190 protein-coding genes, 1 tRNA gene and 26 pseudogenes (1 of these 217 running past the window's edge) are annotated in these 230,686 nt (G+C 69.8%); 98 read left to right on the top strand and 119 right to left on the bottom strand.

Going from position 1 to position 230,686, the window contains the following annotated elements; all coding sequences use genetic code 11:
* The first annotated feature begins 33 nt into the window (after positions 1–33).
* The 3 genes and pseudogenes from OG897_RS31275 to OG897_RS31265 all read left to right on the top strand — a co-directional run.
* Positions 34–372, top strand: a complete 339-nt coding sequence (locus tag OG897_RS31275) for a hypothetical protein (protein ID WP_266662064.1) — start codon at positions 34–36, stop codon at positions 370–372.
* 184 nt (positions 373–556) lie between these two features.
* A complete protein-coding gene (locus tag OG897_RS31270; protein ID WP_266662062.1) occupies positions 557–1,348 on the top strand; it encodes an MBL fold metallo-hydrolase in 792 nt (263 codons plus the stop codon).
* A 41-nt stretch (positions 1,349–1,389) separates the two neighbouring features.
* Positions 1,390–1,582: pseudogene (locus OG897_RS31265) on the top strand (pyridoxamine 5'-phosphate oxidase family protein); the annotation flags it as partial.
* A 693-nt stretch (positions 1,583–2,275) separates the two neighbouring features.
* Here OG897_RS31265 and OG897_RS31260 read toward each other — a convergent pair.
* Both OG897_RS31260 and OG897_RS31255 read right to left on the bottom strand, forming a co-directional pair.
* Positions 2,276–3,484 (bottom strand): IS701 family transposase, encoded by a 1,209-nt coding sequence (locus OG897_RS31260; protein ID WP_266662520.1) that lies wholly within the window; start codon positions 3,482–3,484, stop codon positions 2,276–2,278.
* Between the two features lie 271 nt (positions 3,485–3,755).
* Positions 3,756–3,890 carry a hypothetical protein gene (locus OG897_RS31255; protein WP_266662060.1) on the bottom strand — a complete coding sequence of 45 codons (135 nt, stop codon included), beginning with the start codon at positions 3,888–3,890 and terminating at the stop codon, positions 3,756–3,758.
* Between the two features lie 143 nt (positions 3,891–4,033).
* On the opposite strand from OG897_RS31255, the gene OG897_RS31250 reads away from it, so the two are divergent.
* Positions 4,034–4,492 carry an ATPase, T2SS/T4P/T4SS family gene (locus OG897_RS31250; protein WP_323188132.1) on the top strand — a complete coding sequence of 153 codons (459 nt, stop codon included), beginning with the start codon at positions 4,034–4,036 and terminating at the stop codon, positions 4,490–4,492.
* Here OG897_RS31250 and OG897_RS31245 read toward each other — a convergent pair.
* From OG897_RS31245 to OG897_RS31145, 21 genes are all read right to left on the bottom strand, one after another.
* Complete coding sequence (locus tag OG897_RS31245) at positions 4,489–5,040, bottom strand: hypothetical protein (RefSeq protein ID WP_266662058.1); 552 nt, start codon at positions 5,038–5,040, stop codon at positions 4,489–4,491. The genes OG897_RS31250 and OG897_RS31245 overlap by 4 nt on opposite strands.
* 657 nt (positions 5,041–5,697) lie before the next feature.
* Positions 5,698–6,852, bottom strand: a complete 1,155-nt coding sequence (locus OG897_RS31240) for a GDSL-type esterase/lipase family protein (RefSeq protein WP_266662056.1) — start codon at positions 6,850–6,852, stop codon at positions 5,698–5,700.
* An 890-nt stretch (positions 6,853–7,742) separates the two neighbouring features.
* Positions 7,743–7,868: a hypothetical protein gene (locus tag OG897_RS31235; RefSeq protein WP_266662054.1), complete on the bottom strand. Its 126-nt coding sequence runs from the start codon at positions 7,866–7,868 to the stop codon at positions 7,743–7,745.
* Between the two features lie 57 nt (positions 7,869–7,925).
* On the bottom strand, positions 7,926–8,933 hold the full coding sequence (locus tag OG897_RS31230; RefSeq protein WP_266662052.1) for a GNAT family N-acetyltransferase: 1,008 nt from the start codon (positions 8,931–8,933) through the stop codon (positions 7,926–7,928).
* Complete coding sequence (locus OG897_RS31225) at positions 8,930–10,957, bottom strand: CocE/NonD family hydrolase (protein ID WP_266662051.1); 2,028 nt, start codon at positions 10,955–10,957, stop codon at positions 8,930–8,932. Before OG897_RS31225 ends, OG897_RS31230 begins: the two co-directional genes overlap by 4 nt.
* Positions 10,954–12,174, bottom strand: coding sequence for an alpha-hydroxy-acid oxidizing protein (locus tag OG897_RS31220; RefSeq protein WP_266662050.1), 1,221 nt, complete (start codon positions 12,172–12,174; stop codon positions 10,954–10,956). Before OG897_RS31220 ends, OG897_RS31225 begins: the two co-directional genes overlap by 4 nt.
* Positions 12,175–12,281: 107 nt before the next feature.
* Entirely contained in the window at positions 12,282–15,545 is a 3,264-nt protein-coding gene (locus OG897_RS31215) for an AMP-binding protein (RefSeq protein ID WP_266662049.1), read from the bottom strand.
* A complete protein-coding gene (locus OG897_RS31210) occupies positions 15,545–16,951 on the bottom strand; it encodes an MFS transporter (RefSeq protein ID WP_266662048.1) in 1,407 nt (468 codons plus the stop codon). The genes OG897_RS31215 and OG897_RS31210 overlap by 1 nt, the downstream gene beginning before the upstream one ends.
* Positions 16,948–17,208, bottom strand: a complete 261-nt coding sequence (locus OG897_RS31205) for an acyl carrier protein (RefSeq protein ID WP_266662046.1) — start codon at positions 17,206–17,208, stop codon at positions 16,948–16,950. Before OG897_RS31205 ends, OG897_RS31210 begins: the two co-directional genes overlap by 4 nt.
* The gene (locus OG897_RS31200; RefSeq protein ID WP_266662044.1) at positions 17,196–18,194 is read right to left on the bottom strand and encodes an acyl carrier protein; all 999 of its coding nucleotides are present in this window, start codon (positions 18,192–18,194) and stop codon (positions 17,196–17,198) included. The genes OG897_RS31205 and OG897_RS31200 overlap by 13 nt, the downstream gene beginning before the upstream one ends.
* Complete coding sequence (locus OG897_RS31195; RefSeq protein WP_266662042.1) at positions 18,191–19,177, bottom strand: acyl carrier protein; 987 nt, start codon at positions 19,175–19,177, stop codon at positions 18,191–18,193. The genes OG897_RS31200 and OG897_RS31195 overlap by 4 nt, the downstream gene beginning before the upstream one ends.
* Positions 19,174–20,547 carry a condensation domain-containing protein gene (locus OG897_RS31190; protein ID WP_266662040.1) on the bottom strand — a complete coding sequence of 458 codons (1,374 nt, stop codon included), beginning with the start codon at positions 20,545–20,547 and terminating at the stop codon, positions 19,174–19,176. Before OG897_RS31190 ends, OG897_RS31195 begins: the two co-directional genes overlap by 4 nt.
* The gene (locus OG897_RS31185) at positions 20,544–21,575 is read right to left on the bottom strand and encodes a MupA/Atu3671 family FMN-dependent luciferase-like monooxygenase (RefSeq protein ID WP_266662038.1); all 1,032 of its coding nucleotides are present in this window, start codon (positions 21,573–21,575) and stop codon (positions 20,544–20,546) included. Before OG897_RS31185 ends, OG897_RS31190 begins: the two co-directional genes overlap by 4 nt.
* 2 nt (positions 21,576–21,577) lie before the next feature.
* Positions 21,578–26,503 carry a type I polyketide synthase gene (locus OG897_RS31180; protein ID WP_266662036.1) on the bottom strand — a complete coding sequence of 1,642 codons (4,926 nt, stop codon included), beginning with the start codon at positions 26,501–26,503 and terminating at the stop codon, positions 21,578–21,580.
* Entirely contained in the window at positions 26,496–28,466 is a 1,971-nt protein-coding gene (locus OG897_RS31175; protein WP_266662034.1) for a non-ribosomal peptide synthetase, read from the bottom strand. Before OG897_RS31175 ends, OG897_RS31180 begins: the two co-directional genes overlap by 8 nt.
* Positions 28,463–29,590, bottom strand: coding sequence for a 3-hydroxyacyl-CoA dehydrogenase NAD-binding domain-containing protein (locus OG897_RS31170; protein WP_266662032.1), 1,128 nt, complete (start codon positions 29,588–29,590; stop codon positions 28,463–28,465). Before OG897_RS31170 ends, OG897_RS31175 begins: the two co-directional genes overlap by 4 nt.
* Positions 29,583–30,878 carry a Coenzyme F420 hydrogenase/dehydrogenase, beta subunit C-terminal domain gene (locus OG897_RS31165; protein WP_266662030.1) on the bottom strand — a complete coding sequence of 432 codons (1,296 nt, stop codon included), beginning with the start codon at positions 30,876–30,878 and terminating at the stop codon, positions 29,583–29,585. Before OG897_RS31165 ends, OG897_RS31170 begins: the two co-directional genes overlap by 8 nt.
* Entirely contained in the window at positions 30,875–32,242 is a 1,368-nt protein-coding gene (locus tag OG897_RS31160) for an aspartate aminotransferase family protein (protein ID WP_266662028.1), read from the bottom strand. The genes OG897_RS31165 and OG897_RS31160 overlap by 4 nt, the downstream gene beginning before the upstream one ends.
* 17 nt (positions 32,243–32,259) lie before the next feature.
* On the bottom strand, positions 32,260–33,717 hold the full coding sequence (locus OG897_RS31155) for a 3-phosphoshikimate 1-carboxyvinyltransferase (RefSeq protein ID WP_266662026.1): 1,458 nt from the start codon (positions 33,715–33,717) through the stop codon (positions 32,260–32,262).
* 620 nt (positions 33,718–34,337) lie between these two features.
* Positions 34,338–35,018: a trypsin-like serine protease gene (locus OG897_RS31150; protein WP_266662024.1), complete on the bottom strand. Its 681-nt coding sequence runs from the start codon at positions 35,016–35,018 to the stop codon at positions 34,338–34,340.
* A gap of 230 nt (positions 35,019–35,248) precedes the next feature.
* Entirely contained in the window at positions 35,249–35,716 is a 468-nt protein-coding gene (locus OG897_RS31145; RefSeq protein ID WP_266662022.1) for a methyltransferase domain-containing protein, read from the bottom strand.
* A 284-nt stretch (positions 35,717–36,000) separates the two neighbouring features.
* On the opposite strand from OG897_RS31145, the gene OG897_RS31140 reads away from it, so the two are divergent.
* The 3 genes and pseudogenes from OG897_RS31140 to OG897_RS31130 all read left to right on the top strand — a co-directional run.
* Positions 36,001–37,686, top strand: coding sequence for an acetolactate synthase large subunit (locus OG897_RS31140; RefSeq protein WP_266662020.1), 1,686 nt, complete (start codon positions 36,001–36,003; stop codon positions 37,684–37,686).
* Positions 37,687–37,839: 153 nt separating this feature from the next.
* Complete coding sequence (locus OG897_RS31135; protein ID WP_266662018.1) at positions 37,840–39,354, top strand: FMN-binding glutamate synthase family protein; 1,515 nt, start codon at positions 37,840–37,842, stop codon at positions 39,352–39,354.
* Positions 39,355–39,941: 587 nt separating this feature from the next.
* Positions 39,942–40,826: pseudogene (locus OG897_RS31130) on the top strand (ISKra4 family transposase); the annotation flags it as partial.
* Between the two features lie 7 nt (positions 40,827–40,833).
* Here OG897_RS31130 and OG897_RS31125 read toward each other — a convergent pair.
* From OG897_RS31125 to OG897_RS31115, 3 genes are all read right to left on the bottom strand, one after another.
* Positions 40,834–41,385, bottom strand: a complete 552-nt coding sequence (locus OG897_RS31125) for a chloramphenicol phosphotransferase CPT family protein (protein WP_266662016.1) — start codon at positions 41,383–41,385, stop codon at positions 40,834–40,836.
* A 109-nt stretch (positions 41,386–41,494) separates the two neighbouring features.
* Positions 41,495–41,746, bottom strand: coding sequence for a hypothetical protein (locus OG897_RS31120; protein WP_266662014.1), 252 nt, complete (start codon positions 41,744–41,746; stop codon positions 41,495–41,497).
* A gap of 3 nt (positions 41,747–41,749) precedes the next feature.
* A complete protein-coding gene (locus OG897_RS31115) occupies positions 41,750–42,004 on the bottom strand; it encodes a hypothetical protein (RefSeq protein ID WP_266662012.1) in 255 nt (84 codons plus the stop codon).
* A 280-nt stretch (positions 42,005–42,284) separates the two neighbouring features.
* Here OG897_RS31115 and OG897_RS41085 point away from each other — a divergent pair, with 280 nt between their 5' ends.
* The 4 genes from OG897_RS41085 (at position 42,285) to OG897_RS31095 (ending at position 44,722) form a co-directional block, all read left to right on the top strand.
* A complete protein-coding gene (locus OG897_RS41085) occupies positions 42,285–42,743 on the top strand; it encodes a helix-turn-helix domain-containing protein (protein ID WP_353963763.1) in 459 nt (152 codons plus the stop codon).
* Entirely contained in the window at positions 42,650–42,844 is a 195-nt protein-coding gene (locus OG897_RS31105) for a hypothetical protein (protein WP_266662010.1), read from the top strand. Before OG897_RS41085 ends, OG897_RS31105 begins: the two co-directional genes overlap by 94 nt.
* On the top strand, positions 42,845–43,147 hold the full coding sequence (locus OG897_RS31100; RefSeq protein ID WP_266662009.1) for a hypothetical protein: 303 nt from the start codon (positions 42,845–42,847) through the stop codon (positions 43,145–43,147). It begins immediately after the preceding gene.
* Between the two features lie 102 nt (positions 43,148–43,249).
* Complete coding sequence (locus OG897_RS31095) at positions 43,250–44,722, top strand: WGR domain-containing protein (protein WP_266661985.1); 1,473 nt, start codon at positions 43,250–43,252, stop codon at positions 44,720–44,722.
* A 34-nt stretch (positions 44,723–44,756) separates the two neighbouring features.
* Here OG897_RS31095 and OG897_RS31090 read toward each other — a convergent pair.
* Positions 44,757–45,179, bottom strand: a pseudogene (locus OG897_RS31090) (uridine kinase); the annotation flags it as partial.
* A 905-nt stretch (positions 45,180–46,084) separates the two neighbouring features.
* On the opposite strand from OG897_RS31090, the gene OG897_RS31085 reads away from it, so the two are divergent.
* The 4 genes and pseudogenes from OG897_RS31085 (at position 46,085) to OG897_RS40875 (ending at position 48,742) form a co-directional block, all read left to right on the top strand.
* Positions 46,085–47,020: a hypothetical protein gene (locus tag OG897_RS31085; protein ID WP_266661980.1), complete on the top strand. Its 936-nt coding sequence runs from the start codon at positions 46,085–46,087 to the stop codon at positions 47,018–47,020.
* A 115-nt stretch (positions 47,021–47,135) separates the two neighbouring features.
* Positions 47,136–47,534 carry a hypothetical protein gene (locus tag OG897_RS31080; protein WP_266661978.1) on the top strand — a complete coding sequence of 133 codons (399 nt, stop codon included), beginning with the start codon at positions 47,136–47,138 and terminating at the stop codon, positions 47,532–47,534.
* A 540-nt stretch (positions 47,535–48,074) separates the two neighbouring features.
* Positions 48,075–48,212, top strand: a pseudogene (locus tag OG897_RS31075) (cellulose-binding protein); the annotation flags it as partial.
* 260 nt (positions 48,213–48,472) lie between these two features.
* On the top strand, positions 48,473–48,742 hold the full coding sequence (locus OG897_RS40875; RefSeq protein ID WP_323188121.1) for a hypothetical protein: 270 nt from the start codon (positions 48,473–48,475) through the stop codon (positions 48,740–48,742).
* On the opposite strand, the gene OG897_RS31065 is transcribed toward OG897_RS40875, so the two are convergent.
* Positions 48,732–50,147 carry a lamin tail domain-containing protein gene (locus tag OG897_RS31065; RefSeq protein WP_266661976.1) on the bottom strand — a complete coding sequence of 472 codons (1,416 nt, stop codon included), beginning with the start codon at positions 50,145–50,147 and terminating at the stop codon, positions 48,732–48,734. The two genes, OG897_RS40875 and OG897_RS31065, sit on opposite strands and share 11 nt — an antisense overlap.
* Before the next feature lie 269 nt (positions 50,148–50,416).
* Here OG897_RS31065 and OG897_RS31060 point away from each other — a divergent pair, with 269 nt between their 5' ends.
* The 3 genes and pseudogenes from OG897_RS31060 (at position 50,417) to OG897_RS31050 (ending at position 54,206) form a co-directional block, all read left to right on the top strand.
* Entirely contained in the window at positions 50,417–51,757 is a 1,341-nt protein-coding gene (locus OG897_RS31060; protein WP_266661974.1) for a M14 family metallopeptidase, read from the top strand.
* A gap of 185 nt (positions 51,758–51,942) precedes the next feature.
* A pseudogene (locus tag OG897_RS31055) lies at positions 51,943–52,110 on the top strand (SDR family NAD(P)-dependent oxidoreductase); the annotation flags it as partial.
* A gap of 662 nt (positions 52,111–52,772) precedes the next feature.
* Positions 52,773–54,206, top strand: coding sequence for a hypothetical protein (locus OG897_RS31050; RefSeq protein ID WP_266661972.1), 1,434 nt, complete (start codon positions 52,773–52,775; stop codon positions 54,204–54,206).
* Between the two features lie 223 nt (positions 54,207–54,429).
* Here OG897_RS31050 and OG897_RS31045 read toward each other — a convergent pair whose 3' ends face one another.
* Positions 54,430–55,608: a spore photoproduct lyase family protein gene (locus OG897_RS31045; protein ID WP_266661970.1), complete on the bottom strand. Its 1,179-nt coding sequence runs from the start codon at positions 55,606–55,608 to the stop codon at positions 54,430–54,432.
* A gap of 366 nt (positions 55,609–55,974) precedes the next feature.
* Between OG897_RS31045 and OG897_RS31040 the strand changes: the two genes are divergently transcribed.
* A complete protein-coding gene (locus OG897_RS31040) occupies positions 55,975–56,454 on the top strand; it encodes a nuclear transport factor 2 family protein (protein WP_266661968.1) in 480 nt (159 codons plus the stop codon).
* 28 nt (positions 56,455–56,482) lie between these two features.
* Here the strand turns inward: OG897_RS31040 and OG897_RS31035 are convergent, their stop codons facing one another.
* Complete coding sequence (locus tag OG897_RS31035) at positions 56,483–58,324, bottom strand: glycoside hydrolase family 3 protein (protein ID WP_266661966.1); 1,842 nt, start codon at positions 58,322–58,324, stop codon at positions 56,483–56,485.
* A 177-nt stretch (positions 58,325–58,501) separates the two neighbouring features.
* Between OG897_RS31035 and OG897_RS31030 the strand changes: the two genes are divergently transcribed.
* Both OG897_RS31030 and OG897_RS31025 read left to right on the top strand, forming a co-directional pair.
* Positions 58,502–59,893: an MFS transporter gene (locus OG897_RS31030; RefSeq protein ID WP_266661964.1), complete on the top strand. Its 1,392-nt coding sequence runs from the start codon at positions 58,502–58,504 to the stop codon at positions 59,891–59,893.
* Positions 59,890–60,657: a tyrosine-protein phosphatase gene (locus tag OG897_RS31025; protein WP_266661962.1), complete on the top strand. Its 768-nt coding sequence runs from the start codon at positions 59,890–59,892 to the stop codon at positions 60,655–60,657. Before OG897_RS31030 ends, OG897_RS31025 begins: the two co-directional genes overlap by 4 nt.
* On the opposite strand, the gene OG897_RS31020 is transcribed toward OG897_RS31025, so the two are convergent.
* The 3 genes from OG897_RS31020 to OG897_RS31010 form a co-directional block, all read right to left on the bottom strand.
* Positions 60,601–61,242, bottom strand: coding sequence for a TetR/AcrR family transcriptional regulator (locus OG897_RS31020; RefSeq protein ID WP_266661960.1), 642 nt, complete (start codon positions 61,240–61,242; stop codon positions 60,601–60,603). The two genes, OG897_RS31025 and OG897_RS31020, sit on opposite strands and share 57 nt — an antisense overlap.
* 467 nt (positions 61,243–61,709) lie before the next feature.
* Positions 61,710–62,642, bottom strand: a complete 933-nt coding sequence (locus OG897_RS31015) for a hypothetical protein (RefSeq protein WP_266661958.1) — start codon at positions 62,640–62,642, stop codon at positions 61,710–61,712.
* 133 nt (positions 62,643–62,775) lie between these two features.
* Positions 62,776–62,964 (bottom strand): hypothetical protein, encoded by a 189-nt coding sequence (locus tag OG897_RS31010; RefSeq protein WP_266661957.1) that lies wholly within the window; start codon positions 62,962–62,964, stop codon positions 62,776–62,778.
* Between OG897_RS31010 and OG897_RS31005 the strand changes: the two genes are divergently transcribed.
* The 3 genes from OG897_RS31005 to OG897_RS30995 all read left to right on the top strand — a co-directional run bounded on the left by OG897_RS31005 (position 62,945) and on the right by OG897_RS30995 (position 65,698).
* A complete protein-coding gene (locus OG897_RS31005) occupies positions 62,945–63,268 on the top strand; it encodes a hypothetical protein (RefSeq protein WP_266661955.1) in 324 nt (107 codons plus the stop codon). The two genes, OG897_RS31010 and OG897_RS31005, sit on opposite strands and share 20 nt — an antisense overlap.
* Before the next feature lie 462 nt (positions 63,269–63,730).
* Complete coding sequence (locus OG897_RS31000) at positions 63,731–65,344, top strand: UDP-N-acetylmuramoyl-L-alanyl-D-glutamate--2,6-diaminopimelate ligase (protein ID WP_266661953.1); 1,614 nt, start codon at positions 63,731–63,733, stop codon at positions 65,342–65,344.
* 84 nt (positions 65,345–65,428) lie between these two features.
* On the top strand, positions 65,429–65,698 hold the full coding sequence (locus tag OG897_RS30995) for a S24 family peptidase (RefSeq protein WP_323188120.1): 270 nt from the start codon (positions 65,429–65,431) through the stop codon (positions 65,696–65,698).
* A gap of 46 nt (positions 65,699–65,744) precedes the next feature.
* On the opposite strand, the pseudogene OG897_RS30990 reads toward OG897_RS30995, so the two are convergent.
* Together OG897_RS30990 and OG897_RS30985 are read right to left on the bottom strand one after the other, a co-directional pair.
* Positions 65,745–66,008 (bottom strand): annotated as a pseudogene (locus OG897_RS30990) (transposase); the annotation flags it as partial.
* 110 nt (positions 66,009–66,118) lie between these two features.
* Entirely contained in the window at positions 66,119–66,901 is a 783-nt protein-coding gene (locus OG897_RS30985) for an MBL fold metallo-hydrolase (RefSeq protein WP_266661951.1), read from the bottom strand.
* A gap of 92 nt (positions 66,902–66,993) precedes the next feature.
* Between OG897_RS30985 and OG897_RS30980 the strand changes: the two genes are divergently transcribed.
* The 3 genes from OG897_RS30980 (at position 66,994) to OG897_RS30970 (ending at position 70,600) form a co-directional block, all read left to right on the top strand.
* Positions 66,994–67,596 carry a TetR/AcrR family transcriptional regulator gene (locus OG897_RS30980; RefSeq protein WP_266661949.1) on the top strand — a complete coding sequence of 201 codons (603 nt, stop codon included), beginning with the start codon at positions 66,994–66,996 and terminating at the stop codon, positions 67,594–67,596.
* A 619-nt stretch (positions 67,597–68,215) separates the two neighbouring features.
* On the top strand, positions 68,216–68,581 hold the full coding sequence (locus OG897_RS30975; RefSeq protein ID WP_266661947.1) for a hypothetical protein: 366 nt from the start codon (positions 68,216–68,218) through the stop codon (positions 68,579–68,581).
* 501 nt (positions 68,582–69,082) lie between these two features.
* The gene (locus tag OG897_RS30970; protein WP_266662516.1) at positions 69,083–70,600 is read left to right on the top strand and encodes an amidase family protein; all 1,518 of its coding nucleotides are present in this window, start codon (positions 69,083–69,085) and stop codon (positions 70,598–70,600) included.
* An 850-nt stretch (positions 70,601–71,450) separates the two neighbouring features.
* Here the strand turns inward: OG897_RS30970 and OG897_RS30965 are convergent.
* From OG897_RS30965 to OG897_RS30955, 3 genes are all read right to left on the bottom strand, one after another.
* On the bottom strand, positions 71,451–73,046 hold the full coding sequence (locus tag OG897_RS30965; protein ID WP_266661945.1) for an ABC transporter substrate-binding protein: 1,596 nt from the start codon (positions 73,044–73,046) through the stop codon (positions 71,451–71,453).
* Between the two features lie 75 nt (positions 73,047–73,121).
* Entirely contained in the window at positions 73,122–75,182 is a 2,061-nt protein-coding gene (locus OG897_RS30960; protein ID WP_266661943.1) for a hypothetical protein, read from the bottom strand.
* Between the two features lie 261 nt (positions 75,183–75,443).
* Positions 75,444–75,617, bottom strand: a complete 174-nt coding sequence (locus tag OG897_RS30955; protein ID WP_266661941.1) for a CsbD family protein — start codon at positions 75,615–75,617, stop codon at positions 75,444–75,446.
* A gap of 303 nt (positions 75,618–75,920) precedes the next feature.
* On the opposite strand from OG897_RS30955, the pseudogene OG897_RS30950 reads away from it, so the two are divergent.
* A pseudogene (locus OG897_RS30950) lies at positions 75,921–76,049 on the top strand (IS5/IS1182 family transposase); the annotation flags it as partial.
* A gap of 44 nt (positions 76,050–76,093) precedes the next feature.
* On the opposite strand, the gene OG897_RS30945 reads toward OG897_RS30950, so the two are convergent.
* The 4 genes from OG897_RS30945 to OG897_RS30930 form a co-directional block, all read right to left on the bottom strand.
* Positions 76,094–76,978: an MFS transporter gene (locus OG897_RS30945; RefSeq protein ID WP_266661939.1), complete on the bottom strand. Its 885-nt coding sequence runs from the start codon at positions 76,976–76,978 to the stop codon at positions 76,094–76,096.
* Positions 76,962–77,312, bottom strand: a complete 351-nt coding sequence (locus tag OG897_RS30940) for an IS3 family transposase (protein WP_266661937.1) — start codon at positions 77,310–77,312, stop codon at positions 76,962–76,964. Before OG897_RS30940 ends, OG897_RS30945 begins: the two co-directional genes overlap by 17 nt.
* A 170-nt stretch (positions 77,313–77,482) precedes the next feature.
* Positions 77,483–77,611 (bottom strand): hypothetical protein, encoded by a 129-nt coding sequence (locus tag OG897_RS30935; RefSeq protein ID WP_266661935.1) that lies wholly within the window; start codon positions 77,609–77,611, stop codon positions 77,483–77,485.
* A 72-nt stretch (positions 77,612–77,683) separates the two neighbouring features.
* Positions 77,684–78,022 carry a group II intron maturase-specific domain-containing protein gene (locus OG897_RS30930; RefSeq protein ID WP_266662514.1) on the bottom strand — a complete coding sequence of 113 codons (339 nt, stop codon included), beginning with the start codon at positions 78,020–78,022 and terminating at the stop codon, positions 77,684–77,686.
* Positions 78,023–78,651: 629 nt separating this feature from the next.
* Here OG897_RS30930 and OG897_RS30925 point away from each other — a divergent pair.
* Positions 78,652–79,569 carry a phosphatidylinositol-specific phospholipase C gene (locus OG897_RS30925; RefSeq protein ID WP_266661933.1) on the top strand — a complete coding sequence of 306 codons (918 nt, stop codon included), beginning with the start codon at positions 78,652–78,654 and terminating at the stop codon, positions 79,567–79,569.
* 228 nt (positions 79,570–79,797) lie between these two features.
* Here the strand turns inward: OG897_RS30925 and OG897_RS30920 are convergent, their stop codons facing one another.
* Positions 79,798–80,331, bottom strand: coding sequence for a winged helix-turn-helix domain-containing protein (locus tag OG897_RS30920; RefSeq protein WP_266661931.1), 534 nt, complete (start codon positions 80,329–80,331; stop codon positions 79,798–79,800).
* Between the two features lie 405 nt (positions 80,332–80,736).
* On the opposite strand from OG897_RS30920, the gene OG897_RS30915 reads away from it, so the two are divergent.
* On the top strand, positions 80,737–81,639 hold the full coding sequence (locus OG897_RS30915) for a restriction endonuclease (protein WP_266661929.1): 903 nt from the start codon (positions 80,737–80,739) through the stop codon (positions 81,637–81,639).
* Positions 81,640–82,008: 369 nt separating this feature from the next.
* On the opposite strand, the gene OG897_RS30910 is transcribed toward OG897_RS30915, so the two are convergent.
* Positions 82,009–83,121 carry a protein-L-isoaspartate O-methyltransferase gene (locus tag OG897_RS30910; RefSeq protein WP_266661927.1) on the bottom strand — a complete coding sequence of 371 codons (1,113 nt, stop codon included), beginning with the start codon at positions 83,119–83,121 and terminating at the stop codon, positions 82,009–82,011.
* 433 nt (positions 83,122–83,554) lie between these two features.
* Between OG897_RS30910 and OG897_RS30905 the strand changes: the two genes are divergently transcribed.
* Entirely contained in the window at positions 83,555–84,028 is a 474-nt protein-coding gene (locus OG897_RS30905) for a hypothetical protein (protein ID WP_266661925.1), read from the top strand.
* 37 nt (positions 84,029–84,065) lie between these two features.
* Here the strand turns inward: OG897_RS30905 and OG897_RS30900 are convergent.
* A pseudogene (locus tag OG897_RS30900) lies at positions 84,066–85,089 on the bottom strand (ISKra4 family transposase); the annotation flags it as partial.
* A gap of 85 nt (positions 85,090–85,174) precedes the next feature.
* On the opposite strand from OG897_RS30900, the gene OG897_RS30895 reads away from it, so the two are divergent.
* Positions 85,175–85,813 (top strand): hypothetical protein, encoded by a 639-nt coding sequence (locus OG897_RS30895; RefSeq protein WP_266661923.1) that lies wholly within the window; start codon positions 85,175–85,177, stop codon positions 85,811–85,813.
* On the opposite strand, the gene OG897_RS30890 is transcribed toward OG897_RS30895, so the two are convergent.
* From OG897_RS30890 to OG897_RS30880, 3 genes are all read right to left on the bottom strand, one after another.
* Positions 85,764–86,948: an IS3 family transposase gene (locus OG897_RS30890; RefSeq protein ID WP_266661921.1), complete on the bottom strand. Its 1,185-nt coding sequence runs from the start codon at positions 86,946–86,948 to the stop codon at positions 85,764–85,766. The genes OG897_RS30895 and OG897_RS30890 overlap by 50 nt on opposite strands.
* 313 nt (positions 86,949–87,261) lie before the next feature.
* Positions 87,262–87,522 carry a hypothetical protein gene (locus OG897_RS30885; RefSeq protein ID WP_266661919.1) on the bottom strand — a complete coding sequence of 87 codons (261 nt, stop codon included), beginning with the start codon at positions 87,520–87,522 and terminating at the stop codon, positions 87,262–87,264.
* A gap of 18 nt (positions 87,523–87,540) precedes the next feature.
* Positions 87,541–87,816, bottom strand: coding sequence for a hypothetical protein (locus OG897_RS30880; protein WP_266661917.1), 276 nt, complete (start codon positions 87,814–87,816; stop codon positions 87,541–87,543).
* A 975-nt stretch (positions 87,817–88,791) separates the two neighbouring features.
* Here OG897_RS30880 and OG897_RS30875 point away from each other — a divergent pair.
* Positions 88,792–89,421: a DUF4386 domain-containing protein gene (locus OG897_RS30875; protein ID WP_266661915.1), complete on the top strand. Its 630-nt coding sequence runs from the start codon at positions 88,792–88,794 to the stop codon at positions 89,419–89,421.
* 103 nt (positions 89,422–89,524) lie between these two features.
* A complete protein-coding gene (locus OG897_RS41080) occupies positions 89,525–89,974 on the top strand; it encodes a DUF4386 domain-containing protein (RefSeq protein WP_353963766.1) in 450 nt (149 codons plus the stop codon).
* On the opposite strand, the gene OG897_RS30870 is transcribed toward OG897_RS41080, so the two are convergent.
* The 4 genes from OG897_RS30870 to OG897_RS30855 form a co-directional block, all read right to left on the bottom strand.
* Entirely contained in the window at positions 89,859–90,569 is a 711-nt protein-coding gene (locus tag OG897_RS30870) for a hypothetical protein (protein WP_266661913.1), read from the bottom strand. The two genes, OG897_RS41080 and OG897_RS30870, sit on opposite strands and share 116 nt — an antisense overlap.
* A 175-nt stretch (positions 90,570–90,744) precedes the next feature.
* Positions 90,745–91,509 carry a hypothetical protein gene (locus tag OG897_RS30865; protein ID WP_266661911.1) on the bottom strand — a complete coding sequence of 255 codons (765 nt, stop codon included), beginning with the start codon at positions 91,507–91,509 and terminating at the stop codon, positions 90,745–90,747.
* Positions 91,510–91,534: 25 nt separating this feature from the next.
* Complete coding sequence (locus OG897_RS30860; RefSeq protein ID WP_266661909.1) at positions 91,535–92,074, bottom strand: hypothetical protein; 540 nt, start codon at positions 92,072–92,074, stop codon at positions 91,535–91,537.
* 495 nt (positions 92,075–92,569) lie between these two features.
* A protein-coding gene (locus OG897_RS30855) for an IS3 family transposase (RefSeq protein ID WP_266657791.1) occupies positions 92,570–93,822 on the bottom strand; the annotation gives its coding sequence in 2 pieces (ribosomal slippage) (positions 92,570–93,540 and positions 93,540–93,822; 1,254 coding nt in all).
* Positions 93,823–94,461: 639 nt separating this feature from the next.
* On the opposite strand from OG897_RS30855, the gene OG897_RS30850 reads away from it, so the two are divergent.
* Positions 94,462–95,046 (top strand): hypothetical protein, encoded by a 585-nt coding sequence (locus OG897_RS30850; RefSeq protein ID WP_266661907.1) that lies wholly within the window; start codon positions 94,462–94,464, stop codon positions 95,044–95,046.
* A gap of 275 nt (positions 95,047–95,321) precedes the next feature.
* On the opposite strand, the gene OG897_RS30845 is transcribed toward OG897_RS30850, so the two are convergent.
* Both OG897_RS30845 and OG897_RS30840 read right to left on the bottom strand, forming a co-directional pair.
* A tRNA-Trp gene (locus tag OG897_RS30845) sits at positions 95,322–95,396 on the bottom strand.
* Positions 95,397–95,526: 130 nt separating this feature from the next.
* Complete coding sequence (locus OG897_RS30840; RefSeq protein WP_266661905.1) at positions 95,527–95,970, bottom strand: hypothetical protein; 444 nt, start codon at positions 95,968–95,970, stop codon at positions 95,527–95,529.
* A gap of 238 nt (positions 95,971–96,208) precedes the next feature.
* On the opposite strand from OG897_RS30840, the gene OG897_RS30835 reads away from it, so the two are divergent.
* The 4 genes from OG897_RS30835 (at position 96,209) to OG897_RS40870 (ending at position 101,186) form a co-directional block, all read left to right on the top strand.
* Positions 96,209–97,669 carry a pentapeptide repeat-containing protein gene (locus tag OG897_RS30835; RefSeq protein WP_266661903.1) on the top strand — a complete coding sequence of 487 codons (1,461 nt, stop codon included), beginning with the start codon at positions 96,209–96,211 and terminating at the stop codon, positions 97,667–97,669.
* Between the two features lie 737 nt (positions 97,670–98,406).
* Complete coding sequence (locus tag OG897_RS30830) at positions 98,407–98,796, top strand: glycine cleavage system protein H (protein WP_266661901.1); 390 nt, start codon at positions 98,407–98,409, stop codon at positions 98,794–98,796.
* A 1,007-nt stretch (positions 98,797–99,803) separates the two neighbouring features.
* Positions 99,804–100,574 carry a YidB family protein gene (locus OG897_RS30825; protein WP_266661899.1) on the top strand — a complete coding sequence of 257 codons (771 nt, stop codon included), beginning with the start codon at positions 99,804–99,806 and terminating at the stop codon, positions 100,572–100,574.
* A gap of 453 nt (positions 100,575–101,027) precedes the next feature.
* A complete protein-coding gene (locus OG897_RS40870; RefSeq protein ID WP_323188119.1) occupies positions 101,028–101,186 on the top strand; it encodes a hypothetical protein in 159 nt (52 codons plus the stop codon).
* A 473-nt stretch (positions 101,187–101,659) separates the two neighbouring features.
* Here the strand turns inward: OG897_RS40870 and OG897_RS30815 are convergent, their stop codons facing one another.
* A complete protein-coding gene (locus OG897_RS30815) occupies positions 101,660–103,306 on the bottom strand; it encodes an ISAzo13 family transposase (RefSeq protein WP_266661897.1) in 1,647 nt (548 codons plus the stop codon).
* A 79-nt stretch (positions 103,307–103,385) separates the two neighbouring features.
* On the opposite strand from OG897_RS30815, the pseudogene OG897_RS30810 reads away from it, so the two are divergent.
* Positions 103,386–103,982: pseudogene (locus OG897_RS30810) on the top strand (transposase); the annotation flags it as partial.
* An 843-nt stretch (positions 103,983–104,825) separates the two neighbouring features.
* Here the strand turns inward: OG897_RS30810 and OG897_RS40865 are convergent.
* Positions 104,826–105,599, bottom strand: a pseudogene (locus OG897_RS40865) (ISL3 family transposase); the annotation flags it as partial.
* A 79-nt stretch (positions 105,600–105,678) separates the two neighbouring features.
* On the opposite strand from OG897_RS40865, the pseudogene OG897_RS30800 reads away from it, so the two are divergent.
* A pseudogene (locus tag OG897_RS30800) lies at positions 105,679–105,786 on the top strand (transposase); the annotation flags it as partial.
* Here OG897_RS30800 and OG897_RS30795 read toward each other — a convergent pair.
* From OG897_RS30795 to OG897_RS30785, 3 genes are all read right to left on the bottom strand, one after another.
* Complete coding sequence (locus OG897_RS30795) at positions 105,752–105,982, bottom strand: hypothetical protein (protein WP_266661895.1); 231 nt, start codon at positions 105,980–105,982, stop codon at positions 105,752–105,754. The pseudogene OG897_RS30800 and the gene OG897_RS30795 overlap by 35 nt on opposite strands.
* A 289-nt stretch (positions 105,983–106,271) precedes the next feature.
* On the bottom strand, positions 106,272–107,378 hold the full coding sequence (locus OG897_RS30790) for a ricin-type beta-trefoil lectin domain protein (protein WP_266661893.1): 1,107 nt from the start codon (positions 107,376–107,378) through the stop codon (positions 106,272–106,274).
* 365 nt (positions 107,379–107,743) lie between these two features.
* Entirely contained in the window at positions 107,744–109,186 is a 1,443-nt protein-coding gene (locus OG897_RS30785) for a non-reducing end alpha-L-arabinofuranosidase family hydrolase (protein ID WP_266661891.1), read from the bottom strand.
* 286 nt (positions 109,187–109,472) lie between these two features.
* Between OG897_RS30785 and OG897_RS30780 the strand changes: the two are divergent.
* Positions 109,473–109,834 (top strand): annotated as a pseudogene (locus tag OG897_RS30780) (transposase); the annotation flags it as partial.
* A 19-nt stretch (positions 109,835–109,853) separates the two neighbouring features.
* A pseudogene (locus OG897_RS30775) lies at positions 109,854–110,021 on the top strand (IS3 family transposase); the annotation flags it as partial.
* 114 nt (positions 110,022–110,135) lie between these two features.
* On the opposite strand, the gene OG897_RS30770 reads toward OG897_RS30775, so the two are convergent.
* Entirely contained in the window at positions 110,136–110,345 is a 210-nt protein-coding gene (locus OG897_RS30770) for a hypothetical protein (protein WP_266661889.1), read from the bottom strand.
* Between the two features lie 5 nt (positions 110,346–110,350).
* On the bottom strand, positions 110,351–116,416 hold the full coding sequence (locus OG897_RS30765; RefSeq protein WP_266661887.1) for a DNRLRE domain-containing protein: 6,066 nt from the start codon (positions 116,414–116,416) through the stop codon (positions 110,351–110,353).
* Positions 116,417–117,008: 592 nt separating this feature from the next.
* Here OG897_RS30765 and OG897_RS30760 point away from each other — a divergent pair.
* Positions 117,009–117,122 (top strand): annotated as a pseudogene (locus OG897_RS30760) (IS5/IS1182 family transposase); the annotation flags it as partial.
* On the opposite strand, the pseudogene OG897_RS30755 reads toward OG897_RS30760, so the two are convergent.
* A pseudogene (locus tag OG897_RS30755) lies at positions 117,117–117,245 on the bottom strand (transposase); the annotation flags it as partial. The pseudogenes OG897_RS30760 and OG897_RS30755 sit on opposite strands and share 6 nt — an antisense overlap.
* A gap of 59 nt (positions 117,246–117,304) precedes the next feature.
* On the opposite strand from OG897_RS30755, the gene OG897_RS30750 reads away from it, so the two are divergent.
* On the top strand, positions 117,305–118,654 hold the full coding sequence (locus OG897_RS30750; protein WP_266661885.1) for an IS4 family transposase: 1,350 nt from the start codon (positions 117,305–117,307) through the stop codon (positions 118,652–118,654).
* Positions 118,655–118,683: 29 nt separating this feature from the next.
* Here OG897_RS30750 and OG897_RS30745 read toward each other — a convergent pair.
* Positions 118,684–118,815 (bottom strand): annotated as a pseudogene (locus tag OG897_RS30745) (transposase); the annotation flags it as partial.
* Positions 118,816–119,480: 665 nt separating this feature from the next.
* On the bottom strand, positions 119,481–120,719 hold the full coding sequence (locus tag OG897_RS30740; protein ID WP_266661883.1) for an NAD(P)/FAD-dependent oxidoreductase: 1,239 nt from the start codon (positions 120,717–120,719) through the stop codon (positions 119,481–119,483).
* A 94-nt stretch (positions 120,720–120,813) separates the two neighbouring features.
* Between OG897_RS30740 and OG897_RS30735 the strand changes: the two genes are divergently transcribed.
* Positions 120,814–121,830, top strand: a complete 1,017-nt coding sequence (locus OG897_RS30735) for a YafY family protein (RefSeq protein ID WP_266661881.1) — start codon at positions 120,814–120,816, stop codon at positions 121,828–121,830.
* A 570-nt stretch (positions 121,831–122,400) separates the two neighbouring features.
* Here the strand turns inward: OG897_RS30735 and OG897_RS30730 are convergent.
* Together OG897_RS30730 and OG897_RS30725 are read right to left on the bottom strand one after the other, a co-directional pair.
* Positions 122,401–123,225: pseudogene (locus OG897_RS30730) on the bottom strand (IS5 family transposase); the annotation flags it as partial.
* A gap of 259 nt (positions 123,226–123,484) precedes the next feature.
* The gene (locus OG897_RS30725) at positions 123,485–124,081 is read right to left on the bottom strand and encodes a DUF2165 domain-containing protein (protein WP_266661879.1); all 597 of its coding nucleotides are present in this window, start codon (positions 124,079–124,081) and stop codon (positions 123,485–123,487) included.
* 441 nt (positions 124,082–124,522) lie between these two features.
* Here OG897_RS30725 and OG897_RS30720 point away from each other — a divergent pair, with 441 nt between their 5' ends.
* On the top strand, positions 124,523–124,966 hold the full coding sequence (locus tag OG897_RS30720) for an NUDIX domain-containing protein (RefSeq protein WP_266661877.1): 444 nt from the start codon (positions 124,523–124,525) through the stop codon (positions 124,964–124,966).
* A gap of 880 nt (positions 124,967–125,846) precedes the next feature.
* Positions 125,847–126,071, top strand: coding sequence for a hypothetical protein (locus tag OG897_RS30715; protein ID WP_266661875.1), 225 nt, complete (start codon positions 125,847–125,849; stop codon positions 126,069–126,071).
* 562 nt (positions 126,072–126,633) lie between these two features.
* Here the strand turns inward: OG897_RS30715 and OG897_RS40860 are convergent.
* The 5 genes and pseudogenes from OG897_RS40860 to OG897_RS30700 form a co-directional block, all read right to left on the bottom strand.
* Positions 126,634–127,056 carry a peptidase dimerization domain-containing protein gene (locus OG897_RS40860; RefSeq protein ID WP_323188118.1) on the bottom strand — a complete coding sequence of 141 codons (423 nt, stop codon included), beginning with the start codon at positions 127,054–127,056 and terminating at the stop codon, positions 126,634–126,636.
* A 139-nt stretch (positions 127,057–127,195) separates the two neighbouring features.
* Positions 127,196–127,369, bottom strand: a pseudogene (locus tag OG897_RS40855) (M20 family peptidase); the annotation flags it as partial.
* A 180-nt stretch (positions 127,370–127,549) separates the two neighbouring features.
* A complete protein-coding gene (locus OG897_RS40850) occupies positions 127,550–127,684 on the bottom strand; it encodes a hypothetical protein (protein ID WP_323188117.1) in 135 nt (44 codons plus the stop codon).
* 16 nt (positions 127,685–127,700) lie between these two features.
* Positions 127,701–128,195, bottom strand: a complete 495-nt coding sequence (locus OG897_RS30705; protein WP_266661873.1) for a hypothetical protein — start codon at positions 128,193–128,195, stop codon at positions 127,701–127,703.
* 65 nt (positions 128,196–128,260) lie between these two features.
* Positions 128,261–128,470, bottom strand: coding sequence for a hypothetical protein (locus tag OG897_RS30700; RefSeq protein ID WP_266661871.1), 210 nt, complete (start codon positions 128,468–128,470; stop codon positions 128,261–128,263).
* Positions 128,471–128,641: 171 nt separating this feature from the next.
* On the opposite strand from OG897_RS30700, the gene OG897_RS30695 reads away from it, so the two are divergent.
* Positions 128,642–129,304 (top strand): HAD-IA family hydrolase, encoded by a 663-nt coding sequence (locus OG897_RS30695; RefSeq protein ID WP_266661869.1) that lies wholly within the window; start codon positions 128,642–128,644, stop codon positions 129,302–129,304.
* Positions 129,305–129,718: 414 nt separating this feature from the next.
* Here the strand turns inward: OG897_RS30695 and OG897_RS30690 are convergent, their stop codons facing one another.
* Positions 129,719–130,453: an alpha/beta hydrolase gene (locus OG897_RS30690; protein WP_266661867.1), complete on the bottom strand. Its 735-nt coding sequence runs from the start codon at positions 130,451–130,453 to the stop codon at positions 129,719–129,721.
* A gap of 275 nt (positions 130,454–130,728) precedes the next feature.
* Between OG897_RS30690 and OG897_RS30685 the strand changes: the two genes are divergently transcribed.
* On the top strand, positions 130,729–131,271 hold the full coding sequence (locus OG897_RS30685) for a uridine kinase (RefSeq protein ID WP_266661865.1): 543 nt from the start codon (positions 130,729–130,731) through the stop codon (positions 131,269–131,271).
* A 266-nt stretch (positions 131,272–131,537) separates the two neighbouring features.
* Here OG897_RS30685 and OG897_RS30680 read toward each other — a convergent pair.
* The 6 genes and pseudogenes from OG897_RS30680 to OG897_RS30655 form a co-directional block, all read right to left on the bottom strand.
* A pseudogene (locus OG897_RS30680) lies at positions 131,538–132,077 on the bottom strand (transposase); the annotation flags it as partial.
* Positions 132,074–132,612: pseudogene (locus tag OG897_RS30675) on the bottom strand (winged helix-turn-helix domain-containing protein). The pseudogenes OG897_RS30680 and OG897_RS30675, both read right to left, overlap by 4 nt.
* Positions 132,613–132,788: 176 nt before the next feature.
* Entirely contained in the window at positions 132,789–133,559 is a 771-nt protein-coding gene (locus OG897_RS30670) for an alpha/beta fold hydrolase (protein ID WP_266662512.1), read from the bottom strand.
* Between the two features lie 153 nt (positions 133,560–133,712).
* Positions 133,713–139,037, bottom strand: coding sequence for a DNA repair ATPase (locus OG897_RS30665; RefSeq protein WP_266661863.1), 5,325 nt, complete (start codon positions 139,035–139,037; stop codon positions 133,713–133,715).
* 189 nt (positions 139,038–139,226) lie between these two features.
* A complete protein-coding gene (locus OG897_RS30660; protein ID WP_266661861.1) occupies positions 139,227–141,305 on the bottom strand; it encodes a flotillin family protein in 2,079 nt (692 codons plus the stop codon).
* A gap of 87 nt (positions 141,306–141,392) precedes the next feature.
* A complete protein-coding gene (locus tag OG897_RS30655) occupies positions 141,393–142,028 on the bottom strand; it encodes a hypothetical protein (protein WP_266661859.1) in 636 nt (211 codons plus the stop codon).
* Positions 142,029–142,245: 217 nt separating this feature from the next.
* Here OG897_RS30655 and OG897_RS30650 point away from each other — a divergent pair, with 217 nt between their 5' ends.
* The gene (locus OG897_RS30650; RefSeq protein ID WP_266661857.1) at positions 142,246–143,310 is read left to right on the top strand and encodes a CdaR family transcriptional regulator; all 1,065 of its coding nucleotides are present in this window, start codon (positions 142,246–142,248) and stop codon (positions 143,308–143,310) included.
* Positions 143,311–143,613: 303 nt separating this feature from the next.
* On the opposite strand, the gene OG897_RS30645 is transcribed toward OG897_RS30650, so the two are convergent.
* The 3 genes from OG897_RS30645 to OG897_RS30635 form a co-directional block, all read right to left on the bottom strand.
* Positions 143,614–143,799 (bottom strand): hypothetical protein, encoded by a 186-nt coding sequence (locus OG897_RS30645; RefSeq protein ID WP_266661855.1) that lies wholly within the window; start codon positions 143,797–143,799, stop codon positions 143,614–143,616.
* Between the two features lie 86 nt (positions 143,800–143,885).
* Positions 143,886–144,758: a universal stress protein gene (locus OG897_RS30640; protein WP_266661853.1), complete on the bottom strand. Its 873-nt coding sequence runs from the start codon at positions 144,756–144,758 to the stop codon at positions 143,886–143,888.
* Positions 144,759–144,773: 15 nt separating this feature from the next.
* Entirely contained in the window at positions 144,774–145,433 is a 660-nt protein-coding gene (locus OG897_RS30635; protein WP_266661851.1) for a flavodoxin domain-containing protein, read from the bottom strand.
* Between the two features lie 239 nt (positions 145,434–145,672).
* Between OG897_RS30635 and OG897_RS30630 the strand changes: the two genes are divergently transcribed.
* Entirely contained in the window at positions 145,673–145,915 is a 243-nt protein-coding gene (locus OG897_RS30630; RefSeq protein WP_266661849.1) for a hypothetical protein, read from the top strand.
* 63 nt (positions 145,916–145,978) lie between these two features.
* On the opposite strand, the gene ppk2 is transcribed toward OG897_RS30630, so the two are convergent.
* The 4 genes and pseudogenes from ppk2 to OG897_RS30610 form a co-directional block, all read right to left on the bottom strand.
* Positions 145,979–146,818 carry a polyphosphate kinase 2 gene (ppk2, locus tag OG897_RS30625; RefSeq protein ID WP_266661847.1) on the bottom strand — a complete coding sequence of 280 codons (840 nt, stop codon included), beginning with the start codon at positions 146,816–146,818 and terminating at the stop codon, positions 145,979–145,981.
* A gap of 70 nt (positions 146,819–146,888) precedes the next feature.
* Positions 146,889–147,740, bottom strand: coding sequence for a universal stress protein (locus OG897_RS30620; protein ID WP_266661845.1), 852 nt, complete (start codon positions 147,738–147,740; stop codon positions 146,889–146,891).
* 35 nt (positions 147,741–147,775) lie between these two features.
* Positions 147,776–148,573: pseudogene (locus tag OG897_RS30615) on the bottom strand (phosphoketolase); the annotation flags it as partial.
* A 53-nt stretch (positions 148,574–148,626) separates the two neighbouring features.
* Positions 148,627–148,833 (bottom strand): annotated as a pseudogene (locus OG897_RS30610) (universal stress protein); the annotation flags it as partial.
* 236 nt (positions 148,834–149,069) lie between these two features.
* Here OG897_RS30610 and OG897_RS30605 point away from each other — a divergent pair.
* From OG897_RS30605 to OG897_RS30500, 22 genes and pseudogenes are all read left to right on the top strand, one after another.
* Positions 149,070–149,630: a hydrogenase maturation protease gene (locus OG897_RS30605; protein WP_266661843.1), complete on the top strand. Its 561-nt coding sequence runs from the start codon at positions 149,070–149,072 to the stop codon at positions 149,628–149,630.
* Complete coding sequence (gene hypF, locus OG897_RS30600) at positions 149,627–151,975, top strand: carbamoyltransferase HypF (RefSeq protein ID WP_266661841.1); 2,349 nt, start codon at positions 149,627–149,629, stop codon at positions 151,973–151,975. Before OG897_RS30605 ends, hypF begins: the two co-directional genes overlap by 4 nt.
* Before the next feature lie 6 nt (positions 151,976–151,981).
* Entirely contained in the window at positions 151,982–152,353 is a 372-nt protein-coding gene (locus OG897_RS30595; protein ID WP_266661839.1) for a HypC/HybG/HupF family hydrogenase formation chaperone, read from the top strand.
* Positions 152,350–155,046 (top strand): bifunctional GNAT family N-acetyltransferase/acetate--CoA ligase family protein, encoded by a 2,697-nt coding sequence (locus OG897_RS30590; protein ID WP_266661837.1) that lies wholly within the window; start codon positions 152,350–152,352, stop codon positions 155,044–155,046. The genes OG897_RS30595 and OG897_RS30590 overlap by 4 nt, the downstream gene beginning before the upstream one ends.
* Positions 155,047–155,088: 42 nt before the next feature.
* Complete coding sequence (locus OG897_RS30585) at positions 155,089–155,820, top strand: CBS domain-containing protein (RefSeq protein ID WP_266661835.1); 732 nt, start codon at positions 155,089–155,091, stop codon at positions 155,818–155,820.
* Between the two features lie 26 nt (positions 155,821–155,846).
* A complete protein-coding gene (locus OG897_RS30580) occupies positions 155,847–156,368 on the top strand; it encodes a flavodoxin domain-containing protein (protein ID WP_266661833.1) in 522 nt (173 codons plus the stop codon).
* A complete protein-coding gene (locus OG897_RS30575; RefSeq protein WP_266661832.1) occupies positions 156,365–156,952 on the top strand; it encodes a hypothetical protein in 588 nt (195 codons plus the stop codon). The genes OG897_RS30580 and OG897_RS30575 overlap by 4 nt, the downstream gene beginning before the upstream one ends.
* Positions 156,953–157,149: 197 nt before the next feature.
* A complete protein-coding gene (locus OG897_RS30570) occupies positions 157,150–158,337 on the top strand; it encodes a 4Fe-4S dicluster domain-containing protein (RefSeq protein ID WP_266661830.1) in 1,188 nt (395 codons plus the stop codon).
* Entirely contained in the window at positions 158,337–158,801 is a 465-nt protein-coding gene (locus OG897_RS30565) for a Crp/Fnr family transcriptional regulator (RefSeq protein WP_266662510.1), read from the top strand. Before OG897_RS30570 ends, OG897_RS30565 begins: the two co-directional genes overlap by 1 nt.
* A complete protein-coding gene (locus OG897_RS30560; RefSeq protein WP_266661828.1) occupies positions 158,798–159,604 on the top strand; it encodes an FAD/NAD(P)-binding protein in 807 nt (268 codons plus the stop codon). The genes OG897_RS30565 and OG897_RS30560 overlap by 4 nt, the downstream gene beginning before the upstream one ends.
* Before the next feature lies 1 nt (position 159,605).
* A complete protein-coding gene (locus OG897_RS30555; protein ID WP_266661826.1) occupies positions 159,606–160,451 on the top strand; it encodes an oxidoreductase in 846 nt (281 codons plus the stop codon).
* Entirely contained in the window at positions 160,448–161,797 is a 1,350-nt protein-coding gene (locus OG897_RS30550) for a Ni/Fe hydrogenase subunit alpha (RefSeq protein WP_266661824.1), read from the top strand. Before OG897_RS30555 ends, OG897_RS30550 begins: the two co-directional genes overlap by 4 nt.
* 21 nt (positions 161,798–161,818) lie before the next feature.
* Positions 161,819–162,517 (top strand): CBS domain-containing protein, encoded by a 699-nt coding sequence (locus OG897_RS30545; protein WP_266661822.1) that lies wholly within the window; start codon positions 161,819–161,821, stop codon positions 162,515–162,517.
* Entirely contained in the window at positions 162,517–163,617 is a 1,101-nt protein-coding gene (hypD, locus tag OG897_RS30540) for a hydrogenase formation protein HypD (RefSeq protein WP_266661820.1), read from the top strand. The genes OG897_RS30545 and hypD overlap by 1 nt, the downstream gene beginning before the upstream one ends.
* Complete coding sequence (gene hypE, locus OG897_RS30535) at positions 163,614–164,660, top strand: hydrogenase expression/formation protein HypE (RefSeq protein ID WP_266661818.1); 1,047 nt, start codon at positions 163,614–163,616, stop codon at positions 164,658–164,660. The genes hypD and hypE overlap by 4 nt, the downstream gene beginning before the upstream one ends.
* A 135-nt stretch (positions 164,661–164,795) precedes the next feature.
* Positions 164,796–164,891: pseudogene (locus tag OG897_RS30530) on the top strand (DNA-binding response regulator); the annotation flags it as partial.
* 256 nt (positions 164,892–165,147) lie between these two features.
* A complete protein-coding gene (locus OG897_RS30525) occupies positions 165,148–165,345 on the top strand; it encodes a DUF5988 family protein (RefSeq protein WP_266661816.1) in 198 nt (65 codons plus the stop codon).
* Between the two features lie 37 nt (positions 165,346–165,382).
* Entirely contained in the window at positions 165,383–170,662 is a 5,280-nt protein-coding gene (locus OG897_RS30520; RefSeq protein WP_266661814.1) for a type I polyketide synthase, read from the top strand.
* 46 nt (positions 170,663–170,708) lie between these two features.
* Positions 170,709–171,722 (top strand): spirocyclase AveC family protein, encoded by a 1,014-nt coding sequence (locus OG897_RS30515; RefSeq protein WP_266661812.1) that lies wholly within the window; start codon positions 170,709–170,711, stop codon positions 171,720–171,722.
* Complete coding sequence (locus OG897_RS30510; protein ID WP_266661810.1) at positions 171,719–172,711, top strand: spirocyclase AveC family protein; 993 nt, start codon at positions 171,719–171,721, stop codon at positions 172,709–172,711. Before OG897_RS30515 ends, OG897_RS30510 begins: the two co-directional genes overlap by 4 nt.
* Positions 172,708–174,057, top strand: a complete 1,350-nt coding sequence (locus OG897_RS30505) for an NAD(P)/FAD-dependent oxidoreductase (RefSeq protein WP_266661808.1) — start codon at positions 172,708–172,710, stop codon at positions 174,055–174,057. The genes OG897_RS30510 and OG897_RS30505 overlap by 4 nt, the downstream gene beginning before the upstream one ends.
* Before the next feature lie 752 nt (positions 174,058–174,809).
* Positions 174,810–175,088 (top strand): hypothetical protein, encoded by a 279-nt coding sequence (locus OG897_RS30500; RefSeq protein ID WP_266661806.1) that lies wholly within the window; start codon positions 174,810–174,812, stop codon positions 175,086–175,088.
* A 90-nt stretch (positions 175,089–175,178) separates the two neighbouring features.
* On the opposite strand, the gene OG897_RS30495 is transcribed toward OG897_RS30500, so the two are convergent.
* The 3 genes from OG897_RS30495 to OG897_RS30485 all read right to left on the bottom strand — a co-directional run bounded on the left by OG897_RS30495 (position 175,179) and on the right by OG897_RS30485 (position 177,176).
* A complete protein-coding gene (locus tag OG897_RS30495; protein ID WP_266661804.1) occupies positions 175,179–175,403 on the bottom strand; it encodes a hypothetical protein in 225 nt (74 codons plus the stop codon).
* Between the two features lie 403 nt (positions 175,404–175,806).
* Positions 175,807–175,953 carry a hypothetical protein gene (locus OG897_RS30490; protein WP_266661802.1) on the bottom strand — a complete coding sequence of 49 codons (147 nt, stop codon included), beginning with the start codon at positions 175,951–175,953 and terminating at the stop codon, positions 175,807–175,809.
* A gap of 317 nt (positions 175,954–176,270) precedes the next feature.
* Positions 176,271–177,176 carry a LysR family transcriptional regulator gene (locus tag OG897_RS30485; RefSeq protein WP_266661800.1) on the bottom strand — a complete coding sequence of 302 codons (906 nt, stop codon included), beginning with the start codon at positions 177,174–177,176 and terminating at the stop codon, positions 176,271–176,273.
* 138 nt (positions 177,177–177,314) lie between these two features.
* Here OG897_RS30485 and OG897_RS30480 point away from each other — a divergent pair, with 138 nt between their 5' ends.
* The 3 genes and pseudogenes from OG897_RS30480 to OG897_RS30470 all read left to right on the top strand — a co-directional run.
* Positions 177,315–178,133 (top strand): 3'(2'),5'-bisphosphate nucleotidase CysQ, encoded by an 819-nt coding sequence (locus tag OG897_RS30480; RefSeq protein WP_266661798.1) that lies wholly within the window; start codon positions 177,315–177,317, stop codon positions 178,131–178,133.
* Positions 178,134–178,174: 41 nt separating this feature from the next.
* Positions 178,175–178,771: an NADPH-dependent F420 reductase gene (locus OG897_RS30475; protein ID WP_266661796.1), complete on the top strand. Its 597-nt coding sequence runs from the start codon at positions 178,175–178,177 to the stop codon at positions 178,769–178,771.
* Between the two features lie 573 nt (positions 178,772–179,344).
* Positions 179,345–180,539 (top strand): annotated as a pseudogene (locus OG897_RS30470) (NF041680 family putative transposase); the annotation flags it as partial.
* 184 nt (positions 180,540–180,723) lie between these two features.
* On the opposite strand, the gene OG897_RS30465 reads toward OG897_RS30470, so the two are convergent.
* The 4 genes from OG897_RS30465 to OG897_RS30450 all read right to left on the bottom strand — a co-directional run bounded on the left by OG897_RS30465 (position 180,724) and on the right by OG897_RS30450 (position 183,180).
* The gene (locus tag OG897_RS30465; RefSeq protein ID WP_266661794.1) at positions 180,724–181,182 is read right to left on the bottom strand and encodes a hypothetical protein; all 459 of its coding nucleotides are present in this window, start codon (positions 181,180–181,182) and stop codon (positions 180,724–180,726) included.
* A gap of 136 nt (positions 181,183–181,318) precedes the next feature.
* Positions 181,319–182,005, bottom strand: a complete 687-nt coding sequence (locus OG897_RS30460; protein WP_266661792.1) for a hypothetical protein — start codon at positions 182,003–182,005, stop codon at positions 181,319–181,321.
* A 1-nt stretch (position 182,006) separates the two neighbouring features.
* Entirely contained in the window at positions 182,007–182,261 is a 255-nt protein-coding gene (locus OG897_RS30455; RefSeq protein ID WP_266661791.1) for a hypothetical protein, read from the bottom strand.
* A 229-nt stretch (positions 182,262–182,490) separates the two neighbouring features.
* Positions 182,491–183,180: a hypothetical protein gene (locus OG897_RS30450; protein WP_266661789.1), complete on the bottom strand. Its 690-nt coding sequence runs from the start codon at positions 183,178–183,180 to the stop codon at positions 182,491–182,493.
* Positions 183,181–183,878: 698 nt separating this feature from the next.
* Between OG897_RS30450 and OG897_RS30445 the strand changes: the two genes are divergently transcribed.
* Complete coding sequence (locus tag OG897_RS30445) at positions 183,879–184,439, top strand: hypothetical protein (protein ID WP_266661787.1); 561 nt, start codon at positions 183,879–183,881, stop codon at positions 184,437–184,439.
* Between the two features lie 16 nt (positions 184,440–184,455).
* Here the strand turns inward: OG897_RS30445 and OG897_RS30440 are convergent.
* The 4 genes and pseudogenes from OG897_RS30440 to OG897_RS30425 form a co-directional block, all read right to left on the bottom strand.
* Positions 184,456–184,641 (bottom strand): annotated as a pseudogene (locus OG897_RS30440) (hypothetical protein); the annotation flags it as partial.
* 324 nt (positions 184,642–184,965) lie between these two features.
* Positions 184,966–185,712: a GAF and ANTAR domain-containing protein gene (locus tag OG897_RS30435; protein WP_266661785.1), complete on the bottom strand. Its 747-nt coding sequence runs from the start codon at positions 185,710–185,712 to the stop codon at positions 184,966–184,968.
* On the bottom strand, positions 185,712–186,440 hold the full coding sequence (locus OG897_RS30430) for a GAF and ANTAR domain-containing protein (RefSeq protein ID WP_266661783.1): 729 nt from the start codon (positions 186,438–186,440) through the stop codon (positions 185,712–185,714). The genes OG897_RS30435 and OG897_RS30430 overlap by 1 nt, the downstream gene beginning before the upstream one ends.
* Positions 186,441–187,007: 567 nt before the next feature.
* A complete protein-coding gene (locus OG897_RS30425; protein ID WP_266662508.1) occupies positions 187,008–187,700 on the bottom strand; it encodes a GAF and ANTAR domain-containing protein in 693 nt (230 codons plus the stop codon).
* A gap of 367 nt (positions 187,701–188,067) precedes the next feature.
* Between OG897_RS30425 and OG897_RS30420 the strand changes: the two genes are divergently transcribed.
* The 3 genes from OG897_RS30420 (at position 188,068) to OG897_RS30410 (ending at position 190,396) form a co-directional block, all read left to right on the top strand.
* Positions 188,068–189,320, top strand: a protein-coding gene (locus tag OG897_RS30420; protein WP_266657791.1) for an IS3 family transposase whose coding sequence is annotated in 2 segments (ribosomal slippage) — positions 188,068–188,350 and positions 188,350–189,320 — 1,254 coding nt in all. Because the reading frame shifts where the segments join, the coding sequence is not laid out codon by codon here.
* A gap of 241 nt (positions 189,321–189,561) precedes the next feature.
* A complete protein-coding gene (locus OG897_RS30415) occupies positions 189,562–189,855 on the top strand; it encodes an ANTAR domain-containing protein (RefSeq protein ID WP_323188131.1) in 294 nt (97 codons plus the stop codon).
* A gap of 379 nt (positions 189,856–190,234) precedes the next feature.
* Positions 190,235–190,396: a hypothetical protein gene (locus OG897_RS30410; RefSeq protein ID WP_266661781.1), complete on the top strand. Its 162-nt coding sequence runs from the start codon at positions 190,235–190,237 to the stop codon at positions 190,394–190,396.
* Between the two features lie 462 nt (positions 190,397–190,858).
* Here the strand turns inward: OG897_RS30410 and OG897_RS30405 are convergent, their stop codons facing one another.
* On the bottom strand, positions 190,859–191,032 hold the full coding sequence (locus OG897_RS30405; protein WP_266661779.1) for a hypothetical protein: 174 nt from the start codon (positions 191,030–191,032) through the stop codon (positions 190,859–190,861).
* 164 nt (positions 191,033–191,196) lie between these two features.
* Between OG897_RS30405 and OG897_RS30400 the strand changes: the two genes are divergently transcribed.
* Positions 191,197–192,078: an alpha/beta fold hydrolase gene (locus OG897_RS30400; protein WP_266661777.1), complete on the top strand. Its 882-nt coding sequence runs from the start codon at positions 191,197–191,199 to the stop codon at positions 192,076–192,078.
* 4 nt (positions 192,079–192,082) lie between these two features.
* Here OG897_RS30400 and OG897_RS30395 read toward each other — a convergent pair whose 3' ends face one another.
* The 4 genes from OG897_RS30395 to OG897_RS30380 form a co-directional block, all read right to left on the bottom strand.
* Positions 192,083–192,538 (bottom strand): hypothetical protein, encoded by a 456-nt coding sequence (locus OG897_RS30395; RefSeq protein ID WP_266661775.1) that lies wholly within the window; start codon positions 192,536–192,538, stop codon positions 192,083–192,085.
* Entirely contained in the window at positions 192,535–193,068 is a 534-nt protein-coding gene (locus tag OG897_RS30390) for an RNA polymerase sigma factor (RefSeq protein ID WP_266661773.1), read from the bottom strand. The genes OG897_RS30395 and OG897_RS30390 overlap by 4 nt, the downstream gene beginning before the upstream one ends.
* A gap of 76 nt (positions 193,069–193,144) precedes the next feature.
* Positions 193,145–193,621 carry a hypothetical protein gene (locus OG897_RS30385; protein ID WP_266661771.1) on the bottom strand — a complete coding sequence of 159 codons (477 nt, stop codon included), beginning with the start codon at positions 193,619–193,621 and terminating at the stop codon, positions 193,145–193,147.
* Positions 193,622–194,471: 850 nt separating this feature from the next.
* Positions 194,472–194,717 (bottom strand): hypothetical protein, encoded by a 246-nt coding sequence (locus tag OG897_RS30380; protein ID WP_266661769.1) that lies wholly within the window; start codon positions 194,715–194,717, stop codon positions 194,472–194,474.
* 711 nt (positions 194,718–195,428) lie between these two features.
* Between OG897_RS30380 and OG897_RS30375 the strand changes: the two genes are divergently transcribed.
* Positions 195,429–195,761: a hypothetical protein gene (locus OG897_RS30375; RefSeq protein ID WP_266661767.1), complete on the top strand. Its 333-nt coding sequence runs from the start codon at positions 195,429–195,431 to the stop codon at positions 195,759–195,761.
* Between the two features lie 957 nt (positions 195,762–196,718).
* Here OG897_RS30375 and OG897_RS30370 read toward each other — a convergent pair.
* Positions 196,719–197,336, bottom strand: coding sequence for a TetR/AcrR family transcriptional regulator (locus OG897_RS30370; RefSeq protein WP_266661765.1), 618 nt, complete (start codon positions 197,334–197,336; stop codon positions 196,719–196,721).
* 68 nt (positions 197,337–197,404) lie between these two features.
* Here OG897_RS30370 and OG897_RS30365 point away from each other — a divergent pair, with 68 nt between their 5' ends.
* The gene (locus OG897_RS30365; protein ID WP_266661763.1) at positions 197,405–198,739 is read left to right on the top strand and encodes an alpha/beta fold hydrolase; all 1,335 of its coding nucleotides are present in this window, start codon (positions 197,405–197,407) and stop codon (positions 198,737–198,739) included.
* On the opposite strand, the gene OG897_RS30360 is transcribed toward OG897_RS30365, so the two are convergent.
* From OG897_RS30360 to OG897_RS30310, 11 genes are all read right to left on the bottom strand, one after another.
* A complete protein-coding gene (locus OG897_RS30360; protein WP_266661761.1) occupies positions 198,691–199,338 on the bottom strand; it encodes a transposase in 648 nt (215 codons plus the stop codon). The two genes, OG897_RS30365 and OG897_RS30360, sit on opposite strands and share 49 nt — an antisense overlap.
* Positions 199,335–199,490 carry a hypothetical protein gene (locus OG897_RS30355; RefSeq protein ID WP_266661759.1) on the bottom strand — a complete coding sequence of 52 codons (156 nt, stop codon included), beginning with the start codon at positions 199,488–199,490 and terminating at the stop codon, positions 199,335–199,337. The genes OG897_RS30360 and OG897_RS30355 overlap by 4 nt, the downstream gene beginning before the upstream one ends.
* Positions 199,491–200,105: 615 nt before the next feature.
* On the bottom strand, positions 200,106–201,293 hold the full coding sequence (locus tag OG897_RS30350) for a hydroxymethylglutaryl-CoA synthase (protein WP_266661757.1): 1,188 nt from the start codon (positions 201,291–201,293) through the stop codon (positions 200,106–200,108).
* Positions 201,283–202,389, bottom strand: a complete 1,107-nt coding sequence (locus tag OG897_RS30345; protein WP_266661755.1) for a hydroxymethylglutaryl-CoA reductase — start codon at positions 202,387–202,389, stop codon at positions 201,283–201,285. Before OG897_RS30345 ends, OG897_RS30350 begins: the two co-directional genes overlap by 11 nt.
* On the bottom strand, positions 202,386–203,486 hold the full coding sequence (fni, locus tag OG897_RS30340; protein ID WP_266661753.1) for a type 2 isopentenyl-diphosphate Delta-isomerase: 1,101 nt from the start codon (positions 203,484–203,486) through the stop codon (positions 202,386–202,388). Before fni ends, OG897_RS30345 begins: the two co-directional genes overlap by 4 nt.
* Positions 203,483–204,685 carry a phosphomevalonate kinase gene (locus OG897_RS30335; RefSeq protein ID WP_266661751.1) on the bottom strand — a complete coding sequence of 401 codons (1,203 nt, stop codon included), beginning with the start codon at positions 204,683–204,685 and terminating at the stop codon, positions 203,483–203,485. The genes fni and OG897_RS30335 overlap by 4 nt, the downstream gene beginning before the upstream one ends.
* Positions 204,682–205,692 (bottom strand): diphosphomevalonate decarboxylase, encoded by a 1,011-nt coding sequence (mvaD, locus tag OG897_RS30330; protein WP_266661749.1) that lies wholly within the window; start codon positions 205,690–205,692, stop codon positions 204,682–204,684. Before mvaD ends, OG897_RS30335 begins: the two co-directional genes overlap by 4 nt.
* A complete protein-coding gene (gene mvk, locus OG897_RS30325; protein WP_266661747.1) occupies positions 205,689–206,735 on the bottom strand; it encodes a mevalonate kinase in 1,047 nt (348 codons plus the stop codon). Before mvk ends, mvaD begins: the two co-directional genes overlap by 4 nt.
* A 324-nt stretch (positions 206,736–207,059) precedes the next feature.
* Positions 207,060–207,302, bottom strand: coding sequence for an acyl carrier protein (locus tag OG897_RS30320; protein ID WP_266661745.1), 243 nt, complete (start codon positions 207,300–207,302; stop codon positions 207,060–207,062).
* 88 nt (positions 207,303–207,390) lie between these two features.
* The gene (locus OG897_RS30315; protein WP_266661743.1) at positions 207,391–208,377 is read right to left on the bottom strand and encodes a beta-ketoacyl-ACP synthase III; all 987 of its coding nucleotides are present in this window, start codon (positions 208,375–208,377) and stop codon (positions 207,391–207,393) included.
* A gap of 834 nt (positions 208,378–209,211) precedes the next feature.
* Entirely contained in the window at positions 209,212–210,513 is a 1,302-nt protein-coding gene (locus OG897_RS30310; protein ID WP_266661741.1) for a lipopolysaccharide assembly protein LapB, read from the bottom strand.
* Positions 210,514–211,483: 970 nt separating this feature from the next.
* On the opposite strand from OG897_RS30310, the gene OG897_RS30305 reads away from it, so the two are divergent.
* From OG897_RS30305 to OG897_RS30285, 5 genes are all read left to right on the top strand, one after another.
* Entirely contained in the window at positions 211,484–212,899 is a 1,416-nt protein-coding gene (locus OG897_RS30305; RefSeq protein ID WP_266661739.1) for a family 2B encapsulin nanocompartment shell protein, read from the top strand.
* Positions 212,896–213,984, top strand: coding sequence for a 2-methylisoborneol synthase (locus OG897_RS30300; RefSeq protein WP_266661737.1), 1,089 nt, complete (start codon positions 212,896–212,898; stop codon positions 213,982–213,984). The genes OG897_RS30305 and OG897_RS30300 overlap by 4 nt, the downstream gene beginning before the upstream one ends.
* Positions 213,985–213,997: 13 nt before the next feature.
* Entirely contained in the window at positions 213,998–214,849 is an 852-nt protein-coding gene (locus OG897_RS30295; protein ID WP_266661735.1) for a cyclopropane-fatty-acyl-phospholipid synthase family protein, read from the top strand.
* A gap of 107 nt (positions 214,850–214,956) precedes the next feature.
* Positions 214,957–216,033 (top strand): polyprenyl synthetase family protein, encoded by a 1,077-nt coding sequence (locus tag OG897_RS30290; RefSeq protein ID WP_266661733.1) that lies wholly within the window; start codon positions 214,957–214,959, stop codon positions 216,031–216,033.
* A 313-nt stretch (positions 216,034–216,346) separates the two neighbouring features.
* On the top strand, positions 216,347–216,793 hold the full coding sequence (locus OG897_RS30285; RefSeq protein WP_266661731.1) for a helix-turn-helix domain-containing protein: 447 nt from the start codon (positions 216,347–216,349) through the stop codon (positions 216,791–216,793).
* A gap of 299 nt (positions 216,794–217,092) precedes the next feature.
* Here the strand turns inward: OG897_RS30285 and OG897_RS30280 are convergent, their stop codons facing one another.
* On the bottom strand, positions 217,093–218,016 hold the full coding sequence (locus OG897_RS30280; RefSeq protein WP_266661729.1) for an alpha/beta fold hydrolase: 924 nt from the start codon (positions 218,014–218,016) through the stop codon (positions 217,093–217,095).
* A gap of 392 nt (positions 218,017–218,408) precedes the next feature.
* On the opposite strand from OG897_RS30280, the gene OG897_RS30275 reads away from it, so the two are divergent.
* The 3 genes from OG897_RS30275 to OG897_RS30265 are packed head-to-tail and all read left to right on the top strand — an operon-like array spanning position 218,409 to position 221,244.
* A complete protein-coding gene (locus tag OG897_RS30275; RefSeq protein ID WP_266661727.1) occupies positions 218,409–218,726 on the top strand; it encodes an acyl carrier protein in 318 nt (105 codons plus the stop codon).
* Complete coding sequence (locus OG897_RS30270; RefSeq protein ID WP_266661726.1) at positions 218,723–219,946, top strand: beta-ketoacyl synthase; 1,224 nt, start codon at positions 218,723–218,725, stop codon at positions 219,944–219,946. The genes OG897_RS30275 and OG897_RS30270 overlap by 4 nt, the downstream gene beginning before the upstream one ends.
* A gap of 29 nt (positions 219,947–219,975) precedes the next feature.
* Entirely contained in the window at positions 219,976–221,244 is a 1,269-nt protein-coding gene (locus OG897_RS30265) for a cytochrome P450 (RefSeq protein WP_266661725.1), read from the top strand.
* A 163-nt stretch (positions 221,245–221,407) separates the two neighbouring features.
* On the opposite strand, the gene OG897_RS30260 is transcribed toward OG897_RS30265, so the two are convergent.
* The 3 genes from OG897_RS30260 to OG897_RS30250 all read right to left on the bottom strand — a co-directional run bounded on the left by OG897_RS30260 (position 221,408) and on the right by OG897_RS30250 (position 223,010).
* Positions 221,408–221,905: a hypothetical protein gene (locus tag OG897_RS30260; RefSeq protein ID WP_266661723.1), complete on the bottom strand. Its 498-nt coding sequence runs from the start codon at positions 221,903–221,905 to the stop codon at positions 221,408–221,410.
* Between the two features lie 200 nt (positions 221,906–222,105).
* Entirely contained in the window at positions 222,106–222,474 is a 369-nt protein-coding gene (locus OG897_RS30255) for a DUF6114 domain-containing protein (RefSeq protein ID WP_266661721.1), read from the bottom strand.
* Positions 222,465–223,010, bottom strand: coding sequence for a DUF6230 family protein (locus OG897_RS30250; protein ID WP_266661719.1), 546 nt, complete (start codon positions 223,008–223,010; stop codon positions 222,465–222,467). The genes OG897_RS30255 and OG897_RS30250 overlap by 10 nt, the downstream gene beginning before the upstream one ends.
* 765 nt (positions 223,011–223,775) lie before the next feature.
* Between OG897_RS30250 and OG897_RS30245 the strand changes: the two genes are divergently transcribed.
* A complete protein-coding gene (locus OG897_RS30245) occupies positions 223,776–223,901 on the top strand; it encodes a hypothetical protein (protein ID WP_266661717.1) in 126 nt (41 codons plus the stop codon).
* Positions 223,902–224,022: 121 nt separating this feature from the next.
* On the opposite strand, the gene OG897_RS30240 is transcribed toward OG897_RS30245, so the two are convergent.
* Positions 224,023–224,613 carry a hypothetical protein gene (locus OG897_RS30240; protein WP_266661715.1) on the bottom strand — a complete coding sequence of 197 codons (591 nt, stop codon included), beginning with the start codon at positions 224,611–224,613 and terminating at the stop codon, positions 224,023–224,025.
* A gap of 147 nt (positions 224,614–224,760) precedes the next feature.
* Between OG897_RS30240 and OG897_RS30235 the strand changes: the two are divergent.
* Positions 224,761–225,764, top strand: a pseudogene (locus tag OG897_RS30235) (IS5 family transposase).
* Between the two features lie 288 nt (positions 225,765–226,052).
* On the opposite strand, the gene OG897_RS30230 reads toward OG897_RS30235, so the two are convergent.
* Entirely contained in the window at positions 226,053–227,384 is a 1,332-nt protein-coding gene (locus OG897_RS30230) for a tetratricopeptide repeat protein (RefSeq protein ID WP_266661713.1), read from the bottom strand.
* A 162-nt stretch (positions 227,385–227,546) separates the two neighbouring features.
* Here OG897_RS30230 and OG897_RS30225 point away from each other — a divergent pair, with 162 nt between their 5' ends.
* From OG897_RS30225 to OG897_RS30210, 4 genes are all read left to right on the top strand, one after another.
* Positions 227,547–227,813 carry a hypothetical protein gene (locus OG897_RS30225; RefSeq protein WP_266661712.1) on the top strand — a complete coding sequence of 89 codons (267 nt, stop codon included), beginning with the start codon at positions 227,547–227,549 and terminating at the stop codon, positions 227,811–227,813.
* Positions 227,814–227,996: 183 nt separating this feature from the next.
* Complete coding sequence (locus OG897_RS30220) at positions 227,997–229,154, top strand: hypothetical protein (protein ID WP_266661710.1); 1,158 nt, start codon at positions 227,997–227,999, stop codon at positions 229,152–229,154.
* Positions 229,151–230,071: an NAD(P)-binding domain-containing protein gene (locus tag OG897_RS30215; protein ID WP_266661708.1), complete on the top strand. Its 921-nt coding sequence runs from the start codon at positions 229,151–229,153 to the stop codon at positions 230,069–230,071. The genes OG897_RS30220 and OG897_RS30215 overlap by 4 nt, the downstream gene beginning before the upstream one ends.
* On the top strand, positions 230,068–230,686 hold the 5' portion of the coding sequence (locus tag OG897_RS30210) for a hypothetical protein (RefSeq protein WP_266661706.1). Its footprint extends 503 nt past the window's final position; the window shows 619 of its 1,122 coding nt (coding positions 1–619); it begins with the start codon at positions 230,068–230,070; its stop codon lies off the right edge, out of view. The genes OG897_RS30215 and OG897_RS30210 overlap by 4 nt, the downstream gene beginning before the upstream one ends.

The raw sequence follows: 230,686 nt of genomic DNA, 5'->3' as shown, positions 1-230,686 counted from the left end.
AGCAGCTTCGATCCGTGTGGGAGCGAGCAGCGCGTGCCCCCAGCTATGGCGGCGATGCGTACGAGGATTCCCCGGGCCGTCGCGCTGCTCCGCGCTCTGCACCATGCCCGGCCCTCGCACCCCCACTGGTACCTGGCCATGCTCGGCGCCGACCCGCTGGCCCGCGGACGCGGCGTCTCCTCCGCCCTATTTGGACCCCGTCTGGCCGAGTGTGACGCGACCGCGACCGCAGCGCACCTGGAGACGGGCAACGCCTCCAACGTGCTCCTCTACGAACGGTACGGGTTCACACTGACCACGGTGCTGTCCACCGCGGGCCCGAGCGTGCGGGTCATGGACCGCGCCCCCGCTGGGACCCGCGTGAGGTCGTGATCATCCGGTCATAAGTATGACGTCGTTGACGCAGAGACGGCGGGCCAGGGGCCGGACTCCTCGGTCACCCCTCGACACTGACGGCCACCACGTCGGCGTGTTCTCCTTTCCGGCCGGCTGACAGCGCCCGCACCCCGTTGTACCCCGACCCGTTCCCTACGCCCCACCGGCAGGAGCAGCACCCATGTCCAGTAGCACCAGCGAGCAGATCCCCGTCCGCGTCTTCGGCGGCCCGACCGTCCTGGTCGAGTACGGCGGGCTGCGGTTCGTCACCGACCCCACCTTCGACCCGCCCGGCGAGTACCCCACCCCCATCGGCGACTACCACCTGATCAAGACCGAAGGGTCCCCGGTCACCGCCGTCGGCCTCGGCCACGTGGACGCTGTCCTCCTCTCCCACGATGAACACCCGGACAACGCCGACACCGCGGGCAAGGCATTCCTGGCAGAGGTCCCGGTGGTCTTCACCACCGAGTCCGGCGCCGGACGGCTCGGCGGAAACGCCCGGGGCCTGGCCTTCTGGCAGAGCGCCGAACTCCAGCGGCCCGACGGCGGCACGGTCACGGTGACCGGGGTGCCCGCCCGGCATGTCCCCATGGACGTCGAGATCGGGCCCTCGGGTGACGTGGTGGGCTTTGTGCTCACCAGCCAGGACCTACCGTCGGTCTACGTCAGCGGCGACAACGCCGCCATGGAACACGTACAGGAGATCGCCGACAGGTTCGCGCCGGTCGACACCGCCGTCCTCTTCCTCGGCGGCTGCCGCCACCCGCGGATCGCCGAGATGCTCGGGGCCCCCGACAACCTGTACACGCTCTCCAGCGCCCAGGGCGCCGAAGCCGCCAAGATCCTCAGGGCCCGCCGGGCGGTACCCGCCCACTTCGACAGCTGGGCCCACGTCAAGGAAGGCCGCCCCGAGATCGAGGCCGCGTTCACCGCCGCCGGGCTTGCCGACCGTCTGGACTTCACCCGGTAGCCCGGCGACCGGGACCAAATACCCCACGAAAGGCAGCGCACATGGAGAAGATGACCGAGGACCAGTGGCGGACGTTCGTCTCAGCGGGTACCCGCACCGGCAAACTGTCGACGGTCCGCGCGGACGGCAGCCCGCACATCGCCCCGGTCTGGTTTCTCCTGGACGGCGATGACCTGGTGTTCAACACCGACAGTGGCTCCGTCAAGGCCCGCAAACCTCTGCCGCGACGGCCGCTACACGGGCAGCGCAAGGACGTGCTGTCGCATGTTGTGCCCCGTGGGTCAGCAGCACCGGCTCCCCAGCACCAGGTCCCTGGAGGTAGTAGGCGCGGGCGTCCCCGCACCAGGCGAGCATGCCCGGCCTGCCCGGCGCCGGAGTCGTGAAGGACCTCGACGGGAGACTCACCGATGCCTCGGCATGAAACCGCAGTACTCCCGCGTCCGCACTCTCCAGGGTCTACGAGCTGCGGGAAACCGGGCCTCGTAGTCGCCTGGACAAACCCTTCCGGCAGTCGAAGCCGGCGGTGGCGGAACAGAATGGAGACGGCCGTGCAGCATCGACGGACGCAGCCCGCGAGCCCCCCACGGGAAGCCCTGCCCGAAGTGCGAGCAGCCGATGGCACGCAGGAACCGCCGGGCGGGCTCGTGCAGGAGCAAGCAGTGCACTCCCCAGCTGTGTCGCAACGAGGCCCGGGGTGCAGCAGTGGGGCCGTACACAGCGGACGCAATCGTGCACGGCACCATGGAGGCGATCTACCACGTCGGCCTGCGCGTGCTCGGCGGCGCCCTGCGAGCCGTGTTCCGCCTGTTCGACTAGTAGTGCTTGGTCATGTTGGTGCGGGGTCTGGCATGTCGCGGTGACAGGTGGGGCAGGCGCCGGTCCAGGTCGCGAGGAGTATCTGCAGCTCGCGGACGACTCGGTAGAGGCTCAGGCCGACGCCGTCTCTTTTGGGGATCGGCTCAGTCGCTGGAGGGTGCAGAAGGCGTGGGCGACCGAGACGAGGGTGACGTGGTGGTGCCAGCCTGGCCAGGTCCGGCCTTCGAAGTGGGCCAGGCCCAGAGCCTGTTTCATCTCCCGGTAGTCGTTCTCGACGCGCCAGCGGAGCTTCGCGGTGCGCACGAGGACGGGCAGTGGGGTGGTATCGGGCAGGTTGGAGAGCCAGAACTGCACGGGTTCGTCCTGGTCGGCGGGCCATTCGGCCAGCAGCCAGCGGACCGGAAGCTCGGCGGTGGCCGCGGCCTTGCGGATCTCACGTCCGGCGGGCCGGATCCGCAGGGCCACGAAGCGCGAGTACATGCGCTTGAACCCGCTGCGGCCGCTGCCCGGCCGTGATCCCTCCCTCCACTGCACCGGCCGCGCGGAGGATTTGCCGACCGCGATGACCAGGCTCTTCACCTGCTGGGCCGGCTCGGGGTAGGCGGGAACCGGCCGTGGGCCCCGGCCGGAGTAGGCCGGGGTGCACGGTTGTGCGTCCTCGGGTTGTGCGGTGGTCGTGGTCGAGATGCCCACCACGTAGTCGAGACCTCGTTCTTCCAGGCCGAGCCGGAAGGCGGCGGTGTCCCCGTAGCCGCCGTCGGCGATGACCTGGGGCACCTCGATGCCCCAGGACCGCGTCTCGTCGATCATGTCGAGGGCCAGCTGCCACTTCTCGACATGGCCCACCTGAGCAGGGATGGCGCACTTGTCACGGCGGGCCACCTTTGCCGGATCGGCCTTGGGCGAGGCGGAATCCCAGCTCCCGGGCAGGAACAGACGCCAGTTCACCGCCGCCGAGGCTCCGTTGGAAGCCAGGTGCAGCGAGAGGCCGGCCTGGCAGTTGGTGACCTTGCCCGCAGTGCCGGTGTACTGCCGGGTCACACACGCCGACGCGTCCCCGTCCTTGAGGAACCCGGTGTCATCAATGACCAGCGCGGTGGGCTTGATGACCGGCTGCATGCGCCAGGCCAGCCGGGCCCGCACATGCGCCGCATCCCACGGACTGGAGGTCACGAAGTGGGCCAGGGCCTGCCGGTTCCCGTCCTCGCCCAGGCGCGCGGCCATAGGCTCCACCGACTTGCGCCCGCCGTCCAGCAGCAGGCCCCGCAGATAGACCCCGCCCCACCGACGCTGATCCGCCCGCGCGAACGGCTCGAACATCTCCGCCGCGAAGTCCTCCAGGTCACACCGGACCGCAGCCAACTCCTCACTCAGCACACTCAGTCAACGACACGACCGATCAAGAAGACACGCCATCACGGACCGCACATGACCAAGCCCTACTAGGAGTTGTCAGGACGGTCATGGGCGACCGCGTGTAATCCCTCGCCGTCAGGCGCTACACCGCCGCCCCACCGCGCTCCTCCTGGACGTGCCCGCCCCCCTCACATCCCCCTGCCGGACAAGCCCTGCCCCTGCACCGAGCCCTTGTTCACAGCACCTCGCCGACGCCCCGGGTGGCGCTGATGTCGTTCAGCAACCGGTCGGGCAGTTTCCCGTTCCACCGCGTGGCCAGCGCGTACCGGGGACGAACAGCCGCCAGCTGCTCCAGGGCGATCAGCGACACTGGGCGCGCGAGCAGTTCGCGCCGCCCGTGCTTGGCGGTCGCGGACTGCGGCCCGTACCGCGTGCAGCAGCACCAGCTGCTCTCGGTAGCGGCTCGCGAACTCCTCCCGTTGCTCCGGGTATGTCTCCCGTCGCTTCTCGGCGATCACCAACGGCTGGCTGTCCGAGCAGGTCACGGTCTCGGACATGTACCCGACGACGCTGCGAATGCTCGCCACCCGCGTCATCGTCGGCGAGGTCCGCGGCGTGGAAGCGGTGGCGATGCTGGACGCGATGAGCTCCGGCGGCCGCGGCTCGATGTGCACGCTGCACGCCGACTCGCCCCGCCTGGTGCTGCCCCGGCTGACCCAGCTGTGCCGTCCCGCCGGGATGAGCCGCGAGGAGATCCACGAACTGATCGCCAACTCGGTGGACTTCATCGTCTACCTCCAGCAGGTCGACGAAACCGCCTTCGGGTGGTGGCCGGGCTGGTACAGCGCCTGGCGTCCCAGCGTCACGAGACGGTGCCCCGTGGTTGAGCGCACGCAGCAGCATGACCGTACGACGGACTCACCTTTACAGGGCATCCTTCGCAATGCGCTGGTGTCCCGGACCGCCCCCTAGCCGCCCGCCCCACACCCGGTGGCGCCCTCGGCGGGCAGCGTCCGGTCGGCACCCGCCGCGGGGCCGGCGGATCTGCCGGAGCTGGGGGCGGTGCCCGGAGTCCTGCCGGTGGAGTGGTCGGTCGTGCGGGCGCTGCAGGACGCGGTGTCCACCGACATCGTGGACGCGGACGCGAAGGACCCGCTGCTCACCGAGTCGGACCACAGCGAGCGGGCGGCCGCCCTGGTCTCCAAGCGTGTTCGGCCTGGTCGGTGGCACACGCCCAGAGCGCCGAACCGCTCACTGCCGCCCAGCTGGAGCAGCTGCGGCAGGCGGTGCTGGACGCCCTGTTCAAAGCGGGCCCGCTGCAGCGCTACCTCGATGACCCAGAGGTGAAGCACATCGTGGTCGACGGGGCGCGGACCATGGTCGACTACTTCAGCCGACCCACCGAGGAAGTCGGGCCGGTGGCCGCGACGAACGACGAGCTCGTCAGTCTGATCAACCGGCTCGCCCAGCGTTCGGGGCACGGCGAGCGCCAGCTGTCCCCGGCCACGCCGATGGTCCACTTCCGTCTTCCTGACCGCTCCCGTGCGGTGGCCACCACCTTGTCCGCCGACCCGTTCCTGGGTATCCGCCGTCACCGGGTGATGCAGGCCCGGCTCGAAGAGCTGATGCACCTGCAGATGATCAGTCCTGCCCTGGGGGCGTTCCTGCAGACGCTCGTGCTGGCGAAGAAGTCGCTGTTGATCGCGGGGAAGGTCGGCGCGGGCAAGACCACCCTGCTACGGGCCGCTGCCCGGGCCGTGCCTGCCGGGAAGCGGGTGGTCACCCTGGACGGCATGTCTCCCGTCGCTTCTCGGCGATCACCAACCAGAGGACGGGCAGGACTTTTCGGTCATCTGGTCGTCCACGCACACGTGCACCGTGAACGCGGCGTACGCCCGGGGCCGGGCGCGGCGGCAGTGCTGTTGCGTGCCCGGGCCGAGGCCGGTCTCGTACACCGCGGCCTACACCGGGTGCCGCCTGCGGTGGAGCGACTGGGAGAGGAGTTGCGGGTCATCACCAAGCTCGGCTTCGAGCCGTCCCGCGCTGACGCCGGCGCCCCCTGCCGCGTCCTCTCCGCCGGAACACCGGCGGAGAGGACGCGCGTGACCAGGCATGGTGGGCTGCCGTTGGGGCGCTGTTCGGTTGCCGTGTCGGTCAGGCGGGCACTACGGGCGTGGTCACTTTTTGCCGGATGCGTCGGGGGTGTTGAACACGGTCACCGTGATGCCTTTGGCCGCGTTCGCCGGTGTGAGGGCGTGCGGTCCGGTGACTGGTCTGCTGGGCTTGCGGTAACCCTCGGGTACGTCCCTCTCGCGCAGGTGGTAGGCGCCGAGCAGCAGTTCGGCGAAGGTGCACACGCCGTTGCGGTCGGTGGCGCAGGCCGGGCCGACGCGGGCGTCAGGGAGGGCGCCGATGGTCTGCAGACCGGAGCGGCCGTTGGCTTCGCGCCATAGCTCGAATACCGCGCCGGGCAGGCTCCACTTGGTCTGCGCGTCCTTCTTCCGGATCGTGATCTTTCCCAACATCGGCTTCGGTGCGGGGGTGGGCGTCGGTTCCGGCGTCGGGGTCGGTTCCGGCGTCGGACTGGGAGTGGGTACCGGCTCGGGCTTGGGCGTAGGTACCGGGGTGGGGGTGGGCACCGGAGCTGGGGTCGGTTCAGGTTCGGGGGTTGGGGTGGGGGTCGGTGTGGGCACTGGCTCGGGCTCGGGGGTAGGCACCGGAGTCGGCGTCGGTTCGGGCGTGGGCGTGGGCGTGGGGATGAGTTTGTTCAGGGCGTCGGCCCAGATCTTGGCCATCTTTTCGTAGCCCGTGATGTCCGGGTGGATGCGGTCGGGGATGTCTGCGGAGGTGAGTGCCCTGGACATGTCGACGTAGGTGAGCGGGAGCCCCTCCCCGGTCAGTTTCTCGGCCACGTCCTGTACGCCGGCGTTGTAGGTGTCGGTCGGCTCTTGCGGGCGGGCGGGGAGGGGGATGATCGAGGACAGCAGGATCTTGGCGTTGGGCGCCTGGCGGTGCACCTCGCGGATCAGCTTCTCCAGCCGGTCCGGGGCCCCCGCCCCCAGGCCGTACCGCATGTCGTTGGTGCCGATGTGCAGCAGGACGTAGTCCGGTGCCGCGTTGGCCACCAGGCTGTTTCGGGTGACGATGTCGTCGAGCATCTGGATCGTGTAGCCGGAGTAGCCCTCGTTGCGCATATCGGGCGCGCCCGCCCGGGATTTCGATCCGACGAACTCGATCTCGTGACCAGCCTCCTGGAGCAGGGGGAGCAGGGGTTTGCGGTAGCCGGTCCAGTCAGGGCCGCTTCCCCACCCTTCGGTGATGGAGTCGCCCAAGGGCAAGAGCCTGATGGGTTTGGCCGCCGATGCCGATCCGCTCTCCGCCCGGGGTTGCATCGCGGGCATGGCATGGGTGGACCCGGCCATCACAGCGAGGACGGCGAGGAAGGCAGCGACGCATGCGAGGAGCGCCCTCGCCCGCGGGAGTGCGAGACAACGACTTCTTCGTGGGTGGTGCGTGTTCTTCATGGATGTCTCACTTCCTTGCCCGCCCGTACGTGTGGAGGATGGTCGGCCGGAAGCACCTGCATCCGGTGCGAGAACACGGACAGTCGTGTCTCACCGCGAACGGTCGGAGACCGCCCCGGCTTCGGTCTCTCACAAGAAGGCGTCCCTCCGCACCGCGCAAGCCCGGGGGAAGCCAGGCACGGACCCACAGGAGGACGGTTTGCCCGGCAGCCCGTCAGCCAGGCCGCCGCAGGGAGGCTTGCCCGGCGCTGGGCGACCCGGTGGCGTGCTGGGCTGGTCGGGTGGCGGCTGCGCACCGACACCATGGTCGAGTGAACCGTTGGGGTCTGCTGCAGCCACCGGGTCACGCCTGATCCGCCGGACAGACCCTAGATCCTCTGCACCACGGAGGCCCGTGTGCTCGTCCTCACCCGCACAGCCCTGTCGTCCGCACCGGGGGACTTGACCTCGCCCCGGTGCGGCACCGACTGCCATGCGGGGCAGCGGCAGGGGGCAGGGGGCGGTCAGGCCGGGCCCCTGCGGAGGCTGGTCGGCCACGCAGCCTCCGCGCGGCTGCTCCGGTCCGTGACCGCTGTGGCCGCCATTGCTGCTGTGGCCACCGTTCGGTGAGCCGACGGTCCGCGGCTCGATCGGATGTACGTCCACGGTGTCGCCGGTGAACGCGTCCTGGGCCGCAGCCAATGATCCGGTGCCGGTGATCAGGTGCTCTTCGTGCTCACCTCGTGGGTGAGCACGAACCCGAGCGCGACCACCCACAGCAGTTGCAGCGGTCCCCGCGAGGAACGGGTCCGCGCCGTGCCGAAAGGCGACCGTTCCGTCATCACGCCGTCATCCTGTGCAGCAATTTCACGTTGACACCTCGTGACACACGTCCACCGCGGTCAGAGTTCGCGCCGGAAGGTGACCCGGTCCAAGGAGGGGCCGTCGTAGTCCGCGATGGGGGCGGAGGGGACGAAGCCGAGAGCCCGGTGGAAGGCGATGGAACGGTCGTTCTGCGGGGAGGTGATGGCCTTGACGCGGGTGCGGCCGTTGGCACGGGCCATGTCGAAGAACCGCTCGTAGAGGAAGCGGCCCAGCCCGGTACGTCGCCGGTCGGGGGCCACTCCGGTGAAGTGGATGTACGCCTCGTGCGGGTTGGAGGGGGAGAGGAAGCCGATGACGAAGCCCGCCAGCTCGCCGTCGTGCTCGGCCACCAGGCTGGTGTCGTAGAAGTGGTTCACGAACACCCGGGTCAGGTCGCGGGAGGCGGGTCGGCCCCACCAGTCGTCGACCACCGCGACGACGGTGTCGAAGTCCTGCGGCACCGCAGCGCGCGTCGTGAAGGGCTCCAGTGTGCGCACTTCCGGCGCGCCGAGCTTCCTGCGGAACGCCACCCGGTCCTGGCCCGGGCCGTCGTAGTCGCTGTGCACGGGGGTTCCCTCCACCGTGCGGTCACCCGTGTCCGGTTCGAAGCCCAGGGCCCGGTGGAAGGCGATGGATCCGGTGTTCTGCGGCGAGGTGATCGCGCGCACTTCGGTGCGTCCCGCCGCTGCCGCGCGTTCGAAGAAGGCGGTGTAGAGCCGACGGGCCACTCCCCGCTTGCGCAGTTCGGGGTCCACGCCGACGAAGTGGACGTACGCCTCGTGCGCGTGGTCGGCGGAGTGGAAGCCCACGAGGAACGCCCGGATCCCGCTCTCGTCCTCCAGGACCAGACTGGTGTGCGCGAAGTGCTGGAGGAACAGCCGGGGCAGCAGCAGCGAGAGCTCCCGCGCCTGTTCGGGGGTGCGGCTGTCGCCCCACCACTGCTGTACGCACCGCACGAGTGTCGGGTAGTCGGCCGTCCGGGCCGGGCGTACGTCCTGCATGTCATGCCTCTCTTTCGGAAGTCGTCGAAGTCGGGGCTGCGTCACTTCTGGGGCGGTGTGTCGCTGCCCTTGTCCCGGCCGCCGTCCGGGATCACCGGGAGGGTCACCTTCGAAGGGTGCGCGGCGTCGTGCAGCACCGTCTGCCGTGCGGTGCGCGTCCGGGTCGTCTCGCGCAGCGTGCTGCCGGTGTTGGGGTTCGGGTCGAACTGCGGGTAGTCGCTGGAGGAGATGTCGAGCCGGATCCGGTGGCCCTTCTTGAAGACGTTACTGGTCGGCCACACCTTGATGGTGTATCCGTATACCTTGCCCGGGACGATCGGCTTCGGATCGCTGAGCGACTCGCGGTAACTGGCGCGCAGGATGCCGCTGTTGAGGTTCACCGCCGTGTTGTCGGGGTGGACGTCAATCAGCTTGGCGGTCCAGTCGGTGTCCGGGGCCGTCGACCTGGCGTACAGCTTGACCGTGATGGGGCCCGTGACCTCGGTGTCCTTGGTCAGCGAGGTGCTCGTGTAGACGGCGACGTCGGGGCGCTGCTCGATCTGCTGCTGGTCGTAGGGGCCCTGGGTGCTGAGGGCCGCCGTGCAGCAGGAGTGTCCGCCGATGCTGGGCACCGGGTTGCGCGGGTCATAGGTGTACTCGTCGGGCGGGGTGTTCGCCGGGGGCGGGGCCGTGGACAGTGTGCCGTCCTGGGTGTTTCCTGCGGCGTGGCCGGTGCTGGAGAGGTAGTAGTCGCTCCAGCGGGTCTGCGGGAGCGGCCAGGAGGGCGCGGTGCGCCATCGGTTGGCGCCCATGACGAAGTAGTCCACGCCGTTCTTCTTGACGCCGTTGTCCTTGCCCTTGAGGTGGTGGTCCCACCAGGCGAGCATCATCTCGTTGACGGGGCTGTTGCCCGCCGGGCCGATCTGCTGGAGCAGCGGGGCGGGCCTGCTGTTCGGGCGGCCCCAGCCGGTGTGGTCCCAGGGGCCGATGACCAGCCGTTGGTTCGCGCGGGTCCCGGGCGAGCCGCCGCGCTCGGTCATGCCCTGGTAGTTCTGGATGGAGCCGTCCAGGAAGGCGTCGTACCAGCCCGCGTAGTTGAGGACAGGGATGTCGACCTTCTCGTAGTTCTCCTTGGGTGCCCACCGGCGCCAGTAGTCGTCGTAGGTGGGGTGCTTCAGCCAGTCGAAGAAGTACGGGGCGGCCTTCGGGTCGCCGGGGCGCAGGGCCGCCAGGCGGTTGTAGGGGGTGGTGGCCAGCCACTTGCTGACGTCCTTGTAGTCCCGGTTGACCTGGTGGTAGGTGTCCCAGTCGCCGCGGTTGGCGGCGGCGGAGGGGACGATCTTGCGCATGGCCCACGGGAGGACGAAGTTCAGCCGGAACGCGCCGCCTTCGTAGGTCCAGCCGTCGTAGTAGTCGGCGGAGGTCTTGTCGGGCACGATCGTCCTCAGGTGCGGCGGGCGTTCCTTGGCCGCCAGCCACTGGGTGGCGCCCACGTAGGAGGAGCCGTACATGCCCACCCTGCCGTTGGAGCCGGGGAGGCGGGCCGCCCATTCCACGCTGTCGTAGCCGTCGTCGGCCTCGTGGGCGAACTCGTAGAAGTCGCCGTCCGAGGCGTACTGGCCGCGGACGTCCTGCACCACGACGAGGTAGCAGTGCGAGGCGAACCACTGGGGTGACTGGTAGCTGGAGGGCTGGACCTCGGCCTCTTTCTTGTCGTACTGGGTCCGCATGAGGATGACCGGGACCTTCTCCTCGGTGCGCGGCCGGTAGACGTCCGCGCGCAGCACGGTGCCGTCCCGCATGCGCGCGCCGACGTCCTTGGTGCTGCCGACCTCGCACGGCCCCTTGCCGGTACTGGGGGGCCAGGTGCCGTCGTCGGGGGCCGGGCTCGCGGCGGCCGGGGAGGCGGTGTCCCGGGCGGCGGCTTCCGTGGAGGTGGTGTCCTGGGCGGCGGTTTCCGTAGAAGCGGTGTCCTGGGCGGCCTCGGCGCGGGTTTCGGAGGCGGTCAGGGCCAGTGGGCTCAGCGCCAGTGCGCAGGCCGTGGTGAGCACCAGCGCGGTCCTTCGGGGCTTGCCTGCGCTCCGGTTCACCGTCCGGCCTCCCCGCTCGTAGCGGCGTCGCCGCCCGGGCCGCCGCTCCCGTGCAGCAGGTCGGGGCCGATGTCCGCGATCTTCGCGCAGCCGGTCAGGCCCATCGTCAGGTCGAAGTCCGCGAGCAGGCCGCGTACGACGTGCTCGATGCCCGCGGCGCCGCCCAGGGCCAGGCCGTAGACGTACGGGCGGCCCAGGAGCACGGCCCGTGCGCCCAGGGCGAGCGCCTTGAACACGTCGGAGCCGCCGCGGATGCCGGAGTCGAAGAGCACCTCCGTCTCGGCGCCGACCTCCGCGACCACGTCGACCAGCGCGTCCAGGGCGGCCACCGCCCCGTCCACCTGCCGTCCGCCGTGGTTGGAGACCACGATGCCGTCCATGCCCGCCCGTACCGCCCGGCGCGCGTCCTGCGGGTGCACGATGCCCTTCAGCACGATCGGCCCGTCCCAGTGCTCCCGGAGGAAGCCCAGCTCGTCCCAGGTGTGCGCCTTGCCGCTGAAGATCGGCAGCCACTGCATCGCCGCGCCCTGCGGGTCCTCCTCGACGGGCCGCTCCAGGCGGGAGCGGAAGACCGGGTCGGACAGCGGGATGGCCACTCCGCCGCCGCGCAGGAACGGCAGGTACGCCTGGTCCAGGTCGTGCGGGCGCCAGGCGAGCTGCCAGGTGTCCAGCGTGACGACCAGGACCGTGTACCCGGCCGCGCGGGCGCGCCCCAGGATGCTGGCGGTCACCTCGTCGTCGTGCGGCCAGTACAGCTGAAACCAGCGCTGTCCTTCGGCCCCGTTGGCCTCGGCGACCTCTTCGATGGTGTGCGAGGACGCGGTGCTCAGCGCCATCGGCAGGCCGGTGGCGGCGGCCGCGCGCGCGGTGGCCAGCTCGCCGTCCGGGTGGACCAGGGACTGCACGCCGATCGGGGCGAGTACGAGGGGGGCGGCCAGCTCTTCGCCCAGCACGGTGGTGCGCAGGTCCCGGGCGGTGGCGTCGCGCAGCATCCGCGGCACGATGCGGTGCCGGTCGAAGGCGGCGCGGTTGGCGCGGGCCGTGGCGCCGGAGCCGGCAGCTCCGGCGATGTACCAGTACTCCTTGGGGCCGATGCGTTCGCGGGCCACGTCCTCCAGGGCGCTGAAGTCGGTCGTGAAGGGCGGGATCTCGTCCTGGAGCCCCCTCGTGTAAATCTGGAACTGGTAGTCGGCGTAGCCGCGTTCCGGTGCGGTCATGTGCTGAGGTGCCCCTTCCGTTCGTCCTGCTGGCGGGTCCGGGTGGCGGACCGCGCCGTTCGCGCGTGCGCTACCTTTCGCCCGTGGCCGGTCGGCGGTGCGCCCGCTCACGGCCCGGTCAGCTGCCGCAGGGTGCTGCGGTAGGCCGCGGCCAGCCCTTCCAGGAAGGCGGCGGACACCCGGCCGGGACGGCCCGCGAGGACCACCTCGGCGCCGCCCGCTCCGTCGGGCCACACCTCCGCCTCCAGCTCGTGCACCGCCCGGGGTTCGGGCTCGCGCACTGTCTCGGTCGTACAGCCCTCCAGGACCAGGTGCCCCGGCGCGGCCTCCTGGAGCGCGAACATCGTCTGGAAGAGCGGGTGGCGGGACCGGTCGCGCGTCGGGTCCGCGGCCAGCCGGACCACCTCCTCGAACGGCACGTCCTGGGCGGCCAGTGCGGCCTGGATGCCCTCAAGGAGCCGGGGCAGCGCACCCGTTGTGCCGTCGCACGCCGGACGCATGCGGAAGCAGACGACGTCGATGAGGCAGCCGACGGCGTCGGCCGTGTCCGGGTGGTAGCGCTTGGCCACGGGTGCGCCCACCGCCAGGTCGCGTTGCCCGGTCTGCGAACCGAGGGCCTCGACGTAGGCCGCCAGCAGCACCGCGAACCGGGTGCTGCTGGCGCGCCTGGCCCGCTCCTCCAGCGCCGTGTACTCGGTGGCCGGGAGGGAGAAGCGGGCCGAGGGGGCCGTCTCGGCCGGGGAGAGCGTCGGGGCCTCGCCGTCCGGGAGTGCCTCGACGGGCGGCAGGTCCAGCGGCGGCAGTCCGGTCAACTCCGCTTTCCAGAAGGCGTGTTGGGCCTCCAGTGTGGCCTCGTTCACCTGGGAGCGGTGGCCCGCCAGGACGGCCGCGAGGGGTACGGGGCGCGTGGTGCGGGGCGCGCTGTCGTGAAGCCTGGCCGCGTAGGCCGCCGACAGGTCGTCGGCCAGCGGCCGTGCGGAGCCGCCATCGAAGGCGATGTGGTGCACCACGACGCCCAGCAGCCAGCCGTCTCCCTTCAACGGCGCCACCGCACACCGCCAGTTGGCCCCGGCGCCGATGTCCAGCGGCAGGTCGAGGGTGGCGCGCAGGGCAGCGAGGGCAGCCGCGTGATCCGGGGCCGGGTCCAGGACGTGTACGTCCACGGAGGTGGGCGGCCCGTCCAGCACCGCCACCGGGCGGCGGTCGAAGACGTAGCGGGCGTGCAGCGACTGGTGGCGCCGGTGCACGTCGTCCGCCGCCGCCCGGAACACCCGCGGGTCGAAGTCGCCGGTCACCCGCCACAGGAGGACGCAGTGCGCCGAGGTGCCGGCCGGGTCGAGCTGCTGCTCGAACAGGAAGCCGCTCTGCACGGGGAGCAGTTCCAGCGGGCCCGTGTGCGCGGGCTCCCCCGGCGCCCCTTCTCCTGGCGTCGCCGCGGGCTCCTTCTGCCGCGCCTCGATCCAGTGCGCGAGTGCGTCCACGGTCGGGTCCGCAACCAGGACGGAGGCCGGTACGGGGAAACCCGTGCGAGCGCCGATGCGGACACACAGCCGGGCGCCGTCCAGCGAGGTGCCGCCCAGCTCGAAGAACGAGGTGTCGCGGGGGACCTCGTCCGGGGCCGTGCGCAGGATCTCCGCGAAGGCGGCGGCCACCTGGCCCGCCGCAGGACCGGTTTCGGGGGCGGTGGGCGGGTGTGCGGCGGTGCGCGGCCGGACCGCTTCCGTGCGCGCCATGACGGTCGCCAGCAGCGCGGCGGTGTCGAGCTTCCCCGTCTCGGTCAGCGGGAAGGCGTCCACGGCGGCCAGCGCCCGTGGCACCAGGTACTCCGGGAGCTGCCCGGCGAGGGCTTCGCGCACCGTCTCCTCGGGGACCTGGCCCGCGTCCTCGCGCACCGTGTACGCGGCGGCCAGCCCCACACAGCCGCCGTCCGCCATCTGCGGGACGACCACGCAGCGGAGCACCCCCGGCACCCGGGCCGCCCTGGCCTCCACCTCGCCCGGCTCGATGCGGTGTCCGCGCACCTTGATCTGGCGGTCGCGGCGGCCCGCGTAGTGCAGCGTCCCGTCGGCGGAGTGGAAGCCCAGGTCGCCGGTGCGGTAGATCCGGCGTGCGGTGCCGTCGTACGCGGTGATCTCGGCGAAGCCGCGGGCGGTCTGTTCGGGGTCGGCGAGATAGCCGCGGGCCAGTCCTGCGCCCGCGACACAGATCTCACCGGTGGCGCCCGGCCCGACCGGCCTCAACTCCTCGTCCAGGACGAACACTTCGGTGCGGCCGACCGGTCGACCCACCGGGATCTGCGCTCCGGGGGCCCCGTCGACGTCGGCGGCCGAGATGCGGTGGGTGGTGGCGAAGACCGTGGTCTCGACGGGTCCGTAGCCGTTCACCAGGGCGATACGGGGGTGTGCCCGCAGGAAGCGGCGGACGTGGTCGGGCGAGAGGCGTTCGCCGCCCACCATGAGCTGCCGCAGCCCCTGGAAGCAGCCCGGGTCCTCCTCCACGAACAGGTGGAAGAGCGAGGCGGTGAGCCACAGTGTGTTCACGCCCGCCCGGCGCACCAGGTCGCGCAGGCCGTCCGCCGTCAGGTAGGGCTCGTCCACCAGCACGGACGTACCGCCGTTCAGCAGCGCTCCCCACAGTTCCAGGCAGGCGCCGTCCCAGGGCAGCGGGGCGGCCTGCGGCCAGACCGTGCCGGGGCCGAGGTCTGCGAAGGGGGCCGTCGGCCCCGGCTTCGGCCCCGGCCCCGTCGTCGGCGGTTTCGTCGACCCCGGCCTGGGCTCGGCCGTCGGCCCCGGCTTCGGCTCCGTCGTCGGCACCGGCTTCGGGCCCATCGGCCGGAACAGCCGTACCGTTCCCGCGTGCGGGGAGAGCACGCCCTTGGGGCGGCCGGTGCTGCCCGAGGTGAAGAAGACGCAGCAGGTATCCGTCTCCTGTACGGATACGGGCGCGAGGGGCGCGGCGGGACAGGTGGCGGCGGCTTCGGCGAGATCCGTGGCGGGGGTCCACACCGGGACCTGCGGGCCGCTCGCGTCCCCGGCCACGGGTGCGTGCGCCGGGTCCGCGGCGATCAGCGGGGCGTTCGCCTGCCGCGTCAGTTCGCTGATCCGGGCCGGGGGCCAGCGAGGGTCCAGGGCGGCGTAGGCGGCGCCGAGTTTGAGGACGGCCAGGAGCGTCGCCACGCACTGCGGGGAGCGCGGCATCAGCACCGGCACGATGTCCCCTGCGCGTACGCCCGCGGCGGCGAGCGAGGCCGCGTAGGCGTCGGAGGCCCGGTCCAGGGTCCGGTAGCTCACGGTCCGCTCCCGGTGGAGCAGGGCGGTGGCCTGCGGGTGTTCCGCTGCCCGCCGCCGGAAGACCTCGTGCACCAGTGTCATCACACACCTCCGGATCCCAGCCGCTGCGGCCGGTCGTCGTTCAGGTACTGATCGCTGTTCCCGAGTGCGCCGGGCACGGTCGGGTTCCCGGGGGCGCCCGGTACCGCCGGGGCTTCCAGGACGTCCGGCACGGCCGGGTCCTCGAAGGCGAGCGGTACCGCGGGCCGTGCGCCGTCCTCCGGCGGGCCGGGCCGCCCCCATCGCAGCGCCGCCCCGATGCACGCCAGGCAGCCCGCGCCCATGACCACGGACAGCAGCCAGGGCTGTCCGCCGGTGAGCAGCCAGCCTCCCAGCAGCGGGCCCAGGATCACGCCCGTGGACATGGCCGCGGAGTAGGCGCCGTTGTACCGGCCGCGCACCCGGTCGTCGGCGAGGGTGTTGACCAGGGTGGGCAGCGCCACGGCCAGCAGTGCCTCCCCGACCGCGAACACCGCCAGCGCGGCGATCGTCAGCGTGGCCTGCGCCGCCGTGCCGTCGCTCGTGGTGGCCAGCAGGAGGAGCAGCCAGCACCCGGCCCAGCTGCCGGAGGTCCCGGCGAGCAGGACGGCGGGCCTGGACCGGGAGATCCGGGTCACCGCCGTGAACTGGATCAGCACGACGCAGCACGTGTTGGCCACGAACGCCCACGCCATGATCCGGGCGTCCATGCCGCCCACCGCCACCAGCCCCGGAATGCTGGACTCCAGCTGTCCGTACCCCACCACCATCAGGACGACCGTGAGGGCCAGTACCTTGAGCAGCGCGCGGTCCTTGAGGACGACGCCGTAGCCGCGGGACCCTGAACCGGGCTCCGCCCCGGCCACCGCCGTCCCCTTCGGCTGCCGTCCCAGCGCGAGGACGAGGGCGGCTCCGGCCAGTACGAAGGACAACGCGTCGCAGAAGTACAGCAGTTGGAAACGGGCCGGATCCGCGGTGGAGGCGAGGAGCCCGCCGAGTACGCCGCCGATTCCCACGCCCGCGTTGAGCCCGACGAACTGCAGCCCGAAGGCGGTGGAGCGGGTCTCGCCCTCCGTGCTCCGGGCGATGGCGGTGCTCCACACGGAGAGCATCGCTCCGTACGCCAGTCCGTAGACCAGCCCGGCGAGCACCGCACCCCAGACCTCGGTGACCAGGGCGAAGGAGGCGGTGCCCAGGGCCGCGGCACCCATCGCCGCGGCGGCCGTGCCGCGCAGCGAGTGGTTGTCGGCCAGCCGTCCGGCCAGCAGGCCGCCCAGCAGTGAGGCCACCGCGATCACCGAGATGACTGCGGTGGCGGTGCCCACGGGCAGCCCGCGCACCCGGGTCAGGTACAGGACCAGAAAGGGCTGGACCAGCCCGGTGCCCACCGAACTGATCACGTTGGCACCCATCACCGCCCGGGTGCGCAAGGGGAGTTGCCGCAGCGCGGCAACCGACTGGATCTTCACGGCCGGGCGGCCTCCAGGTCTCCGGGCCCCGCGGCCTTCACCGCGGCACCGACGGCCCGCAGCGAGGCGTCGACCAGCAGTGCGCTCAGGGCGACCGGGGCGTCGAACTCCTCGCGCAGCCTCTGCACCAGGTTCATCGCCTGGAGGGACGTGCCGCCCAGGCCGAAGAAGTCGTCCTCGGGGCCGAGGTCCTTCTCGGTGTTCAGGTCCAGGATCTCCCGCCAGATTCCGGCGACCCTCTGCTCTACCGTCGGCATGCGTTCGTTCCTCCAGGGGGCGTCACGGGTCGTAGCAGTACCGCGGCGACGTGCGCCGCGCTCGACCCCAGAAGTACGACGGGGGACGACGAGTCGCCCCCGGCCGTACGGTCGGCGAGATTGATCAGTGGGTCGCTGCCCAGACAGTGCGCGGTGCGCGGGACGTTGTCCAGGTACAGCTGCTGTTCGGTGATTCCGGCCTCGCCCAGGAACATCCGCAGGGTGTCCCTGGAGAGGTTGCTGGGCAGCACTGCGCCAGCTCCCAGTTCTCGGGCGGTCAGCCCCGTGGTCTCCCACAGGTCGGCGAACACCCCTTGGTAGGAAGCGAGTTGAGCGGCCAAGCGGCGTCCTGGCGCTACCGGCTCGAAGGTTTCGTGGGCGATCCGGCGGGCTCCGCCGAGCATCTCCCAGCCGTGCCGCCGTGCCGAGACCACGGCAGCAGCGGCCCCGTCGCCCGCGACCGCCGTGCCGCCCAGCACCACCCTGCCGCCCGGCAGTACCGTGCGCACCAGGTCGCCGGAGACCACCAGGACCGTGCCGGAGGTGCCGGACCTCACCAGGGACGCCGCGACGTCGAGTGCGGCGACGGCGGTGGAGCAGTCGGCCAGGCCCAGCATCAACGGGTAGGCGCGGCGCAGCCCGAGGCCGCCCAGCAGCTCCATGACGGCCTGCCGGGACGGGCCGCCGGACGGGTGAGCGGAGGGACCGGCGGCAGGCCGGCCCGGCGGGCCGTCGGCGGACAGCGACTCGGTGGCGAGCAGCACGGTGTCCACGGCCGCCGGGTCCGTCCCGGCAGCCTCCAGGGCTCCTCGTGCGGCCGGGCCGATAAGGCCGAGGACGTCGCCCTCGGCCTCCCGGTACTCGACGAAGCCGGTGGCGGGGTCGGGTGGCCCGGCCGCGTACTCGGGGAGTTCGGCGACCTTTCTGCGGATGGCGCCCAACTGCGCGGCGCAGCCGTGCACATAGGCCGCCGTCGCGGCGCTCACCCCACTCCCTCCCCGTCCGGTCCCACCGCGGGCAGCGGGCGTGCGCCCAGCAGTACGGCCGCCAGGTGGGAGATGCCCGCGCCGAGGAGGACCAGCCGGTCCTCGGCGCGGTCCTCCGCCGCCGGTCCGCCGGTCTTCGCCTCCGCGAGCCGGTCGGCGAGGTTGATCAGCGGGTCGCTGCCCAGGCAGTGCGCGATCCGGCCGACGTTGCCCAGGGCCAGCGCGGCGCTGCCGTAGCCGACGTCGGAGAGGTAGGTCTCCAGCACGTTGCGCGCGAAGTTGCTGGACAGGACGGCCCGTACCTCGTCGGGCCGGAAGGGGTGGCGGTGCTCCAGGCGGGTGAACAGTTCGCGGTACGCGGCGATCCTGGCCGCCAGTTGCTGCCGCGGGGACTGCCCCTGGGCGGGGCCCTGGGCCGCGTGGTGGGCCATGCCCAGCACCGGCAGCCCGGCCGCGGTGGCCGACACCAGGGCGGTGGCCGCGGCGTCGCTCGCGATGGCCGCACCGCCCGCGACGATCCGTTCGCCGCCGGTGGCATGGTCGGCCAGGTCGCCGGAGACGACCAGGACGTGGCGGGCGCTTCCGTCCCTGACCAGGGAGGCCGCGGTGCCCACGGCGGCCATGGCGGTGGCACAGTCCATCAGGCCGAGCGTGCTCGCGGTGGCCCGGGACAGCCCGGCCTCCGCGAGCAGTTCGGCGACGTCCCGGTGGGCGGTGCGGTCGCGCGGCAGCGAGTCGGTGGCCAGCAGCACCAGGTCGACCTCGTCGCCCGGCACTCCGGCCTCGCCCAGGGTGCGCTGGGCGGCGGCCGCCATCAGCTCCCCCACCGGCGCGTCCGACCAGCGGTAGGTGTCGAACCCGGCGGCGGACGAGGTCAGTTCGGCCGCCGCCTCGGGGTCGGCGAGCAGTTCAGGGAGCTCGGTGACCGGGTCGGCGTACTCGCCCAGTTCGTAGGCGGGGGCGCTCAGCCGTGCGGTGATCACTCCTGGCCCCCGTCGCCGTCCGGCGCCCCGGCCGACGCCTCGGCCAGTGCGGTGAACCGCTCGGCGAGGCGGCGTGCGGTGGCCTCGTCGTACAGTTCCTCGTCGTACTCCAGCCAGCCCCGCGTGCCGTCCGGGCCCGGGTAGACGGCCAGGGTCAGGTCGAAGCGGGTGGTGCCCTTGTCCAGGTCGAGGGTGTCCGCGCGAGCGCCCTGGATCTCCCGGCCGCCCTCCCCGAGGTTGTCGAAGACGAAGACCGCGTCCAGGAGGGGGTGGGTGCCCGGCACCCGGGGGCGCTCCGCGTCCGCAGCGATCAGCTCGCCCGGGTGAGCGGCGTGCTTCAGTGCGGCCCTGGTGGCCGTACGGACGGCGCGGGTACGGGCGCGGTGCGAGCCGTCGCCCGCCTCCCGCAGCCGCACCGGCAGCACGTTGAGCAGGTAGCCGACCGTCTCGGACGTGTCGGGCCGGTCGCGGCCCGCGGTGAACGTGCCGAGCAGCACGTCCTGGCGTCCGCCGAACTCGGCCAGCGCGGCCCAGGCCACGGCCAGCCACCCGGTGTACGCGGTGGCCGCCTCGCGCTGCGCCGCCGCGGCGATCGCCTCGGTGACGGCGCGGGACACCGCGAACTCCACCCGTCCGCCCCGGCGTTGGGTCCCTTCGGCGGGGCGCGGCCGGTCGGTGGGCAGCGGCGGCGGCGCGTCGGCCGCCTCACCGGCCCAGTACGCGGCGGCCTCCCGGCCCGCCGGGCCTTCGAGCCACTTCCCCTGTTCCCTGGCGAAGCCGCTGAAGGCGGGCGCGGCGGCGGGCGCGGTGTCCTCGGGGCGGGCCAGCTCGTCCAGCAGCAGTTCGAAGGACCACGCGTCGAAGACCAGGTTGTGCACCACGACCAGCAGCCAGGACTCGTCGGGCGTCGGCCCCTCGGCGAGGGTGACCCGCAGCAGCGGTCCCGCCGTCAGGTCGAACGGCTCGGCGGCCAGCTCCAGGGCCAGCCGGTGCGCCTCGTCGGCTCCGGTGACGCGGGTGCGGGCCAGCCGGGGCGGCAGGTGCTCGTGGACCACGGGCCTGATGCCGCTGCCGTGCTCGTCGAAAGTGGTCCGCAACGCCTCGTGCCGGTCCGCGAAGCCGCGGACGCGCCCGGCGAGCAGGTCGAGCTCCACGGGGCCGCCGGTGAGGTGCACGGCCTGGCAGACCACGTCCACCGCGCTGCCCGGCAGCCGCTGCTGGGTCTGCCACAGCCGGTGCTGACCCGGGGTCAACTGGGCCTGTGCGTACGGTACTTGGCGGCTGACTCGGTCGCGCAGGCGGGCCCGCTGGCCGGGGGTGAGGGCGGCGATCCGGGCGGCGAGGCCGGCCCGGGAGGGGGCGGCGGTCATGCGTAGCGCCTCCGGAGCTCGTTGAGGTGGCTGAGGCTCTGTACGACGAGGTCCTCGTCGACCCCGAAGTCGATCAGGCAGGCGACCTCGTTGACGCCCATGCCGGCGAAGCGGTCGACCACGGCCGCGCAGGAATCCGGGGTGCCGAGCAGCGCACCCTTCTCGAAGTACTTGTCGAAGGCGAACCTGATCAGTTCGTCCTGGTCGTCGGAGGAAATGTCGCGGACGCCCGCGCCCGGTGCGAGGTTCTTCTTCTGCGAGTCGATGACGGTGAAGAAGGAGCGCAGGTAGTCGCTGAAGGGCGGCCAGACGGTCTCCCTGACCTCCTCCAGGTCGGTGCCGATGAAGGTGTGCAGCATCAGCGTGACCGTGGTGCTCTCCGGGTCGTGCCCGTAGTCCTCCAGGGTCTTGTAGTAGAGGGCGAGCTTCTCCTCCAGTTCCTCGTTGGTCATGTCGATGAGCGCGGTCAGTACGTTGCAGCCGAGGCGGCCGGCCGTCTCGAAGGTCTCCGGGCTCTTGGTGCAGGTGAGCCAGATGGGGAGTTCGGGCTGGACGGGCTGCGGGTGCAGCTCCACCTCCACGTGGTTACCCAGGCCGTCCTGCACGTAGACCGGTGCACCCTCCCACAGCTCGCGGATGGCGCCCACGGCGTCGAAGGTGCGCTGCCTGCGGTCGGTCCAGCCGTCCGGCCTGATCGCGAAGTCCAGCGGGCTGAAGCCGGTGGCCAGGGCGATTCCGGCGCGTCCACGGGAGAGGTTGTCGACCACCGCCCACTCCTCCGCGACCCGGATCGGGCTGTGCAGCGGCAGGATGACGCTGCCCGCCCTGATCTGCAGGCGCTGGGTGTGCATGGCCAGGGCGGCGCCGAGCACCGAGGGGTTGGGGTAGAGGCCGCCGAACCGGTGGAAGTGCCGCTCCGGGGTCCAGATCGCGGTGAAGCCGTTCTCGTCGGCGTAGCGGGCCGCGTCGAGTACGAAACGGTATTTGTTCTTCTCGTCCCCGGAGAAGAAGATCAAGCTGAAGTCCACGGTCAGCGCTCCTGTTCCTGGCGGTGCTCGTCTTCCTGGCGGTGCTGTTCGTCGTGCCGGTCCCCGTCGTCGTCCTGCTGGGCGTCGGCCAGCAGGCGTTCGGCGTCGGCCGGGTCGAGGGCGGCCAGCAGCGCCGTCAGCGACTCGATGTCGTCCTCGCCGCTCCCGGCCGGGGCGTCGGCCGCCTCCGTCACGGTCCTGGCCCGGGCGTCCAGCCGTTCCTTGACGAGTGCGGCCAGCGCGCCGGGGGTCGGCTCGCCAAGCACGTCCGCCAGCGGCACCTCCACCGAGAACTGCTCGCGCAGGTTCGACAGGAGCCGCACGATGAGCAGGGAGTCGCCGCCGAATTCGAAGATGTCCGCGTCCAGCGGCATCTCCTCGGCACCCAGCGCGTCGCGCACCAGGCGTGCCACCTGGCCGACGAGGTCGTCCGCGTCCTGCTGTCCCTCGGCGTCGGCCGCCGTCGCGGCGGTGCCCGCCGCCGGCCGTGCGATCCGCTCGTCGCGCACCCACTGGTCCAGGCGGTGCCCGATGTCCCAGGTGGAGACGGCGACGTGGGAGACGTCGCGCAGCGTCAGCAGCCGACGGACGGCCTCCAGGCCCTCCTCCGGCTGAATCGCCTTGTCGTCCATGCTGCGGCCGATCGCGGAGATCGCCCGCTTTTCGTCCTGGTGGTGCTGCCACACGTCCCAGGCGGCGCTGATCCACACCGTGCGGTCCAGGCCGCGGTTGGCGCGTTCGGCGGCCGCGTCCATGAAGTGGTTGGCGGCGCCGTAGCCGAGCAGCCGCAGCCCGCCGAGCACTCCGGCCAGCGAGGAGAGCAGCAGGGCGAAGTCCACGTCGTGGTCGGCCAGGACCTTCTCCAGGGCGATCTGCCCGTACGCCTTGGAGGCGAAGTGCCACTGGCACTGCTCGGCGCTCGCCGCGGTGATCGCCCGGTCCCACTGTTCGCTGGGCAGTCCCGCCGCGTGCACGACACCGTTCAGGGCGCCGAAGCGGGCGGTCACCCGGTCCACCGCAGCGCGCAGCGCGCTCTCGTCGGCGACGTCCGCGTGGACCAGGAAGGGCTGGTCGCCCTCGCTCTCCAGGGCCCGCAGCCGCTGGATGCGCAGCGAGGTCGCGTCGTCGTCCTCGTGCGTCTCCAGCCAGCCGTCCCATTCCGTGCGGTCCGGGAGCGGGTCGCGGGTGAGCAGCGCCAGGCGGGCGCCGGGGCACTCGCGGCGCAGCCAGTGCGCGAGGGTGGAGCCGATCTCGCCGAGGCCGCCGGTGATGAGGTAGACGCCGTCCTCGCGCAGCCGGGAGGCCGCCTTGGCGGTCCAGTCGGCGCGTACCGGGGCGAGGTCGGTGATCCAGCGGGTGCCGCCGCGCAGGGTGGTGGCGACCTCGGGGCGGCGGTGGGCGGCCAGTTCGGCGGCGAGAGTGCGCACCGAGTGCTCGTCCACGGCGGCCGGCAGGTCGAAGTGCCGGGCGCCGATGTTGCCGTGCTCCTGGCCGATGACCCGGGCGGCGACGGCGAGCGTAACGAGTTCGGCCGCGGGTTCCGGCTCGGCCGGGCTGACGGCGTAGGCGCCCGCGCTGATCAGGTCGAGTTGCAGCGGCTTGCTGACGCCCTGTTCGCTGAACGCCTTCACCAGGGCGATCAGGCTGTACAGGCCGTGGCGTTGGGCGCATTCGAAGCGTTCCTTGCCGCGTTCGGCGGGCAGGGGTGCGGTGGACCAGGCGTGCAGCACCCGGTCCGGCAGCCGCTCATCGGCCAGCAGGTCGGCGACGAGGCGGGTGTGGTCCTCCTCGGAGTCGGGGCGCAGTGTCCAGGTATCGCCGTCCCTGCCGTAGGCGGCTCCGGCCCGGACGGTGAGCACCTCGCCCTCGAAGGCGTGCGCGGCAATCCGGGCGGCGGTGCCCTGTTCGTCGGCGAAGAGCAATACGGGGTCGGTAACCGGTGCGGCGGCCGAGTCGAGGGTGCCGACGGCCGGGCGCCACACCGGGGCGGAGAACCACTGGTCCAGCGGCAGCTTGCGCACCCCGTTCCCGGCGGCGGTGCCCGCGCCGGTCAGTGTCCCGGTACCGGGTTCGACCCAGTAGCGGGTGCCTTCGAAGGGGTACGTCGGCAGCGGCACCCGGCCGCGTCCGCGGCCCGCGTAGTAGCCCCGCCAGTCGACGGGCAGTCCGGCCGCCCACAGCCTGCCGAGCGCGGCGGTGACCGCGGTCAGGTCCGCTCCGGCGTCCCGCCCGCGGGCGGCGGAGGTCACGACGGGTACGCCGGTCTCCCGGTCCGGGTGGCGGCGGGTGAAGGTGGCCAGTGTCTGGCCGGGGCCCACTTCCAGAAAGACCGGCACCTCGCCGTCCAGCACCGTGGCCAGGCTGTCGGCGAACCGTACGGTCTCACGCAGGTGTCCGCCCCAGTACGCGGGGTCGGTGGCCTGCTCGTCGGTGATCCAGGTGCCGGTCCTGTTGGACAGGAAGGGGATCTCGGGGCGGCGCAGCCGGACGCCGCGCAGCAGTTCGGTGAGCGGGCCGACGGCCGGGTCCATCATCGCCGAGTGGAAGGCGTGCGAGGTGACGACCTTACGGTGCGCGACGCCGTCGGCGGTGAGCCGGGCGGTGAGCGCGCGGACCGCGTCCTTGGGTCCGGCGACGGTGCACACCGCGGGCTCGTTCACCGCGGCGAGCGCGACCTGCCCCGCGGTGGGGTCGTCGGGGTCGTCGGGGTTCCCTTCGAGGTAGGGGGCGAGTTCCGCGGGCGGGAGCATGACCGCGGCCATCACGCCGCCGGGCAGCGCGTCCACCAGGCGGCCGCGTTCGGCGATCACCCGCAGCGCGTCGGGGAGCGTGAAGACCCCGGCGAGGGTGGCGGCCACGTACTCGCCGACGCTGTGCCCCGCCAGTGCGGCCGGGCGCACGCCCCAGGCGGCCCATTGCCGGGCCAGCGCGTACTCGACGGCGAACAGCGCGGGCTGGGTCAGCCGGGTGCGGCCCAGGTCGTACGGGGTGCCGGTGTACTCCCGCAGCCGGGGGTAGAGGGCGTCCCGCAGGTCAAGGCCCAGGTGCGGCTCCAGCAGTTCCGCGCACTCGTCCAGCACCCGGCGGAACACCGGGAGGTGTTCGTACCAGCCCTGGCCCATGCCGGGGTGCTGGGTTCCCTGGCCGGGGAAGAGCAGGACGACGGGCCGGTCGGCGGGCTGTCCCGAGTCCTGGTGGGTGAAGCGCGGGTCGCCGCTGCGCAGCGCGCGCACGGCCGTCTCCCGGTCGGGGGCGGTGATCACGGCACGGTGGTTGAAGGTGCGGCGGGCGGTGGCCAGGGTGTGGGCTGCGTCCTCCAGAGCGGTGTCGCCGAGCCCTTCGGGCGCGTCCTTCCCGGCCGCGTCGCCGGGCCGCGCGGGTGCTTCCTCCTGTGCGGGTGCGTCCTCCTGTGCGGCGGCGTCGAGGACTTCCGGTGTGTCCTGGACCGGCGCCGCGGCTTCCAGGTGGTCGGCCAGTTCCTGGCGTGCCCTCTCCAGGGCGGCCGGCGACTTGGCCGAGAGCGGCAGCAGTACGACGGGGGCTGCGGGCGCGGCGGGCCGTGCCGCCGGGTCGGTACGCGGAGCCTCTTCCAGGACGACGTGTGCGGTGGTGCCGCCCATGCCGGTGGAGGTGACCGCGCAGCGCAGCGGCCCGCCGTCGGCCGGTGCCTGCCACGGCTTCGTCTCGGTGCCCACGCGGAAGCGGGTGCCGTCGGCCTCGCACTGCGGGTTCCACTCGGTGAAGTGCGGGGTGGGCACCAGGGTCCGGTGGTACAGCATCAGTACGCACTTGATGAGCGAGGCGATTCCTGCGGCGGTGCTCAGATGGCCGAGGTTGGCCTTCACCGAACCGATCGTCAGCGGCGGTGCGCCGTCCACCTGGTAGGACTGTGCGGCTGCCGCCAGTTCGACGGGGTCGCCCATCCTGGTGCCGGTGCCGTGGGCCTCCAGGTAGCTGACGGTCGCCGGGTCCACGTCCGCCACGGCCAGTGCCTCCGCGAGGACGGCGGCCTGGCCCGTGACGCCGGGTGCGGTGTAGCCGACCCGGTCGGCGCCGTCGTTTCCGATGGCGGAGCCGCGCAGTACCGCCCAGACGGTGTCGCCGTCGGCGAGTGCGTCCGACAGGCGCTTGAGCACGACCACGCCGACGCCGTTGCCGAAGACCGTGCCGTCGGCGTGGGCGTCGAAGGGCCGTACCGTGCCGGTCGCCGAGGCGATCGAGTCGCTCTCGTGGAGGTACCCGGCCTCCTGCGGGAAGCGCAGTGCGACGCCTCCGGCGAGCGCCACGTCGCACTCCTGCCCCAGCAGGCTCTGCGCCGCCTGGTGCACCGCCACCAGCGAGGTGGAGCAGGCGGTCTGCACGGAGACGCTCGGACCTGTGAGGTTGAGGTGGTACGAGGCCCTGGTGGCAAGGTGGTTGGGGTCGTTGCCCATCAGTGCCGACAGGTCCTGGCGCAGCTTGGGCAGCGAGCCGCCGAAGCCTTTCTCCCCGGTCAGTACGTTGTGCAGCAGGTAGGTGCTGCTCAGTGCGCCCGCGAAGACGCCGATGCGGCCTTCGTACTGCTCGGAGTCGTGGCCGCTGTGTTCCAGCGCCTTCCAGGAGGACTGGAGGAACAGCCGCAGCTGCGGGTCCATCCGTTCGGCCTCGCGGGCGCTGAGGTAGAAGAAGGAGGCGTCGAAGAGGTCGGTGTCCTCGACGGTCGCGGCCCGGCGCACGTAGCGGGGGTCCGCCAGGGTCCTGGGCTCCACCCCGGCGGCGACGAGCTGTTCCTCGTCCACGTCGCGGATCTGGTCGGTGCCCGCGAGCAGATTGCGCCAGAACTCGTGGTGGTCGCGGGCGCCCGGCACCCGGCAGTCCAGTCCGACGACGGCGATCCGTCCGTCGGGGTCGGCGCCGTCCGCCGCGGCGGCGTAGGGGCGGTCAGTCACAAGTACCTCCTGTGTGCGGGGAGTTCTGCGGCGGAACAGCCGGCCCGGTGCGGGCCGCTGCGCGGCGGGCGCCACCTCGGGCCGCGGTGCGCCTGCGGGTGCCCCGCGCGGCGGGCGCCCCGGAGGACCCCGGGGATGCGGCCCCGCCGCTGCCGATGAGCCGCACCAGAGCGCGGACGGTCGGCGCCCGGTACAGGTCGGTCATCCGCAGTCCGGGCGCGACGGTCCGGGTGAGCAGTTCATGGACGGCGGCCACCCGCAGTGAGGTCCCGCCGAGATCGAAGAAGTTGTCGTCCAGGGCGACGGCGTCGGCGGCGAGCACCTCGCGCCACGCCTCGGCCACGGCCCGCTCCAGCGGGCCCGCCCCGGGTACGCCCGCGGCCGGTCCCGTCTCCCGCGCCACAAGGGGATCGGGCAGTGCGGCCCGGTCGATCTTGTGGTTCGGTGTCAGCGGAAGCGCGTCCAGCAAGACGTACGCGGTGGGCACCGCGTGGTCGGGCAGTACCCTGCGCAGGGTCGCCCGCAGTACGGACGGCCGGGCCTTCGCCCCGTCGGCCGCCACGAGGTAGGCCGCGAGCTGCCGCTCGCCGAGGCGGTCGGTGAACGGCATCACCACGGCCTCGCGCACCTCGGGCAGGTCCTTCAGCGCGCTCTCCACCTCCCCGGTCTCCACCCGGATCCCGGAGATCTTCACCTGGAAGTCGCGGCGCCCGATCAGCAGGAGAGTGCCGTCCGGCAGCCGCCTGGCGAGGTCGCCGGTGCGGTAGGTCCGGCCGTCCGCGACCGCGCCGGGCGCCAAGTAGTCGCTGGCGACCACGAGTTCGCCCTCGCCCGGCCCCTCGACCGGCTGCCCCTGCTCGTCCCGGAGCCACACCTGTGTGTCGGCGGCGGGGAAGCCCAGGGGGAAGACGCCGGTCGGCGGCCGGTACTCGCGGTCGGCGACGCGCAGCAGCGCGCAGGAGCACTCGGTCGAGCCGTAGGCCCCGGCGATACGGCAGTGCGCGGCGAAGGTCCGCCGGGCGGCGTCGAGATCGGCCAGGTGCAGGGTGTCGCCGCCGAGGGCGAGCATGCGCATGGCGGGCAGTGCGGTCTTCCGCGACTCCATGGCCCGGACCAGGGCGCGGAACACCGGGAGCGTGGAGTGGTAGACGGTGAGGTCCTCGGCGGCCATCCATTCCAGCAGGCCGCTGATGCCGAGCGTCTTGAGGTCGACCGGGTACAGGGCGGCGCCGTTGAGCAGGGCGGCGAAGGTGTCCTGCACCGCCGAGTCCCAGCTGTACGCGGACTGCAGGGTGAGCCGGTCCTGTGGGCCGATGCCCAGACCGTCGGTCCACACCCGGGTGTGGTGCAGGACGTTGCGGTGGGTCTGCGCGACCGGCTTGGGCCGCCCGGTGGACCCGGAGGTGTACAGGACATACGCCTCTCCTTCGGGCCGCGCCCGCACGCCGTCGGTCCTTGTCCGTGCGCCGTCGGGCGCCGGTATCTCCCGGCCCGCGCTCTCCACCGCCGGTCCTGCTGCCAGGTCCTCGTACGGCAGCACCGGCCGCCGGTCCGCCAGCCGTCCTGCCTGGGGCAGGTGCGGGGCAGTGGCGACCAGGGCCCGTACGCCCGCGTCCCGTGCCATGAGCGCGAGGCGTTGTTCGGGGTAGGCGGCGTCCAGCGGTACGTAGGACAGTCCGGCGTGCAGCACGCCGAGCAGCGCAGCGATCATCTCCGCTCCGTGCGAGAAGAGCAGGCCGACCCGGTCGCCGGGACGCAGTCCGGCCGCGGCCAGCGAGGCGGCGACGCGGGACGCGCGCCCGGCGGTCTCCCGGTAGGTCCAGCGGATCTCGGGGGTGACCACGGCCTCCCTCGCCGGGTGGGCGGCGGCCTGTTCCAGGAAGCGGTGCACGAGCGTTCCGGCCTGCTCGGCGGGCGGGAACGGCCGGTGTCCCGTGGGTGTTCGGGCAGGGGAGGCCGTCATGGTGTCGCACCCCTTTCCGGTCCGTCCGCCGGGCCGTGGGAGAAGAGCACGGCGGGGTGCGCGGGACGCTCGCGCAGTTGCGCGTATGCCTCGGCAGCCTGTTCGACGCCGAAGCGCGGCAGGTCCATGGCCACGGGGCGGATCTTGCCTGTGCGGATCAGGTCCAGGGCCCGCTGGAGGTTCTCGGTGACGGTGCCCTCGCCTTCGGGCGCCACGGCGTCGGTCAGTCCGCGGGCGTAGGAGGCGTCGCGGTATCCGGCGCCGCAGCGTGCCGCGTACCGGATGTCGAGGTTGCCCAGTTCCACGCTGAAGTCGATGTGCGCCGCGAACCGGCCCACGCCGACCAGCCGGGGGCGCCCCGGGGCCCGGCCCGCCCAGCGGGCCGCGGCCACGACGGTGGCCCCGGCGTCCCCGGTGCCGCAGAGGAAGACGCACCGGCCGCCGTTCCCGGCCGGCCCGGGGGCCGCGGCTTCCCGGTCCACCTCGAAGTGCGTCCCGTCGGCGGCGGCCAGTCCGAGGGCGGGCGCCGTGCGCAGCCGTTCCGGGCGCAGGTCCAGCAGGGTGACGGGGTTGCCCCGGGCCGCCGCGGTCTGAGCGACCAGCTGACCGACCATGCCCGCGCCCACCACGGCGACCTCGTCCGCGGGCGCGAGGACCGCGCGGTCCACCGCGTGCACCGCGGTCGCCGCCAGCCCCGCCACCACCGCGTCCGCCAGGTCCGTGCCGTCGGGGACCCGGCGGCACAGCCGGTACGGCACAGTGACCGCTTCGCTGTGCACCGCCTCGCCCCAGCCCATGGCGATCACCCGGTCGCCCGGGGCGAAGCCGGGGGCCAGCGGGCCGACCGCGTCCACCACGCCGGCCGCGCAGTATCCGAGGACGAAGCGCTCGCCGGTGCGGGCCGAGCGGTCCAGGTAGTGCAGTTCGGTGCCCGGGCTCACCAGGCTCCACTCGGTCCGCAGCCGTATCTCGCCGCGGCCAGGGGGCCGACGCAGCACTCCTTCGAGGACCGGGTCCCGACCGCCGACCGCCACCAGCTGCCGTACGGGCAGCGGAGCGACGGCACCGGCCGGACCGGCCGCCGGGGCGTCCTGCACCCGTGCCCACGACGCCTGTTCAGTCATCGTCGCGCTCCCCCGTCGTCCTCTCTGCCGCACCCGGCTCCGCGCGGTCGGGCGGGTCCTGGTCCGCCGTACGCCTGCCCGCCCGGCCCGGCGGGGCCGGTATCCACCGCTCGTCCGGCACGACGTCCAGTTCCTCGCGGTGGCCCGGTATCGGACCCAACGGCACCGGCCGGTCCGCGCGTTCGTAGGTGGCGCGGCGGTTGCGCTTGCGTTCCAGGCCGAGGTTGAGACCTGCCAGGTCCACCGGTTCGTGGGTGAACAGTCCGTGCTCCCTGGCCGCGGCCACCACCTCGGCTCCTGCCTCGGTGCGGATGAACACCCGGCCGTGCTTCTTCTGTCCCTCGCCGCTGATGCTCGCGGCGAAAATGTTCGGATCGCCGTCGCTGACGCTCACGTCGGCCAGCCCCGACATCCAGTCGCCGCAGGACAGGCAGCGGTACGTCTTGTTGCCCGCGAAGTCCCGTACCGCCTGCCAGAACTGGACCTCGTGGTCCACGCCGTCCCGGGTGCGGATGCCGATGTTCCCGGGGTACTCGCCCTCTCGGTAGCGCAGCCGCACCACCGTCTCCACGGGTACGTGGGCGCGTTCGCGGATCACCGCGGCGGTGCCCTCGGGGCGGGTGCTCGACGAGCAGGCGGGCTCGACGAGCAGCACCACGCGCTCGCGTGCCCACCGTCCGGCGGCGGTGTCCATGGCCTGGAGCTTGCGCATCGCCTGGATGTGGCAGGCCACGCCCGACATGGCGACCCTGGCGTGCGGTTCCTCGGTCATCGTCTGGCGCAACCGGCCGAGGTAGGGGGCGAGTTGGTAGGTCGACTGGGAGGTCTCCACCAGGTCAGCCGGATCGCGCGTCAGCGCGGGCGCCGCCCGCCAGGGCTCCTCGGTGTCGCGCCCCATGGTGAGCACCACCGTCACGCCCAGCTCCCGCACGGCGGTCTGGAGCAGCGCGGTGAGGCTGCCGCCGCTGGCGGATGCCTCGTACACCACGGGGTGCAGCGCGTGCCCCGCGACCACTTCCTCGAAGACCCCGGTCCAGCGCTCCTGCGGGGTGCGGGTGCGGCCGAACAACCGCTCCTCGGCGGCCGGGGTGCCGGGGTCGGCGCCCGGGCACACGTCCACGCAGTCGGTGCACTCCCCGCAGTCGGCCGCGGTCCAGGAGGCCACGGTGAGCACCGGATCCAGCCCCTCGAAGCCGATCACCCCGGCCGGGCAGGCAAGTTCGCAGGCCCCGCACACGGTGCATAACTCCGGTTCCAGTATGTCCCTTTCAAGCTGCTGGAAGCTCATGAGCCACCGCCTTCCGGTAAGGACGCGCCGTATAGCGCAACGTGCCGTGCGCCGTCGTCGCGCACGGCTCTGGTGGCCGTTCCCGCGCGCTCGTCCGGCCGGGCGGCCTCGGCCACGGCCGCCCCGATGCCCTCGATCAGGAACCGGTAGCCGTCCTCGTCCAGCAGCGCCGGCGGCACGATCTTGACCGTGGCGCCCTCCGGGCCGCCGCCGAAGAGCAGCAGCCGGGCACGCAGGGCACCGCCCGTGACGGCCCGCGCCAGTTCGGGGTCGGGCCGCCCGTCCCGTACGCAGTCGAAGGCCGCCAGTGCGCCGGTCGTGCGGACGGCCCTCATCCAGGGGTGCCGGGCGGCAAGCGCCGCCAGGTCGACGCGCAGCCGCTCACCCAACTCCCTTGCCCTGCCTGCCACGTCGTCCCGTACGACGATGTCCAGGACGGCTTCTGCCGCCGCGCAGGAGACCGGGTGGCCGGAGAAGGTGGAGGTCTGCACGCCCGGCGGCAGCGCGTCGAGCACGGCCCTCTCCCCCACCACGGCGCCGACAGGGAAGCCGTTGCCCAGGGTCTTGCCGAGCAGTGTCAGGTCCGGCTTCTCGGTCATCAGCTCGGCGGTGAACAGCCGCCCGGCCCTGCCGAGTCCGGTGTAGATCTCGTCCAGCACCAGCAGTGCGCCCCGGGCGTGCGCCTGCCGTGCGATCTCGTCGAGCAGCGCCGGTGGCACGTCCAGGACGCCTTCGGTCACCTGGACCGGTTCCAGGACGACGGCCGCGGTGCCGCCCTGCCGGTCCGCGGCGTCCAGCGCCGCCGAGAGCCCGGCCGCGAAACCGGCCACGTCGTCGGCTCCCGGCTGCCGGGGGTCGGGAAGTTCCGCGACGACGACCGGCGGGGAGCCTTCGGCTCCGTCGTCCCCGAAGCCGCTGTAGGTCTTGAACTCCGCACGCCAGGTGAGTGCCAGCGCCCCGGCCGTCTTGCCGTGGAAGCCGTAGCGGAAGCCGACCACGGCCCGGTGTCCGGTGGCCGCGCGGGCGATCTTCAGCGCGGACTCCACCGCCTCCGAGCCCGTCGCGGTGGGCAGCACCGCCGGCTCCTCGTACGGGGACAGGGCGCAGATCCGCTCGATCATCCGTCTGCGGGCGTCCGAGGTCAGCTTGCAGCCGGTGTGGGTCAGGCGTGCGGCCTGGGCGGTCACGGCGGCGGTGACGTCGGGGTGCTGGTGTCCCAGCGTCGCCGCGCCGCTGCCCGCGGTCCCGTCGAACCAGGCGGTGCCGTCCTCGGTGTACAGCCAGGGGCCGTTGCCGCTGCTGAACTCCGGGCCCAGGGCGCTCCCCGTGGACCGTGCTTCGGCACTCGCCGCACTGCTCTTCATCGGTAGTCCTCTGTTCGTCACCGGGGGTCCTCCGCGACACGGGCGCCGACGGCGCGCTGCACATCGGCGAAGTCGGGAAACGAGGTGCGGTGACAGGCACCGCCCCGCACCGTGGTGCGGCCCGGCAGGCAGCCCGCGAGCGTCGCGGCGGCCATCGCGATCCGATGGTCCTCGAAGCCGGGCACCTCACCGGCCCTCAGCGGGGCGCCGCCGCGCACGGTGAGGCCGTCGTCGGTCACCTCGACCCGGGCGCCGAACGCCCCGGCCATCCGTGCCGTGGCCGTCAGCCGGTCCGTCTCCTTGAAGCGGAGTTCCTCCGCGCACCCGATCCACGACACTCCCGGCAGCCGGGCCGCGACCAGGGCCAGCAGGGGCACCTCGTCGATCAGTGCGTGCAGCAGCGCGGGCTCCTCCACCCGGACGGCCTCGACCCCGTCCAGTCCGCCCCGTACGACCACGGTCCCCACCGGTTCGCCGCCGTGCGCGCGCCCTTCCTCGTGGGGGACCCCGTGCCCGTCCTCGTAGGAGATGTCGGCTCCGCTCCTGCGCAGCACGTCGAAGAAGCCCGTGCGGGTCGGGTTCAGGCAGACGCCCGGCACCCGCAGCGTTCCGCCGTCGCCCCACAGCAGGTGCGCGGCGACGGGATAGGCCGCCAGGGACGGATCTCCGGGGACGTCGATGACCTCGGGCACCTCGAACGCCGCACCGTCCCAGACGAGTGCGTTGTCGCCCTCGTCCAGCCCGCCTCCGAACGCGGCGAGCATCCGCTCGGTGTGGTCCCGCGAGCGCACCGGGTGCCGTACGGTCGCGGGCAGTCCCGCGGCGGCCACGGCCAGCAGTACGGCGGACCGCGCCTGTGCGCTCCCCACCCGCAGGGTCACCGTTCCCGGGCGGTGCACGGCCCCCTTCAGCAGGACGGGAAGGCAGCCTTCGTCGCCCAAGTAGGCGATGTCCGCGCCCAGTTCGATCAGCGGGTCGATCAGCCAGTCCATCGGGCGGTGCCGCAGCACCTCGTCCCCGTCCACCACCGCGGCGGTGCCGCTGCCCGCCAGTACTCCGATCAGCAGCCGGGCCGCGGCGCTCGACCCTCCGGTCTCCAGGTACGGCACGCCCCGCGGCCAGTCGGACACGTCCGGATGCTCACGCGCCTGCTGCGGCACCGGTAACGCGCCGCGCCGCACGGTGAGTGAGCTGCCGTCCGCCCCGGTCTCCATCCCCAGCGCCCGCATCGCGGGCAGCAGCGCCCGCACCGCGCCACCCAGGTTGGCGTTGCGCACGGTCAGCACCTCGGGTGCGCCGGGCAGCAGGGCCGCCAGCAACGCCCGGTGGGTGACCGACTTGTCGCCCGGCACGCCGACTCTCAGCGTGCTGACGCCGACGGCCTCTTCGGCCCGGCCGCCGTCCACCGCCAAGTCCGCCGATTCGGTACCCGGCTTGTCGAATGTCTTCCGGGTCCCCCTCCTGACCTCAAGCACGCCTTGCTCCTGTTCCTGGACTCGAGAACCTGCGGGCCGACCGGCAGCACGCGCGGTGCGGGCGGCTCCACGAGTACGGCTCAGAAACCCTCCATACACACCCCTGTGAACGCCCTACCGACAGCGGGACAAGAATAGGAAAAGCGTCGGTCAAATCCCCGGCCGTCACTGCGAAAACGAACCAGTGACCAAGAGGGGAAAACAACCGGCCACCATGGCGGAAATGGGCCGTTGAGAGATAGCGAATCCGCCGACAGTGCACCCCTTTCACCTCGCCCGACAGGCTGTTACCACGGCCTTGCGACTGGCCCGACTCAATCACCCGTACAGAGCAACTGTCAATGAAACGTTGACGACCTCAACTCGTCTCACCCGCCGCCCAACGCCTCCGAAATAAACACCACTTCCCCTTGTCGGGCTCCTGTAATCACCGCACCCGCAAAGGCGATCCACATCACTCCGAAAAGGCTCGTCCGGCGAAGTTCCATTCACCGACTTCACGCATCAATTCAAACACCGAACACACCGAACACACCGGGGAGACGCCGTTCGACCGCTCGTACGGCAGCCGGTTCAGCGGCCCGTTAGGCAGCACGCGCAGCGGCCCGTACGGCGTGCGGTCAGCCGGTCGGAGGGCCCAGCCCCGCGAGGATCGCGCTGGTTGGGGTGAAGAGACCGGTCGGGTAGTCCCTGTTGCAGAACTTGTTGCCGGTCGAAGTGATCCCGACCAGCTTGCCGCCCACGACCAGCGGGCCGCTCGAGTCGCCCCGGCAGATGCTGTCGAAGGTGCCGGTGGCGGTGAGCCCCCGGCCTAGGGCGGTCGCGGACCGGCCGGACCCGAAGAGCGCGGCGTCCTTCGGCCCGGCGACGGGCAGCGTCTTGTACGGCATCGGCCCGGCCAGCGTGAGGACGGCCGCGTCGTACAGGTAGTGGGTCCCGTCGAACTTCGGGTAGATCCTGATCGAGGTGATCTGGCGGACCGTGCCCCTGGTGGTCCGCAGGTCGGTGCGGCCGCCGACCACCTCGTAGCCGACGGGAGGCATGCCCTCCTCCTTGTCCACGCAGTGGGCGTCCACGCAGTGGGCGGCGGTCGGCACCTTGTCCGGCGCGATGAGGGTGCCGCCGCAGACGTGCTCGCTCGCTCCGCCCTCGCCCGCCTCGCTGCGGATCTGCATGGTGTACGGGTGGTCCGTGGTGGTGGATTTCCCGCCGCCCTGGATCGCGGCGGCGGGAGTCGCGGTGGCTGCCAGACCCGCGGCCGCGAGGGCTGCGGCCCTGGAACGGCGGTGGGACTTCGCCACGAGGGTTCCCCCCGGGGAAGGTTCGCATCGCACGGGCGGTGGCACGAGCGGTGTGCGGCGCGGTCGTTGCCGCCCGTGCGCCGTACGTCATGAACACGGCTACGGTCACCGGTCAAGAGGTGCCGCCACCGGCGCGGGTTCCCCCTACCGGCACGAAGTCGATCGGCCCCCGGCTCCCGAACCACGGGACGCCGTCCCTCACTTCGGGACGCCCCGAGCCGCTGTCTGCACTATGCGGCGGTACGCCGGGCGCTGAAGGTGCCCCAGTGCAGCCGTCCGGCGCGGGCGGCCTCGACCCAGAGCGGGAGGTTGGCGAGCAGGCCGTCGACGTAGGCGGGGGTGGCGCGCAGCTCGGCCTCCTTGGCGCGGGTGTCGGCGCTCAGCCTGACGTAGTGGTGGGTGAGTTGGCTGCTGTGGTCGTCGAATTCGACGGGGGCCAGACCCAGTCCGGTCAGCCGGTCGACGTAGAAGGAGGAGGTGGCCAGCGCGTCCAGGCCGAGACGCGAGACGACCGGGTGCAGCGCGTCGGCGGGCGCGTCCTCGTCGGCCATGATGTCGGCGAAGGCGAGGGCTCCGCCGGGCTTGAGGACGCGTGCGGCCTCGCTGAGAACGCGCGGCCTGTCCCCGCTGTGACAGAACGCCTCCAGGGAGTCGTGTCTTTGCTTTTGCGATCTTGTGGAGGTGGGGGGAGGGCTCAAGATGTTCACTTCCGCCGCCCCAGGCCGGTGTCACGTGGTCGCACGTTCTTGTCAACGCCGTGCGTGCGGCTGTGGAGCTGTACCGACGGTCTGAACGGCTGCCGTCGGGCTTTGCCCAGGTGTGGCCGATCAGATCCAACGACGGCACCGCAATCAGCACATGGCGGGCGCCGAGGACTTCGGCGGAACGTCGCCCCAGCAGGCGTCCGGACGGCCGACCGGGGTAGACGGCTGACCGGCCCGCCCATCGGCGCGCCCAAAACTCAGGAGAGGACACGATCAGCGTGAGCGACGCCGAGCACCGGAAGCAGACCCCCGACGGAGCGGCCGAACTCCTGGTTCGCTGCCTGGAGAACGAGGGCGTCGAGGTGGTGTTCGGCGTACCCGGCGAGGAGAACATCCGTTTCACCAACGCCCTCGCCCGCTCGGAGAAGATCCGCTACATCCTCACCCGGCACGAGCAGGCCGCGTCTTTCATGGCGGAGATGTACGGCCGACTCACCGGCTCGGCGGGTGTGATGTCCGCGACTCTGGGGCCCGGCGCGATCAACCTGATGCTGGGCGTCGCCGATGCCATGACGAACAGCACGCCCGTCGTCGCGATCACCGCGCAGGTCGGCAAGGAGCGCAACTACAAGGAGTCCCACCAGTTCGTGGACCTGGTGAGCATGTTCGCCCCGATCACGAAGTGGTCGGCGGAGGTCCCGGCCACCCGGGCCATCCCCGAGATGGTGCGGCGCGCGTTCAAGACCGCGGAGTCCGAGCGGCCCGGCGCCGTCTACCTCGCCGTGCCCGAGGACGTCGACGAGGCGACGGACGGCTCGGAACTGCGCCCGCTGCGCAGGAACGTCGTGCAGCCCGAGGCGCCGTCCCCGAAGCAGATCAAGCGAGCGGCGGAGCTTCTGCGGGAGGCCCGCCGACCGGTGATCCTCGCCGGACACGGCGCGGCGCGCGGCGGCGCCCAGGAGTCGCTGACGGCGTTCGCCACCGCACTCGACGTGTCGACGGCGACCACCTTCCACGGCAAGGGCGTCCTGCCCGACGACCACCCGTGCGCGACCGGCACGTTCGGCTTCATGCGGCGCGACTACACCAACTTCGGGTTCGAGGAGGCCGACGTCGTCATCGCCGTCGGCTACGAGCTGCAGGAGTTCGACCCGTCCCGGATCAACCCGGACGGTGACAAGAAGATCGTCCACATCCACCGCGTCCCGGCGGAGGTGGACGACAGCTACTCGGTCGACGTCGGCATCATCGGCGACATCTCCGCCTCCCTCGACGCCCTCGCCACCGAACTCGACGGCCTGCGCTGGACCATCGACGACGAGGACACCACGGCCACCCGCGCGCTGCTTGCCAAGGAACTCGAGCAGGGCGCCGCGGACGAGCGCTACCCGCTCGCCCCGCAGCGCGTCATCGCCGACACCCGCGCCGTGCTCGGTCGCGACGACATCGTGCTGGTCGACACCGGCGCGCTGAAGATGTGGATGGCCCGGCTCTACCCGACGTACGCGCCGAACACCTGCCTCATCTCCAACGGCTTGTCCACCATGGGCTTCTCGCTGCCCGGCGCGCTCGCGGTTCAGCTCGCCAGGCCGCAGACGAAGGTGCTGGCGGCGGTCGGCGACGGCTCGTTCCTCATGCACTCCCAGGAGATCGAGACGGCGGTCCGCGAGAACATTCCGCTGACCGTGCTGATCTGGGAGGACAACGGTTACGGGCTCATCAAGTGGAAGATGGACCTGGAGGTCGGGGAAAACTCCAACACCGACTTCGGCAACCCGGACATCGTCCAGTACGCCCGCAGCTTCGGCGCGAAGGGCTACCACATCGAGTCCGCCGGGGACCTGCTGCCGACGCTCCGTGAGGCACTGGCGGACCCGGGCGTGTCGATCATCAACTGCCCCGTGGACTACGCCGAGAACATGAACCTCATCGAGCACCTCGGTCACCTCGACTCGGCACTCTGACCCGCCCACGGCGCGGCCCGACCCCGTACGGGCCGCGCGGCGGCCCTCCCGCGGGGGCGGTGCCCTCGGGTCTCCGGCATCGCGTGGTATCACCGCGGCGCGGGGTAGACGGCCACCGTGAGGTTCGGCCAGTCGAGGAGAGGAACGTCTGTGATGCGTGCTCGGAGCATAGGTGCGGCAGCCGCCACGGGGTTGGCGCTGGTGGCCGCCCGCGACCTCGTGCAGAAGAAGCACGCGCTGCTGAGGAACTTCCCCCTGGTGGGACACGCCAGGTACGTGCTGGAGACGATCGGCCCCGAACTACGCCAGTACATCGTGACCTCCAACGACGAGGAGCGTCCCTTCAGCCGTGACCAGCGCAGCTGGATCTACGCGTCGGCGAAGGGGGAGAACAACTACTTCGGGTTCGGCACCGACAACGACGTCGAGCACGTGCAGGGTCATGCATACGTGAAGCAGCGTACGTTCGCCGGTGCGCTGCCCGATCTGAGCGACCCGCAGGCGGCGTTGCCCTCGGCCAAGGTGCTCGGCGGACCGCGCGGCCGCGCGAAGGCATTCCGCCCGGCGAGCGTCATCAACATCTCGGCGATGAGCTTCGGCTCGCTGTCCGGCGCGGCCGTCACGGCGCTCAACAAGGGCGCGGCGCTGGCCGGGACGATGCAGAACACCGGCGAGGGCGGCCTGTCGCCCTACCACCTCAAAGGCGGGGACCTTGTCCTCCAGATCGGTACGGCGTACTTCGGCTGCCGCAACGAGGACGGGACGTTCAACCTCGACAAGCTCAAGTCCATGGTCGCGGGTGCGCCCGTCAAGGCGATCGAGATCAAGCTCTCGCAGGGCGCGAAGCCGGGGCTCGGCGGCATGCTGCCGGGCGCGAAGGTGACCGACGAGATTGCCGGGATCCGCGACATTCCCGCAGGCAAGGACTGCGCTTCGCCGTCGCGGCACACCGCGTTCCACGACGTGGACTCGATGCTCGACTTCGTGGAACTGTTGGCCACGGAGACCGGATTGCCGGTCGGGATCAAAAGCGCCGTCGGGGAGATGGACTTCTGGGAGGAACTCGCCACGCTGATGGAGCGGGGTGAGCGAGGGGTCGACTTCGTGACCGTCGACGGTGGCGAGGGCGGCACTGGGGCGGCTCCCCTGATGTTCGCCGACTCGGTGTCCCTGCCGTTCCGCGTGGGCTTCTCCCGCGTCTACGGCGTGTTCGCCGAGCGGGGCCTGACCGACGACATCACCTTCATCGGCTCCGGCAAGCTCGGCCTGCCCGAGAACGCCGTCGTCGCGTTCGCCCTCGGCGTCGACATGATCAACGTGGGCCGTGAGGCGATGCTGTCCATCGGCTGCATCCAGGCCCAGAAGTGCCACACCGACAAGTGCCCCACCGGCATCACCACCCAGAGCCCGTGGCTGGCGCGCGGCATCGACGCGCCCTCGAAGGGCATCCGGGCCGCGACGTACCTGCGCACCCTGCGCAGTGAGTTGCTGAGGGTCTCGGGCGCCCTCGGTGTCCCCCACCCGTCGCTCATCACCCCCACCGACATAGACATCCTGAACGGCGACTACGACGCCCGCACCCTGGGGAGTGTGTACGGCTACAAGGATGGCTGGGGCTCGCTCGGGCCGGAGCTCACCCATGAGATCGCCAAACTGCTCACCACCTGAGCCAGCTACTCGGCCACCTGTCTTCAACCGTCATGCCCTGCGCAGCACGCCCACCAGGAAGTGGAGGAGCGGGCGGCGGTCGGCGGCCGGGAGCTGGCCCGTCTCCTCCTGCAAGGCCACCTCGACCTTCGCGCACGGCGCGAGGAGACCGTGTTGTCAGCGCTGGACGCTCCGGGCCGGGCGCGGGTCGGTGGTGGACGGACCCGCCTGGAACCGTGCCACCGACGCAAGTTGGCGACGGTGGTCGGGACGGTGACCGTGACGCGGTGTGCCCTGCGCGCTGCGGGACTGCCCAACCTCCATCCGGCCGACGCCGTGCTCCCGCTGCCACGTGAGCGACACAGCCTCGGACTGCGCCGCCTCGCGGTACTCGAAGCGGTCCGCGGCTCCTACGACACCGCCCTGGACGCGGTCGGACGCGCCAGCGGCAAAGTGGTCGGGAAGCGCCAGCTCGAACACCTGGTCAAGGCCGCCGCCACCGATATCGCCGCCTTCTACGCCGCCCGCACGCCTGTCCCGGCAAGTGCCTCGACGCTGCTGGTCCTGTCCGTCGACGGCAAGGGCATCGCGATGAGGCCCGAGCACCTGCGCGAGAACACACCGCCCGCGCCGCCCGACGCGCCCAGCACGTCTTCCGCACCCGCCTGTCCGCCGGGGAGAAGACGAACCGGAAACGGATGGCGACCCTCGCCTGCGTCTACGACACCGACCCGGCCGTCCGTCGCCCGCACGACGTGATCGCCCCGCCCGGCGGCCGCACCGGCCGCCGCCGACCCCGGCCCGGCCCCCGGGGCACCCACAAGTGGCTGACCGGCTCCGTCGAGCACGACCCCGAGCAGGTCATCGCCCAGGCTTTCGACCAAGCCGCCGCTCGCGACCCCGGGCACCGCCGCGACTGGGTCGTCCTGGTCGACGGCGCACGTCACCAACTCGACCTCATCCAGGCCGAAGCCGCCCGCCGCGGCATAAAGATCCACATCGTCCTGGACATCGTGCACGTTCTGGAGAAACTCTGGGCCGCCGCCCGCTGCTTCTTCCGCCCCACCGACCCGGACGGCGAGGACTGGGTTGCCGTCCACGCCGTCCGTCTGCTGAACGGTGCTACCCACGACACGGTCACCGCCCTGAGCACCGAGGCCGACCACCAACTGACCAGTGAACAGCGCACCGCCGTCGACAAAGCGATCCGCTACCTGCGGAACAACTGCGACTTCCTCCACTACGACCAGGCCCTCGCCCGGGGCTGGCCGATCGGCAGCGGCGCGATCGAGGGAGCGGCCAGGCATCTGGTCGCCGACCGCCTCGCGATCACCGGCAGTCGATGGAGCGTCCCCGGCGCCGAGGCCCTCCTCCAGCTCCGCGCGATCATCAGCAACGGCGACTTCACCGCCTACTGGCACTATCACGTGCAAGAGGAGCATGCCCGTCTCTATCCCCGTCCCGACCAGGCTGGTTACCGCCTGACAGCCTGAACAATCCTCAGAGAAACCGTGCGCGAAGACGGCTGAAGGCGGTGGGTGTTGGCCTGTGTGGGAGGAATTTCTTGATCAGCTCGGCACATTCACGCGGGTCTGTTGTGCTGGTGTCGCATTCGACGTCGTAATCACCATGCTCATGGACCAGGTCGTACTGCAGCGCCGCAAGACCCGAAGGGCGATCACCACGCGCCGCTTCCCTGCGGACCAGTTCGTCCAGCGAGCAGCGGACGCCGACGAACAGCACATCCTCCGGAGGCAGCACGCTCAGGCAGTCGACAAGCCGCCACGGCTCACTGAGTACATGATCGACGATGACATCGTTGCCCACCTCGGCCATGACCGCGATCGAGCGATGGAAGCCCATCCTTGTCCGGCGCAGCGCGGTGTCGAGTTCCTCCGGTGAGAGGTCCCGCTTGGTGCGCATCGCGTTGAAGCTGTCGACGGCCAGGTGGAAGAAGACGCCATCGTCCAGGATGTCGAGCAGCTCCCGGGCAATGCTCGACTTCCCCGAACTGGAAGTTCCGTTGAGGAAGATGATCCGACCAGCCGTCATGCGGACATGATCACACAGTCTCCCCCCACCCGGACGAGGCCGCTACCCGCAACCATGCCCACTCACTGCGAGAGAGCTACACCCTGCTCGGTTTGGCGTGACCTGCGGGTCAGTGCTCGTCGTCGTGTCGGCGTCGTCTACTCAGGAACTGGTTGGCTGCCTCGACTGCTTCCCGGTTGAGCTCTTCACGCGAGACGCCCCAGCTCTCTTCCCAGTCGTCCAGATTGATCGCGCAGGAGACGAGATGTTGCAGGTCCTCGGGGTAACCGAGGTCGTAGGCGATGTCCGCCCAGATGAGGTGTGTTCCGGTGGCCGGGTGGAGAGACCCGTCCGCGATCTGGCTGGCGATCCAGTAGGCCATCGCCTACTTCGCGGCTCGCGGGTCGGCCGGCGGGTGAAAGGCCAGCCCCAGCTCCTCCAACACCTGGTCGAAGAGCTCGGGTGCTTCGGGTTCCTCGCTGCGGAGGAGTCCCGCCAGCAGGGCGAGTGAAGGGCTCTCGAAGCCGGCGATCAGGGCATCCAGTCCGGCCTGGATGAGGCGGTCGGATCCGACATGCCTTCCGAATGCCCTCTCGCGCGCGAGGTGGCTGAGCTGCTTGAGTGCCTCGTCGTGCGTCATCTGGGCCTTCTTCATCGGTACTTTGGGATGGCAGCCTCCCGTCGCATCAGCGCCAACAGATTCAGGCGTACCTCCTCTGGGGGCGGGCGGTGCGCCGTAGCCGTGCGTTCGCTGGCTACGGCGCTGGGGCATCGGCGGGATGTCGGGGCATCAGCAGGTGGACCAAGCGGCTAAGCGAAGCTGGTGAAGTTGGTCGCGTTGGTTAGGCGTGCTGGGGAGGTATGCCATGCCGAACATCCTCCGAGTCGTGCTGGCCGACGAGTAACGCCGTGGCCTGCGCATGCTGTCGGCCCGCCGCGATCTGACCCAGTACACGCGGCAGCGCGCCGAGTGCCTTCGTCTCCTCGATCAGGGCCGGTCCGTTGCTGAGGTCGCGGGCGTGCTGGAGCGCCATCCGGTCACGGTCCGAGCCGCTGTCCACCGTTTCGAGGAGGGTGAGGTCGCTGGGCTGCCGGATGGCCTGCGGCCGGGCAGGCCAGCGAGGCCGCTGGGAGCGGAGAACCGCGCCGCGCTGGGCAGGCTTCTGGACGGCTCCGCTCAGGCCCGGATCACGTGGACGGTTCCGGCTCTGCATGGTTGGCTGCGGGACGAGCGTGGGGTGGGAATCTCTGCGGACTGGCTGGGCGAGTTGCTGCGGCGCGAGGTTTGGACGCGGCGGTCGACACGGTCGGCTTCGAAACCCGCGCGCACGGCCGCCCGGCCGCCGAGGAGGCCCCGGCCACCGTCCTCAACTCCCTGATGACGCTCACCCGCGCCGACGGTGCGCTCGGCATCCCCGGCCTGTACGTCACCGATGACCCGGGCGGCGTCGGCCAGGGCGCCCGCACCGGCACGCTCTAGGTGCGCCTGGGGCTGGGCTGGGCGAAGAGCCACAGCATCACCTCCGGCCAGTGCCCGGTCATGCGGTACCACCGGGCCCTGTCGATGGCGATCCTGCACGAGTGCGTCCAGATCGCGATGGCGGTCAACGCGACGGTGATCCCGCTGAACGAAGCCCCGCGCGGTTACGCCGAATTCGACCAGGGTGCGAGCCGCAAGTGCGTCCGGCGCGCTGAGCGGCGTTCGCCCGGTGTGAGTCCGCGTACGTCCGGTCGGGTGCGGGCAGCTCGACCGCCGCCCGCGGTACGGGTGCCCCGCACCTGACCTGCGGTGCAGCGCTCCTTGCACCGGTTGTCAGTGGTGCCCCCTACCTTGGGATCAGTGGAGATCGGCTGCTGGAGGCCGGTCATTGGGGAGGGCTGTGCCATGTCTGTTGCCGGTGTCGGGGAGATGACCTATCTGGAGCTGTCCCAGGAGGACGGCGGCGCCCACAAGTTCTACGAGGTGACGGTCTCGGGGACGACCGTGGACGTGCGGTACGGGCGGATCGGCGCGGATGGACAGCGGCAGAGTTCGACCTTCCCGTCGGTCGCGAAGGCGAAGGCCGCGGCGGCGAAGAAGGTGGGCGAGAAGGTCCGCAAGGGGTACGCGCCCGCCGTGCGGGGGCAGCGCGCCGCACGGGCGGTGACGCGCCGCCAGGTGACGTCCGTCCCCTCGACCGCACGGGCGACCGCTCCGGTGCTGTGGCGGTTCCGCACGGGCGCTTCGGCTTTCGGCATCCACGTCGACGAGGACCACTGCTGGGTCGGCAACCAGAGCGGCGATGTCTACACGCTGGCTCACGACGGCGAGGTGCTCGCCAGGTACCAGTTGCCGGACGGGGTGAAGTGCCTGGTCGCGGACGACTTCTGGATCTACGCGGGGTGCGACGACGGCAAGGTGTACGACCTGTCGTCCAAACTGCCCTTCGCCGCCTACGAGATCGCGGACGACGTCGACATCTTCTGGCTGGACATCCACGAGGGCGTGCTCAACGTCGCGGACCGGGACGGCGGCCTGACCGTGATCGACCACGAGGACGAGTTCCAGTGGTCACGGCGCTCCCGGGGGAGCAACGCCTGGATGGTGCGGGCCGACGCCGACGCGGTTTACCACGGCCACTCGCAGGGCGTGACCGCGTACGCGGCAGACGGCCAGGGCGAGTTGTGGCACCACAGGACCGCAGGCAACGTGCTCTTCGGCTGGCAGGAGGACGACGCCGTGTACGCGGGCACCGCACGGCACGTCGTGGAGCGCCTGTCGAAGGCCACCGGCCGGTCGGAGGCGACGTACTCGTGCGACGCGGCGGTCTACTCGTGCGCGACCTCGTCGGGCGGCGAGTACGTCTTCGCGGGCGACCTGGCCAGTTCCGTGTACTGCTTCGCCGCCGACGGGACCCGGCTGTGGAAGCTGGGCACGGGCGGCGGCGCGGCGCTGTCCATGCAGTACCACGCGCAGAAGCTGTACCTGGTGACCACGGACGGCTCCCTGGTCTGCGTGGACGCGAGCGAGTCGGCGATCACCGCGGCCCAGGGCGGAACGGTGCCGACGGCCCTGGACGTCAAGCAGTCGGCGGCTCTGCCCACCTATACGCCGGCGACGGTCGCCGCAGCGGTGCCCACGGTGAGCGTGACCTCGCTGTCCGGTGCCGGGAGCACGGGCGGCGTGGTGGTGGAGTGCGTGCAGGGCCCGGGCGGCCGACTGCGGGTGCACGTCGTCTCCGAGGGCTACCAACCTTCGTGGAACGTGCAGTTCCCGCGTGCCATCCGGGAGGCGGGCGCCCGCTACGTGGTGGACGGGCTGCACGGTTCGCAGGGCGGTTTCTACCGGGTGCGGGGCGAGATACGCCGTCTGGTCTGAGTACGCGGCGCCCCAAGGCACCGAACGCGGGGTCAGTCCCGGGGAGCCCGGTCCAGGCCGGATACCGCGCGTCGTCCGCCCGTACGACGACATTGGCGGCTTCCGAGGGAGCGGACTCCTCCTCGTACCGTACGAATGCCGGGAGCGTCCACCGTTCGTCCTCGGCGGTACGCCGCTCCAGCGCTCCCGGCGACAGCCGTACACGCACCGTCAGGTCGAACGGGAACCACCGGCCGAACAGCAGCGGCCCGTGCATCAACAGCACGCCGTCGGGCGGGAGTCGTACGTACGGGCTGCGCGTCGCGCGGTCGGTGGCGGGGTCCCAGAGATCCGGCAGCACACGTCCGTTCCCTCCGGCCTCCAGCGGACCGAAGACTTCGCGCCACAGGGCTCCGGTGTCGAACCACCCGTCGAAGTAGGTGTCCTGGTCCTGCTTCCCGTACTCGAAACGCAGCGAGATCGTTCCATCCTGATTCCGCAGGTCACAGGGCTGGTGTGGGCCGGGAGTGACGGGCTCGCACCGGCCAGGAGCGTGATCGTTGCGGGGAGATCATCGGCCACCTCTGGACTTCGGTGTTGGCGAGGACGAGGAGGGCTCGCTGGGGGATTTGAGTGCAGTTCCGGGAGCATGCGGCCTGGGAGCGGAGTCGGAGCTGGCGGTGGCGTGAGCGTTTTGCCTCCCCCTTGATCACACCGGCCGCATGACGCAGACCACGCCGCCGAGATGGGGGCCGACATCGCCGGGGGTTCCTGGGAATCCGGGTGTGCCGCCGCAGGGGTTCATGACCGTGTGAGGTGCCCCCGGCGGTGTGGACACTCTGCAATGGATCTTGTAGATCCGAGGAAGGGTGTCCTGGTGGGACGTAGGTCTCCGTATCCGGAGGAGTTCAGGAACGACGCGGTGGCGTTGTACCGCGCCGCTGGTGGAAAGCGCACAGTGTTCGGGCTAAGGAATTTGCGAGACTTCCCCGCTCCCGGAGAACCCTCCGGCCGCGCCGTGCCGTGCGGGCACAGGCGGGCTCAGCCCATCGCCGAGGCTGCGCGGACTGGTTCGGACAGGAAAGCGGCCCGTCGGTCCGACGGGGCCGACAGCGCCTCGCAGCATCATCGGCGTTCGTCGTGCTCGGCCCCCGGCCCTCATCGTTCGGCCCTCGACCAGGGTGTTGCGGCATGCGCAGCCGCTCTGGGAACCCGCCACGCCTCCCCTGCGCCGGAGCCAGTTGTCCGGTGTTGTTTGTACGGCAGGGGACGTCCGACGCCGAACAACGCCGTCGGGCTAGACAGGGTGGCGGCTGCCCCGGGTGACGGGTCCGGCCTGTCGGGAGTACGACCCCGCCCCCCTGCCGAAGAGGAGCCGATCGCATGCCCAAGCGGAACGGTGCACGGACCTGGCCGGTCGCCTCGGTCCTGCTGAGCGTGACCGTCGCGGGCCTGGGCCTAGCCGCCTGCCAGTCGGCTGAGCCCGCGAAAGTTCCACCTGCTGCGGTCCCCGCTCCCGCCGCCACGCCACGCGCGGCGGCTGCCCAGGAGCTGGACCTGCTCCACCGCGCGAAGCAGATCCTGCTGCGCGACTGCATGCGGGCCCGCGGCTTCGTCTACCTGCCGGTCCCGCGGGAACCAGTCCCGGAAGCCCGAGACTTCCCGTACGGCATAGACGATCCGGCCTGGGCGGCCAGGCACGGGCTGGGGTCGGACATCGACCGGCAGCGGGACCGGATCCGCCGCCAGGACCCGAACCAGATCTACTTCCGGGCCCTGTCGCCAGAACGGAAATCCGACGCCCTGCGGGCCGCCAACGGCCCCGAGCCCACCGGGCTGACCGCGCGTACGGCCGACGGCGCGATCCTCACCCGCAGCAGCCAAGGTTGCCAGGCCGAGGCCGACCGCACGCTCTACGGCGACCTCGGCCGCTGGTTCCAAGCCGCCTCGATGGCTGAATCACTGGCCGAACTGCGCCGGCAACGTGTCCTCGCCGATCCCGGGTACGCCCAGGCCGCCCGAGTCTGGTCCGCCTGCATGCGCAAGGCGGGACACTCGTACGCCGACCCCGCCCGACTACGAGCGGCTGTCGAAACGCTGCAGCCCCTGCCGAAGGCCCGCGAAGTGGCCATGGCACTCGCCGAGGCCCGCTGCGCCCGCAGTTCGGGACTGGCCGCCACCGCAGCAGAGCTGGACCGCGAGCACGCCGCCCGTCTGCGCCAGGGGCGTGAACCCGAGGCCGACGCGCAACGGCGACTTCAGCTCACCGCGCTTCCCCGCGCCCGCTCCGTCGTGGACGGTGCCGCAGCCGGGGAATGAGCGCGGGCCCCGTGCCCGCGCGACACCGCACAACCCAGCAGAACAGCAAACCGATCCATTCGTGAACCCCACGATGAAAGGCACGACGATGAATCGACTACGTACCGCCCTTGCCGTGACCGGCGCTGCCCTCGCACTCACCACCCTGCCTGTGGCAGCCCATGCCTCCGAAGCACCCTCCGTCCCGGCGTCGCGCGGGGCGGCGGCCGACGGCAAACTCCACGTCTACCTCGACTACAACTACGTCGGCGAGTGCGCCGCGTGGGCGGGGAACTCGGCGAACTGGGGCACGTGCCGCAACAAGGTCTCCTCCCTGAGCAACACCGGGTATCCGGGCAGCCTGGACGACGTCTGGGTCTACTACGGACCCAACTACACCGGGGCCCGGCGAGGCGTGCACAACGGGGTGGGCCTGGCCAACCTCACCCAGTGGACCTTCGACCCCAACACGGGCAGCGGTTCCGGCCAGCAGCTGAACGACAACATCGCTTCGCACAAGTGGACCAACCTCTAATTCCCTAGGTAACTGGCGCGAACGGGCCGGGCGCAGCCGCGGAGCCACGCCCGGCCCGTCGACGCGAACGCTCTGGTGAGCCGGTCCGGAGATCCTTTCGCAGTAGCGGCAGCTGCGGTCGATGATCTGGTCGACGGTCTTGGTCCACTTGAACGGGTGGGGCGGTGTCGTTCCAGGCATCGTTCCACTCTTCGAGGGCGGTCTCGACGGCCTCATAGCCGAACCCCTGGCCAAGTCACCGGGACAACGTCCTGGCACGGCAAGAGAAGTCAACCGGGCGTTGAGGATGCTGGCCGAGTAGTTCGCCATCACGGAACGCGCACCCGTCGCCCGAGCGGGCGCGGGTCCCACTCTGGCGGCGCGGACCGAAGCCGACGCTTTGCACGCTGACGCCGAACGACGCGCCAGGGAGATACTCGAGACCGCACGGCGTCAAGGCGATGACATGCTGGCAAGGGCCCAGCTGATGGTCGGCGAGTACCAGCGCGAACTGACCATCCTGACTGAACTCCGCGACAGTCAGGGAAGAGACGAAGGCCCCCGTTCGGCTTCGAGGTAGTCCGGCGCGGATACGACCGGGCCCAGGTCGACGCCCGCCTGACCCTGCTGGTCGTCGACCGCGACCGGGCTCTCGAACGCATCGTCGAACTTGAGAAGCGGATCGAAACTCTGGAGGTAACCCTCGTCCGGACCCGCATGGAAGACCCGCATGGAAGACCCGCGCAGAAGGGGCATCACAGCCAGTGCTTCCCATCGTGCAAGCCGAGTTCCTCATCCGCGCGCCCCGCGCACAAAGACGGAACTTGCCTGCCGGAACAGAGACGACGGAGCACCGGACACCTCATCGGCTCCAGCAATCGGCGGGGACGACCGCTGCAGGTAAATCCTGATCCACAAGGGGAACGTTCACCCCCCACACGCACGGGGACGACCTTGCCGTGGCGGCTCAGCCGGTCAGCCACCTCGGACAACCCCTGTGCGCGCGGGTCAGTTCGTCCAAGGACGGAGCGCGGACGGCAGCGACGGTGCACGCCCCGTCCGGGCACTCCGGGTCCAGCCGCACCGTGGTCGGCGCGATCTCCCGCGCCGTCCATCTCGTACGCCTCCTCGATGCGGCCGAGCTGCCCGGTCCGGCCACCGGCTCGCCGCTCCCGCTCGGGCCGAAGCTGTCGGTGAACGCCCTGCACGGCACCAGGGTCAGCAGGTGATGGTGCCCCTGCGCAGGGCGTGGCCGCCGTCGTTCGAGTCGTCGGACCAGTAGACGGGCTTGGATCCGGCCACGCACTCGCCTGCGAGGGAGAAGCCCTCGTTGTTGTAGTTCGGCATGCCGCCGGGCCGGTTGTAGACGGCAGTGGTGGCGAAGACGCCGCTGGTGCCGACCTTCAGAGTGCGGTGCTGGCCGTCACAGGTGTCGTCGCACACCGCCCACAGGCGGGACGCCTGCGGCTCCCACTGAAGCTCCATCACACCGGGCATGCCGCTGGAGAACGAGGCCACGCGAGTGTAGGTGCCGGTGTCGGCCAAGACGTAGCCGTAGATCATGCCGGTGCCCTCGACGCCGACGAAGAAGACGCCGCCGCTGTGGGCGGTGTAGCGGCCCGGGTCGTAGGCGGTGCCCGTCGAGGCGTCCTTGAAGCCGGCGCCGGTCAGCGCGGTGTCGGGGATCCAGGTGATGCCTTCGAGTCCGCGGTTGGAGCCGGTCGAGGGGATGTCGGAGGTGAGGTTCCATTCCTTGGTCGCGGTCAGCGAGGAGCCCGAGCCGCTGACGTCGTACTTCAGCACCGACAGACGACTGGTGCCGGAGGCGTCGCCGTTGCGCTCGCTGGCGACGAACGCCCCGCCGGCCAAGCCCGCACCGGTCAGGGTGACGCCCTCGCTGTCGGGGCTGCCGGAGCCGCCGGGGAAGCGCACGGTCTTGCCGGAGGACCAGCCGCCGGCGGTGTCGGGCTTCCAGCCGCCCGACCCGTCACGGACCAGGCGCCACAGCTTCCCGCTGTTCTGCGCACCCCAGAGCACCTTGCCCTCCTGGTAGAGGCCGCTGAGGTCCTGCCCGAACACGTTGGAGCCGTCCGCGTTGGTCACGCTGCCGCTACCGGGCCACGCCACGGGCGTCGTCGATCCACCGCCGCCGGTGCCACAGCTGTTGGCGCTGCCGAGGGTCACGGTGGTCACCTGCTTGAAGGCGCCGGCGCCGTCCGCGCAGCGGGACCACGAGGCGTCGGAGTGGTCGCTCCAGACGAAGCTGTCGACCAGGGTCTTGCCGTCGGCGAGGTAGAGACGGGCCTCGTCCTTGGAACCGAGACCGAACGTGCCGCTGACGTCGAACGCCCGGAAAGCGCGCGGAGCCAGCGTGGTCCCCGAAGCGATCTTGTAGGAGTGGTTCTTGTCGTCGTCCTTGAGGATCCAGCCCGAGACGTCGACCGCGGCCGTGCCCTTGTTGTACAGCTCGATCGAGTCGTGGACGTCACCGGTGGTCACGACCTCGTTGACGCTGACGTCGCCCGCCCCGGCCCCGTGCGCCGCGGGCACGCCGGTCAGCGCGCCGGCGGCGAGGAGCGGTACGGCGACGAGGAGACGGGAAAGAGCACGTCGGCGAGCGGGCGATACGGTCACGGGGGTCCGTCCTGGAGATGTCGGGGCAAGCGGCCGGGCTGACGGTCCCGCCCCGCACCGAACGGAACTCCTCCACTCAGGAGGACAGTTCACGAACGCCCGGCAAAATCATCCGGCGAACCCCGAAAATGCCATCAGTAGGCCGCAACTCGCCTACTCCCGACGGGGTTTGGCCAAACACTGCATTGACCGGGGCATGTCACGCCTTCGATGATGGGCCAGCACCGCACGCGCCGCATCAAGCCCACCCCCACCCCCGAGGAGACTTCATGCGACTTCGGATACGCGGCAGAAGATCCGCCGCGCTTGCGGCACTTCTCGCGCTCGCCGTGGCGGCACCCATCACCGCCAACGCCTCACCAGGCCCGGCCGACCAGGCCCCCCGGAAGGCGACCACCACGGACAGCGACGAGATACGCCAGTACGAGATCCCGCTCCGCGACGACCGCGCGGCCCGCACCGCGCTCGCCCGCACCGGCGTCGCCATCGACGAGGTCGACGCCCGCGCGGTGGTCGTCTCGGCCGACCGCCAGGAAGCCGCGAAACTGCGGAAGTTGGGCTACAGGCTCAAGGCCCTGGCAGGACCCCCGAAGCGTACGGACGGCCACGCGATCGAGCCCAAGGACTTCCCGCCCGCCGACGCGAAGTACCACAACTACGCCGAGATGAACGCGGAGATCGACCAGCGCATCGCGGCGTACCCGAGCCTGATGACGAAGAAGGTCATCGGCAAGTCGTACTCCGGCAGGGACATCGTCGCCATCAAGATCAGCGACAACGTCGGCACCGACGAGGCCGAGCCGGAGGTCCTCTTCACCCACCACCAGCACGCCCGCGAACATCTGACGGTCGAGATGGCGTTGTACCTCCTGCGCGAACTCGGCGCGGGCTACGGCTCCGACGCGCGCGTCAAGAAGATGGTGGACTCCCGCGAGATCTGGATCGTCCCCGACATGAACCCGGACGGCGGCGAGTACGACATCGCGACCGGCTCCTACCGCAGTTGGCGGTTGAACCGGCAGCCCAACTCGGGCGGCCGCACCGGCACCGACCTGAACCGCAACTGGGGCTACAAGTGGGGCTGCTGTGGCGGCTCTTCGGGCACCCCCGGCTCCGAGACCTACCGGGGTACGGCCGCCGAGTCGGCGCCCGAGGTGAAGGTCGTCGCCAACTTCGTGCGCAGCCGCGTCGTCGGCGGAAAGCAGCAGATCAAGGCCGCGATCGACTTCCACACGTACAGCGAACTGGTGCTGTGGCCGTACGGCTACACGTACAACGACACGGCCCCCGGCCTGACCAAGGACGACCGCGACGCGCACGCCGCCGTCGGAGGGAAGATGGCCGCGAGTAACGGCTACACGCCCGAGCAGTCAAGTGACCTCTACATCACGGACGGCACGATCGACGACTGGCTGTGGGGCAACCAGAAGATCTTCAGCTACACCTTCGAGATGTACCCGAAGTCCGCGGGCAGCGGCGGCTTCTACCCGCCCGACGAGGTCATCGAACGGGAGACGTCGAGGAACCGCGACGCGGTGCTGCAGCTGCTGGAGAACTCGGACTGCATGTACCGGTCGATCGGCAAGGAACAGCAGTACTGCGTGAGTTGAACGACACACACGCGCTGAGACACGTTTAGCTGAGACACGCGTACTCGACGGCCCCGGGCTCTGCGCGGTCCGGAGCCGTCGTCTGCCGCACGCGCCTGGACGTCGCGATCCTCGAACCCGCCGACCAGCAACCCGCTTTGCCCACCGTCTCCCGCGACGACCGGAACGTCACCCCAGGCCAACGTCAAGGCTGCGGGCACTTCGTGAACATCGCCTCCGTCGGCGCCCACGAGGTCTCTCCCACCGCCGCCGTCTACTGCGCCACCCCATTCGCCGTCCGCGCGATCTCCGAAGGACTGCGCCAGGAGTCCACCGGGAACATCCGGGCGACCCTCGTCCCGCCACCCGGCATCCCAGCGTCCCGGGCCGACCACGACAGAAGGATCGCCCGGGGCAAGCACCCCACCCAGGCACTGCTCTGCCTCGCCCGAGGCCGGACCGACGTCCTCTTCGCAGTGCTCCGCGACCGAAACCTGCCACGGACCACTGCCCCCCCCAGAGTCTTGCGGACGCCCCTATGCCTCAACGGCTCTCTGCCTTGGCCAACGACGCAGCAGGGACGCACCAGCCTGCTGATCTCCCACCGGCTGGGCGCGGTACGCACGGCGGACCGGATCGTCGTGCCGAGCGGGGGGGCCGGACCATCGAGTAGCTGCGCACCGGCTCGCTGGTCGAGCACGGCGGAATGTACGCACGGCTGTTCGCCCTTCAGACGAGGGTCCACGGACCGGACGGCCGACGGGTTCCGCAATGTGACTGTTCGATGCCCCTGCGCTACAAGTCGGTGTCATGCTGGGCGCGTTGACGCGCGTACTTCCCCGCGTCGGCCTCGTGAGATCTGCGGGCCGGGCCCGTCCTCGACAGAGGTGAACGGGCTGCGGACCCCACGGTCGACACCTGTTCCTCCTCTTCCGGTTACGGCGCGGTCCGCCACTGCGCAGCCCTCCTCGCGGGCGGTCCGCGAGGCGTCTGGTCCGTGCCTGCGGGCGCGGACATCAGGAAGGGGAAGATCATCATGTCTTCTGGCACCAGATCCGCCCGGCACTTCTCTCCGCACCGTCGGCCGCGGCGACGGCTGACCGCGCTGCTGGCAAGCAGCGCCCTCTGCGTGACGGGGCTTTCCGCGACGGGCGCGGCACCGGCTGCCGCGGCCGGGCAGGCACGCGCCGCCGCCCCGGTCGCGTACGTCGCCAACTACGGCTCGGACACCGTGTCGGTGATCGACACCGCGACCAACACCGTCACCGCGACCGTCTCCGTCGGGTCGGCCCCGGCCGGGGCCGCGGTGACTCCCGACGGCAGCAAGGTCTACGTCACCAACGACAACTCCGCGTCGGTGTCGGTGATCGACACCGCCACCGACACGGTGACCGCCACGGTTCCCGCCGGGGCGAGGCCGACCGGGGTCGTGGCCTCCCCGACCCGGGTCTACGTCACGAACTACGCGGCTGACACGGTGACGGTCCTGGACTCCGCGACCAACAGCGTCACCGCGACCATCCCGGTCGGTGGTCAGCCGACCGGCATCGCGCTGGCCCCCGACCACAGCAGGGCGTACGTCGCCAACACCAACGGCAACTCGGTGTCGGTGATCGACACCGCCACCAACACGGTGACCGCGACCGTCCCCGCCGACAGGCCGAAGGCGATCGCGGTGACCCCCAACGGCGCCCGTCTGTACGTCTCCTCGCAGAACGACGGCGTGGCCACCGTCATCGACACCGCCGCCAACGCCGTCACCACCACCGTTCCCGTCGGCACGGGGCCCTACGGCGTGGCGGTCTCCCCCGACGGCACCCGCGCCTACGTGACCAACGCGGGCAGCGACACCACCTCGGTCATCAGCACCGCGACCAACACCGTCACGGCAACCGTCCCTGTCGGGGACTTCCCGATCAGCGTCGCGGCGACCCCCGACGGGACCCGCGCCTACGTCGCCAACCTGGGCAGCGACACCACCTCGGTGATCGACACGGCGACCAGCACCGTGAGCACGACCGTGCCCGTCGGCAGCAGCCCGGCCAGCGTCGCGATCACCCCGGCCCCGGCAGCACCTGCTGCCGCCGACATCGACGTGAACCTCACCGCGAAGCCGCAGCTGAGCATCCTGGTCCCGTACCTCACGTACACACTCACCGCGCAGAACACCGGCCCGAACGCGGTCACTTCCGCCACCCTGAAGGCGGTTCTGCCTCCGGGCGCGGGCGCGACGAACCTGTCCTCCGGATGCACCACGGGTTCCGGAGCCGTGACCTGCTCCTTCAGCAGCATCGTGCAGGGGGCCAGCGTCAGCAAGACCTTCCGCGTCCCCCTCCACCTGCTGGCGCTGGGCACGGTGAAGGTGACCGGCACCCGGACCGCTTCGGCGCCCTCCGACCCCAACGCGGCCAACGACACCGCGAGTGCCACCTGCACCGTCGTCTCGGTACTCCTCGCCGTCTGCCCCTGACGAACACGTCTGCGCCCGGCAGGAGGTCCCGCCGGGCGCGGACGCGCGTCCTCCGCCGAGCACGCCCGTACGGGAACGGCGTCGAGCCGTTCGCCGGACTCCTCAACGCCGCGCCATCGTGACAACGGGCGGACCCGCGCCGCGGTTCGGAACACTCGTTGACGCATTGCTCACTGCCCTGCCCCCACGGCGCGCAGGCCGGTTTCGGGCCGGGGACCGGGAATCAGAAGGCGTATCTGACGCGCAGCCACGGTGCGTGCGTGGTGAGGAGTTGCTGGAGCCGGACGAGTGCCTGGCGCTTGACCTCTGCGGAGTAGCGGACGTTGAGTGCTCCGTTCTGGGAGCGTTTGGTCTCCTGGGCTGCCGGTTGCCACAGGAGTTCCTCGGCCCGGGGGTGCCAGCCGAGGTTGACCTCGTGGAGCTGCTGGTTGTGGGTCAGCATGATGATCTCGGCCGCCGCCTGCTGTTTCACGCGTACGGGAAGCACGTCGTCGAGGTGCACGAGCAGGTCGGCCCAGTCCCGCTGCCAGCCCTGCCGCAGGACGACGGGTGAGAGGTTGAAGTGGACTTCGTACCCTGCGTCGAGGAAGTCGGGTGCGGCGGCGATCCGTTCGGCGATCGGGCTGGTACGGAGGTCCAGCAGCCGGGCGTCGTCCGGTGGCATGAGCGAGAAGCGCACCCGCGTGCGCCCCTGCGGGTCGAGGGTGAGCAGGTCGGGGTTGACGAACTTGGTCGCGAAGGAAGCCTTCGCGGTGGGCAGGGTGCGGAACGCCGCGATCAGGTCCGCCGTGTTGTCGCAGATCAGGGCGTCGACGGAGCAGTCACCGTTTTCGCCGATGTCGTACACCCAGGCCCGCGGGTCGCACTGGTTGGGCTCCGTCTTGGGGCCCTGGGCGCGAACGTGACGGCGGATGTGGGCGACGGTGGCCTCGATGTTGGTGAAGAGGGTGATGGGGTTGGCGTATCCCTTGCGGCGGGGGACGTAGCAGTAGGCGCAGGCCATGGCGCAGCCGTTGGAGGGGCCAGGTGCGATCCAGTCTGCGGATCTGCCGTTGGGGCGTGTTTCGAGGGTGCGTTTCACGCCAAGGACGAGGGTCTCGGTCTTGACCCGGACCCAGCGCGCGATGTTGCCGTCGTTGCCGTGGAGGGAGGGGATGCGCCAGTGGCTCGGCACTTCGGTCACGCGGACACCCGGCAGCCTTTCCATGATCTGCCGACCGCGCGGCGAGTCGAGGGCAGCCGGTTCGGCGTACACCTCACGTACGTCGAGCAGCCGACGGGCCTGCGGGCTGTCAGCGAAGGCCGGGGCGGCGTCCGGCTCGGGGGCCGTCGTCTCCGACCACCCGAACAGGGCCTGCTGCTCGGGTTGCCCCGGCACGGACTCCATGGACGGCCGATCCACGTACGACTCCTCGGGTGGGTGATCAGTGTTGAGTGGCAGGGGGTGCCCCGGCCAGCCGCGCACGAGTGCGGAAGGCCCACAGCGAGCCTAGAGCCGAAACGTCCGCCGCCCGCCCCTCACGCGCAACGACAGGAACACCGGCATGCCATGGTTCCCGGAAGTCAGCAGCGCACCCGCAGCCGCGCGCCAGCAGGTACGCGCCGCGGCCTCGGCCGACCCCGTGGCCCACTTCGTCCGCGCCCTGGACAACCGCGACACCCATGACATCGACCCCGCCCGTCCCGGCAGCGTGGTGGTGCACGACCCCCGCGCAGGCGAGGTGCGCGGGCGCCGCACGCTGCGGACCTTCGTGGAGCGCAGCGGCGCGTGGCTGCGCGAGCGCCACAGCACCACCCGGGTGATCGCCAGCACGGCGGGTGGTGGCCGCTGGCCGGCCACCACCAGGTCGGACCCCCGGCGCTCGTGGCGGGCGACGTCCACCCCGGCGACGTCGTCGGCCGCTACCAGACCGCGCTGGACGCCCAAGACACCGAGCCGATCGTGCGCAGCCTCAGCCACGACGGCTCCTTCCGCGAGCCCGGCGGGCCCCAGTACACCCATCGCTGCACCGACGAACTACCCGCCTTCTTCACCATGTTCTTCAGTGCCGGAGGCGGCATCGGTCTCCAGCACCGCACCGTCACCCACGGCGGCACCCGTTGCGCCGTGGAGTACAACTGCGTGCGCTGGGGCACGTCGGAGCTGCCGCCCCAGGCCGGGACCGGCGTCTGCGGACGCGGCCCCGACGGGCTGCTGACCGCCGCCCGGGTCTACGACGACGTACAGGCACCGGTCGAGAAGTCCTGAGCCCCCCGGTCCTGGCAGCGGTGCGGGGTTACGTCGTCGCCCTGTTCCGCGCGGGCCAGCGCAGGCCGTGGCCGAAGCGGAAGACCGGGTCGAGGGTGTCGAACGGGGTGTCCTCACGTGCGGCGGCGACCGCCGCGTCCGAGCGGGGCAGGTCGAAGGGGAGCCGTCCGGCGACGGCGGTCCGGCCGCCGACGGCGTCCAGCAGGACTTCGTCATCGACTCCGAAGGTCCCGATCAGGGTGACTCCTGGAAGGGCGCCGAAGGGCGTCAGCACTGCCGCGCGTTCCAGGAAGACGTCGACGACGGTGGGGACGGCCGCCGCGACGGCCTGCACGTGCCGGACGGTCTCCGCCGGGAACTCCAGGCTTCCGGAGTGGAACGCCGCTTCGAGTGAGCCCGCGGGGTGGGCGTCGTAGGGGGCGGCCAGGCGCAGAACGGCCAGGTCGGCCTCCTCGACGTTGTCGACCGGTACCGCGTAGGCGGCGAGGACGTGCGGGTCGACTCCTTCCGCGTAGACGCGTACGTCCCGGCCGAGGCGGGTGGGGTGCCCGGTGAGGGCCACCACGGACGCGGCCTGCACCCGGCGGGCGAGCGTCAGGCTCTCGCGGGTGGCGACCTGCAGGTGGACGGCGGCGGGCGAGACAGCACCGGCTGACGGGTCGTCCAGCAGGCCGAGGCGCTCCTTGTCCCGCAGGACGCGTCGCACGGAGGTGTCGAGGCGCTCCTCCGTGACGAGACCTCGGTCGAGGGCCTCCAGGATGAGCGCCGGGTCGTCCTCCCCGCCGAACTGGTCGACACCGGCGTCGAAGAGCCGGGCGACGCGTTCGACCGGGGGCAGTTCCAGCAACCCCCAGGCCCGGACGGGCAGTTCGAGACCCAGGCGCGGCAGGCGCATTCCGGTGACGATGTTGAAGTCGGTGACGACGACCCCGTCGAAGCCGAGCCGGTGACGCAACAGGTCGGTGATCAGTCCGCGCTGGAAGGCGAAACCCACTTCTTCGAGGTCAAGGTCAGGGGCGGGGCCGAGGGGGGCGGCGTAGCCGGGCATGATCATGGCGACGCCTTCGTCGATCGCGGCGGCGAACGGCCGTAGGTGGTCGTCGAAGCGGTTGCCCGGATACACGGTGTGCGCTCCGCGCTCGAAGTGGGCGTCCTCGCCGTTCTGTTGGGGCCCGCCGCCGGGGAAGTGCTTCGCTGTCGCCAGCACTCGTTCGTGGGCACCGCCGCTCTGGAGCCCGCGGACGAACGCGCGGATCATCGTGGACGTGTGCTCGGGGTCCTCTCCGAAGGTCCCCGCCACCCGCGCCCACCGCGGTTCGGTGGCCAGGTCGGCCATGGGGTGCACCGCGATGTGGACACCGGCCGCGCGCAGCTCGCGGGCCATCATCCGGGCGGTCTCCTCGACCAGAGCGGCGTCCCAGGTGGCCGCGAGGCCGATCGGCTCGGTCAGCATGCTGAACCCGGCTCCGCTCTGCCCGACATGGGCGTTGCGGACGCGGCCGTGCGTCGGGTCGGCTCCGACCGTGACCGGTATGCCGAGCCGGGAGCGAGCGGTGGTCGCCCGGATCTCCTCGCCCCAGCGGGCCAGCGCCGGGACGCTCGGGATGCTCATCAGCCCCAGGTGCCCGACGTGGCGCTCCAGCAGCAGTTCGGTGGTCGGGGTGAAGCCGAACGGGGATTGCGAATCGGCGCCTTCCCACAGCGTGCCGTCGGGGTTCATCGTCACCCGCGCGGCGAGCAGCGCTCCGGCCTTCTCCGGCACGGTCATCCGGGCGACGAGTCCGTCAACCCGGTCGGGAGGAGAGGTCGTTGAGGCAGGGGGGCCCGCCTGGCGGGTGCGGCTCGTGCGGTGCGTACCGGTCGTGTGCATGCAAGCACGCTACGGCCGGACCGGTGCCGCTCCCAGGAAAGAGACTTAGTCTTCACTAAGTATTACTTAGTCGCCACTAGGTGTTCAGCTCCGCGTCCTGAAAGCCTCCCTACGCTCACCGCAAGTGCCGCCCCCAGCCACCCGGCACAGCCTGCGACCCGACCGGAGGAACCCGCCGTGACCCCCTTCCCGCCCGCCCCGCCGAAGCCCGTACCGACATCACGCATCTACCTCCTCGCGCTGGTAGAGCTGGCCGCACTCGGCCCCATCGCCACCGCGCTCGCCTTCTCCCTCTCGCTCAAGGTGCTGGAGATCGCACCGGACACCAAGGAGTCCTCGCTCGCCCTGGTGACCACCGTCGGCGCGGTGGCGGCCCTGGTGTCCAATCCGGTATGGGGCCACTTGTCGGACCGCACCCGCTCCCGCTTCGGGCGGCGTCGGCCGTGGATCGTCGGCGGCACCGTCGTGGGCGCGCTGAGCGCCGTACTGATGCTGGCGGCGCCGTCCTCCGGCTGGCTCGCCCTGGCGTGGGGCCTCGGGCAGCTCGGTTACAACGCCGTCCTGGCGGCGCTGAACGCGATGCTCGCGGACCAGCTTCCCGAAGAGCAACGGGCCAAGGCTTCCGGGGTGTTCGGGGCCTTCGGCTTCCTCGGCATCGTTCCGGCGATGCTGGTGGCCTCGCTGTTCGCGACCAACCTGCCGGTGGTCGTGCTGGCGATGCCGTTGCTGTCGCTGGTGCTGGTCGGGGTCGTCTGTGCCGTGGTTCCCGACGTCCCCGTACGGGAACGGCGGGCATCGCCGCACGGGGGCGGCGCGGGTGGTGTGTTCCGGGCGTTCCTCTTCAACCCGCTGCGGGTGCCCGCCTTCACGCTCGCCTGGGCCCAGCGGTGCGTGATGCAGTTCGGATACACGATCGTCGGGACGTACGGCCTCTTCTACTTGATCGAACGCCTCGGCATGACGCAGTCCCACGCCGTCTCGCTCAGCTCGCTCGCCACTCTCCTCGCCGCACTCCTCAACGTCGTCGCCGCATTCGTCTGCGGCCATCTGGCCGCGCGGCGCGGGAACTACGGCCCGTTCGTCGTGACGGCGGCCGTGGCGATGGCGGTGTCCCTCCTCCTCAAGGCGTTCACCGGCGACCTCGCGGTCTTCTGGGCCAGCACGGCCGTCGCCGGATTCGCCCTGGGCGTCTACTACTCGATCGACCTCGCACTCGTCCTGCGTACGCTCCCGGTCGGCGAGGAGGGCAAGTACCTCGGCATCTTCAACCTCGCCAAGACGATCCCGCAGTCGGTGGCGCCCGCTCTCGCCCCCTTCGCCCTGGCCATCGGCGGCCCGGACCCCGTGTCGGGGCACCCGCAGAACTACACGTCGCTCTATCTGACCGCCGCGGCCGCCGTCTTCCTCTCGCTCCTCATCCTGCCGCGCCTGCGACCGGTCCTGCGCCGCCCCGTCACGCCTGGGCCGGAGTCCGCCGCCGACCCGTCGCGGGACACCGTCGCCCCGGTGCAGGACGTCACGGCCGCCCCGGTGCAGACCGCCGCCCACACAAAGGAAGCCACCCGATGAACCACTCCCGTACCGTCGTGATCGACAGCCTCGTCAACCACCGTGATCTCGGCGGGCTCAGGGCCGTCGACTCCGCGCTCCGCCCCGGAGTGCTGTGCCGCTCCGCGGGCCTCGCCGCGCTGGACGGCCCCGGAAGGGCCGCACTGCGACGCTCCGTGTCCCTGGTGATCGACCTCCGCTCGGAACGCGAGGCCACCGCCGCACCCGCGGCCGCGCACCCTCGCACCGTACGACTGCCGCTGCTGGACGGTGACGCGTCGGGCATGCTCGACCTCCCGACGCTGAGCGGGCTGTACGCGGACCTTCTCGACTCCGCGGGAAGTACCTTCGCCCAGGTCGCCCGGCTGGTCGCCGAACCGGCCGACGGCGCCGTACTCGTGCACTGCACGGCGGGCAAGGACCGGACAGGGCTCGCCGTGGCCCTCGTACTGAACGCGGTGGGCGTCGACCGCGACGCGATCGTCGCCGACTACGCGCTGAGCGAGACACACCTGAACGGGACGTGGGCCGACGGGATGATGTCGTCCGTGCGCGCCATGGGAATCGAAGTGTCGCCGCGGATCGAGGCCCTGATCACCCGCAGTCCCGCCCCGGTCATGGAAGAGACGCTCGGCCGCCTCGACTCCCGGTACGGTGGCGCCGCGTCGTATCTGACCGCGCACGGCCTCGGCGAGGAAACGCTCCAGCAGTTGCGCCGACGGCTGCTGCTAGCCGTTCCGGCCGGGGTCCGTGGCGATGCGCCCGTAGAGGCCGTTCACGGCTGAGGTGAACACCCCGACGTAGTCGATGCGTTCGGGGAGGGTCACCCACTGGTCCCGGATGCCTTCGTTCAGGGCCAGCATCTCCAGCACGATCTGCTCGGGGTCGGTCCCCGCGAGGAGTTCACCCGATGCGACACCGCGCCGTACGACCGGGACGAACCTCTCCAGCGCCCGTTCGAGGTTGTCCCGGTGACGGCCCTCGACCGGGTGTCCCTCCACGCCCGCCGCCCCGGTCAGCATCCGGCGGAAGCGCACCAGGTCCGGGTCCTCGCCGGCCCGGCGTACCGCGGCGATCAAGGCGTCGAGCATGTCGCGTACGGTACGGAACTCCTCCGCGTAGAAGGCTCGGTAGGTGTCCTCCCGCAACTCGACGACGGCGACGAAGAGGTCGTGCTTGCGGGGGAAGTGGTGCAGTACGCCCGCGTCGGTCACCCCGGCCTCGCGGGCGATGTCGGCGATCCGCGCACGGTCGTACCCCTTGCGCCCGAACTCCCGGGTGGCGGCGGCCAGGATCGCTGTGCGCCGGGTGTCGCCCCGGACGATCCGCTTGTCGTCGACCACGGCACTCGGGTCTGTCGGGGCTGGCATGCTCCGATGGTAGACGCTCGGTGAGCCGCGGAAAGGGCGGGGCCTCTCCCCGGGGCACGCCCCCCTGGCGCGACGACGGGTCCAGTTTCCCGGTCAGCCGCAGGTCTCCCGCACCTGGTTCAGGAACCCGGCCGCCGTCCTTGGCCGCGGTGAATCCGCTCTTCGCCCCGTCCACCGTCACCACGGAGACCGAGGTGACGGAAGCCCTCTTCAGGTAGGCCCAGCCGGACTCGGCGAGGCTGGCGGTCGTCCCCGAGGTCCACTGCGGACCGAAGATCGCGGCCTGTCCGTCGTCCTGCGCTTCGGAACGCGACAGCCGGGAAGCAGCGGACCGGGACACGGCCACGCCGAAGAGCGATGCGTCGCTGGCAGACAGCGTGTAACTGCCGGTCAGCAGGTTCACGCTGCCCGGTCCCACGCTCTTGGCGGGAGCCGTCCCCACGTCCCTGTCCACCGTCACCGTCCCGCTACGCGGCGGACGGTGACCGGGCGTCGTCGGCGAGCCTGATGAGCGCCAGCACGGAGCGGTACTTCTCGGCGGAGTAGCCCAAGGGCCGGTCACCCGTCCTCTCAGTCTCCTCGTACAGCTTTAGCTGCGTCTCTGCGTAGGACCGGAGGACGGACCGGGCCCGGCCCGTCGTCACGTCCAGCGCGGCCGCCACCTCTGTCCAGGTGGCACCCCACCTCATAGCGTCGTGCACGAACCAGGAGCGGTCCCGGAGGAGCATGCGGTGCATGCTCTCACCCAGGGCGAGGACGGCGAGCGCGTCGTCCGCGGTGGCGGTCTCTCCGGGGTGGCAGCCGGAGGGCAGGTGCCGGTCCACCAGGCGGTGGTAGTGCGCGAAGTACCTCTCGGCCAGCCGCGGCAGCAGGACCCCGTATCCCACGTCGTCCGGCCTGCGGCTCACGCGGGCCCGCCACTCCTCGTGCGAGCGGGGCGAGTCGACGGGGACGGCAGAGGGCCGCGACCGCGCCGGTTCCGAGGGAGTACGTGTCCCACCGGTCCGCGCGCCGGGCGCGGCCGTGTCCGGCGCCGGGACACCACCACGGTAGGCCCTCCGCGTGGCGGACCAGGCCAGAAGGGCCACCACGGCCAGCGCCCCCAGATGCGCCCCGGCTCCCGCGAGCAGGAACCACCAGGGTGACCCGCCCCGGTCCGCCGCGTCGAGGCCGAGCCCCACGGACGCCACCAACGCCACGACCAGGCCGATCCACGGCAGCAGGACCATCGCCACCGCCCAGGTCCTGACCGGCTGTTCGACGTTGACGCACACCCAGAGCGCGATCAGGTTGACCAGGAACCCGCACCCCGCGAGGACGGCTACGACGCCCAGATAGAGCATCGGCCACTCCTCCGACGCGCAGGAACCACCGCTCGCGTGCTGCATGAATGCGTTCATGGGCTCCCCGCCGTCCGGTCCGCTCGACTACCACCCCCGACGGTACGAGGAGTTCGGCGCCCCGCCCTGAGCACTCGCACTCAGCCGGACCCGGCCCGCTACTCAACCGGCCCGCCCGCGCGGCCCAGGACGGTCAGCGGTGGTGCCCAGCAGAGTGGTCCTCGTTCCGCCGCTCCAGGGCCCGGGCCCGCTCCACCCCGGCGTCCAGACGCTCGATGCGCGTTCCGTCCTCCATGCAAACGTCGGCGTGCGACGAAGCGTGGTACCGGTGGCACTGGCTGACCGCGACCATGCTCCGGGCGATGCCCACCTGGTTGGGCACAGCCATGACGGTCGAAGGGATTACGGCCCTTCCCCTGGCTGCCGAGGCCCGCGACGGCTACCAGCGCACCTCCTTCACGATGCGCACGGTCCGCGACCTCCCCGGCAACGTACGTGGTGTCACCCTCACCCGCCGTTACCGAAGCACGCAGGTCGAGGTCACCAGCCAGACCTTGGACCAGCCCGGACTACGCCATGTTCTGGACTCGTTGCACCCGCTGACGGAGGCAACGCTGAAGAAGCTGACGAGGGAAAAAGGAAATCAGCCACCGGCTGTGCTTCATGCGCGCCGAGCGACCAGCTGACCGCACTGGTCAAGACCGGCCCTCCGCGACCGTGACCACTTCGGCCGCCTCCTGCCCGTAGACCCAGTAGCGGCGCGCGCCGGCCTCGAGCGAACTGGCCTCCATGGTGGGTTCCATGGCCACCCCGCACCGGGGGGCGGTTAGCCACTGCACGCAACTCGCTGTAGCTTCAAGGAGCGGCGAACGATCCGGCCAGCTTCCCCGGCCCCTCCGGCAGCACGTCCCTCTGCGTGCGCCCGATGACGGATTCGCCCTGTATCAGCACGTGAACGCGCCCCTGCCGGTGCGCCGCGCCACCACGCCCGGTCGCCGGGCCTTTCTGCCGGGTCGTGAGCTGCCCGGTCCGACCCGAGCGAGCACCGCGCTCGGCTCCGCCTCACCACAGCAGCGTCCGGCCACCGCCGGTGCTGCCGCCCGGCTGCGACCGCGTTCAACGGGCCGTGCCACTTCGAAGGGATCAATGTGCAGTTGAGCGAGTTGCTGGCCGGACAGGAACACCAGGTACTTCAGGGCGACCCGATCACGACGCCGATCACCGCAGGCGCGACCTTCGACGTCGACCGGGTCACTCCCGGTTCCGTCTTCGTCGCCGTGCCCGGTCACCGGGAGGGCGGGACCGCCTCCGTCCCGGCGGCGTTCGCCCGCGGAGCGGCGGCCGTCATCGTCGAGAGTGCCGACCCAGCGCTCCCGGAGACGCTCTGGCCCGCGAGCAGGTGCACTGTGCGGGTGCCGGACGCCCGGCGGGCCGCCGCCGTGGTGGCCTCCCGGTACTACGGCGAGCCGGGGCGGGAGATGGACATGTTGGCGGTCACCGGGACCAACGGCAAGACCTCGGTGTCGTACATGGTCGAGTCCGTGCTGCGGCTCTCGGCGGCGGCCGAGGTGGGAGTCATCGGGACGTCGGGCAGCCGGATCGGCGACGAGCTGATCCCGATGCCGCCCTCGGTTCTCACCACCCCCGAGTCGCCCGACCTCCAGTACCTCCTGGGGTACATGCGCGACCGCGCGGTCACCAGCGTGGTGCTCGAAGCCACCTCGATGGCACTGCTGACCCACCGGGTGGACCGTACGTTCATCGACGTCGGAGTGTTCACCAACCTGACCCAGGACCACCTGGACGACCACGGCACGATGGCCAACTACCGGGACGCCAAGCTCCGGCTCTTCCAGGGCCTGTGCCGTCGCGCGGTGGTCAACGCCGACGACCCGGTCGGGGCGGGGATCCCCGCGATGATGCCGGGTGCTGTGACCACGTACGCCCTCGACAATCCGGCGGACTACCGGGCCACCGACCTGGTGGTGAGCGCGTCCGGCACCCGCTTCACCCTCCACCACGGCGGGCGCGCCCGCCCGGCCGCCATTCCCTTCCCGGGCCGGTACGCCGTCGCCAACGCGCTCGCGGCCCTCGCCTCCTGCCACGTCCTGGGGCACGACCTCGACTCCCTGGTCGCCGCGCTGGCCCAGATGCCGCCGGTACCCGGCCGGTTCGAGCGTTTCGATACCCCGGACGGCACCTCGGTGATCGTGGACTACGCGCACTCCCCCGACTCCCTGGAGAAGGTGCTGACCACCATCGGCGGCTACTCGCGCGGCCGGGTGATCACCGTGTTCGGCTGCGGCGGCGACCGGGACACCACGAAACGGGCCGCCATGGGAAGGATCGCCGGGACCTACTCCGACCTGTGCGTCCTGACCTCGGACAACCCTCGCAACGAGGCCCCGGAGACGATCCTGGACCAGATCGCACCCGGCCTCGCCTCAACGGGCACGCCGTTCGAGAGGCTGGCCGACCGGCGCGCGGCGATCGCGTTCGCGCTGTCGGCGGCAGGGCCGGACGACATCGTCCTGCTCGCGGGCAAGGGCAGCGAACCGCACCAGACCGTGCGGGAGGAACTGATCCCGTTCAGCGACATGGCTGTCGCGCGCGAGCTCGCCCTGCAACAGACCGCCGCCCGGTTCCCCGCCGCCCGGCCCGCTGCGGGACCGCAGCTGCAGCCGACCGCCCGCCCACCGCTGGCGGTCGGGGACGGCGCAGCGACCACCGCGGAGCGCGCCGGGTCAGGTCCGGTGTCGTAGACGACGGCGCTCGACACCCGAGCCGGTGAGACGGGGCCGGATACGGAGCCCACCGGGAACGCCGGGCCGATATGGCCCCCGAGAATGCCGCGCCAACTGGTCGGCGAGGGAGACCTGTTCGCCCTTACCGCCGTCGGCGAATCCATGACCGGCGCGCACATCACCGACGGCGACCAAGTCGTTGTCCGCTCCCAGAACGAAGCACAGAACGGGGACGTCATCGCCGCCATGACCGCCGAGGGCGAAACCACCGTCAAGCGCTTCAAGCGCGACGGCGACCAGGCATGGCTCCTCCCCGCCAACCCGCTCTTCACTGGCTGCTGCCCGTCTTCGGCACCGCGCCGGCCGCGGTGAGCGCTCAGGCGCCGAGGAAGAGCTGAGGCAGCCCGGCCGCCATCTCCAGCGCCGCCAGGGCCCGTCGGAGCCGGGTGACATCCAGACGGCCGCGGTGGAGACCGGCGCAGAGGGCGCCGTGGCCCCGGCGGTGCTCGGGCGCCAGCGCCGGATCCACGAGCGACCGCACCGGCCCGACCATGCACAGCACCGCGTCCGTCAGCTCGAACAACACGTTGGCGCGAGCGTTCAAGCAGTCGTAGAAGTCGGTCCGGAACCGGGACAACACGGTCAGGGACTCGATGCGGACAGCGTTGGCCAGCAGACGCACCCTCGCGGCCTTGGCATGGTCAACTGCATCTCGACGACGCACACGATCACACCAAGGCAGCAACTGCCGCGACTTCAACCCCTACGCCCCTGGCCGCGGGCACGGCCCGGTCATGGAGTCAAGTCCAGCCATTCGCCGACGGCCAGCACGCGGGCGCGCGGTCCGGCGTGCTCGCGCAGTTCCTTCGCCGGGTCGGCGACCTCGACGTAGCCCGCGATCTTTTCCGGCTGCTCCGGTTCGTAGTGGATCGGCACCACGTACCGGGCGTCGAGGATCTCCGCCGCCGCAGCCGCCTGCCTCGGGTCCAGCGCCGCAAGGACCGGGCTCGGCGGCTGCAGATGCGGCGCGTCGACGACGGGCCCGTTGGCGGGCAGGAACACCGCGTCGAACGGACTGAACCGGCGCGCGATGAGCCACCAGTACCCGTGGAACATCGTGTCGCCACCGTGGAAGATCCGCTGTCCGTGGGCCTCGACCACCCAGTTCACCTGCTGGTCGCCCAGCCCGTCCACGGCCGGAACGGCGGTGACACGGAACGGCCCGATCTCACGGGCGGACCAGACGTCGACGACCGTCGCCGCCAGTCCGTGCCCGGTCAGTTCGCTTTCCGCCAGCAACGTCGTCACGTTGTCCACGTCATCACCATGGCCGGGAGCCGGCCGCAGCACAGGCGCTCCTGGTACCAACACCTCCGCGAGCGCGGATGCGTCGGTGTGATCACGGTGCAGGTGAGTGACCAGCGCGGCATCGACCTTCCCGGTCGGTGCCGTCAACCACGTGCCGGGCTTCCATCCGGTGAACAGCGGCGAAATGTCCCGCACGTAGTCGATCACCAGCCGCTTGCCATCGGCCTCTATCTCCAGTCCCGCCCAGCCCAGCCGTCGCACTCGCATCTGACTACTCCCCGCTCTCGGTGACGCCGATTAATTTAGCGTACGAACGTTCGCCAAAAGGATAGCGGACGGCCGTACGCTATGCTCGTCGCATGTCGCCACGCCGCTCAGTAGCCGAAGCGCAGGCCACCAAGGGCCGGATCCTCAGCCGCGCCGCTGAGATCGCCTCCGAGGAAGGGCTGGACGGCATCACCATCGGCCGACTCGCCGAGGCACTGGAGATGAGCAAGTCCGGAGTACACAAACACTTCGGCACCAAGGAGTCGCTGCAGATCTCCACGCTGGACAAGGCGTTCGTGGACTTCTGGCACCGGGTGGTCGAGCCCGCGCTGGGCGAACCACCTGGCCTGCGGCGGCTGCGTGCGGTGTGCGCCAACTCCGTGGAGTACCTGGAAACGCCGCTGCTGCCCGGCGGCTGCCTGATGACCGCAGCGCTCACCGAGTACGACGGCCGCCCCGGACGGGTCCGCGACGCGGTGGCCGAAGTGTGGTCACGTTGGCAGGAACAGCTGCGGGCGGATCTGACCGCAGCTGTGGAGAACGCCGAACTGCCGGACGGGTTCGACATCGACCAGGCCCTTTTCGAGATCATCGCCGCCGGACTGGCACTGAACGCCGCCATGCAACTCCGGCACGACCGCGCGGCCACGAACCGGGCCCGCCTCGCGATCGAACGGGCACTGAGCCAGCCCTGAGAACGCGACAGGCTTGCCACCGGCCCGTGACAGGTGAGAAGAACAAATTCAGAAGCTGTACCGCTTCTTCGCGCGGCACCTAGACATGACGCGAAGTCTGCACCGACGCATCGGTGCAGACCTCACTCAGCTGCCCGTGCGCTCCGTCCAGGCACGCGCGAGACCGGCCGCGCTCACACGTCCTGCCCCCATGGCTTTCTGCGGATCGTCCTGCTGCCCGGGGCCGCTGCCGATCCCCCACAAGAGTGACCGTCGCCCCCCCAGCAGAGAAGCGGGAAGCTTCTCAGCCGGTCACCTGCACCAGGAGCGCGGAGTTGGCGTCGACGTCGTGCCCCAGCCGCAGAGCATGATGGGGCACCTGCTTGGTGAAGACGGCGATGGCCTCCCGTGGCCGGCCGTGGCGGATCAGCAGGTCGGCGAGTTCGTAGCTGATGAGAAGCGCGGTGTGGGCATTCCATCACTTACACGGATATGTACCCCGGATGTGCAACGGGATCTGGCCAGAATGCGCCCGGCCCCGTCCAGGGCGACCGTGGACGTAGAACCGGCGCGCTCATCCGGCCGCAGGCGCGTCGAAGCGGTGCACCGCCAGGAAGCGGGCCGATCTCAAGGAGCGGCGATGAGCGAGCACGACCCACGGAACTGGCAGGATTGGGCGTCCGGGAGGCGGCAGCCACCGCCCGCGATGTTCCAGGCGGCTCCGGAGGGCGCTCTCGATGAGGAACGCCGGTCGGCCATTCCCGACTGGGCGGTCAATGACTACGTAGCGGCCGGGTGGCGTGTGGAGAATCGCTCTCCCTCGCAGGCGGTGACGGTGCGCGGGGAACCGGTCAACAACGTGCTGCACGCGATCTTGACGATCCTTTCCTGCCTGCTGTGGAGAATCATCTGGCTCACACTGCTCGCTGGAAACCGGGTCGAACGCGTGGCGCTGACCGTGGACGAGTACGGACGTGTCGACGTGGTCACGTCGCCCAGGGTGTGAGTCGGGCATGGCCTACAGCGACGGCGACCTCGCCGAGGGCTCCGCCTGGTCGAGGTCGAGGACCCGGAGGACGTCGTGGCCGCCGACGAGTCGCCATGGATCGAGTGGCGGGCAGCCCCGGCAGCACGCACCTTCCGCCCGAGCGCGTCCCGTTGCCCAGTGCACCCCCGCACCGCTGCCGTTCCGAGACGTACCGCTCACGACTCACCCTGCGCAACGGCCATACCCCCGCAGACCCAACGCGAGTGTCCGGTGGGGCTATTGCGCGCGACCGGGCGGCTGTAGTCGGCTAGACCCATGAGACCCCTCACGGCTCGGAAGTCCGCGGACTCCTCCCCAGCCACACGCCCCACGGTCCCGCCCAGCACGCGTACCGCAGCGACACTGGCCGTGTCCGCGCTCCTGATCGCCTCCTGGTGGACCTCCCCCGCCGGGCCCGCACACGCCTCCGAGGTCCGCCCCGCGGCGGGCCGCCCCCCGGCCTCCGCGGCAGACGGGGAGCTGCGGGGCATCGAACTGAACACGGTGACGATCCCCGAGCTCCAGAAGCGCATGGCGAGCGGGTCCCTCACCCCCTCGGGGCTTACCCGCGCCTACCTGAAGCGGATCAAGACGATCGATCCGAAGATCCACGCCGTGCTGCGCACCGATCCCACCGCCCTCCAGCAGGCTTCCCGGAGCGACACCCGGCACCGGCGCGGCACCGTCCTCGGTCCGCTCGACGGCATCCCGGTACTGATCAAGGACAACGTGGACACCAAGGGCCTGCTCTCGACGGCGGGTTCCCTCGCCCTCGCCACGGCCGCCCCGCACAAGGACGCCGACCTGGTCACCCGCCTGCGTGAGGCCGGAGCGGTGATCCTCGGCAAGACGAACTTGTCAGAATGGGCCAACTTCCGGGCCGCGCGGCCCACTTCGGGCTGGTCCGCGGTCGGCGGACAGACGAACAACCCCTACGTCCTCGACCGGAACCCCTGCGGATCCTCGGCAGGCTCCGGGGCCGCGCTGGCGGCCTCCCTGGCCCAAGTGGCCATCGGCACCGAGACGGACGGCTCCATCGTGTGTCCCGCCGGGATGAACGGAGTGGTCGGGCTCAAGCCCACGCTGGGCCTGGTGAGCGGCCGAGGCGTCGTACCGATCTCCGCCGAGCAGGACACCGCAGGACCGATGGCGCGCAATGTCGTCGACGTGGCGCTGACACTGTCCGCCCTGCGGGAGAAGGGGTACGTCACGGGCGGGGGCGCGGCCCCCACCGCCCCTCAAGCGAGCGGTACGACCGCCGGTGCCAGCACCCAGGCAAGCATGCGGGGGCGGCGGATCGGCCTGTGGCGGCTGCCGTCGCTCGGCAAGGACGTGGACATGATCATGACGGCGTCGGCGCAGCGGCTGCGGAGCGCCGGTGCGACCGTCGTCGAGGTCACCCCGCCGTACCAGGACCGCCTGGCCGAGCTGGAATTCCCCGCGCTGCTGAGCGAGTTCCACCGCGACATCGACGCCTATCTCGCCGGTCGGCGCGGTCCCCGGAACCTCGCCGAGCTGACCGCATTCCATCGCGGCAACCCCGCGGAACAGACGTGCTTCGCAGGTGTGGAACTGTTCGAGAGCGCACTCAAGGCGCCGCCCACGACGGACCCGCAGTACCGGGCCGCGCGCGCCGAACTCATCAGGCTGGCACGCAAGTCGATCGACGACACGATGGCCGCCCATCGCCTGGACGCCATCGCCGCGCCGACCAACCCGCCCGCCTGGACCACCGACTGCGCCCGGGGGGACAACGATGTGATCCCCTCCTCCACCCCCGCCGCCGTCGCCGGATACCCCTCCCTCTCGGTACCGGCCGGGTCCGTGGGGGAACTGCCCGTCGGCCTGCTGCTCATGTCCGGGAAGCACAAGGACGATGCGCTGCTGTCTCTCGGCGCACAAGTCGAACAGCGTCTGCACGCGTGGCGCGCCCCGCGCTACCTCCCGACCTTGCCGACTCCCACAGCCTCGGAGGAGCCCCGCGGCAACGGTCGCTGAGCACGCACCGGCATGCGGCCGCACTCCCCCGCGCGGCTGCCCGGACATGACGGACGATGGTGTGCGACCCCGGTGGCCGCGCGGGGCCGCCCACCATCAATGACGCCGCGTTCTTGGTGGCGGCGCAGTGGGAGGGTGCGGATGGGCCGTCGAGTGCGATCTGCTCGCCCGGAGAATGCCGCACGCAGGAGCCCACCGCGGGTGACGTGGACGCGTCCGTCCAGGACCTCGAGGAAGAGACGGCCCGCCGGACCTCCTTGATGGGATGCATGGAAGCGAGTTCGCTCGACATGGCCATCACCGGCGGCACGGGTGACTTCCGCGTCGACCGGGGCACTGTCCGCTGCTGGGAAATCGGCACCCCGGAGGGGAGGTTGCGCGCCGCGTTTCTGCACTGGAGGAATGACGGCGACGGCGCAACGGTGACGTCGGCGAGCGAGGTCGGCGCGGGTCGGGTCAGGCCGGTGGAGCCGGTGGCGTTGGCACCGCCCACGCGCCGCAGGCCGCCCTGTCTCCGGAAGTCACCGAGGAGGAGCGCCCCGGGCCGCCCGGCCGGGAAGCACCAGCCGGGTGCCCACCCGGCGGGCCGTAGCCACCCGGCAGAGCCGGCCGTCGATGCGCGTCCCGCGCTCTGCGCCGCACAGTTCAGGATCTGTCCCCTCTCTCGGAGGGCGGCAGAAACTGCGACATCACCGACTCGCTGACGCTGTGGCGGCAGACCGCCGACCACCGCCTCGGCCGGCCGCGGGAGCCGCTGGACGCACTCGGCGGCCCCGCACCCGTCGCTCGCACCCACGTGCTGGACATCCTCGCCCCGCAGACGACCCGACGCGTCCCCGCGCGAACCGCTTCAGCCCCCGCCCTGCCCCGACAAGTCCTTCTCCGTCAGCGGCTTTCCGCCCTGCGCCGAGACCGCCAGGGTGGAGACCTTTCCGTTCGCGCCGATCTCGATGAGCGGCACCGCCTTCCGTTCCGGCGACCCGTCGCCGCCCAGCGAGATCAGCCCGCTGGCGCCCTTCACCGTTTCCGGGCCGTGCAGGGAGCGCCAGATCTGGATGACCTCGGAGCCGGACACCGCCCCGTTGTTGGTTTCGGAGTTCCTCGCGACCAGGCGGATTCCGGCCACCGCCGTGAGAACCGCGTCGTGCCCCATGATCGCCTGCCCGTCGTCCAGCGCCTCCTCCTTGAACAGGGCACTGAACCGGCCACTGGGACCGAACGACGGCATCGCCGGCCCCGGGTACGCGTCCGGCAGCTTTTCCCAGCTCTGCGGGTGTGCGAGCCCCGTGTAGACGAGCCGCACATTGCCGTCCCGCAGGGTGTCCTTGATGTCCTGGAACCCGGCCGCCTGCGCCGTCTGCGAAGCGTCGTCCCCGGAGATCACCAGCACTGGACGGTCTTTCACGCACGGCCGGTCCTTGAGCGGAGCCAGGAAGCGCGGCAGGTCGATGCCCCGGCCCGCGAAGTACACGACGTCCGGCCTGGCCGCGCAGATCGTCGACATCCGGGTCTTGAACGCGGTCGCCACCCCGGCCTGCGACGAGTCGTACTTCTCCGTCGGACCCGCCAGCCGCTGGGGCGGCATGACGGCGAGGAACTTGTCGCCCAGCGTCTTGGTGTAGGCGTCGTCCGCCCGTTCGTCCTGCACCACCAGCACCCGCTTCTTCGCGTTCTCCTTCTGTTTCAGGAACGCGGCCGCGGCCGACGCCTCGTCCGAGTTGACGGGCGCGACGCGCACGAGACCCGGCACCCTACTGAGGGTGTCGGCAGTCAACACCGAACCCACTGCGGCAAGTTGGAGTCCTCCTTGGGCGGGGGCAGCGGTGATCCGGCGGATCACCGCTTCGGTGGCCGCCGTGCTGGTGCCGAGGCCGGCGACCGCGACGAGGTGCTCCGCCGGGGTACGCAGCCGGAGCTGCCGCAAGGTGGCCTCGGCCTGTGCCGGGCCGTTGCCGAGGTGGGCGAGCATCAGCTTGATCTTGGGGACGTCGCCGTACTTGTTCGAGTGGTTGGCCTCCATCTGCGCGATGTAGGCGCCCTGCAGCTCGTGCCGTACCGAGTCGGGGGTGTTCGTGTCCTTGGCGTCCGGCACCATCGACATGAGATACGCGATGCCGACGTGACTGGCCCCGCCCTGCTTCGCGGACTCGGCGTCCACCGCGGCGTTCTCTTTGTGGATGCGCTCGAAGAGCGGGCCCAGGTTCTTCTCGTCGAAGTGGTACGAACCGTCGGTGATGCCCACGCACACGCCTTCGACCCGCTCCACGCCGGTCGCGCACGAGGTGTCCACCGGCGGGTCGGGCCTCAGCCACAGCACCAGACCACCCGCCACGAGAGCGAGTACCACCACGCCCAGGATCGCGTTTCCGGGCCAGCGCCGCCACCACGGGGGCAGCTCCCCCACCCAGCCGGTGCGACGCCCCCGGCCCCTGCCCGGTCCTGCCATCAGCAATCCCCTTCATCCTGTTGCCTGTCAGGCACACCGTGAACCCGGCCCCGCCGAGCTGGATATGACGTGGTGTCAGTCCGTGTAGCGTTCTGCCTCGTCCAGCAGCGTGTCCGCGTCGGCGTCGGCCACCATCGCCAGCTGGCGGAGCTTGGCGCTGATCTTGTGGTTCAGTTCGGGGTGCCCCAGCGGCAGCCGGTTGCGGGGATCGCCCGCCAGCCACAGCGCCGCGCACAGCTCGGCCAGCGGCCGGCCAAGGCGCTCGTCGGCGTAAGCGTCGGGGGCCAGCTCTCGGGCCAGCTCGGTCGCCCGCCGCTGCGGGGGCTCGTCCGACAGCCACGCCGGGTACATCGGCGCCGCCGTCACGTGGTACAGCTCGCGCAGCCAGGGGATCAGGTCGCCTTCCGCCATCCCGAGGGTGAAGTGGTCGACGACGAGCGGGAGTTCGCCACGGGCGAGGCAGTGGTAGAGCGCATCCAGCGGCTGTTGGTGGCGGGCGTGCCAGGAGGCCAGTGTCTCGTGCAACTGCCGCCACCGCGCCAGGGATCCGCTCGTCGGGTCCTTCAGCCGGTCGAGCAACAACAGTCGCAGCCAGGGGTGCAGCACGGGCTGCGTGTCGAAGGTGGTGTCCAGCGCGCCCTCGCCGCGGGCCCCGGGCCGGGGCAGCAGATAGCCCGACGGGCCTCGCCCGCCCCGGGTGTGGGCGTCCTCGGGAACCCGGCGCGACAGCCACAGCCGCTCGCGCAGCTCCCGCATCAGTGTGTCCCTGGCGTGCTCGGGCTGATCGTTCAACAGGCCCGCGTTCACAGCCGACTTGGGGGTGCGTGCCGTGGCGATCAGCAAGGCCGCCTCCTGCTGGTCCGCGGTGAGTCCCGCGAGCAGCCGGGACCGTACGACATCGGCCAACGGCGTCCCCGTACCCGGCGTGCGCACCGACAGCAGCCCCCGCAGGTCGCTCTCCGCCGGGCTGCCCTCACGCAGCCCTGCCAGCACCTCGTGGAGGGTGCGCACGCTCCACGGATGTCCGTACGTCAGCCGGTGGATCAGCGGAGTGGTGGCGGGCAGCACCCACGGCTCCGGGCGTCCGGTGCGCCCCGCCCGTTCCTTCTCGTACCGGGTGGCCTCCAGGGTGACCTCGACCTCGTCCAGGTCGCGCAGCCGCACCGGGCACCACCAGTGCGGCGGGGCCGCGTCCGGGCGGGTGCGCCAGGCGTCGTACGACAGGGTGTCGGGTGTGCTGATGTGCGGGTCGTCGGGGCTGCCGTCGCTCGGCCCGGGCACCGCGCGGGTGGTGGCGGCCGTGGCGACGACCAGCAGCGGGTCGTAGAGCCCGGAGCGGGCCTTCTCGGCGCGCAGTTGAACGAGCAGTTCCAGGAAGGCGGTGATGTGCGGGCGGTCGGTGTTGTCGAGCAGGGCCAGGCAGTTGTAGAGCCTGCGCCGACCGCCGAACGAGGCGGCGAGGTCGTCGAGGAACACCTCGCACAGCCCGCGGTCCACCAGCGCGGCGTCCGCATCGATGCCGGTGCGGTGGCGCCGGTTGAGGTCGATCAGCGCGTCGACGCCCGCCTGGGTGCTGCCCTGACCGTAACTGACCAGGGCGCGGTTGAGCGCCGTGGCCACCGGGAGGTGGGTGAAGCCGCGCACCAGCAGGCCGGCCGCCAGCTCCAGATGGGGCACGGGCGACAGACCGAGATCGTCGATGACACCGCCCGCCGCCTCCAGGGCGTCGACAGCGGCACTGCCGCGGGCCTGGCTCAGCGCGGACTTGAGCCGCTTGCGGGCCGCCTCGCGGTTGTCCAGCGGCAGATCGCTCAGGCTCAGCGCGAGCAGCCCGAGCATCAGCCGGGGAAAGCGCGGCGGTCGCACGCCGGAGTGTTTGCGGGACAGCAGGAACGCCAGGTGCACGGCCAGTTCGTACGGTCGTTGCACCGGCAGCGGCGCGAAGTCGATCCGCGCCGTGATGCCGCCCGCCGCCTCGTGGGCGAAATGGTCCAGTGCGTACGTCTTGCCGCTTCCCGGCCGCCCCAGCAGAACGATCAGCGGCAGCGGCCGTGCGGTGGCGCGCCGCCAGCAGTCCCGTACGAAGGCGGCGATCTCCGCCTGACCGGCGGGGGGCGTGCTCGGAGCCTGGGGCATCCGGTCTCCCTCTGACAGGAGTGACCACTGGGGCAACATCGTTTCACGAACTTGCCGCCACAGCAGGTGTATTGCGCGCTTCGGTCCCCACTGCTCACACTCCCCCGAGTTGCTCCTCGGGCCGCCGTCACGGTGACGGCGAGAAAAACGACTCAGGCAGTGCCGCCCGACCGGAATGCCCCTGGAGGGGTGTCCGGCCGGGCGGCACTGCCTGAGTCCTGCGGGACTGTCGACCTGCTGCGTCCGCCCGGGGGCGGGCGTTCAGTCCTTCAGTGCGTCCTTGCCCTTCTCCTTCGCCTGGCGGGCGTCGCCCTTGGCCTTCTCGGCCCGGCCTTCGTTCTTCAGGCGCTTGTTGCCGACCGCGCTGCCGGCGGCCTTCTTGACTGTGCCCTTGGCCTGCTCGGCCTTGGCCTTGGCCTTCTTGTCTGCTGCCATGATCAGCCCCCTTGGGTCCGGCGATCAGCTGCGTGTCATACCGTTGTTCGATCGGGTGTCCCCGCCCAAGACCTCGAAACGTACGGAATTGCTCCCGGAACCCGACACGCCACTGAGCGGGCCTGAGGCCCGGGCGGTCCGTGCGGGAACTAGATAACCTGGTTACTGACCTTGAATCCGTAATGTCGTCACGATGAATCGAGGAGTCCGGTGCCAGTCAGGCAGCCGTCGAGGACGTCGTGCCGGTACTGGAGTTGGCGGAGGCCGTGCCTGATCGCGTGGAAACGGCGGCACAACACCACGCACACCAAGATCCGCTGCCTCGGTGAGCAGGCCATGGCCACCCCGAAGGGCTGGCGGCTCCTCCGAAAGCTCCGCTGCTGCCCCCACCGCATCACCCACACCGTGAAGGCCATCGTCGTCCTTCACCACGCATCAGCGCGAAGTTGGAAAAGGCTCAGTGCCTTGCCACCGGCCTACTCCCGGCCGATGTTGATTTCCTCGAGCTCCTTGCCCGTGGTGGCGAGGAAAGGGGAGAGAGCGACGACAGCCGCAGCAAGCACATAGGCGGACGCGTACAGGGCGACGGAGCGCAATCCGAACCGCTCCAGGAGGTGCGGCGCCAGAACCACGTTCATCGCGATCATGAGACGGGTGACGGCCTGCGCGACACCGCTTCCGATCCCGCGCAGGTGCGTGGGAAACGCCTCCGACGACCACACCCAGGACAGCACGCCGGGCCCGAACCAAGTGAGCAGCGAGTAGAGGACGAAGAACGCCAGCAGAAGCGCCGGGGCCTTCGGGCCGAGGAAGGCGATCCCCAGACCTGCGACGAAGACGCCGACGCAGGACCAGATGCCCAGCGTCCTGCGGTTGACCCGGTCGATCAGCCGGGCACCCGCGACAACGGCGCACAGACCCGCGACGAACCCGGCCAACGAGAACCACAGCGAATGCTGCGCACTGATACCACTGGCCGCCATGACGAGCGGGCCCGCAATGGTGGCGACAGCGCCGCCGAATGCCTGCACGCTGTGTAGTCGATGCGTGTTGTAGAAGCCGGTGATCCAGGTCGCGATCCGCAGCCGGGCCTCGGTGCGGGTGGCGAACGTGTGCCGGTAGACGTACTCGACCTTGAGCACGCTGTTGAACGCCTCGCTGACGGCGCTGTCGAAACACGATCCGACGCGGCCCATGGACTGGGTCACGCCCAGGCGGCGACAGGTCCGGCGAATGCGCCAGGACCCGTATTCGCTGCCGCGGTCGCTGTGGAAGATCACGCCCTTCACGTCACCGCCGCGGGTGGCCGCGGCCATGTTCAAGGATGCGACGACCAGTTCGGCGTCATGGCGTGCGCCCATCGCGTAACCGAGCAGCCGGGCGCGAGAACAGGTCGATGACGGTGGCCAGGTAGAGCTTGCCCTCATCGGTGGTGATCGCGGTCATGTCGCCGCACCACACCTGGTCAGGAGCGTCCGCGGTGAAGTCCCGCCACACGAAGTCCGGGGCCGCCGGCCGTTTGCCGGGCCGGGTCAGCCCGCGCCGTCGGTGGACCTTCCGTCCGGCCAGGCCGAGCTCGGCCATCAGACAGGCGACGGTATTCACCGAGACCCGCCAGCCCGCGCGGACCAGGAGAAGCCAGACCTTCGGAGAGCCGTAAGCGCCGCCGGAGCCCTCGAAGATCTGTCGGATCACGTCGGCCAGCTGCCCGCGCCGGACCTCCCGCGCGGTGGTGGGCTTGTCGCGCCACTTGTAGAATCAGGACTCCGATACTCCCAGGACCCGGCAGGCCAGACGGTGCGGGACGCAGTACTCGGTCCTCTGGTTACCGATGAACTCGGCCACGGCGGCCGGGTCCGTCACGGTCACTTCACCCAGAGGACCATGCATCGCTTGAGGACATCACGCTCCATCTCCAGCTCGCGTATCCGCTTATTCTTCTCCGACATCTCCCGCCGCAGCCGCTCCAGCTCGGCGCGCTTGGCCTCGCGCATCCGTCCACCCGGCGGCGCGGGCTCGGCCGGCCGGTCGGACGACGCCGACCCGTTGCGCCGCCACCGCGACACTCAGCTGTGCAACGTGCCGGAGTGCACGCCGAGCTCCTCGGCGACCTCCGGGATCGGCCTGCCCGTCTCGATCACGATGCGTACAGCACCCTCACGAAACTCAGGCGTGTACGTCCGTTGCTTGGACCCCATGAACCCCAACTTCCCTGCAATCACGGACTCCACGCTACGAGGGGAGGGACAGTTGATGCGCGTCAGGAGAGGGGTCAGCTCCCAGGGCCGGAACCGGCCGTAGTAGTTGATCCAGCCCGCGAGCTTGGGGTTGACCCTGCGCGCGAGCTCCCGGAAGGTCAGATCGGTGCGGGTGTGCAGATGCCAGCCCCGCACCTCCCTGCTGATCTTCTTCAGGGCGTCCTTGCTGATCGCCGGTTCGAAGGACAGGAAGAGATTCCCGCGCCGACTCCGGTTCTTCCTGGCGCGGAACGTGTACCCGAGGAAGGTGAACGCCGCTTACTCGTAAGAGCCTTGGCGCAGTCCGTCCTTGGAGTAGACGATCCGGGTCTTGGCCGGGTGCAGACGCAACTCGACCTCTCCATCCGCAGCCGGTGGACGTCTCCACCCACAATGCCTGCGCCCTCAACACCCCAGCCATGCCTGGTAAATGCCCAGTTCACAGCCTTGTGCAGCACCCTTGGCGGTTGACGCAGCGTTCGACGGTATTGCGCCGCTTGTACGCCGCGCCCTCGAAGGCCGTGGCCTTTGCCCCGGTCGCTCATTAATGCCGTTGCATGCTGCCCAACGTTAGCGAAACGTTAGCAGCCCGTCCTACGGTAGGTTCCGGAGGTTATTCGGCATCTCCTTCGATGTCATTCATGAATGGCCGTACTGAACGGCTGACTTGAAGCATTGCAGTGTTCGTTCGCACCGACTCGCACCCCTTGGAAACCACGCAGCCGTGCAACCCGTGCGGTCGTCCTCCGGCCCGGGGTGCGTTCCCTCTGCGTTCCATCCTGGACAGGAGAAGAGGCATGAGCCCTACCCGCCGTGAGGTCTTGAAGTGGAGCGCTGGAGTCAGCGGCCTGGCCACCGCCACGATGCTGGGTCTGCCGAGTGTGGCCACCGCCGCGTCCTGGTCCGCCCAGTCCTGGATGGGACAGCTGTCCAGCGGCCTGCCCGTGACGAAACTGACCATTCCTGGAACGCACAACACCTGTGCCACCAGCGGCGTCCCTGCCGCAAAATGCCAGGACTGGGATCTGCTGACCCAGCTGAACAACGGCATCCGTTTTCTCGACATCCGTCTGAACGGACTGCAGGGAAGCAAGAACGAGATGGGTGTCTACCACAGCAACGTGTACATGAAGAAGCGGTTCCAGGACGTTCTCAACGACTGTGACTACTTCCTGCGGAGCAATCCGAACGAAGTCGTCATCATGCGGATCAGGAATGAGAACGCGGGCGGCCAGGCACTCGGTGCGGAGGAGTTCCGACGCCGCTTCAACTGGCACCTGGATGATCCGTCGATGCATTTCCGCCCGCTCTTCTGGACCAACCCCGCTTGGCCCTCCCTGGGCCAAGCCCGCGGCAAGGTCGTGCTCCTCACCGACTTCGCCCACGACTGGGCCACTCTCAGGTGGGGTTCGGACTACTGTGACATCCAGGATGACTACAACGTCTCCGACGACGCGAAAAGGAAGGCCATCGTCGAGCAGTTCGACGATGCCTGGTGGCGTCCCAACATTTCCCAGATGTTCATCAACTTCACGAGTACAGCCAAGGGGCCCATTCCCGATCCTTCTATCGGGGCGAAGAAGATCCTCCCCAGCGTGTACGCGTACCTGGAACCCAGGAAGGCCGAGCGAGCCCGCTTCGGCATCGTGCCCATGGACTTCCCCAATTACCGCCCCGACATCCTGAACCTGTTGATCAACAAGAACTTCATCTGACGGACATCCCGTAGCTGTGCGGCTCCGTCAGGAGACCGCCGACGCTCACGCCTCGTCTGCGATGACCCCGCCACCGCCTTTGGTGGGGGGGGCATCGAGCAGGATTGAAACGTTCTCAGGTTCCGGGAACCAGGACTGCGGTGTTCCGTGGGGCATCTTCACTTGAGCCCGGCCGCATAACAATCATCCCGGCCACCGACAGGCGCCCCGAACGCCATCCGCTCACCGTCACGACCGGCGTGATGCCGCGTCGTCCCCAGGTGCGCCCGCGGGGCGGTCGGCGGGTGAACCCTGCCTCGTCCTCGAAACAGAGATAGCCCCCACAGGCCGCCCGCGCTCTTTTACCTCCGCCCAGGTCGCCTCCTTCCACACGGCGACGGCCTCCTCGTCGCGTTCTGCGACCCGACGCACGGGCACCTGCGGGCTGAAGCCGAGCCGGTGCGTCAGCCTCGTCGCGCCCGAGACGCTGTAGGAGACGTGGAACTTCCGGCCGATCAGCGTGACCACTCGCGCGGCGGCGCACACCTGGTCCTCCACCCAGCCGTGCGCCGCCGGCCCCTCGCCGAGGTATCCAGCAAGCTTGCCCAGGCAGCGCTGAGCCAGGCGACACCGCGAGCCGCTCGCACCGCGCGAGACCAGGGCCCTCGCCCCGCCCGCACGCCCAAACTGCTGCCACTGGTGGGCCGACTTCCGAGTCACCCGCAGCCGCCGCGCCACCTCCGGCGGCCCGATCTCCTGCTCGAACAACTCGGCAGCCCGCATCCGTACGGCCTCACGGCATTGACGCCCCACAGGCGTCAACCCACCCCCATCCGCCTACCTCATACACCACGAAGTACAGCGAACACCCGCATCCACAACAGGGACTTCCCGAAGGATCACCCTGCCGAGCCGAAGTCAATAAACGACTTGTGTAGTCGGTCCCGTTTCGGGGGGTTGTGGTTCGGGTCTGCCGAGCGGCGCCGCTCCGGAGACGGGGGCCGGTATGGTCGAAGTCGTCCTGTGTCGGCGATGCCGTGCGTAGGCTCTCTGTCTTTCCCCCATCGCCAAGGGGGAATCCCGGTAGCAGATGCTGCGTTGCGATTCGAAAATGGGGCGCCTCGGGTGCCCTCACGCGCCTTCGCTGCTGGGTGGTCCTCGTACGTCGAGGAATGGTGGCGAAGCTCCTTGACGGCTTACCGCGAGCGGGTCCATGACCTGTACGAGTCGGCGGCGGATGACCGGTGCGGCCACTTCGTCCTGTGGAAGCCGGTCGAGCCCCTGATCGTCGTGTCCCTCACGGGCGAGTGGGTGTTTGCGCGTCCCTCGGCGTCCGATGCGACCACGTTGGTCGAACGCTGGGAAGATCCGCTGTTGGCCCGGTACAGCGCGATAACCAGAGCGGACTCGGCCGCTCATGTGCAGCAGGTCCTGTGCATGGATCACGGCTACGTAATGGTGCAGCGGCACGAGCTGAATCAGGTCCACTTCGAGCTCGACGTCGCACCCTCCTCACATCTGGGACATGCGGCGTGGGCTGGTGCCCAGCTTGCCGACGCCCATGCCCAGTCCTCGGCCCAGCAGGTGGCAATCGAGCGTGCTGTCGCCGCCTTGACCGGGTACTCCCTCGACCACGAGCAGTTGGCGCTCCTGCGCCGCGAGCTCGGAGAGATTTCCCTCCAGCGTGGCGGAGTGCGTGGGCGGGCCTTCGAGGAGTGGATGTTCCGCCTGCTGCTCGCCCATGGGTGTCGGGCGGAGCGGGGGATCCCGCACGGCGGTGAGCAGCTCGACTTCCTCGTGTTGGAACCCTTCCACGCGGTGATGGAGTGCCGGTGGAAGCAGTCGCGTCTTCAGCCGGGGGAGCTCTCGGACTTGCGTGGCAAGCTCGCCCATCGTCCCGCGTTGGTTGCGGGCATCTACGTGTCGATGTCGGGGTTCACGCCCAACACTGCCGAGCATGCGGCACGCGAGGCTCATAGCCGTGCGGTGCTGCTGTGGGGCCTCGACGATGTACAGCAGTTGCTGTCCGGCTCGGTCCACGTCCAGGATCTGTTCAAGCAGCACGTCGCCGCACATATCCGCGGGTACTGAGCTCTTTCAACTCGGTCACCGATCGAGTGACACGAGCTGCCGGCGCGGGGCACCGATAGCGCCCGAAGCCCCCGGCCCTGAGCGCGTCAGCCGGGGTGATCCCATCACCCTTGCGAGGCCGCGTTGAAAGAGCTCACTGACCGAATTCGCCTATCCCAGAGACGGTTCTGCCCGGGAAGTGCCGCCGCGGAAGTGCGGTGGCATGGCTCGCTGGCCCACGGCTACTGCTTCGCTCTTCATTCTTCCGCGCATGGTGGCCGGGCATGAACTTGCTTGATGGTCCCGGTGCTCTCGTGTTCCGCATTCGGCGTCGGCGGCGTCCCCCAGCAGCCTGCATGGACACTCGCCGGGCACGGATTCCCCTGCTCGTCAGGATTCCCACGGTTCCTGTGGGGTCTTGCACCAGATGTACTGACGGCCCGGTTCGACGGTCATGCCGAAGTCCCACAGGGACGGTGCCCCTCGGTCCTGCCAGTGCTGGTACCCCTGGCTGATCTCTGTCATCAGGGAGCAGGGTCCTCCCTGTTCGACCCTTGCGTGGCCGTCGGGCCGGGTAGTGGCGGTGGCCCAGGTGGTGTGTCCGTCGTGGGCATGGGCGGTGACCTGTCCGTCGGGGGCGAGGGCGGTGGTAATGCGGACGTCGGGGTGGGTGACGCGTAGGCTGAAGATCAGGCTCGCGTCCCGCAACGCGTGCACGTCTTCTGCGGGGATGGTGGACGTGCTGCTGGTGGGGATGGTGGTGTGCAGGTCGTGGAAGTCGTGTCCCTGGCCGGTGCCGCGCCGGGGCATGAACGTGGCGAGCCCCTGGACCCAGCCCGTCGCGGAGCCGGAGTCGTCGGCGACCGTCAGGGCGACGTGGCCCAGCCGCCCCCAGGGGGTCACGATGCGGGCACCGGGTGAACATTGCTCGATCCATGCCCAGGGGATCTGCTCGACCGCATAGGTGGCGATCACCCGGTCGAACGGCCGGTGGCCTGGGGCACCGAGGTCTCCGTCCCCGGTGAGCACCGTGACGTCGAAGCCGTGCTCAGTGAGCCGACGGTGGGCGGCGGCGGCCAGGCCGGGGTCCGTCTCCACACTCACCACCCTGCCGGGGCCCGCCCGGTGGGCGAGCAGGGCCGCGTTCCACCCGTAGCCGGTGCCCAGTTCCAGAACGTGGTGGCCGGGCTCGGGCATGAGGGAGTCGAGCATGTCGATGACGATCGAGGGCGCCGACAAGCTGGAGGACGGCAGCCCGTCGGTGATCTGCGTCAGCGTCGGCTCGTCGGGGCCCGCGTAAACCAGGGACGCCCAACGGTCCGGGTCCTGGGCGCGGTCGACGGGAACGTGGTGGTGGCCGTCCCACTCCCACAGCCGATCCGGAGCGAAGACGTGGCGCCGAGCAGCTTGGAGAACGGCTGCGCGCAGCCATGGGGAGTCGACGGGCCACCCCTGCGCATCGAGTGCTTCAGCCAGGGCTCGGATGTGGTCGTCAAGGGACATGAGGTGGGGTGCCTACTTCCTGCGGGTGCCCGACGGTGGAGGCGGATCCGGGGCCTTCCCGTCCGCGTTCCCGGGCGGCGGCTTGCCCTTCCCGGGGTCCGGATCGGGCTTGCGGTGCTCCCCCACGACGGCCTCCTTCTCTGGCGGGCATGCCCTTCCCCTTGAATGATGGGCGCGCGGTGGGCGGCCGCACCAGTACGCCTCGCGGACCCGCTCTGACGGTCTGGCAATGAGAGAAGCCACGAGCCTTGCCTACGGATGAACTCAGCGACGAACGCCGGGCTGAGTTGGACGCGCTGGGCATGCCGTGGACGACGGTGACGAAGGCGGCGGCGCGATGCCTGGCAGACGACGCCGTTCCAGCACAGAACGCAGAAGGGCGTAGCTCTTCCTGAGGGAAGATCTCGAAGGCCCGCCGTGACAGCATGCGCGCATGAACTTCGAGTTGGTCCCGCCGATAGGCATCGGTTCTCTGCAGATCGGCATGTCGCGCGAGGCCGCGAACAGCGCACTGGAGTCCCTGCGTGACGTGAGGGAGCTCGCCGCGACCGATCGGGCGGGGCAGCATATCTTCCGGCCCAGCGGCCTGATGATCAGCATCGAGTGCATGCGCGACCGTCTGGAAGCCGTTGAGTTGGGACGTCCGTCGACCTCTTCGGACGTCGTACTCTTCCGTGGTATCGACGTCTTTGGCCTGCCGGCCCGTGAAGTCGTGAACCGCATGGCCGAGATCACCGCTATCGAACCCGACGACGACGATCCCGCATCCTTCGTCGCGCGAGACCTGCTGCTCAGCTTTTGGCGCCCTTTCGAGGCCGACGATGAACCAGAAGACGAGCAGGACTACTTCTTCAGCTCGGTGCTGCTTGCCCGGCCCGGCTACTACGACGGCCCTTCCCCCGGCTGACCTCCGTGGGACACGCCGTCACAGGAGAGCGTCTTGGTCATGCGGTGAGGTCGTATTCCTGCTGGTCAGCAGTGAGGTAGAGCCGCTCATGTTCGCGACCGGAATGAAAACGCCAGTAGTCCTCGAAGTCGCCGTTCGTCATCAGCGCGCGAAGTTGGAGGACGGCGTCGGCACCGTCGAGTCCCCAGCGGGCGCCGGTGATGTCGAGTCGGTCGGCGATCAGATGCCGGCATGCGCCTTCGACTGCGCCGGTGGCGATCGGCCAGCCCGCCGTGAGGGCGCTGTCGTAGTGGAGTTGGTCGAGGTGGCCGGTGAGGTAGCGGTGGCAGGTGGTGACGGCCTCGCGGCGGGCGGCGGGAAGCTGTGCGGCTGTGGCCTGCGCGTTCCTTTCGGCGGCGGCCCGGCCGGCCTGTCCGGCGAAGATCGCGGTGAGTTTGCCCGCAGCCCAGGTCTCGGCCTCGCGACTGCCCGGCGGATGGAAAGCACGGGCGGCGGTCCAGCAGTACTCGGCGACATGTACGAAGTCGAGCAGGACGTGAACGCGGACGTCCCGGCGGGCGGCTTCGGTATGGATCAGGTCGAGTTGGTGGCGGGCGCCGTCGACGAGCACGATCCAGTCCCGCAGATGCTGCGGATCGCGGGCTTCGGCCTGGTCGAAGGCGTCGGAGACGACCTGCTCCGGAGCGCGGATCACGGAGGCGGTGCACCACTTCCGCAGTGCTTTCGGGCCCCGCCTCGGCGTCCGGGTATCGGTGCGTCCGCCGGGCGGGTGAATGATGTCGTGCGGCCGTCGCGCTGCGGGAACAGTCAGTGTCGAAGACACACGCCACGGTCGCCATGCGCTTGCGGTTGGGCTTCTCGCCCGGAGCTAACCGTCCGCGTCGTCCGGCAGCCGCCGTCCTGGCGGCAGCCCGGCGGGTGGCCTCGCGCAGGGCTTCGGGCCGCATCACCACTCCCTTGCCGTCGATCTGGATGACCAGCGGCATCTCGCGGGTGCAGGGGGCGGGGATCTTCGCCGTGTAGTAGGCGGCGAGGTCGACGGCCGCCTCCACGACGAGCTGGAGGGGGTGTCCGCTTCCCCCGCCACGCTGCCGTCCACGGCCCGCACCACGGCGGGACGGGTACGGCGACTACAGGGAGAACAAGGTGGAGAAGGAACAGCGGGAGCAGGACGCGGAGCGGGTGAGCGGGTACTGGGAGCGGGCGCAGCGGCGCCGCACGGTGCAGGGCACCGGGGAGGCCCGTGGCGACGGCTGGGTACGCACGGGCGCGGACGAGCAGTTGCTCGCGCTGGCGACCAGGTACGGGTCGCTGACGCTGCGCCAGGTCGCGATGGCGTGCTGGGGCGGGCAGGTGGAGACGGCGCGCACACGGGTTCGGCTGACGACGGAGGCGGGGTTGTTGTTCCGGTCGGCGGAGACGCGGTGGGCGGGGACGGTGGTGTGGACGACGGAACGCGGCGCACGTCTCTCGGGCACCGGACTGGGAGCGCCGCATCCTCCGAGTGAACGGCTGCTGCACCGGCTCGCGCTGGCGGATGTCGGGCTGCGCCAGGAGGCCAGCACCGGGTCGCCCGTCGTGCTCACCGAGCGCGAGGTGCGCACCGCCGACGCGGTCCCCGGCAGGGCCGCGCAGCTCCTGGCCGACCTCGGGGCACCGCAGTTGGCGCCGGTCGGAGCGGATCGTGGGGAGACTCTGGCGGTGAAGCTTCCCCGTGATCTTGGACACTCGTCGGTTATGCCGCGAGGGCGTGTTGGTGCCGCTGCCTGGTTTCGGCTGGTGTGAGGTAGCCGAAGGTCTTGTGCTTGCGCAGGCGGCGGCGGTTGTAGAAGGTCTCGATGAAGGTGAAGACCTCGGCGCGGGCGGTGGCCCGGTCGGGCCAGGTGCGGGTGCCGATCTCTTCTTTGAGCAGAGCCCAGAAGCTCTCCGCAGCAGCGTTGTCAAAGCATGATCCAGTGCGTCCGCAGCTGCTCCGAAGTCCCAACTCGCTTATCCTGTCGCGGAATTGGGTTGAGGTGTATTCGCTGCCGCGATCACTGTGGATCACGCAGCCGGGCTCCAGGTTCCCTCGGCCATAGGCCATGTCGAGGGCGTCCACGACGAGCTCGGCGCGGTGGTGGGCGGCCATGGCATAGCCGACGACTTCACGGGTGGCCAGGTCCAGCCAGCAGGCAAGGTAGAGCCAGCCTTCGGCGGTGGGCAGATAGGTGATGTCGCCGACCAGCTTGATCCCGGGCCGCTCGGCGTGGAAGTCGCGGCCGATCAGATCCGGGGCCGGCTTCGTCTTCTTGTCCGGCCGGGTCAGCGAGCGGCGCCTGCGTCGGGTGATGCCTTGGATGTCGCGCTCGCGCATCACACGGGCGATGCGCTTGCGGTTCACCCGCCGTCCCAGACGCCGCAGTTCGGCGTGGATACGCGGGACCCCGTCAGTGCGGCGCGAGGCGATATGCAGCATGGTGATCTCGTGGGCGAGCATGTCGTCGGCGGCCCGGCGGGCCTGGCGGGCTGCCTCGCCCTCGCGCCACGCGTAGTAGGAGGAGCGGGCCACGTGCAGCACCCGGCACAGCAGAACGACTGGGTAATTCGCCTTCTCCGCATGGATCAACCGGTACAACACGCTCACCGGTCGTTCTCCTTCACGAAGAAGGCAGTCGCTTTTTTCAGGATCTCGATCGTCTGCTGCTGTTTCACGGACCTGCTTGCGCAGCTGCCTCAGCTCGTCGCGCTCGGCACTGCTCAAGCCGCCGGAGGCTCCCTCGTTCTGGTCCGCCTTGGCCTCGCGGTACCAGCCGCGCAGGGACTCGGAGCTGATGCCCAGCTCCCGGGCAACGGCCGTGACCGTCTTGCCCGAGGAGTCGACGAGCGCGATCGCGTCCCGCTTGAACTCCTCTGTGTACCGCTTCGTGTACTTGTTTCCCACCTGGTGCTACTTCCTCTGGAACCTCAGATCCCAGTCTCCAGGTGTCCACGATCAAGGGGAAGGTTCATCGACGGGACTCTCGCCGTATCCGACACCGCAACCAAACCGATGGGCAATAGACGGCCGCCACCGGCCGCCTGACCCTCCAACGGCCTGCCGACTGCCCGCCTGCGTGATCTGCACCAAAACACCAGCAGGGAAGTCGCCGCGTACGTCCGGTCCAGGTCCCGTTCCGCTTGCCCACGGCGAGGCGCGCGTGGCGGACCCGACGTCGGGTCCGCCAAGGTGGCGGTGAACCAGGTTGGGCAGTCGGCTACTTGCGGACGAGCGAGGTGCCGTGACTCGAAATATCCACCCGGTACTCGGCCATGACCTGGACGAGCCGCTCGGTGAGGTCTTCACCCGTGCCCTGGCCTGTGGTCGCAGTGCCGTAGGCGCCGAGGTCCGGGAGCTCGACCTCGGCGACGGCCGTGCCAGGCTGATTGAGCAGGGCCTGCCTACCGGTGTCTGTCGCAGTCGGGACCCCTGCAGAAGTGATGGTGCCGTCCTTGTCGTACAGCACGAAAGCACGCACGGTGGTCTTCCTTTCGAGTCAGACGTTCTGGGCGACGAAGATGCCGTAGTTCGCGGTCGTCGAACCGACGTTCCTGACGACGACGTTGATGGTGCGTGCGCCCGCGGCGCTGACCCACTCACCCACACGCGTGACCTCCAGCCGACGCTCCGTCCCCGGCAACGCGAGGGGGTGGGCGACGAACCAGCGGACCTGGCCGTAGTTCTGATCGGCCTGGGTCCAGGAGTGCTCCTGCCCGGGAGCCAGCCCGAAGCCCGTGGCCCACAGACCGGTGTCGAGTTTCGCGATCGTCATGACGCGCCCCTTCCCTCTCGCGGCACCGCAGACTTCGCGGCATGCAGGCACCGTCCCGCCGCACGAGACCACCGTCAACGCCTCCCTACGCCCCTCCGTACGCCGAACAGCTGACCAACGGCCACGCTCCTGAGTGAGGTCAACCAGGTTCCGTCGAAAGGCAACCAGGCCCTCCGTCCACCCCAGGAACAAGAGGGGGAATGGGCTGGGCAGGTCGCTCGCGAGAGAAGGATCTGCGGGCCAGGATCCCAGTGGCCTGAGAGCCGGTTCCGGCAGCAAAGCGATCACTCTGCGCTGGGCTGGACGCGCCGTGCCCGATGGATCTCTGGACAGGACGGCAGGCTCCCAGCCCCCGAGTTCGGTTGGATATTCGAGGCCCGGCTGGGGCCGCACAGCCGAGCGCGTACTCAGCCTCCGTCCCCTCTGCGAAGGGCATACCCCGCGCCCCTTCACGTCAGAGAGGACAGCCCTGAGGCGGACGACGGGCCTCACGGCCACGGCCGCCTTCCCGGGAGCGGCGGCCCTCCAACCCTCGACGGAGTATCAGCTCTTTTGCATCGAGAGCGCGTCGGCGGCTCCCCTGCCTCCAGGCCCAGGAGCTGAGGCCCGGGCGCCGACCTACACCAGCGCTGCCGACACGCTCGCTCACCCTCAGCGGAACACCTTCCCGGAAGGCACGAGGAATCCGGAAGACCGCTCGCGGGCTCTGACGACGGACCGCATCTGCAGCGAAACGCATACTGCCATCCAGAAGCAGGCCAAGAGGCCATTGCAGGCAACCGTGCAGACGAAGGACAGCTACTCCAGGTGCGCAGTGCGCTGTCCGGCCCATCGGTCCGATGAAGCATGTCCGGGCCTGCCGGGAGGGGTGACAGGGCGCGCGGACAGGAGCACGCTGTTCATGAGTGCGCCGAGCTCAATCAGATTTCGGCACATGACGCTCCTGGCGTGCTTGCGCGCTGGAAGGGAGCTCGTATGACGCACCGGCGGATCGCTGTTCTGGTGGGTTTCCTCTTCCTCTCCTCCTCTCTGACCTTCGCGGTCGGCAGCTCCCTTGTAGCGGAGTATTTTTCAAGCGGGAGGAAGGGCTTCGCCGGCCTGCTCGCCGGGGTGCTGCTGGAGGGGTACACGGGGCTTGCGGTGGCGGCCATCGGTATCCTCTTGCTTTCCGTGCTGAGGCCGCACGGAAAACGGGCACCCCTGGCGTACCTGGTTCTGAGGGCCACAGAATGCTCGATCATCATCGCAGTGGGTATCTATTTCCTGGCGAGCCGTCAGGATTTCCACGACTACGCTCTCCTCGTTTATGCGTTCGCGGGCGCGGGCGGGGTCACCCTCTCGTACGTACTGCTCCGCTCGCGCCTGGTCGCCGTATGGCTGTCCGTACTGGGATTGGCCGGGTATTCGGTTCTGCTACTGGGCGTCCTGGCCGATGTACTGGGCATCGCCGACCTCGATTCCGGAGTCGGTATCGTGTTCTACGTTCCAGGCGGGGTATTCGAGATCGTCTTCCCGTTGGTTCTGCTCCTCAAGGGGTTCCGGCCTGTCAAAAATGCCTCACAGGAAACATGCACCCCGGCGGTCCCCCAGGCGAGCACCCGATGACACCCCACGGGTCACACGGGGCGGGGTGCCGACGCGGCCGGAGCCAAAATCCATACCACGGCCAGTGGAATAGCTGTGGTGTCCCGCTCTGGGGCCAGTGAGCATGATGAACTTGTCAGGAACGACGGAGCGCACCGTACGCAGCGCAGGCATGGTGGCCGGCCTCAGTCTTCTGCTGGTTGCCCTGCTCGCCCTCTTTGCCCAATTCCTTGTTCTGGAAGGGCTGGTCTCCGAAGGCGACGCGGAGAAGACAGTTCAGGACCTACTCGACTCCGACTCGCTCTTCCGGTTCGGCGTGGCGAGCCTGGTCCTGGCAGCCGCCTTGGACGTGGTCGTGGCATGGGCACTCCTGGTGTTCTTCCGGCCGGTCCACGAAGGACTCGCGACCCTGGCCGCCTACCTGAGGCTCGCCTACGCAGGGGTCTTCCTGGTCGCTATCAGCCAACTCGCAGGAGTACTACGCGCTGGTCGAGGTAGTTCTGGAAGGCCGTTGGTCGGCGGGGAGCGAGGGCTTCCTCGTTTGGCAGCAGTCCGCCGAGGCGTTCGATGTTGACGGCGATGGCCGTCAGGTTGTGCGGAATGTGGGCCATTCCCTGTTTTCGGTAGCGACAGCGGCCCATGCCGCGTCCGTGGGCGAACTCGTTGACCGCGCCCTCGACTCCGGACTTGAGGCAGATCGGGCCGAGGGCGTCGTGCTGGCGCCGGGTCTTCTGCTGGTCGGTGCTGACGCGGACCAGGCCGATGAGCGCCACGGGGCGCCCTTTCCGGTCGGCCAAGGTCAAGGCCATGGTCGTCCAGCCAGGCAAGGAACTCCAGGGCCACCAAGACCCGGGTTCGGAGGAACGAGCCCGGCTCCGCCGGGCGGCGCGTCGTCGGGCTCGTCGCAGCAGGTGCCAGCGCGCGTAGGGGCGGACCAACTGAACGTGGCCGGGCGGACGGTCGGCCAGGACCGTGTCCAGCCAGGCGGGGATGCGTTCGAGTTCCTCATCCCACTCCGGGAGGGCGCCGAGGTGCACGAGGGTATGGCGGACGTAGCGCAGATGCCGACTGGGCGGGATCTGATCGAGCCACTGGTGGGTGATCGGTTCACCGGAGGCGGCCAGGCTAGCGAAGAGGGCCGCGTTCGGGCTGTGCTTGAGCCAGTGCAAGATGCCGCGGGGACGCTCAGCCAGGACAAGAGTGTCGCGCAGCGGCTGTAGAGGCGACGGGATGTGCCCGGCGGGACCGGCCAGCAGCGGCAGCTCAGACGGGCGGGGCGCAGTGAACGGAAGTGCCCCGCAGTTCCCCTCCCTCCCCAGGGGGGAACTGCGGGGCCCGGGCCGTTCAGGCGCGTGTGGTGGGCTGTCTGCGTAGCCGTACGAGCCCGTGGTTCCCACACCCCGCACTCGACATCGCCCAGCCGAGGACTTCGGTCAGCCAGGCCAGTGCCTCGATCGACCACTCGCGGACCGTGCAGTCGACCTGGCCGAGGAACTCCAGCGGTACGTAGGGAGATCCTCGGAATTCGACCGGCCCCGGGGCGGGACGGTCGTTTACTGCCAGTACGGCTGCGTCACCGAGCCATGTCTGAGCCGTCGCGGCCACGTCGGCCACGTCCGTACTCTCGCCACCCTCGCCGGCCGATGCATACAGCTCGATGCCGGTCACTTCCGACCGGTCCGGGTCGGAGAACTCGAACCAGTCACGGTCGTAGGCGAACTCCATCGGGTCACGGGGGAACCGGCCTAGCGGGATGAGGAAGTCACCCTCATCGATCCGCGGTGTGCCGACCTTCCTGAGAACCCGGTCGAGCACGGCCCCGATCGGCTGCAGCGGAAGTCTGCCCGGTGCCGATTGGGCAGTGTCGACCTGCAGCCAGATCAGTTCGGGTGCGTCGGAGCTTCCGGTCCACGAGTCGCCCGCGTCGTGATGGCTCCAGCTGACCCGGGGGGATTCCTTCGACCCGTGGAACTCCGTCAGGCTTTGCATGACGCCCTGTCTGACGATCAGGCCGAACGCGTCGTCGTCCCGGCCGTCCGCGTACAGCCGGGCGGCCCACTCGTGAAGTTCGATCGAGCCCGTGAGGCTGACGATCAGTGTCGAATCCATACCGGTCAAAGGAATCACCTACCGACTATGCCTGGGGCAGGCAGGGGTACGACTGCGGCGCCGTTACGGCCTGCTCGCTGCTGTCGGCGTGCCCGATCAGGTCAACATCGATCCGCGTGCGGTACGTCCACTTCGTACCCGGAGCGACTGGACCCTGGGCGCACACCATGCGTGCCGTCGCCCGCCCCTTGCTGCCACCGCCGGGGTACGCGTTCTTCTTCACGCCCGAGCCGACCACGCGCCAGCCCTTCCCGGACTTCACCTCAAGCCAGATGGAGATGTTGGCCTTGGTGGCTTTCGTCGTCCCCTTGATCCACCAGCCGTGACCAGACATCGCCGCGGGAGACCCCGGCTTCGAGGTCGAGTAGTGAACCTTGTCGCCAGTCGTCACGAAGAGACCGATGGGCGCTGCGGCGGAAAGGGAACCTTCGACGTTGGGTGCGGCCTCAACCGCGGGGCTCGGCTGCGGCGCAGGAAGCTGCTCCGCGCTCGCCGTGGCGAAGGACGATCCAACGAGCGAGACCGCCGCGAGTGAGCTGACGAGAGCCAACCGAATGACACGCATATATCCCCCAGATAGGAAACGCATCCGCTGGTCGTGCGGACACAGCGATGACGCTAACACCCCTGCGGAGAACCGTGTTACGAGCTCAAAGCGCTGCCTGTGCCCTCGCATCAGGGTGATACCGCATGACCACGACACCCACGCGGAACCGAGCCCACCCGGGCACGCCCCCGGGGCTGGCGCCCTTCACGCGTGGCTGCACAAGCAACTTCGGGAGGCGTTTGTCGAGGCGCGGGAGGCAGTCTCAAACCGTGAGGAGGGCTGTTCTCTGGTTCTGATGGCGCCTGAGGTCTTGCGGGCGGGACGATCGGTGTCCTCCTCCGGTCTGGGGGCTTCCCTGCGTACTGCGGCAAGCAAAACTGGCTGACTCGTGGCGGAGGTCAGGATGCTGGCGGACTTCCTGGGCCTGCGCTGGGCCGAGGAGGAGCGCGAGGCGTTGCTCTTCCACGAACGGGGCTGCACTCTCGTTGAACCGTTCCGGGTTCGGTAGAGACTCTAGATTGTGGTTGTGACCTGGGATTTCGGGGTTTTGCGGTAGTAGTTGGTCTCGTATTCGACGGGTGGGATGTGCCCTATTTCACCGTGGAGTCGGCGGTGGCAGTACCAGTCGATCCATTCGGCGGTGGCGAGTTCGACATGCGAAAGGGTTCGCCAAGGTCGGCCGGGCTTGATCAGCTCGGTCTTGAACAGGCCGATCGTGGACTCCATGAGGGCGTTGTCGTAGGCGTCGCCGACCGAACCGATGGAGGCCGCGATGCCGGCGGCGTCCAGGTGCTCGGCGAGCCGAAAACTCGTGTATTGCGACCCGGCATCGGAATGATGTATCAACTCGCCCCGCTGGTAAGGCTGTTTATCGCGGTCACGTTGCCACAGGGCCATGTCCAGGGCGTCCAGGACGAGCCTGGTCTCCTTCGACGTGGCGGCTGACCAGCCGACGATCCGGCGGGAGAAGGTGTCGACGACGAACGCGACGTAGACGACGCCGGACCAGGTCTTGACGTGGGTGAAGTCAGCGACCCAGCAGCGGTTGGGGGCCGGCGCGACGAAGTTGCGGTCCAGCAGGTCCGGTGCCCGTTCCACGGAACTGTCCGGGATGGTGGTGATGATCTTCTTTCCCCGGACAGCACCGGCGACGCCCAGCTCGCGCATGAGGCGTTCGACGGTGCACCGGGCCACGATGTGACCTTGTCGGTGCAGCTCACGCCAGACCTTCCTGGCGCCGTAGACACGGTAGTTGGACACGAAGATCTGCCGGATGAGCGGCTTCAGTTCGGCGTCGCGGACGGTGCGGGCCGACGGGGCCCGGAGTCGTTTGTGGTGGGCGTAATAGGTGGACGGGGCGATCTTGCAGTCGTGCTCGGTGAGCACGCGGCAGATCGGCTCGACACCGCCGAAGCGGGCCCGGTGCTCGTCGATGAACGCTACGAGCGCGTGTGTGGCCGGTCGAGCTCGGCCGCGAAGAAACTCGCCGCGGCCTTCAGGATGTCGTTCGCCCGCTTCAGTTCGGCGATCTCCTTCTTCATCGCCTTGATCTGCGCGGACTCCTCCGTGGTCGTCCCCGGCCGCTGACCGGAGTCGACCTCGTCCCGCTTCACCCAGTTCCGCAGGGTCTCGGCCGAACCGATCCCGAGTTTCTGGGCGACGGCCCTCAAAGCGGCCGACTCGTTCGGATAGTCACCGCGGATCTCGGCGACCATACGGACCGCTCGTTTCCGCAGCTCAGGGGGATAGGAGGAAGGGCGTGCCATGACTCAATCCTTACACGGAATCAAGTCTCTATCGAACCCGGAACGGTTCAGTCCTGGCGTTCACCACGATGAAAGCCCTGGCCCTGCCCTATGAGCTGCACCCGGCCTGGCAGGAACGCTGGTACCCCTGACCCCGCCTCCGGGCGGGCGACGCCGCCCATCGGGCGAAGCAGCCTCCCCTCCTGCTTCGCCCGACGGGTGCCACTTCGTGAACCAGCGCCCAGGAGCGGGAGTTCCCCGGCACTACGGCCCCGAAGAGGTCACACAGCGGCCTCGCACACAGCTTGCCTCGGGCCAGAGCACCCAACCGCGCCCGCTGCCCCCGCTCGCACGCATGAGCGCCCTCACATCCCGCCGACATCCAAGGGCCCCGGACCCGTCAGGCACCTCCCGAAACCGGCAACACCTCCCACAGGTACCTACCTAAGCGGTGCTGGTGAAGTGGACTGCGTTGGGGAGGCGTTCTTTGAGAGGGAGCCGACCGAACATCCCCCGGGTCGCGTTGGCCTGCAGGCCGCGCTGAAAGCCAAGCGGGGGAGGGCCTTTCCGTACGGCGCGGGCTGATCGCACGCATCAGTCGCCCGGAGAGGTGGCGCGGGCACCCTGGTTGACGCCCGGGGATGGTGCCACTATGCGTCCATGGCGTACGGAATGGCCCAAGGACCATGGGCCAGCGCCGCGAACGCGGCGCTGGCCGCAGGCGCGGCCGCCTTCGTCGGAGCTGTGGCGCTGGTGGTCCAGGAGTGGCTGGCGCGGCGTAGTGCGCACATGCAACGCAAGCGCGGGATCGAGGAGGCGACTGCCTATCTGAGCTTCCTCGGCCAGTGGTTCAGTACGTACGAGGAGATCAGGCCGGGGGCAGACATCCGCAGGACGCGAGAAGAGGTGGCCAGCTCGCTGGACACCGTGCTGCGTGAGGTCGAGGCCCTGCTCGTCGAAACCCGCCGGGGGGCAAGAGCATCGATCTTGGATCGGTTCAAGCGGGCGCTGCTGCTGCATGAGCTGCGGTCTGCCGGGGCCAGAGCAGTCCGAGTCGCCTTCTACCTGAACGGCGGGCTGTGGTTCGGCGTGTCGTCCGGCGACGCCCTCGACACCAGCATGTCGACGAAGGACCGCTTCGGCTCGTCGCTCGGCTGGGCGGTGTGGGGCGTGATGACCACAGGAGCACTGGGGTTGTGGGCAGCGCACCTGGAACGGCGTCGGCGAACCGAGCCCGTCGACTGAGCGGCCTGGGCGAAGTCGCCTGCTGATTTTCGGAATCGGGCAAAACGCGGATCGCGGCGGTGGCCGCTCAACGGCTCGCGCGCGGCGGGTGTCGGTGCTTGTGCCGACGACGGGTCTGCTGGCGCAGATGGCCGCGGAGTGGCGCGGGGCCGGGCGGGGGGCGACGGTCGGGGCGTGCTGGATGTGCTGGGGATGCGGTGGGCGACGGCGAAGAAGGCGGCGATGCGATGACCACAGGTACCGGCGACTGCGGCTGGGCGGGACCTGCCGTAGTGGTGGGGTGACCGGATTCGAACCGGCGTCCTCGCGGTTTTGGAGACCGCGCGCGTCAACCTCTGCGCTACACCCCACCGGGAAGCCAGGCTAGCCGGTGTTGTGCCGGGTCATGGGGGTGATGGCGGCCGCTGTGGAGTCCTGTGCCGCGTTCGAGGGGTGTTCTGGGCCCTCTCTCAGCGGTCGCAGGTGAGCTCCAGGCCGCTTCTACCGAGATGTCGTGCACTGCTGTTGCTGCACCGGTGTTGATGGATCGTTGATCCATACGTACTGGGTGGCACCGTGGTCAGCCACGGTCATGCCGTAGTCGTAGACCGTCGGCTTCCCGGACTTCTCCCACCGGCCCCAGGCTTCGGCCAGGGCGTCGGCGAGGCGGCGGGGTCCGCTGTGTGTGGCGATCGTCCTGCCGCCGCCGGCCGCCGCGAGCATCGCCCATGACGTGCCGTCGTGGAGCCAGGCGTTCACCCCGTCCTCGTGCCGCGAGGTTCGCACCCGGAGCTCGGGCATCTCCGCGCGGAGATGGAAACCGAGCCCCCAGGCATCTTCCAGAGGGGTGAGGTCCCGTGCGAAGGAGTGCTCGGTGCCGTGATCGTCGATGGCTGTGCGGACGTCCGTGAAGGAGGGTTGGCGGGGAACCCCACCGCCGGACACAAATGAGTGAACCGCCCCCGCAGCCATCCCCGGGGCGGCACAGCACGCAGCGCGCCGCCCCCACCGCGCGGGGGCGGGTGGCAGACGGGCCGCAGCACGAACTTCCCTTGCGGGGAGGCGTGTCTGGGAGGCCGACACCCCATGTCACCCGCCACGGCGGAACGGGTGTCGGCCGCTTTGCTTCCCCGTGTCCCCGGGCCGGTGCAACCACGCGTGCCCGCCCCGTGTCTTCCCCGTCATGACAGCCACGCCGAAGCCCGAATTCGACCCGAAAGAAAGGGAGTTGCGGCTGTGGAAGGTCGGCCGGGTTCTCGGCCTCTCCTTCACGGCCGCCGTTCTGATCGCGGGCGCTCTCTTCTTCGGGCTGATGATGCTGCTCAAACTCGACATCCGCACCGTCACCGCCACCAAGCTCGACGCGAGGACACTCTTCGACCTGGTGAAGCTCTCCTTCGGCGTGGTCGCCGGGGCCGGTGCTCTGGTCGCCCTGGTCGTCGCCTACCGCCGCCAGCGCGTGGACGAGGCCGGAGCGCACCGCGAGGCCACCCGCCTGCACACCGAACGCTTCTCCACCGCCGTCGACAAACTCGGCTCCGACTCCCCTGCCGTACGCCTCGGCGGCATCCACGCCCTCGCGGGCCTGGCGGACGACGCCCCGACACAGGACCTGCGCCAGACATGCATCGACGTCCTGTGCGCCTACCTCCGGCTGCCCTTCTCCCCCGACCCCGGAAACCTCCCCGGCACTCCCCAGCCGTACGACGAGCTACGCGACGCCCACCAGGCCAAACGGGACCAGTACCGCGCCCTGCGCGAGGTCAGGCACACGATCCTGCGCCTGATCGGAGACCACTACCGCATCCCGCAGAATGCTCACCGCTCCTGGCAGGGCCACGACCTCGACCTCACCGCCGTCACCATCGACGGCAACATGGACTTCACCGGCGCGGTGTTCTCCAGCGGCACCGTGGACCTCACCCATGCGGTGGTCTCCGGCGGCACCGTGCGTTTCAACAGTGCAACGTTCTCAGGCGGCACCGTGCGCTTCGCCGGTGCGAGGTTCTTCGGCGGCACCGTGGACCTCACCCACGCGGTGATCTCCAGCGGCACCATGGACTTCGCCGGTGCGGTGGTCTCCGGCGGCACCGTGGACCTCACCCATGCGGTGATCTCCGGCGGCACCATGAACTTCGCCCGCGCGACGCTCTCTAGCGGCCGCGTGGAGTTCGGCCGCGCGTCGTTCTCCGGCGGCACCGTGCGCTTCGCCGGTGCGAGGTTCTTCGGCGGTACCGTGGACCTCACCCACGCGGTGGTCTCCAGCGGCACCGTGCACTTCACCGGTGCGCAGTTCTCCGGCGGCACCGTGCGTTTCAACAGTGCAACGTTCTCAGGCGGCACCGTGGACTTCAACAGCGCGATGTTCTCCGGCGCTACCGTGCGCTTCAACAGCGCGACGTTCTCCGGCGGCACCGTGGACTTCATCGGCGCGACGTTCTCCCGCGGCACCGTACATTTCATCGGCGCGACGTTCTCCGGCGCCACCGTGAACTTCCGCTACACACAATTCTCCGGCGGCATCGTGAACTTCAGCGCTTGCTCCGGGGTGGCACCGTCCGGCCTGGTTCCAGCCGACACATCTACCCCTCTGCCCCAGCGCCTCACCCTGCCTCCGGCGTGGCGTCAGGGTGGTACCACCTGACCATGACGGCCGCGCGGAGCCGGGCCCACCCTGACGGCGAGGATTGCCCGCATTGTGATGGCCTCGGTCATGGCCTCGGCCAGAGTGGGCAGAGCGAGGTGAGGTGAGGTGCTGGCGGTAGTGCTGGTGTCGGTCACGGCACGGCCTTTCCGTCACAGGGGTGCCCCCCTCTGCGGTCCTGGAACAGACGGGCGGGTCCGAATGCCCGCCGTGCAGGGCGGGCTCGGGGTATACGACACCCGCCGGTATGACGTGGGTCACGCACGGTACGGGCCCGGGGAGCGGTACCAGCAGCAGTTCCTCGCGAGAGTCGGCCCATGCATGTACGTCAGGTCACCGCGTGCCCTCACCCCGCCACCCACATCACCCACCGTCAGCAGTACAGACGTACCGCCTGGCGGATCGTCACCTGCCAGCGGCACCGCCGCCTAGATGACTGGTCCGTCCCCGGCAACCTCCGGCGTCTGGATGCCGACGCGGTGCCCATCGTGTGCGGGACCGTGCACGACTACCGGCCGGACGAAGAGATCATCGCCTCGAGAGCGGCCGGTGAACAGCCCGGCGGCGGCGTAGTGCCGGTTCACCGGTCTTCTCGGGGCGGTGCGCAGCCCGGTGGCTTTGGGGGTGGTGAAGAGGGCGAGGGCCACTGAATATGGCTGCTCCGCGTGGGCAGGCGACTTTTCGCGGGTCGCCACGCTCGGCCCGCTGTTCAGGAAGTGACGACAACTGGGAGAGAGATGTCGAACATTCCGAAGGAGCTCAAGTACGCCGGGGGCGCGTCGGGAGAGTGGGTACGCGATGCGGGGAAGAACGAGTACGTGGTCGGCTTGACGGATCCCGAGCAGGAGCAGCTCGGCGATGTGACTTCCGTTCGTCCTCCCGCGATCGGCACCCAGGTGACCGCCGGTGAGAACTGCATGCTGGTCGAGGCAGTGCTCCAGGCACGCAGTGCGAAGTCGCCGCTCTCCGGGGAAATCGTCGCCGTCAATGACGACCTGACGGACTCCCCGGAACTGATCAACGATGACCCCTACGGAAAGGGCTGGCTGTTCCGCGTCAAGGCGTCCGACCCGGGCGAACTCTCAGCCCTTCAGGATGCCGACACCTACCGCAGCCACCTGGATTGAGTAACTGAGCCGGACACGGCAGGCCGCCACCCCGGCAAGGTGGCGGTCCTCGGGCACCCACTTGACGCCCACGCAGTGACAAGGACAGAAGGCGGCTGGCGCTTTTCTGCTGGCGCAGGACCTTTAAAACGGTGTCCAGGCCGCTTTCCTCCCAGGCGGCGTTGAAGGTCAAGGCCACCAGCTTCTTGCCCGTGGGGATCGCGCGGATCGAGGAGCCGTAGAGGTGGTCGGCCGAGCCGGGCCGCACCGCTGATCGCCCTGGAACAGCTGGCGGCGGTGCGCTCCTGGTACGCGCTGGCAGCACGGTGGAAGCCACAGGATCAGAGCGCCCAGCTGGAGTCCGGCCCGATAGCGGACTGTAGGCTCGCTCACCGCGCCCGTTTCGGCGCCGGTTCCAAAGGAGCGCGAGGACCAGGGCGACGGCGGCCTCGGCCCCGGCGAGAGGTAGCAGGACCAGGCACGACGCTCCCGGCTGTGCCCAGACGAGAAGGAGGGCGATCATAGCGCCGGTTGCCCAGGCGGGCCAAGTACGCCTACGGCCGGGACGGGACGGTGCGGCGGTAGACCACGAGGGCCCCGCCGAGCATCCCGGCCGCAAGCCACACGGGCGCGGTGCTGCCGGTGCCGGCGGCGAGCACTGCGCACGCTGCGGCGCCGCCGAGGAAGCCGCCTGCGGTCCTGGTCTCGTGTCATGCAGTGTTCCCTCTGGGTGCCGCCGATAAGAATGTCACGCGGGCCCCTGCCGCCTACGCAGCTGCGGCGAAGTCAACGACTGCTCCTCCTCGGCGTCCGAGTCCTGGGCGAAGCCACGCAGCAGAGGGTCGACAGTGCACTTCACGCGTTTGCTGAGCGGAATTCCTGACGCGAGCATGCCCATGCGGTGGCTCCATCACCCACCATCACTCTGTGCGACGGCTTGAACCGGCCGTGTGACCGCGGGGCCACTCCCGCCGTGGACAAGACTCACCCCGGCATGCTCACGAATCCACCACGACAGGGAGCCACGCATGGCACTCATCCTGAACACCAACATCGGCAGCCTGAACGCCCAGTTGGCCTCCGGCATCACGAACGACAGGCTGAAGTCGGCTGCGGATTCGCTGATGACGGGCAAGCGCATCAACGCTTCCAAGGATGACGCGGCCGGTCTGGCGATCTCCACACGCATGGGCGTACAGATAGGCACAAGGACCACCGCGCGGCGCGACGCCGACGGCGCTACAAACCCGACCCAGGTCACGGAGGGCGCTCTCAGCTCGATCGTCGATTCCCTGGCGCGGATGCGGGAACTGGCCGTGCAGGCGAAGACCGCCGCCCCCGGTACGGAGCGGACGCGCCTCAGCAACGAGTTCGACCGACTGTCCCAGGAAATCAACCAGGCCGTGGCCAAGGCCCAGGCGAACGGCTTGTCACTGCTGCCGGACAGGGTCCCGACCTTCTCGCTCGACGACCCGCAGACCGTGAACACAGCCCTGGACCAGGCCGCAACTTCCCTGCTGGCCGGCCGAGTGGCCCAGGAAGCCCAGGAACTGGCAGCCCGCCTGCCCCAGGTGACCTCCTGGCTCGGAACCGGCCCCAACGAGCCCGTGACCGCAGAACAGATCACCGCAGCGGTGGGCAAGGAAGATCTCGCCAAAATCGCCGAAGACCAGGGCAAGGACCAGGACACAGTTGCCCGGGAGCTGGCCGTCAAACTACCCGAACTGATCAACGCTGTGTCACCGCAGGGCACCGTCGACGGACACGCCGTCACCCACCTGGTAAACACCGCCAGCTGACACCCTCCGCCCCTCGGGCTATCTACAGAAAGTCCCCTCTCGGCGGGGGCCCTATCGACGGGGCTGCGCCTCGGCTTCACCGTGCCGAGGCGCAGCCCCACCAGGCCACCGTCGAACTCCACAAAGGGTGGACTGTGGCCAAGACGTCGCCCTCGGGACACGGCGGACACCAGAGCCGCATCGCCAACTCCATCGCGTGCCAATTCAGTTGCTCCAGAGGCTGCGACTTCTGCCGTATCAAATGTTTCGCAATCGTCCAGCGAGTCGGCGCCGCCGTCCGATCGCGCAGGAGCATTCCGCAACTTCAGATAGCCGGGGCTACCGACAGGGGCCTCCGCATGGACGGCGGCCGAACGGCAGGCGTACGCCAAGGACCTCGGTGGCCCCCGCAGTCTCCTGGCGGTCTCCGCCACCACCAACCGCAGCAAGGCGGACCAGGACCCGACGACCTGGATGCCGCCTTTCGAGGGTGCACGCTGCGAGTACGCGGCGAACTGGGCGGCGGTCAAACTGCGGTGGCAGCCGACCGTCGACCCGGCGGAGGCGAACGCCCTCGCGCAGGCCGCCGTCACCTGCCCCAACACCCCCCTCAAGGTCACCCTCGCCCGATAGGCACCACGTCGGCGCGCAGCGCTCCAGCGCGTACAACCCCCGGTGCCGCTCACCCCGGGCACAGGAACGGCACTGTGTCGGGGTGGGCCTGCGGGGGTCTGTCAGCCGCAGCGTCCTTGTTGCTGTCCACGCCATGTACTGGCCCGGCTCCGTACTCGCCGAAACGAAGCGCAGCGGGTCACTCCGCATCCGCGCGCTGCCGGTGGCGGAACCGTCCGCCCTGGCCATGCGCGATGACCGGCTACTCCTGCTCGCAGGGTACAAGCGGGGATGGCGTCCCACCGAGTGGTGTAGCGGATCAGCGGCCGGGAGTGCGCGGGTGTTTGCCCGGGGCGCACTTCCACGGGTGAGTTCCGCTCCCTGAACAAGAGGCGGGCCATCGCGTAACTCTCCATGGTGAACAGCCAGTTCAACCACGAGGAGTGCACGATGGCCCTGTCCCAGTCTGAACTGAACCTGTGCGCCAACAACTGTCAGTCCTGATGTTGCCGGGCTGTGTCGATGCGGGCCTGCAGCTGTGCGCGGGTGCGGGCCTTGGGGCCTTCGGTCGGGGCGATGTAGACGTCGTGGCGTGCGAGGAGCACCGCCGCCCCGTCGGCGGATCGGTTCAGGTAGGTGCGATGACAGTTCAGGATGTCGGTGATCAGGACGGTCGTGGCGACCCGGCGGGCTCGTAGCACTGCGGCCAGGACGCGGATGTGATGCTCGAGTTGACCGATTCCGTGGGCGGAGGGGCGTTGGCGGGGATGGCCGGTTCGGCGGGTCAGGTCGCGGTCGGCGAGCCATTGCCAGTCGTCGGCAACCAGCTCGACCAGGGAGGCCAGCTCCTGGCGGGGCATGCCGGTCAGGGCCGGGTCCGACAGCCAGACGATGGCAGCGGGATCGGTGCGGCGAGGCGGTGTTCGCTGTGGTTCGGGGGCCGGGTGCAGGGTGTAGTTCCAGTCGCCGTGGAAGGCGTCGCGGCTCAGCGGGAGGGTGGCGACCTGCCAGGGCGTGGGGTTCTGCCCGGTGGGGTAACGGTGGGTGTCCAGTTCGGCTCGAACCACGAGACCGGTGCGGGTATGGGCTGAGGCGATCGCCTTCACGGCGACCTCGTGGCTGGTCAGCGGGATGCCGCGCCAGGCGCAGGTGATCCGGGAGAACAGCCGGTGTTCGACCTTGTTCCATTTGCTTGTGCCCGGAGGAAAGTGGCAGACCGTGATAGGTACGTCCATCTCGCGGGCGAGGCCGGCCAGTTGCCACCTCCAGGTGTGGAAGATGACGCCGTTGGGTCCACCGGCATCGGCGGTGATCAGCAGGGCGGTGGCGCGGGGGTGGTCGAGGTGGCCGCGGTCGTTCCACCAGCGGCGGATCGATTCCACCGCGAAGGCGGCGGTGTTGCGGTCGGTGCCCACATTGACCCAGCCGCTGTCCTCGCCGAGGTCGTAGATCCCGTACGGGGTGATCATGTCCGCGTCGGCCGGGAAGGTGTGATCGTCGACCTGGACCGGGACGCCCTTGGGCCGCCAGACACGGCCGGGGCGCTGATAGTTGCCGATGGCCTCCTTCTTCTTCGCGTCAACGCTGATCACCGGCTGGCCGACGGCGAGGAAGCGTTCCGCAGTGGCCTGGATGTGCAGGAACTGCGCGTCCCGGTCGGGATGACTCGCCCCGGAAGCAGTCCGGACGGCAGCTTGCAGCGAGAAGCCCATCTGATGCAGCAACTTGCCCACAGTGGTCGCGCTGACCGGGTGTCCCGTGACGGTCAACTGCTCGGACAGGTCCCGCAGCGAGGCGGTGGTCCAGCGCAGCGGCGAGGCCGGATCGCCCAGCTCGGTCGGCTCGATCAACGCGTCCAAAGCCCCCTGCAGCTCGGGATCAGTCGTGGTCAACGGCTTGCGTCCGCCGCCGGGCACGCGTTGGCGGCCCAGGACGGGCGGACCCATGCGCAGTTGTTCCAATCCCCGGCTGACGGTGGCCGTGGACACCCCCGCTGCCGCGGCCACCGCGATGATCCCGCCATGCCCCAGCGCCCCCGCCTCCGAGCCCAGGAGCAGACGGCGCTGCCGCTCGTCCAGATGCGGCAGGACTTCCTCGAACTTGTCGCGCAACGCGGCGACGGTCTCCGACGAAACCTTCATACTCCGGGTCTACTCGGGCCATCGGCCCGGCAACATCAGGACTGACAGTTGTTGGCGCACAGGTTCACTGATACGGCTGCTGGAGTCACTACGTTCGACCGATGGAATCGAGCTGGTCCGTGCCATCGCGGAGCGGATGGTGCAGGAGCTGATCGAGGCCGAGGCGAGTGCCCAGATCGGTGCGGAGTGGAACGAGCACACGCCGACGCGGACAGGCGTCCGCAACGGGCACCGCGAGCGGGTGCTGACCACGCTGGCCGACGATCTGGATCTGGAGATCCCCAAGGTTCGCACCGGCAACTTCTTCCCGTCGCTGCTGGAGCGTCGGCGCCGCATCGACCAGGCCCTCTACGCCGTGATCATGGAAGCATATGTGCACGGCGTCTCCACCCGCAGCGTCGATGACCTGGTCAAAGCCCTCGGCGGGGACAGCGGCATCTCCAAGTCCGAGGTCTCGCGGATCTGCCAGGCTCTCGACGAGCCGCTGACCGCGTTCCGCACCCGCCCGCTGGGCCATGTCCGTTTCCCCTACGCCTACTTGGACTACCTGGACGCGACCTACTGCAAGGCTCGGGTGAACCACCAGATCGCCTCCCGGCCCGTGGTGGTCGCCACCGGCATCACCGAGGACAGAGGCAGCGAGGTCCTCGGGCTGATGGTCGGGGACAGCGAGAGCGGCTCTGGACGAAATCTCGGGACGGTCACGATCGCAACAGGACGCGAGTGCGTAGGAGTTGGAAGGATCCGCGGCCGTACATCTGCCGCTTGATTGTCTTAAACGGTTGACGTGCCCTTCAACGACGCCGGAGCTGTAGCTAAGGGTGAGCCCGGCAGTGACGGCGTCGAGGTCCTGGCGGAGGTAGGCGGCGAAGGCGCGCATGGGTTTGGGAGCGTCTTGCTCGGCTTGCCTGATCCAATCCGGTAGAAGCGTGCCGCGCTGGTGACGGGTCATTTCCAGAAAGGCCCAGGCCAGGTCGCATGCTCGGGTGAGGTCGGGGCAGGCAAGCCGGGCCTTGAGCAGTTCCTCCTGGTCGTTGGCGGAAACGTCTTCGCGTGGGCGGACGATCCAGACGGCAATGGCCCTCGCAGTGGGGACGGTGATGCGTACCGGTTCGACGGTGCCGGCACTGAGGCGGGCGAGGTGGCGCTGCACGCTCCGCTGGCTGCCGCGGTAGCCGCGTTCACGGACCTCCCGGAACAGACGGCTGGCGACCGCATCGGCGCCGAGCTGAGCGTGGCGTTCGTTGAGGTAAGCCTTGAACGGCTCCAACCTGCCGTTCGGGCGCCGGTTGTCGGCCGAGGCCAGCAGGGCGTCGAGCGGAGTCTTCACGTAGCGGTTCACGGTTCTGGGGTCGAGATTCAGGTGGCGGGCGATCGCGTTGATGGTCCTGCCCTCGCCGTGCAGACGCTGGATGTCCTCGAACCGTCGCCGGGTTCGCTCCAGGAGTGCGGTGCCCGGATAGTCGAACAGCGGGGTGCGTTCAGGCGGGGTCGTCAACTGGGCTTCCAGTTCGGCGTGCTTGCGCAGGCACGGGATGTGCTCGCGGCAGATTCTCTCCAGCACTTTGGTGAGGTTCTGGACCAAATGGAACCGGTCTGCTACTTCCCGGGCCTGCGGGGCGGCCTGCCGTATCGCCTTGCTATAGGCGCCTGCCCGGTCCCGGCACACGATCTCCGCCCCGGGATGCACAGCCAACCAGGCCGCCAGCGTCCGCGAAGTGCGGTCCGGCAACACGTCGATGACCGTGGAAGACTCCACGTCCAACACGATGGTCCCGTAGGTCCGAGACCGGCGGAACGCGAAGTCGTCAACGCCGAGTACCCGCGGGCTACGGCCCGGAACCGGGGGCGCCTGCAGCAGCCGGAGCAGGCGCTCGCGTCCGCTCGGCACTGCCAAGACGCGGCACATCCGGATGCCAGGCCGCCCGCCCAGTGCGAGCGCGACGGCCCGCCACCACACCTTCACCCCGGGCCCGGAACGGGCATACCTGGTGGTCAGGCCCTCAGCCTGCTCCACGAACGTGCGACGAGGGCAGCCGGGATCGTCACAAAAGAACCTCCTCACCATCAGCCTCACGACTACCCGGCGCCCGCCAACCGGCAGTTCGGTGAGGTGCCGCTCGTACCGGCTGTGCACACGGAGGGAAACAGTCGAGCAGTCGGGACACTCCAACTCCTCAACAGAGCAGTGCGCTTCGATCACAACCAGCCCGTCCGTCTCAGTGAGTCGATCGAGCACCAGTCCTGCCGCTCTCGGCAGCAGAGCTTCCTTCAGTCCGGACAAGTCCCTCATGAACAAGGCATTCCCGCCCTGGACAGTGCACGCTACCGAGAGTCGATCGTGACCGTCCCGAGATTTCGTCCAGAGCCGCGAGAGCGAGGCGTTCTGGAAGGAGTTCCTGCGCTCCTTGCGTGAGCGCGGACTGTCCGGGGTCCGCCTGGTCGTCACCGACCAGCATGCCGGACTGGTCGCCGCAGTACGCCAGGCGAGAAGTGCATGGTCGAGCCGGTGTAGTAGTACACGTCGCCGACGCGGATGACCTCAAGGTCGGCGAAGTCCTGCCAGATCACCGGGGTGGCGAACCGCTCCCTCTGGGCCGTCGTGGCCGCCGCCACGCGCATCGCGCCCATCGTCGGCAGTGTGGCGCCCGCGGTCAGGCCGGCGGCGACCGCCATGACTCTCCGGCGGCTGTGGGGGTGTTGGAGCCAGGACATTCGAGATCAGCTTCCTCACGGGTAAGGGGACCGAGAGACCGAAGTTCGAAATATCGGACATCATTCTCGGATGGCGTCAAGGGTCTGGTAGAAGTGAGCCCGCTGTATCGGCTTTTGGGACCAGGCGCTGCTCGGTCAGGAACGCGTGGGCGGCGGTGACCAGGGTGACGTGGTGATGCCGGCCGGTCCAGGAGCGGCCCTCGAAGCCCGGGACCGGGGCGGGGAGGGGCTCCGGTCCCGGGAGCCGGAGTCATCCTGCGGTCAAAGTGGTCCACTTCTGGTTCGAGCCGCCGTGGCACTCCCACAGTTGGAGCTGTGTGCCGTCGGTCGTGGAGAAGCCCGGAATGTCGAGACAGCGGCCGGAGGCGGGGTTGCGGTAGCCGCCGTTGTAGGGCTCCCAGATCTGGTTGGAGCCACCGTGGCAGGCCCAGAGCTGCACCTTGGTGCCGTTGGCCGTGCCGAAGCCGGCGGCATCCAGGCACTTGCCCATGGAGCGCAGGGTGCCATCGGTGTAGGCGGACCAGTACTGGTTGATGCTCTCGCCGCAGCTCCACATCTGGACGGCATTCCCGTCGGCGGTGCCGAAGCCGCTGACATCCAGGCACTTGCCTCCCATGTCGGACTGCACGCGTGCGGGGGCGGGCGCGGGGTTCCTCAGCCACCCGGCGCTGTCCACGGACTGGATGCCGCGGTGGAAGGCGTCGGCCATCTTCTGGTAGCCCGCGTCGTTGGGATGCAGGGCGTCGTCCAGGTCGGCCGTGGTCAGGCTGCTCATGTCCACGTATGCGACGTGCTTGCCCGCGGACTGTGCCTCGCTCACGATCTGGGGGATGGCCTGGTTGTACGCGGCACGGTACTGCTCCTCCGTACCGCTGGTGGACACGACCAGGGAGGCCACGAGGACGGTCGCGTCGGGTACGTCGGCGGTGATCTGGTTGACCAGCGACTTCAGCCGGTCATCGGCGGTGGGGACCTGATAGCTCCCGGCCAGGTCGTTGGTGCCGATCATCAGCGTCACGACGTTGGGCCGGTAGCGGGTCAGCGAGGCGTCGGCGAGTTCGGCGATCTGATGGATCCTGTATCCCTGGTGACCTTGGTTGTCGGGGTCGGACATCGAACCGCCCCGCAACGTGCCGACGAAGTCCAGCGGATGGCCGTCCGCCGCGAGCATGTCCCACAACGGGCCCCGGTAGCCGTTGCCCGTGCTGCTTCCCACGCCCCAGGTTATGGAGTCGCCTAACGGCATGACCCGCAAGGGCGTGTTCGAGGCGGCGGAGGCAGGTGTAACACCTGCTGCCGTCATCCCGAGCGCGGCCATGACCAGCGTGATGAGGGACAGTATCCAAGGCTTTCTCATGCAGTCGTCCTTTTCTGCGAGTGAGTGCTGAATCTGGCGGGGGCTGTTCGCCGTTCGTGTCGACAACTCGGCTGCGGTGTCGTCCCGTTGGCATCGGCGGACACATGACGTACTGGCGGAACGGCGTGGTGAGGAATCTGTGCGTAGCCGGCTGTCCGCGACCGCTCCCACAACGGGCGGGCATGCCCGGCCCTCTCGCAGTGAAAGCACTGGCCGGCCGTGGGTGGGCGTTGTCACGTTGTCGGGTGGGGAGGGCCTGACGGTGTGTTGAGGCATGGTTCAGTCGGGCTCCGGGCCCGGTTTGGCGTGCGTCGTTGCCCGCGAGCATCAGGGATACCGGAGCCGGACCTGTGTCATGCCGCCGGCTAGCGCTGCAGTGTCAGCACTCCCGGCCGGTACGGCAGGAGACCGTAGTCCGTGCCGTCGGTGCTGGGATCGCGCCCCTGGTAGAGGAACTGGAGATTGCAGGGGTCAATGGTCTTGGTCTGGTCGGGGTTGGTGCGAACCAGATCGCCGTGGCTGATGTCTCTGGTCCAGGCCGTCGCGCCGCTGTTGGCACTGCCGGCGAAGGGGCTGGTCACGGTGTCGGCCCCGGCCTGCGGTGTCCACGTGCCGTCGAGGCTGGTGGCCGTGAACGAGCGGAAGTAGCGGCCATACCCTGTGTAGTTCTGGGCCTCGACGATCATGAGGTACTGGTTCTGGCCCTGGACCTTGTAGACCTCCGGCGCCTCGAACAGGTTGAGCGGCGTATCGCTCATGATCTTCGTGAACGAACCGAAGGTGCCCGGGAAGTTGCCGATGGGCATGCCGGCGCGGTAGATGCCGCCCTCATCATCGGCGAAGAACATGTACATGTTCGTGTCGTCGCCGATGAGGGTCACGTCGAGGGGGCCGCCCTTCGGGAGGGTGCCCGTGAACAGCTCCTGCTGCGCGGACCAGCCGTTAGGGTTGGTGGGGTCGCTCGAGGTGCGGTAGCCGAAGCTGTATGGCCAAGCCCCGTTGTAGGCGAGCACCCAGAGGTTCTTCGGGGCGAAGTAGAACAGCGTCGGCGCGATGCCGTCGAAGGGGATCGTGTTCTGGGTGGCGGTGGCCATGTCGGACCAGTTCGTGAAGGGGCTGAAGGTCGTCAATCCCCAGCGCCCATCGTTACCGGCGCGGGTGTTGTGCGTCGTGGCATAGACAACGTGCTTGCCGTTGTAGACGACGCTGGTGAAGTCCTTGAGCGAGGCCCACCCCGCCTTCGGCTGCGCCAGCGGGCCGGTCGAGGTCCAGCGGTACGTCGACGGAAGAGCACACTCATTGCCCGTCCCGGACAGGCCGGTCCACTTCTGGTTGGTTCCGCCGTGGCACGACCAGATCTGCACCGCCGTGCCGTTGGTCTTGCCCCAGCCCGCGACTTCCAGGCACAGCCCGGACTGAACGCCGACGACCGTGCCGTCGGCGTTCACCCGCCACTGCTGGTTCGCACCGCCGTTGCAGGTGCGGATCTGCACCCGGACCCCGGACGTGGTGGCGCTGCTCGGGACCTCCAGGCACTTGTTGCCGTACACCGTCAGCTGGTTGCTGTCGGTCGACGTCCACTGCTGGTTGGTTCCGCCGTGGCAGTCCCAGATGTGCACGTTCGCGCCGTCGGTCTGGCTGAAGCCCTCCACGTCGAGACAGCGGCCGGAATCAACACCGCGCACATCGCTGGTGGTGGCCGCCTGAGCCGGGCCGGCGACGAGTAGTGCCGCCAACGCGGCCAGAGCCGCAACCACGGCGGCGAGCGCCACCGACGGCCGTCTGCGGCTGGAACTACGTCTGCACATAAGGACCTCGTCATCCTTGAGTAAGCGGCCCGGTCCACCCCGTCAGAGGCCGTCCGGACGCCGACGTGGCACAACTACGTCCGATATATCGAACAAAGGTCGAAGTATCGAGCAAGAGAATGCTAGACATCCCATGGATGACGTCAATACATCTCACACGATTCGCAACCAGAAACGTTCGCAGGCTGAAACCAGGCGGCTACAAGTCACTTGGTTACAAGGGTCTTTGACGCGAGGGTCAGGTAGCGGTGCGGGCGCGGGCTTGGACAGGCGCCGTCACAGCGTGTCCACGCGGTCGGCTGACGGTCTGGTCAAGGCCCTCGGCGCGGAGACCGGGACCTCCAAGAGCGAAGTCTCGCCAATCTGCCAGGACCTGGACGGCCAGCTGACCGCGTTCCGTGCCGACCTCTGGACCACGTCCGCTTCCCGTACGTCTATCTGGACGCGACCTACTGCAAGGCGCGGGTCGAGCACCAGATCGGGTCCCGCGCCGTGTTGATCGCCACCGGGATCACCGAGGACGGCAGCCGAGAGGTACTGGGCGTGATGGTCGGAGACAGCGAGACCGAGGTGTTCTGGGCCGAGTTCCTGCGCCACCTGCGCGAACGCGGCCTGTCCGGGGTCCGGCTCGTCCTCGGCGACCACCACTGAGGACTGGTTCAACGCGAACGTCCTCGGCCTCCGAACCTGGGCCACCCGCCAGGAACTGCGCATCGCGATCGTGACCTGGATCGAGCGGACCTACCACCGACGCCGCGGACAAGCATCCCTCGGCCGGCTGACCCCCGTCGAATTCGAAACCGTCATGACCCCACCGGCCCTCCGGGCCGCGTGACCACACGTGCCACCTGAAGCTGCAGCAGACCCAAGACCGGTGCCGCCGCCTCGTCTGCAGGACCCGGAACACAGCAGCCAGGCATCTACCGGCGTGTCCGGGCACGTACAAGGGTCAGCTGTACCAACTGATCCTCATCGACGGGTCGTCAAGCCACTCTTCCATGTCCTCTGCGGTATCCACCCAAATATCCCACTCCCCGAGGTAGATATGCCATCCCGTGTCTGTCACGTCACGCAGAATTTCCAGCTCCAAGCCCCGGTACTCCCCTGAGACAACCACACCTCGACGCCCGGAGTAGGGGTCCTCCAGCGATTCCATCATGGGGCTCACCTCCTGAAGATCCTGAAGAACGGGCGCCGGTGGTTGACGTGATAATTGTTCTTCCAGGCTCCCTTCCCTCGGCTTCGCGATTCGAAGTTGGACTGCCATCCCTTGCGCCCCGGCTTGTAGGAGGGAGCGCGCCACTGACGTTGACGGTTGGCACTGATGCGCCCCACTGCGGTCTTCCGTGAACCGCGTCCTGTCCAGATGCGACCGGCGACGCGAGAAGTGGTGCGGGTCGTCCTCATTCCGCCGTCCATCTTGCGGGTGGCGGAGGCGACTCTCACGACGCGGTAGGCCCGGTACGCCATACCGACAGCGCCCAGTCCGGGAATCGCCATGGAGCCCCAGGCGACGATGTTCATCTTGTTTCGGTTGACCCAGCGGCCGGCGCTCTTTACCTGCCTGCTGCCACGGCATGAGCCGTTGGGATTCCTCCCGATGAAGCAAATCGTTCCGTCGAGGTCCCTCTTGTTGACAGGGTCGCCGTAGGCGTAGTCGTAGTCATTGGCACTGCCGCCGGTGACCGGGTCCACTTGCAGGAAGCGACCCGTCGTCGGGTTGTAGAGGCGGACACCCATGAGGATGTGGCCGCTCGGGGTTTCGTTGGAACGCTGCTTGCCGCCGAGGTAGCCGTACGGAGTGGCAGGCGTTCCGGCTGCGGGGATTCCGAAGGGGTCATAGGCATGAACCCGTGCTTCTCCGGCCGGGGTTACGGCGGTGACGACGTCGTCGTGGAGGTCGGTGAGCTGCCACTCGGTACGGGTACCGGTGACGGTGGCGATGAGGTTACCTGCGAGGTCTTCCACGTAGCGGGTGCGCGTGGTGCCGGTTTCGGACCACAGCGGCTCGTCGCCGGAGCCGTCGAAGTGGTCGGTGACCGTGTTGGTGTTGCCCCAGGCACCATCTGTGCGGGTCTCGACAATGTGGGTGTCGCGGCGGCCGTCGGGGTCGAGGGTCCACGTGGTGCGGTGGTCTCCGTGTGTCTGCTCCCGGACCACATCGTCGGTGTAGTAGCTGGTTCGAGTGCCCTCGCCAGTGGTGAGAGTGCGGCCGAAGGCATCGTAGGTGTAGCCGCGGTCCTGCAGTCGGTCAGCGCTGTCATAGTGGGAGGTCTGCACGGCAGAGACCCCCGCCCCGCAGCCTTCCTCGGCGTCTGCGGCCTGGAGGGTCCTGGCCGTGCGGTTGCTGTTGCGGTCGAGTCTGTAGCTGGTGCGGGTGCACGGCTCGTCCTGCCCTGCTCGCACGTCGTGCTGGACCAGGCGCCCCGTCTGGTCATAGGCGTACGCGTGTGAGGCATCCACGGCGGTACGGGCAGCCCATTGGCCTTGCGCGTTACTGGTCTGGCTGTCCGCGAGGAGCGTGATCGCTTCCTCGTCCCTGCCGCGGACGACGGTTCGGGTGCCGGTGTCTCCTGTGGTGTCGAACGTGTCGGCGACAGTGATGTCGCCCGGCAGCTGTTGTTCGACAAGGGTGCCGTCGAGGTCGTAGCGACCGCTGATGGTCCCCGAACGGCTGTCGGTGACCGCCGTCGGAATGCCCCTGGGATCGACACCCAGGTCATAGGTGTAACTGCGTGTTCCGGAGGGGTCGCTTACCTCGATGGGCCTGTCGAGGTTGTCGTAGCGCGTGAGGGTGACTGCCCCATGCCCGTCCGTGTAGCCGATGGCCCGGCCGAGGTCGTCGTAGTCGGTTCGCAGTGCCGCCCCGCTCAGGAATCGCTGCACAATGGACCGGCCGGTGTCCCGATCGTATTCGGTGATCACATCCTGCAGCGGTGTGCCGAAGGCGGTGGGCACGCTGGTACGCACGACGCGTCCGGCGGGATCATGGGTGGTGACCGTGGTGCGGGTGGCGCCGTTGGCAGTGTCTGTCACCTTCGACTGGTGGCCGTGGCGTTCGTATTCGGTGGTGCTCGTGGGAAGTTCCCGCTCATCTCCTCCGTCCGCGGCGGAAGCCGCCCGGGTGCTGCACGCGAGGTCGGCCCACTCGGGACGACCGGCGCACTCGCCGGATCCGGTAGCCGTCCAGTACCGGTTGAGCATGGTGCCCGCATCGTGCCCGTTCGACGCCGGCCTGGTGCCCTTGACGATCCGGCCCTGGCTGTCGTAAGAGGTGGTGGACGTCAGGGCCAGGCCCGCTGGATCGTCGACGGTGGCCGTGGGCAGGCCCAACGTCCAGTCGTATGTCGTGCTGGTGGTGCGTACGTCGACGGCCTCGTCGGGCCGGCCCTGGAGTTCAGCGCCGATGGTCTCGGTGGTGACCAGGTCCTGGGCCTTGGCGCTGCCGTTGTCGGGCCTGTTCTGGTCGAACTCCCGGTGTGTCCATGTGCGGGCGGGAACGGGATCCGGTGATCCCTTGATCAGGGAGGAGCGCAGGGGCTGGCGGGTGTCGGTATTGCGCTGTCCGTCTTCGCTGAAGGTGTCGACGGTGGCCAGCAGGTCGGCACGCTCTCCTGGGGCGACCGTACTCAGCTCGAGGGCGTCGAGCCGTTCCTCGCTCCCGGGTTCCTGGCCGAGGGCGAGCGCGCGATTGACGGCTGTCAGTTGCCAGACGGTATTGCCGTAGTGGTCGTACTGGGCTGTGGTGATCCCTCCCGCGGGGTTCACGGTGTTGACCGATCGGCCCGAGGCATTGACGTAGGTGAGGACAGCGCGTCGGTAGTCCTCCTTGGCCAATGCGGTGCCGTCGCTGGATGCGGGCACGGCGTCAGCGGGGAAGAGTGCGGTGGCGTCGGTGGGGGCGTCGCTCTGATTCCACGCCGCCACGTCTTCGTGTCCCATGGAGTACGGGGCGTTGTCGCCCGTAAGAGGGACGTCGTAGACGACGGTGGTCTGCCCGGTGCCGTCGGTCTCGTTGCGGGTGCCGGGTTTGAGGGCTGCGCGGCGGACCAACTGAAGCATGCCCTCGCCGCTCTCGGGGGAGGTCCCGATCTTCCCGTAAACCATGGTCCAGGGCAGATCAGTGCCGGTCTGGTGAGCGGTCACACGGCCGGTGTCGTCGTAGCTGTAGCGGGTGATGACCGCAGGCGTGATGCGGGGGTCCCACTGCTGTACAAGACGGCTGCGGCTGTCGTACGTGTAGGCCGAGACCGTGCTGGGCGCCGCTGCCTTGGCACCGGGGTTGGTGGCCCACAGCCGGATTTCCTTGACCTGGCCCGCAACGTCACCAGCCGTTCCCGCAGTCGCGGTGGTGGCTGGGGCGTAGACGTACTCCAGGACTCGGCAGCCCACAGTGGCGGGTGCGGTTTCACAGCTGGCCTGGGACACGGCCGACGTCGGGGCGATGACGTACTTGGGGCGGACAAGCGCCCTTCCGCCGACGACGGCCTTCTCGTAGGTCTGGCGGGTGGCTGAATTGGCCTCGGGAAGGTAGGTCGTGGCGACCTGCCAGGTATCGCCACTGGCGGCGTTGGTGAAGGTGGTAACGGTGCCGTCGGAGTCGGTCAGGGTGAAATTGCCGGTCAAAGAGCCGGCGAGGGCGTATTCCTCAGCACCCGGCTCGGGTTGCCACGTGCCACCAGGCGCGGCGTTGAAAGCGATCCCGGCGATGCCGTCCTCGTCGGCCAGGTTCACTTCGACGGAGGTGGAAGAGGTCTTGCGGATAGCGGTGAATTCCGACTCAGTGATGTCCGAGACCGTCCCGGGGAGCCAGCCCGGGCCGAAGACCGGGGCGAAGCCCTGGTGCTGGAGGTCCGCGCTGGGCCGCCGGGAGGCCAGGGTACGAGTGACGGTCATGTCCCACACGGAGGCGTCGGTGTCGGAGAGAGTGAAGTTGCCGGTGAGCAAGTTCACCGCGCCCGGGCCGATGTTCTCGCTCGGGGCCTGCCCCGCGTCCCGGTCCAGGGTCACGTCATGCTCGGGCGTCAGCCGGGAGGCGTTCGCCTGGCCCCCCGTGAAGACGGCTCGGACCTGGACACTTCCGTTGTCGCCGAGAGTTCCGGAGATGTTCCAGACGAGGTCTGCCGGTTTGCCCTGGGGCGCGGACTGCGGCCAGGCCACAGCGGCCCCGCCTTGTGCGAGACGGACGTGCTCGACGGGTACGTCCTTCCAGGTGTCGGCTTCGCCGCGCCGCCACTGGTACCGCACCGCGGTATCGCTCTCGGAGCCCCGGGATGCCAGCACCGTGCGCTTGGCCGAGCGAGCTCCCTGCCCGGGCGACTGCAGTGCAGCGCCCTGTCCGGCGAGGAAGGAGTACGACGCGGCCGCCGACTCCAGACCGGATGCGTTGCGGGTCTTGGCCTGGAGGGTGTGGGCTCCGGGGCGGACAGTGATGTTGAGAGGGACGGTGAGTTTCCATGGGGTTTCGCGCCACGGCTGGTTGTCGACGCGCCAGATCACGGTGCGGGTGAAGGCACTGACCGGGGTGGCGTTGATGGTGCCGGTGAAGTTGCCCTTGCCGTCGCTGGTTCCGCCCCAGGTGTTCTGGGGGTAGTCGGTGGAGGACAGGTTGGGTGGGCCGGGCGGTGCGGTCAGGACGGAGTAGACCTGTCGCCAGGGGCTGCACCAGCCGGACCAGGCGTGTCCGTCCCAGACCCGGGCGCGGATCGAGTAGCGGCCGCGCTCCTTCAGGTGGCCAGCAGGCACCTTCCAGCTCTGGGCACGTCCCGCGGGGCCGCGGGACTGGCCCGAGACGATCGGCTGCTTGCCCCCGTATTCCCACACCTCCCACTGGACGGTCAGATTTCCGCCGTCCGCGTCCCGCGGAGTCACCGAGAAGGTGGGGGTGGTGGTCGGGATGAAGGTGCCTACGGAGTCGGTGCGCGATGGGCTGACGGCTGGGGTGGCCGGAGTTTCAGGGACGGTGTTGTAGGTGACTGCCAGTACGGGCGGCCGGGGTCCTTCGGCGGAGGAGACGCGCTTCCAGCCGTAGGGGTCGTTCTCGTTGGCGGCCTGGATGCCGAGGTAGTGGCGGACGTTGTCCTTCCACCCCACGAACTGCCGCATCAGGGTGGTGACGTCCGAACTGATCCAGCCCGGATTGCACGGGGACGGGCCACGGGTCTCGGTCGAGGAGTGGAACTTGCTGATCCAGCGCGGCTGGTTCGTCCACCGGGCACCGGTGCCTGCGGGGCCTGTCCACCACACGTCCCAGCCACGGTCCTGGCAGGACCAGGAGTGGTGGTTGAACAGGCTCAGCTTCGCCGACAGGATCTGACGGCCTTTCACCTTGCCGGTGTCGAAGCCCAGATAGGAGCGGGCGACCTGGCCGGAGCCGTTGTTGCCCCACTTCAGTTCCTCGGCACGGGACTGGTCCGTGGTGTAACCCTGCTGCACGAACGCATCGAAGGCGGGCCCGAAGCTGATCGCCGGGTCAAGGGTGAGGGGATACTTCGTGTCGGCGTCGGCCAGGAATGCGGTGCTCACGTCGTAACTCAGCTCGACACCGTCGCCCGTGGGCTTCGCCTGGGAGTCGACTTCCTCGACGTCTTCGGGGTCGCCGGACCGCTTGTCGAACTCGTTGTCCCACAGAGTCGCCTCGCCCATCGTGGCGACCACCCGGCCGGTCCCGTCGACGAGCTCCTGGCCGTCCTGGCCCTCCTTTAGCTTGCCTCCGCGTGCCCGCAGCGGCACGTCGAGTTGTTCCAACTCCCGTACGGCTTTGCGGTTGTGGGCGATGAAGGTTTCCTCGACGCCGGTGCGGGAGACCTCCAGTGCGAGGTCCAGTCCCGGACGGACTGAGGGGTAGACCGCGCGGTCCCCGGTCACGACGGGCTTGGGCAGCGTTCCCTCCCAGCCGAGGGCCAGTCGCCGGGAGCCTTCACCCAGCGAGACGAGTTCCTGATCCTCGCCTGGGCCCGCCAGCCGCATGTCCAAGGGGTGAGCGGCGGGATGCAGAGACCCGTCAGCTCCTTCGACGAGGCGGGTGTCGATGTCCTGCCACTGGCCCTTGGCACGGAAGCGCAGCGGACCCGCCGACTGCTCCACCGAGCGGGTCCCATCGGGGTTGGCCCACACCGTGGCGAACTCGGTTCGCTGCGACAGCACTTCAATACGGCGGTTCTGCAACCGGGCCGTCAGCGCCGCCGACGCCTCATCGGGTGCCTCAGCAGGCCCTTGATCCTTCCCCACGAGAGGTACTGCCGTCGCGGCCGCCTGCGCCGGGCCAAGCAAAGGGACCGCGCCCGCGCCCGTCATGATGGCGCACTCCCCCGCCAGCGTCACAGCAAGACTCAGTGCTGTACGCGCCGACCACCGCACCCACGCAGGCGAACGCAGAGATCGCCTCTCCTCTTGGGGAGCCCACTCCATGACGGTTCCTCACATGATGTTACGAAGGACTGTCGAACATCACCTAGAGTCACCGTGGCTAAAGTGAATAAATCCTTAAAATGGCAAATGTGCACGTATGCAGCAACTTCACGACGCGTTAGCTGCGAAAGGGGCTGACTGCCAAGCAAAGGTCGCGAACAGGGGCGGGCCCGCCCCGCACGAAGAGCAAGCCCCCTCCTCCCGGAAGCAAGCTCTCGACCTCTCGGCACACCTACGCTCAAGATCATGAGCACAGTTCGGGAGCCCCGTGACGGCCGCCTCCGTAAGAAGCTGTTGTCGTACCGAATGCATCGACCCGATCAGCCACACCTGACCGCGCGGGCCCGGACGGCTTCGTCGTCCGGGCCCGCCACGACTTCCCGGGGGTGCTTCATGCGCCAAGGCCGTTGAGCTCTCCGCCCGCATCCGGCGTGATCTGGGCAAAGGGTCCCGGGTGCTCGCCACGATCGTCCATTCGCAGTCCGTTAAAGCTGCCTCGACCGTCACCCGCGAATCACGCGGCTACGGCATCGCGGATCTGCCCGACGACTCCGCAGGCCGCCCACCTGGCCATGAAGCCCCAGACGGTTCGCCAGGGCGGGAAGCCTGAGGGCAGGGCCCGCCATTTGCAGCCGGTGTCCCAATACCGTTGCTTGTGGCGTGCAATCACCGTTTCACGATCGCGGGCGTACGAGCACGATGGTGGACATGCATCCATGGACCGGGTTATCAGACGAGGTCCGGCTGGGGGTGCTCACCGAGTGGGTGCCCGTCGAGCTGGTGGACGAGGTCCTCACCGAGTGCGGCGTCCGGGACAGGAAGTTAGGCGCACTGCCCGCCAGGTTCACAGTCTACTTCGCCCTCGCTCTGGCCCTGTTCCAGCAGGACTCCTACGACGACGTCGCGGAGAACCTGGTGGGAGCTCTGGACGGGATGGACGAGACGATCCCGAACAAGTCCTCCTTCACCCGCGCCCGGCAGAGGCTGGGCCCACGGCCGCTGGAAGCGCTCTTCCGCTCCCTGGCCGGGCCCGTGGCCCCGGCCGACCTGGCAGGAGCCTTCTACCGCGGAATGCGGGTGGCCGCGGTGGACGGCTTCGTCTTCGATGTACCCGATACGCCGGTCAACCGGGCGACTTTCGGCGGACCGGTGGACAACAAGGGACGGCCTGCTGGGTTTCCCCAGGCCAGAGCGGTGACTCTGACCGAGACCGGCACGCACGCCTCGATCGATGCGCGGGTGGGCGGGGTCCGCACCGGGGAGCCGGAGATGGCCACCGCGATGGCCGCCGGAGCGACCGGCATGTTGGTGCTCATGGACCGGGCATTTCCCGGAGTGGCGCTGTGGAAGGCGTATACGCAGGCCGGAGCCCATCTACTGATCAGGGCTCGCACGTTCATCGCCGCGAAGCCCATGCAGGTCCTGGCCGATGGGACCTACCTGACCAAGATGAACCTGGCCGGTCAGCGGCGGTCGCATCCCGGTGGAGTGACCGTACGCGTAATCGACTACCGGATCGACGGGGGCGAAACGATCAGATTGCTGACCGATCTACTCGATCCCGATGCCTGGCCTGCCGCAGAGCTGTCCGCTCTCTACCACGAGAGGTGGGAAAGCGAATCTGCATTCAGGCAGATCAAGACATTCCAGCGGGGGCCCAAACAGATCTTGCGATCGGCTGATCCGGAGTTGGTGCGGCAGGAAGTGTGGGCGCACCTGGCGGTGCACCACTGCCTGACGCGGATCATCATGAGACTCGCCGAAAACGAGCGGATCGACCCGGATCGTATCTCTTTCATCAAGGTCCTCAAGCATGTGCGACGCAGTGTCATCCGCCAGTGCGCGCAGACGGCTTTGCAGGTCAAGCAGTTCCTGACGGCGATGGCTGCGAAGGTGCACCGCAAACTCGACAACGGGGTCCGGCGAATGCGGGAGGCCGACCGCTTCGTCAAGCGCCCGGTCTTGAAGTACTCCTACCGCGAGAACGGACAGGCCCGCCGCCCGACCCGCCGGGTCCCGGCAAAGGTCCTTACGCTGCAACCTCGAGTCGCTGTATGACGCAAGCAACGGCATTGGCCGGTGTCCACGACGTAGCGGAGCGCGTCAACGATCTCTCGGCGCGGGTGCTTCTCCGGCCGGCCGCCGCGCGGGGTCTCGCGGGTGGGAGGCGGTAACAGTGGTTCGATCAGTGCCCATTCGGCGTCGGTGGTGTCCGAAGGGCTGCTGCCACCGGGCCCGCCGACCGGCGAGGAGAACCCGCTGCTGCACGTGAAAGAGCTCCGCCTCCGCGACCCGGGCGTGCGCGTGTCGGCGTACACAGTTACGTGGCCAGTGAGGTACAGCGATACGTCCCCACCCTGAAGGTGGTCGTGCGCAGGTCGTGAAGCCGGGGCCACCCGACTTCCCAGGGTGCGGGACACGACGATCCGTCAAGGGCGCCCTACGGGCGTCGCTGCGCGATGGGGCTTCGCCCCACCCTGGACCGATCGCCCTGTCCCGAGGCTGGCTGGCTATCGGCCGGCCCCGGCCATGCGGCGGCCCCGAAGCCGAGGACGTTCGCGCGTACCGGGCTGGCCAGATAACCCCGTACGCCGACAGCGCGCGCAACTGGAGCGGCACACCGCCCGCTACCGGGTCGGCACGTACGCGGTGCGCTGACGCCGACTCCGGGCCAGGGGTGCCGGGTGAGGAGTGCCGCTCTCGTATCTCAGCGCGTGTCCGCTCACTCCGTCTGGTCGAGTGGCAGGGCAGCGCGTGGGGGGAGCCAGCCGTTGGCGCGGAGCGTGTGGGAGCGGGTGTTGCACCAGCGGGAGCAGTAGTCCGGTCGTCGGGCCCGTGCGCGACCCCTTGTTCTGAGTGCGGGACACGGGCGTCGCGCGGCTCGTCAGTGACGTAGCCGGGCGGCTGCGGCCAGAATCGGGGTGCTCATGACGGTGGCTGCGGCGCCGAGTGTGGTGTCGGTGGCCAGGATCCACCGGACGGTCTTCATGGCCAGGGTGACGACTTCGCTGCCGCGCTGGCGCATGCCGGCCTCGAAATGGGCCACGGCGTCGGTGAGGGTGGCGGTGCCGTCGGCGGCGGCGCTGACGTACGTGAGCAGGCTGGCTGCGTCGCGGATGGCCGCGCCCGCTCCCATTCCGGCGGTGGGCGGTGTGGCGTGGACAGCGTCGCCCAGCGCGGTGATACAGCCCGCAGGCCAGGGCGCGAGATCTTCCGCGCGGGTGGAGGCGGCGTTGAAGCGGAATGCGGCCACGCTGCGCGGGTCGGCTTGGGCGATGACCTCAAGTGTGTGGTCGGCCCAGCCCCGCTCGCGGAATCGGCCGATCAGCGCGGCCTGCAGTTCGCCGCCACGCAGGTTGCGCAGGGAATCGGTGCTGGTGGATTCGGGGAACATGGCGCCCCAGATGTAGGTGGGTCCGGTGGTGACCGACATCCGCAACTCTGGAGCGTCGAGCGCGGTATTGCCGACCGGGTCGAGGAAGCCGACGTAGAGCGCTGCTCCGCGCGGGCCGAACGCCAGCCCCGATCGTGGCCCAAGTCGCTGATGCTCGCCGGGGCTGAGGTCTCGCCGGAGGGTGCGGCCGGAGAACCCGATGACGCCCGCCGGGCTGTTGGTCGGGCCTCCCGCCAGGTGACGGGCGACTACCGAGTGGGTGCCGTCCGCGCCCACCACCAGATCCGCCGAGACCGGCGCCCCGTCGGTGAACAGCACTCGGGGCGCGCCGTGGTCATCGTGGCCGACGCCGGACACGCTGCATCCCAAGTGCAGGCCATCTCCGACGGCCTCGGCCAGCAGCATCCGCAGGGTGATCCGATCGATGTCGATACTTGCACTGGCGCTGAGGTCCGGCCCGTGGCCCAACAGCCGGCCGCGGCGATCCCAGAATGCGTCGCGCTCGCGCAGTCGAAGTGCCGACCCCGATGCCAGCAGCCGCTGCATGATCTTTGGTTCCACCAGATCCTTTAGCGCCGACTGCGCCCGCTCATCCAGGGTGATGTGGTAGCCGCCCGTCGCCGCCACATCGGTGTCGCGATCAAATACCGCCACCTCAAGCCCCCGGCGACGCAGCCCTGCTCCCAAGGCAAGCCCGCCGATCCCGCCACCCACCACGACCACACGCATACCCGAACGTCCTTTCCGCAGTTGCTCGCTGAACAGAACCCACCGTGACACCGGTAGTGGACACCGAGTGGCCACTACCGGTGATGATGGAACGATGGCGAACACCTCACACCGGGCGCTGCGGCTGCTGTCTCTGCTCGGATCAGGACGGACGTGGTCGCTGCGCGAGCTCGCCACCCGGCTCAAGACCAGCGAACGCACTGTCCGCCGCGACATCGAAACTTTGCGCGCGCTCGACTACCCGATCGCTACCATCCACGGCCCCGACGGCGGCTACCGGCTCGGAGCTGGGCGAACCCTGCCGCCGTTGCTGTTCGATCACGACCAGGCCCTCGCGGTCGCGGTGGCCCTGCAGACCGCGCCAAGCACGATGTTCGGTCTCGGGGACGACGCGGCGCGGGCACTGGCGGCTCTGCACCAGGTCATGCCCCCTGCGCTGCGGGCATCCATGGAATCCCTGCGCCTGACTCGGCTACAGAACTACTGGGAGTTCCCTGCGCCCCCCATCGACCCGGCCGCCCTCACCGCCGTCGGAATCGCGGTACGCCACCGCCACATCCTCGTCACCGAGACACTGCGTCCCGACGGCACACGCCCCGAACCCAGTGACCCCGACTACCTGCCCGCCCACCGCATTGAGCCACACCACCTGGTCGTCTGGGCCGCCCGGTGGTATCTGGTCGCCTACGACCTCACCGACAGTGAATGGCGAGTGCGCCGCGTCGATCGACTGCACCCCCGCCCCACCACGCAGTACTTCGCCGCCCGCGCGCTTCCCCACCCCGACCTCGCCCACTTCGTGATGAGCACCCACGACCGCGGCGACACCCCCGCCGTCTGGCAATGCACCGGCACCGCCCGGCTCAACCTGCCCGCTCACATCGTGGCCCGCTGGGCACCAGGCGGCTCCGTCGTGGAACACCTCGACACCGAGTACTGCCGACTCACTCTCGGCGCCTGGTCCTGGGCCGGCATTGCCGGCATCCTCGCCACCTTCGACACCGAACTCACCGACCTCCACCCACCCGAACTCGTCCACGCATGCCGCCGGCTCACACACCGATGGGCCACTATTGCCGACACCGAGAGCCTCGGTCCTTCTCATAAATGAGTGGTTCTGAGCGATCACGGACCCCGGTGAATCATGTCCGGGTTGCCCCCGATCTTCGTTCTCAGTGGGCGTTCTGAGACGCTTCGTCGGGTTTCAGCTTGAGTGGGTGTCTGGGGTGGCCGGTGATGGCTGGGTGAGCGTGAACAGGCCGGGTTCGGGTTCGGGTTCGGGTTCGGTGAGGATGTCGCGGTCGACCAGGCGTTTGAGCTTCGCGCGGACGCTCTCGGTGTGCCGCGGCTCGGTGCCGATGCCGAGCATCCCGCAGATCTCCTTCGCGCGGAGTCCGTGGCCGGCCTGTTCGAAGGCGGCGAGGACCCTCCGGTAGCCGGGCGGCAGCGGCTCGGGCGGCTCGATGCCGTCCTCGGCAGCCAGCTCCCGCATCGTCTCGCGGGTATTGTCCAGGCGTTCCAGGGTGTGTTCGGCAGCGGCGAGTTGTTCGGTGAGGAGCGGGATCTGCTCACGCAGCTGTCCGGCCGTCTCGCGTACCAGCTGCCGTCGGGCCTCGATCTTGTCCAGGAGATGCTTCACCGGTGCTCCTGCCAGGTGGGGGTACCGGTGCCGGGCGGGCGGGTCGCGCCAGGTCACGGTGGTGGTGCGGGTGAGGCGGCGGAGCATGACATCACTCGTGGACCAGTGGATCCACGCCACCGAACTGGCCGGCCTGGTCTCGTCGTCACGCGCGAGACGCCGGTGCAGCACGAGGGTGCCGAGCGTCTGCTCGACCACCCACCGCTTCGGCTGCGGGGTGAACCCCTTCAACCCCGGCTCGCGCTGGACGATCTCCACGTCGATGCCGAGGCGGACGCCGTGCTCCACGACAGCCTCCTTGAACCCGGCGTCCACCCACGCCTTAGCCACCGTCGGCGCACTCGCGGCGGCTTTGTCCAGCAGGGCGGTTCCGATGGCGTTGTCGTGAACGCTGGCGGCGACCACGATCACGGTGATGACCAGGCCGATCACGTCGGTGGCGATGCCTCTTCTCCGGTCCGGACTCCTCTTGCCCGGATCCAGCCCGGTCGTCTCCTTCGGCGCGTTCGCGGAGGCCCGCACGGTCTGCGAGTCCATCACGATCGCGTTGGGGTCCTCGCGCCGTTTGCGCACCTCCCGGGCCTGCCAGCGCAACAGGTCGTGGAGGGTCTCGGCGGTCCCGTCATCGCGCCACCGGCCGAAGTAGTAATACACCGCGCTTTCGGGCGGCAGGTCATGCGGCAGATAGCGCCACTGGCAACCGGTCCGGGCCTGGTAGAGGATCAGATTCACGATTTCCCGCAGGTCATAGCCGCCCTGATGGCCGCTGACCGACGGGTGCTGCCCCTTCCAAGAGGCGATCACCGGCCGGATCAGCTCCCACGCCTCATCCGGCAGATCGCTCAGATACGGCTTCCTGTCAGCCATACCCATCAGCGCACCGCATCCCCGGCCGATCGTGAAGCCCCAGACCCGGACGACTCGCCTTCGACAGCTACGAGAACCGCTGACACTCGCAGAACGCCCACTGAGAGCAGGCCAGCGTCGCCCTGCTCGGGGCAAGCACGGCGAGCGGCGGCCCTTACCGACCCGCCCACAGAGCAGCTCAGCCGCCGTCACCAGATGACAGCTGTGCGGGGGCTCGGCTCTGTGCTTGTCGCCCGCCTCACCCGCTGCGCGGTCGGCTTCAGGTCCGTGCCGTACCTGCCCGGCGGATCCCGGGCAGGTACACGAGGAGCAGCGTGAAAACTGCCAGCGCGACGTTGCGGGTCGCAGGATCCAGACCGTTCCAGTCGGACGACTGCCACATGGCGAACCACTCGCCGCCGATAGCGAGGAAGCCCATCCCGAAGAGCAGCAACATCATGACCAGGCCCACGGTGCTGGCCGCGCGGGCGCGGTCGTACGCGTCGCGGCGCAGCCCCGTGATCCAGAACCAGGTAGCGGTGAGGAGGACCGACGCGGCCAGCGACTCCCAGGCGATGATGGCGACGTAGGCGGCGTTCTGAACGGTGGGGGATTCGACTGCCCGCCACATCAGGTCAGGGTCCTTGAACGTGGTGTCCATGCTCAGGACGTGCTGGACGAACTGCTGGTTGGTCCCGAAATCCGTGATGTTCCCGAAGACGACCAGGGTCATGTAGAGCGCGACGGACGCCGTCAGCGCGGTCGCCGCGACGGGCGGCGCGCCCAGCCGGAGGAGCCAGCTCCGTGGGGCACCCGGAGCCGTTTTCGAGGCATGGGACCCGGAGTCGGTACCGGTCGGTCGATGAGCCTGTGCCATGTATGTGCCTTCCCTCGTCGTGCCGCGGGCAGTTGGCCCGCGGGTCGTACCGTCCCGTTTTCACGTATCCGCCGCCAATAGCAGCCACAAGCCGAGCCCTGGCGCACACAGATGCACGCACCGACAACACGGCTGACGTGGCAGCGAACTTACCGGGAGGGGTTGGCACGGTGTTCGCGGAGTACGGACCGCGGGCCGCCACGGTCAAGTACGGGCGACGCGAACTGCTCGCGCACCCGGTGTCGCTGTGACCGTCCTGGAGCAGCTGGTGGCTCTCTACGAAGAGGCCGCGGCCCTCCTGGAACAGCGCGGCGTCAACGTGCTGCGCGTCAACTCCTCGGCGCTCACTCCTTCGGCGGTCGCTGGCCAAATCGCTGAAGCGATCTTGCGTCGGCAGATACCGTCGCTTCCCTCACCAGCCCAGCCAACCCCCCGGGAATCATGAGTAGCGACCTGGCACACCCGGTCATCGACACGCACGTGATCGTGCGCGACGGTGACAAGATCCTCTTCTCGCAGCGCGGCGGCCCGTACGGACGGGGACGCTGGCACATGCCCTCCGGGAAACTCGACGAGGGCGAAACGATCAGCGCCGGCGCAGCCCGCGAGCTGTTCGAGGAGACCAGTCTGGAAGTCGCCCCAAACCACCTGCGACTCGTCCAGGTCGTGCACCACCGGCAGGACGACACGATGACCAGGATCGGCTTCTTCTTCGAGGCAACTGAGTGGAAGGGTGATCCCGTCAACCAGGAACCGTCCAAGTGCATGGCCCTGGAGTGGTTCACCGTCCACGAACTGCCCGACGACATCATCGAATACCCCGAGGCGGGCCTGCGCGGCTACCTGGACAACGCAGGTCAGCTTTCCGAGCACAACTGGGCATAGCCGCTTCCGGAACGCGGCCAACCGCCATCGGTGTAACAGACCGCGGCCGTTGACGTTGGTACCGATGAAGGGGTTGAGCGATATGTCAACCCCAACAGCGCTTCGGCGGAACGGTGACGACCGCGATAGCCCCATCCCCGCTCGTGGAGACTCCTGGGTCTCACCGGCCAGAGAGCCTGTTCTCATGGCTTGCTCCCGAGCCCGCTCTGAAGGGCATCGACGGCCTGTCTCTGATCCCCGACCAGTAGCTGCACCTGCACTATGCGGGGCATCGGCTTCGTCGACGGGATCCCCGAAACCGACATCGAGCGCATCGTCCAGGCGGCGAGGACACGCCTGGCGGCCGTACCCGCCTTCGATGTCGAGCCACGACCGTGTCCCCGCATTCCTCGGCCGAAGCGATCCCACAGCCCTCAGCTGCGGCAACAGCTTCAACACGTCATCGCACACAGGCAGCATCCCGCTTGACCAGCGAGATGTCACGGCCTCACAAGTCGATCAACGCCTCCGAAAATCTGGCCGGAACGTCCAGCGTTCGCGGGCATGCTGGCGTTGGCTCAGGTGGCTGTGCTGGACGGTGTCCCGGGGCAGGAACGGATCAGGCGGATGCGGGCGTCAGCGCGACGGTATTGCCCGGGCGTTCGAGTTGGCGGACGAGATCGCGGGTCTTGCGCTCGGGAGTCGTGCGGCGGTCGTACCAGTCGGAAGTGTCAGCGCCTGCAGGCTCGCACGGCACTGGGCAAGCTCCGCAGTTCTCACCCTTCAACTGCATCGTCGCAGGCCGGAACTCCTCACAGCGTGAGGAGCGGCCCGGCACGCATACCACCGGGCTGCCCGAGCGGCCGTCGCACCGGGTAAGGTTGTTCATCTTTCTGATGGGGTGGGGACATTGCAGACAGGTGGTATCGGTGTTGCAGCCGACCGGGAGTGGATCATCAAGAACGCAAAGGGCAAGAAATTCGTGTACGACTCGCAGGCCGAAGCCTTCGAAGAGCTTGAGGAGTACGGCGAGGGCGCGGTTGTGCTCACTCGCCGTGTCTACCGGGGTCTGTTCCGGACCAAGCCAGTGGAGGACTGGCAGCCCGTCGAATGCCCTGCACCTTGAAGCCTCCTGCTGGTACCACCGTCCGGCACGTCCTTGAGAGGGCCCTCTTCACCGCGGAGGGACGGTGATGATGGCGCCATGACTGCGCGCCGTCCGCTGGGCACAGGCCCGATCCGCACCACTGATGCAAAACGCTCGCGGGAGATGGAGATATCGCACCGCGCGCCCCGCTGACTGCCGAACACCCCCGACGGCACCCCGGCCGGCGCGCCTGCTCTCCGCCCGGGACCGGCCCTCCGACAACCCCGGATTGTCACTCCGTGGTGACACCCCGGGGTTGTCGGAAGGGTGCCCTGGTGCCGTACGTGACGGGGCAGGGTTACCGGCCGCGGGGAACTCCGGTCTTGGCTGCGAGGGCGAAGCCGGAGCCAGCGATGGTGGTGGCCGCGCCGAGGACGCCGATTCCGGCGTGCAGCAGGATCAGGATCGCGAGGTCAGCAGGTCAAGGACGGCCTGCCGGAAGACGGCGTAGACCTGGGGCAGTGCGGCGAGGTCGGCGCGTTCGTCGTTCCCGTGCAGGCCCTCGTACGCCACTCCGAAACCGGCGGTCGCCCGGATGCCCTCACCGGCCAGCAGGTTGCCGATGTTGCTGGGGTCCGCGGTTTTCGCCCGGACGCAGAGGCCCGCCTGCCGCAGCTTGCAGGAGTGCGGCGGCGGGCTGTTCGTCCTCATCAAGGTGGAAGGGCGGCCAGAACGCGACCGGGACGACCTCCGTCGGTACGGCAGCGGGCAGGTCGGCGTCGAGTTCGGCGACCGCCTTGCGGACCACCGTCTCGGCGTCGTGCGCGTCGAAGGAGGGGGTGGTGCGTACGTCGACTTTCAGCTCGAACCGGGAGGGAGTCACCGAGAAGCCCTGGCCGCCGTGCAGGGCGGTCACCGACAGCTTCGGCCCCAGCGGAAATCCCGAGCCGGTGTCCGGGCCGGGGAGTTGCGCCTCGTCCAGGAGCCGTACGAGGTGGGCGGCGCGGCAAATCGCACCTACCACCGTACGGCTGGAACCGGAGGCCCGGACGGGGTGTGGACAGCGATCGTGGCCTGCCACAGCCCCGGCCGCCGACCACGACGTCCTCCAGCCCTGGGTAGCCGATCATCACGCCCGCCGGGCGGACCGCGTGCGGGTCAGCGAGGTGGGCGCGGGCGCCGCCGAAGGCGCCGGTGAGCTCGTCGACGTCCAGCAGCACCGCAAGCCCGTCGGCCAGGTCGGTGGCGCGGGGCTGGAGTTCGGCGGCAAGGTGACAGAAGAGGGAGGCGGCGAGCCTGGAGTCGGCCGCGCCCCGGCCGCGCAGCCAGCCGTCCACAACGTCGCCGCTGTCCGGGGGGAACGACCAGGCGGCTTCGTCCCCGTACGGAGCGGTGGCGACGCAGGCGTCCACCGTCCACCACTCCCCCGGACGGCCCCCGGTGATCTCCACGAGCAGGCCCACAACCTGGCCATGGCCGTCGAGCAGGCGGCGATGCGGCAGGCCATGGGAAGCGAGTCAGGATTCGAGCACGTGAAGGACCGGCCCGTAATCGTCGATCCCGCCCCGGCTGGGGCGGCGGATCAGCTCCTGCGCCAGCGCCACCACGGAAGCCATCCGCTCCCCGGAAACGGTCGAACGGTTGCTGCTCACACTTCTCCCCACCACGTCAGGACTGCCGTACCGGCAGTGCGCGGACGGCCTCGATCGTCTCCACCAGCCGTGCGGACACGCACGCCTCCCGACCATGGTGAACCAGCCCCGCCGCCGCCTGGCGGCCCAGCACGATCCCACAATCGAAACCCTCCGCTCCGTGGAACGGCGGCAGCGGGACGACCGCCGCCGTTTCGTACGCTACGAAGAACCGTTCCAGCGCTGCGGCCAGTTGGACCATCCCGATGTGGAGGGTCTTGACGCCGTGGTGGCGGGCGGCGGGATCGCGCAGCTCCAGCAGCCGCGCCAGGTGGTCGACGAGTTCACGGTGGCGGGGCGGTCCGTACAGCACCCGGTGGTGCACCAGGTCCGGCTCCTGAGCCACCGCGGTCTCGATCGCCGCGAGACACGCCTTCTCCCGGGATCTGCTGCCGGTGACCACCAGCTGCTCGCGGGCGCCCGCCGCGACCGCGATCATCGCCTCGACCAGCTCGGTCCACCGGGTGAGCACCCTGACCACCTCGTGGTCCCGGACATCTCCAACACGCTGGTGGTCGCCCCGTCCTGATGGGCGAACTACACCTCCGGCCGCTCCCGGTACGACCGGCACAGCCCCGCCCGGTTCCGCTTCCCCGTCAACTTACGACCGGATTCCAAGGCACTGACCAGACTCGCATCCGCCGCCAGCCCGGTGAGCGCGTTCAACGCCTCCGCAACCTCCTCCAACGTCATGTTCCGCGTACCCCGGGCCCGCCGCAGCACGGACTCCACGCCTCCCTCCACCATCACGATCCCCTCGCCGTAAGCGAGCACTTCTGGATATGGCCGCCCAGCCAGCACACAGCAACAGGGCTCGGTCCAGGGCGAGTTGGCGACGGTGAAAGCCCCTTGCGGAGTTGTTTCTGATTCGCAAGGGGCAACCTCTGTCATCTTTTGATGTTCTGAGAGCATGAAGTGGTGACGATTACAGCTGTGCTCTTCGATGTTGACGGGGTCCTACTGGACTCCACAACCGCTCACCGCAGGGTGTGGGATGAATGGTCACGGCTGCGCGGTCTCAGCGCGGAGAAGGTCTGGCAGCTGACATTCGGTCGCCGGCCGGAGGACACCGTCAGGGACGCGGCTCCGCACCTCAACGCAGCCGCCGAACGACGGGTCCTGGATCAACTTCTGTCCCGTGAAGAGGACCACTTCCCGGCCGTCGAAGGAGCGGCCCCTCTGTTGAGGTCGCTGCCTGCCGGCAAGTGGGCCATCGTTACCTCGGGCGACCGGGAATCTGTGCATCGACGGTTCGCTGCGGCTGATCTGCCCCTGCCTGACGTGCAGGTATTCGCTACGGACGTGGAGCAGGGAAAGCCCGCTCCTGACTGTTTCCTTCTCGCCGCCTCGCGACTGGCCGTTGATCCTTCCCAATGTCTGGTCGTCGAAGACGCACCTGTCGGCGCCCGTGCAGGCAAAGCAGCGGGTTGCACGGTCGTCGGACTGACGACAACTCATCCAGCGAACGCCATCTCCGCGGCGGACTTCTGTGTGCCCACACTGCAACAGGTGGGTGCGCTACTTATCGCGCACGGGATGATCACTGACGTGAGCGAGGGAATGATGCCGTTCAGCGGGTGAGACAGCGGATCATGAGGGTGATGGCTGCCCGGATGATGAGGGTTTCGGATTCTCCGGCCTAACGATCACCGCTCGGCTGCCACTGGGGAAACTGCTGGCAGACCCTCTCCCCCGGCCTGCCCGGGGCCGTTCACGAGTTAGCTCGTAAGCGGTTGACGAAATCCCGCCCGATCACTTTGGTCGGGCGGGATTTCGTCGCTTCTTGTCTCGTCGCACCGATCCTTGTGTCCTGTCTCAGTGAAGGTTGAGCGATTCTCATCGAAGATTGAATGGGCTGGACAGTGCGGCCCGCAGGGGCGCCCCTCGGCGCCCCTGCGTGAAACAGGCCCGGCCTTCAGGCGGGGCCTGTCGTCGCGTTGTGCAGCGGCCTGGCTGACAGCGACTAGCGTCTGATGTCTGCCTGACGGCCCGGTCTCACTTCAGGTGCCGTGTGAAGAACTGGGTCGCGGCGACCCCGGCGAACTGTGGGACGCCGGTGTGCCCGCCCATGTTGGCGTGCAGGGACTTCTCTTTGGAGCCGAACGCGTCGAACAGGTCCAGGGCTGCCTGCCGGTCGTTCCCTTCGTCGTCCCACTGCAGCAGGACGTGCAGCGGGATGGTGACCTGCCGGGCCTCCTCGAACATCGCGCGAGGCACGAGACTCCCGGCGAAGAAACCGGCGGCCACGATGCGCGGCTCGACCACCGCCAGCCGGATGCCGATGGAGATCAATCCCCCCGAGTACCCGACCGGGCCACCGATCTCGGGCAGCGACAGGAGGGCGTCCAGGGCGGCCTGCCATTCCGGAACCGCCTTGTCGACCAGCGGGAGGATGAGGGCGTCGACGATCTCGTCGGTGACCGGCCGGCGGTCCTCCATCACGCGGCGGAGGTCAGCGCGGGCCTGCTCGGCGGCGGGCCAGCGGGGCCGGTCGCCGCTTCCGGGGAGCTCGATGGTGGCTGCGGCGAAGCCCTCGGCTGCGGAGTGCCGGGCGCGGTCCACCAGTCGGGGGTACATCCTGCGCAGCCCGAGGGGAGGGTGGCCGAGCAGGATCAGCGGTGTCGGCGCTGGTAGGGATGCAGGTGTCCACAGGATGCCGGGAATCTGACCGAGGGTGAATTCGCGTTCGAGGACGCCGTCGTCGAGGCGCTGCTCGGAAGTGAAACGCATGGTCGTGCCTTTCGGGAGTGCACTGGAACGGCGCTCCCGGACGACCTGTCTATCGCCCGACCGTGGCCCCGGAAGGGAGCACCCATGTCGAAACTGCGTTCACGGGTACCACCTCCTCGATCTCTCGCACGGCCTCCGGAAAAGTAGCAGGGGCCGCCCTCGTCCGCCAACGAGTTCTTGCGGAGTCTCCGTGGTGCCGCCGCAGAGCCGCTACTCGGGAAGTGGGTGTTCACTACACTCGCGTCGTCAGCATCCGTTCGGCGTGAGGCCTACACGTGAACCTGCCCCGTCTCCTCCTGATCGGCGGTGGCGCCGGATCGGGGAAGACCTCGCTGGCCCGCGCCGTGGCCCAACAGGTGCCCGGCACGGGCGTGGTTCACCTCGATTCCTGCTACCACCAGGACGTGGCGCTCGCTCCCAGCGTTCCCCGGCTGGACGGAGTCCCGGGACGGATCGTGGATTTCAGCAATCCGCAGGCCCTCGATCCCGTCCGGATCAGCGCGGCTCTCGACGAGCACTTCGGGGCACCGTTGACGATTGTGGAGGGCATCTTCGCGCTTGCCCTCAACCGCCTGGTCGAGAAGGCGTCCTGGACGGTATTCGTCGACGTCCCGGCGGACCTGCGGGTAGTCCGCAAGACGATCCGCAACCTGACTGAGGGCAGGGACCCGCTGCCGGGTCTGCTCGGATACGCCCATACCGTGCGTGCCTTCGACCTCTACGTAGCGCCGACCCGGCAGACAGCCGGGCTAGTCCTTAACGGCACGCTGCCCATCGAGGACCAGGCAGCCTCGCTCGTGAAGCGCCTGGAGCTGTAACAGCCTGATCAGTGGTGCAGGGCAGACAGGAATGCGGCCGTCGCCTGATCAAGCCCGCCATGCTCGTGTCACTTTCGGCAGGTGATCCAGTTGTCCCCCAGCTACGCCCGCACGGCCTTGGCCACGTCAGCATCTCCCCGTCGTAACGCTGTTTCATCTTCATGATGACGGAGCCCAGCACCTGACGCTCCCCCGGTCTCGCGGTCCGCTCCGGACGCCATGGGCCCTGCTGTGATGACGCCAGTCTGCTCCTGAGTTTGTGGGCGTGATGTCGTGCGGGTGAGTCCGCCTCCGGCGAGGCATCCGTCGAGGAGATCGGGGCGGTACTGGAGTTCGCGGAGTCTGCGGCGAAGCACGCGTATCAGGTGGTCGGGGTTGGCGAAGGCGGTGTTGCACTGCCCTGGGCGGCGGATCAAGGACCAGGTCCCTTCGACCGGATTCACATCCGGTGCGTATGAGGGAAGTTGGAAGGAGGTGATCCAGTCGTGTGCGTCGGTGAAGGCCCGCAGACGGGCGTCCAGATGCACATTCGAGTTGTCCCAGACGAGTGCCGTCGGGGTCCCGAGCTGCTGGTGGGCGGCGGTCAGCAGGTCGCGGTATTCGGTCCAGGTGAAGCTGCGCCGGCCGCCGCGTTGGTGATCGATGTGTCGTTTGGGCCGGGAGATCAGGCGCGAGCGTTCGCCCGGTGTGTAGCAAGCCAGGGCGGCGATGGAGAACCGGCGCTGGGGACGTCCCCGGACCCGGATCACGGGCGTGTGCCCGCGCGTGGACCGCGTGGACCACGTGCGGCAGGTGGGCTGCGTCATCGAGAACCCGGCCTCGTCTTCGAAGACGATGAACGCCCCGAGCGCCGCCGCGGTGCTTCCACCTGCGGCCATGTGTCCTTCACTCAGCCGGTCACCTTCTCCTCGTCGCGTTCCAGGGCCCGCTTCGCAGGCACGTGATGGCTCCCCCGTGGCGCCGCAGTATCTGTGCGATGGCCGAAAGGGTGCTGGACTTGTGGAACCGGCGTCCGATCAGCGTCCTGATCCGCTCCAGAGTCCGCTTCTGGTCCTCCCAGCCGTGCGCGACGGGCCCCTTGGCCAGTCCCTCATCCAGCACGACGAACAGCCTCTCGCTCAGCTTGGGCCGGGCCTCCGAGCCTTGGGAGCTCAAGGCCATGTCCCCGCCCTCCTGCCAGGCGCGGTGCCAGCGTTGCACCGAGCTCACGCTGACCCGCAGCCGCTTCGCCACCACCACGTTGTCATGGCCCGCGGCGAACAACCCGGCCGCCTCCAGACGCACACGCTCACGAAACGCCCGTCGCTCGGCGGTCAACCCACCGCCCTGCGGATACCTCATGGTCCGGGCCTACCGCGACGGTCACCACCTGTCAGCCCCCAACGACATCACGCCAACAAACTCATGCAGTGTGACGAAGAGCAAGACCGTGTGCCCCAGGAGAACGGTGACCAGACCAACGGGACTGCCCTACCCTCTGCCGGGCCCGCCAGCCGGAGGTTGCTCGCCTCAGCGCTTCAGGCGACCGGCGTGTCCAGGAAGGCACGTAATCGTGCGGCTGTCTGCTCCCGTCCGTCGCCGAACCAGACGAAGTGGCTGTCCGCATCGCTCTCCCACAGCTGTGCGTGCCGTATACCGGCGAGGGCTTCGGCATGGGCGAAGGGAACCGAGCCGTCGCGCCGGGAGGCGATCACCAGAGTGGGTATGTCCACCTGTGCGGTGAGATCGGGTACGGAGACCAGGTCGTTGGCGAATCCTCGGCCCGACCTCATCCGGGAGAAGAGTCCGGCCAGCTGGTCCCGTTCGTCCGCCCGCAGCCCCGTGACCAGGGCCCGGGCGGGCAGGGTGGTCAGGTCGCGCAGCAGCAGCCGCAGCCCCGCATCGGGTGCGACGCGCAACAGCTGCCGTACGGCACCCCAGACGGCGCCCTCGACGGCGGGGTGGAAGCCGATACGAGCGGCCCGCCGGGTAGCGGCATCGGGCCACGGCATCGGTCCGACGGCGCTCATCAGGACCAGCCGGGACGCCAGAGCGGGGTGCCGGGCGGCCAGAGCGACTGCTGTGGGCCCTCCGGCGGAAATCCCCACCACCGCCTCCGCCTGCTCGATGCCGAGCCGCGCGCACAGTTCCGCCACGCGGTCGGCGAACTCCGCGGGTGTGCGACCGGACGCCAGCGGTGTCCCGCCGTAGCCGGGCCGGGAGGGCACCAGCACGGTGCAGTCCCGGGCGGCGAACACTTCCTCACCCAGCGCCAGCCCGGCTCGCATGTGGCCACCGTGCAGGATCACCACGGCGCGCGGGCCCCGTCGGTCCAGTCGGTACTCCACCGGCCCCCGGCTCAACAGGGCTCGCACTACGAGGAGTTCACTGTTCGGCGCCCTTCTCACAGCATGCTCCGTCTCTGGGCGCCTCACGGGGGAGGCACCCGGGCAGCGTAGGTGTCAGTCGGTGGATGCGTCTTCCCCGCGTGCCGCGTGCCGTCCCGTCGGCAGGTTCAGCAGATGCCGGGGGTCGGTGGCCCGGACGATGGCCGACTCCACCGCCGCCATGCGGTCGGCGAGCAGGCCCAGGGCGGCTACGGCGCGCCCTACGCCGTCGTCCCCGGTGCCGCCGAGTGCCTGCTCTCGTACGTACGCCGTGGCGATCTCCTCGCGGCGGGCGGCCTGTTCGGGGGTGAGCGTGCCGCGCAGGGCGGCGAGTTCCAGGAGGTTGGACTCGGCGCCGGTGGTGAGGGTCTGGGCCTCGCTGCGGTAGTGGTCGTCTATCACGGCGGTCAGCTCGGCGGCGTTCATGGCGGGGCTGATCCGCTGGACGATCTTGTTCATGTTGCGGTAGGAGCCCTGGAGCTGGAAGGGCGGCCGGGTGCGGGAGGCGTCCGTCCGCGCGGCGGAGGCGATGTACGCCGCGTTGACCGCGAGGACCGTGTCGCGGGCAGTGAGGAGGTGCCGCAACACAGCCTGGATACGGTCGAGTTCCGGGCCGGAGATGGCACGGGTCAGGCGGTCGGCGCGGGCGGTGGGGTCGTCGGCGGCGAGCCGTACGAGCACGTCGAGGTCACTGCGGTTTCCTCCGGCGAGCGGTGCGAGGGTCGGGTGGGAGGTGAGGGCGTTCTCGACGAAGCTGGCCGCGAAGGCGTCCTGCTTTCCGGTCAGGACGTCGCCGAGGTTCCACACGTCGGCCCGGTTGGCGAGCATGTCGGGGATCCGGAAGCGCTGCCCGGACTCGGTGTACGGGTTGCCCGCCATGCACACGGCGAACCGCTTGCCCCGCAGGTCGTGTCCGTTCAGGGAGCGGGTGGTGTCGCACAGCGGGATGAACTTCTGGAGGAGTTCGGGCGAGGTGTGCTGGATGTCGTCCAGGTACAGCAGCACGTTGTTGCCCGCCGCCAGCGCGAAGCTGATCTTCTCGATCTCCTTGCGGGCCGTCGCGTTCGGCGCCTCGGCCGGATCGAGGGACGTGACGTCGTGGCCCAGCGCGGGCCCGTCGACCTTGACCAGGAGCATGCCGAGCCGCTCGGCCACGTACTCCATCAGCGTCGTCTTGCCGTAGCCCGGCGGGGAGAGGAGCAGGAGCAGCCCGCTGTGGTCGGTGCGCCTGCCGCTGTCCGCCGCACCGAGCTGCTTGGCGAGGTTGTCGCCGATCAGCGGGAGGTACACCTCGTCGACGAGCCGGTTGCGCACGAAGGAGGACATGGCGCGGGGTCGGTGCTCCTCCAGACGCAGCCGGGCCCGCTCGGCGGCGACCAGCTCGCCGCGCAGCTTCTGGTACGCGCGGAAGCCGGGCACCGCACGGTGAGCGAAGTCTGCCGTACGGGAGAGGAATTCGTCGAGCCGCAGCGAGAGCGAGCCGCGGGTGATCCGGGGGTGGGTGCCGAGCAGGCCGGAGACGGTGGCCTTCCATTCGGCATCCACCTCGCGGCGCGGCAGGTGCGGGCAGAGCTCGACGGCGACAGCTTCGGCGAGATCGCCCAGGTCGACGCCCTCGCCACAAGCGGCGGCGTACGGCACGAGCCAGCCCTCGACCAAGAGACGCGCCGAGGCGAGGTCACCAGCAACCAGGCAGTCCCGGAGGTCCGTCTCGTACGGGCAGGACCCCATCGCACGGCGGAACTTGTCGAGCAGGGTGCGGGCGGCGGTACTCGTGGCGAACGCGGAACCGAGGGCGAGTTCCTCGACCAGGTACACGGCTACGACGCGAGCCTGCGACGTGGGTGCCGGGGTGCCGGAGCCATGGACGGCCAGGCCCGTGGAGCCGTGCGGCGAAAGTATCCGGGTACGTGGTGTCTCTGGTGCGCCCGAACCGTCGGAGCCCGGGACGCTCTGTTCGGCGGGACGGCCGAAACCGTCGAAGAGCAGGCCACTGTACGGCGTAGCCGGAGCGCCGGACTCCTCCCCCGTCCGCCTGCCCGGGCCCTCAGCACCGGGCGTTGCGGACAGGAAGGAAGCTACTGCGAGGGCCAGTTCGGCCCGCAGCGCATCGAGGGCCGGTGCCGTCCCGAACGTCTCGCGCGCCCGGACGAGCGAGACCGCCGCCCGCTGCCATCGCTCACGCGCGGCTCCGGTGGTGCCGTGTGCCCAGAAGAGCTGGGCCGTGGCCCGCACAGCGGCGGGGTGACGCAGCAGCCCGGCCGTTTCGTGCAGTCGCAGGACGGCGCGCAGGATGACCGTCGCGTCGTGGTCGTGGACGCCGCGCTCGTAGCCTTCGTCGTACGCGGCTTCTGCCGCCTGCCGGATCAGGACGGGCACGGCGTCCTCCCCGGCCTCCGCGAGGGCCTCGGCGAGTGGCTGCGCGCCGTGTTCGGTCAGGAGCCGCGCCGCAAGGTGTTCCGCCCGGTAGACCTCGGGCGATTCCGATACCAGGGTCTGGGACCAGTAGGGGCGGGTGGCGGCGAAGGCCGGGCCGGTGACGGGGGCACGGTAGTCGGTGCCGGTGAGGGCGAAGGCCATGGTGCCGTCGTCGGCGGGGACCACGGTGAGTTCCGGCTCGCCGGTGGCGACGGCGAAGCGGTGGCGGCCCAGGCGGATGGTCGCGCCGCCGTCCGCGTACAGCTCGGTGCGGTCCCGCAGGGTGCGGGCGGCCTCCTGGCGGGCGGCCTTGAGGCGTCCCTCCAGCTCGTCGGCCCGCACCTCGTCGCCGAGTTCACGCAGGTGGCCGACGGTGCGGCGGACCTTGGCGACCATCGGGTCGGAGGCGAAGTACGTGGGGACGGCTTCGTCGGAGCCGAGAGTGGCGGCCCGTCGGCCGATCGCTTCCAAGGCCCGGTGGGCCGAGGCGGCGAGGTGGTCGGCGCGACGGGCCCGCGCGTCGTGCAGGGTCTGGCGGCGGGCTGCGAAGGTGCCCTGGAGTTCGGTGCGCTGCTCCTCGATCGCGTCGAGGAAGTCGTCGTGTTCGGCGAACCGCGCCTCCAGGTTCTCCAGCTGGAGCAGCAGCCGGGCGAGTGCCGCGTCGCACTCCTCGGGAGTGTGCGCTGCGGCGAGCGCAGCCGTCACCGACTGCCCGAGCAGGGCGAATTCGGCGGCGAACTCGGCCCGTCCCTCGCCCTCCAGGAGCGTGCGCCGCCGGACGTCCAGTTCGGCCCGTACGCGGTTGATGCCGCCGAGCACCTCAGCGACCCGTTCCAGGATGGAGGTGCGTACCGTCACGTCGGCTATGTCGAGGCCGGTGACGACCTCGGTGAGGGTGCGCAGCCCGGTGGCCCGCCCGGCCAGCCGCTCGTCAAGCGGTGTCACCTCGGCGACGGTACTGATCTCGGCGATCAGTGAAGCCTGCTGTGCCGTCTGCGCGTGGTACCCGGCGAACGCGTCCTCGCGTCCGAGGAAAGCGACCGCGCGTCCCGCCGCCGAGGCGATGTCTGCTTCGGCCTCCTGCGCGACGGCATCGATGCGTCCCGTGTCCGCGTACCGCAGCTCCTTGCAAGCGATCAAGCGGCCGCGTGCGGCGCGCAGTTCCGTGATCCGTACGATCCACTCCTCCGCCGTCGCGGGTGCCTCGCCACGGACCTGGCGCACGAGCCGGGCGAGGTGGGAGGCGGCGGTGTCGAGTGCTTCGCCCGCCTGCCGGGTCTGGGCGGTGACGGCCCGGAACTCCTCCAGTACCTGGCCGGCGGTCTTCCGTACCTCCTCCAGTGTCGCGCGCAGGCCGCCCGCCGCCGGGTCGCCGAGCCAGTGGTAGCGGTCGGTGATCCGTGTGCAGGCGGCCGTCAGGGCCTCGTACACCGCGACCGTCGGGGTCGCCTCGGTGGCCTGCCGGGTGATGGTCAGGCAGTCGGAGATGCCGCGTACCAGGTCGGCGTTGCCGATCCGGGCGAGCGGCCCCGTGCCGGTGGGTGCGGCTGCCGCGTGCACGTCGGAGACGTACGGGCTGTTCCACCACTGCACCTGGTGCACGCGTCCGGGCTCTCCGCTCCCGCGCAGGACGGCCAGCGCCCCGTCGTCGAAGAGGGCGAACCCGTCGCCGGTGAGCGGCGTGGCGGCCGACTTGCGGATCAGGTTGTACGGGAGGAGCAGGGTGCGGCCGGTGGCCTGGTCGCGGTAGATGTACAGCACGTCCTCGCCGTTGGGCGCACGCACCTCACCCTCGAACTCCAGGCCCTGGGGGTCGACCGCGTCGAACGTTCTGGACGGGCCGGAGGCGAGCGCGTACCCGCCGGGGAAGACGACGCCCTGGTCGTCGGGGAGCCTGCGGCAGGACCGGCCGAGGCCGTCGAGGCGGACGACGGTGCCGGTGAGGGAGTGGAAGACCAGGTGGCGGGCGGTGTCCTCCTTGTACGGGCGCACCCGCAGCAGAATCAGCGCGCCGACCCTGGCGTGCGCGACCTCCGCGTCGGCGAGCGCCTGAAGGGGTTCGTCGACGGGCTCGGAGTGGATGCCGTCGGGCGACTCGGTGTCGTTCTCGGTCTTCACCGTCAGGAGGCCGCCGACGGTGGTGACATAGAGGGCGCCGTCGACGACGGAGAAGTGCGGGTGGCGGCCGAGTACCTGGTCTTCACGGGTGGCCGGGATCCAGGTGACGTCGTGCGCGGGCGGGAGGACGTGGTCGCGCTCGCCCTGTGCGTCCAGGAACCGGACGCTTCCGTCCACGGAGAGCGCCCAGCGCAGCACCCGCCGGTCCGAGGCGCGTCCACCCGTACGGAACACGGCGAGCAACTTGCCATCTGTGCGGCGCAGTTGCAGCAGGCGCGCGCTGTGGAAGTAACGGTGCAGCTCGTCGAAGGCGGCGAGGAACGCCGGGTCGTCGAGGAGCCCGGGGACGGCGGACTCCGGCAGCAGCTCGCCCGTACGGTCGTAGAGGGAGAAGACGTCGGCGACGCGCGGACCTGTCATGGGGGCGGGCTCGCGGCGGTGGCCCAGGAGCAGGGCGTCTCCTATCGCGACGAGGTCACTCGGCAGGCTCGGCGCGGCCGTGCGCACGCACTCCGTACCCGTCAGGGCCAAGTCACGGGAGCCGAACGCGGCGATGCGGGCCCCGTTCAGAGCTTCGGTACGTGCGGTGAGGTCCGCTGCCTGGGCGGTGAGCCGGTCGCGAAGGACTTCGTACGTGCCGAGGTCGACGGCGGACGCGGGGATCTCCGTGGCCGTGGTTCCTGTGTTCTCGCGAGCGGTGTTCTTGATCCGGTCGCTCGCGCCGTTCCCGCTCGTGGCCTGCTCCCCGCCCGCGCCGTTCCCGCTCGTGCCCTGCTCCCCGCCCACGCCCGCCTGCGGGACCTGTTCCGTACCTACCGGACCGCTGCCCGTGTCGCCCGTGCCCGTAACGGTGGCGGTGTTCATGCGATCGAGCTCCTTCGTGCTTGTGGGTGCCGGTCAGCGGTGTGGAGCGCGGAAGACCTGTCCGGCCGAGGCTGTTGCTGATGCGGACCTGCGGCGAATACGCCGCATGCGCCGGTGAGGGATGGGGTGGTGGAGCTGCCGTCCCCTGTGCGGCAGCTCCACCACCCCGGACCGGGTCTGGCGACTCGGTCAGCTCTTCGGGGCCCCATTGAGCACGGGCTCGCCCTTCGGCATGCCGTTCAGCGCCGCCACCCGCTGGTCACCGAGCCCCAGACGCTCGGCCGCGTCCATCAGCTGCTGGATCTGTCCGTTGTGCTGTCCGCCGCCAGCACCCATCAGCCGCATCAGCAGGGCCGACACTGTCAGGTTCTGGACGTCTCCGCTGCCCAGGGAACCGAGGATCTTCGTCAGGTCCTCCGGGAAGCTGGCCGAGCCGTCCAACCACGGACCCGCGAGGGCCTGGGCCGTCGTGGAGTTCTGGACGAAGCCGTCGATGCTCTTGCCCAGCGCGATGGAGTTCGCGATCCGGTCGAAGAAGGCCCCGTCGCCCCCGACGATCTGGATGTCCGCGCTCTCCAGCCCGGTCGCCAGCACCGTGGCCTGCGCCTCGGCGATCTGCCGCTGTGCCTCCATGCCTGCCAGCCGTACGTCCTTCTCCGCCTCCAGGCGCAGCCGGAACTCCTCGTGCGTACGGGACGCCTCGTCGAGGGCCGCCATCGCCGCCGCCTTCTCGGTCAGGCCCTCCGCCTCCGCTTTCAGCTTGCCGCCGATGGCCGCAGCCTCCGCCTCCGCCATCGCACGGGCGCCAGCGGCTTCCGCCGACAGCCTGGCCTGCGTGGCCTCAGCCTCCGCCCGGCCCGCCTTCTCGGTGACGGCCGCCTCCGCGTCCCGTACCTGAATCTCGGCGAGACCGGCAGCCGCCGCCTCCGCCTGGATGCCTTCGGCGAGCCGCAGCTTGGCCCGCGCGTCGAGGTCGGCGGACTTCAACCGTGCCTCGGCGAGGGTGAGTTCCTCGGCTGCGCGGTGGACGGCGGCTTGCTCTGCGGCCTCCGCCGCCTTGATGTCCTTGACCAGGTTCTCCTGCGCGATCGCCTCGGCCGCGATGACGATCGACTGGCGGTCGCGTTCCGCCGCCTCGACGGCGCGCAGCCGCAGGATGGACTCCTCCTGCTCGGCGACCGTACGGTCCACGGCCACCCGCTCGCGCACCACCTCGGCGATGTCCCGCTTCTCCGACTCGACCTCCTTGTCGGCCGCGATGCGGCGCAGCTGGGTCTCGCGCTCGCGGGCGATGACCTCCAACAACCTTTCCTTCTCGATGCGTTCGGTCTCGATGGCGATGACGCGTTCGCGGTTCTTCTGCGCGACGGCGATCTCCCGGGCCTGGTTCTCGCGCTGCACACCGAGGTCCTCCTCGGTCTTCAGGAACGCGGACTGGGCGCGCAGCCGCTCCTCCTCCATCACCCGCGCCGTCTCGGCCTCTTCCCTCGCCCGTACGGTCTCCACCTCGCGGCGCTGCTTGATCTCGGCGTCGGCCTGGCGGCGCTCCAGCTCCAGGATGGCCTCGCGGGCGTCGACGTTCTGCCGGGTGATCTCCTTCTCCTCGTGCCGCTGGAACTCGTTGGTGCGCACCCGCTCGACCGCCGTCAGCTCGGTGATCTTGCGGATGCCCTGGGCGTCCAGGATGTTGCCGCTGTCGAGCTGGGTGAGCGGCGTCTGCTCCAGGTAGTCGATCGCCGCGTCCTCCAGGCTGTAGCCGTTGAGGTCGGTGCCGATGACGGCGATGATGCGGTCGCGCAGCTCGTCGCGCTTGGTGTACAGGTCGGTGAAGTCGAGCTGTTTGCCCACTGTCTTGAGGGCCTCGGAGAACTTCGCGTTGAAGAGCTCCTGCATCGTCTCCTTGTCGCTGGCCCGCTCCGTGCCGATGGCCTGGGCGACCTTGATGACGTCCTCGACGGTCTTGTTGACCCGTACGAAGAACGAGATGCGGATGTCGGCGCGGATGTTGTCCTTGCAGATCAGGCCGTCGCGGCCGGTGCGGGTGATGTCGATGGTCTTGACCGAGATGTCCATGATCTCGGCCTTGTGGAGCACGGGCAGCACGATCTGCCCGGTGAAGGTCACGTCGACCTTCCGCATCTTCGAGACGATCAGCGCCTTGCCCTGCTCCACCTTGCGGAAGAGCCGGGTCAGGACCAGCAACAGACCGACGGCCACGAGCAGTACGACGGCGCCGAGCACAACGGCGCCCACGGTGATGGCATCCATGAGGAATCCCCCGATGAGAGGTACAGGTGAAGCGAGAGAGTGGTGCGGGCCACGTCGACAGCGAGTGCCGACTCCGTACGGGCCGGGTCAGCCGCGCGGGACCGGCTCCGTGCCGTACGGCCCGAGGCCGTGCAGTTCGATGCCGTACGGAGAGACCCAGAAGAACTCGCCGTCCTCGTCGTACGCGTAGAGCAGCCCGGTGCTGCCGAGCGCGAGCGCCTCGGCCCCGTACTGCCGTACCTGTACGACGGCGGTCGAGCCGTCCTGGGCCGCGACCTCTGCCTGTCCGAAGCCCGCGTCCACCCGCCCTGTGCGGATAGTGCAGGTCAACCCGACGAAGTCGTGCCGGGACGGCCCGGGTTCGTCGGGGAAGAGCTTGGCCAGTGGACGTACTGCGATCCGGGTCAAGGTCCAGGCGAGCACGACAGCCGCCAGCAGCACGGCCGCGCCGACCACGGTGCGGCCGGTTCCGACGGCTCCCGCACGGGCCCCGATCACGGAACCCGTGAGGCTCAGGAACCAGACGAGCGCGATGCACAGGGACGCCGACACGGAGACCGGCACTCCGCCGAACCCGAGGACGTCCGTATTCACGTCGCCCTCGAAGCTGTCGTGATCCGCCCCGCCGACGAGCACCAGCAGCCAGAAGCCCACGACGACGACCAACGCCGCCGTGAACAACACCGTGGGGAAACCAGCCGCAGCGTGCAGAAACTCGCTCATCCGACAGCCCTCTGTTTCCGTCCACCGGCAGGAATCGATTTCCCGCCGCGTGGCCACCCGCATGGTGACAGCCCTCCAGGTGGCCGCGCACTGCCGTCGACCGGCAGTCTTTACGTATCCTTGATGCCGGTCGGCAACGCACTCCGACCCCGTGACACCCTGTCGCCACGCCGCCAGGAACGCGTCAAAGGTGCGTACGGAAACATGAGGAGAGGTCTTGGCAGAGCGGCAGGAGTCGACCGAGGAACATCTGGCCGACTACACCCGGATAGTGACCGCGGCATGCGCCACCGGCCGCAAGCTGACCAGGGAGGAACGCGAAACCCTGCGCGGCCGGGGCGAGCAGGCCGCAGAATCCGGGATCGGCCTGCGCGCACTGTTCCGCGCTCAACTGCGCTCGACACGCGAGGCGTTGAAGGACGCGCGTGCTGTCTCCACCTCCCACCTGCTGACCGCTGTCGAAGAAGCCGTCGACGCCTTCAGCGAAGGACACGAACGCGCCCAGCACCTGGCAGTGCGCCAGGAGGAAGCAGCCAGACGGGAGTTCATCGACGACCTGCTGTACGGGCGCAGCAATCTCGGCAGTCTCGCCCAGCGCGCGGAACGCTTCGGCCTGTTGCTGTCGCACGGCTACGCGGTCGCCGTCGCGCAGGGGCCCGAGCCCTACGAGGACGGCTACCCCGTCACGCGCAGCGTCGAGAACGCCCTGGTCGCCCGGTTCGGCGACCGCCGGATCCTCCTCACCACCAAGGACGGGCGGCTCATCTGCGTCGCCCCCGGCGACCAGAGCGACGTCCTGGCCTACTTCGCCAAGCAGGCGTACGCGGCGACCGACGGCGGCCGGGTCGCCGTGGGCCGCGCCCACCCCGGCGCGGGAGGCGTCGTCCACTCGTACGAAGAAGCCCTGAACGCACTCGAACTCGCGGAGCGCCTCGCACTCGACAGCCCCGTACTGCACGCCGCTGACCTCCTGGTGTACCCGGTGCTGACCCGGGACCGGCAAGCCATGGCCGACCTCGTGCACAGCACCCTCGGCCCGCTCCGCCAGGCCCGCGGCGGTGCCCAGCCTCTCCTCGACACCCTCACCGCCTACTTCGACACCGGCTGTGTGGCGGCGGAGGCCGCCCGCCGACTCTCGCTGAGCGTGCGCGCCATGACGTACCGGCTGGAGCGCATCCACCAGCTCACCGGCGCGGACCCGGGCGATCCGGTGCACCGGTACACGCTCCAGACGGCCGTGGTCGGGGCCCGCCTGCTGGGCTGGCCGGACCAGGACCTGTGACTGTGCAGACGCACTTCCCCAGGGCGGCCCTCGAACGTCGCTCCGCAGGCGCGCCAGGGTGCGACTTCCAGTACTCCGCTGAAAGGCGGAGGTTCGGCGCGCGAGTTCCCGGCCGTGAGTCCAGAGCCCCAAGCGCAACCTGCTCGTCACTGCGGCACACTGCAGCGCAGGGCCCAAGATGGCCTTCGTCTCGCAGTACCGTCACGCCCAGGAACGGCGGCGAAATCACCCTGTACACCGACACCGGAACAGCCCTCGGCGCCGAGCGCAACCTCGTACCGCCGATGTTTGACAGCCGCCGGGCTACCGGTAGGCCCGTATCGCACTCTCTGCAGGAGCCCCGTCCGACATCGGATCGGACGGGGCGTTGTGCTGTCCGTAGTGGTGCTGCCGCATATCGGCGGCGCAAGACCATGCGATCAGAGGTCGGTCCCGCAGGTAGTTGCGGCCGACGCGTCCGAAGCCGTTGATGCCCACTCGTACGGTCATGAGGTGCTCCCTGTGTCATCTTGTGGTGTCGTCGTTGCTCGTGGGGTGACGGGTCGCGTGCCGTGAGGGGCGTTCGTGGTTCCCGGTTAGTCGTGATTCGGCACGATGGCCACCGGGCAGTGCGCGTGGTGCAACAGGGCGTGGGCGGTGGGGCCCAGTTGCAGTCCCAGCCGGTTGTGCCGTCGGTGGGCGCCGAGGACCAGGAGATCGGCAGTGGTGGAGAGGTCGCGCAGCACCTTGTGCGCCGGGCCCTCGACGGTGCTGCGGTCCACCCGGATGCCGGGGTGCTCGTCGGCCGCGCGCAGCGCGTCGTCGAGGCGGGCCGCCGCCTGCTCCTCGTAGCTACGGGTGAACTGGGCCGCTGCCGCAGGGAGGAGGTTGGGGTCCTGGGCGGGGGTACGCCAGGCGGTCACCGCTTCGAGCGGGCAGGCGCGGGCCTTGGCCTGTTGGAGGGCGAATCGAACGGACGCGGGGTCGGTGACCTCCCGGTTGACGCCCACGAGGACCTTCCCGTAGACGCCGTCGCGGCTGGCCTTGGTGCCGCGCACCACGACGACCGGGCATGGCGCACGGGCCGCCACGGCCAGGCTCACCGAGCCCAGCAGGAGCTCGGCGAACGGGCTGAGGCCGCGTGATCCGGTGACCAGCGCGGTGGCGTCCCGTGCTTCGCGGAGCAGGGCGCTTTCCGCGCCCTCGGGCACCACCGCGGTGGACACCTTGAGGTCGGCCTGGCGCAGCGTGGCGCGGGTGGCGGCTGTCGACACGGTCCGCTCGGCGACGCTCATGCGGGTCGCGCCCGCGAAGTCATAATTGAACGAGGCGCTCTCGTAGTTCTCCCACTGCGAGGCATGGACGAGCCGGAGGGACAGCTCGCTGCGTGCGGCTTCGTCCGCGGCCCAGTCGACCGCCTGGAGGCTCGACTCCGATCCGTCCACACCTACCACCAACGGCAATCGCATGCTGTCACTCGCCTTTCAGTTCGTCGTCACACGGGAGTCGTCCCGGTTCCCGTCAGCCTGGTGCGGATGCCGACTCGTCGGCAGGGTCCGGTCCGGCCCTTCCCAGGGGCCGATCGGCCCCGATTTCCCGGAGTGGGCCGCTGCCCTCCGCCTTTCGACGAAAGCAGCGGTCACTTCCCGGGCGATGCCGTCGGCCCAGGAGTCGATGGCCGCCCAGTCGCGGAAGTCGCCGTAACGGCATCCCATGAGGCGGAAGAGCAGTCGGCCCCGCAGGGGGAACTGGTCGCGGGAGACGACTCCCGACAGCAGGCGGTGACTGCGGTACGGCGGCGGGCCGGGCAGGTCCGCGAGGATCAGTGGCCCTTCCGTGGCTGCGAGCCGCTTCCACGGGCCTCGCAGCGCTCCGGGCATGCCGACGCTGAAGAGCCAGACGGGCCTGGTCTCCAGGAGCTCGCCCTGGTGGCGCAGGAAGTCCTTGGCCGGTGCGAGCCAGGCCCGGTCGTGGACGGCGCTGCCGAGGACGAGCGCTTCGTACCTCTCCGGCTCTTCCACGGCTTCCCGTTCCAGGTCCCGTACGTGGTTGGCGAGCCCTCGTTCGCGAAGCCGCACACCGATGCGCTCGGCGATCTCCCGGGTGGAGCCGTGTGCGGACGCGTAACCCACGAGTACGACCATGTCCTTACCTCCTCCGGCCCTGACCCTGGGGTCCTTGTACTGCCAGCGTCGCCCGTGGAGAGTTGCGGCGGAAGATGCCGGGGGAACCCTTGACCGGGGCCGGAAGGGCCCGTTGTGCCGCTGCCCCGAGGGCCGTTCTCCTGCCGATGCGGCCCGTTCGGCCCGGAGGCCGCGACACGTGCCGGCGGCAATCTGGGAGCACGGTACGACCCGGTGCCCGACAGCCCGAGGGGGCGGCAATGATTCCTCTGATCCTGCTGGGAGCCACCGTGCTCGGGGCTGGTGTCATCTTCGGCTTCAGCTCGTTCGTCGTGGGTATCGCCCTGTTGGCGGGAGGCGTCCTGGGGCTTCTGGCCTTCATCGGCGCCCAGGGACGGCAAATGCCCGGCGAGCGGGAGAAGATCGTCGACGAGCGCCACTACATCGGTGGCAACGATGACCACCGGCGCCACTATGACGGCTACGACCACCACCGCGGCTGAGGAGCCCGCAACGGCACGACGGAAGGAAGGGCCTGCGCACTCCCACGGGAGTGCGCAGGCCCTTCAACTGCCCAGCGAGCGTGTGCGATCGGGTACATGACGCTGCAAGCCCCTCGGCGGACGCCGGTATCCCGTACCCGGAGGTCTCGGCGGAAGCCGCAGGGACCTGCCGGGCACCGCACGGTAAGGGAGCGTCGACAACAGGTGGGCGATCATGTTGAGGCGTGCCGCGCGTTTGTCGTCGCTCTCCACGACGTACCAGGGCGCCTCGGCGATGTCGGTGTGGACGAACATGTCGTCCTTCGCCCGTGAGTACGCCTCCCATCTGCTGATCGACTCCATGTCGATCGAGGAGAGTTTCCAGCGCCGGGTGGGGTCCTCCAGCCGGCGGCGGAAGCGTTCCTCCTGGACCGCGTCGCTCACCGAGAACCAGTACTTCCGCAGCAGGATGTCGTCCTCGACCAGCATGCGCTCGAAGGCCGGGCACTGGCGGAGGAACAGCTGGTGCTCCTGCGGAGTGCAGAAGCCCATGACGTGCTCCACACCGGCGCGGTTGTACCAGCTGCGGTCGAACAGGACGATCTCCCCGGCAGCCGGCAGGTGCTGGACGTAGCGCTGGAAATACCACTGGGTGCGCTCGCGCGCGGTGGGGGCGGGCAGGGCGATGATGCGGGCGGCACGCGGGTTGAGGTGCTCGGCGACCCGCTTGATGGTGCTGCCCTTGCCCGCAGCGTCACGGCCCTCGAACACCACCACCAGCCGCTTGCCCTCCTCCCGCACCCACTCCTGAAGGACCACGAGTTCGGTCTGGAGCCGGTACAGCTCCTTCTCGTACAGGGCCCGGGGCACGCTCGACGTCTCCTTCGGGCCGGTCCTGCGCTGGGGGTGTTTGTCGGTCGGCATCGGTGCCTCCTGTCGATGGCCGTCGTCCACGTCCCACCGGACGCGTCGGGCTGGTCCGCCGCGCGCCCTGTCATGCGTGGGGCACGACCACTACGGGGCACTGGACGTGGTGGATCACCGAGTGGGCGGTGGGGCCGAGGTGCGGTCCGGCCTCTGCGGGGCGGCCGACCACGAGCAGGCTCGCGTCGGCGGACGCCTTCAGGAGGTGGTGTCCGGCCGTGCCGTGGACCTCTTTCTGCACCACCGTGGTGCCGGGGAACTTGTGCTCCCAGGACTGGAGCACCGACGCCATCCGCACCCGCTTCGCGCGCCTCGGGTCCTCGGCCGCGGCGGAGGGTGCGAACGGAACCGTCCAGGCGTGCAGGACGTGGAGCGTGGTGCGCCGCACGGCTGCCGCGCCGAAGGCGTACTCGATCAGTTCGTCGCAGGGCCGTTGCAGGTCCAGGCCCAGGAGGACGGGGCGGTACGGAGCGTCGGGTGCGCCCTGCCGTTCGTCCTGGGGCTGTTCCCCGGCCCGTATGAGAGCGATCGGGCAGGTGGCGCGGGCGGCGACCGCCTTGGCCACCGAGCCGACCATCAGGCCGGTGAGTGCGCTGTTTCCGCGGGAACCGAGGACGAGCAGGTCCGAGGTCTCGGCCATCGCCAGCAGGGTCGGCACCGGGGCGCCGGCGACGGGCTCCTCGATGATGCCGAGCGCGGGGTGGGCGTAGGAGAGGTGCAGCGTCGCGCGGTCGACGATGCTCTGTTCCCGGGCCGCAGCGTCGTCGACGGACGGCTGCCGGGGCTGCGGCGGAGTGAGGGAGGCGTGCACAAGGTGCAGGGGCAGGCCCCGCAGTTGGGCTTCCCGGGCGCCCCAGTCCGCTGCGTCCAGGCTCTCGGGGGAGCCGTCGAGCCCGACAGTAATGGTTCGTTGCGTGAGCACGGTGCACACCTCCGTGGTGTGTGGGGCAAGGGGAGTCAGCCGGTCCAGGTCCAGTCGGTGACCTCGGGGAGGTCGGTGCCGTGGATGCGGATCCAGGCGTGGTGGCGGGTGCGGGCGTCGGCCATGGTCTGGCGGACGGTCGCGGCGCGGACGGCGAGGCCCGGGACGCGGTCGATGACGTCCATGACGAGGCGGTACCGGTCGAGGTCGTTGCGTACGACCATGTCGAAGGGTGTGGTGGTGGTCCCGGCCTCTTTGTAGCCGCGTACGTGCAGATGCGGGTGGCCGGTGCGGCGGTAGGCGAGGCGGTGGACCAGCCACGGATAGCCGTGGTAGGCGAAGATCACCGGCCGGTCGGGGGTGAACAGGGCGTCGTACTCGGAGTCGGGCATGCCGTGCGGGTGCTCCTCGCGCGGCAGCAGCCGGGTCATGTCGACGACGTTGACCACGCGTACGGCGAGGTCGGGAAGGTGATGGCGGAGCAACTGGGCTGCCGCCAGGACCTCTTGGGTGGGGACGTCGCCCGCGCAGGCCAGCACCACGTCCGGCTCCCTGGTGCCATCTTCGGTGCCGGCCCATTCCCAGATGCCCGCGCCGCGTGCGCAGTGGCTGCGGGCCTCGTCCAGGGACAGCCAGTCGAAGCAGGGCTGCTTGCCCGCGACGATCACATTGACGTAGTTCCGGCTGCGCAGGACGTGGTCGGCGACGGAGAGCAGGGTGTTGGCGTCCGGCGGGAAGTAGACGCGGACGACCTCGGGGCTCTTGTTGAGGACGTGGTCGACGAAGCCGGGGTCCTGGTGGGAGAAGCCGTTGTGGTCCTGGCGCCAGACGTGCTGCCGACCACGACCGCGCTCGCCTCTTCCACCAGGCGGAGCAGGGCGAGTACGGGGTCCTCGGGCAGCACCGTGCTCGTCACCTTCACCGCGGTCGAGCGGCGTGCCGCACGCTCGACCGCGGACGCCACGAGGTGGTCGGCGATGACCTGAACGGACGGCCGGACGGGGCTGAACGACGGTTCCGGCGTCCCGTACTCGTCCCACCGGGAGCCGTGGACGAGGAGCAGCGGCAACTTCCGCGCCACCGCCTCGTCCACGGCCCAGTCCACCGCCGCCAGGCTCTGGTCCGAACCGTCCACTCCGACAATCAGCGGCTTCTCCACCGTCACACCACCCTTCGGGCACACCCCTGGCTGGGGCTCTGTTCCGGACGGTTCCACGCCCCGACCCCGCCGGGGAGGGGATAACCGGCCCCCGGAAGGGTCGTTCGGCCCCTGCCCGCAAGGCACCGACGCTCGCACAGTTGGCGGCACATCCCGCGGAAGGGGGCACGATGACCACCCGGCCAGGCACCGCTGTGATTGGCGTCGGCAACGAGTTCCGCCGCGACGACGCAGCGGGTCCCGCGGTCATTCATCGTCTCCGCGAGCGGGCCACCGTCCGGCCCCTGCTCCGGGGCCCGTTCCCCGCGCTGGACCTGGTCGAGTGCGACGGCGACCCCGTCCGGCTCATCGAACTCTGGCAGGGAGCGGACCTCGCGGTGGTGGTGGACGCCGCGCACGCGCACCCCGCCTCCCCTGGGCGGGTGCACCGGCTGGAACTCGACTCCGCCACCCCAGGCCGCCCCTCCGGAACCAGCTCGCACGGGCTGGGCCTCGGCGAGGCCGTCGAACTCGCCCGCGTACTCGACCGGTTGCCACGTCGCCTGGTGGTCTACGCGGTGGAGGGCGCCGACACCGAACTCGGCGTCGGGCTTTCTGCCGCCGTCGCAGCTGCGGTGTCCGAGGTCGCGGACAGCGTCGAGGCCGAGGTACTACGGCACCTCGAAGCAGAGCACCCGGAGGTGACGCCCCGCCATATCCCGGCACCCGACAGGCGGCGCGGCCGACCATGAGGACGACACCGGTCCCGGCACCGGAAACCGAGGACCCCCACCGTACCGCTGTCCGCTTCGAAGTCTTCGGCACCGTGCAGGGCGTGGGCTACCGGCCCTTCGTGCACCGCCTCGCCACCGGCCTCGGGCTCCACGGATGGGTTGCCAACACCGGCGGTCACGTGGAGGGGATCGTCGCCGGGCAAGGCCCCGCCGTACGGGAATTCACGCGTGCCCTGCGCACCGGAGCCCCCGTGCTGTCGCGCGTTCTACGGGTCCGGGTGTCCCCGGCGGGGGGCCGACTCCCCGTAATGGAGAGGGGGTTCACCGTACGCAGCAGCCGCGATGCTCCCCGGAGCGCCCCCGCCACCCGGGAGGTCCCGCCCGATGCCGCCCTCTGCGACGCCTGCCTGCGTGAACTCTTCGACCCCCAGGACCGCCGCCATCGCTACCCCTTCCTGGCCTGCACCGACTGCGGTCCCCGCGCCACCGTCGTGGAAGACCTCCCGTACGACCGCGTCCGCACCACCATGCGCCGCTTCCCGCTGTGCGCCGCGTGCGCCGCCGAATACGCGGACCCGCGCGATCGGCGCTTCCATGCCGAGTCGCTCGCCTGTCCGGACTGCGGACCCAGGCTCTCCTGGGAATCCCTGCACGGCGAGGAAGCGCTGCGGGCGGCTGTCAAAGCTGTCGAGAGCGGGAAGATCATTGCGCTGAAGGGCATCGGCGGCTATCAACTGGTCTGCGACGCAACCGACGGAACAGCCGTCGGGGAGCTCCGCCGCCGCAAACGCCGCCCCGCCAAACCCTTCGCCGTCATGGTCCAGGACGTGAACGGTGCACGTGCCCTGGCGCGGATCTCGCGCACCGAGCGGACCACCCTGGTGTCACCGGTGCACCCCGTAGTCCTGCTGGACGCCCGCCACGGGACGACGGCGCCCGCCGTCCATCCCGGCACCCGACGGATCGGGCTCTTCCTGCCGACCACCGGACTGCACCACCTGCTGCTCCGCGAGCTGTCCCGGCCGCTCGTCGTCACCAGCGGCAACCAGTCGGGCGAACCGATCGCCGTCGAGGACCAGGAGGCCCTGACCTCCCTCGGCTCCGTCGCCGACGGCTTCCTCGTCCACGATCGCCCGATCCGCTCCCGCTACGACGACTCCGTCATCCAGATCACCGGGCGCACCCCGCGCACCGTACGCCGGGCCCGTGGCCTCGCCCCCGCGTCCCTCCCGCTGCCGGTTCCTGCGCCCACTCCTGTGACTGCCGTCGGCGCCCAGCTCAAGCACACCTTCGCCCTCGCCCACGGGAGCGCCTGTCAAGTGTCGCCACAAGGAGGGGACTTGAGCAGCATGGCGACGCTGGACGCCTTCACGCACGCCTACGACGATCTTCTGCGGCTCACCGGCCTCGCCCCTTCGGTGATCGCCCACGACCTGCACCCCGGCTACCTCTCCACCCAATGGGCTTCTGCCCAGCCGCTGCCGCGCATCCCCGTCCAGCACCACCACGCCCACCTGGCCGCCTGCGCCGCCGAACACGGTCTGCGCGGCCCCTTCACCGGCGTCGCCTACGACGGGCTCGGCCTCGGTGACGACGGCACTCTGTGGGGCGGCGAGATCCTCGTCGGCGACCTGACCGGGTACCGGCGCGTCGGCCGCTTCGCGACTGCCCCACTGCCCGGCGGCGAAGCCGCCGTCCGCCATCCGACGCGCATGGCGCTGGGCTACCTCTGCGCACTCGAACCCCTGGGCTCCCCGCTCCCGTACTCCTGGCTGACCCACGCCTTCTTCGACCGCTTCGACCCCGCCGAGACCGCGGTCCTGCGCACCATGGCACTCAAGGGCATCAACTCCCCGCGTGCCTCCAGCGCCGGACGGCTCTTCGACGCGGTGGCGAGCCTGCTCGGACTCGCCGAAACCGTCAGTTACGAGGGCGAGGCAGCCGTGGCCCTGGAGAACGCGGCCGGGAACCTACGGCCCACACCGCTCCCCCACCGCCTCGTGCGGGCCGACGGAATGTGGGTGTACGACCCGGCGCCGACCCTCACCGCCCTGCTGCAGCGGCAGCACGACGGGGAGGGTGTGCCCGCCCTCGCCGCCGCCTTTCACCTCGCGGTCGCCGAGGCCACCTCCGGCCTGGTCGCCCGCGCCGTCGCCGCCGGAGCACCTCGCACCGTGTGTCTGGCCGGCGGGTGCTTCGTCAACCGCCGCCTGCTCGCCGACGTCGGGCGTCTGCTGCGTGCCCAGGGTCTGCGGGTGCTGGTCGCGAGCGCGGTTCCGGTCGGCGACGGAGGCATCAGTTACGGGCAGGCCGCAGTGGCCGCAGCCCGACTCACCCGCATTGCCCGCCTCGCGAAGGAGTGAGCAGCCATGTGCCTGGGCATCCCCGGCCGCGTCCTGGACACGTACGACAGCGACGGACTGCGCATGGCCACCGTCGACTTCGGCGGGGTGCGCAGGCCGGTGTGCCTGGCGTACACACCGGGCGCGGATGTCGGCACGTACGTGATCGTGCACGTGGGGTTCGCCATCACCGAGGTGGACGAACAGGAGGCCCGGCGGACCCTGGAGGTCCTGCGCGCGATGGCCGGAGCCGTCGAGACCGAGCTCGGCGAACGGTTGCCCGGCCCGCCGGGCGAGGGCCGTTCGGCCCCCGAAGAGGCCCCCGGACAGCCCCTGGGGGATTCGCGGCGGGCAGCGGATGCTCCAAGGGTCAACCTGCCTACAGGAGGCCCTCGATGACTGACCGCGAGCACCTCGCCGCCCCGGTCCACGCGCTTCTCGCGGACGGCACGACCGCGCTCATCCGCCCCGCCGTTCCCGAGGACCACTCCCAGCTCCGTTCCCTGTATGAGCAGATGTCGCCGGAGAACCTCCGGCTGCGGTTCTTCGCCACGAGCCGCCGTTCGGCCGAGCAGGCCGCCGACCGGGCGAGCGCGCCGTCCCGGCCCGGCTACCGGGCGCTGCTCGCCGAGGTCGGCGGCCGGATCGTGGGCCTGGCGGAGTACGAGGAGGAGGACAACGGGCGCGGCTCGGCCGAGATCTCCCTCGCCGTGGCCGACGGCCAGCACCACAAGGGCATCGGCACGCTCCTGCTGGAACACCTCGTCTCGGCCGCCCGCGCGGACGGGCTCACCGCCTTCACCGCCGACGCGCTCGTGGAGAACCGGGCGGTCCTCGAAGTCTTCGCCGACCTCGGACTGTCCGTCGCCCGCTGCCACGACGGCCCCGAGCTGCACTGCGTCATCCGCCTGGACGAGGACGAGAGCTACCTGTCCGCCGTCGAGGCACGCGGACGCACCGCCGACGTGGCCAGCCTGGAGCCGCTGCTGCGGCCGGACACCGTCGCCGTGATCGGCGCGGGCCGCAAACCCGGCTCGGTCGGCCGGGCGATCCTGCACAACCTGCGTACCGGCGGCTTCCCGCGCTGGCTGTTCGCGGTCAACCCGCACGTCAGCTCGCTGCTGGGGGTGTCCTGCTTCCCCTCGGTCACCGCGCTGCCCCGGGTCCCCGACCTGGCGGTCGTCGCCGTGCCCGCGGCAGCCGTGCCGACCGTCGCCGAGGACTGCGGCAAGACAGGCGTACGCGCCCTGCTCGTCGTCTCCTCCGGACTGGACGCCGCCCAGGCGAAGTCCCTGCGCACCACCTGCCGCAGTTACGGAATGCGGCTGGTCGGCCCTAACTGCCTGGGCCTTGCCAACACTGAACGCGGCCTGTCCCTGGACGCCACGTTCGCCGCCCACCATCCCCAGCCCGGCAGCGTGGGCGTCGCCGCCCAGTCCGGCGGGATCGGCATCGCCCTGCTCGGCGGACTGGCCCGGCTCGGCCTGGGCGTCTCCAGCTTCGTCTCGCTCGGCGACAAGTACGACGTCAGCGGCAACGACATGCTCCAGTGGTGGGAGGCCGACGGCCGCACCGACCTGGCCCTGCTGCACCTGGAGTCCTTCGGCAACCCGCGCGCCTTCTCCCGCACCGCACGCCGCGTCACCCGCCGCATCCCCGTCCTCACCGTGGACGCGGGCCGCACCGATTCCGGGCGCCGCGCCGCCGCCTCGCACACCGCCGCTGCCGCGACCGCCACCATGACCCGCCAAGCCCTGTTCACCCAGGCCGGCATCACCGCCACCCGCACCGTCGGCGAACTCCTCGAAACCGCAGCCCTCTTCCACGCCCAGCCACTGCCCACCGGCACCCGGGTCGGGATCGTCACCAACGCGGGCGGCGCGGGCGTCCTGTCAGCGGACGCGTGCGCCGAGGCCGGACTGCGCGTGCCGCAGCTCGCCGTCGACACCGCCGCGACCCTGCTCGACGTACTGCCCGCAGGTGCCTCGGCCGCCAACCCGGTGGACACCACCGCGGCCGTCACCGAGGAACAGCTCGGCAGGTGCGTGGAGCGGCTCATGGACAGCCCCGGCGTCGACGCGGTCCTTGCCGTACTGGTGCCCACCGCGGTCGCCTCCGCGACGGGCGACGACCTCGTGAGGGGCCTGACCCGAGCACCCTCCCGCCGTGCCAGGCCCCTGGCCGTGGTCCGCCTCGACCAGGACCTGCCCGTCACTCTGCTGCCCGCGGCGGACGGCGGCGCCCTGCCCTCCTACGCCGACCCGCAGTCGGCCGCCCGTGCCCTGGCCCACGCCGCCGAGCGTGCCCGCCGACTGGCCAGGGAGCCCGGAGACATCGCCGAACCCACCGGAGTGGACACGCCCCGTGCGCATGCCGTGGCGGAGTCCTGGCTGACCTCGCATCCCGAGGGCGGGTGGCTGGATCCGCAGGCCACCACCGCGCTCCTCGACTGCTACGGCATCCCCCAACTCCCTTGGTCCTGGGCCCAGACCGAGGACGAGGCAGTCCTCGCCGCCGAACGGCTGAGCGGTACCGACGGCCGGGTCGTCCTCAAGGCCCACTGGCCGGGTCTGCTGCACAAGAGCGTGCAGCACGCCGTCCAGCTCGACCTGCGCGGTGACGCCCAGGTCCGTGCCGCCTACCGGGACTTCGAGACCCGCTTCGAAGGGCTGCTGACCGGAGTGACGGTCCAGCCGCTCGCCCCGCGCGGCATCGAACTGATCGCCGGAGTCGTCCAGGACGAGGTGTTCGGACCGCTGGTGCTCTTCGGCCACGGCGGCACCGCAACCGACCTGCTGGCCGACCAGGCCGCCCGGCTCGCCCCGCTCACCGCCGCCGACGTCCACGACCTGATCACGGCACCGCGCTGCGCCCCGCTGCTGTTCGGGCACGGCGGAGACGGGCCCGTCGACCTCGCCGGTCTCGAACAGGTGCTGGTGCGGCTGTCCCAGATGGCCTGCGACCTGCCACAGCTCGCCGAAGCCGACCTCAACCCCGTACTGGCCCGCCCCGACGGCGTCGCCTCGCTCGACGCACGGATCCGGCTGCTGCCCCGCACGGCCCACGACCCCTACCTGCGCCGGCTCCGCTGACCCGCGCCCAGCACCCCCTCAATATCGGTAGAGGAGATCACCATGAAGCACGGCAAGATCGGTTCCGTGATGACCACCGAGGTCGTCACCGCCCGCCCCGACACCCCGTTCAAGGAAGTCGCCCGGCTGCTGACCACCCGCCGCATCAGCGGCCTGCCCGTCGTCGACACCGACGACCACGTCGTCGGGGTGATCTCGGAGACCGACCTCCTCGCCCGGGAGGCCGAGGCCCCCGATCCCTACGAACCCCCGCGCCGCTTCCGGTGGCCCCGGACGAGTACGGCAGCCCGCAGCAGGGCGCACAGGGCAGTCGCCCGTACCGCCGGAGAGCTGATGTCGAAGCCCGCCGTGTGCGTGCATGCCGAGAACACCATCGCCGAGGGCGCCCGCACGATGGCCCAGCACACCATCGAGCGGCTTCCCGTCGTCGACGAGGAGGACCGGCTGGTCGGCATCGTCACCCGCCGTGACCTGCTCCAGATCTTCCTGCGCACGGACGCCGTGATCCGCCACGAAGTGATCGAGGCAGTGCTGGTGCAGACCCTGTGGCTGGCCCCGCGCAGCATCGAAGTCCTCGTCGCGGACGGCGTGGTGACCCTGCACGGCCAACTGGAGCGACGCAGCGAGATACCCGTCGCGGTGCACATGACCCGGCAGGTCGACGGAGTCGTCGCCGTCGTCGACCAGCTGTCCTACCGCACCGACGACTCCCACCTGAAGCCCACCGAACAGGCCCTGCGCGGTGTCGCCGACGACTGGCTGCGCTCGCTCTGACACCCCTTCGAGAAGGAAGGTCCGACATGTCTCTGAAAGTGCTCGTCGCGTACGAGACGAAGAACGGGTCCACGAAGGACATCGCCGGGACCATCGCCCAAGTCCTGGGCAGGGCGGGCCTCGACACGGACCTGCGGCCGGTGGCTGAGGCTGGCGACCCACGGGGGTACGACGCCGTGGTGCTCGGCAGCGCCCTCTACACCGGGCGGTGGCTCAAGGGTGCCCGCCGGTTCGCCGCACGGAACGAGGAGGCTCTGTCCGAGCGCCCGGTATGGCTGTTCAGCAGCGGCCCGCTCGACGCCACCGCGAGCGAACGGGACATCCCGCCGGTCCCCGGCGTGCGGCGCGTCAAGGACCGGACCGAGGCACGCGAACACGTCACCTTCGGCGGGGCCCTGCACGACGACGCCCACGGCTGGGTCGCCCGGAAGATCGTCGAATCCGGCAAGGGCGGAGACTTCCGCGACTTCGCCGAGATCTCCGCCTGGGCCGACCGCATCGCAGGTGCGCTGTCAGGCGTACGGCAATGGAGGGCGTCGACGCCATGACCGCGCAGACACAACAGGGCGTGCGGCTCACCGCGTGGCGGTGGCGGAGCAGTCCGCTGCGCCGCCGCTGCGACGTCGTCGAGGCGTGGACCCTCGCACTGACCCTGCTGACGGTGCTCCTGGCGGTACCGCTGGCGGCGGCCTGGTACGGGCTTTCCGTTCACGGCGCCGCGCAGGCCGACGCGGACCGGCTGCGGGCCACGAGCCACGTCGTACGGGCCAGCCTCACGCGGGCCGCCCCCGGACCGGCCTCAGCGACGGGCCTGCCCGCTCGGGCCCCCGTGCGCTGGACCGAACCCGACGGCAGCCGGCGCACCGCCGTGGTGAAAGTCGCCGCAGACACGCGCGCGGGCAGCGTCACCGACGTCTGGCTGGACGCGCGACGGCAGGTCGTCTCCGGCCCTCGGCCCGAGGAGAACATGTTGGTCGCCGCCGTGAACCAGGGCCTCGCCGCACTGCTGGCCGGGTGGGTGTGCACCGTCGGCGGCTGGTTCTCCGTACGCCGGGTGGCGCACCGTCACCGGATGGCCGAGTGGGAACGGGACTGGGCCACGACCGGCCCCCGCTGGACCGGGCGGGACTGAGCGGTCCCCGAGAGGGGGCGGGTCCGGAACCGGGCGGGCCCCGGAGAGGGCCGCTCGGCCCCTGCCGAAGCACCTCTTCCCCTCCGAAGCTGGAAGCGAAGCAACCACAAGAAAGGGAAGCGCCGGAACCGGCAGAACAAGAGCCGTGGCAGACCACCGACCCCGCACCACCCGCGTCCCGCCTCAGGAGGACAGCGATGACCATCCGCACCGACACGGCGGTCCTCGACCGCAAGGGCCTCGAAGCCCTCGTCGAAGCTCTGGCCGACGACGGCCGCACCGTCATCGGCCCCACCGTCCGCGACGGTGCGATCGTCCTCGCCGAACTCGAAGGTGCCGACGAACTCCCTTACGGCTGTGGCGTGGAACTGGACGCCGGCCGCTACCGGCTGACCCACCGGGAGGACGGAGCCGTCTTCGCGCACTCGGCCGGTCCCCAGTCCTGGAAGAACTTCCTGCACCCGCAGCGCGAAAAGCTGTGGAGCGCGGACCGGACGGCCGACGGCGAGGTGACCGTCAGCGCCGCGCGGCCGGAGCCCGTCTCGTATGCCTTCCTCGGCGTACGCCCCTGCGACCTGCGCGCCATCGCGATCCAGGACCGCGTCCTGACCGGTGGCAGCTACCGGGACGACGGCTACGGGGAACGTAGGAGGGGGGCGTTCCTCGTAGCCGTCGAATGCGCCGCGCCCGGCGCGACCTGCTTCTGCGTGTCCATGGGCGGCGGCCCCGGCACGGACAGCGGCTTCGATCTCGCCCTGACCGAGGTGATCGACGAGGCGGGCCACCGCTTCCTGGTACGGGCAGGCAGCCGCGAGGGGGCAGCCCTGCTGGAGAAGCTGCCGCGCCAGGAAGCCGACGACGCCACCCGCGCCGCGGCCCGCGCCGTGGTCGCCGAAGCCGCCGACCGCATGGGCCGCAGCATGCCGCCGGTCAACCTCCAGCGGCTGATGGGCGACAGCCTGGAGGCCGCCCGCTGGGACGACGTCGCCGCCCGCTGCCTGACCTGCGGGAACTGCACCATGGTCTGCCCCACCTGCTTCTGCACGACCACCGAGGAGGTCACCGACCTCACCGGCGACCACGCCGAACGCTGGCAGCGCTGGGACTCCTGCTTCGACCTGGACTTCTCCCACCTGCACGGCGGCCCGGTCCGCTCCTCGGGCCGCAGCCGCTACCGGCAGTGGCTCACCCACAAACTCGGCACCTGGCACGACCAGTTCGACAGTACCGGCTGCGTGGGCTGTGGGCGCTGCATCGTCTGGTGCCCCGTCGGCATCGACATCACCGAGGAAGTCACCGCGCTCAAGGCGGAAGCCGACGCGAAGTCCCACGTCACGGCCACAACCGAGGACAGGACCTACGAGGAAGAAGAGGCGGAACGATGATGACCACCGTCAGCACCATGCTGAACGCCCTGCCTGCCGAACACCGTCAGCGCCTCCTGCGGATCGCCCGCGAGGTCGCCTTTCCCGCAGGCACCAGGCTCTTCGAGGAGGGCGGCCACGCCGACCGGTTCTGGATCATCCGCACCGGTTCGGTCGCCCTGGACACACACGTCCCCGGCCGCCGCTCCCCCGTGATCGAGACCCTCGGGCACGGTGAACTCGTCGGCTGGTCCTGGATGTTCAGCCCGTACGTCTGGCAGTTCGGCGCCGGGACCCAGACCCCCGTACGCGCCTACGAGTTCGACGCCACGGCGGTCCGGTCGATGTGCAACGACGACACCGCGCTCGGCATGGCGGTGAGCCAGTGGGTCGGCCGGGTTCTCGCCCACCGCCTCCACGCGGCCCGCACCCGGCTCCTGGACCTGTACGCCCCTTACGGCAGCGGAAGCGGTATGCGGCGATGACCGCCGTCCCCGTCCCGTACCGGGTCGTCGCCCGCTGGACGGAGTCCCCGGACACCGCGACGCTGCGCATCGAACCGGTGAGGGAGCCGCTGGCGCCCTTCGTACCGGGCCAGTTCGCCATGGTCTGGGCGTTCGGACGCGGCGAGATCCCGCTGTCGGTCAGCGCCATCCCCACCACCGGCGGACTCGCCCACACCGTCCGCAGCGTCGGGGCCGTCTCCGAGGGCCTGTACGCGGCGAAGGTCGGCGACGTCATCGGGCTGCGCGGCCCGTACGGCACCGGCTGGGAACTGGAGAAGGCCGTCGGCCAGGACCTCGTGGTCGTCGCGGGCGGCATCGGACTCGCCCCGCTGCGCCCGCTGATCCGTGACACCGTCGCCGACCCGAAACCGTACGGACGCCTCAACGTCCTGGTGGGCGCCCGCACCCCGGCCGACCTCATGGCGAAGGTCGAGACCCGGCAGTGGCCGACGGCCTACACGGGGGTGATCGTCGACCGGCCGGACGCGAACTGGGTCGGCCAGATCGGCGTCGTCACCAAGCTCCTCGACCGCGCACACTTCGAACCCCACCGCACCACGGCGTTCATCTGTGGTCCCGAGCCGATGATCCGGGCCGCCGCCCGCGACCTCGTGCACCGGGGAGTGGCCCCCAGCAGTGTCAGGGTCTCCCTGGAACGCAACATGCGCTGCGGCACCGGCCACTGCGGCCACTGCCAACTGGGCCCGTTGCTGCTGTGCCAGGAAGGCCCCGTCGTGGGCTGGGACCAGGCCGAACCAGTGCTCCACACAAGGGAGTTGTGACATGCCTGCGCGGGTCGGTGCGGCGGCGAGGTGGAGCGAGGAGGCGGGCGTGCCGACGCTCGCCGTGTTCAAGCTCGCCTCCTGCGACGGCTGTCAGCTCACCCTCCTCGACTGCGAGGACGAACTCCTCTCCCTCGCCGGGAAGGTGAAGATCGCCCACTTCCTGGAAGCCACCAGCGCCGTCCTGCCCGGCCCCTACGACCTCACCCTCGTCGAAGGCTCCGTCACCACACCCGCCGACACCGAGCACATCCGCGCGATCCGGGCCGCCTCTCGCCGCCTGGTCACCATCGGAGCCTGCGCCACCGCCGGCGGCATCCAGGCCCTGCGCAACTTCGCCGACGTCGAGGAATTCGCCCGCACCGTCTACGCGCGCCCCGACTACATCGACACCCTCGCCACCTCCACGCCCGTCTCCGCTCACGTCGCCGTGGACTTCGAGCTGCGCGGCTGCCCCGTCGACCGCCGCCAGCTCCTCGAAGTGATCACCGCGCACCTGGCGGGTCGCAAACCCGACATCCCCGACCACAGTGTCTGCTTCGAATGCAAGCGCCGCGGGAACGTCTGCGTCACCGTCGCCCACGGCACCCCCTGCCTGGGCCCTGTGACGCACGCAGGCTGCGGCGCCATCTGCCCGACGTACGGGCGCGGCTGCTACGGCTGCTTCGGCCCCGCAGGTCGGCCGGGGCCCACGGGGGGCTCCCTGTCGGTCAACCTGCCCGCGCTGATTCCCGTACTGAAGAGCGACGGCATGGACGACCGCGACGTCGAACGCTTCCTCCACACCTTCAACTCGGCTGACTTTCATGAAGAGTTGATGGCAGCTCGACAGGAGGAGCAGTCGTGACCCACCGAGGCTCCCGCACCCTGCACGTCGGCTCCCTCACCCGCGTCGAAGGCGAAGGCGCCCTGCACTTGGAAGTCCAGGACAACACCGTCACCCGCGCCCAGCTCCAGATCTACGAACCGCCCCGCTTCTTCGAGGCGTTCCTGCGCGGCCGGGCCCACACCGAACCCCCCGACATCACCGCCCGAGTGTGCGGCATCTGCCCCGTCGCCTACCAGATGAGCGCCTGCGCCGCGATCGAGGATGCCTGCGGCGTCACCGTCGATCCGAGGGTCGTCGCCCTTCGCCGCCTCCTGTACTGCGGCGAGTGGATCGAGAGCCAGACCCTGCACATCTACCTCCTGCACGCCCCCGACTTCCTCGGCTGCGACGGCGCCATCGAACTCGCCCGCACCGCCCGCGGCCATGTCGAACGCGGCCTGCGGCTCAAGCAGGCCGGCAACGCGATCCTCGACCTCCTCGGCGGCCGGGCCATCCATCCCGTCAACGTCCGCCTCGGCGGTTTCCACCGTGCTCCCGCGCCTGCCGAACTTCAAACGCTGCACGCCCGGTTGACGCATGCTCTGGAGGACGCCCGGCTGACCGCCGCATGGGTGTCCGGCTTCGAGTTCCCGGACACCGAGACCGATGCCGACCTTCTCGCGCTCGCCACCCCCGGCACGTACGCCATCGAAGGCGGCACCCCGGCCGCCCTGCGCCTCGACGGCAACCTCTCCACCTTCCCCCTCCACACCTTCCTCGACCGGGTCCGCGAGGAGCACCTGCCACACTCCACCGCCCTGTACTCCACCCTCGACGGACGCCGCCACCTCACCGGATCCCTCGCCCGTTTCGCGATCAGCGGCCGCTGGCTCACCCGCCCCGCACGCGACGCTGCCGTCGCCGCCGGCCTCGGCGATCCGTGGGAAGGGGCCGTCTGCCGCAATCCGTTCCGATCGATCCTGGTGCGGGCCGTCGAGGTCGTGTACGCCGTCACCGAGGCGCTGCGTCTCATCGAGACGTACGAGCCGCCGTCCCGCCCGTACGTCGAGGTGCCGCCCGTCGTGGGCACCGGACACGGTGCGACCGAAGCACCACGCGGCCTGCTGTACCACCGGTACGCGCTCGATGCCGACGGCACCGTCACCGACGCCCGCCTCGTCCCGCCCACCGCCCAGAACCAGGGCGCCATCGAGGACGACCTGCGCCGCACCGCCCAGGCGGCCCTCGACGCGGGAGAGCCGGACGACGCCGAGCTCGCGGCCCTGTGCGAGCGGGCCATCCGCAACCACGACCCGTGCATCTCCTGCTCCACCCACTTCCTCGACCTCACCGTCGAGCGCACCCGTTCCGCCCGCACCGTCTGAACCCCGTCCAGGAGGCCCGCCGTGCCCAGTTCCCCGCACATCGTCAGTGACGTGATGACGCAGACCGTCGTCTCCATCGGCCGTGACGCCCCGTTCAAGGAGATCGTCGAGCTGTTGGCCCAGTGGAAGGTGAGCGCCCTGCCCGTGCTGGAGGGAGAGGGACGGGTGATCGGCGTCGTCTCGGAGGCGGACCTGCTGCCCAAGGAGGAGTACCGCGACGAGACCCCGGAGATCTCGCTCCTGGACCGGAACTCCGCTGCGCGGCCCTCCGCCGGGCGGATCGCGTCGTCCCGGGAGAGGCACCTCGCCGAACTCGCCAAGGCAGGCGCGGCCACGGCGGGCGACCTGATGAGCACCCCGGCCATCACCGTGCTCGCCGACACCACGCTCGCTCAGGCCGCCCGCATCATGGCCAGGCTCGGCGTCAAGCGGCTCCCCGTGATCGACCGCATCGGCATCCTCCAGGGCGTGGTCAGCCGCAGCGACCTGCTCAAGGTCTTCCTGCGCCCCGACGCCGAACTCGCCGCCGAGGTGCACCGCACCCTCTCCCCGCTCTTCCCCCAGCAGGACGTGACGACCTCGGTCGAGGACGGCGTGGTCACCCTGAGGGGCACCATGCACGACCGCCGCCTCGTCCCGGTCGCCGCACGGCTCGCCCACGCCGTCGAAGGAATCGTCGACGTGCGGATGGACCTCACCACCCCCGACACACCTCGCTGATGAAGTACCTCGACGAGTACCGCGACCCCGCCCTCGCCCGGCACCTGCTCGCCGAGTTGGGCCGTACGGCCACCCGGCCCTGGCGGATCATGGAGGTGTGCGGCGGCCAGACCCACACCCTGGTCCGTCAGGGCATCGACGAACTCCTCCCCGCCGGGATCCGCATGATCCACGGCCCCGGCTGCCCGGTCTGCGTCACCCCGCTGGAAACCCTCGACCGGGCCATGGCCATCGCCACCCGCCCCAGCGTGATCCTCACCAGCTTCGGGGACATGCTCAGGGTTCCCGGCAGCACCACCGATCTCCTCGCCCTGCGCGCCGGAGGAGCGGACGTACGGGTCGTCTACACGCCCATGGACGCCGTACGCCTCGCCCAGGAACACCCGGACCGGGAAGTGGTCTTCCTCGCCGTCGGCTTCGAGACCACCGCCCCCGCCAACGCGATGACCGTCCTGCACGCCGCCCGCCTCGGCCTCGCCAACTTCTCGCTGCTGGTCAGCCACGTCCTCGTACCGCCCGCCATGACGGCCCTCCTGGAGGACCCGGACTGCGAGGTTCAGGCGTTCCTGGCCGCGGGCCACGTCTGCGCGGTCATGGGCTGGCGGGCGTACGAACCGATCGCGGAGCGCTATCACGTGCCCGTCGTCGTCACGGGTTTCGAACCGCTCGACCTGCTGGAGGGCATCCTCATGGCCGTCGCCCAGCTGGAGACGGGACGTCACGAGGTCACCAACCAGTACGTCCGCGCGGTGAGCCGCGCCGGAAACAACCCGGCCCAGGAAGCCCTCAGGCGGGTCTTCCGCATCACCGACCGCCCCTGGCGCGGCATCGGCACGCTGCCCGCCAGCGGCCTCGTACTCGCCCCCGAATACGCCGCGTTCGACGCCGAGCGACGCTTCGACGTCGGCGATCTGCACCCCGTCGAGGAGCCCGCGTGCATCGCCGGAGCGATCCTCACCGGAGCCCGCCTGCCCACCGACTGCACCGCCTACGGAACCCGGTGCACCCCGCGCACCCCGCTCGGTGCGCCCATGGTGTCCTCCGAGGGCACCTGTGCCGCCTTCCACGCAGCAGGCCGAACCCGGAGTAAACTCGCATGAACCAAGTGTCGAACATGAACTGCCCGGTCCCGTGCGGTCCGGGCGACCGCATCCAGCTGGGGCACGGCGCGGGCGGCAGACTCACCGGCGAACTGCTCGACTCTCTCGTCCTGCCCGCACTCGGCATCCCGCAGTCCGGTCCTCTCGAAGACGCCGCCGTCCTGCCGGACGTCGACCAACTCGTCATCTCCACCGACTCGTTCGTGGTCAGTCCGCTCGTCTTTCCCGGAGGTGACATCGGCTCCCTCGCCGTCCACGGCACCGTCAACGACCTCGCCATGCGCGGTGCGTTGCCGCTCGCCCTGACCCTCGCGGTCATCGCCGAAGAAGGACTCCCGCTCGACGAACTGCGCTCCCTCCTCGCCTCCGCGGGCAAGGCCGCACACGACGTCGGCGTCCCCGTCGTCACCGGCGACACCAAGGTGGTGGGACGAGGCGCCGCAGACCGCCTCTTCCTCAACACCACCGGCATCGGGCGCCGCATCCCCGGCCTCACACCCTCCGCCGCCGGTGCCCGTCCCGGAGACGCCGTCCTCCTCTCCGGCCCGCTCGGGCTGCACGGAACCGCCGTCCTGTCCACGCGGGAAGGGCTCGGCTTCGAGACCGACATCGCCTCCGACACCCGCCCCCTGCACCGTCTGGTTCAGGCCCTCGCCCCGTACGGACCGGCCGTCCACGCCCTGCGCGATCCCACACGCGGGGGCCTGGCCACCACTCTCAACGAGATCGCCCACGACGCGGACCTCTGTGTCGAGATCGACGAGAGCACCCTGCCCGTCCCGCCTGCCGTGGCCGCGGCCTGTGACCTGCTGGGACTGGACCCGCTGATCGTCGCGAACGAGGGATGCCTGGTCGCGTTCGTCGCCCCCGAAGCCGCCGACGGCGCGCTGGAGGCCATGCGGTCGCGACCCGAGGGCTCCCACGCCGTACGGATCGGCACTGCCGTGCGCGGGCACTTTGGCCGGGTCGTCATGCGGACACTCATGGGCGCGGGCCGCCTGATCGACATGCCCGTGGGCGAGCAACTCCCGCGTATCTGCTGAGCTATGACGGACCGTCGGTCTCCCACAGTGGCCGTCCGGCACTGGTGCCCAGGGCTCCACTCACGACACGATCGCCCCAGAGCCGTGCACCCGCAGGACCATGTCGCCACGAAGCCACACCCCCAGGGGGCTGTCATGAACGTCCGCGCATTCTCGCCACAGCAGCCGATCCGCGTCTTCCTGCTCGACGGCCACGAAGTCGTACGACGCGGGGTGCACGACCTGTGGGAGGTCATGAGGCGGCGCTTCTGGAAGGGCTTGTGTCTCCGCTCCGAGGGCGGACGGCAACCGAGTGCGCCGTGGTGCTGCAGGTCTGGTCCGCGCCGCGGACCGCGCGTAGGTGATTGCTGGCCGTTCCGCGATGGACGGCGTCAGCGAGGAACCGCGTCTCCTTCTCTCCCCCTTCATCCTCTCTTCACGTCAGTGCGCCGCTCCATTGCGGCCTGGCGCTGTCGGCTGCCTCAGAAGGAAGATCCCTCTCACCCTGGTGATCGTGGTGTTCGGTGGCGGGGCGGGCGGTGTGGCCAGGGTGCAGCAGGTTGCGGGGGCTGAGCCCTCGCAGAGGGTGCGGTTGCCCACTTGCGGGCGCCATGAGCATTTCGAGCGGACGGGCGGGATCGAGGTTGTCGAGGGCCGTGAGGTGCCGGTGTTCCGCTGGAGCTACACCACCGCCATCGCCGAGTAGCAGCGAATAGCAGCGAGTTGCAGCAAGAAGGGGGGCCATGTCTGCTTCACAGGAGACTCCGATTGCGATCGTCGGGATCGGCTGCCGGTTCCCGGGCGGGGTGGATGCGCCGGGTGGGCTGTGGCGGCTGGCGGCCGAAGGGCGGCAGACGGCCGGACCGGTACCGGCCGGGCGTTGGGACGCCGGGCGGCTGGCCGCGCTGCATGATCCGGAACTGGCCGCCCGGGCCGGGGTCGGCTGCTTCCTTCAGGGGGATGTGTGGGCGTGGGATCCGGAGGTCTTCTCGGTGGCACCTGCGGAGCGGGAGTGGGTGGATCCGCAGTTCCGGGTGTTGATGGAGGTGGCCTGGGAGGCGGTGGAGCACGCCGGGATCCCCATCGACCGGATGCGGGGTTCGCGGACCGGGGTGTTTGTGGGCACGTACGCGCCGGACAATCTCTTCCGCGAGGCCCGGCCGGTCCAGGACGCCCCCAACAGCCCATATCTGTTCGGGAACTTCACCGCCGGGGCGGCGGGGCGGGTGGCGTTCGCGATGGATCTGCGCGGCCCGGTCATGGTGGTCAGCACCCACTGCTCCTCAGGCATGGTCGCCCTGGACACCGCATGCGGGGCGCTGGCGCTGGGCACGTGCGATGCGGCGCTGGCCGGTGCGGTGCTGCTGATGCTCTCGCCGGAGACGCACTACTACGAAGCCCCGCTGCTGCTCTCCCCGAGTGGTGCCTGTCACGCGTTCGACGCGCGGGCGGACGGTTATGTGCGGGGTGAGGGCGCGGGTGTGCTGGTGCTCAAGCGTCTGGCGGATGCGCGCCGCGACGGGGACCGGGTGCTGGCGGTAGTAAGGAGCAGTGCGGTCAACAACGACGGGCAGGCGTCCAGGCTGACCGCACCGTCCACCGAGATGCAGCAGCGGCTGTTCCGGGATGCCGTCGCCAAGGCGGGAATCGATCCGGGAGAGGTGGGGCTGGTCGAGGCGCACGGGCCGGGCACGGCGGTGGGCGACCCGATCGAGTACACCTCGATCAACGCCGTCTACGGACAGGGCCGCGGCCGCTGCGCACTGGGGTCCATCAAGACGAACATCGGCCACAGCGAACCGGTGTCCGGCATCGCCGGGGTCATCAAGGCGGTGGAGTGCCTGCGCCGGGGCGTGATCCCTGCGAACCAGAACTTCACGGAGTGGAACCCGGCAATCGAGCAGGATGCGGCATCGCGGCTGTTCGTGCCGACGGGACTGACGAAGTGGCCGGTGCCGGGCAAGGGGCGGCTGGCCGCGGTGTGCAGTTATGGCGTGACGGGGACCAACGCGCACGTGGTACTGGAGGCGCCGCCCGTCGTACGCAGGCGCTCTGCCCGCACTGCGCAACGGACCGAGGACGGGGGTCGGCTGTTCCTGCTGTCGGGTTCCACACCCCAGTCACTGGCCGCAGCGGCGGGCCAGCTGGCCGCCTGGGCTACGACGGAGGGAGCCGAGGTGCGGGCACGGGATGTGGCGCACACCCTGGCCCTGCGCCGCCGGCACATCGAGCACCGCTTGGGCGTCGTCGCCTGCGACCTGGACCAACTGGCCGCACGTGCGCATGCGTTCGCGGCCGGGGAGTCCGGGGAGAGCGTCGTGAGCGGGGTGCCCGTCCTGCCGCCCGAGCATGCGGGGCCGGTGTTCGTCTTCACCGGACAGGGATCCCAGCGCCCCGGAATGTGCCAGGGGCTGCTGGCCGGCGAGCCGGTGTTCGCCGCGGCCGTCGACAAGCTGGAACCGCTCATCTGCGCCGAGGCCGGTTTCTCCCTGCGTCAGATGATCGAACAGCCCGAGCAGCTGACGGGCATCGACCGCATCCAGCCTGTCCTGTTCGGGGTGCAGGTCGCGCTGGCCGCACTGTGGCGGTCCTGGGGCGTGCAGCCGGCGGCAGTGATCGGGCAGTCGCTCGGCGAGGTCGCCGCGGCCGTGGTCATCGGCGTACTGAGCCCCGCGGACGGCGTCAAGGTGATCTGCCGCCGCTCGGCACTGCTGGCCGCCATCTCCGGCGGTGCGATGGCCTCGGTGATGCTCGGCGCCGACCAGGTGCGGGCCGCCATCGAGGCGGCGGACGCCGACGGCGTGGCCATCGGGGTGCTGACCTCCCCGCAGACCACCGTCATCTCCGGCGACGCGGGGCAAGTCGCGAACCTGGTCGAGGCGTGGGAGGCGGCCAACACTGTGGCCCGGACGATCGACGTGGATGTGGCCTCGCACTCGCCGCAGGTCGATCCCATCCTGGACGAACTGCAGCATGTGCTGGCCGACCTGCCCGCCACGGCACCCGCCGGCAACTTCTTCTCCACCGTCAGCGACGACCCTCTCGATCCAGGGCCGCTGGATGCCGGATACTGGGTACGCAACCAGCGCCACACTGTGCGCTTCCACACCGCCGTGAGCACGGCGCTGGCAGCCGGGCACCGGCTGTTCATCGAGTGCACCGCGCAACCGCTGGCCGTGCGCCCCATCCTGGACACCGCCACCCACCAAGGCATCAGCGACGCGGTGGCCGTGGGCACCCTGCGCCAGGGCATGGGCGATCATGAGGCGTTCCTGGCCCACCTGGCCGCCCTCCACTGTGCCGGCTACGACCAGATCGACTTCGCCTCACGCTACGGCGACGGAGAGCTGACCGACGTACCAACAACGGCTTGGCACCGCACCCGCCACGGCGGCACCCAGACCCCGTACGCCCTCATCGCCCCGCATCTGACCGCCGCTGCCCAGCACCCACTGCTCGGCGGCCACGTGACCGACCCCGACCACCCCGACCGGCATCTGTGGCAGACTCCCATCAGCCCCCGACGCCTGCCCTGGCTCGGCGACCACCAGGTCGCTGGCACGCCCGTCCTGCCCGGCACCGGCTTCGCCGAAATGCTGCTCGCCGCCGCGGCCGAGGTCTTCGGTACCGGCCGGATCGCCCTCAGCGGCCTGAGCGTGGATGCGCCGCTGGTACTCGACCCGGAACCCCAAGTGACCACCCGTCTTGTACGCGAAGGGGATACGGCCCGCGCCGAAGTACTGACCGCGACGCGAGACGGTGTCCTGGTCCACGCCCGCGCCACCGTGTACCCCCTGCCGGAAGACAAGCCCGCACCTCGGCTGGATCCGGCTCGCCTCACCACACCCGAGTGGACCGACAGCGCCCCGGACGGGCTGTACCGGCACTTCCGCGAACGCCACGACGTCTTCCACGGGCCGTCGTTCACCGCCGTCGACCGCATCCAACTCCACCCCGACCGCACCCGGGCCTGCTCCTCGCTGTACCTCGCGGACAGCGCACGCGTCTCTGCCCAGGCGATGCGCCTCCACCCGGCGCTGGCCGACGAGCTGGTGCAGACCGTGGTGGCTGCCTGGCTCGCCTTCTGCCCGACCAGCCCCGGCCCGGTCGTCGTCGCTGGATTCGATGAGATCCAGGTGTACGGCCCTGTCGCGCACACACGCTGGTGCTCGATCGAACTCCATGACGCCGACGACCTGGCCTGCACCGCCTCCGGACTGCTCGCCACCGCTGAGGGCACGGTCGTCGCCGAGCTGCGCGGCCTGCGCCTGACCAACATCACTCCGCCCGAACAGCGCTACGCCGCCCGCCTCTCCCATCTGGCCTGGCTGCCCGAGCCACCCGCCCGGAATCCGCGAGCCAGCGACCAGCGGTGGCTGGTCATCGCCTCCGAGGACACGTCGTGGGACGAGCGGCTTGGCCGTCTGCTCGGCAAGAAGACAGCGGGCAGCCGCCTGCTCACCCAGCCGTCCGGTCAACCGGTGAATTCCCAGCAGCTGGCCCAAGCCCTCGACGCCGAGGCCGAACCGCCCTGCACCCACCTCCTGCTCGCCCTGGGTGGCCCCGACACCGCTCCCACCCCGGCAGCCGCACGCGCCGCCGTGCAGCGCACCCTGACCGTCCTCCAGCATCTGGCCGAGTGGCAGGAGCCACCGCGGTTGTGGGTGATGTGGCGCGGCGACACCCCGCTGGCTGCCGCAGGAGTACGTGGACTCCTCAGGACCGCTGCCTTCGAACACCCGGAACTCAAGCCCAGCAGCCTGGAGGTGGCCGGTGACACCCCACTGGAGGCAGTCCTGGCCGACCTCCTCGCCGACGACCAGCCGATCACCGAGATCGCCTGGCGGCACGGCGCCCGTTACCTGGCCCGCGCACAACCGGGCCCCGGCCCCTGCTCGGACGGCTTGCCCTCCCCGGTCAGGTCCGACGGCAGCTATCTGGTCACCGGCGGCCTGGGCGGGCTGGGGCTGCTGACCGCGCGCCGAATCGCCGAATGCGGCGCCCGCCGTATCGTGCTCTGCGGCCGCAGTGGTCCCACCGAGACCGCCGCCCGGGAACTGGAGGACCTGCGCTCCACCACCGGCGCAACCATCGAGGTGGTCTGTGGGGACATCGCCGATCCCGACACCGTCCGGCGAGCGCTGAAAGCGGCCACCGACGTCGGCACCCCCCTACGGGGCATCGTGCACGCCGCGGGCGTGGTCGAGGACGCCACCCTCGTCAACCTCGGGCAGGACCTGCTGGAGCGGGTCTGGCGCGGCAAAGCCGAAGGCGCGTGGGCCCTGCACCAGGCCACCCTCCATGCGGACCTGGACTTCTTCGCCGCCTACTCCTCCCTCGCCTCCCAGATCGGCTCCCCCGGCCAGGGCGCCTACGCCGCCGCCAACGCCTACCTGGACGCCCTCACCGCCCACCGGCTCAGCCAGGGCCTGCCAGCCACCGGCATCCACTGGGGCGCCTTCAGCCAGGTCGGCCGCGGCCAGCACCTCGCCCAGCAGGGATTCGTGCTCATCAACCCCGCCGACGGCATGGACGCCCTCGAACGCATCCTGACCGAAGGCCACCGCCAGATCGCCTACAACCCCATCGACCCCTCCCAGTGGACTGCCCCCTACCCGGCCCTGCGCCATTCCACCCTCCTCGCCCACCTGCTCACTGACACCCCGGCCGCCGACGCGACCGGCTCCCCGGTGCGCGACGAGCTCCTCGCTGCCAGCAGCGAGACAGAACGGCACCGGATCCTGGAGGACTTCATCATCGGCCAGGTCCGCGAACTCCTTGGGAACACCACCCGCCACATCGGCGCCCACACCAGCCTCGTCATCCTCGGCCTGGACTCCCTCGGCGCCGTCCAGCTCCAACAACGCTTCCAGAACAGCCTCCGGATCACCGTCAAACCCGGCGTGATCTGGGTCAAACCCACCGCCGCGGCCCTGTCTGACTGGCTACTGGCGGCCATGGGCCTGGCAGGGGCGGACGACGGGAACGAATCGGCACCGGCTCCACCACCGAGGAGTGCCTGATGCACGCGACGAAGTGGCTGACACCGCGCCCTGAAAAGGAGCCTTCATGGGTCTGGGTACGCGGCACGGCGTCGGTCGGACACAGGTCTCCGCCATGACGTGGATGGCCGCGCGTGGACTGTGGCCGCCGCGCCCGGTCACCCTGTGGGCTGCGGTGGGTGTCCTCTCCCTGGTCCTGGGAACGTGGTCGGTGGGCCACTGGCTGCTTGACGGCGGGTTCACCGTGCACGTTCCGCAGCCGGGCGAACGTGGAATCAGCGACGCCCGGTACATCGCCATGTGGGTCTTCCAGGGCCTGATCATGCTCACCGCGATCGGCTTGATCGGCTACGTCGTCCGGCAATGCCTGGCCCAGCGCAGGTTCACCTTCGACGCCTCACTGCTGCTCGCCTACGCGGCGTGCTTCTGGATGGAACCGCTCACCAACCTCATCCGCCCCAGCCTGGTGCTCAACGTCGGCCTGCTTCGGGCACCCACCTGGGGACCCTACATACCGGGCTGGTACAGCCACGACAGCGAGCAGCAGACCCATGCCGTGGTGATTTCCGGTCCCTGGGGTTACGCGATGACCACCGTATGGCCGTTATTGGCTGCCCTGGTGATGGGCCGGATCGTGCTGCGCCGCTGGCCGAACCTGCGTGGCGGTCGGTTCGTACTGGCCGCGCTCGGCTGCTCCGTGCTCATCGACTGGACACTGGAATGGATCTACATCCTCACCGGCACGGTGACCTTCCCGGGCGCCGAGCCGACGTGGCTCACGCTGTTCTCCGGCCACTGGTACCAGTTCACCACGCTGCGTTGGACCGCCTCGCCCTTCTGGTCGCTCATTCCCTTCCTCATCCGCCACTTCTACCTCACCGTCGGACCGGATTCGACGGTCCTGCGCGGCAGCGCCCAACTGCCGCCCAGGACCGTAGCGGTGACGCGAACCCTGGCACTGATCGGTGTGGTGGCGGCGGTTTACCTGATGTTCGCGGCCAACCACGTCCTCTACACCCGGTTCGACGGCTCGTTGCCGACCGATCTACCGAGCTACTTCGTCCCGGTGAGCCAGCCATGAGGCCGGTCCGCCCCGACGCGGAACCCCCGGAGTTCCGGACACGGCCGCTGATCCTCACCCCGGTCGCCCGCTGGGCCATGATCGGCGCGCTGTGCCTGGCTATGGCGACCTGGTCGGTCGGGGGGTGGCTGCTCCACGGCGGCCTCGACGTCCACCTCCCTCAGGTCGGACAGCACGGCCTCACCCAGGGCCGCTTCCTCGCGCTGATGGCCTTTCAGGCAGCGGTCCTCCTGCTGTTCCTCGGCCTGATCGGCTATGTGGCGTGGCAGTGCCGCAGGCAGCGCAGGTTCACCTTCGACGCGTCACTGCTGCTCGCCTACATGTCGATGTTCTGGGTCGAACCCCTGCTCGGTGTCCCACACCCCAGCCTGACTTACAGCACCGGTCTCCCCCTCACTCCGTCCTGGGGCCCCGACTTCCCGGGATGGCCCGACGCCGACACGCAATACCGGGTCGGACTGATCACCTCGGGCCCGATCAGCCACGGAGCCATGGTGATCTGCCCCTTGGCGACCGCGTGGCTGATGAACCGGATCGTCCGCCACAGACCGGACATCAGCGCCACCCGATTCGCGCTGCTCGCGCTCGGCTCGTGCTACCTGATCGACTGGCCACTGGAATACCTCTACATCGTCGTGGGCGGAGCCTCCTACGCCACCACCAACGTGCTTCCGGCACTGGCGCTGTTCCCCGGCCACTGGTACCAGTTCCCCGCGCTGCGACTGTGGCACTCGCCCTTCCTCTGGTCGTACCTCGCCTTCCTGATTCGCCACCACTACCTCACACGAGGACCCGACTCCACCATCCTGCGCGGCAGCAGCCTGCTGACACCCAAGACCCGCACCGCTTTCCGGACTCTGGCTCTCGTCGCCGTCCTGGACCTGGCCTACCTCATCGCCATTGGGCACAACGTGCTCCTCACCCTCGGCGACCCCGGCCTGCCCTCCGATCTCCCACCGCACTTCTACGTACCCGGAGACGCCCCATGACCCGGACCCCGGTCGCAGGCCACGCCGTCGTCATCGGCGCGGGTATCGCGGGACTGCTCGCCGCCCGCGTGCTCGCCGACGCCTTCACTCACGTCACCGTGATCGAACGCGACCGCCTCGACCCGGTTCCCGCGCCCCGCAAGGGAGTTCCCCAAGGACGGTACCCCCACGCCATGCAGGCTCGTGGTCTTGAGGCCCTCGAACAGCTCCTCCCCGGGCTGCGGCACGAACTCACCGCCGCGGGAGCGCCACCCATAGATTTCTGCCACGACAGCCGGGTCTACTTCCCTCACGGCGCCCCACAACCGATGGCCTCGGACATCCGCATCCAACCCGTCAGCCGCCCACTACTGGAAACCGCCATGCGCGGCAGGACCCTGCGCCTGCCAGGAATTCACCTGCGCGACGGATGCACCGTCACGGCGATCACCGCACACGAGGACCGAGGCACGGTCACCGGCGTCACCCTCCTGCACCGCCGCCGGGGGCTGTCGACCGGCACCACCGAGTCCATCCCCGCCGAACTCATCGTTGACGCCTCCGGCCGCGGCTCCCATCTACCCGACTGGCTCACCGCGTTGGGGTGGCCCCGCGTCACCGAAACCATCGTCGACCCCCGGACAGGCTACGCCGCCCGTGGATACCGCCTCACCGACCAGACGGCCCCCGTCTGGCGCGCGCTGTTCGAGCTCCCCCAACCCCCGCACACCCCGCGCGGTGCCGCCGTGCTGCGCGTCGAGAACGACCGGCTCCTCGTGGCCCTGCAAGGCGCCGCCGGCGACCACCCGCCCACCGACGAAAACGGCTTCCACACCTTCATGAAGACCCTGTCCTGCGAGCTGTATGAGACCGTGCAGCGGTTGGAACCCGACACCACGGTGTTGCGGTATGCCCGCACAGCCAACTGCCGCCGCCACTACCACCGGCTGAGCCCCTGGCCCGACGGACTCATCGTGCTGGGTGACGCCGCCTGCGTGTTCAACCCCGTCTACGCCCAGGGCATGACCGTAGCCGCACTCGAAGCCCTCGCCCTGCGCGACCTGCTCGCACAACACCCTTACCCGCCAACGGACTTGGGGCGCCGGTTCCAGCGTCGGCTGGCCCGTATCACCGCCTGGCCCTGGCTCCTGGCCACCCTGCCCGATCGCGCCTGGCAGAGCCACCGGCCGCCCCCGTACTCTCGCGCGGCCGTGCGCTACCTGGACGCCTGCCAGCGCCTCGCTCCCGAAGACCCACGCATGTTCCACGACATCGCCCGCGTCACCAGCAGCCTCTCCAGCCCCCTCCTTCTCATCCACCCCCGGCATCTCATCCGCGTAGCCGCCTCCGCCAGGAAGCCCAAGTGAACACCACCGGCCTCCTCGCCCCCGTCGGCATAGCGCGAAGCCGAGCAAAGGAATCCAGCGCGGCGCCCCCGGCAAACGCGGCCACGCTTCACGCGGGCGGCGGCCGCGGTGCCGATGCCGGTGGCGGTGTGGTGGAAACGACCGTGGTGTCACCACGCCGGGGGAAGTACGGCGCCCCACGTCCTACGACACGACCGCTGCATCTCTGCTGACGTACACGTCGATTCCGCCGTCGGCCTCACCACGGGTGACCTGACGGTTTCTCTTGGGGGCACTGGAGATGGCGCTGGCGCCCGTGCCGGAGCCGGTGGCACCTCGGCGGTGCCGTGACTGGGCCGACCGCCGGACCACCGCCCTCGTCGGACACCGCGTCGACGTCGTGCACGCGCGGCGCGGTCCCTGCTACGAGTGCTGCCGCCCCTCCCCCGCCGCAGCACACGGGCGCCGCGGAACCGACGTCACCCCAATCGCAGCCCGAGCAGCTCATCTTGCCTGTCCCGATGCTGAGCAACCAGCACAGTCTTCCAAGGCGAGGAGGAAGGATCCACCTTCACCTTCACATCCGTTTGTGTCCACTCCGAGGCGAACTGACCCATATTCTCCTGCACATCCGCCACGACCTTCCCGTAAGCCAGGTTCGTTGCCCCTGGGACTTGTCCGGCCGATCATGTGACCACGTATCCGCCCGCTGCCGCCCGCTGTCCCTGATCGTCACACCAGGACAGCGGGCGGACTGCACATAGTTCGCGGCGGTGTTGCATAGGATTCGCGTCCCGCAAATCGGGCCGGGCAGGCCCCGGAAGAAGCCTGACAGCCTCGCGGCGGACAAGGCGTACAGCAACGGCCCCTGCCGCACGTACCTGCGTCGCCGGGCCATCCGGCACACGATCCCGGAGAACCCCGACAGCCAGGCTGCCCGCCTGCGCAAAGGATCACAGGCCGGGCGGCCACCGGGCTTCGACGAAGAGCAGTACAAGAAACGCAACACCGGCGAACAGGCGATCAACTGGCTAAGCACGCCAGGGCTGTAGCCACTCGCTACGGCAAACGCGGCTAAATCATCGTCGGGACCGCGACTGCCGCAGCCCTGGTCATCTGGCTCCGCTCGTGACGGCCGTAAGTCAGTGCTCATCCTCAGGCAGGTGGAAGTAGACGGTCCCCGATCGCCAGCGGCCGTGCTCGGTCACCTCCGACTCGATCACCACGTCCTGGATCTCGGCGGGGCCCAACTCCTCGATCGAATCCGCCAGCCGCCGCAAGAGAGCCAGCACGCTGTCGCAGCCGGGGCCAGCAGGGTCGGCCTGCGAGAAATGGCGCACAGTCCAATGCGCCGAGGTATCCGTCATGGAGCGATCGTAAAGACCTGCCATCGCCTGGTCAGTATGCGACGGCAGGGACAGGCGACCCAGCCGGGACAGACGAGACGGTGGTCGGCCGGTCACGTCCTCGTACCCGTCGCGCCGCCACCGGCCAAGGGCTTGCGCAGGGTTTCCTGGGCCTGCCGACACGGTCAGTGGCGGTGCACCCGGGTCAGGTGCCGCGTGAGAACCAGAGATCGGCGACGGCAGTACGGATGGCGCCGCGGCTGACGTCTTGGTCGCGGGCGAGGGCGGCGATGGAGCGGCCCTCCAGGTGCGCGGTGCGCACGGCGTCGGTCTTGTCGGACGGGACGGCGGGACGGCGTCCGCCCTTGTCGGCCTGAGCCTCGGCGGCCCGCAGGCCGTCGTAGGCCAGCTCGCGCTGGAGGTCTCACTGGAGTTCGCCGACGGCGGCGACGGTCTGCACCATGAACTTCACCGTGGACAGCAGGGTGGCAGGCGGTGAGGTCCACGGCAGAGAACGCGCCGTCGTGGATGCGCAGGGCGAGACGGTCGCGGTGCAGGACGTCGAGCACATCCAGGATGCGCCCGGTGCCGCGCACGAGGCGGAACATCTCGGAGATGTGCACGGCGCCGCCCGGCCGCGTACGCCAGCAGCTCGCCGAACTTCGGGCGCTGGAACGGGTGGAGGCGGCCGGAGGTGCCGGACTCCTCGCTCGCCCAGATCTCCGAGGGCCATGCCGACGCCCTCCCACAGATCCGCGATCCTGGGCCGAAGGAGTCGGTCTGGCCGCCCCCACGGCCAGCACCCGCACGGCAAGCCGCTGCTGACGTTCAAGCAGATCGCCGTGGTGGTCGCGTGGACGTATGGGTGAAGCGGCCGGACGGCGCCGACTACGACGCTCCGCACATGGCCAGCACGGTTCGCGCCAGCCCGCGCAGCCAGGCGTGGGCGTGGTCGGTGTCGTAGCGCTGATGCCACGACAGGTATATCGGTGCCGACGGCAGTTCGATCGGGAGGGGGAGCGCGACCAGGCCGAGGTCGGCGGCCGCGGTCCGCGTGGTGGCTTCGGGGACGCTGATCAGGAGATCTGAGCCGCGCACGAACTCCAACGCGGCCGCTTCCGTGGGCGCGGTCGCCACCACGCGGCGGGTGAGGCCGAGCCGCGCGAGGGCGTCGTCGAGGGCATTGCTGAGGTTTCCACGTCGCGAGACGGTCACGTGCTCAGCGGCGGCGTACCGCTTCGCCGTGACGGTCTTGACGCGGGTGAGGGGGTGCCCCTGCCGTACGACGATGACGAGGCGGGTCTCGCCCACGTTCTCGGCGCGGATGTCCGGTGCGCTCGGGCGGTTGGCGTTCGCCTCCAGGTCGACCTCGCCGCGCCGCAACTCGGGGGTGTCGATGCTCGATTCCGCGACGAAGCGCAGGCGCACGCCCGGGGCCTGTCCGCGCACGGCCGCGAGCAGTGCGGGGCCGCTCAAGGCGACCAGGGAGTCGTGCCAGCGGAGTGTGAAAGTGCGCTCCAGCGTTGCCAGATCGAGTTCACGGCTCGGTGCCAGCACGCCCTGAACCTGATGCAGCAGCTCGTGCACCTGTTCCCGGACGGCGATCGCATACGGCGTCGGGGTCATCGTGCGGCCGGTGCGCACCAGGATCTGATCCCCGGTCGTGCGCCGGATTCGACCCAGACTCCGGCTCATCGCGGGGGCGGTGACGTGCAGGCGCGCGGCGGCCCCGGCCACACTCCCCTCCTCCAGCAGCGCGTCGAGCGCTGTGAGCAGGTTCAAATCCAATTGCATCTGAGTAATCCTAGCCGTGCTCAGCATGCATTTGAAGTTAATGGCGGGGCTTTATACCTTCGAGAGCAGAGCGCAAGACGGAACGCGCAGCTCGATCCGACCGGCCTCAACACCCCTTTCTCACACGGGAGTACCGCCATGTCCGAAACGCTTCAGACCAGTGACGTCACCGCCTCCGACGCCGATCTGCTCGACCAGACCGCGAGCGCCGTACGCGCGGCCGGTGGGGCGCTGCTTGAGCGCTTCGGCGAGGTGGTCCGCTACCAGACCCGTGAGGAGCTGATGCGCGCGCTCGCCGCCAACGACGACACGGCCCTCGACATCCTGCGCCCCCGCCTCACGCGCCTGCGCCCGGAGGCCGGCTGGGTGGAGGACGAGCTGGACGGCGGGGCGCTGCCATCTGGCGAGTGGTGGGTCGTGGATCCGGCCGAAGGCAACGTCAACCACCTGCACGCGCTGCCGGAGTGGGCGGTGACCGCCACTCTCGTGCGGGAGAACCAGCCGGTGCTCACCGTGGTCCACCTGCCGTTGACCGGCGAGACCTACACCGCGCTCGCCGGTGCGGGCGCCCACCTCGACAGCCGGCCTCTGCACGTCTCCCGGACCGCGGACCTCGGCCTGGGCATCGTGGCCACCAGCCAGGCCCGGCCGGACGAGGACGAGAAGGTCGTGCGGCGCGTCGGCTCCTCGATCAGCGCGATGCTTTCCGACGCGCTCGTCGTGCGCACCTCCGTGCCCGCGACCCTGCACCTGGTGAACGTGGCCGCCGGCCGGATCGACGCCTTCTGGCAGTTCGCCGGCGCCCGCGCGGACCTGCTGCCCGGGGCGCTGCTCGTCACCGAGGCCGGCGGACAGATCTCCGACGCCGAGGGCCGCCCCTGGACCCCGCAGAGCGAGAGCTTCCTGGCCGCCGCGCCCGGTGTCCACGCCGAGGCCGTCGCCACGCTCTCGCACTGACCGCACATCACCAACTGCACCCACGGAAGGACCAGATCATCATGACCACGATCGCAGTTCTGGGAAACGGCCGCGTCGGCGGCAACCTGGCCACAGCCCTCATCCGGGCAGGGCACGAGGTGACCGTGGCGGACCGCGCGCCGGGCGCCGCCGCCGACGCTGCCCGGACGGCCAGGATCGTCATCAACGCCACCCCGGGCGCCGGCTCGCTGGACCGGCTCGTCGCCCTGCGCGAGGAACTGCGCGACAAGATCCTCATCGACGTCTCCAACGCCACCGTCGACGGTCCGGACGGACTGCCCGCCGACCTGATCTACCCCGGCTCAAGCCTCGCCGAGCAACTCCAGGAAGCCCTTCCCGAAACGCGCGTCGTCAAGACACTCAACACCATGCTCTTCCCGGTGATGACCGCGCCGGCCACGCTCACCGAGGCGCCCGATGCCTTCCTCTCCGGCGAGGATCCGCAGGCTAAGCAGACCGTCCGTGAACTGCTCATCAACCTCGGCTGGCGCAAGGAGTGGATCACTGATCTCGGCGGGATCCAGACCGCCCGCGCCACGGAGGCCGCGATACTGTTCGTACCGCACGTGATGCGGTCCAGCGGATTCGCGCCCTTCGCCATCTCGATCGCCCGATGACCCGCACACAGCGCACCGCCCCCGGCGGACCCACATCCAGAACGGATACGACGGCGCAGCCAGAGCCAGCGATTCAACGCCGGACGGCGCCCCGTGGCCACCCTTCCCGGGGCCGTCTGCCTCGCACTGAGGAATCAGCCCGTCTCACGGCGGACGCGCTTGCGGAAGTGGTCGCGAATCTGCCCGCCGACCCTGCCGCTGAAGGAGTGACCTTGCATCGACGGTCAGCCTGCCTGGCCGCCTGACCACCCGCAAAGAACCACGAGGCGTCACTGATCGGTAGTCCCGCAGGTGATCGCCTGAGAGACCGTGGTTGTCCCGGTTGCCGGATGGAACAGACTGGTGGTGCTGCCTTGGTTTCACCGGTGCGGTCGCGCTGCCGCTTTTCCCGTGTTCTTCATCTTGGGCTGTACTGCTCTGTCCAGCACGTGCGTAAGCTTGACGTTTATGGTCTGGCGTCGAATGCCGCCTCGAACTTGGCACGGGTTCGGCCGTTGGGCGGACCTGGGGGCGGCCTTCGGCTGATGCTGTGCTCCGTCACAGAGGCACTCGATCAGCACGAAGGCTGTAGCCATGAGTCTGCTGCAGTGGGGCATCCTGCGGGATGGTTTCGCACAACTGTCGTGCTTCCGGGCGGAGTTCTATGCCTGCCTGCCTGACCGGGCGGGGTGACGCGTTGTTCGAGCTCGCGGACGCCTTGCTGTGCACAGACGGGCCGGTGAAAACGCTGGTGGAGTTGTCCTTGGCGCCCGAGCATCGACGCGGGCACGGGGCCCTGTACGGCGGGCTGAACAATGGGCGGCTGGACGTGGCACGTCTGCGCGGAGCACTGGCTGAGCTTCCGTTGCCGCGGGCCGCGGACGGGCGGCTGGTCCTCGCCGTGGACGTCAGCAACTTGCTGCGGCCGGATGCGAATACCAGCCCGGATCGGCTGTTCTGCCACACCTACGGACGCGGCAGGGGATCGGCGCAGATGATCCCGGGCTGGCCCTACCCCTTCGTGGCCGCGTTGGAGCCCGGGCGGACGTCATGGACGGCCGCCCTGGACGTCATCAGGCTCTGCCCCTGGGACGACGAGATGGCCGTCACGGCCGCCCAGATGCGGGAGGTGCCGGAGAGACTGCGCACAACAGGGCAGTGGCAAGAGGGTGATCCTCCCGTCCTGGTTGTCGTCGATGCCGGCTACGACGTCACCCGCCTGGCCTTCCTCCTCGCCGACCTGCCCGTTGAACTCCTGGGACGGATGCGTTCAGACCGTGTCCTGTACTTTCCGCCTCCGCCGCAGCCTGCGGGCAAGGTCGGACGGAAGCCCAAGCGCGGTGCGGAGTTCAAGTTCGAGGATCCCGCCACGTGGCCGGCGCCGGTCGTCACCACGGTCACCGATACTGCCCGCTACGGGCGGGCTGTCGCCGCTGCCTGGGACCGGCTGCATCCTTTGCTGAGCCGACGCTCAGCCTGGGCCGACCACCCCGAAGACGAACGACCCGTCATCGAGGGTACGGTCACCCGTCTGAAGGTCGACCAACTGCGCGGGGACCGCGATCCCACACCGGTCTGGCTGTGGTGGTCTGCCACCCACACGAGCGCCGACGATGTGGACCGGCTCTGGACATCCTTTCTGAGGCACTTCGACCTGGAACACACCTTCCGATTCGTAAAGCAGACGCTCGGCTGGACCCGTCCCAGGCTCCGCAGCCCCGAGGCCGCGGACCGGTGGACATGGCTCGTGATCGCAGCGCATACCCAGCTCCGGCTGCGGCGATCCGTGCTGCCGTCCGGTTGGGCGTCGATGGACGGGCAGCCGATCGGTAACGGAGGGTTCTTCGGGCGGCTGCCGCGAGGGTGGCCGGGCCCGCTACGGATCGCCGGTGCTGCTGGGTGGTGTGCATGCCTGAAGTGGCTTCGTGTGTCATGGGCGGGGCGTGGGGTTTTGGCTGTGCTGTCCCGCCGGATCAGAGTGTGTCGTGGTCCGAGTCTCGTGCCCATTCCTCGCGCGGTCGCAGGCGCGAGAGGATCCTTTGGGCTTCGTCGCGGACACCGGCATCCCCATCCGTTACCAGCGCCCCCAGTTGCTTGATCAACCGGTCCGCGCCCTTGGTCGTCATCCAGTCGGGGTCGCAATCCAGAGCTGCTTGGATTTCATGTGCGGTCCAGGTCTCGGTGGCATAGCTCCTGGCCAGCAGCACATAGCGCAAACCGAGGGTGTCTTTGCGTGCCAGCAGCGCTTCGGCTGTCGCAGAGGTCACCGCAGTGTCCTGGGCATCCAGAAGGAGGCGGTGGAGGACATCTGCCACCTCGTCAATCTTGTCCGACGTCGCGAGCTGCCGCCCGGCTGCGGCGCGAACCGACCAGGCCGGGGAATCGGCATTCTTGATCGCTGTGCTCAGTTCCTGATCGTCGGAGGACACCATGCCCCCAGCTTGCCAGGAAAGCTGTTGATCTCGCGCCCACGGTACTCAGCCGCGCTGCCGCCGGGCCAGGCGGCGCGACATGAGAGTGATGAACGTCCACTGGATGTGCGCCTCGGCGTGGGACATCATGCGTTCGTCATCCCTCGCGTTGCGCCTCGCCCGCATCGTCCACGAAATTGCTCCGCTCCATCACCCACCTCTTGGGCAGCAGAACGAAACCGTCGGCGTCATCGGGGCGGAGGACGACCTTGATGGTGATGCCCAGGAGCCCTGGGCCCAGGCGGCGAACTCCTCGCCCCAGTAGCCGGTGCTCGCGGATCAGCTCGTACCCCTCGCGGGCGTGACCGACCACCGCGGCCGGGGTCGACCAGTGCACCCCCTGGAGCCCAAGGTCCTCAAGGGCGTTGCGGCGGTCGGCGAGCGGGCGGTCGAGCGGGCTGCGGCCCTTGAGGTGCAGGGCGTCGAAGAGCACCAGGTGCACCGGAGCCGTCGCGACGAGCCGCGCGGCCTTCGCCGGGGAGGCACCCATCCGCGTCTGGAGCCGCTCAAAGTCCGGGCGGCCCTCGGTGAGGGCGACGATCTCCCCGTCGAGCACAGCCGACACCCCGGCGAGGACGTCGGCCAGGGCATGGAGCTCGGGGTACGCGGCCGTCACCGGAGCTCCCAACCGCCACCGGATGACCAGCGTCCCGTCACCCAGCAGGTGCACGAACGCTCGTATGCCGTCCTGCTTGGTCTCGATCGCGTAGCGATGCTCGCGCGCGGAAACGGGCAGCATCCCTGGCGCGGCCAGCATCGGCGCGATGCGCGGCAGCTCCCCCACCTCAGCGCCCAGGGCGCGCAGTCGGCGGCCGCGGCTGGCCGCTGCCCCAGACGTACGGGCCTTCGCCCTCCCAGATCGCCGTCCCTGGAACGTCGATCAGGTCTTCCGCGTCCTGAAGACCTGCCCGACGCAGCACCTCGGCCAGGTCGGCGTCGTGGTAGACGCGTCCGAGGTCGTGGACGGGGCCGCCGGGCTGGACCTGGAGGGTGACCCGCCGGGTGTCCTCCACTGGCCGGTGCACGGTGATCACGGTCATGACCCCAGCGTGAGCCGGACCGTTCGAACCCGCACCCCGGCACAGGCCCAGAACCCCGCCCAGGGCCACGAAGGGACCTGTACGGGTCGGCTGTGCGGCGGAAGCTGCGTGCGTCGGCCCGTCCGGCCAGGGCAACTTCTTCCCCGCGCAACGGGACTTCTTCAGCTCGGCGCAGTTCGATGGTCCGGGCGGCCCGAGCCGTGGCACACCGCCCGGCGAAGACGGCTAGCTAGGGCCAGACAGTGAGGTCGACCGTGAGGAAGTCACCGTCGTCGCGCGTCTGGGGACCCTCGCGGACCGTGACCAGGCCCACGTGGTCCCTGCTCAGTACACAGATGCGCGAACCCTTGGTCAGGGCAGGCTTCCTGATGATGTTGGTGTAGCGGGTATCGGCTTTGCACTCCTCCAGCGAGCCCTTTTGTCCGGGGTCGAGTTTGACGAGGTTTCCCTTGGACTCCAGCCCGTTGAAGGAGTTGTAGATGACGTCGCCCCGAGGGCCGTCCGGTGCGTGGAGCTGTATGGGGTTGTCCGCGAGCAGGATGTAGAAGTCCGAGGGCATTCTGATGTTGGCCTTGGAAAGAGTCGTGGGGTTCGGCACCGGGGGCGCCGTGTCCGGCGGCGTCTGGGAGGCCGAGCCGGTACCGACGGTGTGGGTGACCGTCACGGTGGGCTGCGGTGCGGGGGCCGATGCCCGTGCGGTCGGGGAGTTCAGCACGGTGGGGAGCCCGAAGAAGCCGAGAAGTACACCGGCGACCCCGGCCAGCGCGGAAACCACCGCGGCCCATTCGCCGAGACGGCGGGAGGAGGGCGTGGGGGGAGGTGTCGGGGAGGGCGGTACGTGCGGCTGCGGCGGGGCAGGTGCCGGGGTCGGTGGAACGGGGGTGGGTGATCCTGTGCTGTCCGGGTTCGGACCACTCATGAAGCGCCTCCTTCAAAGGGGTGCGACTGCGACACGCACTCCAACTGGTCTACGTATAGAGGTAGTTGATACCAATGATTCCGTGGTGGCAACGCGCCGCCCGAAGGCGGGCGCCCGGTCCGCTTCCCGGAGAAAACCGGTCGGCACAGCCCTTCTCGTGAGCGCCCTCCATTCCTGGGCGACAGGAGAACGCGTCCACGCCCCAGTGAGACCGCAACATCGTCCAGCGTTCGTTCTCCGTCCGGGCCCGCCCCAGCCCCCGCACCCGGATCACGGCGGCCTTCAAGTTGTCGTAGCGCACCCGCCCCCTGGGGGGCCTCTAATGTGCGGGACTCGAAGTCAAGAGGCCATGCTTGATGGATCCTTGATGCGGGGCCGTCGGCACTCCTGTTTGAATGAGCCCGTGAGCGTCTTCGAGGAGGGTCTGACCGACTGGGAGTTCACCGAGCGGTGACGTCCTGTTGTCGAGCGCCTGGCCGAGCGTGCTCACGAATGGCCGATGATCACTCCAACTCCAGAAGACTTCTGGGTCTGGGACCCTATTGAGTGCCCGGAGAGCCGGGAGACCGGCGGCCTGTTGATCTGGGCCGACCTTGTCTGGGGGACGGGCAGTTCCGTCGGCGTGACGTTGGGTGCCCAGGTTGATCGGGCAGGGCTCCGCTGCGGATCACTGAGTTCCCACTATTCCGGCGCCGCCGGTGAGGCCGTACCGGCGCACTCTGGAGGAACTCGGCAGCCGGGCCGATGCGACCTGGGCCCGCCAGGTCAGCGGTTTGCTCGCCGGGGACTTGGCCATCGGCTTCGGCGCGCCGATCCCGCTGAACACCGCGACCGAGGGGGGCGAGGTCAAGCACACCTGGGCCGTCGACAGGCACGGCCGCCCGGAGAAGGACCCGTACAAAGTGGGCGCAGACCGTGTCAACGACCTCGACGAGGACCAGCCCCGGAACATCAGGACCCTGCGGGGCACCCTGCTGCTGATCCGCCAGCCCTCCGACGCGCGCCGCGCACTGTCGCACGCCGAGCAGGTACGGCCCGACGCCGCTGCCCGCATACGCCTGCGCCGGTCCGGTGCCGAGCGCCCCGACGCCCCGGTCCGCTACATCACGCTCCGCCAGTCCATCCGCCCCGCACCCGACGACGACCAAGGGGCCCGCGACACCGCCGGCCGCATCTACCGCCACCAGTGGTTCGTACGGCCGCACCACCGCACCTACCCCGACCACGACGACCCGACGGCTACTCCCGCAGATGGGTAGGCCCCTACCTCGTCACCCCCGAAGACCGGGTGAGGTCGGTTGTCGCGTCATCAGCGAGTACGACGTACAGATCGTGGTCGGAGTGCTTGGTGATCATCCCCTCGTGAGCCTGGGAGCCCTTGAGGACAAGGCCGACGACAGCTGGCTCAGCGGCGGCGAGTTCGACGAACGCGCCGTAGGTGATGGGGTTCTGAGCAGTCATTTCGTGATCTCCGGGAGCGTCATGATGGGCATACCAATCAGGCGACCCCGAACTCATCAGGGTCGCTCTCGCACCATCTGCGGCGGAGCCCCTACCGTGACACCAGTGCCTCAATGAGCAAGGAATAGGCGTCAGTTGATCACGCGAGGTCGCCAAGTTTCACACCCCAGAGAGACGTCGCCGTCGGCTTCCGGGACCAGCGCCGGCTCCATCAACTGGTCACTCAGGGTCTTCCTCGTACCCCAGCCTGCGGAGAGGGTGCGCTCCAGCCAGAAGTGTCCGCCGTGCGGAGTCCGCGTAGGGGTGAGAGGACCGGCTGGAAGGTCAGGCGGCGGCGTCGGGTTCGGGGGGCTGAGGGATGTCGAGGGTGCCCTCGATGACCTGGCGTGCGGCATCGGACAGGCGCAGGTTGTGGGAGCGCACATAGGTGCGCAGGGCGGTGAAGGCTTCGTCGGGGGTGAGGGTGAGGCGTTCGGCGAGGATGCCTTTGGCCTGTTCCAGGATGATGCGGGAGTTGAGGGCGGCCTGGAGCTGGGCGCGTTCGGTGTTGCTGGCTTGAAGGGTGCGCTGCTGGAGGATGGAGATGGTCGCGACGTCCGCGAGGGCCTGGGCGAGGATCACGTCTTCGCCGGTGAGGCGCTGGGTTTTGGTGTGGAAGAGGTTGAGGGCGCCGACCACGCGGCTGCGCAGGCGCAGGGGGATGGCGTGGGTGGTGGCGAAGCCGGAGGCGCGGGCTTGTTGGGCGAAGCGGTCCCAGCCCAGGGTGGTTTGGGCGTGGTCGAGGTCGATGTTGGTGGCGGGGGCGCCGGTGCGGTAGCACACGACGCAGGGGCCCTGGTCGTGCTGGAGGGCGAAGAGTTCCAGCAGGCGGGTGTGTTCGTCGGAGGCGGCCACCAGCTGAAGGTCGTCGTGGATGTCGGCGAGGAGGATGCCGGCGGCGGAGACGTCGAGGAGTTCCACGCACCGGCGGGAGAGCCGCTGGAGGAAGTCCAGGACGTCGAACTCGTCGACGAGAGTGTCGGCGGCCTCGACGAAGACCTGGGTCAGGCGTTGTTCACGTGCCGCGGTCATCAGACATCATCCTTCGGGTCTTCGGGCACGGTGGGCCCGTGGGTGGGCGTGGGTTGGGGGAAGCGCAGGCGGCGGGCCACGACGTCGGAGGCGATGTCGCCGAGGGGGGCGTTGTGGCGGTAGGCGTGGGCGCGCAGGTGCAGCAGGGCCTCGCTCAACGGCACGCCGAGCTGCACGCTCATCATTCCTGTGGCCTGGTGCACGGCCGCCTGTCGCAGCACCGCCTGCGTGGACGCCGTGGTGAGGGATTCCAGGCGGTGACGGTCGCCGTCCAGCAGCAGGCTCGTCAGGGCGGCCGCCAGGACTGTCGCATCGTCCCATTGCTGGGCGTCCAGCACACCGGGAGTCTCCTGTGTCAGGGTGAGGACGCCCACAGTGATCGCGCCAAGGTTCAGGGGGAAGCAGAACACCGAGCCGACCGGGTCGTCACTGAGGGCGGGCAGCAGGGCGGGCCACCGCTGAACGGGCATGGCCCGTAGGTCACCGGTCAGGGAGACCGTGCCGGTGCGGGCGGCGTCGGGGCCCGGTCCCTCGCCCAGGGTGAACTGGAGTTCCTCGAACCGGGTGCCGAGCCCGGGGGTGGCCCAGATGACTTCGCGGGCACCACCCTCCAGGAGGGCGGAGACGGCGAGCCCGTCGGCTCCAAGTACGCGGGCGCAGTCGTCGGCCACGGTGGGGTCGGCGGTGTTCAGGCGGCGCAGCAGTGCGGCCATCGGGTCACTGATCACACTGCCCCACCCCACTTCCCACCTCGTGCGGGGCCGCCTGCCACGCCGGGTGAGACCGGCATCCACAGCGTTTGCGTCGTAGCGCTGACACTACGCGATGCACATGCCGTCAGGTCCCGGTTCGCACGGCGGCGCCTGCCCCGTGCGCGCGTAGGGTTCAAAGAAGAGAATGGGGAGGCCGCCGCCAGTCGTCAGCGGCCTCCGTGCGACGAACGGGAAACGCCTCCCCTCCTGGCCGAGGCGTCCGTCCTCGCATGGTGGATGTCCTTCACCGGCTCCGGAGTGAGCGGGAGCCACCCCGGCTTGGAACTGACCGGAAGGACAGGCCGGTGCCGTGTCCTCGGTGAGATGGCACCGGCCGCATCATGACCCGGGGGCTGGGGGCCGCACCACAAGGGGGCTCTCCCTGGCCCGGACGACAAGGCCAGCGACGGATAGGCGCCCTGCCCCCACGGTTGAGCCGAACGACGCTCCCCAACAGCCCACCCACCGGACAGTCCACCCCGCAACGGCACCCCTGCCCCCGGGCGGGCACGGCGGCGGGACATCCGTAAACGAAACGCCTGGTCATTCTGGTGTTCCGCCAGCGTCGGCGAGGAGCTGGGCTGCGATCTGGGGAAGCGGCTCCCCCGTACGGAATGCCTGGGCACGGATACGGGCCAGTGCTTCGTCGGCGCTGATGTGCAGGCGCTCCGCGAGGACGCCGACCGCGTGGTAGGCGGACGTCCAGTGCGTGCTGGCCTGAGGCCCCGATTCCCACGGGGCGTCGCCTTCCAGACTGGTGGGAAGGTCGGCATAGGCGCGCAGGAGAGTCGCCGTAATTACGGTGGTGGCGGCGGTTGCTCGGGCGTGCAGGACCGGGTCGAGTGGGGTGGGCCGGTGGAAGAAGACGTCGGCGCAGCCGAGCACCCGACCGGCCAGAGCCAGCGGGAATGCGTGGATCGCCTGAACGCCGGGCAGCTGCTCGCGCACCAGGGTGCCGAAGACCGGCCAGGCGGTCACCTCGTGGGTGAGGTCGGCGACGACGACCGGCCTGCCGGTCCGGGCCGCGGTGACGCAGGGGCCTTCCGCGGTCTCGAACTGCAGCTCTTCCAGCCGCAGCGCTTCCGCGGTGGATGCGCACAGCAGCTGGCGGGCGGTCGTGTCGGGGAGCAGCGACATCCCTGCCCCGGCCGCTGACAGCCCGTCGGCGAGGGCTGCACACATCCGGGCAGCCAAGCCGGCCGGGTCGCCCGCCGCTGCCGCGAGTACCTTCTCCATCACCGTTCGCTCCGTTCACCGGCCCCGGCCCCGGCCCCAGCCCCGGACCAGGGAGAAGGGCCGGGTTCCCACGGGCCCTCACCCCATGCGCAAAGTCTCGTGAACTGCGGGGCCTGTAGTAGCACAGGGAGTGCCCGCCCACAGACGCCAGGTCGCAGCATCACGTGCAGAGGGCATGCGGTGAACGGCAGGGCGACGGAGCGTAGGACAGGCCAAGAAGCAGCGGAACACTTCTGAGGGGTGCCGACCAGGGCGCCCCAACAGCGAAGCGCACGGTCGTGGCCGGGCCGGACGTCATGGTCTCCGCCCCGTCAGCTTGAACCGTTCCGGGTTCGATAGAGACTTGATTCCGTGTAAGGATTGAGTCATGGCACGCCCTTCCTCCTATCCCCCTGAGCTGCGGAAACGAGCGGTCCGTATGGTCGCCGAGATCCGCGGTGACTATCCGAACGAGTCGGCCGCTTTGAGGGCCGTCGCCCAGAAACTCGGGATCGGTTCGGCCGAGACCCTGCGGAACTGGGTGAAGCGGGACGAGGTCGACTCCGGTCAGCGGCCGGGGACGACCACGGAGGAGTCCGCGCAGATCAAGGCGATGAAGAAGGAGATCGCCGAACTGAAGCGGGCGAACGACATCCTGAAGGCCGCGGCGAGTTTCTTCGCGGCCGAGCTCGACCGGCCACACACGCGCTCGTAGCGTTCATCGACGAGCACCGGGCCCGCTTCGGCGGTGTCGAGCCGATCTGCCGCGTGCTCACCGAGCACGACTGCAAGATCGCCCCGTCCACCTATTACGCCCACCACAAACGACTCCGGGCCCCGTCGGCCCGCACCGTCCGCGACGCCGAACTGAAGCCGCTCATCCGGCAGATCTTCGTGTCCAACTACCGTGTCTACGGCGCCAGGAAGGTCTGGCGTGAGCTGCACCGACAAGGTCACATCGTGGCCCGGTGCACCGTCGAACGCCTCATGCGCGAGCTGGGCGTCGCCGGTGCTGTCCGGGGAAAGAAGATCATCACCACCATCCCGGACAGTTCCGTGGAACGGGCACCGGACCTGCTGGACCGCAACTTCGTCGCGCCGGCCCCCAACCGCTGCTGGGTCGCTGACTTCACCCACGTCAAGACCTGGTCCGGCGTCGTCTACGTCGCGTTCGTCGTCGACACCTTCTCCCGCCGGATCGTCGGCTGGTCAGCCGCCACGTCGAAGGAGACCAGGCTCGTCCTGGACGCCCTGGACATGGCCCTGTGGCAACGTGACCGCGATAAACAGCCTTACCAGCGGGGCGAGTTGATACATCATTCCGATGCCGGGTCGCAATACACGAGTTTTCGGCTCGCCGAGCACCTGGACGCCGCCGGCATCGCGGCCTCCATCGGTTCGGTCGGCGACGCCTACGACAACGCCCTCATGGAGTCCACGATCGGCCTGTTCAAGACCGAGCTGATCAAGCCCGGCCGACCTTGGCGAACCCTTTCGCATGTCGAACTCGCCACCGCCGAATGGATCGACTGGTACTGCCACCGCCGACTCCACGGTGAAATAGGGCACATCCCACCCGTCGAATACGAGACCAACTACTACCGCAAAACCCCGAAATCCCAGGTCACAACCACAATCTAGAGTCTCTACCGAACCCGGAACGGTTCAGCTTGCTGACCCCTTCGTGTCACCGGGTTTCGTAGCTGGTGATGGCGGCGAGGAGCTATACAGCGGCTCTGACGCTGCAAGACAGTCCCGAGTGCGGCCGTGGAGGAGGTCTCGGATGAGCACGGCGGAATCCGTGTTCCGCTCCGCCACGCACAACACGGCGCAAGAACAATAAGACGCCTCGCCCCAGGACCCAGGTACCGAACAGAGCGCCCTGCAAAGGGAAGTAGCCGACCTGCGATGGGCTCTGGAATCACGCCCGGTCATCGACATGGCCCACGGAGTCCTGATGGCCGCCTGCCAGTGCACCGCCTCCCAGGCATGGCAGATCCTCGTCGAGATCTCCCAGCACACCAACATCAAACTCCGGGCCGTCGGGCAGCACATCGTCGACAGCACCAACGGCCCGCCCCCGCCCGGCCCCGTACGCGACACACTCCAACGGGCTGCCGCCCGTCACACACCAACGCCCGCCTCCGCCCACCCAACGAGCCGCCGAGCTGACTAGTCCGGTTGACCGCACAGACGCCGGTACAAAGATCCTCAGTGCCACCGCTCGCGAGCCGCTACTTGCTGACCGTATCTACCCGTCGCGGTCAACGCTCCCGGCGACTCGGCACCACCCTGCACCGGCACGATCCCACCGCTCTCCGGGCCAGCCATGACCAGGCCACAGCGGAAGGTGCCATGCACCGTGCCCCATGGACCACCGCGCTCCACGACAGCGGCTTCAGCATCGAGCAGCGCTGCCACCCCGGTTGCCGTGCGAGCCCACCCTGGGAAAAGCGCTGGCCCCTCCCCTGCCAACGGCCCTACGGTGATCATCTCCACCCCCCAACCAACCCTCCCGCGGGCCACCGCCATGCCCGCAGACAGGACAGGCCGCGATGAACCCCCTGCACCCCGACACCCTGTACCGCCTGCACACCGCCCGCACCGACGAACTGACCCGCCACCACCGCCATGCCTTCCACGACGCTTCGCCCCCGCGTCGAAGACCCCGCACCAGACGATGGCACTTCCTGCGATGGGCCCGCGACTCCGCCTGACACGCGAGAGGATCGATGCGTGGCGGGTGGCTGGGACGCACTGGAGGGGACATGCCCCACCTGTGCGGCCTCGCGTACGACGACGTGCACGACGAAGGACGGCCGTTCCCGGCCCGTGCAACTCGCCCGCCGCCTCACCACGGTCCCGCTGCGGTTCGCCGTACGCCGCGACCTCGGCCAGCCGCCCGCCGAGCCGTTACGTTCTTGCCCACACCGCAGGCAACACCGGCCGTTTCGAGGACTTCGGCAAGGTCGAAGTGCTCCTGGACGACGGATATCCGGGCCTGAGCCGCGAGACCACCCCAGACAAGCCACCACTCCGCCCCACACACCACGTCCCGGTGTGCCTGCACGCAGGATGGAACAGTGGGACCACGACCGACACGCGCACTCGTCCGACCGGATCACCGTCGAACGCGCCCTCGCTCACCACAAGTACGGGAAGCAACTCCGCCGATGGACTCACCGGCGCGACCGGCTTCCCGATACGAGGTACTTCAGCTGCGCGGGCGTGGCCATCTCCTGCTCAGCCACACCCTTCTTCTTCGCGCTCTCCTCACGCATGCGCCCGTGGTGCTTGTCGTTGGCTGCTTTGCGCTTCGCCTCGGCTTCCGGACTCCGGTCGGTGACCCGCACGCTCTCGACACGTGGACGGGCTTGCTGAGGCAGCGGTAGACGACGGAAATCGCCTGGTCGAGATCTGGAGGTACGTACACACAAACACGAGGGAACCTTCGCCGGATCGTGCGCCTCCTGGCGGGGTGTACGCGACTTCTCGTATCCGGCGAAGGGTTCCCCTCATGATCAACAGCGATCGTCCCATGCCCCCGCTGGAAGGGGCCGAGCACCGGTGGGTGACGGTCCGCGGGGCCCGGCTGCACATCGCCGAGTCCGGCAGCGGTGAGCCCGTCGTGCTGCTGCACGGTTTCCCGCAGCACTGGTACGCGTGGCGCGCGCTCGTCCCGCTGCTCGCCGACGGCCACCGGCTGATCTGCGTCGATCTGCGCGGCTTCGGCTGGTCGGAGCAGACCAGGCGCGGTTACGACACGGACGGGCTCGGCGACGACGTACTTGCGCTCCTTGACGCGCTCGGCCTCGACCGGGTGACCCTGGTCGGGCACAACTGGGGTGCCGGGGTGGGCTTCCGGCTCTGCCAACGGGCCCCGGAGCGGTTCCGTGCCTTCCTGGCGCTGAACATGGCACACCCGTGGACGCGCCACCGCGACGTCCTGCCGAATCTGTGGCGGATGTGGTTCACCGCCTTCATCGAGTACCCGATGCTCGGACGGCTGGTCCTGCGGCACTGGCCGGCCTTCACCCGGTATCTGCTGCGACGCGCGGTCGCCGACCCGACGGCGTGGCGGGACGCGGATCTCGCGGAGTTCACCGAGGCGGCACAGGCATCGGCCCATGCCTGGCAGGCGATGTTCTGGCAGTACGTCGTGCGGGACATCCCGGCGGGCTTCCGGGGCACCCACCGCCGACGGCGGCTGGCCGTCCCGACGCTGGTCCTGGGCGGCGAGCACGACCCGGTGATCCCGCCTGCTCTGCTGCGCGGCGACGATCCGAACGCAGACGATCTGACCGTACGGGTGGTGCCAGGTGCGGGGCACCACCTGCACGAGGAACGGCCGGAGTTGGTGGCCGAGGCCCTGCGGAAACTCATCGCCGGGGCCAGCTGAGGGATCAACGCATGGCGGCGCGGCGCTCCACCTCGCGGAAGAAGGCATGAGTGCGGCGCTGCCCGAGCAGGCGGCGGTACACGTGCTGCACGGGGCCAAGGGCGGCGGGGCGCGCCGCGCCGCAGACGGCGAGCCGCGTCCCGGTGCCGTCCGGCGTGGCGGCCATTCCCATCGTCACCAGCCGGGATTGCATCAGGCACCACCCGGGGCTCAGCCGTACGTCGAACGGCCCGCGCAGGCCAAGTACGTCCACGGCTTGCGCCGCTTTGCGCTCGCTGTCGCCGGGCGGGACTTTGAACTCCCGGACAAAGGAGATCAGATGGGGCAGCTCGCCCTCCAGGTCGGCGATGACCGCCCATACCTGGTCGAAGGGCAGAGCGATCCGCGCCTCGGCGTACAGAGGGGCGCGCAGTCCAGCGGCCAGTACGCGCAGTCGGGCGACCGTATCGGGTGTGTTCACCGTGTCCACGCCTTCCGGAAGGAGGAACGGGCCCTGTTCAGCCGTGACTTCACGGTGCCCTCGGGTACGCCGAGCAGCTCGGCCATCGTCCGCTCGTCCAGTCCTTCGAGTTCCCGCAGTACGAGTACGGTGCGGTGCTGGACGGGCAGTCGGGCAAGCAAGTCCCGAACTTCTGCGGTCAGTTCATTGCCGACGCCAGGCAGCAGGTCCCGCAGCCGGGCAATCTCCTCGGGGTCGGCGGGCGTCTCGCCTGCGGTGCGCCGCGCCACACGGACAGCCTCCCGCACGGTGACCGCACGCACCCACCCGTAGAACGCCTGCGGGTCCCGCAGTCCGCGCAGCCCCCGGAACACCGCGAGAAGGGATTCCTGCACGGCGTCCGCGGTGTCGGCCGGGGCGATCGGGGTGCACAGCCGGGTGACGTACGGCGTCACCAGCTTCAGCAGGTCGTCCATGGCGAGGGCGTCGCCACACCGTGCGGCCCGTACGAGCGGCGCCGCTGCGTCCCAGGGCCGCACGTCGTCATCCATCGCTGCACACCGTATACGCAGCACCTCGGATGGGGCGGCGCGGGGCGACTCTCTCGCTCGTTGACTGCCCGTCGGCTCACAGCCTCTGCGGCTTCGACACGCAGCAACACTTCGGCCGCAGTGTGGCTTTGTTCACGTCTCGTGAACCCCGTTCTTCACGACTCTGGAAGACAGTCATCGAGGCTGGACGTCGATGTTCACGTGACCGGAAGGCACCTCTGCCGCGCCCCGCAACGGCGGCGACATCGAGGCCGGGCGTACAGGTGGACGGCAACGGGGCCGCCGCGAAGCTGCTGTAGGTGATCGTGACGGTGCGGCACGGGCGCAGCCAGGCCAGGCGGCAGAGCTCGTTCAGTTCGGTACGGCGCACGCCCAGGCGTATCGCCGCCTGCTCGGGTCCGAGGCAGAGGTGGCGGTCGAGGATATGGGCCAGGTCGTGGTGGCGGGCGAGGGCGGCGACCTGGTCGGGGTGCACGTCGGAGGCATCGGTGTCCGCGCCGAGGACGGCCAGGAGGCCGGCGCGGGCGAGGTCGCCGACCTGGCGGGACGTCACCGCGGGCCGGAGTGCCGGGAGGGGGTCGCCGAGGGCGGTGGTCAGCCGGTCGGCCGCCGTGGCAGCGCCGATCCGGGCCGCGCAGGGCGGCGCGGACGCCTTCCGCGTCGGCGGCCTCCACCGCCGCCCGCGTCCAGAGGCCGGGCCCGGTATCCGAGGCAGGGCCCTGCCCGGTGTGGACGGCCCACCACGAGGCGGCCACCGATACCCGCAGCCGTCCGGCGGCCTGGCCCTCGTCGTGCATCGTGCGCTTCGTCATCGCGTCCAGCCTTTCGCTCGGGACCGGCCTCGATGGGCAGTGATCGAAAGATGATGATAGATTCTGAAATGTGTCAATAGCCTTGCTTGCGGGGCAAGTTGGAGGCACACACCCTTGCTGCGGTCGCGTACCCGAGGAGAAATTCACCCCGGCGGAGGACCCCGTAGGGGGCTGCCGTGCAGGCCAGAGAACTCGGTGACGGTGACCCGTCCGAGGCCACCCGTGTGGGGGATCCACAGCGCGGCGAGAGCGCAGGACGCACCGCGGAAAGCCATGGGGCGGCCGGTTCGCGGTCGGGCCCCGCGTATGTCCGCAAGGGCGGACACATGGCGGCAGGGCCCGCTCCCCTGGGTGTCCGGGGAGCGGGCCCTGCGCTGTACGTAAGTCGAGAAGCGGTTATTCGATGCCGTAGTGGTGGTTCACTGCGGCGCGGGCGTGCACGACGTCGGCCAGGAGTGAACGCCGATTGTCCCCCGGCCGGGACATGACCGGACCCTGAGTGATTCTCACAAATGAATGACGGCGTGGAATCTCACTGCGGCGAGATTCCCCGGTCGGCCCACGTGGCGCCAGAGGTGCGGGGACCGGAGATTATTGGGCAGCGCCGCCCGGGGCATAGCCCGCCCCGGCCTGGCCCACCTTGCAGACGCCGAATTCCCCGGTCTCCTGATCCACGCAGGTCAGGGTGTTGACCGATGCGACGGCGGGCATGGCGACCGAGGACACGTCGAAGCTGTCGCAGTAGAAGCTTCCGTTGAGAGGGTCGGTGTGGCAGTCGGGGCCGGGGTCAGCCGACTGGCTGGTGGCCGCCGGGGCAGCGGAAGCCGTAGGAGCCATGAGTCCCAAGCCTCCCAGAAGGAGGGCCGAAGCGGCGAGCGTCGCCGCGGCGCGGGCGCGAGTCTTGCTGTGGGTGAGGTTCATGAGCGGCTTAACGATCACTAGCAGGTCAAAGTCACTGGGGCTCCCTCAGACGGACCCGCACCACGACCTCCTGTGCGGCTGGTGTCTGGCCAGGCCACCAAGGCAACGGCCAGAACGCGAGCTCAGCCGGGGTGGGCAGGCTGAGCGGCTCCGGGGTGAGGGTGGTCATCGTGATCATTCCGGAGTACATGGACACTGCGAAGAGTTCAACGTGCGCCGGTACGGCGGGTCATCGCCGGAAAGGCAGGATCGCGCCTTCGTGCGTGGCGGGCTGAGGGCGGCCGCGGGGCGTCCTCGGGTATGCGGCTCCTCGGCAGATTGGGGGTCGACCGTCCTCATGTACGACCACCCCAACGACCGGCCAGTCTCTTCGCCCTCCGGTGGTACCGGAGCGGGTCTACTGTGGGCACAGGCCCAAGACCGTCCCTGCGGGAGGCAGTTGTGGAAGCGCCCCACCGACCCACCTATCCGCCGAGGACCGAGCCACCACCCAAAAGGCCCCTGCCGCCACCCGACCCGCCGCCGAAGCCGTCACAGACGTGGATGCAAACCCGGATCGCTGACCGGCGGTGCAGGAACTGGCCTCTGGAATCACAGCCCTGGACCCCGCGCGGCGCGAGCAGGCGCGTGTCCGAGGCATTGAACGCCTGGGGCTACCACCGTTTCGACGCCGAGGCGGCGAACGCGGTCGTGGAACTGCTCGTGACGGCAGCGGTGGAAGACGGCGGAGACCACCTGAGTGTGCACCTCGCCGACCATCAGGACCACGCCCTGGTGCTCGTTCTCAGCAGCGGCCCCCACGCTGAACGCCCCGACGACGGCTCACTCCTGCACGCCGTCGCCACCCAGGGCGCAGCAGACTGCGGAACGGAATCGGCCCAGGACGGCCGCCGCCGATGGGCACTCCTCGACCTCGCACCCCCGACCCCGGCCTCCCTCACCAGCCGACCGAAATTGTAAACATGAGAAGGGGCCGCATTCGCTGTGAATGCGGCCCCGGATTCTGGTGCGGTGCTCTTCGGCTTGTGTGAGGTACCGGTCGTATCGGCCGCATTCAACGTCGCAGTTGTGGGACTTCTCGCAGGGGCAGGGCTCACAGCAGTATCGGCCCCCACGGCCCCGGCAGTACGAGCGTCCGCAGTCCTCGCATCCGTCCATGGGGGCACTTCTCCCTCGCCGGGGACTCCTCGGGCCACGGGGCCCGGTCCCGGTCCCGGTCCCAGTCGGCGCGGCCGAGGCCGGTGGGAGTCCATCCGTCGTAGCGGCCGACGCGGACGAACCCGAACGCGATCGGTGCGCCGTCGTCGGGAGCGGTGTGAGAGAGCAGCCGGAGCCGGGTTCCAGCGGTGACAACGGTTTCTCGGTCTGGGTGAGGAGAAACACGTGGTGGCCACTGAAGTGGCCGGTGAACGCCTCCTCCAGTTCGGTCAGCGTGGCCCTCAACCGCCACCGGGCGAACCGGGCCAGGGCTTTCGGGTCCCGCTCGCCGGCGATCAGAGCGGCCAGCATGTCCCGGCCCGGAGCGGCCGAAGATGTCGCTGGCCACCGCACTGAGTTTGATCTGTGCATCCTCGCCAGGGACTGACTCACGGTCTTCCACCTCCCGCCCTACCCCACCGAGTTCAACCTGGTCGAAGCCCTCCGGGCACACCTCACAAAGCCACCGGCGAACCTGGCCCAACAGGGCACCGACCAGCTGACCGCACTCGTCAAGACCCGCCTCAAACGCATGCAGCACCACCCTGGCCTCATCGCGGGCTACCTCACCAAGACCCAGCTGAACCTCCAACCCCCGCAACCCCAACAATCAATGATCTCTAGCAGGGATAGCCGCGAACCGCTCCGTGCCAGCCGGGGCCCGCGCGTATCGGCTCGGCCCTCCGCCGTGCATGTTCGTGTGGCTGCGGAGCAACCGCTTCACAGCGCCGGGTCTGGGCGGCGAAGGCCAGGGAAGGCGGCGGGGGTTGCCCAGCCGCGCAGTACGGCATCGATCGTTGACCGGAACGCGGTCTCGGCTGCGGTGCCGTTGAGGCCGCCGGCCAGTTCGAGGGTCACGAGTCCGTGCAGGGCGACCCACAACGAGACGGCGATCAGTGTGGTGTCGCCCGCGAGGATCCGGTCCGCCACGGCACGGTCGATCGCCGCGACAAGCGGTCGCACCGGGTCTCGGTCGCCGACCCACGTCGACGGTACGAAGGACTGTGCACCCCCGAACAACACCGCGTACAGGTGGCGGTGTTCGCGCCCCCACTGGCGATACGCCACGGCCAGCGCGTACAGATCCTCCAGGGCGGCCTCCGAGCCGGGAACGGCCGTCAGGTCCTGGAACAGGCCGGTAACCGCCTGCTCGCGCACCTCTCGGATCAGTCCGTCCTTGCCCTGGAACAAGGTGTACACCGCCGCCGTCGACGTTCCGGCGGCGGTGGCCAGCGCGCGGACGGTGACCGACTCCTGGGAGCGGGTGGCGAACATCTCGGTCGCGCAGGCGACAAGCCGTTCTCTGACGGCGGCGTCATTCGTTCTCGGCCTTCCCATGGGAAGCAGTTTACCCATGCTGATAACATCGTTTCAAAACGACGTTCCAAAACTCTGGGGAGTTCGCCATGCCACCGTCCGTCATACGTCCCCTGCACCCTGTCCGCCGCCTGCTGGCGGCCACCGCCGCGGTGGCGGGCCTCGTCGCCTTCTTCCTGGCGCTGACCGCCGCCACCGACGGCGCGGGCTCGGGATTCGTCGCCTGGTCCGCGACGGTCGGCATCGCGGTCCTCGCAGCGCTGTGGCGGGGCCGCCGCCGTTCTTGGCGGGGGCGGCTGGTGCCCTTCCTGCCGGTGCTCGTCGCAGCGGCCCTGACGCTGTCGGTGTGCGTCCCCACCGTCCCCACGACGCGCCACCGCCCGCCCGCCCTGTCGTTCGTGACCGCCGAGCACTGGCGCCTGACCACCGGCAGCCGGGTCGCGGTCTACCACTACCCGCCCACCGGCAACACCCCCCGGCAGCGCGTCCCGCTCGTCTACCTCAACGGCGGCCCGGTGCGCGGCATCTCCGTGCTCGACCACCGCTTCCTGCAGCGGCTCGCGGGACAGGGCTACGACGTGTACGCCTACGAACAGGCCGGTGGTGGACGCAGCGACCTGCTGCCCATGGGCCAGTACTCGATCACCCGGTCCGTCCACGACCTGGGCGCCCTCGTCAGCAGACTCGGCAAGGGCCGCGCCGACGTACTGGGATTCTCCTCAGGCGCGGTCGTGCTCACCCGCGCGCTGGCCGACCCGGCCATCGCCGACCACCTGCGCCGGGCGGTCATCGCCGAGCCGGGCCCGATGGACGGCCCCACCGCCCGGATGGCCGAACAGAAGGGCCGGCCATCGGCCCACGGCATCGCACCGGCCATGACCGGCCCGCGCTCCACACACATCCCGCGGTACGCGGTCGCCTTCGGCCTCATGCGGCTCGGACTGCTCAGCCCGGACAACGGACTGGTAGGGCAGGCGGAGGGCGACAACGCCTTCACCGCCGCCGATCTCGGCAGCGACACCGCGTCCGCCTACTGCGCGCGGGACGCGCACCGCATCCCGGTCGAGGACACTGCGGAGAACTTCTCCTTCAGCGCCGCCGCCAGCCTCCGCATCCAGCAAACGATCAAAGACTCCCCCTCCATCGCCCCGCAGCTCAGGCGCTCCCGGACACCCGCGATGCTGATGATCGCCGAGTGCTCCTCCCAGGCCCGGCAGTGGCAGACAGCCGTCCTCGCGGACAACCCCGCCATCCAGCGCACCCAGTACATGCCCGGCGTCGGCCACCACATGTGGAACGGCCTGGGTGACAACGACCAACGAGCAGCCGCCGCCATCACCGCGTTCCTCCAAGACAAGCCCGCACCGCTGCCCGACTACCCGACCCGAGCCGACATCCCGGCCTTCCTCCGGGACCACAAGTAAGCGACCAGATCCGGTTCCTCCCGCGGCAGTTCGAGTGCCGCCTGTGCGGTCTCACACTCACGCTGTGGGAACTTGACCTCGCGGGAATCAAGGGCCAGATCCTTAGCTAGGACGAAGAGCCCGACCCTGATCCGCCCGTTGGTCCACACCGTGGTGACCGTGACGATCCCGTTGTCGGTCTTGCCCAGTCGGCGCAGTAACAGGCGACCCACGTGCGCGGTAGCGGTGCCGTCCTTGTGGTCACCGGAATCCTCGATGACCAGTACCTCCTGATCATGTGGGGCGGTCGCCAGATCGGCACGGATCAGCTGCAGGCGCCGGTCGTTGACCAACGCGTCGTCCCAGGTGGACTCCGGCGGGAGGAACTGGGATCGCTGCACGGCCGCGTTCTGCGAGCCGGTCACCGGCTTCGCACCGGCCAGACAGGTCAGCGTCTTGTTGCGGTCGCGCGGCACCAGCAGAGCGGTGAGGTACTCGCGCAGGCCGCGCCGCCGGGCCAGCGCGGCCAGCGCGGCCAGCGCGGCCAGCAGATCATCAGAACGGGCCACGTACGCCTCAAACGGGCCCGAGGCAGGCGGGCAGGCACGTCGCTCGGTCATCGCTGCTCCCGGCGAACAGTCGCTCCTTCGATGCCGTAGTGATGGATCACCGCAACCCGGGCTCCCGCGACGTCGGTGACGTGCTCGCCGTTCTCCAGCGCGGTGAGCCAGTCGCTGATCCCGCCCTGCGTGTGTTCGCACTGGTTGGCCACCGCGGACGGCTGGCGGACGGCTGGCGAACGGGCTGACCGTCACTTGGCTCAGTGCGGGGCCCCGCTTCGGGTGAGGCTCCGCGACGTGCACGTTCCGCGCATGCCGTTCTGCGAGGTTTTGCGACTTCATGACCCCATGAATGATCCTCTCTTCTACAGTCTCGTGTTCGCCCCGCCAACGGGCGGTGCCTCAACGCACATCTTCGCGACCGACACGCAAGGAGCAGTGACGAGAATTCCTCATGGGGGCAAGAATCAGGTCGTCTCCGATTCGTCTCCTCAGCAGGTCTCGAACGTCTCCGCAATGCCCTGCGCGGTGGCCGGTGATGTCATCGACGGCTCGCACCTGACCGCGGGCAGGGCGGAAGGCTAACGGCTCCTTCCACCGGGTCTGTCGCCAAGAGCGGTTCCGGCAGCTACTGAACGTCAGGAAGCGGCGTTCTCAGTAGAGCTTGGAAGCAGCTTTCGCAACCCTGACGATGTCTCGCCGGAGCCCGTCCTTGCCACGGCCGAGCGCGAGCTCCTCGACCAAGAACTCCTCAGCCGGGTAGAACCGGGTAAAAGCGTGTGAGGAAACTCGAATCCTGTCGCGTGTGAGCGGTATCCACCGGCGCGCTAGCGATCCGCGGTGGTGGACGCGTAGAGCCGCTGGTGTCGATCAATTCCGGTCAGCCGATAGCGTCCCGGAGAGGTCTGAGGGGCGTCCCAGTGCCCGCCGTCGACGGGCGGTGTGTGAGCACGGAGCCGCCGGTAGTCCGCGTAGGTGATCTCGCGGCGCAGAGTGACGGCCCGCTGGTGTTCCGCGACGTGGAGGAAGTCCCGGTAGCCGGGGGTGACACGGGCGGTGAGGAATTCCGCCACGCTGCCGGACCCGTAACTGAAGAGACCGATGGAGACCCCGTCGAGGAGCGCGGTGCCGTCCAGGAGGGACGCCAGGGCCAGGAACACCGAAGCGGTGTAGCTGTTGCCCACGATCTCGTTGTACGTAGTGGTCGGCGCGATGGCCCGGTCGATGTCGCCGTGGTCGGCGACGGTGCCCGCCGTGTGCAGCAGATGCCGGTGCGCTTTGTGGGCCATCCGTGTGAAGGGCTGGTGGTAGCAGACGGTGTACAGGTCCTTGAGGGCCTGTCCGCCACGCCGTTGGTGGTCGGCCCAGGCGTGGTCCAGGGCGTGGAGGTAGGCGTCGGAGGACTTCTTTCCGTCGACCAGTGCCGTGGTGCGGTAGTTGGGCCGCCAGAAGTCCATGACGTCCCGCGTGTACAGGCCAGCGACGGGGTCGATCGCGGCCAGGGCGGGGTGGGCGGCGATGAGCATCGCGACCGCGGCGGCGCCCTGGGTCGCTTCGCCGGGGCTGTCGAGGTCGTAGCGGGCGATGTCACTGGCGACGACGAGGACCTGCTGGGCGGGGTTTTGGTGGACGAGGGCAGTGGCCAGTTGCACGGCGGCGGCGGCCCCGTAGCATGCCTGCTTGAGTTCGACGACGCGCATGTGGGGATGCAGGCCCAGCAGGGAATGGACGTAGACGCCTGCTGCCTTGGACTGGTCGATGCCCGTTTCCGTGGCGAACAGCAGGGTGCGGATCTTGTGCGGGTCGTGGCGTTCCATCAGGGCGGCTGCGGCATCGGCGGCCATGGTCACGATGTCCTCGTCAGCCGCCGGGACGCTCATGGCCCGCTGGCCGATTCCCTGGTGGTACTTGGCGAGGCTGGCGCCGGTGTGCCGGGCGAGCTCGGCGTGGGTCAGGGACAGACTGGTGGTTCGGAAGGTCAGGTCGTGGATGCCGACCGGCAGGTCAGTGGGCATGAGGGTCTCCGCCGCCGCGTTCGATCCGGGTGTGGGCCTTCATCAGTTCGCCGGGGTTGGTCTGGGCGGCCATCAGTGACAGCTCGCCGCAGAGGACCGTCGCGGCGGCGAGGGCCGCCAGCCGCCGGGCGTTGTCTCCGACGGGGCGCTCTTCGCGGCAGCCCAGGCGCCTGAGCGCGTCCTCGGCGGCAGGGAGGTGCTTGCCGTTGCCGGTGGTGCCGACGATCAGGTTGGGCAGGGTGCAGGAGAAGTACAGGTCACCGTCGCGGTCCTGGGCGCAGGTGATTCCCTGGGAGCCCTCGACGATGTTGGCGGCGTCCTGACCGGTGGCCAGGTAGAACCCGAGGAGCATGTTGGCGTAGTGGGCGTTGGCGGTACGGATGCCGCCCGCCAGCACGGTACCGACCAGGTTCTTGCTGACGTTGAGGTGCTCGATGCGTGCGGCGGTGGTGTGCAGGAGGCCGGTGACGGTCTGCCGGGGTATGAGGATGTCGGCAGTGACGTTCTTGCCGCGGCCGAGGATTCCGTTGACGGCGGATGCCTTCTTGTCAGTGCAGTAGTTCGCGGAGATCGAGCCGTAGCGGGTGCCGGGAACCGTCTCCAGCAAGTGGGCCAGGAGTCTGTCCGCAGCGAGGGTAGCCATGTTGTGGCCGGCGGCGTCACCCGTCGTGAACTCGAAGCGCAGGAAGAGCAACGGGCCGCAGATCTCGTGCCGCACTGCCAGGAGGCGGGCGAAGCGACTGGTGGTGCGGGTGAGCGCACGCAGGTCGTCGAGACGGTCGTCGACGGAACGTACTGCTGCCAGGGCGGCAGCGGCATCCGCTGTCTCGATCAGGACGGAACGGGTCATGCGGTCGTCGACCAGCGTGGCCGTGATGCCGCCGTCCACCTGCCGGGAGACGCGGGCGCCGCGCCCCACCGAGGGCCACAAGGGCGACTCGTAGGTGGCCAGGGGGACTTCGATGTCACCTTCGGCGGCATTGCCGGAGACCCTCAGCGGGCCGACCCAGCGCAGGGGAACCGGTGCGAAGGCCCCCGCCGGTGCACGGTGCTGCGGGGGTACGGAACTCGCAGGCGCGGTGGATGCGGTCATCATGTTCCCTTCGGCGGGGCAAACGGCGCTGGGCGACGCTGCGTACGGAAGTTGTTCAGGTCGCCGGTGAGCACGAGGTCACTGGACTTCAGGTCGCCAGGTGTCCGAGCTCCCAGGAGGGTCATGAGGGCTGTGATGTGCTCCAGCCACTGATGAATCCGGGTGACGAGAGCGTCGAGGCCGTCGCGTCGCAGCGTGCTGAGGAAAAGCCCGGAGACGCCCGCCGCGTGCGCGCCCAAAGCGAGTGCGCGTACGACGTCCAGAGGATGCCGGACGCCTCCGGAGGCGAGCAGCGGCAGACCACTCCCCCGCGCGTCCAGGAGCGCCGCGGGCGTACTCAGACCCCAGCCTTCGAGGAAGGCGAAGTCCGCGTGTTCACGGCGGGTGTTCTCGATGACGGCGAAGTTGGTGCCGCCGCTCCCGGCCACATCGGCAACAGCCACGCCCAGCCCGGCCAGCAGGCGGACGGTGCGACCGCTGAGGCCGAAGCCGACCTCCTTGACGATGACGGGCACGTCCACGGCGGCGACGACCGCCTCGATGTTGGCGGGCCAGGAGCCGAAGGACCGGTCGCCTTCCGGCATGACCGTCTCCTGCACCGTGTTGAGGTGGATCTGCAGTGCGTCGGCCTCCAGGAGGCCGACGGCCCGCCGGGCCTGTTCCGGTGTGGCGAGGGCGTTGATGTTGGCCATGACGAAGCCGTGCGGATGGTGGTGCCGTACGGTCGCGAAGGTGTCCGCCGTGGCGGGGTCCTTGAGGTACGGGCTCATGGAGCCGGTGGCCATCGGCAGCCCGGTTTCCCGGGCGGCGACGGCCAGGTCGCGGTTGATCTCACCGGTCTTGACGCTGCCTCCGGTCATCGCGTTGATGTAGAGCGGCACCGGCCAGGTCATACCCGCGAATTCGGTGACGAGGCTGACCTTCTCCCGGTCCGTGCCCGCGAGGGCGTGGTGCACGAAGTGAACGTCGTCGAACTGGTTCGCCCTGCCGTGGGAACCAGGACCAGTGCCAGAATCGGGACTGGTGCCATCGGACGCGGAGTTGCGGGCATGCTGGGCCAGCGCCAGACGCACGTGGTCGTCCTTGCGGGATGCGTTCACCGTGGAGCCCTTTCGATCAGTGGGGTCAGCGCGCCGCGCAGGTAGTCGGGAGCCTGCGGGCCGACCCGCTGCGGCGGCCCGGCTTCCGCCGTGGGCGGGGGCGCGGTGGACAGGACGAGCGGTGTGATGCCCTCGGATGACCACCGGTGCCGCAACGCATCCGGACATACGCGAGAGGACAGGAGCGCGATGCCGCAGTCTCCGCCTCCGGCACCGGAGGGTTTGGCCACTGCCCCGCACTGCCGTGCGGTGCGGCACAGTGCGGTCAGCCGGTCGGTGTAGATGTTCAGCCCGGTCTCCCCGTCGAGGTCGGCCAGCAGGGCACCGGCCCGGTCGAGGGCGTTCAACAGCAACTGCGGCTCGCGTTGCTCGAGAGCGCTGCCCATGGCGCTGACCACCCCGCCGCTCCGGGCCAGGAAGTCGTGATGCGCCCGGGACTTCCACCATCCGAGGGTGCGCAGCTCGCTCACCTTGCCGGACGTGGAGGCGGGAGAGCCGGTCCACCCCGCCATCAGCGTCAGATCTGCGGGCGGGGGCAGGGCCTGGACGGCCCAGCCCGACCAGGGTGCGCACAGCGTGCGTACGACGCCCTGCCGTCGCAGGGAGTGGAGCAGCGCGGTGCGGTCCGGCGGGCTGTAGCAGATCCAGCCGTGCCAGACGCTGGCCGCCACGTCGGCTCCGGAGGGGGCGGCATCGACGGTGATGCTGGCCAGCAGGGCGAGCCTGAACCGCACTTCGGCGGCCAGCGGCATGCCCGTGAACCGGGTCAGGGCGTGTACGGCGGCAGCGGTGACCGCCCCGCTGGAACCCAGCCCGATCTTCGTCCCGGCTTCGTGCAGGGCGCTGCGCACCGCCAGCCGCACCCGTACGGGTTCCATGCCGAGTTCGGCCCTCAGCCCGTCGATGAGGTGCACGACGGCGACCAGGCGCTCCAGCGCCCCGGTCAGGTGCTCCCGGTCCCGGTCGAGGAGGGTCCGCAGTCCTGTTGCGGTACGGCGCAGCGGAACCGGGTGGGAGAGGAGATCGGTGACCAGTTCCACGTCGCCACCGGTGGTGCACGGGGTGGCGGTGACGGAGACGTACCGGTCGACGGCGGCGACGATCGCGGGTCGGCCCGGGGTCAGGACCGCGTACTCGCCGGCGATCATCAGCTTGCCCGGAGCCCTGGCGGTCACGGCTGTGGGGTTCACTGAGTTCATGAGCCTGCTCGCTTCTGTCGCAAGGTGGTACCGGGACCGACCCGTGCGACGAGCGTGGGACAGCCGGTGGCCGCGCGCAGCCGATCTGCCAGTCGTACGGCCTCGGTCGCGGGGCACAGCACCTTGACGTTGGGTCCGGCGTCCATCGTTGCCCACACCCGCTCCCCGGAGTCCCGTAGCCGGCTCACGTGGGCGAGCACGCGGTGGGATGCGGGAGTGCGGTAGACGACCGGCGGCACGGCGGCCTCCATCGTGAGGTGCATGCCCAGGGCGTTGCGCTCGGATATGCGGCCCACGGTTTCCAGGTCCCCCGCGACGAGGGCCTTGCGCAGGAGGGGAACGTCGGTGTGGGTGGTGGCGAGCCAGTCGGCGTAGGCGGGCGACGTGGCCTGGGTCCGGCGCATGGCCTCTCTGCTGGAGACGGGTTTGGGGCCGCGTTCCACCAGGACGACGATCAGCGCCGCGTCCAGCCGCACACCGGTCACGGGCTCGGCGTAGGAGGCCAGATCCGGATCGGGAGCGTCTGCGTCTCCCGCATGCCAGTGGACGAAGCCCCCGAAGATCGAACGTGCGGCTGATCCCGAGCCGCGACGTGCCAGCCGTGACAGTGCCATCGCGTCGAGGTCGAGCCGGTAGACGGTGGCGGCGGCGAGCGAGAGCGCGGCGAATCCCGCCGCCGAGGAAGCGAGCCCGGCACCGACCGGAACGGTGTTGCGGGTGTCCACTGCCACCGGGTGCGGGACCGTGGAGTTCCGCCGCACCAGGTCGAGGAAGCGGGCCACCCGCCTTCTGCTCTCGCCCTGCGCCACCTCGCCGTCGATGAGTACGACGTCGTCGACCGCACCGGGGCGAAGCCGGACCTTCGTCGTCGTGGGGTAGACGTCCAAGGTCATGGACAGACTGTCCGCACACGGGATGACCAGCGCCTCGTCCCGCTTGCCCCAGTACTTGGCCAAGGCGATGTTGGGGTGGGCGACGGCCGTCGCTTCCATGGGAGAGGTACTCATGCCGTGGCCCCCTGTGCGAGCGGGACGATCCAGGTGCGTACAGCACCGTGGGCACGCAGCCGCACGGCTACGGCTGTGGCACCGGCTGCTGAGTCGCACAGGGCGATGGCGCAGCCGCCCAGGCCGCCGCCCGTCATCTTGCCGCCCAGCGCACCGGCGGCCTGAGCCTCCTTCACCAACGCGTGAACCTGCTCCGTCACCAGGCCCAGCGTCCTCAGCCTGCGGTGGGCAGCGGTCAACAGCTCGCCCACACCCCGCACGTCACCGGTGGCCAGCCCGTCGAGGGCTTCCTCGGTGAGGGTCCTGGAGTGTTCGACGAAGGCACGCCGGCGGGACGGGTCCCGGGCGAAGACCTCGGCCAGCATCTCCACGGCCTGTCGGGTGCTGCTCGACGTCCCGCTGTCGGCCACCACCACCCACGCCTGACGTGCGACGGTGGGGGTGCTCGTCAGACCGTCCTTGAAGAGGAGCGGGTACGGGCTGCCCGTGGCATGGGCGTCGATACCGCTGGCGCGGCCGTGGGCCGCTGTCTCCGCCAGCTGCACCAACTGGTAGACGGCGGAGGGGCTCAGGTGCAGTTGCAGCAGCTGGTCGAGGGCCTCGGTCACCGCCCGTGCGCAGGCGGCGCTGGAACCCAGGCCGCGGCCGGGCGGAATGTTGCTCTCCACGTAGAGGTCCACTCCCCGCACCTGATGGGTCGCCGCAGCGCCCAGGGCCGCGTCCACCAGCGCCCGAAACGCCTGCGGGGGCTCGATGTCCGGTGCCCTCGCCGCGGAAGCCGGTGGGGACGTCACGTACTGGCCGACGCGAAAACTCACGAGTCCGCGTTCGCTGCCTTCGACGGGCACGGCAAGGGCACGGCACTGTGCGCTCGGCACGGGCAAGGCGATGGCGGGAGCACCGTAGACCACGGCGTGCTCCCCGAGCAGGATCACCTTGCCGTGAGCACGACCACCGGGGTCAGCGGCGTCGTTGCTCCGCGGTGGCCTGATGGGGGTGAGGGCGGGCATGTCATGGGCGGACTCGCGCGAGTCGTGTGTCATGTGCGGAAGACCTTGCTCGGCGTCTGGGCACGGCTGATCGAGGCAGCCCGGTGCGAGAGGACTGTGGTGCGGGAATCGAGCTGTTGCCGCGAGGCGGGCCGCCCGGTAGATGTCGCAGGCGATCTCGGCGCAGGTGTGGAAGTCGGCCACGCCGGGTGGAGGAACGGGGAGGGGCACGGCTCGCAACTCCTCTGTGCTGGGGGTGGATGCCGCAGGCTGGGCGTACGAAGGCGCCGGCCGGCGAGGCGACCTGCGCCCGGCGCTCCGGTCAGAGCGCCCGGCGAGGAATCGGGACGGCGAATCGGGCGCCCCGGGACTCGGCTGTCAGGCCGCGTCGGTGATGTCGGCGCACCGGGCAACGGTGGTGCCGTCCGCGTTCAGCAGGTCCTCGTCGATGGACTTGCCCGTCTCGCTCTCCAGCTTCTGGGCGAGTTCGGTGATCTGGAGGGAGTCGAGGTTCAGGTCCTCCACGAGCCGGTCAGCGGGCAGGATGTCTGCCTCCGGGCGTTCGGCGATCACCGCGACGAGACGCTGGACCAGGGCCAGTGTGGACGTGTGCGTACTCATGGTGTTCTCCCTTGGCAGTGGTTCACGCCGTTCCCGAAGGCACGGCAGGCACGGTGGACGGGCACGGTGGACCGGCAGGGTGGGCTGGTCATGGGCAGTGGACGACTTGTGCCGCGTACGTCAGCCCGGCTCCGAAACCGAAGAGCAGGACGGGATCTCCGGCGGTGATCACCCCGCGTTGGCGCAGCGCGTGAAAGGCCAGGGGCACGGAGGCCGCACAGGTGTTGCCTGCTTGGACGACATCGTCGGCAACCAGCAGCTGATCGACGTTGAGGCCCTGCTGGAGGATGTCGAGGATGCGGAGGTTCGCCTGGTGCGGAATCAACGCCTTCAAGTGTCCGGGGCTCAGGCCGGCCCGGTCGCAAGCCGTCTGCATGACTCCCGCGAGCGCACTGGTGGTCCAGCGGAACACCTTGCGTCCGGCCATCTCCATGTGCCCGGACGTGGCATCGATCTTGATGAGATCGGCTTGACTGCCGTCACTCCCCCACGCCACGGGGAAGATGTGCGGCAGCGCAGAGGGCTGCACCAGTGCGGCCGCCGCTCCGTCGGCGAAGATCGGCCCGGTGTTGCGGTCGGTCGGCGTCACCCAGTCGCTCATCCGCTCCGATCCGATCACCAGCACGGAGCGTGCGGTTCCGGCGCGTACCAACGCGTCGGCCACCGCCAGGCCGTGACTGAAGCCGGAACACGCCGCGTTCAAGTCAAAACCGGCAACGGCTCGACAGCCCAGGAACGCGGCCACCTGAGCGGCCCCGTTGGGCATCGGCGAAGGCATGGAGCACGTGGCCAGCACCACGACGTCGACATCGGCGGGAGCGGCCCCGGCGTCGCCCAGCGCCTCCTTCCCGGCCGCCACCGCCATGGAGACCACCGTTTCGCTGTCGTTGGCGTGGCGCCGTTCCCGCACGCCCACACGCTGGGTGATCCACTCAGGGTCCACACCCGCCTGTACTGCGGCCTGTTCGTTGGAGACGACGCGCTCGGGGCGGTAGGCGCCGAGACCGGTCAGTCGCGAGCCCGGCTGGGTACCACCGGCTGTTGCGGCAACGGCCGCCTGCGAAGGCTGATGCATGTGACACTCCAACAGAGCGAATGAGGGCAGTGAAGCGCCTGGCTTCGCGCCAGAGGGCCCCTTGAGCGGGTCCTCGACACCGGCAGCCGTAGCTCCGTTGCGTCGCACGTCCGATGGACGGCGCACGCGTGGCAGAGGGTGATCGGCCTCTCGCCGTCAATCACTGGCACGCATATCAAGGAAGCCCGACACCCCGGTACTGCGCCAGGGGCCCACCCGGTGGGAGGCGTGCACCTGTTGATGAGTTGTGCGCTTGTGAACCACCGATGCGGGGCTCCACCCGTCCGGTCCGTACGGGAGAAACGATCGGAACCGCCCCCGGCGATCACCCAGGGTGTGCACCCTTGCGCGCCTGTGCGCCGGGCGCGCCAACGGAGCACAGCACGCACACGCTTACGGGACGGCCCACGCGGCACAAGCATGGCTCCGCGTCATCCGTGACCGTCCGGTACGCGAGTGGACTCCGGCACGCGAGTGGACTCCGACCGGCAATCCCTGCGAGGTGCCCATGCAAGACCCCATGCTGACCGCTGCCTGCCTCCCAGCGCCTTCGGCCGCACCGCCCGCCGCGTTCCCGCACTCGCCGCCTGCCGACGAGCGCCCCCTGTCTGCATCGCCGCTGGCCGGCCGGTCTTCTCACCCGGCCCCGCAGCCGGACACCGCGCCGAACACCACGACGGCAGGCGCGGAGAGCTGAGCCGGCGGGGCGGGGCCATGCCGACGCAGCGCGGGAAGACTTCGCAGGGACGCCCTGGGAGCACTCGCTCCTCGGTGACCCCTGTCGGTGGACGATCGCGTACCGGACTCGGTCGCCCCGCCTCGGCGGTGATCACGTCAGGTGAGTTCTCGCAGTCGGTTCAGCAGAGCAGCGGCCGGCCTGTGCTTCCGGTAGGGCTGGAGCTGCTGGCGCATGACGGTCAGACGCTGGGTGGTCCGGGCCGAACGCAGAGCGGGGTAGGCGGAGAGGAAGTCGCCCCAGTGCGCGAGCGCCGCATCCAAGTGCCCCTGGCACAGGAGCACTTCCGCGAGGCGCGCATGGGTCAGAGCGCTTGCCCTGTGCTCGGCGGGAGTACGTAGCCGCAGGGACGTCTTGAGGGCGGCAGCGGCCTGGGGAATGTCCCCCAAGGCAAGGTGGACCTGCGCGCGTTGGTAGTGCAGCCCGCCCGGCGGATAGGCCGTGAAGGCTCCGGGCGTGGAATCTGACTGGTCGTAGAGCCTCTCGGTGCGGGCCAGTCCGGCCAGTGCCTCCCTCCGGTCGTGGTGGGCCTGCAGCACGCTCAGATGAGCCTGGACGTACACCTGGGTGACAGGGGAGGCACGGCGGGCGGACTCCACCGCCCGTTCCATGAGGTGCAACACGACCCGGCCACGGTGACCCAACTCGTAGGCATGAGTGGCCATTGCCCGCAGGGACACCGCCAAAGTGCCGTGGTCCGCCGCCTCGACAGCCAGCTCTGCCGCGGTGCGATGGTGCTGCTGGGCCAGCGCGTGGTCGCCGCCGTCGACACACATGGTGCCCAGCAGGAGGGTGAGTTGGGCGGCAGCCGACAAGAGCGGGCGGTACTTCTCGTCGCTCATGGGCGTACGGAGCCAACGGGACACGTCATGGGCCAGATAGGCGGCCAGGGGCGCCCGTATGCAACCACCGCCGTGGGTCTCGGCCGCGTTGGCGAACATCGTGGCCATGGCCCGCATCTGGGCAGCCTGTATCTCCACATCCTGGTCCTGGCTTCTCAGCGGTCGCGGGCGCGATGACGGGGCAGCGAGGGCCGGGACCGCCAGAGCGGTGAGGCTGAACGCGGCGGCTCCGAGCAACTTCCTTCGGCTGCTGTCCAGTTCGGCCGAGGCGAGTTGGGTCAGTCTGAGCACAGGGTCGACCCCCAGGGAGTGGTCGAGAGCAGGCGTGGGAGCCCGGGTGAGTCCGGCCTGCTGCGGGGTGACGACCCCGCCCACCCCTCGTGCCAGCGCTTCCAGGAGGAAGGTGGGGACGGGCGGGCGCGGCTGGTGGCCTGCCAGCCAGCGGCTTACGGTCGACCGGTCGCAGGTGAGGTGTTCGCCGTGCTCAGCCGCTATGGCGACGACCATCCGGGCCACTTGTGCGTTGTTCCAGCCCGCGGCTTCCAGTAATGAGCGCAATCGTACGTTGGGAGTCCGAGACACAGTTGCCTTCCCTCATGAGCCCTTCGCGCGGAGATTTCACAACCGCACAAGGGTGCAACGTATGTGCTGCGTCCACTGCCCTCAAGGGCTGCACCAGCCGCCTCATAACTGGTGCACTGACATTGCCCCGTCCTCGGCATTGTCGTACGCGCGCCGACCACGCGGAGGAAAAGCGACTCCATCCATGACTCCATCCATGAAGAGAGACAGGTGGGGAAAGAGGCCCGATAACGAAGCCCCCTCATCACCGCCCGCTGAATTTCTGCGGGCCGGATGTCGCCCGCCCAGGGGGCCAATGCCCCCCAGGAAAGGACCTTGCTCAACTAGATCGGGAAATGCCGCCGATTCTTGACGGAGAAGCAGTGTGCGGGCAGCGAGGATCTTGTTGCGAGACGTGAGACGGCAAGGGTTACTACCGCAGTGCTCCGGGCCTCAAACGCTTAGAAGGCCACCCCGCACACCGCAACAATCAGCACACATCTTCGAGTTCGTTTGGCCTGGCACCCGTTCCCACCGAACGGATCGGTGAATGCACCGGCGCGCACGCCGGCGCGGGCAACTCCAGAAAACGAGTCAACGGAGAAAATCACACAGACGGCCGATCCCGCCGGGGTGCCAATCCATATTGGCGCGACCGCCGGGTCACTCGACAAACGGCTGTTGGCGAAGCACGGAAGTGCAGGCCCGACGGCCCCTGCGGGATCGGCTTTGTGGCAGGCGCCGCTGTTCCGGCAGGACGGAACCACTCCGCAGGAGATCGCGGCCGGACACCTTGAGCCGCTACCCGTGAAGCACGGCCCCTTCCGTACGAGAAGGCTCCGAGCCACCAGCACGCCGAGCACCGCTCCGGCGCACTGGCGCTCCCCCTGCCGACCGTTCCGCGCCCCATGCCTCTTCGCGTGATCGCGGCAGCTCTCCCCCCATCAACCATCTGTGAGGAATCACTGTGGCTCTCCGATCCGAACAGCCCGAGGAAACGCGGAAGCACCAGGCCCTGACCACCGCCGGCGCACGCATGCTGGCCACCACCACCAAGACACCACCCCAGATGCAGGGCATCACCAGCCGTTGGCTGAGCCGCAAGCTGCCCTGGGTCGCGGTCAAGGGCGGCACCTACCGCGTCAACCGGCGTCTGTCCCTGCGCGCGGGACACGGCCGGTGCTCCTTCACCCGCGACACCGGCGGCACCCTTCGCGTCATCCCCGCCACCCTCACCGAACTTCCGGCACTGCGGGGCTTCGAGGACGAATCCGTGCTGAGCCGCATCGCGGACCTGTTCCGTCCGCGCGACATCCCCGCGAACGAAATGATCACCGAGGCGGGAAGGCCGGTCAGGGAGGCGTTCCTCATCGCCCACGGACGTCTGACCCGGTACGCGGAGGGCCCGTTCGGGAACCCGCAGGTCCTGGGAGTGGTCACCGACGGCGGCCAGGTGGGGCAGGAGGTCCTCGACCAGGCAGAGGATCCGGTGTGGCCGTTCACCACCCGCGCGGACACCGACACCACCGCTCTCGTACTGGACTGGGCCGATTTCCACAGCCTGCTGGCGAACGCCCCGGCACTCGCCCAGCACCTCGACGCGTTCCTGGAGCGCCAGAAGCGCCCGCAGAACCACAAGGGCGAAGCCGAGATCACGACGTCGTCGGGGCATCACGGCGAGGTCGGCCTTCCCTCCACCTTCGTCGACTACGAGCTGGAGCCACGCGAATACGAGCTGTCGCTCGCGCAGACAATTCTGCGCATCCACACGCGCGTCGCGGACCTCTACAACGACCCCTTCGACCAGAGCACCGAGCAACTGCGCCTGACGGTGGCGGAGCTGCGCGAGCGTCAAGAATGGGAGATCGTCAACAACCCGGACTTCGGGCTGCTGCACAACACAGACTTCGAGCAGCGGATCTCCACCGCCTCGGGTCCGCCGACGCCGGACGACATCGACAACCTGATCGCGATGCGGCGTTCGACCCACGCGATCTTCGCGCATCCGAAGGCGCTCACCGCGTTCCTGCGGGAGGCCAACCGGCAGGGACTGACCGTGGACGCCACCCAGGGGGACGACGGGTCCCGGTACCTGGCGTGGCGCGGTGTGCCGATGTACCCGTGCTCAAAGATCCCGGTGAGTCCGACGTACACGTCCTCGTTCATCGCGCTGCGGTTCGGCGAGGAGGCGCAGGGCGCGGTCGGGCTCCTGCCCGGGCCACTGCCGGAGGAGCTCGAACCCGGCCTGTCCGTACGGCACATGGGGATCAACGACCAAGCACTCATCTCCTACCTGGTGACCTGCTACTACTCGTGCGCGCTGTTGACACCGGACGCGGCCGGCATCCTCGAGAACGCCTCGATCGGGCAGGTGCACACATGACGGGCACACCGCCGACAGCGCTGGCGACCGGTTTCCCGAGTGCGCCCCGCAGGCGGCCCGGCCCCCGCGAAGCGCCGTCCGAGCGCCAGGAGCCGGTGGGCGCGCTGGAGATCCCGGGCGTGTACCGGCGCCCGGTGCCGCCACCGGACGAGGCGCGGATCACCCGCGTGGACGAGCTCACCGACGCGTGGGCGCGCGACGAGGTCGACCTGTACCCGCCCGACTGGGCCGGGGAGTTCCGCGACTTCCAGTTCGGCCGGTCGGTAGTGCTGTGCCACCCGGCGGCGCCGACCATCGAACACCTGATGGCCGCCTCGCGGCTGCTGGTCGCGGAGAACGCCGTCGACGACATGTACTGCGAGGACCACGGGGGCGGCCCCCACGGACTGGCGGCGCGACTCCTGACAGCACAGTCCGCGCTGCATCCGACGGTGCACCCGCCCCCCTACGGAGCTCAGTGGCGGACGGCGATCGAGGCGGAGGCTCCCCTGCGGGCGTACCGGTCGTCGATGGTGTACTTCCGCCGGCTCGCGTCCGCCTCGCAGGCCGACCGGGAGGTTCACGACCTGGCCAAACTGCACATGGGGTATCTGGCGGAGGCCGCACACCGGATCGATGCGTCGGCGCCCCCGGTGTGGAGCTACCTGGTGATCCGGCAGATGAACAGCTTCCGGCCGTGTCTGTCGGTGGCCGACGCGATCGACGGCTACGAGATCCCACCGCAGTTGCACGCCCACGGCACGGTGCAGCGGATGCTCGCGCTCGCCGGGCTGGCGACGACGCTGGCCAACGACCTCTACTCCTACGGAAAGGAACGCGACCTGCCGCGCTTCCACGCAAACCTGCCGAAGTGCGTGGCCGCAGAGGAGAACGTCGGCGAGGAAGAAGCGTTTCACCGGTCGGTCGAGATCCACAACGACGTCATGCACCAGCTCGAAGACGCCTCCGCGACCGTATCAACGCTCCCCGTTCCGCACGCCGCCCGCTATGCGGCTTCCGTCAACTCCTGGGTGGACGGCTCCCACGAGTGGCACCGCACCAACACCGCCCGCTACCACCTTCCCCCCTTCCTCCACACCTCCTGAAAGGAACACCCCCATGAGCATCACCTCCGACACGGCCGCAGCCTCCGCCTACCAACACACCATCGCCGACTACTGGAACGCGGAGAAGAACGCCGTCAACCACGAACTCGGTGCCGTGGACAACCTGTTCCACCACCACTACGGCATCGGCCCGGTCAAGTGGGAGAACATCACCGACGACTCCTCGCGGCACGATTCCGTCGTGCAGGAGCTGCACCGGCTGGAAACCGAACAGGGCGCCTACCTCATCTCCCAGCTCGGCGCGCTCACCAGCGAGAGCCGCATCCTGGACGCGGGCTGCGGCCGCGGGGCAACGTCCATCATGGCCGCAGAACGCTTCGGGTGCACGGCAGACGGAATCACGCTGTCGGCGGCTCAGGCCAAGGACGCCAACAGCTCCGCCGCCGCGCGGGGGGTGTCCGACCGCGCCCGCTACCAGGTCGCGAACATGCTGCAGGCACCTTTCGCAGACGGCTCGTTCGACGCTATCTGGAACAACGAGTCGACCATGTACGTCGAACTCGGGCTGCTGTTCGCGGAGTACCAACGCCTCCTCAAGCCGGGAGGCCGGTACGTGACGATCACCGGCTGCATCAACGACGGCTACGGGCGTGCCTCCCGCGCGGTCTCCATGATCAACGCCCAGTACGCGTGTGACGTGCACCGGCGCAGCGAGTACTTCAAGCAGATGACCGCGAACCGGCTCGTTCCGGTGGCGGTCACCGACCTGACCCAGGCCACCCTGCCGTACTGGAAACTTCGTGCCACCGATCCCGAACTCACCACGGGCGTCGAGGAGCACTTCATCGACGCCTACGAGACCGGTGCCTTCCAGTACCTGATGATCGCCGCGGACCGCGTCTGACGGCACCCCCTCCTCTGCTGCTCGGCACTGGAACGGCGTCCCCACGCCCGATCTCTCCGGTGCCGAGCAGCAGACACTTGCTGTGCCCACGCAGACCGGGAGATTCCGTGCGTACCCAGGCCGACGTTTCCGAACTGGACTTGAACAGCATCCGCGCTCAGGTCAACACCCGTCTCACGCGGTTCTTCCAGGAGAAGGCCGCCGACGAGCACAACCCGCACCTGCCGATCATGGCCAACGCGGTCCGCGATTTCGTCGCCGGCGGCAAGCTCGTCCGTCCCCTGTTCGCCACCGTGGGATGGCACGCCACCGGCGGCACGGGCGACGTCCGTCAGATCACGCGGATCGCCGCGGGCATCGAGTTGCTGCACGCTTCCCTGCTCATCCACGACGACGTCATGGACGAATCCGCCACGCGCCGTGGCAAGGCCACCGTCCACCACACCCTGCCACGCTTCTACGGCGCTCCCGCCACCCGGAACAAGGCACTGCGCTTCGGAGTGAACGCGGCCATCAACACCGGTGACCTGACCGCGATGTGGGCCGACCAACTCGTGACCACGGCCGGACTCACCCACGCACAGCAGAGCAAGGTCCTGCCGCTCTGGCACTCCATGCGGGAGGAAGTCCTCACCGGCCAGTTCCTCGACCTCCGTCACACCGGACGCCCGAGCCACGACCTGGACGTCGCGTACGCCATCGTCCATCTCAAGACGTCGCTCTACACGATCACGCGCCCCCTACAGATCGGTGCCTCACTCAACCACGCCGAGCCCGAAACCCTGGATGCGTGCGCCGCTTACGGCAATCCGCTGGGGGAAGCGTTCCAGCTGCGCGACGACGTCCTGGGGGTGTTCGGAGACACTAAGGAGACCGGCAAGCCTGTCGGCGACGACCTGATCGACGGCAAACACACCGTCCTCGCGGCGCTGGCGCTGCGTCACGCCTCCCCGGCCGGCCGCCACGAACTCCAACAACTCCTGGCGGACCCGGGGCTCGACCAGCACGGCGTGACCACGGCTCGCCGGATCATCGAATCCTGTGGGGCACTGGAGATGGTCGAGGCACGCATCACCAATCGGTACCGTCAAGCGCTCCGGGCATTGGAGACCGCGCCGTTCTCCGCTCCCTCGAAGGAGGCTCTCGCCCGTCTCGCCCAGTCCTGCACGGTCAGGGACAGGTGATCACGAGCCGTACTCCGCTTCCGTAGCGGTGGTTCGAGTCGAGGGTTCTGGCGCAGATCTTGGGCTCTGGCGCTGATTCGGGGGTGAACCCGACCGTGCACGGGTGGGCATCACCGGTGTGTGATGGATGTGGTGAGCGTTGCTGACGTACCTCTGCCGGGTGTGGGGATGTTCCCGATCCCCCGTCCCGCCCGATGACCTCCGCCCACTGCTCCCCCGTGTGTCGGCGACGGCCCAGAAGTGAACCGTGATCGACGCCTGAAAGTTGACCCCCACCACGGGTCTGGCTCGTTGAGTCAGACCGGGAGGATGGGTGATCGGCGTGGAGGACTGGGCGGAGATCCGCCGACTTCACCGGACTGAACAGATGCCGGTGCGAGCGATCGCGCGGAAGCTGGGGATCGCGAGAAACACGGTCCGCAGGGCCATCGCGGATGATGCGCCGCGGAAGTACCAGCGGGCGCCGAAGGATTCGATCGTGGACGCGGTCGAGCCGCAGATCCGCGAACTCCGCGAGCAGTGCCCGGAGATGCCGACGACGGTGATCGCTGATCGGATCGGCTGGGACCGGGGCCTGACCGTTCTGAAGGAACGTATCCGAGAGCTGCGGACGTCCTACCGGCCCGTCGACCCGGCCTCGCGGACGGTCTATGAGGCAGGCGAGACCGCCCCGTGCGATCCGCGGTTCCCAGCCGCCGAAATTCCGCTCGGCTCCGGGCAGACGGGGCATCCTCCGGTGCTCGTGACGGTCGCCGCGTAGTCGCAGTGGATCACAGCCCGGACGCTCCCCTCGCGGAACGGCGCCGATCTGATCGACGATTTGGCGGCGTCCGCCGGACTGCTGGGCATCAAGTTCGTTCTCTGCAAAGCCCGCGCCCCGGAATCCAAGGGTCTGGTCGAGCGGACGCAGTGGAAAAGCTCCGCGACGAAACGCCTCGCGGCCACCCCACGCTCTGGAGTCGCTGATACGGCAGGCTCGGGTACCCATGTCCCGGCCGGTGTCGCCCACCTGCGTCGGCCAGGCCGAGCCACGCGCCCCTCCGCCGCCGGGCATTCCTGTCAGGCTGATGGTGACGCCGGGTGCGGTGTCATGGGTGTGCTGGGGCGGGGGAACGCTTCGAGCGCGGCGAGGAAGGGCAGGTCGGTCAGGGGCTGGTCGAGGAGGAATCGGCGGGTGACATCGAGGTGTTCGCGAGCGCGGGTCAGGAAGACGAAGTGGTCGGCTTCTTTGATGGTGGCGAAGACCGAAGGGGATGAGAGGGCGGCCAGGGCGCGGCATTCCGAGGGGCGTGAGGCGACGTCGTGTTCGCCGGTCACGGCCAGCAGCGGGGCGGTGATCGGGGTGGGCTCAGGCGCGTTGCGCAGGAGTTCCATGCAGCGGATCCAGATGTCGATCTGCTGGTCGTCGGTGTGGCTGACGAGATCGTCGATCACCCAGCGCAGGGCTGCGCGTCCGCGTACTGGCAGTGCGGGGTCCTGGCAGAGGATGGTGGAGGCTACGTAGTCCGCCATGCCGTGGCGGGCCGGGCCTTTCATACGGGCTGCCAGTTCCGCGGGGCTGGTGCCGAGCGGTAGGTGGTCGCGGGGGTGTCCGGTGGTGCCGGTGAGGACGACTCGTCCTGTGCGCTCGGGGTGGCGCACTGCGAAACGGTAGGCGATCTCTCCTCCGTGGGAGGTCCCGCATACGTTGACCCGCTTCAGTCCGAGGTCGTCCAGTACGGCGGCGAGGCCGTCGGCGAGGTCGTCGAGACTGCAGTGCTTCGGCAGCACGCCGGGGGCGGAGACGCCTGCGATGCGTACAGAGACGATGTCCGCCAGTGGCAGGAGTGCCTTCCTCTGGGGTCGGATCGCGGCTTCGCCCTCGGCGAGAGCGCGAACGGCCAGGATGGGGGCGATGCGCGCCGAAGAGCTGGCCCGGGTCTCGACGTCCAGGACCACCCCCGCGTCGGTGACCGTCTGGGCGCGCTGGAGGCGTGGTCGCATCGGGTTGTCCGCTTCTGGGAGGTGGGGTGTTCTGTGCGCCGGGGCGGGGGACGGAGAGGGCCCACCTGGTGCAGGATCACGGGCTCATGGAGGAAGGCGAGGGCTGGCGGCGATCCTGCCGGGCTCTTTGTAGCAGTTGGCCCGAGCTGCGGTGGGGGTGTTGCCGCACGTACGGGTGAACTCGGGTGCCGGAGGGCCCCTTTCGGGTGATGACTTCCCGCTGGCGCCTTCACGGCCCTTCTCGCGAAGCAGAGGGCGTCCTCGCACCGGCTTTCTCCTGTGTCCCAGCCGTACTCTTACGATCCCCCGTTCCGGGAAGGTGGCGTGAACGGTGCGTTTCTCCGCGCCGACCGGCTCGTTGAGTCCAGGAGCAGTCTTGCGCGGCAGCGCAGATGACGAAGGGGCAGCCCGGCGGATCTTCCGGTCGGGCCGCCGGTGAGGAACAGGGAACCATGGCGGGCGCGGTCTACGAGAAGCTGGTCAAGATCTTGGACGAGACGTTCGGGGTCGAAGTGGAGATGATCCGGGCTGAAGCCACTTTGTCGGCGCTGGAGTTGGATTCGCTGGCGGTGGCCGAGCTCGCGGCCATGGTGCAGGACGAGTTCGGCATCAAGATGAGCAGCGCGGACGTCGGCAAGGGCTCCACCCTGGCAGAGGTGGCCGCTGTGATCGACGCCAAGATGATGTCGGTTGCCGTGGCCGGATCATGAGCGGTACGGAGATCGCGGTGACCGGGCTAGGAACGGTCACCCCCGCCGGGGCGGGAGTCAACGCCACCTGGCGCACGGTACGCGAGGGTTCCTCCACCGCAGCCAACACCCATCCGCGGCTGGCCGGGTGCCCCGTCGATTTCTGTGCCTCCGTTGAGAATCTGGACACCAGTGTGGTGGGGCGGCGTGCGCTCTACCGGCTGGACCGGTCTGTTCAACTGCTGCTGGTGGCCGCCCACGAGGCGCTGACCGATGCCGCTCTGCTCGGGGCGGACTGGGACGCAGAGCGGGTCGGTGTCGTCATTGGTTGCGGCATGGGCGGCGTGAGCAGCTGGGAGAAGCAGCACTCCCGCTTTCTGGGTCAGGGCCCTGATGCGGTCTCTCCCCTGATGATTCCGATGACCACGCCGAACATGGCTGCGGGTGAAGTCGCGCTGGCCTACGGTGCTCGTGGGCCGAGCTTCGTGGTGTCGACGGCGTGTGCGTCGGGGGCGACGGCCATCTCCGCCGCCCGGGGCCTCCTTGCCTCGGGCGAGTGTGACATCGTCATCGCCGGTGGTACGGAGGCGGCGAACACCGCGCTGACGGTGGCGGGCTTCGCGAACCTCGGGGCCCTGTCGCGGCGGCGCGAAGATCCCGCCGCCGCATCGAGGCCCTTCGACATCGACCGGGACGGTTTCGTCATGGCCGAAGCCGCAGCGGTTCTGGTTCTGGAGCATGCCGCACACGCCGCCGCCCGCGACCGCCGCCCCCGGGCCCTGCTGGCCGGCTGTGGGTCGGCTACCGACGCCCACCACCCCACCGCACCACACCCCGAGGGCAGGGGCGCAAGCCAGGCGATGCGGGCAGCGCTGCGCGCAGCGGACCTCGACCCCGGCGACGTCGACCACGTCAACGCGCACGGGACATCGACCGTCCTGAACGACTCCGTCGAGGCACACGTCATCACCGGCGTACTGCCCCACGGCCCTTATGTCACCTCCACCAAGGGTGTGCTGGGGCACTCTCTGGGAGCCACAGGCGCCGTCGAAGCGGTGATGACGGTCCTGGCGATCGAGCAGTCCTGCATCCCGCCCACGGCCAACTGCGAGAATCCCGGCCCGGACCTGGATCTGAACCTTGTCACGAAGATTGCGGCCCGTCAGCGCGTGAGGGCAGCCGTGTCCAATTCCTTCGGATTCGGCGGCCACAACGTTGTCCTGGCCTTCCGCACCCCCTGAACAACCCGGCACAAAGGAGCGCACCGTTCATGGACGCCGTCGCCGCACCGCTGTCCGCGCCCCCGGCGCCGCGAGGCGTCATCCGACGGCTCCAATCCCGTCAGGGCCGGGAGGACCCCTTTCCGCTGTTCGAGGAGATCCGCCAGGTCGGCCCCGTGGTAAGCCTGGGCAGGCACGCACTTCTCGTCACCGGGTACAAGGAATGCGCCCACATCCTCTCCGACCGCATCTGGCAGGTCCCTGACCAGCAGTGGCGAACCGCACGCGGCGTCCACACGGACGGGAGCAGCATCGGTGTCATGGCCACCCTGCCCCGGCTCAACCCTCCCGTGCACAGCCGACTGCGGCACCTTCTCGCAGCCCCCTTCACCCAGCGCGCGCTCACCCTGATGCTGCCCACCGTCCGCGACCTGGTGCACCACCATCTCGACACGCTGGAAGCCGAACTACGGCAGCACGGCCGGGCGGAGTTCATGAGCACCGTGGCCCGCGCACTGCCCGTCGCCGTCATGTGCGCCATCCTCGGCCTCCCGGCCAAGGACATGCCCCTCATCGCTCACTACAGCATCCAGACCGCGCCGCTCACCGAGCCGTTCGCGACACCCGCGCAGATCACCGCCGCCGATGAGGCTGCAGGCCAGTTCCACGCCTACATCATGGCCCTCATGACCGCGCCGGGACCTCATCCTGGGGACGGCCTGCTCACACGATGGCGTACCGAGACGCACCCGGCCCGCGATACCACCTCCAACGGCGATCTCGCAGCGAACGTCGTCTTCCTGCTCGGCGCGGGAGTGGAGACCACCTCGTCCCTGTTCGCCACCGCGCTCACGGCCCTTGAGCGGCATCCCCGGCAAGCGGCCTGGCTGACCACCAACCCCCAGGCATGGCCGCAGGCCGTTGAGGAACTGATGCGGTGGGACCCTTCCGTCCACAACGCCGTCCGTTTCCCGGCCCAGGACACCGTCCTGGCGGGCATCGAGGTACCGGCCGGTACCCTCGTCCACGCCCTGATCGCAGCAGCCAACCGCGATCCTGAACACTTCCCTGCCCCGCACGACCTCGACTTCCACCGTCCCCCCAAGCGCAGCCTCGCCTTCGGAGCGGGCCCCCACTACTGCCTCGGCGCACCCCTGGCCCGTCTCAATGCCCTCGAACTCCTCCCCGAACTCCTGCGACGCTTTCCCACCCTGCGCACCGACGGACCAGCCGTACGAGCCGCCGGAATCAATCTGCGCACAGTCATCACTCTGCCTGTCAGCCACCGCCCGTCCCAACCGACGATTCCGCACCCCTGAACCCGCAACGGGCACCCCCCGGCCCTCCCCATGAAGCGGCCATACTCCCCGCCTCAAATCCCCGGCTCCCTGCGGCGCTGAGCCGTACCCCAGTGATCTCCAGCGCTGCCCTGCGGCAGGGCTCTTGCACGCAGTGGAACGACGCCCCACCAAGACCCGGTGTTCAGCGCCCGACCGGCTGGAGGCGGGCGATCGAAAGAACGGCTCCGGAGATGTGTGCTTCTTTCGTGTGCAGGACGAGGTCCGAGATCCGAACGTCGGTGAGTTCCAACCATGGAATCGTCAGCGGGGGAACGGGAACCACGCTGTGCTCCCTACCACTGAGCATGATCGGCAGCAGACCCAGCAAGCGTCCTTCGACCTCCCCGGCCATCACCTCCACCGGTCCTCCCAGCACCATCCGGGATCCGCGCACGCTCCCAGACGCCCCAGGACCCCCGCCGGGATAACGCAGCACCGCTCCCTCCACCACGATCCGCTCGGCACGGCACCGCACCACCGCCTCACCCAGGGGAGCCCTTCCTTCGATACGCAGCCCCTCGATCACCATCCGCTCCGCCGAGAGTGATGCCCCCTCACGGCTCGCGCCGCGCCCGGCACCGGCCGACCGTAGACGCACCACCGTGCTCAGACAGCGCATCAACCGGCGGGCCTCGTCCATCGACCGCCCATCGGCCGGACCGGTCTTCTCCCGGCACACAGGATCGGAACCCCGGCCAAGTGGCACGCCGTCGGCTGCCGAGTCGGCGCCCACAGCCACCGGCTCGCCCTCTCTGGCCTCCTCGCCTGCCGGAACTGCCGTGCTTGTCCAGCACGGCGTCAGTGCCAGCACGGCCCCCGCCGCCACGGCGCGCCGCAGCATCACCCCGCCACGCCGGAACTGGGACGCCGTGCCACAGCGAGGGATCCGGCCGTCAGACCCAGCAGCATGCCCACCCCCAGGCCGCCGAAGGTGGCGGTGAACCATGACAGCACCGACACCGCCATGATCCACACTCCGGTCGGACGGCTGTCCTGCGGGCGCCGAAGCAGCCGTACGGCCAAGGTGACCCAGCCTGTGGCGGTCAGCACCGGCAGTACGCCCCATGTCTGCTGCAAGGCCAGGAATGGCAGGTTCACCAGCGGCACGACGACAACCGTCACGGCCGCGGCAAAGGCCAGCACGGCCGGAGCCCACGGGCGTGCCGGGAGGGGAGAAGGGCGGCGGTGATCTGCAGACGTCAGAAGCATTCGTGCCGTCCGATCTTCACCGCTAGGTGCATTCCCGACAGGTGGAACATGCCGGCCGTCATCGAACTCGTCTGCTGTCGCAGGTCCCGGATGACAAGCCGGGACGCCTGCTGGCTGTACGCGCCCGGTGGGCCCGCAGCGCTCGGCACGCGGCTGTCCGCAGCATCCCGTCCCAACTCCAGATCACTGAAAGTGATCTCTCCGCGCATGCTTTCCAGATCGATCACCAGGTCGTCGATACGTACCGGACTTTCCTCGCCGGCTTCGACTCGCAGCGTCACGGGACCCAACGGGGTGGGCGTGACGACGGACTGGCACAGGTCCTGCAAGGAAGCCGACCGGATCGCCGTGACGGCCACCGGGCTGTTCTTGCCCGCCCGATCGGCCTTCACGGAGGCGTACTGCATGAACCCGTCGCCCTCCAGCCGACTTGCCGACACCTTGAACGCGTTACCGGACACGGCGAACGACACCGGCATACCGGCAGCCGCCCCCGCCCACGCCGCAGAGGCCGCACAGGTCACGCCGAGCGTCATACAGCCGACGAACCCAAGCCAGCTGTACGTCCCCCTGCGAGACGATGGACGGGAGTGGCGGCGTCGTGAGTGCACGAGGTCCCTTCTGAAAGAACACGTCCAAGATCCGCTGGAATAACGACCCCCGCCACCGCCCGTAACGGCTTTGCCCTCCATACCCCGGAGAGCGGCATCGCCCGGGCCGACTCCTCCTACGCCAACGACCAGTTGAGCGCCTGGATGGAGCAGTACGTCGATGTCTCCATCAAGTCGGTGCGGCGCCCGCCGGATGCCAAGGGCTTCATCGTCCTGCACCGGAGGTGGGTAGCCGAACGATCTTGCTCGCGGATGCGGATTATGAGGCCCCCGCCACGGCCACGGCCACGAACGTCTGCCCGCGCTGAACGCAGCCCTGATCACTCGGGCGGCCGTCACCTTGACGGCCCGCCGTCCGACGAGTTCGGCTTCCTTCCGGACGGCGCATCGGTGTTCACGGCGTTGCCCATGTCACCACCATGCCCGCAGTTCACCGACGACTCCTCGACGGTGCCAGGGCGTATCCCGCCCAGCACAGGCCCCGCGCGGGTATGACTACTTGTGCGTAAACCCTGCGTTCCGAAGGGGCACCGCCTGCTCCGACAACGTCGCACGTGAGCCAACTAAGCGGTCTTGGTGATTTACGGTGCGGCTTTGGCAGGCGGCCACCCCATGGCCTCGTGGAACCATGCCCTCGATAGCGTCGCTCTCTTCTCCGACGCGTCCGGACGGAGTCCCGACAGGTACCTCATGATCGACCCGCACCATCAGTTCCAGGAGGCACTCAACCCCCTGAACTCTGCCTTCGCACCTCTTGCCGAGCCGTTTGTTTGCGTGGACGGCAGCACCATGGGACTGCGCAACCTGATCGGCTGAACGACGACGGGGGCCGGGCAAGACCCCCGCCCCTCTGCCCCCTGCGAAAGGCTCGCGCCTGCCCCCGGGCAGCCTGGCGGCTCATCCCAAGGGCCCGGGGCACGCCCGCTGCGCTGATCCCCTACTTCGCCTGGTGGATGACCGTGCTGGTCATCGCGCGGAGGGTAACCGCGTCACTGCCCGTGCCGAGCACCAAGGGCTGGACGGGGGCGAAGTTCCCCTGGCGGGGCGGAAACTCCTTCGCGTCGGAGTCCCGGAAGAGCATGTGGGGTACGCCGCTGCCCTGGAGGGCCAGGGCTGCACCGCTCGCGCTGGTGGCGGTGAGGGGGACGGTGAAGGTGGTCACTGCAGGGAAGAACATGCGGAGGTAGTCCTGGTAGAAGCCGACCGGATCCTTCACGAACCGATTCGAGAGGCTGGGCCACTGCAAGGGGTTGAGGAACACGTCCCCGAACGCTTTGACAACCCTGCCCTGGTCCACGGGGATGATCGAGCCGGGGGCGATCTCGGCCGAGGGGTTCATGCCCAGGGTGCGCAGGGGGGCTGCGGTGTCGGTGAACATGCCGGTGAACGCCGTGGTGTGCAAATCGACCCGGATCTCCGCCGACGCCCCCTTCTGCGTCTTCGCGGAACTGTCGCTGAACTGCCAGGTCAGTTCACCGCGGACAGCACTGGCCGAGCTGTCCGTGCCGTGCTCCAGTTGGGTCCGCACCGCTTCCCAATCGGCTGCTCCCTGCTTTCCGTACAGGGTTTTCAGCCCGAGCGCGAAGAACTGAGCCGGGTTAGGTCGCGTATCGGGTCGTGATCAATCTGTGGGATGTGCCTTCGTGGCACGGCTCGGTCCGATAGACCGGCTGACGTGACGCGAATACAACTGACCGACGTGGAGTGGGAGTTCATTGAGCCGTACCTGCCGATCGGCGAGTACGGCCCGTACCCCGAGCGGCTGCGGCAGCAGTTCGAGGGAGTGATCTGGCGGTTCAAGACGGGCGGGCAGTGGCGGGAGATGCCGACGGAGTTCGGCGCCTGGTCGACTGTCCACAATCGCTTCCGGCAGTGGCGCGACGCCGGGGTCTTCGAGGCCCTGCTGGAGGGCCTGATCGCGGAGGCCGCGAAGCGCGGTGTGGTGGGCCTGTCCCTGGTGAGCATCGACTCCACCACCGTCCGGGCCCACCATGACGCGGCCGGGATGCACCTCGACGAGGATGTCGTCACCGCACTGGAGAAGGCCGCCGCAGAGGAGGAGAAGGCCAGGTCAAAGGGGGTGGCATCGAAGGACAAAGCGGGCAGGAGGCCGAAAGGGATCCCGCGCGGGAAGAACGAAGACGCATCCGGCGTCGGCGCAGACTCCGGCTGAAGGCCGCCCTCCTCGGACGCTCCAGAGGCGGGCAGACCAGCAAGATCCACCTCGCTGCCGATCGCAAGTGCCGCCCACTGGCGTTCATCCTGACCGCGGGCCAGGCGGCGGACAGCCCGCAGTTCATCCCCGTCCTGAACAAGGTGCGGGTGCGCGGGCCCGTCGGCCGTCCCCGCACCCGGCCGGACGCGGTCGCCGGGGACAAGGCGTATTCGTCCCGCGGCAACCGTGCCCACCTGCGCAAACGCCGCATCAAGGCGGTCATTCCGGAGAAGAAGGACCAGGCCGCCAACCGGAAGAAGAAGGGCTCCGGAGGCGGCCGACCCGTCGGCCACGACGCCGACCTCTACAAGGAGCGGAACACCGTCGAGCGCGCGATCAACAGACTGAAGGCGTGGCGAGGCATCGCCACCCGCTACGACAAGACTCCCGAGAGCTACCTCGCCGGCCTCCACCTTCGCGCCTCGATGATCTGGATCAAGGACCTCACACGAACCACCCCTTGATCACAACCAAATACGCTCCCTAGTCGGGAAAGGCAACGCCGCGGCAGCACCGGATGGGGCGGCGGTCACCGCGTGAGAGGAGGAAACGCCCGCCACGGTGCCGACAAGCGCGAATACGGTGGCACGCCGAAGGAAGGTACGGCGGTCGCTGAGGTGCCCGAGGTCAAGGTTCATGCCCCTGTTTGACCAGAGGACTTCACTACAAGTGACCGCATAATCACGTGGCGTGGGACTGGGTGACTCCGCTGCGCTGACCGGTCCAGTCCAGGTGTCCCGCCACCGCGTGAGTCAGGTGGAAATCTGAGCGGCCCGCTGGCGGAGTTCCTGGGCGGCCGGGACGGCATCGAAGCGGCGCAGACGTACCCGCAAGTCTCGCAGCGCCGCTTGGACTTTGACGGAGCGGATGCCGTCGGCGCAGGCGAGGAAGTCCGTCCAGGTGGCCATGGCCCCATCGACGTCGCCTCGGCGAAGCCGCACGCCGCCCAGGTCTGCGAGGACGATCGCGCGGGTGCGGCGTCGGTCCAGGCCGTGAATATCCAGCGCCAGATGCAGATGTTCCTCGGCCGCGTCCAGATCTCCGAGACGGGTGAGGATCATCCCGGACTCGTGGGCCCACCGGCCGGGCGAGTAGTGGGCCGCCCAGGACTCGCCGGAGACGGCGGCGCTGGGCTTGCCGATCGCGGACTCGGACATCGCGAGGTGCCGGGTGGCCAGGGTGTGGTCGTCGTCCTGCGCGGCTGCGTTCGCGAGGGTGGCCTGGTAGTAGGCGACGGCCCGGGGGTTCTCCAGGTGGCGGCCGTACTGCACGCACGCTTCACCGAGCTGAACCGCTTCGGCCCGGTATCCGAGGTCGATGCTCTGCACCGCGAGGCCCCGTAAGGCGGTCGCGGCCAGTTCGGGGTCGTCGGCTTCGGCGGCGAGCCGGAAGGCGTGCGCGTAGTAGCCCTGGGCCAGGCCCCGGAGGCGGGGGGTGTCGCCTTCGTCCTGGGCCATCCATCCGGCGAGGTGGACGAGTTGGGAGGTCGCGGCGAACAGCTCGCGGCCGGTGGCCTCGGTGAACGTGCCGTTGAGCCAGGGTGCGACGTCGTTGGCGAGGTAGCGCACGGCGAGGTGGCGTGCGTGGCCGCCGCCGAGTTCGGCGGCGGAGTCCCCGAGTGCCTTGACCATCTGCCGGACGGCAGCAACTTCTCCGCTGCCGACGCGCACGGCCCCGGCCGGGGCCGTGCGCGTGCGGCGGGTGATGGACTCGGGGTCGGGCAGTCCGAGGGCAGTGAGGGCATAACCGCTGGACGCGGTGATGAAGTTCCGCCGGTCCACGTCCAGATCGTCCCTTCCTAGCCCGATGACTGATGCCACGGTATCGCCGCTGTTCGAAGGGGGCCCGCTGGATTCGGGAAGGGCTTGGATAGTCCTGTCCAAGCCGAGCACGGCCACTACGTACGGACGCCAGTAAGTCGGGGCCCTGCCACCGGTCATCCACCGCCATGCGCTCTTACGGTCCACCCGGTCGGCACGGCCGCACTCGGCCATGCCGACCTCGCGGGCGAACTTGGCCGGGCCCCAGCCACGGCGTTCGCATTCGGTGCGGATGAGCCGTGTGAAGTCGTCGTCGCTGCCCATTCCCGCCCCTCCTCACGGCTGGCCCACGCTGGCCCACGCTGGCCCACAGTCTGGCCCCTCCCCACCGTCTGTGCCCGGCCGTTGACTGAACATCACCTTCCCCGAGGAGAGGAGAGACGGATGCTCATGCACGGCTCAGAGACGAGGAAGCAATCCGCGGAGGTGACCCAGAGCACCGAGGCCGCCTGTGGTGTGCTGGCGGTCACCTCGGCGCCGACGGCCCCGTCCGTGAGCGAGGTCGTCCCGCAGCTTCAGGACCTGGCCTACGACCCCCGCACCGCTCTGGCCGCCCTGCCCGTGGAGGTGCGGTTCCGCGACGGGACGGCGGCGGAGGCCGTGATGGTCATGGACCCGGGGCAGTTGGAGCGGGCCCACGCCCAGATCGGCCGGGTTCTGGACGCCCGCGCGAAGTCCCTGGGGCTGGCGTGAGAGGCCGGTTAACGGACCCGGTCGGCACGGTCCTGACGTGGCTGTGGGCGGTCGGTTCCGTCTCCGGAATCGTCGGGCTGGGGGTCCTCCTCGGCGACGAACTCGCCCGCACCGACACAGACCTGGTGGGCCCGGCGCTGACCGCGCCGGACACCGCCCCGGACGACACGCAGGGGCCGCATCGTGACCGTGACCGCGACAACACCGCAGGCGAGCACCCTGTTCGCGTACGCCGACGAGCTGGTGGAGAAGGCGGCGGCCTCCCAGTGGCCCGGAGCCCCGGTGACCCTCGGTGCCCACGTCCCGAGCGTCACCGGTTACGTCCGCCGCCTGGAGGTCGGGCGGCGGCCCCTGTTCGCCAAGGTGTCCGTGCTGGGCGTCTCGCTGGTGTCCGCCCTGCGGGGCACGTGCGGGACCTGGGAAGCCGTGCAGGCCGCCCAGGCGGCGTACACGGCCTCTCCCGGGGCCCTTCTGGAGCGGGAGACCGCACAGCTCGGGCTTCTCACTGCGGCGGGCCTGCGGGCCGCCCACGTCGCCGCCTACCGGGACGGCGTCCAGTTCACCGAGCCGGTGGAGGGGCCCACGCTCGGGGACCTGGTGGCCGACCAGCCGCACCGCACCGCCGACCTGATGACCGCCGTCCGGCGGGAGCTGGCCCTGTTGCAGCGGCCGGACCTCGTGGACCGCGCCGATGCGCTGGCCATACGGGAGAGGTCCATCGACGCGACGTTCGCCCGGAAGTTCAACGGCCTCTCCGGCGGCATCTACCTCTCGCAGGCCGGGGAGTGCGGGCCGGTGCTGACGTCGGTCGTCTCCCGGTTGCGGCGGCTGCGGCTGGCCCCGGCCGGGCGGCGGGCGGTGGCGTTCGGCGACCTGAAACCGGAGCACGCCGTGTTCCCTGACGGGCCGGGCGGGCGGCCGGTCTTCCTGGACCCCGGCCTGTCCCTCACCCACCCCTGTGCGGACCCCGCGAAGCTGATCTCCCGCATGGTCCTGGGGCTGATCGCCCGGCCGCCGCAGGCGGCCGGGGTGTCCGCCACGGTCACCGGGATCGGGGCGTTCATCGACACCGCGACGGCCGGTCAGAGCCCGCAGGAGAGGGCGGCTTGGCTGCGGCACCTGGTGGTCCTGTGGCTGATGGACACCACGAACATCGTCACGACCTACCTGACCGCCCCCGCCTCGCTGCCGCTGCCCGAGCGGGCGGAGGCGGTCTGCGCGAAGGCCGGGCCGGTGTGCGTGTTCCTGGACCGGGTGTCGGCCCGTCTCCTGGCGGGCACCGACCCGCGTGCGGTGCGGCGGCTGGCCCTGTCCGACGTCGTCACGGCGGCCCGACCATGACCGGGGCGGGGCCGGTGCGGTCGGTGGGGATCATCGGGGCCGGGGCCGTCGGCCACACCGTCGCGACGCTCCTGACCGCCGCCGGGTGGTGTTCTGGGCTGCGGATCGCGTCGGGGAGCGACCGGTCGGCCGCCGCGTTGCTCGCCGACCTGGAGGACATGCAGCAGGTCCTGGGGTCACCCGTGCGGGCGGAGATCTCCGACGTGTCCGCCATGGCCGACTGCGACGCCGTGGTGGTCTGCCCCCGCGCGAAGTTCACCAACACCGCCGCCCGCGACATACGGATGGCCGGACTCGCGGTGAACGCCCCGGTGATCGCCACCCTGGGACGCCAGCTCGCCGGGTATGCCGGGACGGCGGTCGTCGTCACCAACCCGGTCGACGTCATGACCCGGGTGTTCGCCGAAGCATCCGGCAGCGGCCGGGTGTTCGGGGTCGGGTCCAACACCGACACCGCCCGCTACCGGCTCACCCTCGCCCGCCTGCTGGCCGTCCCTGTCGAGTCCGTCCACGGGCACGTGATCGGCGAGCACGGCGACGCCGCCGTGGTCTGCGCCGCCGCCACCCGCGTCGGCGGGCTGCCCGCCGCTGTGCCCCTGCGGGCCGTCCACGACGAGCTGAGCGACCGCCCCCGCCGGATCAACGCCGGGGTCGGGCGGGCCCGCTCGGGCCCGGCCGGGGCCGTCCTGGCGGCCCTGCGGGCCGCCCTCGGACTGACCGACGCGGTGGTGGAGCTGTGCGTCAACCACGGCGGCAACTGGGCGGGAATGCCGGTGCGGTTCACCTCCGGAACCCCCACCATCACAGTCCCCGACCTGGACCCCACGGAAGGGCGGCTGCTGGCCGCCGCGACCACCAAACTGCACACCGCCTACAACACGCTGCCCCGCTTGACCGAAGGAGACCCAACGCAGTGACCACGCACGCCACCCGCATCACCACCGCCGACCACCACGTCACCGTGACCAGCACCAGTAAGCCGGTGACCGACTGGTCCGCCCGGTACTTCGGCCCCTGGTGGAACGCCGCCGACGTCACCGACTCCGACGAGCCCGAGGTGGGGCCGGTGGTGGCCGCCGACGTGGACGACCACCAGCTGGCCGCCCTCACCGACCAGGTCACCTCCCGGCCGTCCGTGGCCGAGACCGTCTACGCGAACGCCCCCCTGCGGTACGTACGGGACGGCGACGTCGTCGTGGCCTGCCAGCCCAGCGAACTCCTGGCCTACCGGTACGAGCCCGGCCGCCTGCGGATCGTCGGCGGACAGGGCACCCCCGTCGCGCTGGCCGCCGCCCGCCTCGCCCGTGAGATCCTGCGCGGCCAGCTCCTGGCCGACGGCTGGTCAATCCTCCACGCCTCCGCCGTCACCAACCCGGCCGGGGACACCGTCCTGACCCTCGGAGGGAAGGGGGCCGGGAAGACCACCACCGCCCTCCTCCTGGCCCGCTCCGGGTGGGGGCTGCTGGCCAACGACCGCGTCTTCGTACGCCCCGACGGCGACGGCGGGGTGCGGGTCCTGCCGTGGCCGTCCG

Origin of the sequence: Streptomyces sp. NBC_00237 (genome assembly GCF_026342435.1) — a bacterium.
Lineage (GTDB): Bacteria > Actinomycetota > Actinomycetes > Streptomycetales > Streptomycetaceae > Streptomyces.
Note: the sequence above shows the minus strand (reverse complement) of the source record. Positions and strands in the feature narration are given on the sequence as shown.

Coding starts and splice junctions, on each gene's coding strand:
- OG897_RS31270 (WP_266662062.1), top strand. CDS start 557: ATGTCCAGTAGCACCAGCGAGCAGATCCCCGTCCGCGTCTTCGGCGGC.
- OG897_RS31260 (WP_266662520.1), bottom strand. CDS start 3,484: ATGTTCGAGCCGTTCGCGCGGGCGGATCAGCGTCGGTGGGGCGGGGTC.
- OG897_RS31220 (WP_266662050.1), bottom strand. CDS start 12,174: ATGACCGCACCGGAACGCGGCTACGCCGACTACCAGTTCCAGATTTAC.
- OG897_RS31215 (WP_266662049.1), bottom strand. CDS start 15,545: ATGACACTGGTGCACGAGGTCTTCCGGCGGCGGGCAGCGGAACACCCG.
- OG897_RS31205 (WP_266662046.1), bottom strand. CDS start 17,208: ATGCCGACGGTAGAGCAGAGGGTCGCCGGAATCTGGCGGGAGATCCTG.
- OG897_RS31190 (WP_266662040.1), bottom strand. CDS start 20,547: ATGACCGCCGCCCCCTCCCGGGCCGGCCTCGCCGCCCGGATCGCCGCC.
- OG897_RS31175 (WP_266662034.1), bottom strand. CDS start 28,466: ATGACGGCCTCCCCTGCCCGAACACCCACGGGACACCGGCCGTTCCCG.
- OG897_RS31170 (WP_266662032.1), bottom strand. CDS start 29,590: ATGACTGAACAGGCGTCGTGGGCACGGGTGCAGGACGCCCCGGCGGCC.
- OG897_RS31165 (WP_266662030.1), bottom strand. CDS start 30,878: ATGAGCTTCCAGCAGCTTGAAAGGGACATACTGGAACCGGAGTTATGC.
- OG897_RS31160 (WP_266662028.1), bottom strand. CDS start 32,242: ATGAAGAGCAGTGCGGCGAGTGCCGAAGCACGGTCCACGGGGAGCGCC.
- OG897_RS31135 (WP_266662018.1), top strand. CDS start 37,840: ATGCGTGCTCGGAGCATAGGTGCGGCAGCCGCCACGGGGTTGGCGCTG.
- OG897_RS31125 (WP_266662016.1), bottom strand. CDS start 41,385: ATGACGGCTGGTCGGATCATCTTCCTCAACGGAACTTCCAGTTCGGGG.
- OG897_RS31120 (WP_266662014.1), bottom strand. CDS start 41,746: ATGGCCTACTGGATCGCCAGCCAGATCGCGGACGGGTCTCTCCACCCG.
- OG897_RS31115 (WP_266662012.1), bottom strand. CDS start 42,004: ATGACGCACGACGAGGCACTCAAGCAGCTCAGCCACCTCGCGCGCGAG.
- OG897_RS41085 (WP_353963763.1), top strand. CDS start 42,285: ATGCTGTCGGCCCGCCGCGATCTGACCCAGTACACGCGGCAGCGCGCC.
- OG897_RS31095 (WP_266661985.1), top strand. CDS start 43,250: ATGTCTGTTGCCGGTGTCGGGGAGATGACCTATCTGGAGCTGTCCCAG.
- OG897_RS31085 (WP_266661980.1), top strand. CDS start 46,085: ATGCCCAAGCGGAACGGTGCACGGACCTGGCCGGTCGCCTCGGTCCTG.
- OG897_RS31060 (WP_266661974.1), top strand. CDS start 50,417: ATGCGACTTCGGATACGCGGCAGAAGATCCGCCGCGCTTGCGGCACTT.
- OG897_RS31050 (WP_266661972.1), top strand. CDS start 52,773: ATGTCTTCTGGCACCAGATCCGCCCGGCACTTCTCTCCGCACCGTCGG.
- OG897_RS31035 (WP_266661966.1), bottom strand. CDS start 58,324: ATGCACACGACCGGTACGCACCGCACGAGCCGCACCCGCCAGGCGGGC.
- OG897_RS31025 (WP_266661962.1), top strand. CDS start 59,890: ATGAACCACTCCCGTACCGTCGTGATCGACAGCCTCGTCAACCACCGT.
- OG897_RS31020 (WP_266661960.1), bottom strand. CDS start 61,242: ATGCCAGCCCCGACAGACCCGAGTGCCGTGGTCGACGACAAGCGGATC.
- OG897_RS31015 (WP_266661958.1), bottom strand. CDS start 62,642: ATGAACGCATTCATGCAGCACGCGAGCGGTGGTTCCTGCGCGTCGGAG.
- OG897_RS31005 (WP_266661955.1), top strand. CDS start 62,945: ATGCCCACCTGGTTGGGCACAGCCATGACGGTCGAAGGGATTACGGCC.
- OG897_RS30995 (WP_323188120.1), top strand. CDS start 65,429: ATGCCGCGCCAACTGGTCGGCGAGGGAGACCTGTTCGCCCTTACCGCC.
- OG897_RS30985 (WP_266661951.1), bottom strand. CDS start 66,901: ATGCGAGTGCGACGGCTGGGCTGGGCGGGACTGGAGATAGAGGCCGAT.
- OG897_RS30980 (WP_266661949.1), top strand. CDS start 66,994: ATGTCGCCACGCCGCTCAGTAGCCGAAGCGCAGGCCACCAAGGGCCGG.
- OG897_RS30975 (WP_266661947.1), top strand. CDS start 68,216: ATGAGCGAGCACGACCCACGGAACTGGCAGGATTGGGCGTCCGGGAGG.
- OG897_RS30965 (WP_266661945.1), bottom strand. CDS start 73,046: ATGGCAGGACCGGGCAGGGGCCGGGGGCGTCGCACCGGCTGGGTGGGG.
- OG897_RS30960 (WP_266661943.1), bottom strand. CDS start 75,182: ATGCCCCAGGCTCCGAGCACGCCCCCCGCCGGTCAGGCGGAGATCGCC.
- OG897_RS30955 (WP_266661941.1), bottom strand. CDS start 75,617: ATGGCAGCAGACAAGAAGGCCAAGGCCAAGGCCGAGCAGGCCAAGGGC.
- OG897_RS30945 (WP_266661939.1), bottom strand. CDS start 76,978: ATGGGCGCACGCCATGACGCCGAACTGGTCGTCGCATCCTTGAACATG.
- OG897_RS30935 (WP_266661935.1), bottom strand. CDS start 77,611: ATGCGCGAGGCCAAGCGCGCCGAGCTGGAGCGGCTGCGGCGGGAGATG.
- OG897_RS30925 (WP_266661933.1), top strand. CDS start 78,652: ATGAGCCCTACCCGCCGTGAGGTCTTGAAGTGGAGCGCTGGAGTCAGC.
- OG897_RS30920 (WP_266661931.1), bottom strand. CDS start 80,331: ATGCGGGCTGCCGAGTTGTTCGAGCAGGAGATCGGGCCGCCGGAGGTG.
- OG897_RS30910 (WP_266661927.1), bottom strand. CDS start 83,121: ATGTCCCTTGACGACCACATCCGAGCCCTGGCTGAAGCACTCGATGCG.
- OG897_RS30905 (WP_266661925.1), top strand. CDS start 83,555: ATGAACTTCGAGTTGGTCCCGCCGATAGGCATCGGTTCTCTGCAGATC.
- OG897_RS30880 (WP_266661917.1), bottom strand. CDS start 87,816: ATGACGATCGCGAAACTCGACACCGGTCTGTGGGCCACGGGCTTCGGG.
- OG897_RS30875 (WP_266661915.1), top strand. CDS start 88,792: ATGACGCACCGGCGGATCGCTGTTCTGGTGGGTTTCCTCTTCCTCTCC.
- OG897_RS41080 (WP_353963766.1), top strand. CDS start 89,525: ATGATGAACTTGTCAGGAACGACGGAGCGCACCGTACGCAGCGCAGGC.
- OG897_RS30865 (WP_266661911.1), bottom strand. CDS start 91,509: ATGGATTCGACACTGATCGTCAGCCTCACGGGCTCGATCGAACTTCAC.
- OG897_RS30860 (WP_266661909.1), bottom strand. CDS start 92,074: ATGCGTGTCATTCGGTTGGCTCTCGTCAGCTCACTCGCGGCGGTCTCG.
- OG897_RS30850 (WP_266661907.1), top strand. CDS start 94,462: ATGGCGTACGGAATGGCCCAAGGACCATGGGCCAGCGCCGCGAACGCG.
- OG897_RS30835 (WP_266661903.1), top strand. CDS start 96,209: ATGACAGCCACGCCGAAGCCCGAATTCGACCCGAAAGAAAGGGAGTTG.
- OG897_RS30830 (WP_266661901.1), top strand. CDS start 98,407: ATGTCGAACATTCCGAAGGAGCTCAAGTACGCCGGGGGCGCGTCGGGA.
- OG897_RS30825 (WP_266661899.1), top strand. CDS start 99,804: ATGGCACTCATCCTGAACACCAACATCGGCAGCCTGAACGCCCAGTTG.
- OG897_RS40870 (WP_323188119.1), top strand. CDS start 101,028: ATGCCGCCTTTCGAGGGTGCACGCTGCGAGTACGCGGCGAACTGGGCG.
- OG897_RS30815 (WP_266661897.1), bottom strand. CDS start 103,306: ATGAAGGTTTCGTCGGAGACCGTCGCCGCGTTGCGCGACAAGTTCGAG.
- OG897_RS30795 (WP_266661895.1), bottom strand. CDS start 105,982: ATGGCGGTCGCCGCCGGCCTGACCGCGGGCGCCACACTGCCGACGATG.
- OG897_RS30790 (WP_266661893.1), bottom strand. CDS start 107,378: ATGAGAAAGCCTTGGATACTGTCCCTCATCACGCTGGTCATGGCCGCG.
- OG897_RS30785 (WP_266661891.1), bottom strand. CDS start 109,186: ATGTGCAGACGTAGTTCCAGCCGCAGACGGCCGTCGGTGGCGCTCGCC.
- OG897_RS30770 (WP_266661889.1), bottom strand. CDS start 110,345: ATGATGGAATCGCTGGAGGACCCCTACTCCGGGCGTCGAGGTGTGGTT.
- OG897_RS30750 (WP_266661885.1), top strand. CDS start 117,305: ATGCATCCATGGACCGGGTTATCAGACGAGGTCCGGCTGGGGGTGCTC.
- OG897_RS30740 (WP_266661883.1), bottom strand. CDS start 120,719: ATGCGTGTGGTCGTGGTGGGTGGCGGGATCGGCGGGCTTGCCTTGGGA.
- OG897_RS30735 (WP_266661881.1), top strand. CDS start 120,814: ATGGCGAACACCTCACACCGGGCGCTGCGGCTGCTGTCTCTGCTCGGA.
- OG897_RS30725 (WP_266661879.1), bottom strand. CDS start 124,081: ATGGCACAGGCTCATCGACCGACCGGTACCGACTCCGGGTCCCATGCC.
- OG897_RS30720 (WP_266661877.1), top strand. CDS start 124,523: ATGAGTAGCGACCTGGCACACCCGGTCATCGACACGCACGTGATCGTG.
- OG897_RS30700 (WP_266661871.1), bottom strand. CDS start 128,470: ATGGTGGAGGGAGGCGTGGAGTCCGTGCTGCGGCGGGCCCGGGGTACG.
- OG897_RS30690 (WP_266661867.1), bottom strand. CDS start 130,453: ATGCGTTTCACTTCCGAGCAGCGCCTCGACGACGGCGTCCTCGAACGC.
- OG897_RS30665 (WP_266661863.1), bottom strand. CDS start 139,037: ATGAACACCGCCACCGTTACGGGCACGGGCGACACGGGCAGCGGTCCG.
- OG897_RS30660 (WP_266661861.1), bottom strand. CDS start 141,305: ATGGATGCCATCACCGTGGGCGCCGTTGTGCTCGGCGCCGTCGTACTG.
- OG897_RS30655 (WP_266661859.1), bottom strand. CDS start 142,028: ATGAGCGAGTTTCTGCACGCTGCGGCTGGTTTCCCCACGGTGTTGTTC.
- OG897_RS30645 (WP_266661855.1), bottom strand. CDS start 143,799: ATGACCGTACGAGTGGGCATCAACGGCTTCGGACGCGTCGGCCGCAAC.
- OG897_RS30640 (WP_266661853.1), bottom strand. CDS start 144,758: ATGCGATTGCCGTTGGTGGTAGGTGTGGACGGATCGGAGTCGAGCCTC.
- OG897_RS30635 (WP_266661851.1), bottom strand. CDS start 145,433: ATGGTCGTACTCGTGGGTTACGCGTCCGCACACGGCTCCACCCGGGAG.
- OG897_RS30630 (WP_266661849.1), top strand. CDS start 145,673: ATGATTCCTCTGATCCTGCTGGGAGCCACCGTGCTCGGGGCTGGTGTC.
- ppk2 (WP_266661847.1), bottom strand. CDS start 146,818: ATGCCGACCGACAAACACCCCCAGCGCAGGACCGGCCCGAAGGAGACG.
- OG897_RS30605 (WP_266661843.1), top strand. CDS start 149,070: ATGACCACCCGGCCAGGCACCGCTGTGATTGGCGTCGGCAACGAGTTC.
- hypF (WP_266661841.1), top strand. CDS start 149,627: ATGAGGACGACACCGGTCCCGGCACCGGAAACCGAGGACCCCCACCGT.
- OG897_RS30595 (WP_266661839.1), top strand. CDS start 151,982: ATGTGCCTGGGCATCCCCGGCCGCGTCCTGGACACGTACGACAGCGAC.
- OG897_RS30590 (WP_266661837.1), top strand. CDS start 152,350: ATGACTGACCGCGAGCACCTCGCCGCCCCGGTCCACGCGCTTCTCGCG.
- OG897_RS30585 (WP_266661835.1), top strand. CDS start 155,089: ATGAAGCACGGCAAGATCGGTTCCGTGATGACCACCGAGGTCGTCACC.
- OG897_RS30580 (WP_266661833.1), top strand. CDS start 155,847: ATGTCTCTGAAAGTGCTCGTCGCGTACGAGACGAAGAACGGGTCCACG.
- OG897_RS30575 (WP_266661832.1), top strand. CDS start 156,365: ATGACCGCGCAGACACAACAGGGCGTGCGGCTCACCGCGTGGCGGTGG.
- OG897_RS30570 (WP_266661830.1), top strand. CDS start 157,150: ATGACCATCCGCACCGACACGGCGGTCCTCGACCGCAAGGGCCTCGAA.
- OG897_RS30565 (WP_266662510.1), top strand. CDS start 158,337: ATGACCACCGTCAGCACCATGCTGAACGCCCTGCCTGCCGAACACCGT.
- OG897_RS30560 (WP_266661828.1), top strand. CDS start 158,798: ATGACCGCCGTCCCCGTCCCGTACCGGGTCGTCGCCCGCTGGACGGAG.
- OG897_RS30555 (WP_266661826.1), top strand. CDS start 159,606: ATGCCTGCGCGGGTCGGTGCGGCGGCGAGGTGGAGCGAGGAGGCGGGC.
- hypD (WP_266661820.1), top strand. CDS start 162,517: ATGAAGTACCTCGACGAGTACCGCGACCCCGCCCTCGCCCGGCACCTG.
- hypE (WP_266661818.1), top strand. CDS start 163,614: ATGAACCAAGTGTCGAACATGAACTGCCCGGTCCCGTGCGGTCCGGGC.
- OG897_RS30520 (WP_266661814.1), top strand. CDS start 165,383: ATGTCTGCTTCACAGGAGACTCCGATTGCGATCGTCGGGATCGGCTGC.
- OG897_RS30515 (WP_266661812.1), top strand. CDS start 170,709: ATGGGTCTGGGTACGCGGCACGGCGTCGGTCGGACACAGGTCTCCGCC.
- OG897_RS30510 (WP_266661810.1), top strand. CDS start 171,719: ATGAGGCCGGTCCGCCCCGACGCGGAACCCCCGGAGTTCCGGACACGG.
- OG897_RS30505 (WP_266661808.1), top strand. CDS start 172,708: ATGACCCGGACCCCGGTCGCAGGCCACGCCGTCGTCATCGGCGCGGGT.
- OG897_RS30495 (WP_266661804.1), bottom strand. CDS start 175,403: ATGACGGATACCTCGGCGCATTGGACTGTGCGCCATTTCTCGCAGGCC.
- OG897_RS30490 (WP_266661802.1), bottom strand. CDS start 175,953: ATGTGCTCGACGTCCTGCACCGCGACCGTCTCGCCCTGCGCATCCACG.
- OG897_RS30485 (WP_266661800.1), bottom strand. CDS start 177,176: ATGCAATTGGATTTGAACCTGCTCACAGCGCTCGACGCGCTGCTGGAG.
- OG897_RS30480 (WP_266661798.1), top strand. CDS start 177,315: ATGTCCGAAACGCTTCAGACCAGTGACGTCACCGCCTCCGACGCCGAT.
- OG897_RS30475 (WP_266661796.1), top strand. CDS start 178,175: ATGACCACGATCGCAGTTCTGGGAAACGGCCGCGTCGGCGGCAACCTG.
- OG897_RS30465 (WP_266661794.1), bottom strand. CDS start 181,182: ATGGTGTCCTCCGACGATCAGGAACTGAGCACAGCGATCAAGAATGCC.
- OG897_RS30455 (WP_266661791.1), bottom strand. CDS start 182,261: ATGACCGTGATCACCGTGCACCGGCCAGTGGAGGACACCCGGCGGGTC.
- OG897_RS30450 (WP_266661789.1), bottom strand. CDS start 183,180: ATGAGTGGTCCGAACCCGGACAGCACAGGATCACCCACCCCCGTTCCA.
- OG897_RS30435 (WP_266661785.1), bottom strand. CDS start 185,712: ATGACCGCGGCACGTGAACAACGCCTGACCCAGGTCTTCGTCGAGGCC.
- OG897_RS30425 (WP_266662508.1), bottom strand. CDS start 187,700: ATGGAGAAGGTACTCGCGGCAGCGGCGGGCGACCCGGCCGGCTTGGCT.
- OG897_RS30410 (WP_266661781.1), top strand. CDS start 190,235: ATGAACCCCCTGCACCCCGACACCCTGTACCGCCTGCACACCGCCCGC.
- OG897_RS30400 (WP_266661777.1), top strand. CDS start 191,197: ATGATCAACAGCGATCGTCCCATGCCCCCGCTGGAAGGGGCCGAGCAC.
- OG897_RS30390 (WP_266661773.1), bottom strand. CDS start 193,068: ATGGATGACGACGTGCGGCCCTGGGACGCAGCGGCGCCGCTCGTACGG.
- OG897_RS30380 (WP_266661769.1), bottom strand. CDS start 194,717: ATGGCTCCTACGGCTTCCGCTGCCCCGGCGGCCACCAGCCAGTCGGCT.
- OG897_RS30370 (WP_266661765.1), bottom strand. CDS start 197,336: ATGGGAAGGCCGAGAACGAATGACGCCGCCGTCAGAGAACGGCTTGTC.
- OG897_RS30365 (WP_266661763.1), top strand. CDS start 197,405: ATGCCACCGTCCGTCATACGTCCCCTGCACCCTGTCCGCCGCCTGCTG.
- OG897_RS30360 (WP_266661761.1), bottom strand. CDS start 199,338: ATGACCGAGCGACGTGCCTGCCCGCCTGCCTCGGGCCCGTTTGAGGCG.
- OG897_RS30350 (WP_266661757.1), bottom strand. CDS start 201,293: ATGCCCACTGACCTGCCGGTCGGCATCCACGACCTGACCTTCCGAACC.
- OG897_RS30345 (WP_266661755.1), bottom strand. CDS start 202,389: ATGATGACCGCATCCACCGCGCCTGCGAGTTCCGTACCCCCGCAGCAC.
- OG897_RS30335 (WP_266661751.1), bottom strand. CDS start 204,685: ATGAACTCAGTGAACCCCACAGCCGTGACCGCCAGGGCTCCGGGCAAG.
- mvaD (WP_266661749.1), bottom strand. CDS start 205,692: ATGAGTACCTCTCCCATGGAAGCGACGGCCGTCGCCCACCCCAACATC.
- mvk (WP_266661747.1), bottom strand. CDS start 206,735: ATGACACACGACTCGCGCGAGTCCGCCCATGACATGCCCGCCCTCACC.
- OG897_RS30320 (WP_266661745.1), bottom strand. CDS start 207,302: ATGAGTACGCACACGTCCACACTGGCCCTGGTCCAGCGTCTCGTCGCG.
- OG897_RS30315 (WP_266661743.1), bottom strand. CDS start 208,377: ATGCATCAGCCTTCGCAGGCGGCCGTTGCCGCAACAGCCGGTGGTACC.
- OG897_RS30300 (WP_266661737.1), top strand. CDS start 212,896: ATGACGGGCACACCGCCGACAGCGCTGGCGACCGGTTTCCCGAGTGCG.
- OG897_RS30295 (WP_266661735.1), top strand. CDS start 213,998: ATGAGCATCACCTCCGACACGGCCGCAGCCTCCGCCTACCAACACACC.
- OG897_RS30280 (WP_266661729.1), bottom strand. CDS start 218,016: ATGCGACCACGCCTCCAGCGCGCCCAGACGGTCACCGACGCGGGGGTG.
- OG897_RS30275 (WP_266661727.1), top strand. CDS start 218,409: ATGACGAAGGGGCAGCCCGGCGGATCTTCCGGTCGGGCCGCCGGTGAG.
- OG897_RS30270 (WP_266661726.1), top strand. CDS start 218,723: ATGAGCGGTACGGAGATCGCGGTGACCGGGCTAGGAACGGTCACCCCC.
- OG897_RS30265 (WP_266661725.1), top strand. CDS start 219,976: ATGGACGCCGTCGCCGCACCGCTGTCCGCGCCCCCGGCGCCGCGAGGC.
- OG897_RS30260 (WP_266661723.1), bottom strand. CDS start 221,905: ATGGACGAGGCCCGCCGGTTGATGCGCTGTCTGAGCACGGTGGTGCGT.
- OG897_RS30255 (WP_266661721.1), bottom strand. CDS start 222,474: ATGCTTCTGACGTCTGCAGATCACCGCCGCCCTTCTCCCCTCCCGGCA.
- OG897_RS30250 (WP_266661719.1), bottom strand. CDS start 223,010: ATGACGCTCGGCGTGACCTGTGCGGCCTCTGCGGCGTGGGCGGGGGCG.
- OG897_RS30245 (WP_266661717.1), top strand. CDS start 223,776: ATGATCGACCCGCACCATCAGTTCCAGGAGGCACTCAACCCCCTGAAC.
- OG897_RS30230 (WP_266661713.1), bottom strand. CDS start 227,384: ATGGGCAGCGACGACGACTTCACACGGCTCATCCGCACCGAATGCGAA.
- OG897_RS30215 (WP_266661708.1), top strand. CDS start 229,151: ATGACCGGGGCGGGGCCGGTGCGGTCGGTGGGGATCATCGGGGCCGGG.